Here is a 230,686-nt window from a genome sequence, read left to right as displayed (position 1 = left end):
GACCTGCAAGACACAGGAGCGCTGATTGCTCTCCCGGGCGTCGGACCACTGCCACAATGCAAAACGCACCCCGTCCCACTCCCAGCGCTTGCCGCTTTCACAACCCTGGGCAAGCAGTTCGGCAGGCAGCGCGGCCGGGTCGCCACTGAGCACATGGCCCACCGGCAATCCGCGCATGACCGCACCAGCACCTCCCGCGTGATCGGCATCGGCATGGCTGAGCAGCATGAGATCGAGCTTCTTGACCCCCAACTTGCGCAGCGACGGCAGCACCACTCGCTCACCCAGGTCGAAGGCTCCAAAACGCGGTCCCGCGTCGTAGAGCATTGCGTGGTGGCGCGTGCGGACGAGAATCGCCAACCCCTGACCGACATCCAGTTGCCAGATTTCCGCGCGCCCCTCGGGTACACGACTGAGCGGGGCAAACACGATTAACAACAGCATCGGCCAACCCAACACGCGCAACGGCACACCCTTGGGCAACAATAATAGAAAGGCTCCCAGCGCACTGATCCCCAGGACCCACAGCGGCAACATCGGCGGGACCCAGGCCGGAACATATCCGGCCATGTACCCCAAGGCACTGAACAACAGATCGAGCGAACCGCCAGCCACCCAGAGCAGTCCCTCACCAACATAGGGCAACGGCAGCAGTAATGTCCCCAACAACGCCAGTGGCAACACCATCAGGCTGATCCAGGGCACGGCCAGCAGATTGGCGAGTGGCCCGCCAGGGCTGATGGGCAACCCGAGCGCCAACAGCAGCGGACACAAGCCAATCGCGATCAGCCATTGAGCGCGGGTCCAGGTCTGCCACCAGCGCCACGCACCCAAACGGCCGCTGAAGGTGAAGATCAACACCGCCACCGCCGCAAATGACAACCAGAAACCGGGTTGCAAACTGGCCAGCGGCTCAAGCAACAACACCGCATCGAGGGCCAGCAACAACGGCCACCAGGCGCCCAGATGGCGAAAGCGCAAACGCCACAGCAGCACCAGGCCGATCATCACACAGGCCCTGCGCACCGGCACTTCGAACCCCGCCAGCAAGCCGTAGCCCAGCGCCGCCGCAAAGGCCAGTCCGCAGGCCCACGGCAGCCAGGGCCAGCGCGTCGGCCACAACCCGTAACGGGCCAACCCGGCAATCAGCAGATACACCAACCCGGCCAGCATGCCGACGTGCTGCCCGGAAATCACCAGCAAATGCACGGTTCCGGTGTCCTGCAGAATGCGCCAGTCTTCGCGACTCAAGCCCCCGCCATCCCCCAGCACCAATGCCGCCAGAGCGCCCGTCCGGCCTTGCGCATCAACGCTCGACAAACGCTGCCGGACGCCATCGCGCCAGGCGCCTTGAGCCGGGCGCAACAACTGCCCGTCCTTGACCGTCCCGGTAGCCCCGATGCGTCGCGCCAGCAGCCAGGCGTCGTAGTCGAATGCCTGAGGATTGAGCAACCCCGTGGGGCGGTTCAGCTTCACTGCCAACCGCCAACGCTCACCGCTATTGATTGGCGGCCCGTCACGCCAGGACAACCGCATCAGGCTCGGTAACCGCGCACGCCGCGACTGCGCATCGGCCAGTTCAAAACGCACCCGGCCCTCATCCATGTCCGGCAGCCCCACCACTCGCCCTTCGACCCAACGGGTTTGCCCGTCCAGGCCAGACGCCAGGCGATCATCCAGCGCCCACTGGGCGCTGATGCAGGCCCAACTCAAGCCCAGCAGATAAAACGCCAAGGGATAACTGCGAAACGGCAACAGCATCAAGGCCAGCACCGGCAACAGCAGTAACAGGCCGACCGGCGGCAGCACCGGCAAAAAGCGCAGGGTCAACAGACCCACTGCGAGCGCCAACATCCCTGTGCGCATAAGCCCATCCTTGAGAGTCCCCTCTCTTGGATTAGCCGACTGAAATCTGTGTGCATTTATTAATTGTCACAAAGTCTGAATTGGCCATCGCTAGAATCCGGGCATACTTGCCGCCTGAATCGACCGAGAAGCCCTATGCCACGGCGCTTATTCAAACGTTACATGCCAGATCCAACGAGCATCAGGGAACACAAATCCTTACGCTTTCTCGGCCCCCTGCTGCATGACCCAAACCTCTGGCACCTCAACCGGCACTCCGTCGCCCGCGCCATGGCGGTAGGGTTGTTTGCCGCGTTCCTGCCGATTCCGCTGCAAATGCTGGTGGCCGCGATCCTCGCCATATCCGTGCGCGGCAACATTCCGATTGCGGTGAGCCTGGTCTGGCTGACCAACCCGATCACCATGCCGGTGGTGTTCTTCTGCACGTACCAGACCGGCGCCTGGCTGATGGATGTGCCCGCCCGCACCCTGCCGGACGAACTGACCTGGGAATGGATCAGCGGCGAGTTGTCGACATTGTGGAAACCGTTCTTGCTGGGTTCGGTGGTGGCAGGCCTGGTGTTTGGCGCCCTCGCCTATTGCATGACCATGACCTACTGGCGCTGGTGGGTCAGCAGACAATGGAAGCGGCGCAAGAAAAGCCGGATGTAGAAACGCAAAACGGCCTCCAAAAATTGGAGGCCGTTTTTTTATGTGGCATCTGGGATGACGCCATCGCGAGCATCGGAACGCCGCCCGGCTCGCGCCCACAAGGATCGGGTTTGCCGTAGGTTAGGTACGCATCCCGCGCCCGCTGACCAGCAGCCGTGCGCAACCGATGTACAGCACCACGGTCGCCACCAGCATGAAGGTAATGGCGATGCTGATCTTGATGTCCGAGACGCCCAGGATGCCGTAACGGAATGCGTTGACCATGTGCAGCACCGGGTTGGCCAGCGATACGGTCTGCCAGAATGGCGGCAGCAGGCTGATGGAGTAGAACACCCCGCCCAGGTACGTCAGCGGTGTCAGCACGAAGGTCGGGATAATCGAGATATCGTCGAAGTTACGTGCAAAAACGGCGTTGATGAACCCCAGTAGCGAGAAAATCGTCGCGGTCAGCAGCACCACCAGCAGGGTAATCCCCAAATGGTGCACTTGCAGGTCAGTGAAGAACAGCGAGAGCAGCGTCACGATCACGCCCACCGCCAGACCGCGCAGCACTCCGCCCACGGTGTAACCGATCAGAATGGTGTGCGGCGAAACCGGTGAAACCATCAGCTCCTCGATGGAGCGCTGGAATTTGCTGCCAAAGAAGCTTGAGACCACGTTACCGTAGGCGTTGGTGATCACCGACATCATGATCAGCCCCGGCACGATGTACTCCATGTACGTGAAGCCGCCCATGTCGCCGATCTGCCGACCGATCAGGTTGCCGAAGATCACGAAGTACAGAACCATGGTGATCGCGGGCGGCAGCAAGGTCTGTGGCCAGATCCGGGTAAAACGCCGGACCTCGCGGTAAACGATGGTATTAAGCGCAACCAGGTTGGGCTTCAGTTCGGAACTCATACGGCCACCTTCGCCAGATTTTTCTCCACCAGAGACACGAACAACTCCTCGAGGCGATTGGTTTTGTTGCGCAGGCTCAGCACTTCAATGTTCTGCGTCGCCAACTGAGCAAACAGCGCGGTGATGCCCACGGCTTTGTCGACCTGGACTTCCAGCGTGTGTCGGTCCACCAGGCGGCTCGGATAGCCGATCAGTTGCGGCGCCATGGTCATGTCATGTTTGAGGTCCAGCAGGAACGTCTCGACATGCAGCTGACCGAGCAGGTTACGCATGCTGGTGTTTTCGACAATCGTGCCGTGGTCGATGATGCCGATGTTGCGGCACAACTGCTCAGCCTCTTCCAGGTAATGCGTGGTGAGGATGATGGTGATGCCTTTCTCGTTCAGTTCGGTGAGAAAGGTCCACATCGAGCGGCGCAGTTCAATGTCCACGCCTGCCGTCGGCTCATCGAGGATCAGCAAGCGCGGCTCATGGACCAATGCGCGCGCAATCATCAAGCGACGCTTCATGCCGCCCGACAGGGACCGCGACGGCACATCGCGCTTGTCCCACAGCCCGAGTTGCGTCAGGTACTGCTCGGCGCGCTCCTTGGCGATTTTCGGCGGGATGCCGTAGTAACCCGCCTGGGTCACGACGATGTCGAAGGTCTTTTCGAACTGGTTGAAATTGAATTCCTGGGGCACCACGCCGATGCAACGCTTGAGCGCTGCCGGGTTACGGTCCAGGTCGTGGCCAAAGATACTCACGGTGCCGCTGGTCTTGTTCACCAGGGTCGAGAGAATGCCGATGGTGGTGGATTTGCCGGCACCGTTGGGGCCCAGCAAGGCAAAGAAATCACCTTCGGCGACGTCCAGATCGATACCACTCAGGGCCTGGAAACCGTTGCCGTAGGTTTTGGTTAGCTGCCGGATGGACAGAGCGGAACTCATATCGGATTTACGCACCAAGAAGGGAGGAAAAGAATAAGTAAGGGTGAGCGGCGCCCAATGCAACCACGGCGCAGGAACGCAATGGTGCTTGGCGACGCCGCACAAGTACAGTCAAGTGTGTTGATAGTCAGTATTAAGTCAACGCAGTCATGACTGCTTTTTGATACGCCGGGCGCTGCTTCAGGCGTGCGTACCAGGCCTCCAGATATCCCATGCGCGGGCGCTCGATGGGCATTTCGAACCAGGCATATATAAAGCTGCCCAAGGGGATATCGCCGACGCCGATCTCCTCGCCAGACAGGTAGGGCTGCGCGGACAACGCCTGGTCGACCATGTTCAGCAACTCGGCGCAGGTATTCAGCGCCGAATTGATTTTGACCCAGTCCTGCTGATCCGCCGGGGTGCGCAACACACCCCAAAACAAATGGCGAAACGGTTCGGTGAAGGTCGAGGTGGTCCAGTCCATCCACTTCTCGGCCGCCGCGCGCGCCTGTACATCGGCGGCGTACCAGTGACTGTTTGCGGCGTGACGGGCCGCCAGATAGCGCACGATGGTGTTGGATTCCCACAACACAAAACCTTCATCCTCGATCACCGGGATACGGCCATTGGGGTTCATCGCCCGGTACTCGGGAGTATCGACCACGCCGAAGGCACCGCCCGCGTCCAGCGCTTGATAGGTCAGGCCCAGCTCCTCGGCGCACCAGAGCGCCTTCCTGACATTCGACGAATTTTTCCGACCCCAGATCTTCAGCATGACCGCTCCTTGATGGATGAATTAGGGGGCGTTCTCAATTAGTTTCCCCGCCGCGCCGTGTCTGCTGTTATGCAGGGCAAGGCGCGAGAAGCGTGGTTTGGTCATTCCAAATAAGCTTCGAGCAACGCAGCCCTGCACAACAGCAGGCACGGCCCTTCGGGTTGTGCCTTAAAGCGGGCCAGGCTGCGTTGCAGGCTTTGGAAAGGGAGCACCATTCCCGGCGGCCTGCGCCTTGCCTGGCCCGCTTTAAGGCGAAAACGCGGCGGGGAAACTAATTGAGAACGCCCCCTGGGGCAGTCTACGCCGGATCAGGCGCGACTCAAATCGCTCTGCATGTCACCCAGGCGGGTAGGCATCGGACCGCCGAACAAGTGCGGATAGCACTTTTCCAGATGTGCAAAAAAGAACGCCTCGGGCACATCGGGGAACTGGCCGTGGTCCACCAGGTACTCCATCGATTGCTGTCCCTGACGGTTGAACGGGTGGAAAACACTGTCGTTAATCCCGTCGAAGTCCAGTGGTGGCACATCGAACAGTTCGCAGAGTTTCTGGTTGAACGCGGGCGTGGCCTTGACCCATCGACCGTTCAGATACAGCTCGGTGTAGCCGTGCATGGCAAACACGTTGCTCTTGAGCAACTCGATCAGGCGTGGCGTCGAGAGGTGATTGCGCACATCCGCCAGCCCGATTCGCGCCGGAATCGAACAATGGCGCGCACACCCGGCCAGCAACGTGGCCTTGGGCACGCAATAACTTTCGCCGGTCGCCAACGCGTAACTGCCGCACAACGTCTGCGGGTCAAGGCTGAAGGTGTAAGGGTTGTAGCGCACCGCCTCACGCACGGCGTAATAGAGGCTCACGGCCTGCTCGATCGGGTCACGACTGTGACCACGATGTTTTTCAGCGAACTCCACCACCGCAGGGTGGTCACTATCGATGAAGCGTCCAGGACTCAAGTACTCGTTCATGAGGAAGGTCTCCTGAGGAAGCCACGAGTCTAACGACAGCCCCGGCCCAGAGATAACGACGTTTCGGCCAAACATCAGAGCTTGTCGCTCTGCTCACGGAGGAATTCAACAACCCGGCTGGGATGTCCCGCACTGCATTCACCAAGATTTCCTACAGATTCAAACACATCGCTCTGACCACCCTGTTTTGCGGATGCCGTCTAAGCTCTGAAGGTGGTTTGCCCCTGGTTTCACGGAGGATTGAATATGCTGCTGTTGTGGATACTGGTTCTGGTGGTCGGTATTGCCTACCTGGCTCATCGCCGCACCGCACCGCTGCCTGCGTTGGGCGTGGTGGCGGTCTATCTGCTGGCGATGGGTGCTTTCAGTCATGCACCAGGCTGGCTGCTGCTGGTTTCCTGGATCGTGCTCGCCGCCGTCGCTGCGCCACTGCTGCTGCCGGATCTGCGCCGCCAATATTTCACTGCGCCCCTGTTCAACTGGTTCCAGAAAACCTTGCCGCCGATGTCGCAAACCGAACGCGACGCCATCGATGCCGGCACGGTCTGGTGGGATGGCGAGCTGTTCAGCGGCCGTCCGGACTGGAACAAACTGCTGGCCTACCCGAAAGCGCAACTGAGCGAAGAAGAACAAGCGTTCATCGATGGCCCCACCGAAGCGCTCTGTGCCATGGTCAGCGACTGGCAGATCGGCCAGACAATGGACCTGCCGCCCGCGGCCTGGACCCACATCAAGGAGCACGGCTTTTTCGCCTTGATCATCCCCAAGGAATACGGCGGCAAGGGTTTCAGCGCCTACGCTCACTCCCAGGTGGCAATGAAACTGGCCACCCGCAGCGGTGACCTCGCGTCCACGGTGATGGTGCCCAACTCCCTCGGCCCTGCCGAACTGTTGCTGCACTACGGCACCGATGAACAACGTAATCACTATCTTCCGCGCCTGGCTCGCGGCGATGACATCCCGTGCTTTGCCTTGACCGGACCACTGGCCGGCTCCGACGCCGGCGCCATGCCGGACACCGGCGTCATCTGCAAGGGCGAATGGGAAGGCAAGGAAACCCTGGGCCTGCGGCTGAACTGGGAAAAACGCTACATCACCCTCGGACCAGTCGCGACCCTGCTGGGCCTGGCCTTCAAGGCCTATGACCCGGACCACTTGCTGGGCGACGAGGTAGACCTGGGCATCAGCCTGGCGTTGATTCCCACCGACACCCCCGGCGTGGACATCGGCCGTCGCCACCTGCCCCTCGGTGCCGCGTTTATGAACGGCCCGAACTCAGGCAAGGATATCTTTGTCCCGCTGGAATTTCTGATCGGCGGCCAGGACATGCTCGGCAAAGGCTGGATGATGCTGATGAATTGCCTGTCGGTCGGGCGCTCGATTTCGCTGCCCGCCGTGGGCACGGGCGCTGCCAAATTCACCAGCCTGGTGACGGGCCAGTACGCGCAGGTGCGCGAGCAATTCAACGTACCACTCTCGGCATTCGAAGGGATTCAGGAAGCCATGGCGCGTATCGGCGGCAATGCCTGGATGATGGACGCCGCACGAATGTTGACCGCCAACGCCGTGGACCTCGGCGAAAAACCTTCGGTGCTCTCGGCAATCCTCAAGTATCACCTGACCGAACGTGGCCGCGAATGCATCAGCCACGCCATGGATGTGCACGGCGGCAAGGGTATCATCATGGGCCCGAACAACTACCTGGGCCGCAGTTGGCAAGGAGCGCCGATCTTCATCACCGTGGAGGGGGCCAACATTCTCTCGCGCAACCTGATGATTTTCGGCCAGGGCGCGATTCGCTGCCATCCGTTCGTGCTCAAGGAAATGGCGCTCGCGGGGCGTGAAGACAAGGACAAGGCACTGATCGAGTTCGACGGCCTGCTGCTCAAGCACATCGGCTTTGCCGTCAGCAACGCTGCCAGCACCCTGGTGCTGAACCTCGGCTTCGGGCATTTCGAACACGCACCGGGCGACAAGCTCAGCCAGGGTTACTTCCGCGCCCTCAATCGTCAGGCGGCGGCGTTTGCAATGCTCGCGGACCTGAGCATGATGCTGCTGGGCGGTGAGCTGAAGCGTCGCGAACGCTTGTCCGCACGCCTCGGCGACGTGCTCAGCAACTTGTATCTCGCCTCGGCCGCCCTCAAGCGTTATCACGACCTCGACTCACCGCAGCACCTGCATCCGCTGTTCAACTGGGCCATGGAGGAAAGCCTCGGCCAATCGGAGCGGGCGCTGGATGAACTGCTGAGCAACTTCCCGAACCGGGTATTGAGCTGCCTGTTGCGGATTGTGGTGTTCCCTTTCGGTCGTCGTCACAAGGGGCCATCGGACGCACTCGGTGCCGAAGTGGCGGCGGTTATCGGCCGCGCCAAGGGTGATCCGACCCTCGAAGAACTGCTCGTCGGTTGCTACCGCCCACAATCAACCGACGATCCGGTCGGCGCCCTGCAACATGCCTGCAACCTGCTGAGCGATGCCCAGCCCTTGCAGAAAAAACTCCACGTGGCGCTCAAAAGCGGTCAGGTCAAACCGGTTGCCGGGGAACATGCCATCGATGCCGCACTGGAGGCCGGTGTGCTGCAACCGGGTGAAGCGCAAACACTGCGCGAGGCCGAGGCGGCACGCCGCAGAGTCATCGACGTTGACGACTTCACCAAGGAGCAACTGTCACTCGCGGAAGGCAAGACCCGCTAAGGCCGTTGCTCGTCCAGCGGTTCAAGGGTGAAAATCGGGCGTCGGAGCTATATACTCCGGCGCCCGTTTTGCTTTAGTTCCAGAGGAATCCCGTTATGCTCGACCACACTCTCGCCCTGCTCTCGCACCTGCGCAGCATCCTGGTCGCCCTCGGTGAAGCCGAACAAGTGCCGGAAGAAAGCCATGAGCTGTTCCTCGAGCGCTTCGATGAACTGATGCTGCAACTGCCGGTTGATCCGATCGAAAGCCAGTACCTGGGCCAGGACATCCTTTGCCAGGTCATTTCGCGCTACCCGCAAATTGCCCACCTCGTCCCGCGCGACTTGCTGTGGTACTTCGCCGGTGACTGCCTGCATTTCATGCCAGACGATGAAATCGATCTGTATCAGGCCCTGGAAGATCGTCGCTACGAAGCCGAACAGAACGACGAACCGTTCGACTGGAACCAGGAAAAACAACTGCTGGCCCTGTCGAATCAGGACAGCAAACACTGATTTCCGATCAGCATTTGCAAAAGGCCCGCATGGTTGAACATGCGGGCCTTTTTTGTAGCTGAGTGATCCATGGTTTGGACAACCGCTAGCGCGAGCCTGCTCGCGATGGCGCCTGTTAAAGCAACCCGTCACTCTCGGGCAACTCATACTCCGTCGCGCCCCTGTCCAATGCATTTGGCTTCCCCGGCTTGCCCAGAGTCGGCTCCTTCTCAAGGCACTCCACCAGATAGTCGATAAACACCCGCAATTTCGGCGGCAGATAACGCGTCGGCGAATGCAGCAACCAGGCGCCGCCGTGATAGGACGCGAGAAAGGTCCAGTCCGGCAGCACTTGCACAATCAACCCTTGTTCAAGCGCATAACGTGCGGTGAAGTACGGCAAGCTGCCAATCCCGATGTGCTGCAACACCGCCCCCAACCGTACCCCGGTGTGATTGGCCGCGTACCGGCCCCGCACACCCACCGTTACCGCTTTGGTGCCCTTCTTGAACTTCCAGCGTGCGTCGCTCGGCGTCTCCCCCAGATAAATGCAACTGTGGTTGAGCAAATCGTGAGGATGAGCCGGGGTCCCGTGTTCGGCCAGGTACTGAGGCGTGGCGCACAGCAAATGGTCGATGGTCAGCAACTGGCGCCCCACCAGCCCTGCCGGTGGGCGATCAGTGATGCGAATCGCCAGGTCGACATGGTCGTCGATCAGATCGACCTGGCGATCTTCGAGCAGCAACTCCACATCCACTTTCGGGTAGCGGCGCAAAAACTCCGGCATATGGGGATGAATCACGAACCGCCCCACGGCCTTGGGCACGCTAACCCGCACCAGACCTTCGGCTTCATGGGTGAACTGGCCGCTGATCTCCATGACGGACTTCGCAGCGCTGACCATTTCCTGACAACGCTTGAACACCTCTTCCCCGCCGTCGCTCAGGCGTAACTTACGCGTGGTGCGTTGCAGCAGTCGGGTGGCCAGCGCCTTTTCCAGCCTGGAAATACTCCGGCTGACCGCCGAAGGGGAAGAACCAAGTTGGCGAGCCGCCTCCGAGAAGCTGCCGGTCTCGACAACCTTGACGAAAATCGCCATTTCGCCCAACAAGGGAAGCGGAAGATTTATGCTCACAGCGCAACAGTCCTTTGATGTTTGAACGGATTATCACGCAATTCCAGCGTCCATATAATAAAAATAGAAATTTTAATAAGGGCATGGAATATGACGCTTCGCCTCTTCTTCCATAGTGATGACCTCAAAGCTAATGTGGAAGTCCTGGATTGCACGCCCCACGAGAACGAATTTGCCGTTGTGCTGCGCGCGACACTGTTCCACCCCCAGGGCGGTGGACAGCCCTGTGACACCGGCTGGATCGGCGAAAGCCAGGTCCTGCGAGTGATCCAGGAACCGGACCGAATCATTCATTACGTCGACCACCCGGTAAGACTCGGCATGACCCAGATCCGGATCGACGAACAACGCCGCCAATTCAACACCCGCATGCATTCGGCCGGCCACCTCATCGGTCACTTCGCTGAAACCCGCGGCTGGGTGCCCATCAAGGCCCACCATTGGCCCAGCGAAGGCCGGGTGACCTTCAAGCCGGGAGAGGCACCTCAGGACCTCGACGCCGAGACCCTCCAGAACGCTGTCACACAATGGATTGCCGATGATCTGCCGCGCCTGATTTCGCTACGCGAAGGCTCGCGCGAGATCGGTTTCGGTGAACTGCCCGCCTACGGCTGCGGTGGGACCCATGTACGGCGCCTACAGGAACTAGGCACAGTCAAGATTGCGTCCCTCTCGCAGAAGAAGGGCACACTTTCAGTTCGCTACGACCTGGACTGAGCAATGGGGTGATGCCTGCGTGCCATCGCCTGAAAGGGAAGAGCCTGCGCTCGCAGGCTCGATGACTACCTGATAGACGGACCTAAACCATGATGCTAGATGTCGAGCGTCTCGATGAGACGTGCATAAAAAAACTGGCCACTGAAGAAGTCCTCGCCATCCGCGTCAAACGCTTTCTGCCCCCGCCGCTGGCAGTCGACATTGGCGACAAAATCCTGGCCCCGGGCTTTGAAGGCTATATCAACGCGCCGAGTATCGGTCGCATCGGCATGGCGTTTTATGAAGCCGAGAACCAGCCGCTGCTGATCGAGGACTATTTCGAACGCGCCACCAGCAACATCGCCGAACTGCGCAACCGTTGCGCGCCCTACTCCTCACCGGTAGACACCCTGCGCTGCATGCTGGATGAGTCATGGCCTGCGGGCGCGCACCTGGAAAACCTCTACGGTCGCAAGATGTATGTCGGATTGTCCCGCGTAGTGAAACCTGGCGTGTGCTTCCTGGCCCATCACGACATCTTCGCCAAAGACGCCCCGGACAGTTTTCAGGCGCGAAGCCTGGAGGCCCAGTTCGCCTGCAATGTTTACCTGAACATGCCCACCGAGGGCGGCGCACTGCAAATGTGGGATGACGACATTTCCCCTGACCAGTTCGACGAAATGCGCGGCGACAGTTACGGCATCGACCCCGTGCTGCTCGGCCCTCCGACCCTGGAGATTCGCCCTGAGCCGGGTGACTTCATCATGTTCAATTCGCGACGCATGCACTCGGTAACACCGGGCGTGAGCGACCCGCGCCTGAGCCTTTCTTTTTTTGTCGGCTATCGCGGCAATGCCTCACCCCTGACCTTCTGGAGTTGAAATGTTTTCCAATTACCTAGGCGAGTTCCTTGCGCTGGCGACCATCCACTTTCTGGCGGTAGTCGCCCCCGGGCCCGACTTTGCCGTGACCATTCGTCAGAGTGTGCGGTTTGGTCGTTTGATCGGGATCTGTACCGCCCTGGGAATCGGCGCCGGTATTTCGGTGCACGTGCTGTACACCTTGCTCGGGGTTGGCGCGCTGATGCACACCACCCCTTGGCTGCTGACCGTCGCCAAAGTGGTGGGCGGTGCCTACATTCTTTACCTCGGGGTGAGCCTGCTGCGCAGCAAACCCAAGACCGCACTGGAAGGCGACAAGCCCAGCGACGAACCGCTGGTCGAGCAAACGCTGCTGAAGGCGTTCACCACCGGGTTTCTGACCAACGCCACCAACCCCAAGGCCACGCTGTTTTTCCTGGCGATATTCACCACCCTCATCAGTACCACGACACCGCTGAAGATTCAGGCGCTGTACGGAGTCTGGATGTGTTTTGTGAACGCGCTGTGGTTCGTCATTGTGGCGCTGTTCTTTTCCAGCGCCCGGATACGGTTGCTGTTCATGCGCATGGGGCATTGGTTCGAACGAACCATGGGGGTGATTCTGATTCTGTTTGCAGGACGCCTGATCCTGTCCATGTAAAGCAGCCTGACCCAAGGCTGCCTCGTGGTGTTGAGTACCCCCTCAACACCGCGACGCGACGGCGATGCTTACTTCAGATTGCCACTCAAAAACTGCCGCAGGCGCTCGCTCTTCGGGTTGCCGAGCACCTCCTCCGGCGCCCCCTCTTCTTCGACTCGCCCCTGATGCAAAAACAGCACCTGATTCGACACCTTACGAGCGAAGCTCATTTCGTGCGTCACCATAATCATCGTCCGGCCTTCTTCAGCCAGGCCTTGAATCACCTTCAACACTTCACCCACCAACTCTGGGTCCAGGGCCGAAGTCGGCTCATCGAACAGCATGACTTCAGGCTCCATGGCCAGGGCGCGGGCGATGGCCACGCGCTGCTGCTGCCCACCCGAGAGGAAGGCCGGATATTGATCCGCCACGCGCGCCGGCAAACCGACCTTATCCAGATAACGCCGGGCACGTTCCTCGGCGTCTTTCTTGCTGACCCCCAGCACCCGGCGCGGGGCCATGGTGATGTTTTCCAGCACCGTCATGTGGCCCCACAGGTTGAAGTGCTGAAACACCATCGCCAGGCGGGTACGCAGACGCTGCAACTCGGCATCGTCGGCCACGCGCATGCCATGGCGATCGTTGATCATGCGAATCGGCTTGCCGTCCAGGCTCATGGCGCCGCCATTGGGTGTTTCGAGAAAGTTGATGCAGCGCAAAAAGGTACTTTTTCCCGAGCCGCTGGCGCCAATCAGGCTGATCACATCACCGGTATTGGCCTTCAGGGAAACGCCTTTGAGCACTTCGTGGCTACCGTAACTTTTATGCAGTTCTTCAACAGTCAATTTGTACATGTGCGCAGCATCCTCAAAGGGAAAATGGATCGCCGCTGCGTAAATGTCGCAGTCGGCGAAAAAGCCGCGGCCTGATGAGCGGCCGCATGGGGCTCTAAGTCCTAGTGAGCCGGGCCGAGAAAGGCCAGCCAACGACGCTCGGCAATACGAAACAGGCCGACCAGCGCAAAGGTGACCGTCAGGTAGATCAGCGCACTGATGCCAAACGACTGAAAGGTCAGGAAGGTCGCCGAGTTGGCGTCACGCGCAATTTTCAGGATGTCCGGAATGGTTGCGGTGAAGGCCACGGTGGTCGAGTGCAGCATCAGGATCACTTCGTTGCTGTAGTAGGGCAGCGAACGGCGCAGGGCCGAAGGCATGATCACGTAGGCGTAAAGCTTCCAGCCCGTCAGACCGTAGGCCTTGGCGGCTTCGACTTCACCGTGGGCCATGCTGCGGATCGCCCCGGCGAAAATCTCCGTGGTGTAGGCGCAGGTGTTCAGGGCAAAGGCCAGAATGGTGCAGTTCATCGCATCGCGAAAGAACGCATCAAGCACTGGCTGTGCACGAACGGCCGCCAGGCTGTAGATCCCGGTGTAGCAGATCAGTAGCTGGATATACAGCGGCGTGCCGCGGAACAGGTAGGTGTAGAACTGCACTGGCCAACGCACGTAAAGCTTGGGCGAAACCCGGGCAATCGACAGCGGGATCGACACCAGAAAACCGATGAAGATCGACGCCGCGAGTAACCACAAGGTCATCGCCAGGCCGGTGATGTGATAGCCGTCGCTATAAAGGAAGGGTTTCCAGTATTCCTGCATGAGCTCAATCATCGTACGGCCTCCCGGGAACCTGCTGCGTAATGCCGTTCAAGCCAGCGCAGCACAACGTTTGAAGCGCTGGTGATCACCAGATAGATCAGCGCTGCCAACACCAGAAAATAGAACAGTTGATAGGTGCTTTTGCCGGCGTCCTGAGCGGCTTTGACCAGGTCGGCCAGGCCGATGATCGACACCAGCGCAGTGGCCTTGAGAATTACCATCCAGTTGTTACCGATGCCCGGCAGGGCAAAGCGCATCATCTGCGGGAACACCACAAAACGAAAACGCTGGGCGCGACTCAAGCCGTAGGCGGTGGCCGCTTCCATCTGCCCACGGGGCACCGCGAGGATCGCGCCACGAAAGGTCTCGGTGAAATAAGCACCGTAGATAAAGCCCAGGGTGATGATCCCGGCACCGAATGGGTTGATCTCGATGTATTCCCAGTCCAGCGCTACAGTGAGCCCCGTCAGCCAGGTTTGCAGGCTGTAGAAAATCAGCAGCATCAGCACCAGGTCCGGCACACCGCGAATCAACGTGGTGTAAAGCTGGGCGGGAATCCGGAACAGCTTGACGCTGGAGAGTTTGGCGCTGGCGCCGATCAGACCAAGCAAAACGCTCAACAACAGCGACAGTATCGATAGCTTGACGGTCATCCAGGTGCCTTCCAGCAACAGAGGGCCAAACCCCTGCAAGCTGAACGCGGAGAACCCAAGCGTCTGTAACAGTGCTTCGAACATAATTCAGGGACCTATAGCGATAAAAAAGTGCCCGTCGCGAGGACAGGCACGGGGCATTACTTGCCGCTGTAGAGATTCAGATCACCGAAGTGCTTTTTCTGGATCGCATCGTAGGTGCCGTTATCGTGAAGCGCCTTGATGCCTTTATCGATAAAGGCCTTGAGCTCGGCGTTGCCCTTGGCGATACCTACCGCCGTTTTGGCCGGCAGCAAAGGATCATCGACCGGTTTGCTGACTTCGAAATCAGCCCCTTGCGGCGACTTCAAAAAACCCAGTTCGGCTTGCAGCATGTCCTGGATCGAAGCGTCGAGACGACCGGAGATCAAGTCCGCATAGACCTGGTCCTGGTTGGCGTAAGCCTTGGTTTCCACCCCGACCTTATCCAGTACCGACTTGGCATAGGCTTCCTGAATGGAGCCCTGCTCATAACCGACCTTCTTGCCTTTAAGAGCAGCCGGATCGATGCCGACAGTGGCGCCTTTTTTGTAGACCATCGCGGTCGGGCCGGAGAACAACTCGGTGGAGAAGTCGATCACCTTCTCACGGGCCGGGGTGACGGTCATGGAGGAGATCACGCCGTCGAATTTATTGGCCTTCAAGCCAGGAATCGTACCGTCGAAGTCACTTTCGACCCATTTGCACGTGACCTTCAACTCAGCGCAGATGGCATTACCCAGATCAATGTCGAACCCGGTGAGGCTACCGTCGGCCGCTTTGGACTCGAACGGCGCATAAGAAGGATCAACACCAAACCGCAGTTCTTTGTATTCCTTGGCCGTGGCTACACCTGCGGCCATGCACATCGCCAGAGCAGAAAGGGTCAGCAATGTTCTTTTCATTATTATTCGATTCCTAAAACCACGATGGGCGCTTGTGGCGCATGGATAGTGTTGCCGGCATGCCTGCGACGCTGTGAAGCCTGGGCAAAACCTCAAGCAGGTGCTTTGACGCCATCCTGTGTGTCAACGCCTCCTGGCGACTCTTACGCACATACACTTACTTGTACGTACAAGCATATGCAATCAATCAGCCAACTCTCCTGACTGCGGTCGAAGAAACCTGTCAGAGCCGCAAGAACGCCGCTTGCACGGGACTTGAGTTCAACCCGCGACAGGTTCGAAGACCACCTGGCTGTACTCAGGGTTGTTACCTGAACCATTTTTTACTGAGCACGGGTGCGATCGGTAACATTTTGTAAGACAGGAAACGCATGGGGATGCCCCGCTACGAAACAACCTCTGCGTGAGACGGCTGAAATGTAAAAAGGCCCGCACAGTCTGACTGGCGAGCCTTTGCAATGCGCAGGGTGTTAAATCGCGCGCACACAAAAACGCCGCTCAATGAGCGGCGTTTTTGTTAAATATGGAGCGGGAAACGAGACTCGAACTCGCGACCCCGACCTTGGCAAGGTCGTGCTCTACCAACTGAGCTATTCCCGCAAATGGCGTCCCCTAGGGGACTCGAACCCCTGTTACCGCCGTGAAAGGGCGGTGTCCTAGGCCACTAGACGAAGGGGACACGCTACCCGGAACACATGGTGTGTGTTCCAGTGTCCAGACCCGCATCCGGAGACTTGGTTCTGGTTTCACTCAACACCGCCCGAAAGCAATGCTGTTTAAAAATGGAGCGGGAAACGAGACTCGAACTCGCGACCCCGACCTTGGCAAGGTCGTGCTCTACCAACTGAGCTATTCCCGCATTGGCGTCCCCTAGGGGACTCGAACCCCTGTTACCGCCGTGAAAGGGCGGTGTCCTAGGCCACTAGACGAAGGGGACACACTACAACTTCACTCCCTACCGCGTTTCACTGTTTGCTTTCCGCTGTAAGTGGCGCGCATTCTATGGATGGATTGAGGGGTCGTCAACCCCCTGAGATAAATTTATTTAAATCAATGACTTCGCCATCCTTCCGGGGTGGTTTGCGGCCTATCTCGCGCCCGGTGTTTGGCGCCTATATTCTGGCACCGGACAAGGCGCTATAGTCCACTCCCGGCAGATGGTAGCAATGTGCGATCGCCGCGCTACTCTCTATCTACTGTCTATATAGGTACGGCCACCGCTTCCATCAACTCGTCGTCCGGCCCTATGCGCCCCTATGCTTAGCCACTACACTCGCACGCGAACCCTATAAAGAGGTCTTAACGGTGACACCACTCATGATCGGCCTGCTCGTTGTAGCTGGGCTCGCCCTATTGATCGCCATTGGCTACATGAACCATGTGGTGGATAACAATAAACTGGAAAAGGCCCGCACCAAGGTCGAACTCAATGATCGCCTGCGTCGCTGCGGCGAACTCACCGAGACGTTTCCCGGCCAGTACATGACGCCAGCCCTCAAGCTGCTGTTGACCCGCCTGGAACTCAACGTTTGCCAGCGCCTGCTCCATCTTGAAAAGACCAATGCAGCCGTAAAGGCACGCATCAGCGAACTGAATGCGCTGGTGGCCCAAGGCGAATCGATCCCGGTGAACAACCCGCCGGCACCGATCCTGACCGAAGCCAAGGCCAAGGATGTGCGTTTCCTGCTTGAAGCCATGCATGGCCAAGTGACGCGCGCTGCCCAGGACGGCTTCCTGCCGACCAACGAAGCCAAGCGCTGGATCAAGGAAATTCGCCATATCCTGGTGCTGCTGCACATCGAGTTCTTCAATAACCTCGGCCAGCATGCCCTGCAACAGAACCAGCCAGGGCAAGCCCGCCTGGCCTTCGAGCGTGGCGTACAGTACCTGCGCAAACAGCAGGACCCGGCGCTGTACAGCGAACAGCTTCAGTATCTGGAAAAACTGCTGGAGCGCGCCAACGCCCAGGTATTGGCCAGCACTCAACCCGTCGAAGGTGAGGTCAACCAATTGACCGAAGGTCTCAAAGACGCCGAGACCGATGCCGACTGGAAGAAGAAAGTGATTTACGACTGATCAACGACAAGCCGCACGAACCCTCGTGCGGCTTGACTGTTATTGCCAGAACACCGGCCAGCAAGCCACCCGGCACCTCACAGCCGGAAATGCCCCACCATCCCCTTCAACTCTGCCCCCAACTGCGCCAGCTCGATGCTCGACGCCGCGTTGCCCTGCATCGCCAGCGAAGACTGATCGGCGCTGGCACGAATGCTGGTCACGCTGCGATTGATTTCTTCCGCCACCGAACTCTGCTGCTCGGCCGCCGCGGCAATTTGCTGATTCATCTGCTGGATCAGCGACACCGCCGCCGCGATGCTGCCCAGAGCGCTCTCGGTCTGTAGCGCATCGCTGACCGCCAGTTTGACCAACTCACCGCTGCTTTGAATCTGCTGTACCGAAGAATGGGCTGCTGCACGCAAGGCACTTACCAGTCGTTCAATTTCTTCGGTCGACTGCTGCGTACGCTTGGCCAAGGCCCGGACTTCGTCCGCCACCACGGCAAAGCCCCTGCCCTGCTCGCCCGCACGAGCCGCTTCGATGGCCGCGTTGAGCGCCAGCAGGTTGGTTTGCTCGGCAACGCTCTTGATGACGCCGAGCACGGTACCGATATTCTGGATTTGCGCGCTGAGGCTCTCGATGCTGCTGCTCGCCGATGTCGCCGAATCGGCCAATTGCTCGATCCGCTGCATGCTCTGGCGCACCACCTGCTGACCGCTTTCAACCTTGCCATCAGCCGTTTGCGCAGCATGCGCCGCCTCTTCGGCGTTACGCGCCACATCATGCACGGTGGCGGTCATCTGGTTCATGGCGGTGGCGACTTGCTCGGTTTCCTCTTTCTGGCTGCTGACCTCAAGGTTGGTCTGCTCGGTGACTGCCGACAACGACTGCGCGGAACTCGCCAACTGCTCGATCCCCGCCTGCAAGCCACTGACGATAGCGCTCAGCCCGGCGCCCATTTGCTGCATGGCCTGCATCAACTGGCCGATTTCATCGCGACGGGTGACCTGCACCCTGGCACTCAGGTCGCCGGCGGCTATCTGCCGGGCGACTTGAATCACACTGCGCAGCGGCGCGACGATCAACCGGGTGATCACCCACGCGGCAATCAAGCCGACCAGCAATGCCAGGGCTGAGGAGCCAATGATCAACAGTGAGTTCTTGTGCAGCTCGGCCTGCATCGACTGGTCTTCAGCGCCATAAGCCTGGTTGACGCGCTCAACCACCTGAGCGGCGCGTTCATGCAGTTGTTGATAGACCTTCTTTTCCTGCGTCAGTAACCCGGTGTACTCGGTGAGTTTCTCGCTGAAACTGGCGATATGCCCCGCCACCTCGGTGAGTACCGTCTGATAGCCGGCGTCCTTGACGGTATTTTTCAGTGCTTCAGCCTGGCTCAACGCCTGATCGGCCTGCTCGATCTTGCCTTGTTCGGCATTCTCGTCATCGCCCTTGCGGCTCTGGTCCAGCCGCACGCGGGCCTCGTTCATGGCCTGCAACATCAAGCGCGACACCTGGCTCACCTGATTGGCCTGCTCGATGAACTGCGCACCGTCGGTGCCCTGGGATTGCTTGAGAGTGTAGGCACCATCGTCGGCGAGCCCGGCCTGCAACACATCAAGGTTGTTGGCCACGCTGGACACCGACCAACTGGCCATTTCCAGCGCAAGGTCCTTGGCCTGGGTCAGCTCGACAAACTCATCGAAGGCTTTGCGATAAGCCCCCAGTGATTGCTCGACATCGTTCATGACCGGGACACTGGCCGGTGACCGGGCCTTGAGCTGCGCCGCCATTTCTACCAGCCCGTCCACCCCCTGATGCAGGGCTTGCGCAGTATTCGGGTTGCCGTGCAAAGCGTATTCCTGCTCCAGCAGGCGAACCTTGAGCAGGCCGCTGTTGAGCGAGGACATCTGCTTGAGCCCCTCGAAACGCTGACTGATGGCTTGCAGCGACCAGACTCCAATCGCGGCCACCAGCGCTGTCAGCAGCAAGACCAGAACAAACCCGACACCCAGTTTTTTCGCCATACCGAGGTTGGCAAAACGTCCTTGCACGGCCGAAATCATTGCGCGTAGTCCCCTTCCAATGCCCAATGGCAGCAAGGCCATTTTCAGTTCATGCAGATTCGCAACGAGGCTACGGACACACAAGTCTCTGGCGTCGGAATAATGGCCAAAAGCTACGTCAACGTCGTTTTCAGGACGGTTGACGTCGATCCGGCAAAGCTGTTGCCTGGAAAAACCTCAACGCACGCGGATCACTGGCATAGGCGACGTTGATACGCAGCCAGTCACTGGCTTCGCCACCGGGGCTGAACGCAGTCCGGGACGACAACAACACACCACATTGCTGCGCCAGCGTACGCACCCGAGGGTAGTCACACAGCTGCGATCGCCCCCAGATAAACAGGCCGCCACTGGGCCTGCCGAACACCTGCCATTCGGCGTCCTCCAGGACCTGCAATGCGCTGGCCATGTCACCGCTCAACCGCTGGCGCTGACGCTGCACCAGTTTGCGATAGGCACCGTTGGCCAGCAGGCCGCACAGCACCGACTCGCAAAAGCGTGAAGCGCCCATGCCACTGACCATTTTCACTTCCGCCAGGCGCGAGATGATCTCGGCGCTGGCCACCACAAAACCGACCCGCAGCGAACTGCTGAGGGTTTTCGAGAAACTGCCGACGTAAATCACCGACTGATCGGTGTCCAGGGCCGCCAGGCGAGTACCGGCACTGCTTTGTAAATCTGCGTAGACATCGTCTTCGACAATCAACAGGCCATGGGCTTTGGCCAGTTCCAGGATGCGCTGGGCGATGGTCGGTGTCAGGCTGCTGCCCGTGGGGTTGTGATACAGGCTGTTGATGAACAGGGCTCGGGGCTGATGGCGACTCAAAAGCCTTTCAAGCGCCTCGACGTCCGGCCCTCGCGGGGTTCTCGGCACCTCGAGCAAGGTGATGCCGTGCAGGCGCAGCAAATCGAAAAGATTCGAGTAACCGGGGGTTTCAACCACCACGCAATCGCCCGGCTTGAGCAGCGTACGCACGATCAGGTCCAGCCCGTGGCTCGCACCGTGGGTGGTCATGATTCGCCCTTCATCAACCTCGATGTTGATGTGCTTCAAGCGCTTGTGAAGCTGTTGGCGCAAGGCCGGCAGCCCCAAGGGCGTGCTGTAGTTGAACAACCCGGCCATGTCGGTGCGCGCCACCTCGCGAATGGCATAGCTGAGGTCATCACTCTCGCGCCAGCTCTCCGGCAAGCCGCCACACCCCAACTTCAACTCCCCCAGCGGACTGTCGGTAAACCGCTCCCAATTGGCCTCGGCACCTTCGTACCAGGGCTTGTCGCCCGGATGGGTGACCACGATTGGCGGCTCGGCGACGACAAAACCCGAGCCCTGGCGTGCGGCGAGAACGCCTTGGGCAATCATCCGCTCATAGGCTTCGAAGACGCTCGACTGACTGAGCAGATTGTCCTTGGCCAGTTGGCGAACGGAAGGCAGGCGCGTTCCAGGCTGTACCGCGCCCTGGCGAATCCAGCCAGCCAGCGCGTCGACGATTTGCTGCACGACGGGCACCATGGCCTGTCGATCGATTCTCAATTCCATGAGTAACCATCTCCCTAACCGGTTGTTTTTTCTGCTCGCAGTTAAGCACAGGCACTCACGGAACGATGTGCGACAACGCCGTCAAAAAGCGCTGAGCTAACGCTTTGAAACACATCGCCCGAGGCTCGTCGTGAGGCATGTTTGAGAAAAAGAAAAACCCCGCGTGATAGCGCGGGGTTTTCCTACGTGACGGGTTTTCGCTCCACCACAGCGTCAGAGCCGTTTGCCCTCGACGAGTCGACTAGATCGCGGTCACACCCCCATCGACTGCCAGCGAATGGCCTGTGGTGAACGCCGCGCCGTCGCTGCACAGATAGAGCACCGCGCTGGCGATTTCCTCAACCTTGCCAATCCGCCCGACCGGGTGCATCGCGCTGGCAAATTCGGCCTTTTTCGGGTCTGCCTCATAAGCCCGACGGAACATGTCGGTGTCGATCACCGCCGGACATACCGCGTTGACCCGGATTTGCTTCTTCGCGTACTCGATCGCCGCCGATTTGGTGAGGCCGATCACGGCATGTTTGGACGCCGCGTAGATGCTCATTTTCGGCGCAGCGCCCAGCCCTGCCACGGACGCGGTATTGACGATAGCCCCGCCGCCCTGAGCGAGCATCAAGGGCAACTGGTGCTTCATGCACAGCCAGACACCTTTGACGTTGACGCCCATGATCGCGTCGAACTCCTCCACCGTGCCCTCTGCAAGTTTGCCTTTTTCGATCTCGATCCCGGCGTTATTGAAGGCGTAGTCAACACGACCATACGCATTCACAGCCTGCGCCATCAGGTTCTGGACGTCGGCTTCCAGGGTGACATTGCAGCGCACGAACACAGCTTCGCCGCCGCCGGCCCGAATCAACTGGACCGTGCCCTCGCCACCCGCCACATCGAGGTCGGAAACCACGACTTTCAAGCCTTCGGCGGCGAATGCCAGGGCCGTTGCGCGGCCGATACCAGCAGCAGCGCCTGTCACCAAAGCTACCTGGCCGGAAAACGTCATGCTCATTGATCTGTCCTCGAAGAGTGCGGGGGGCGTGTTCTCGCAGTCTAGCCACAGCCACTGACCACGCGGCAGCACTATCAAGCGCCCGGTGGGTTCGCCATCGACGGCAGTGATAAGGATACCGGCACTATTATCACGAGGCTGGATCAGGCTGCATTCGCTGGGCCGGCAGACCTTGCGACATCTGCCGCGAGGGTCTATCAATCAGACTCCATTGAACGATGAGTACTCGCCATGACTGCCCAGATCAACCGTCAGTTCCTCCTCGCCAAACGCCCGGTGGGTGCAGCGACTCGCGAAACCTTCACCTATCAGCAGGTTCCGGTCGGCGAACCGGCGGCGGGCCAGATCCTGGTCAAGAACGAGTACCTGTCACTGGACCCGGCCATGCGTGGCTGGATGAACGAAGGCAAGTCGTACATCCCGCCCGTGGGCCTTGGTGAAGTCATGCGGGCGCTGGGCGTGGGCCAAGTCATTGCTTCGAACAACCCGGGGTTTGCGGTGGGCGATTACGTCAACGGCGCGCTGGGTGTGCAGGATTACTTCCTGGGCGAGCCTAGAGGTTTCTACAAGGTAGATCCGAAACTGGCGCCGTTGCCGCGCTACCTGTCAGCCCTGGGCATGACCGGCATGACCGCCTATTTCGCCCTGCTCGATGTCGGCGCGCCGAAGGCCGGTGAAACCGTGGTGCTGTCCGGCGCCGCCGGTGCGGTAGGCAGCATCGCCGGGCAGATCGCCAAAATCAAAGGCTGCCGCGTGGTCGGCATTGCGGGCGGCGCCGACAAATGCAAGTTTCTGATGGATGAGTTGGGTTTCGACGGTGTCATCGACTACAAGAATGAAGACGTCATTGCCGGTCTCAAACGCGAATGCCCGAAAGGGGTCGACGTGTATTTCGACAACGTTGGCGGCGATATTCTCGATGCCGTGCTCAGCCGCCTGAACATGAAGGCGCGCGTGGTGATCTGCGGCGCCATCAGCCAGTACAACAACAAAGAGGCGGTCAAGGGCCCGGCCAATTACCTGTCGTTGCTGGTCAACCGTGCGCGAATGGAGGGTTTCGTGGTGATGGATTACGCCGCGCAATTCGCCGCTGCCGGCCAGGAGATGGCCGAGTGGATGGCCAAGGGGCAACTCAAGAGCAAGGAAGACATCGTTGAAGGGCTGGAGACGTTCCCGGAAACGCTGATGAAGCTGTTCAGCGGTGAGAACTTCGGCAAGCTGGTGTTGAAGGTCTGACCCAATATCTGAAGACACCACAAACAAATGTGGGAGCGGGCTTGTTCGCGAAAGCAGTGTGTCAGGCGACATTGATGTCCCTGATACTCTCTTCGCGAGCAAGCCCGCTCCCACAGTTTCAGTAGCGTTTACGCCAGTTCGGCGACTACGGCGGCCAGTGCCTTGGCCGGATCAGCCGCCTGGCTGATCGGACGACCGATTACCAGGTAGTCGGAACCGGCATCCAGGGCCTGGCGTGGCGTCAGGATTCGGCGCTGGTCGTCCTGGGCGCTGCCCGCCGGACGAATCCCCGGGGTCACCAGTTGCAGCGACGGGTGCGCGGCTTTCAGCGCCTGGGCTTCCAGGGCTGAGCACACCAAGCCGTCCATCCCGGCTTTTTCCGCCAGGGCCGCGAGGCGCAGCACCTGCTCCTGCGGTTCGATGTCCAGGCCGATGCCCGCCAGGTCCTCACGCTCCATGCTGGTCAGCACGGTCACGCCAATCAGCAGCGGTTTCGGGCCCGTGCGCTGGTCGAGCACTTCGCGGCACGCGGCCATCATGCGCAGGCCACCGGAGCAGTGCACATTGACCATCCACACGCCCATTTCCGCCGCAGCCTTGACCGCCATGGCGGTGGTGTTCGGGATGTCGTGGAACTTGAGGTCCAGGAACACTTCGAAACCCTTGTCGCGCAGGGTCCCGACAATTTCCGAAGCGCAGCTGGTGAACAGCTCTTTACCGACTTTGACCCGGCACAGTTTCGGGTCCAACTGGTCGGCCAGCTTCAGTGCGGCGTCACGGGTAGGGAAATCCAGGGCGACGATGATAGGAGTCTGGCAGGCGGACATGAGTGGGCTCTCAGGCAAGTCGAAATCGGCGCGCATTGTAGCGGAACGCGAGCCCGTACGGGACCCGATGATCGGTAATTCATCCTCAACGGCAACTGCAACCCGTGCAACGCCAGCATTTGTGTCGACTTCGATACACACACGACACGTCCACAACATTCGCCGGGGCTACCCTCTTGCGCCGCACTACGTCCTTGCAGCGCTTCCCGCCTTGCGGCCGGACGCCTATGCTGAAACCACAACCTCGCAGCCTATCTTTTGTGGTTGGCAGCCTCTATGGCAGATGAACCCTCCATGCACAACAGTCCAGCTCCGATGAATGATGACCTGAAAACGTCCGCCTCGGCCGACGACAAACGCTGGAACACCCGCGCGCTGATCGTCGACGATGACGTACCGATCCGCGAGCTGCTGATCGACTACCTGGCCCGCTTCAACATCCTCGCCAGCGGCGTGACCGATGGCAACGCCATGCGCCAGGCGTTGCTGGCCGAGCACTTCGACGTGGTGGTCCTCGACCTGATGCTGCCCGGCGAAGACGGTTTGTCGCTGTGCCGCTGGCTGCGCAGCGAGTCGGACATCCCGATCCTGATGCTCACCGCCCGTTGTGAACCCACCGACCGGATTATCGGCCTGGAACTGGGTGCCGACGATTACATGGCCAAGCCGTTCGAACCTCGGGAGCTGGTGGCACGGATTCAGACCATTCTGCGCCGGGTGCGCGACGACCGCACCGAGCAGCGCGCCAATATCCGCTTCGACAACTGGCGGCTCAACAGCGTGTTGCGCCAATTGATCGCCGACGATGGCCTGGTGGTGCCGCTGTCGAACGCCGAATTCCGCCTGCTCTGGGTATTTATCGAACGTCCGCGCCGGGTGCTCAGCCGTGAACAGTTGCTCGACGCGGCCCGGGGCCGCTCGATCGAGGCGTTTGATCGCAGCATCGACCTGCTGGTCTCGCGCCTGCGGCAAAAACTTGGCGACGACCCCAAGGCCCCGCAATTGATCAAGACCGTACGTGGCGAGGGTTACCTGTTCGACGCCCGAGACATCGGCTGATGCGCATGCGCTTCGATACGCTGTTCGGCCGCCTGTTCGGGGTGCTGCTGGTGGCGATCGTGCTGGCGCACCTGCTGGCGTTTTTCTGGTTTCACCATTACGGCCCTCCACCTGCGCCACCATCGCGGTTTTCCGCCGAACTTGACGGGACTCGCCCGCCCCATCCGCGCTTCGAACCACGCCCGCCACGGCCGTGGTTTGGCGGGCCGTTGGTGCCGCTGACCTTCCAGTTCATTTCCCTGATTATTGCCGCCTGGTACGGTGCCAAGTTGCTGAGCCGGCCGATCCAGCGCTTGAGCGCCGCCGCCGAACGCCTCAGCGAAAACCTCGACAGCCCGCCACTCGATGAGTCCGGCCCGCGCGAGGCGCGGCAAGCCGCGCACACCTTCAACCTGATGCAGCAACGCATTCGCCAGCAAGTGCAGCAGCGCGGGCGCATGCTCGGCGCTGTTTCCCATGACCTGCGCACGCCGCTGTCGCGCCTCAAGCTAAGACTCGAACAGATTGACGACCACAAGTTGCAGGGGCAGATGCGCCAGGACCTCGACGACATGATCGGCATGCTCGACGCCACCCTCAGCTACCTGCACGAACAACGCACCAGCGAAGCCTGGCAGTTGATGGATGTGCAGGCACTGGTTGAATCCCTCAGCGAAAACGCTCAGGACCAGGGGGCCGACGTTCAGGCCCAAGGCCACTGCGCACCGTTGCACGTGCAGCCAATGGCCTTGCGCTCCTGCCTCAACAACCTGTTGGACAACGCCTTGCGCTACGCCGGGTACGCCTTGATCAGCCTTGAAGACAACCGCGAGCAGTTGCTGATTCGTGTCATTGATCACGGCCCCGGGATCGCGGCGGACAAACGTGAAGCGGTGTTCGAGCCGTTCTATCGCCTGGAAGGTTCACGCAATCGCAACTCCGGCGGCGTTGGCCTGGGCATGACCATCGCCCGCGAGGCCGCGCAACGCATGGGCGGACAGTTGAGCCTGGAAGAGACCCCGGGAGGCGGCCTGACGGCGGTCGTTCGCTTGTCACGCACGCCTGCTTCCCTGTAGGCAGCGCAACAGATACGCCGCTGCGTGGGTCAGTGCCTGAGCGTCGCGATCCGAGCGCGGTAGCGAGGGAACCTGCGCCCTCGCCTTCGTCGGTCAGCGTTTGTCTTCACCCCGCGCCTGGCTCGCACTCCAGTCGATCAACAGGCTGTACGCCACCGCCAGCAAAGTCGGGCCGATAAACAGGCCAATGAAGCCGAAGGCAATCAACCCGCCAAACACCCCCAGCAACACAATCACCAGCGGCAGGTTACCGCCACGGCTGATGAGGTAGGGTTTGAGCACGTTGTCGACACCGCTGATGATGAACGTGCCCCAGATACCGAGGAACACCGCCATCCCGTACTCGCCTTTCCAGGCCAGCCACGCCGTGGCGGGAATCCACACCAGCGGCGGGCCCATGGGAATCAGGCTGAGCAGGAAAGTCACGATGCCCAGCACCAGCGCACCGGGGACACCGGCGATCAGGAAACCGATCACCGCCAGGATGGCCTGCGCGGCAGCAGTGCCGATCACCCCGTTGACCACCCGCTGTACCGTACCGGCCACCAGTTCGATGTAGTAACCGGCGCGGTCACCGATCAGCCGCTCCAGCAAGCGATGGACGAACATCGCCAGGCGCGGGCCATCGCGGTAGAAAAAGAACACGAACACGATACTTAAGGTCAGTTCCAGGATTCCGCCGCCGATCTGCGCGCTACGCGCCAGCAACCAGTTGCCGACCTGCCCCAGATAGGGTTTGACCGCCAGCATCAGCGCCGCACCCTGTTGATCGATGCTGTTCCAGAGCCCCACCAGCCGTTCTCCGACCAGAGGAACCGTTGCCAGCCAGACCGGCGCTTCCGGCAGGCCATCGACCTGAACATCCTTGATGAACGTCGTGGCATCGCGCACATGATCAGCCAGGTTCAAACCCAGCCAGACCATCGGTGCCGCCACCAGCACCATCCAGCCCAGGGTCAGCAACGCGGCCGCAAGCGACTCACGCCCGTTAAGCAAACGGGTCAGCAGGCGCATCAGCGGCCAACTGGCGAACGCCAGCACCGCCCCCCAGAACAGCGCCGACCAGAACGGCGCCATCACCCAGAAACTGGCGCCAAACAGCACCAGCAACAGAATCTGCACCAACAGTCGATCGTTATTGAGCATGAACAGTCTCGTGAAAGGTCAATCGACAAAGAGTAGGCGAACGGCGGGCCGCACGTTCGCCCCAGAGCGGTTTATCGCAGCAATTCGATATGCAGGCCCGGCGTGTCGACCGTACCGGTCTCCATCCGCGCCGCCCGAACGCCCTGCCCCACCAGCGCCTGTCGCCAGGCTTCGGCCGTGGCGCCAGACAAACTGACCCGCAACGTGGTGTCCAGGTTCAACCCGCGTGAAAGCAGGGTCAGCCATGCGGCCTGTGGCTCGCCGCCAAGCCTGGCGAAGTCCAGCGTGCCGGTGTCCTTGAGTTGACGCAGCAAGGTCGCCGAGGTCGGCAGCAGCTCACCCAACGGCGCATTGGCGTCGAACTGCTCGACATGCAGGTAAGCCCGGCGATTGCCACGGGTGATGCTGTAGAGCGCCACCAGCGAATTGTCCTGCGGGGCCGCCAGACGCAACAACAGGTAGGCCTGTTCGTTGTCGGAGCCATACAGCTTGGCATTGCCGAAGACTTCGTTGGCCCAGAGGCTGCTTTCGCCGCAATCGCGGGCCTGACACCAGAACAGCAACTCGGCGCCCTGCTTTTGCAGGGCTTCGCGGGCGGCGGTGAAGGCTTCGGTGGACGAATGCTCCGGCGGCAACTCGTAGGTTACCGAAGTAGCTTGCCCCCGGGCACTGACCTGACCGTCGAAGCGCAACTGGCCACTGATTTTGCGGATCGAGCCCATGGGATAGATCCGCTCAAGCGGCGCCGCGGGCCGATAGTCGACGATCTGGGCATCGGCCATACGTGGCACCTGCGGTAAATCGTGACTTGCGGGGACATCGACGGCAAACACCAGCGAACTGAAACACCCCAATCCCAACAGACTGATTAAACGCATGCTTTTCAACCTTGAAGGCATTCTCATCGGATCAGCATGGCCTGGGCGCCCTTGACGACGCTGGCATCGTCAATGCGTTGCGGCACCAACAAACCACGCTGGACCGCCGGGCGTGCGGCCATGGCCGCCATCCAGCGCTGCAAGGCCGGCAAGCCGTCCACCGAAACGCCGGACCATTCATGGCCACGCACCCACGGGTACGTGGCGATGTCGGCAATGCTGTACTCGTCGGCGAGAAACTCGACGGTTTCCAGGCGCGTGTTCAGCACTTCATACAAACGCCGGGTTTCATGCTGGTAGCGGTCGATGGCGCCCTGGAGTTTTTCCGGAAAGTAACGGAAAAACACGTTGGCCTGGCCCTGCATCGGGCCGATGCCACCCATCTGGAACATCAGCCACTGGATCGCCACCGAACGTCCTTTCGGGTCCTTGGGCAGCAGTTGCCCGCTCAATTCGGCGAGGTAGACAAGAATCGCGCCGGATTCGAACACGGCAAAATCGCCGTTGGCGCGGTCGACAATCGCCGGAATCCGGCCATTGGGATTGATCTTGAGAAAGGCAGGTGCCTTTTGTTCCTTCTGGTCGAAACTCAAGGCGTGCACCGTGTAGGGCAGGTCGAGTTCCTCGAGCACGATAGAGACCTTGTGGCCATTCGGGGTCGCAGCGGTGTAGAGATCTATCATGGTTGTCTCCCATTTCAACCCGCCCAGCCTCGACAGTTGCCCGCTGCAAGTCAAGGAACGGCGAAGAACCGATTGAAACAGTCTGCAACAAGGGCGGCACCGGGCTCGTCATTGAGGTGCACATGATGGCCGCCGGGCAGCTGTTCACGGCTAAAGGGTAGACGCTCAAGCAACTCCGAATGCTTGGCAAGCATTCCGTCAGCCGCAACCACCAATTGCGCAGGACAACTCACCCGCTGCACGAAGGACATGGCCTGCTCTTCTGACAGACGCAAGGGTGAGGCCAGGGTCAGACGACTGTCGGTGCGCCAGGTGTAACCGCCCGCCACCGGCATCAAGCCGCGCTGGGCCAACAACTCGGCGGCTTCCCGGCTGACCGCCACCACCCCCTTCATCCGCGCCTCGATGGCCCGGTCCAGCGTGGTGTAGACCGGTTTGCGCTTTTCTTGCAGGTCCAGTTGCGCTTGCAGGGCCATGCCCATGCGCTCGGCGGCGTTCTCGTGGGTCGCGGTTGGCGGAATCACTCCGTCGATCAGCGCCAGGTGAGTTACCCGCTCCGGCAAGGCGCCAGCCAGCACCACCGAAACAATCGCCCCCATGGAATGGCCCAGCAGCGCAAAACGCTTCCAGCCCAACTGCTCGGCGACGCACAACACATCATGAGCGTAATCCCACAAGGCATAACCGGCACCCATCGGTCGATGCCCGGAATGACCGTGACCGGCCATGTCCAGCGCGACGATACGCAGCCCTTTGAGCCTGGGTGCCAGGCGAGCAAAGCTGTTGGCATTGTCCAGCCAGCCGTGCAAGGCAATCACCGGCAACCCGTCTTCCGGGCCGAACAGGTGCGCCGCCAGCTCGATGTGCGGCAGGCTCAGGCGGACCTCTTCGACGACCGGGCTCATGCGCAACTGCGCTCATGGCGCCCTTGCCAACGGCTGAAAAGCTCCTTGAGCAGCGTCGCGGTGTCTTGCGGGCGCTCCAGCGGGAACATGTGGCCACCGGGCATGGTCAGGGATTCGCCCTGGGGCATACGCCCGACCGAGCTGGCGTGATGACGCATGACCACCCGGCTCTGACGGCCGCGCACCACCGCCAATGGCACTTTCAACTGGCGGGTACGACCAGGGCTGACGTGAGGCACGCCGCGATAGATGCTGATTTCCGTCGCGGGGTCGAAGCGCAACCGCAACCGGTCACCGACCTGATGCAGACCGTGTTGCAGGTAGGCGTCGAAGCATTCCGGGTCAAAACCACGGAACAGGGTTTTACCCGCGAAATAGTGGCGGGCTGCTTCCAGGTCAGTGAACTCTTCGCGACGCCCCAAAGTACGCCCGGCGGGGGTCAGCCGATCGATGAACCCGAAACGCTTGGCCGCACGGATCACCCACTGGTCGGTACGGGTCAGCACCGGCGAATCGAGCATCACCACCCCGTGATACAGCTCTGGGCAACGCAGCGCCGCGTGCAGGTGCAACACACCGCCAAACGAGTGGCCAACACCCCATACCGGCTCGGGTTGTTGTTCAAGGTGATGAATCAGCTCGTCCACCAGGTTGTGCCAGTTATCGTCCGCCGGGAACCGTGGGTCATGGGCGTGCTGCTGCAAGTGTGCAACCTGATACTCCGGCGCCAACGCCGCGAACAACTTGCCGTAAGTGCCCGAAGGAAAGCCGTTGGCGTGAGTAAAAAATATCTGCTGCGACATAGCGGTGCATCCGAAAAAACCAAAACAGGCGTTGATTGTCCGTAAGACGCCGCCCGACAGCAATGACCGTAACTGCCAGGAATGATGACAGTCCAGCCATGACAATGGGGCCGACCTGTTAGTTCTGACAGTTGACACGCCCCTGCGGACAGCCGAAAAGAACCTCTACCTGATTTCGCTCACACGGACTGCCCATGACTCACGCCCACACCCCCACATTGGCTGTGATCGACCCTCGCGGGCTGGCGGTGCGTGCCGTGGCCTATCACCGCCGCAACGCGGACGATGCACCGGACGTGCGAATCACTCATCAGGTTCATGATGCTGCCGGGCGCCTTATCCAGTGTCGCGACCCTCGTCAGTTCCAACGGTTCGAGAGAAACCCCGGCGCTGCGGCCAATCAGTCCACGGTTTTCACTCTGTCGGGAGCCGCGCTGCTGTCCGAAAACAGCGACGCAGGCTGGCGCCTTGGGTTACCGGGTGCGGCCGGACAAAGGCTGCAAGGATGGGATCAGAAACACAGCCAAAGTCGTGTGGTGTATGACGAACAGCTACGCACACGTGCCATTTTCGAACACGGCAAAGGTGAACCGGAGCGCCGTACCGCATGCTTCGCCTACGATGGCGCCACAGCAGAGGCCGCGGAGCACAACCGCTGCGGTCGGCTAATCCGCCATGACGACACGGCCGGTACTCAGCACTTCAGCGAATACAGCCTCATGGGTGCGCCCCTCGATCATTCCCGGCAGTTCATCGCCGAGCCGCATTGGTCGGTGGACTGGCCCGCCGTCGAGGCTGAGCGCGATCTGTTGCTGGAGCCTGAGCATGCAACCACTCGCATCCGCTGCAATGCTGCTGGAGAGTTATTCAGCCAGACCGACACGCAGGGCAATCGGCAGGTATTCAGCCAGACCTGCGCTGGGGAACTGCGTGAAGTCCGCCTGAAACTTCAGGACGTTACCGATGAACAGAGCCTGCTCAGCGAATTGCGCTACAACGCCTTCGGCCAGGTTGAACGACAGCGCGCTGCAAATGATGTGGTGTCCTGCGCAACGTATCGCCCGGAGGATGGCCGTCTGGTGTCCCTCAAGGCTCAGGCACCTGGAAAAGCGCCACTACAGGACCTGACTTACGACTACGACCCCGTAGGCAACATCCTCGCTATCAGCGATGCCGCCCAGCAGAGTCGCTACCTGCGTAACCAGCGCACGGCGTCGGTCAACCGCTACCGCTACGACAGCCTCTACCAACTGATCGAAGCCCGCGGCCGGCAAATCCGCAATGCCACCAGCGGCCCCGCGCTACCGGGCTTCCAGTCGCCCGTTGACACAAGCCAGCTTGAAAACTACCACCAGACCTACGACTACGACGCCAGCGGCAACCTGGAAGTCCTGCGCCACTGCGCCGACAGCGGCAACCGTACCGAGCGCAGTGCCATCGCCACCGTCAGTAACCGCAGCCTGCCTTTCACCGCCAACGGTGAACCGCCAGGGGAAGACACGATTCGCGACGGGTATGACCTCAACGGCAACCTGAAGACCTTGCAACCCGGTCAGCACCTGAGCTGGAACCTGCGTAACCAGTTGCGTCAGGTCGATCAGGTCGTACGCGAAGACGAACCCGACGACAACGAATGCTACCTCTACGACGACCATGGCCAACGCCTGCGAAAAATCCGCACCACCAGCACCGCCAGGCTGACCCATACGCACGAAACCCGTTACCTGCCGGGCCTGGAAATTCGTACAGGGCCCAAGGAAACCCTCCATGTCATCACGGTGCAGGCCGGACGCTGCACGGTGCAGGTCCTGCACTGGAAGTCGGGCCGGCAAACCGGCATTGCCCAGAACCAGCACCGCTACACCTTCAGCGATCATCTGGGCTCAAGCACTTTGGAGCTGGACGACAAGGCCGAACTCATCAGCCAGGAAAGTTACTACCCCTACGGTGGAACGGCCTGGTGGGCCGGGCGCGACAAGGTCGAGGCGAGCTACAAGACCATTCGTTACTCAGGCAAGGAACGCGACGCAACGGGATTGTATTACTACGGCCATCGGTACTACGTGCCCTGGCGCCAGCGCTGGTTGAGTGCAGACCCGGCAGGGACGGCGGACGGGTTGAATTTGTATGCGATGGTGCATGGCAATCCGGTGAGCCATGTGGATATAGCCGGGCTGGCAGGTGAAAACGCACAATCCGTACAAACCACACAACTTCGTGATGCGTCTTCATCAGCCTTTATGCGTGATTTCATTTCCAGAGGTATGGGGGGCTTGGCGCAAATATCGACCGTTGCGGCACTCAACACCTTGACGCCCAGTCATGCAACCAACACTGCGCTGGAAATAACCGCCGGCACACTTGATGGGATTGCCGTCGCGATTGTCGGGGGAGGACTGGCGGCCCGACTTCATCGTAATGCAGTGGCATTCGGTGCTGGAACCGGATTCCTGATAGGTGTTTCGCCGACAGTGTGGAGTCACGACGGTGGGGCAACGGACGAATCAGAGGTAGAACTTAACCAGGCGGCGATCAACCGAATAGGCGCAGCAGTCGGTGCCATCATTCGAGAAACTTCACAGCAAATACTCAGGGGGCATGGTGCAAACTTTCCTTGGGGGAGCGTCAATTTGCAGCAACGAATGCCGACCATCTATCGTACGGCATCAGCCTATGCCGTCACGAATGCGCTCAACGGTGCATTCGGTCGATTTGTACCGGAATCCATTCGCAGTTGGATCGCTCCTTTGATAGAGGGAGCAGATGGGCTTGTCGGTACATGGTTGCGGGGGCGTCATCCAGGAACAACGTTCACCCCGGGCACCACCCCACTGCAAACACCGCCGCTCGCTGATACCGCGCTTGGAGTGACTGGCAGGATTACTTCCAGCGTGTTCGCTTACGGTGTAGGCGCGGCGGCTGAAGCCGTGACCGCACACGCCACCGGTTTACCTGCCGCAGAGCGAGGGACGCTGGCGAACATTGCAAGCGGCGCCGTCAGCGGCGCCCTCTTGGGGCTCACTGAATATCGCGCTCCAATTATGCAACTCGCTCAAGATGGCTATCGGGGATTTCGCCCGCAAGCCGTAGACAACATGAGTTCGGATGTGCAAACAACGACAGCCAGATTCCCTGACAGACAGATCCAGCGGCGCCATAGCTACTCAAATGCTTGAATCCGACAACGGAGCCGCCGTCCCCTGCGATTATTTGCTGGGCGGCGTTTCACCCAACGGCACCACCGCCATGGTCAGGCGCGACACACAACTGGCCTTGCCTTCGTCGCTGCTCAGGCGGATGTCCCAGACATGGGTGGTGCGGCCGATGTGGATGGCTTTTGCCACCGCCGTCACCCGCCCGCTGCGCAGGCCGCGCAAGTGATTGGCGTTGATTTCCAGGCCCACGCAATAGAACTTGCTGACGTCGATGCACAGGAAACTGGCCATGGAACCGACCGTTTCGGCAAGCACCACCGAGGCGCCACCATGCAGCAGGCCGTAAGGCTGGTGGGTGCGATGGTCGATGACCATGCTCGCGGTCAGCGATTCGTCATCGAAGCCCTCGAAGCGAATATCCAGCACTTCGCCGATGGTGTTTTTCTGGATCGCGTTCAACTGCTCGATGTTTGGAAGGGTGCGCCAGAGGCTCATGGTTACGTCCTTTTGTTGGTTTTATTGGCGTTCAATCCTGCCACAGCACGGCTTCGGAGCGCTCGCTCCATTCCTCGAAGCGAGCGCCATACGCCGCCTCGACGGCGTTGCGCTTGATCTTCAGGGTCGGCGTCAGAAAGCCGTTTTCCACCGCCCAGTTGTCCTTGACCACCACCAGCCGCCGCAGCCGTTCATGCTTGTCGAGGCCACCGTTGACCTCATCGAGCAAGGTTTCCAGGCTCGACTGCAATCCACTGCGCGCACCGCTGGCGGCGTCCAGCAAACCCACCGCCGACAGCACGCACAGCCCCAGCGGCGCACTCAACCCGTCACCGACCACGCACACCTGTTCGATGCGCGAATGCACCGCCAGGCGGTTTTCAATCGGCGCCGGGGCGACGTATTTGCCTTTGCTGGTCTTGAAGATTTCCTTGAGCCGCCCGGTCAGGCGCAGGTTGCCTTCGGCGTCCTGCTCACCCTTGTCACCGGTGCGCAAAAAACCGTCCTCAGTAATAGTCTCGGCGGTTTTCTGCGGTTCCTTGTAATAGCCGAGCATGGTCGCCCCGCTACGCACCTGGACCTCGCCGGACGCATCAATGCGCACTTCGACCTCCGGGCACGGCTTGCCGATCCAGCCTGGGCGGTTCTGGCCCGGCAGGCAGATGTGGGAATAACCACAGCTTTCGGTCATGCCGTAGACCTCCAGCACGTCCAGCCCGAGCCGTTGATACCAGCGCAGCAAGGTCTGCGGCACAGGCGCGGCACCGGACAGCGCCACGCGCAAGGCGTCCAGCCCAAGCCCGGCCAGCACTTTGCGCCCCACCTGCTTGCCGATGATGGGCAGCCCCAGCAGGAAATCCAGGCGTTTGGCCGGGACTTTGCTATACACGCCCATCTGGAATTTAGTCCAGATACGCGGTACGCCAAACAGCGCCGTCGGCCGGGCACGTTGCAAATCGCTGATGAAGGTTTCCAGGCTCTCGGCGAAAAACACCGTCTGCCCGGTGTAGATCGACGCCAGCTCGACAAACATCCGTTCAGCCACATGGCACAGCGGCAGGTAAGACAGGAGCCGATCCGACTCATTGAGCCCGAACAGTCCGGTGCCGTGGGTGGTGGCAAAACCGAGGGTGCCAAAACTGTGCATCACACCTTTGGGCAGGCCCGTGGTGCCGGAGGTGTAGATGATTGTCGCCAACCGCTCGGCGCCGGGCGACGGCGTATCCTGAATCGGTGAACTCGCTTGCAAGTCATCCCAGGTGAAGTCGAACGCCCCTGGCGGGCACAGCGGCAGGCTGATGGTCGGTAAGTCGGGCCTGAGCCCCGGGGCCATGCTCGGCCAGTCATCGAGTTTGCCGATGAACGCCAGCGCCGCTTCGGAATGCTCCAGCACTTGCGCCACCGAGTCGGCGGTCAGGTTCGGATAAAGGGGAACGGACACGTGGCCCGCCATCCAGATCGCCAGGTCGGCAATGATCCAGTGCGCGCAGTTTTTCGAGATCAGGGCGATGTGACTGCCCTGCGGCAGCTCCCGGGCTCGCAGCCAATGGGCGGCGCAGCGGGGCCTGGTGACCGACGTCGGCCCAGGTCAGGGTTTGCACCTGCCCACCGCCCAAAGGCTGGACCAGGTAACGCTGATGGGGGTGACGGGCTTCGCGCTCAAAGAACACTTGCAGCGGCAAACGAAAAGCGGCGGACATGGCAGGCGCTCCTTTTTGTTCGATGTGGCGGCAAGCGTAGTCAACCAAGCACCTGCTTGGTTGGCTATTTCACACAAAAATCAGCAACGTCACCGGTCATGCGGGAGCGAGCCTGCTCGCGAAAAGCAGCGCCTCGATACATCTGATAAACCGGGGTGCAGCTATCGCGAGCAAGCTCGCTCCCACACAAAAGCGGGTTACGGGTGTTTGATGCTGTTGAGCGTCATGCCCCCCGCCAGCGGCAAATCAGCTTCAAGCTCGGCCAGGCTGGCGGTGTTCATCGGTTGCGGCGCCCGCAAGTGGCCGTGCTGCAAGAACCCGATCAGGTTGCCCACCAACGGCTGGTGGCTGACCAGCAACAGGTTGTCTGTGGTGTCGATCTGGTCCACAGCGGCCAACGGGTTGCTGTCCGGTGTCAACCACGACACGGTGCGGATCTCGGGCTCGAAACCCAACGCCTCGCGCACCAGTTGCGCGGTCTGTTGCGCCCGCACGTAAGGGCTGGCGAGGATCGCCTGGATCGGCAGGCCAATCAGTTGCGCCGCGCTGCGCAAGACTTCTTCGCGGCCGTGGGCGGTCAGCTCCCGTTCGGCGTCGCTACGGGCGTGAGACTCGGCTTCACCGTGACGCAACACCCAGAGCTTCATAGCTTTGGCTCCTCATCGCGGGCCGAATGCGGCGCCGGTGGCACGGTGTGCGGGGCTTCGCCTTCGGGTTTGCGCGGGGTCGGCCAATCGGCGAACGGCCAGGGTTTCTGGTCACTGTGGAAACTGCCAAAGCGGCCGATCTGCGCCAGAAACTGGCTCAGGCTGTCACCGAAGTTCATCAGGCCGGCGCTCGGCGCACCGTAGATAAGCCGATAGATGAGCTGCACCAGCACCACCGCGCCAAGGATGAACTGTGCCACTTGCCAGACCAGCACATAGATCAGCATCCACAGCACGCGCAGCAGAATGGATTCGTACTTGGGTGCCTCGTTTTGATCATTCATGTCTCGCTCCTGTCGTGCTCAGTTGAAACCGCTGGTGGAGATAAAGTCGACGTCGGTTTTCGGCTCGCCGCGCATCAGCAACTCGATGACCTGATTGAGCGTGCGCCCTTCAAACAGAATCGCATGCAAACCGGCGACCAGCGGCATGTAGACGCCCACCTCCTGAGCCTTGGCCTTGAGCACCTTGAGGGTGTTGACGCCCTCGGCGACTTCGCCCAGGCGCGTCACCGCCTCTTCCAGGCTCAAGCCCTGACCCAGGGCGAAACCGACCTGATAGTTACGGCTTTTGTCCGACGAGCAGGTGACGATCAGGTCACCGACCCCGGCCAGCCCCAAGAAGGTCATCGGGTTGGCGCCCTGATTCACCGCAAAACGGGTCATTTCCGCCAGTGCGCGGGTAATCAGCATGCTTTTGGTGTTTTCGCCCATGCCCAGCGCCACGGCCATGCCGGCGATGATCGCGTAGACGTTTTTCAGTGCGCCGCCCAGTTCCACGCCAAAACGGTCGGCGCTGGCGTACACCCGGAAGGTCCGGCCGTGCAATGCCTCCTGGACGCGCTGGCAAAGCGCTTCGTCTTCGCTGGCGACCACGGTGGCGGTCAACGCGTGCTCGGCGACTTCACGCGCAAGGTTGGGCCCGGACAGCACGCCGATGCGCGCCTTGGGGGCGATCTCTTCGAGGATCTGGCTCATCAGCTTGAACGTATGGGCTTCGATGCCTTTGGTCAGGCTCACCAGCAGCTTGCCGTCGAGGCACTCGGCATGGGGCGCCAGCACCGCGCGCAAGGCGCTGGACGGCAACGCGACGAAGCACAGCTCGCAAGCGGTGAGTGTCGCCAGCAAGTCGGTGACCGGCTCCACTCCCGGATGGATCTTGATGCCCTTGAGGTAGCGTGGATTCTCGCGATTGACCCGAATGGCCTCGGCCTGTTCCGGGTCTCGCATCCACTGCCGCACCGGATGACCGTTTTCGGCCAGCAGGTTGGCCACGGCGGTCCCGAAACTTCCGCCTCCCAGGACCGCAATTGGGCGCTGTTCAGTCATATGCAATCCGTTAATCCATACCAGTGGCGATGTCGGCATTATACGGAGCGGCCCACGGCGGGCCAGCCCCCATCACAATTACCTACACTTGTAGGAAGTCGACCATCAAAACCGAGGAAAATGCCGGCATCGTGACTGGAAAACTCGACCAGCTCGGTTACCATGCGCGCCAATTATTCGCTTACCAAGGCTGTGCCGTGTCTTTTGGCCCTCCCCTCCCTCGTTCGTCATTCGTCCTGGCGCTGCTTTTCAGCGCACCCGTGTTGGGCGATGACCTGTTCCTGGACGATCAACCGCTCCCGCAGGTCCTGACCGCCACGCGACTCAAACAGTCAGCGGCGGCGGTGCCGGGCAGCATGACGGTGATCGACAGTGAACTGATCAAGGCCAGCGGCGCCCGGGACATCAGCGAATTGCTGCGGCTGGTGCCGGGGATGATGGTCGGCAATATCAATGGCAATCAGGCGGCGGTGAACTACCACGGCACCAGTGCCAGCGAAGCGCGGCGGATGCAGGTGCTGATCGACGGACGCTCGGTGTACCGCGCCGGCCTGGCGACGGTGGACTGGAGCGACATCCCGGTGGCCATGGAAGACATCGAGCGCATCGAAGTCTTTCGCGGGCCCAACACCGTCAGTTACGGCGCCAATGCACTGATGGCGGTGGTCAACGTCATCACCCGCGCACCGGCCAACAGCCATGGCACGCGCATGAAGATCACCCGAGGCCAGCGCGGCATCAGCGACTGGTACGCCAGCCAGGGCACCGGCTGGGACAGCGGCGACCTGCGTTTGTCGCTGTCCGGCCAGGAGGACGACGGTTTCGACACCGACCGCACGGGCGCCGATTACCGCGACAGCCGCCGCTTGAACCGCTTCAGCCTCGCCGTCAGCCAGACGCTGAACGAGCAGCAGAGCCTGGACTGGCAGTTGAACGCCAAGGACGGCAGCAATCAGCGACCGTATACCTACCGCCCCGTGTTCTCCGGAATTACCTCCGCCGGTAACAATTCCGACGTGATAGCCAAGGACTACGCCAGCTCCGTACGCTGGAACCTGGACATCCACCCGGATCACAGCCTCTATGTGCAGGGTTCGGCCCAGCACTGGGACCGCCAGCAAACCTGGCGCGCCTGCGACGCCGAAGTCTCGTTCAGCCCGGAACTGACCCGGCTCTGGCAGCTCAACCCCAACTACACCGAACGCCTGGCTCGCCACATGGAACGCTTCACCGGCACCGGTGCCCCCGCCGGCACACCGGCCGAACAGGCGCTGGGCAATCAAGTGCTGGAGCAATGGCGAAACGGCGCCCGGCAGACGATCTGCGGCGACATCGACCAGAGCGCCCGGGAGTCGCGCTACGACCTCGAAGTGCAAGACACCTTGAGCCTGTCCGACAGCCTGCGGCTGGTCAGCGGCGTGAACTATCGTTACGACCGGGCCGACTCCGAGACGTACTTCAATGGCACCCTCGACGACACCACCTGGCGCGCGTTCGGCCAACTTGAGTGGCGGGCCAGCGAACACTGGCTGCTGCAAGGTGGCGCCATGTTCGAAAACACCCAAATGATCGGCAGCTCCCTCACCCCACGGGTGGCCGTCAACTACCTGATCAACCCGCGCCACGGCCTGCGGGCGGTGTACTCGGAAGCCGTGCGCTCGCCCGATATGTTCGAGAACAGCGTCAACTGGAGCTACCGGGTAACCAACCTCAGCCCCGGTGCCTACGGGCAGTCCAGCGCCCGTTACTTCGTCAAGACCCGCGGCCCCGGCGATCTGGACCAGGAGCACATGCGCTCGCGGGAACTGGGCTACAACGGCTTTTTCGCCGACCTGGGACTGAACGTCGACGTCAAACTGTTCTACGACGAAATCACCGGGATGATCAGCGAGCCGCTGCGCAACAATCAGTTCATTGCCAGCAACAGCAACTCCGCACGCTTCACTGGCACTGAAACCCAACTCGACTGGCATGTCAGCAGCAATGACCGTTTGCGCCTGACTTACGCCTACGTCGATGCCAACGCGAGCAACCCGCGTGACGAGCAACAGAGCGCACGCAACAGTGGCTCGGCCGGTTGGCTGCGGGACTGGGGCAACGGCTGGAACAGTGCGCTCTTCTACTATGGTGACGACGCGCTCAACGGCTACGGCTTCGAGCGGGTCGACACACGCGTGGCCAAACGCATCGCCCTGGGCCGGGCCAACCTGGAACTGGCCGGCATCCTCCAGCAGCGCCTGGACAACCAGCCGACGACCTTCGTCGACAACCGCTACGATTCGCGCCACGTGCTGTATGTCAGCGCGCAGCTAGAGTTCTGACATGCCGACGCCCACCCTTTGGCGCATAGGCTGCATCGGGATGTTGCTACTGGGCTGGCTAGGGCTCGGCGCCCCCGCGTGGGCGGCCGATGTTCTGCTGACCGGCGCCCATGACAGCCCTGCCGTCCAGGCCTTTACCCAGGCACTGGCCAAACAGCGGCCCAAGGACAACGTGCGCTTCGCCCCGTTTGCCAGCCTGCCGGTGCCGGCGAAGCTACCGGCCAGCACCCGACTGATCCTGCTCGACCTGCCGAGCCTGGACTGGCGCCTGCAAGACGCTCAGGGACCACCGACCCTCGTGCTGCGCATCAGCCGTCTGCAAGCCAATCAGCGCCTGGGCAACAGCGTGCCGGCGCGCCTGACGCTGTTGTGGAGTGACCCGCCCCTGATCCGCCAACTGCGCCTGACGAAAAAACTCCTGCCCCAGGTGCAGCGGGTCGGCGTGCTGTATGGCAAGGGCAGCGAGTTTTTGCTCAAGGAACTGCAACAGGCTGCCCGGCCTCTGGGCCTGAAAATCGTCGCCGAGCGCTGGGACAACACTCAGGACAGCCGCCCTTTGCAAACCTTGCTGCGCAACAGTGACGTGCTGCTGGGGCTGGACGACCCCGGGCTCTACAACCCGAAAACCGCCAAAAACCTGTTGCTCAGCAGCTACGGCCAACAACTCGCGCTGATCGGCCCCAATGCCGGCTTCGTCAAGGCCGGCAGCCTGGCCAGTACCTACAGCGATCAAAGTGACTGGTTGCAGATGCTGGATCATCTGCTGGACCGTCCACCCGCCAGTTGGCCACGCGCGTTGTACCCGCAACCCTTCAAAGTCTTGAGCAACCCGCAAGTCGCCCGCTCCCTGGGCATCGAACAGATCGACCCCGGGACCGTGGCCGCCCAGTTGGCCGAAGGAGAAAACCGTCCATGAGCTTGCGTCGCCGTTGGGACATCAGCACCCGCACCCAAATCATCAGCCTCGGCCCGGCCCTGCTGCTGACCTTGCTGCTGATCAGCTTTTTCACCTTCGTGCGGCTGCAGGATTTGCGTCAGGAACTCAACCACACCGGTCAACTGATCGCCAACCAACTGGCGCCCGCCACCGAATACGGGGTGATCTCCGGTAACAACGAAGTGCTCGAAAGCCTGATGAAGGCTTCGCTGGCCACACCACACGTGCGCTTCCTCGAAGTCCAGGACAGCACCAACCACATTCTGGTGTACGTCGAGCAGCCCTCGGAAATCCACAACCGCTCGCAGAAGGTCGAGGTGTTCCAGGCCCCGGTTCGCTTGCAGCGGATTGCACTCGGCAACGATTTTCTTCAGAGCCAGCAGGCACCGGCCCATGCCACTGCCGAGGATTACCTGGGGCGAGTGATTGTCGGCATGTCCAACGATGCCTTCAGCCAGCGCCAGCAGGAAATCCTTCTCAAGGCCGGCGTCCTTGCCTTGTTTGCCCTGCTCTTTACCTTTCTCGTCGCCCGGCGCCTGGCGGCCGGCCTGTCGAAGCCGCTGCGCGACATCGGCAACGCGGTCAAGGCGATACAACAGGGCGATTACAAAACCCCGCTGCCGATCGTCGACGATACCGAACTCGGCGCACTGTCGCGGCACATCAATAACCTGGCCAACGGCCTGGAAGTCGCCAGCCGCGAGCAGCACCAGGCCATGGCGCAACTGATCCAGACCCGCGAAGAAGCGGAGAAAGCCAACAACGCCAAATCCGACTTCCTGGCGATGATGAGCCACGAATTGCGCACGCCGATGAATGGCGTGCTGGGCATGCTGCAACTGCTCGAAACCACCGACATGACCGAGGAACAGATCGAGTACGCCGCGCTGGCGTCCGAATCCACCGAGCACTTGCTCAAGGTCATCAACGACATTCTCGATTTCTCGCGCATCGAACGTTCGGCGCTGGAACTGGAACATATCCCGTTCAACCTCGCCGAGCTGATCGGCAACTCGGCCCAGTCTTTCCAGCACAGTGCCACGCAGCGCGGGTTGAGCCTGGACCTGCTGGTCCCCGACGACATGCAGGCCTTGCAGGTGCAGGGCGACCCGACGCGGATCCGGCAGATCCTGGTCAACCTGATCGGCAACGCCTTGAAGTTCACCGAACAGGGGCGGATCTCGATCGAGGCGCAGTGGCAAGCGCTGGACCACGAACTGCTGTGGTTCACCTGCACCGTGCGCGACAGCGGGATCGGCATTTCGGCACAAAGCCTGGAGTCGATGTTCAATGCCTTCCAGCAGGCCGACAGCTCGATCTCCCGGCGTTACGGCGGCACCGGGCTGGGCCTGCCGATTGCCCGGACCCTCGCCGAGCGAATGGGCGGCACCCTGCGCGCCCAGAGCGAAGAAGGCCTGGGCTCGGTGTTCACCCTGGAAATTCCGCTGGCACTGTCCAGGCTCACGCTGCCGGTGCTGGCGCCACGCACGCCGGCCGGCAACGGTCATGGCGAAGGCCGCAATGTGTTGCTGGTCGAAGATAATCCGGTCAATCAGACGGTCATCCAGGCAATGTTGCGCAGCCTGGGCTTCACTGTCAGTGTGGCCACCGATGGTGCGCAGGCGGTGAAGAGTGCCGAGAGCCTGATGTTCGAGGCGATCCTGATGGATTGCCGGTTGCCGGTCATCGATGGTTACGAAGCCACCCGACAGATCCGTGAACTGCCGGGCTGCGCCGATGTGCCGATCATCGCGCTGACTGCCAATGCCTTGCAGGGGGACCGCGAGGCCTGCCTGTCAGCGGGCATGAACGACTATCTGGCCAAGCCTTTCAAACGCACTGATCTGCAGCAAATTCTTCAGCGTTGGGTGCAGTAGCACAGAGCTATCGACCATCTGCGACTGGCGTGAAAGGCGAAAGTGCGGCAGTCTTAGCCTCCGAAACTGGCCTGAAATTGGGCTTGAATAATAATTTCAGTGCACAAGTGTACATTCATGTCCCTTGTGCTGTGACTTTCACCACAACGCAATAGTCTATGAGTAGGCTGCCGGTTTGAGGCATGAATGTTTCGATCGGCCGGGAAGATTCTGCCCCACCTGCCGCATGACTATTGAGGAGCTCGCATGACCAAACAAAACGCCTTTACTCGGGAAGACCTGCTGCGCTGCAGTCGCGGTGAGCTGTTCGGCCCGGGTAACGCGCAACTGCCCGCCCCTAACATGCTGATGGTGGATCGCATCACCCATATCAGCGCCGAGGGCGGCAAGTACGGCAAAGGTGAATTGGTCGCCGAGCTGGATATCACCCCGGACCTGTGGTTCTTCGCCTGCCACTTCGAAGGCGACCCTGTAATGCCTGGCTGCCTGGGCCTTGACGCCATGTGGCAACTGGTCGGTTTCTTCCTCGGCTGGCAAGACCTGCCAGGTCGTGGCCGCGCTCTGGGTTCGGGCGAAGTAAAATTCTTTGGCCAAGTGCTTCCCACCGCCAAGAAAGTGACCTACAACATTCAGATCAAACGCGTCATGCGCGGCAAACTGAACCTGGCCATCGCCGATGGTTCGGTCAGTGTCGACGGTCGCGAGATCTACACTGCCGACGCCCTTCGGGTCGGCGTATTCACCTCCACTGACAACTTCTAAGGGTTATCCGCATGCGCCGCGTCGTTATCACTGGTCTGGGCATCGTATCGTGCCTGGGCAATGACAAAGAGACCGTCTCCGCTAACCTGCGTGCAAGTCGCCCTGGCATCCGCTTCAACCCGGAATATGCCGAAATGGGTCTGCGTAGCCAGGTTTCCGGCTCCATCGACCTGCCTCTCGAAGAATTGATCGATCGCAAGATCTATCGCTTCGTCGGCCACGCGGCGGCTTACGCCTACCTGGCCATGAAAGACGCCATCACTGACTCCGGCCTGACCGAAGAGCAAGTGTCCAACCCGCGCACCGGCCTGATCGCCGGTTCCGGTGGCGCGTCGACCCTGAACCAGATGGAAGCGCTGGACATCCTGCGCGAAAAAGGCGTCAAGCGCGTCGGCCCATACCGCGTGACGCGGACCATGAGCAGCACCGTTTCCGCTTGCCTGGCCACACCTTTCAAGATCAAGGGCCTGAACTACTCCATCGCGTCTGCCTGCGCCACCAGTGCTCACTGCATCGGTACGGCCATGGAACAGATCCAGATGGGCAAGCAGGACATCGTGTTCGCCGGCGGTGGTGAAGAAGAACACTGGAGCCAATCGTTCCTGTTCGACGCCATGGGCGCACTCTCCAGCCAGTACAACGAAACACCAGACAAGGCTTCCCGTGCCTACGACGCCAAGCGTGACGGTTTCGTCATCGCCGGCGGTGGCGGCATGGTCGTGGTTGAGGAGCTGGAACACGCTCTGGCCCGCGGCGCGAAGATCTATGCCGAAATCGTTGGCTACGGCGCGACGTCCGACGGCTACGACATGGTCGCGCCAAGCGGCGAAGGTGCCATCCGCTGCATGCAGATGGCCATGTCCACCGTCGATACTCCAATCGACTACCTGAATACCCACGGCACTTCGACTCCGGTTGGCGACGTTGCGGAAATGAAAGGTGTACGTGAAGTGTTCGGCGCCAACGCTCCGGCCATCAGCTCCACCAAGAGCCTGTCGGGTCACTCCCTGGGCGCCGCCGGCGTTCACGAAGCGATCTACTGCATGCTGATGATGGAAGGCAACTTCATGGCGGGTTCCGCCAACATCGACGAACTGGACCCGGAAGTGGCTGACATGCCGATCCTGACCAAGACTCGCGAAGACGCCACCATCAACACCGTGATGAGCAACAGCTTCGGCTTCGGTGGCACTAACGCCACCCTGGTCCTGAAGCGCTGGCAGGGCAAGTAAGCCCCGCCGCTTCGCCGTACATGAAAACGCCCCGACTGGTTCGGGGCGTTTTTTATTGGGCACCAGTAACCCCCATCGCGAGCAGGCTCGCTCCCACACTGGACCGTATGCGTTCACACAATTTGTGCTCAAAGCAGATCTCATGTGGGAGCGTGCTTGCTCGCGATGGGGTCCGACCGGGTCTTGAGCCTTACACCGAAAACCGCGCCACCATGGTGTTCAGGTCAATCGCCAACCGCGACAACTCCTGACTGGCGGCACTGGTCTGGTTCGCTCCCGCCGAGGTCTGCAATGCCAGATCGCGGATGTTCATCAGGTTCCTGTCCACCTCTCGCGCCACGGCCGCCTGCTCTTCCGAGGCGCTGGCAATCACGATGTTGCGCTCGTTGATCAAGGTGAACGCCGAAGCAATCTCCTCCAGCGCCGTTCCGGCTGCTTTTGCCACCTCCAGCGTTGAACGTGCACGGTCGTTGCTCTGCTGCATCGAGGTGACCGCCTGATCGGTGCCCTGTTGAATGCCGCTGATCATCTGCTCGATTTCCTGGGTCGACTGCTGGGTGCGATGGGCCAGCGCCCGCACCTCGTCGGCGACCACAGCAAAGCCGCGCCCCGCATCACCCGCCCGGGCGGCTTCAATCGCCGCGTTGAGCGCCAGCAGGTTGGTCTGTTCGGCAATCGAGCGGATCACATCCAGCACCTTGCTGATGCTGTAGACCTTCTGCGCCAGGTCTTCGACCTGCTCGGCATTGGACGTCACATCGTCGGCCAGGGATTCGATGGACAGCACAGTCTGATGCACCTGTTCACGGCCATGCTGGGCAATCCGGTCGGACTCGCGAGACGCCTCGGACGTGGCCACCGCGTTGCTTGCCACCTCCTCCACCGCGGCGGTCATCTGATTCACCGCTGTCGCGGCCTGCTCGATCTCCAGGCTTTGCTGATGCAAACCCCGGGTGGCGTCCTCAGTGACGCAGCTCAGCTCTTCCGACGCGGACGCCAGTTGACTGGAGGAGTCGGAAATTCGCCGGATCGTCTCGCGCAAGTTCTGCTGCATGCTCTTGAGCGCGTGCAACAGCCGCGCGGGCTCATCCTTGCCGCTGATGTTGATATCACCGGTCAAATCACCGCCCGCCACCACCTCAGCCACTTTCAGCGACTGGGACAACGGCAGGACGATACTGCGGGTCAGCAACAGCGCCAGGCCAATGGTGATCAACGCCGTCACACCGATCATGACGCCCACCCACACCCGCGAACTGCTGAACACCGCCCGCGCCAGTTCCGTTGCCAAATTAGCGTTCAAGCGATTCAGCTCGACCAATTCATGCAGCGTGACCGACAACTCATCGGCCAGATGACTCATCTCGCCATTCACCAACGCGATAGCATCCTCGACCCGGCCTTGGGCCGAGAGCGCCATCACCTGCTCCTGGAAATCCAGGTACTTTTTCTCGTTGAGCTTGAACCGGTCGAACAGCACCCGCTCTTCGGGCAGCACGATCAGCTTGTCGTACCGGTCCTGGGCGACCGTCAGGCCTTTCTTGATGTCATTGATCTTGCTGACATTCTGCGCCAGCGCCAGGGGATCGCGGTTGATCAGCAAGCGCATGGTCAGCGCCCGCACACGCAACAGATCCTGATTCATTTCGCCGACCGACATCACACTGGGCAACCAGTTATTGTCGACCTCATCGGACTGCTCGCGCATGTTCGACATCTGCATCAGGGCAAACCCGCCCAGGCAGAACACCATCAGGGCCAGCACGCCAAAACCCAGTCCTGCGCGAGGCGCAATATTGAGATTACGGAGACTCATGCTTTGGTTCCTTCCAAAAGCGCTGCATCCACCATGCAGCGGGTTGCTCTAGAAGGTATCGGCCCTGTGAAATTTTGCGTAAGACGAAAACGTGATATCAAAGCGCCCAAGAAGTCCAACGCCTGAGCTCAAACGTTTCAGTGGACGGTAAAACGCTGCTCCGTGAGCAGACGGTCACCCTGGAACACCATGAAACGCCACTCACCGGGGACGACTTCATAGCGTTCGGTGAACTCGTAGGCCATCACGTCCTGCGGGGCGCCAGGCACCAGTTTCTGGGTCACTTCCAGCTTGTCGTGACGCACGCCGTCGGGGGAACGGATACCCGGCGTGAAGTAAAGCAGCGTCAGTGGCTGACCGTCAGCCACCTTGCCGCTCAATTGATAGCGCAGGCCAAACTTGGTCCCCAGCTTGCCGGGAATCACTTCTGTGGCCTGAATCTGCTCGTTGCTGCGGCGCAACACCCGCTCACCCGACTCCAGCGATGCCTTCGCCCCTCCAAACACACCGTATTCCACCGGGCCTTCGACATGAACTTCGGCACTGGCCAGGCCACTGATCATCATCAGCGCAGCCAACGCGCTTAAACGGGTGAGGTGCATAACGCGCTCCTTGATTGAGATGACCGCGAGGGTATGACGCAGGCGTGACAGGCTGATGACAAACCCAGGCACGGGGCAATGGCAAAAAAGTGGAACGCCTGAATCGCCGGATGCTCTATAACAGCAAGGTCTTTTTCCGACGTACGCCCTTTCCTACTGCTTAAGAGGTTTGTCATGACCATTACTGTCAACACCGAATCCAGCGAAGGTTTTCGTCACAGCATCCAGATCGACGACCATCAACTTTTCGCCGACGTCCCCAAAGCCTTCGGTGGCGAAGGCTCCGCGCCAGAGCCCCACGATTACTTTGACGCTGCGCTGGGGGCGTGCAAGGCACTGACCCTCAAGCTCTACGCGCAAAAGAAAGAAATCCCGCTGACCGGCGTCACGGTCGAGGTCAGGCACGACAACAGTCAGGAACAGAAAGGCAAATACGCCCTGCACGTCAAACTGACCCTCAAAGGCGTGCTCACCGACGCCCAGCGCGAAGAATTGCACCGCGTGGCTGACCGTTGCCCGATTCACAAGCTGATGACCACCAGCGAAGTGACCATCGAGACTCACCTGTCTGAAGGCGCTTTCAGCCAGTAGCAGCGAGTCCGGGCTGTGCGGGTTATGCTCAGAGGCATCATTCGTACAGCCTGGAACGCACCATGAACACACCGCTCGTGATCCGGCCCCGCGCCGAAGACGTTGAAGGCCAGCCGATCCTTCGCCCGATACCGTCAGCCCAGTGCCGCAGCGTCGGGCCTTTCGTGTTTTTCGACCACATGCTCGAAACCCGCTATCCGGCAGGCCGAGGCATGAATATCCGTCAGCATCCGCACATCGGCCTGTCCACCCTCACCTACCTGTTTGAAGGCGAGCTCCTGCACAAGGACAGCCTGGGTTCCGATCAGATCGTAAAACCGGGTGACGTCAGCTGGATGACTGCAGGCAGCGCGATTGCCCATGTCGAGCGCACGCCTGAAGCGCTGTGGAACACCGACTTCAAGATGCATGGCTTGCAAATATGGCTGGCCTCGCCCAAGGAACACGAACAAGGCCCAAGTCATTACAGCCATCACCCCGCCGCCAGCCTGCCGCTCAGCGATAACCTTGGGGTGAAGATCAGAATGATTGCCGGCAAAGGGTTCTGCCTGGAGTCACCGGTGCCGGTGCTCTCGCCTACGCTGTACGCAGAGCTTGAGTTAAAAACGGCGACGACCTTGCTGATTCCTACTGAACATGAAGAACGCGCGCTTTACGTGCTGAACGGTGACGCCCAACTCAATGGCGAGCCGATTGAACCGCACTCGCTGGTGGTGTTGCCCACTGGGGAAGAAATGGACCTGTTCGCCGAAAGCGATTGCCACGCCATGCTGTTCGGCGGCGCTCCCATGGATGGACCGCGACGGATCAACTGGAACTTCGTTGCCAGCGATCCAGCGGTGATCGATGAGGCCCGCCGGCGCTGGGCGGCTGGGGATTGGCCGACGGTGCCGGGCGAGAGCGAACGGATCGAACTGCCCTGAGATCTTCGGTGTCAGTTACACCGCTTTCGCGAGCAAGCTCGCTCCCACACTGGATCGCATTCGTGCACACATTCTGTGCTCACTGGAGATCTAATGCGGGAACGAGCCTGCTCGCGATGAGGCCCGCCCTGACACCGACAGTGCCAGGGCTAGAAACAGCAATCAGCCGCCGAACACTTCTTCCAGCAAATTATGCATCGACACAAAGGCCCGCCTGGCGGTCCTGACGTCGTACATCATCTTGCCCGGCACGTTGGCGTGCGGATCGGTGAAGGAATGCACCGCGCCGCCGTAGCTCAGCAGTTGCCAGTCCACGCCCGCCGCATTCATCTCGGCTTCGAACGCTGGCAGTTGCGCGCTGGGCACCAGTGGGTCGGACGCGCCATGCAGCACCAGCACCGCACCCTTGATGTTTTTCGCATCATTCACATCAGGCGTGTCCAGCGTGCCATGGAACGACACGGCCGCTTTGAGTGGCGCGCCGCTACGGGCCAGCTCCAGCGCGCAACAACCACCGAAGCAAAAACCGAATGTTGCCAGTTTCGAGGTCTCGACCCTGGCTTCAGTCTGTTTTTGCAACTGTTCGAACGCTGCCTGCATGCGCTTGCGCAGCAAGGCGCGATCATTCTTCAGCGGCATCATCGCCGCACCCGCCTCATCGCCATTTTGCGGGCGAACCGACTGCCCATAAAGGTCAGCGATCAGCACCACATAACCTTTGGCGGCAACGTCCTGGGCGATCTTTTCCGCCCCGGCGCTGACGCCCATCCAGTTCGGCGCCATCAGCAACCCGGGGCGCGGGCCAGTGTGGCTGGCATCGAACGCCAGACGACTTTCATAAGGCTGACCATCGACCTGATAGACCACGGAACGCACGGTGACTTGGCTCATTTCAGCCTCCCAAGGCTCAAGAATGAAAAAACCCGCCGAAGCGGGTTTTTTTACAGCGCTGTTAAACCGACAGTTCAACCAGCAGCTTGTTCAGTCGGCGCACATAGGCGGCCGGGTCTTTCAAGCTGTCGCCGGCAGCCAGGGCCGCCTGATCGAAGAGAATGTGCGACAGGTCGCCAAACCGCTCTTCGCTCTGTTCGCTGTCGAGCTTCTCGATCAGCGGGTGGCCCGGGTTGAATTCGAAGATCGGCTTGGACTCCGGAACCTTCTGACCGCTGGCTTCCAGGATCTGACGCATTTGCATGCCCAAGTCCTGCTCGCCGATGGCCAGAATCGCCGGGGAGTCGGTCAGGCGGTGAGAAACCCGCACTTCGCTGACTGCTTCGCCCAGGGCTGTCTTGATCCGCTCAACCAGACCTTCTTTGGTCTTGGCAACTTCTTCAGCGGCCTTCTTGTCCTCTTCCGAGTCCAGGTTGCCCAGGTCCAGGTCACCACGCGCCACATCGACAAAGCTCTTGCCGTCGAAGTCGCTGAGGTAGCTCATCAGCCACTCGTCGATACGGTCGGTGAGCAGCAGCACTTCGATGCCTTTCTTGCGGAAGACTTCCAGGTGCGGGCTGTCCTTCACCGATTCGTACTTCTCACCGGTCAGGTAGTAGATCTTGTCCTGACCTTCCTTGGCGCGGGCCAGGTATTCGGCCAGGCCTACAACCTGCTCGCCTTCGGCGCTGCTGGTCGATGCGAAACGCAGCAGACCGGCGATTTTCTCTTTGTTGGCGAAATCTTCTGCCGGGCCTTCTTTCATGACCTGACCGAAGTTTTTCCAGAAACCTTTGTATTGCTCTGGCTCGTTCTTCGCCAGTTTTTCCAGCATGTCCAGCACACGCTTGGTCAGCGCGGACTTCATCGAATCGATGATCGGGTCTTTCTGCAGGATCTCACGCGACACGTTCAGCGACAGGTCGTTGGAATCGACCACGCCTTTGATGAAGCGCAGGTACAGCGGCAGGAACGACTCAGCCTGGTCCATCACGAACACGCGCTGCACGTACAGCTTCAGGCCGCGTGGCGCTTCACGCTGGTACAGGTCGAACGGAGCACGGGCCGGCACGTAAAGCAGCGAGCTGTACTCGAGCTTGCCTTCGACCTTGTTGTGGCTCCAGCTCAGCGGATTCTCATAATCGTGAGCGATGTGTTTGTAGAACTCCTGGTATTCCTCGTCTTTGACTTCAGTACGAGGACGAGTCCACAGCGCGCTGGCGCGGTTGACGGTTTCCCACTCGAGTGCCGGGGCTGCTTCGCCTTCGGCAGGGGTAACCTCTTTCGGCAACTCGATCGGCAGGGCGATATGGTCCGAGTACTTCTTGATGATGTTACGCAGACGCCAGCCATCGGCGAATTCGTTTTCACCGGATTTCAGGTGCAGGACGATGCGCGTGCCGCGGTCAGCCTTCTCGACGGTGGCGACTTCAAACTCGCCTTCGCCCTTGGACGACCAGTGCACGCCTTCGCTTGCGGCGAGGCCGGCACGGCGGCTGAACACATCAACCTTGTCGGCCACGATGAACGCGGAGTAGAAACCGACGCCGAACTGACCGATCAGGTGCGAATCCTTTTTCTGGTCGCCCGACAGGTTTTTCATGAAATCGGCAGTGCCGGATTTGGCGATGGTGCCCAGGTGGGTGATCACATCGTCGCGGCTCATGCCGATACCGTTGTCTTCGAGGGTGACGGTTTTCGCGTCCTTGTCGAAGCTCACACGGATTTTCAGCTCGGCGCCACCTTCCAGCAACTCAGGCTTGGACAGGGCTTCGAAGCGCAATTTGTCGACAGCGTCAGAGGCGTTCGAGATCAGTTCGCGAAGGAAAATTTCCTTGTTGGAGTACAGCGAATGGATCATGAGATGAAGCAGTTGCTTCACCTCGGTCTGGAAGCCCAGGGTTTCCTTTTGAGTTTCCACGCTCATGGTCATCAAACTCCGATTGGATGGCAGTGGCCGCGCCCTGAAGGGGTGGCGGCGGGATGTCATCAAAGTTGGGGGCTATGACGGGGATTTCAAGGGCTGGGGGTTTCTTCAATCTTGAAATGCGCACGCGCGGTGGCAATCGGCTCGGCTTGAGTGCTCTGCCACGCGGTGATCGCCACGTTGGCCACTCGCCTGCCCTGGCGGCACAGCTGACATTTGGCGTAGGTATCGCGAAACTGCCCGGCACGCAGGTAATCGAGGGAAAAGTCGATGATTTTCGGCACACCGGGAGAACCGGTGAAGATCAATAAATGCAGGGCTGCGGCCAGTTCCATGAAGCCCGCAATCACACCGCCATGAATGGCCGGCAGTAACGGATTACCGATGTTGTCTTTGTTCGCGGGCAGGCGAAACAACAGCTCATCGCCCAGGCGCGAGCATTCAATACCGATCAGCTTGGCGTAGGGAATCAAGTGCAACAGTGACGCGTAGTCACCTTGCTCATGAGCCTGCTGCAATTGCTCCTTGAAGTTGTCAGTCATTTCGCACCGCCATTGATAACGCCACCGAAGCCCTTGGTACCTTTGGCACCCTTGCCCATGCGCATGAACGTCCCGACCACGTGGGCAATCGGCCGTTCGGGATCGTCCTGATAGGCAAAGCCACGGGTGAAAATCACGTCGGTGGTCACCCGGTAGCACTGCGCAAAGCCGTGCACATCTTTGTGCGGCTCGGCCGGGTGCATGTAGTCGATGCGCAAATCCAGGGTCGGGCACACCTCGAACTGCGGCAGCACGCACAACGTCGCCATGCCGCACGCGGTGTCCATCAGCGAGGTGATGGCGCCCCCGTGAATCACACCGGTCTGCGGGTTACCCACGATTTGCGGGCTATAGGGCAAGGTGATTGTCAGCCCTTCACTGTCGGCACTGTGAACGCGCAACCCCAGTACCTGGCAGTGCCTGAGCGCCGATAAAAATCGCGTTGCACGCTCGAAAACCGGATGTTCGGCCATGTGATAAAGACTCTCATTAAAGTGGGCACATAGAACTGTGAGTGCCCGTAAAAAGTTCCGTTCAGAACAAACTTATATATCTGTGGGAAACGCGGAACTTAACCTGTGGGAGTGCGTTCGAAAGGCCAAGTAGATATTTTCCATAAGGAGAAACACCCCATGCGTAAGACTTTAGCTATTGCCTTGATGTTGACCGCTTCCCTCGGTCTCGCTGCCTGCGATAAAAAATCCGAGGACAAAGCTCAAGATGCCAACCAGCATGCTGAACAAGCCCAGCAAAAAATGAACGAAGCTCAGGATAAAGTGAACGAGGCCGCGAAAGAAAACGCCGAAGCTGCCAAAGATCAGGCCGATTCGAACAAAGCAGCCGCTGAAGAAGCAGCCCCTAAAACCAACTAATCCGGTTTTAGCGCTGCAAAAAGAAAACCCGCTCAAGGCGGGTTTTCTTTTGTGTGGCTGAAATGCACTGTCTGCGGGATAACCTGGCCGGCCATCGCAGACGTTCAAACAACCCACATCGTTTTTAGACCGGGCGATCCCTGTACATTACGGCGACACTCCATAACGCACACGATTGACCGGCATCCAGCGTTAAAGCAAGACCGTTCTAAACGTCGGGCTGATCATCAGCAACAATGAACAGACCAGCCCGACAAACCATACCAGACTGCGCTGCCACGCCAGATCAGCCCAATAGCACAGCAAATAGATAACTCGCGCGATCACAAAGATGATTGCCAGCGTATCAATCAGCCATCCCGCCGTTTGGGTGGTGTGCGCCATCAACACCCCGACCGCGAACAACATGAAGGCTTCGAAACTGTTCTGATGCGCCGCCAAGGCTCGCGCACCAAACCCTGTCAGTTGCGCCTGCTGCTGGCGAGGCAGGTGGTTGTTGTAACCGCCCTGCTCTTTCATGGCCTTGGCCACCGGCATACGGGCGATAAAAATCAGCAACGCGCTGATAAATACACACCAGAAAGGAACACTCATCAACTCACCTCTTTACTCACCTCGGGCATTGGCGCCTCTGTAGGGGTATAGACCATCACGTCCAGCACGTCGGAATGAAACTCCCGGCGATACAACACAAACACCACGCCGGCACTCATCAACATGAACAGCCACGGGCTGACGAACCAGGCCAGCATGGTCATGCCGAAATAATAGGACCGCAGGCCGAAGTTGAACTGGTTGGCGGCCATCGAAATAACCCGCGCCGCGCGCGAGGCGAAAGCCTTGCGCTCCTGCTCGGAGACATGACGCTCACCGATCATTGGCGCCGACCCCACCAGAATCGCCGCGAAGTTGTACTGACGCATGCACCAACTGAACGTGAAGAAGGCATAGACGAACACCAGCGCCAGGCACAGCAACTTGATCTCCGACATGCCCTGGGATGCCTGTTGCACCATCGGAATATCGGCCAGCAACGACACCGCACGCTCGGAAGCGCCGAGCACCGTGAGAATACCGGCCAGGATGATCAGCGTGCTTGAAGCGAAGAATGACGCATTGCGCTCAAGGTTGCCGATCACGCTGGCATCGGCGATGCGGTTGTCGCGCAGCAGCATGCGGCGCATCCAGTCCTCGCGGTACAGGTGCAACACACTGGCCAGGCACGCGGTGTCGCGAGCCTTCCAACTGGCGTAACGGGTGTAGCCGCCCCAGCAGACGACAAACCAGAGTGCGGCAAGAATGTGGATCAGATTGGCGTGAACGAACGACATGCAGGTCCTTGTAAGACGTTGGCATTGATTGAATCCGTGGGAGCGAGGCTTGCCCGCGAAAGCGGTGTATCAGTCGATGAATAGGTCGAATGGTACATCGCTTTCGCGGGCAAGTCGGATCGCCGTATCGCTCGCTCCTACAAGGTAGTGCTTCGACGTTAGCGCAACAAAAAAGACACTGCATCACGCCCATAAAAATGCCCCGTATCGATTGATACGGGGCATTTGTGTTTTAGCGACGGCCCGCTTGTGGCGGGCCGTGAAGCTTAAGCCAGCGCTTCGGCGCGCTTGCCCAGCAGGCGGTCGAAGACAAAAGCCGCCGCCAGGGTGATCACCGAAGGCACCAGCCATGCCAGGCCTTGCTCGCTCAACGGAAGATCCACCAGCTGTGCAGGCATCCAGCCCGCCAGGCCGGCGCCTTTAAGCGCATCGATCAGGCCGAAGATGAACGACACCAGCATGACCGGGCCCACGATACGCCCTTGCTCATGCCAGAAGTCCTTGCAGAAGCTCAGGGCCACCAGAACGATACACGGTGGGTAGATAGCAGTCAGGACCGGAATCGAGAACGCAATCAGCTTGGTAAGGCCCAGGTTGGACACCAGCAAGGAGAACGCCGCCAGGATGATCACCAAGGTCTTGTAGGACAGTGGCAACACGCGGCTGAAGTATTCCGCGCACGCGCACGTCAGGCCGACCGCCGTTACCAGGCACGCCAGGGAGATCAGTACCGCCAGGAAACCGCTGCCCAGCGAACCGAAGGTGTGTTGCACATAGGCGTGCAGCACTGCCGCGCCGTTGGTTGCACCAACAGCCACTTCATGGCTGCCCGAGCCCAGACGGAACAGGCTGACATACACCAGCGCCAGGCCCACGCCGGCAATCAACCCGGCGATGATCGCGTAACGGGTGATCAAGGCTGGCGATTCAACGCCACGGGAACGAATGGCGTTGACGATGACGATGCCGAAGACCAGCGCGCCGAGGGTGTCCATGGTCAGGTAACCATTGATGAACCCTTGGGAGAACGGCGCGGCAACGTACTCAGGCGTAGCGGTGCCAATGTCACCAGCCGGCAAGGCGAATGCGGCGATGCCAAGTACGGCCAACGCAATGATCTTCAGCGGCGCGAGGAAACGCCCGACGGTGTCCAGCAGACGACCCGGATAAAGCGAAATGAAGAACACCAGCAGGAAGTACACGCTGCTGTAAAGGAACAGCGCCAGCGGGCTTTCGCCGGTCAGCGGTGCCAGGCCCACTTCAAAGGACACGGTCGCGGTACGCGGGGTGGCGAACAACGGGCCGACCGCCAGGTAGCAAACCGCCGCCAGCAGACCACCGGCAACTTTGCCGATCGGACTGCTCAGGGCATCCATCGCGCCGCCGACCTTGGCCAGGGCAACCACGGTGATGACCGGCAGACCAACTGCGGTGATCAGAAAGCCCAGCGCCGCCATCCAGACGTGTGGTCCGGACTGCAAACCGACGATAGGCGGGAAGATGATATTGCCGGCCCCGACGAACAGGGCAAACGTCATAAAACCTAATGCCAGGACGTCCTGGCCTTTCAACACTTTCATTAAGGAAATACCACACTACTGAATCGGAATTTAGAGAGGGATTTCCCTTATAGGTGAGGGAAATGCTGTCGGTCCGTATAGGACTGACCCGTTTAGCGCGCAGCGTCCTTGTGGGCAGCAAACGCAAAATGGCGGCTAGCGTAACTAATTTGTCCGACAAACGCACTGTTAAGGGGCGAACTATCCGATCTGCGACGCTTCTGTGTCGCGTTTACATATCTATTTTTCACAACCAGAACTCTGTGGCGAGGGAGCTTGCTCCCTCACCACAAAAGCCCTATGTAAACGCTGCAAACTACGCGGATGCCGAAAACGACAAAGGCCACCCGAAGGTGGCCTTTGTTGGTGAAGCGTCAGCTAAGCGCGAGGCTTACTTGACAGCCCAGCCAGTCAGCTCGGACAAAGCCTTGCCGATGTCTGCCAGCGAACGCACGGTTTTCACGCCTGCGTCTTCCAGGGCAGCAAACTTCTCGTCTGCAGTGCCCTTGCCGCCAGAGATGATTGCGCCAGCATGGCCCATGCGCTTGCCCGGAGGAGCAGTCACACCCGCGATGTAGGAAACAACCGGCTTGGTCACGTGTGCCTTGATGTAGGCAGCCGCTTCTTCTTCAGCCGAACCGCCGATCTCGCCGATCATGACGATCGCTTCGGTCTTCGGGTCTTCCTGGAACAGTTTCAGGATGTCGATGAAGTTCGAACCCGGGATCGGGTCACCACCAATGCCGACGCAAGTCGACTGACCGAAACCGGCGTCAGTAGTCTGCTTCACAGCTTCGTAGGTCAGGGTGCCGGAACGCGAAACGATACCGACCTTGCCTGGCAAGTGAATGTGACCTGGCATGATGCCGATCTTGCATTCGCCTGGAGTGATCACGCCTGGGCAGTTAGGGCCGATCAGGATCACGCCCAGCTCGTCGCACTTGACCTTGGCATCCAGCATGTCCAGGGTAGGAATGCCTTCGGTGATGCACACGATCAGCTTGATGCCGCCGAAAGCAGCTTCCAGGATCGAATCCTTGCAGAAAGGAGCCGGAACGTAGATCACGCTGGCGGTAGCGCCAGTGGCCGCTACAGCGTCTTTCACGGTGTTGAACACTGGCAGACCCAGGTGCTCGGTGCCGCCTTTGCCTGGAGTTACGCCGCCAACCATCTTGGTGCCGTACTCGATGGCTTGCTGGGTGTGGAAACTACCTTGCGAACCGGTAATACCCTGGCAGATAACTTTGGTGTCTTTATTGATCAGGACGCTCATTATTTGCCCTCCGCAGCTTTAACGACTTGTTGAGCAGCGTCGGTCAGGCTGGTAGCAGCGATGATGTTCAAACCGCTTTCTGCCAGTACTTTAGCGCCCAGCTCAGCGTTGTTGCCTTCAAGGCGAACAACAACCGGGATTTTCACGCCGACTTCTTTCACTGCGCCGATGATGCCTTCGGCAATCATGTCGCAACGAACGATGCCGCCGAAGATGTTGACCAATACTGCAGCGACGTTAGTGTCGGACAGGATGATCTTGAACGCTTCGGTCACGCGTTCTTTGGTAGCACCGCCGCCCACGTCGAGGAAGTTGGCTGGTTTGCCGCCATGCAGGTTGACGATGTCCATGGTACCCATGGCCAGGCCAGCACCGTTGACCATGCAACCGATGTTGCCTTCCAGTGCTACGTAGTTCAGTTCGAACTTGGCAGCGTGCGCTTCGCGCGGATCGTCTTGCGACGGATCGTGGAAAGTCTTCAGCTTAGGCTGACGGTACATGGCGTTGGCGTCGATGTTGATCTTGGCGTCGAGGCAATGCAGATCGCCGTCAGCCTTGATCACCAGCGGGTTCACTTCCAGCAGAGCCAGGTCGTGATCCTTGAACAGTTTGGCCAGACCTACGAAGATCTTGGCGAACTGAGCAACTTGCTTGCCTTCCAGGCCCAGCTGGAATGCCAGCTCGCGACCCTGGAATGGCTGAGCGCCAACCAGTGGATCGATAGTGGCCTTGAGGATTTTCTCAGGGGTGTCGTGAGCGATTTTCTCGATGTCCACGCCACCTTCGGTGGAAGCCATGAACACGATGCGACGGCTCGAACGGTCAACGACAGCGCCCAGGTACAGCTCTTTAGCGATATCAGTGCACGATTCAACCAGGATCTTGGTGACTGGCTGACCATTGGCATCAGTCTGGTAAGTCACCAGACGCTTGCCCAACCACTGTTGAGCGAATGCTTTAGCGTCTTCTTTGTTGCGAACCAGCTTGACGCCGCCCGCTTTACCGCGACCACCGGCGTGAACCTGGGCTTTGACAACCCACTCGGTGCCGCCGATTTTGTCGCAAGCTTCTGCTGCTGCTTCCGGGGTGTCTACCGCGTAACCGGTGGATACTGGCAGGCCGTACTCAGCGAACAGCTGCTTACCCTGATACTCGTGAAGATTCATGCTTATTACCGTCTTCGTTAGGTACTGCGCATTCGGTGCTGCACTTATTGAAGTGCCGCACCACCTGTGACTGCTGCTTGCACAGTCTCGACAAGCGCCAACCCCGAACCACATTGCTGCAGGACAGGGCCGGTATTGCTGAAACTACGCAAGACTGCGTCCGGCTCAAGTTCCGCGGAGAGTCTTGCGTACAAGGCTCACGACGGGCATTGCGCCGTGGTTTCTTATTGTCTTAACGCTTCTTGCGGTTGGCGATGTGAATGGCGCCGCCATTCACTGCCAGAGCTGCTTCGTGTAAGGCTTCGGACAGGGTCGGATGGGAGAAAACCATCATGCCCAGGTCTTCGGCGCTGGTGCCGAATTCCATGCCGATTGCGCCTTGCTGTACCAGTTCTGCGGCGCTCGGGCCAATCACGTGGACGCCCAATACGCGGTCAGTCTTGGCATCGGCGATCACTTTGACGAAACCGCCGGTATCGTTCGCGGCCATGGCACGGCCAGACGCTGCGAACGGGAAGGTGCCGACGTTAACTTCAACGCCTTCAGCTTTCAAGGCTTGCTCGGTTTTACCGACCCATGCAATTTCCGGGTGAGTATAAATAACCGAAGGGATCAAGTCATAGTTCATCTGGGCTTTGTGGCCCTTGATGCGCTCGACAACCATGATGCCCTCTTCCGAGGCCTTGTGTGCCAGCATCATGCCGCGAACCACGTCGCCGATGGCGTAAACGCCCGGCACGGTGGTGGCGCAGTGATCGTCAACGTGCACGAAACCGCGCTCGTCGAGGGTCACGCCGCAATCGGCGGACAGCAGATCAGTGGTCACCGGACGGCGACCAACGGCTACGATCAACTTGTCGAACGTGATGTTCTGTTCGCCATTGGCATCGGTGTAGTTCACAACGACTTCGTCGCCATTCACTTTGGAACCGGTGACGCGAGCGCCCAGCTTGATGTCCAGACCTTGTTTGGTCAGAGTTTTCAGTGCTTCCTTGGAAACAGCGGTGTCAGCCGCCATCAGGAAGGTGTCCAGCGCTTCAAGAACGGTGACTTCTGCGCCCAGGCGGGACCAGACCGAACCCAGTTCCAGACCGATCACGCCAGCGCCGATCACGCCCAGACGCTTAGGTACGGCCTGGAACTCCAGCGCGCCGGTCGAATCGACGATCACGTTCTGGTCAACCGGAGCCGGTGGAATGTCGATCGGACGCGAGCCTGGAGCCAGGATCACGTTCTCGGCTTCGATGATTTCTACCGAACCGTCAGGCTTGGTGACTTCAACTTTCTTGCCGGCCAGCAGCTTGCCGTGACCCTGGATAGAGGTCACACCGTTGGCTTTGAACAGGGTCGCAACGCCGGAGGTCAGGCCTTTGACGATGTTGGCCTTGCGGCCGACCATCGCTGGCACGTCCATGGTCACGCCAGCGTGGTTGATACCGTGGATCGCGAAGCCGTCTTGGGCTTCGTGGAATTTCCAGGAGCTGTCCAGCAGCGCCTTGGAAGGAATGCAGCCGACGTTCAGGCAAGTACCGCCGAGGGCCAGTTTGCCTTCCTTGTCGGTGTATTTCTCGATGCAGGCAGTCGTGAGACCAAGCTGTGCAGCTTTGATGGCAGCCACGTAGCCGCCAGGGCCCGCGCCAATCACTACCACGTCAAATTTCTGAGTCATGTGTCATTCCTTCTCGAATCAAACCGGACAACCTCTTTTGGAGGTCATCGTGGGACGAAGCTGTTTGTTTCGGCAAAAAGCCGATCATCGCTGATCGGCCAGTGCAACGAAATCAGATATCCAGCAGCAGACGAGCCGGGTCTTCCAGCAGGTTCTTGATGGTAACCAGGAAAGTCACAGCTTCTTTGCCGTCGATCAAACGGTGATCGTAGGACAGTGCCAGGTACATCATCGGACGGATAACCACCTGACCGTTGATCGCCATCGGACGCTGCAGAATGTTGTGCATGCCCAGGATTGCTGCTTGTGGCGGGTTAACGATCGGGGTCGACATCATCGAGCCGAATGTACCACCGTTGGTGATAGTGAACGTACCACCGGTCATTTCGTCCATCGACAGCTTGCCGTCGCGGGCTTTCTTGCCGAAGGTGGCGATGCCGCCTTCGATTTCAGCCAGGCTCATCAGTTCGGCGTTACGCAGAACCGGAACCACCAGGCCACGGTCGCTGGAAACCGCAACACCGACGTCGGCGTAGCCGTGGTAAACGATGTCGCTACCGTCGATCGACGCGTTGACAGCCGGGAAGCGCTTCAGTGCTTCGGTAGCCGCTTTCACGAAGAACGACATGAAGCCCAGGCGTACGCCGTTGTGGGACTTCTCGAACAGGTCCTTGTACTTCGAACGCAGGGCCATGACTTCAGTCATGTCGACTTCGTTGAACGTGGTCAGCATCGCCATGTTCGATTGAGCTTCAACCAGACGCTTGGCAACGGTGGCCCGTACGCGGGTCATCGGTACGCGCTTCTCGATGCGATCGCCAGCAGCGAACACCGGAGCAGCGGCGGCAGGAGCAGCAGCCTTGGCAGGCGCGGCAGCCGGAGCGGCTTTCTTGGCAGCAACAGCCGCTACCACGTCTTCCTTGGTCACACGACCGCCTTTGCCAGTACCGGCAACGGACGCGATGTTGATGCCGTTTTCTTCAGCCAGCTTGCGCGCAGCAGGAGCAGCAACAGGATCGTCTTCGCCAGCAGCGGCCGAGGCAGCCGCTTGTGCAGGTGCTGCGGCAGCAGCCGGAGCAGCGGCAGCAACGCCGCCTTCCACGATGGAGCCCAGGACTTCGTCGGACAGAACGGTGTCGCCTTCGTTCTTGACGATAGCGCCCAGCACGCCGTCAGCGGTAGCCAACACTTCCAGTACGACTTTATCGGTTTCGATGTCGACGATCAGTTCGTCGCGCTTGACCGCGTCGCCCGGTTGTTTGTGCCAGGTGGCAACGGTGCCATCGGCAACCGATTCCGGGAAAGTGGGGGCTTTGATCTCGATAGCCATTGTCTGTGGTTCCTTAAATTCGGTTTCAGGTGCGCGAAGGCGTTAAACAGTAAAGGCGTCTTGCAGCAGTTTTTCCTGCTGCTCGGCGTGCATCGATGCATAACCGCAAGCAGGTGCAGCAGACGCTTCACGGCCCGCGTACTCGAGTACGAGAGACTTGTTGTGACCGCTGATGATGCGACGCATGTGATGCTGGCTGCAGTACCAGGCACCCTGGTTCATCGGCTCTTCCTGACACCAAACGATGTGTTTGAGGTTGGAATAAGGAGCCAGGACTTCAATCAAGTCGTCCTCAGGGAATGGGTACAGCTGCTCAATACGCACGATGGCGATGTCATCACGACCTTCGGCACGGCGTTTTTCCAACAGGTCGTAGTAGACCTTGCCGCTGCACAGAACAACGCGACCGACCTTTTTCGGGTCCTGGGCGTCGATTTCCGGGATAACGGTCTGGAACGAACCTTCGGCCAGATCTTCCAGCGTCGAGATGGCCAGCTTGTGGCGCAGCAACGACTTCGGCGTCAGTACGACCAGAGGCTTGCGCAGCGGGCGAATCACCTGACGACGCAGCAAGTGGTAGATCTGGGCAGGCGTCGTCGGCATGCACACCTGAATGTTGTGCTCGGCGCACAGCTGCAGGTAACGCTCCAGACGAGCCGAAGAGTGCTCCGGACCCTGACCTTCATAACCGTGTGGCAGCAACATGGTCAGACCGCAGAGACGGCCCCACTTGTGCTCGCCACTGGTGATGAACTGGTCGATAACCACTTGGGCACCGTTGGCGAAGTCGCCGAACTGGGCTTCCCAGATAACCAGCGCTTCAGGCGTGGTGGTCGAGTAACCGTATTCGAATGCCAGTACGGCTTCTTCGGACAGGAACGAATCGTACAGGTCGAAACGTGGCTGGCCGTTGTACAGGTTTTGCAACGGGATGTAGGTGCCCGCGTCTTTCTGGTTGTGCAAGACAGCGTGACGGTGCGAGAACGTACCGCGGCCGATGTCCTGACCGGTCATGCGAATCGGGTGACCTTCGAACGCCAGGGTCGCGTACGCCATGGTTTCGGCGTAACCCCAGTTGATCGGCAGGCCGCCGGCTTGCATCTTCTGACGGTCTTCGTAGATCTTGGCAACCTGACGCTGAACCACGAAGCCTTCCGGAATTTCCAGCAGCTTGGCGGACAGCTCTTGCAGGGTCTTCAGATCGAACGTGGTGTCGTGACGCGCAGTCCAGGCGTGACCCAGGTACGGACGCCAGTCCACGAACAGCTCTTTGTTCGGCTCTTTGACCAGGCTTTTTACAACATGCAGGCCGTTGTCCAGCGCGTTGCGGTATTCATCGATTTTCGCTTGAACACGTGCAGCGTCCAGCACACCGCCCTGGGTCAGACGATCGGCATACAGTTCACGGGTGGTGCGCTGCTTGGCGATCTGCTGATACATCAGTGGCTGAGTACCGCTTGGCTCGTCGGCCTCGTTGTGGCCGCGACGACGATAGCAGACCAGGTCGATCACCACGTCGCGCTTGTACTGCATGCGGTAGTCGATGGCCAGCTGGGTCACGAACAATACGGCTTCCGGATCATCACCATTCACATGGAGAATCGGCGCCTGGATCATTTTCGCAACGTCGGTAGCGTACTCGGTGGAACGCGAGTCCAGCGGGTTGCTGATGGTGAAGCCAACCTGGTTGTTGATGACCAGGTGAATCGTGCCGCCAGTCTTGAAGCCGCGGGTCTGCGACATCTGGAAGGTTTCCATGACCACGCCTTGACCGGCAAATGCCGCGTCACCGTGGATGGAAATCGGCAGAACCTTGTCACCGGTAGGGTCGTTACGACGATCCTGACGGGCACGCACCGAACCCTCGACCACTGGCGAAACGATTTCCAGGTGGGAAGGGTTGAAGGCCATGGCCAGGTGAACTTCACCGCCGGCGGTCATGACGTTGGACGAGAAGCCCTGGTGGTATTTAACGTCACCGGAACCCAGCTCGACCTTCTTCTTGCCTTCGAACTCGTCGAACAGCTCACGCGGGTTCTTGCCGAAGGTGTTGACCAATACGTTCAGGCGACCACGGTGGGCCATGCCGATAACGATTTCCTTGGTGCCGTAGGAGCCCGAACGCTGAATCAGTTCATCCAGCAACGGGATCAGGCTTTCGCCACCTTCCAGACCGAAACGCTTGGTGCCCGGGTATTTGGTACCCAGGTATTTTTCCAGGCCTTCAGCGGCGGTCACGCGCTCGAGCAAGTGGCTCTTGATGTCCGCGGAGTACGTCGGACGGCCACGCACGCTTTCCAGACGCTGCTGGAACCACTGGCGCTGCTCGGAATCGACGATGTGCGTAAATTCAGCGCCAATGGTGCGGCAATATGTCTGCTGCAACGCTTCGTGAATTTCGCGTAGGCTCGCTTCCTCTTTGCCGATGAACAGGTCGCCGGCACGGAAGGTCGTATCAAGATCGGCATTGGTCAAGCCGTAATGATTGATCGACAGGTCTGCAGGTGCAGGACGCTGCCACAGCCCCAGCGGGTCAAGCTGGGCTGCCTGGTGGCCACGCATACGGTAGGCCTGGATCAATCGCAGCACTTCAACTTGCTTCTTCTCGTGCTCACTGCTCACGCTCCCGGCGGAAACCGGTTGGGCGCGGCGCTGGTTCTTTGCCAGCAGCACGAAATGATCGCGAATTGTCGAGTGCGAAACATCGATGGCAGAGTTGCCGTCTGTCGGCAACTTCTGAAAGTAGGTGCGCCACTCTTCTGGCACAGCGTTAGGGTCGTGCAGGTAGAGCTCGTAGAGCTCTTCCACATAGGCAGCGTTACTACCGGATAGGTAGGCGCTGTTCCACATGCGCTGCATCACGCTTTCTTGCATGCTTGGTCACCCTCGGTTAGGGGAACACCACCGGCGAAGACACCGAGCACACTTGCAGAAGTCCGAATGCAGCGACCAAAACAAGCCACTTAGGATCACGCTGATAGTCCGGGTACCAGCCCGGATGCCCCTGCTTGTCTCATTTCTTCAAAATAAGAGCCGCAGCTTTATGGGCTGCTGCTCTGGTTATAGCCAAGACGCGGGTTGAAGCCCGCGCCTTAGCCTCTACGGGTACAGCGGGTACTACAGCTGAATCACACGCCGCTTTGCAGAAGCATGTTACGAATGTGACCGATGGCCTTAGTCGGGTTCAGGCCTTTCGGGCAAACGTTGACGCAGTTCATGATCCCGCGGCAGCGGAATACGCTGAACGGGTCATCCAGCGAAGCCAGACGCTCGGACGTCTTGGTGTCGCGGCTGTCTGCCAGGAAGCGGTACGCTTGCAGCAGGGCAGCCGGGCCCAGGAACTTGTCCGGGTTCCACCAGAAGGATGGGCAAGAGGTCGAGCAGCAAGCGCACAGGATGCACTCGTACAGGCCGTCAAGCTTTTCACGCTCTTCAGGGGACTGCAGACGCTCGATGGCCGGGGCCGGCGTGTCGTTCTGCAGGTAAGGCTTAACCTTCTCGTATTGCTTGTAGAAGATGCTCATATCGACAACCAGGTCACGGATAACCGGCAAACCTGGCAGCGGACGAACAACCAACTTGTTACCTTTTACAACAGCAGACAGCGGCGTGACGCAGGCCAGGCCGTTCTTGCCGTTGATGTTCATGCCGTCGGAACCGCAAACGCCTTCACGGCAAGAGCGACGATAGGAGAAACCTTCGTCCTGCTCTTTGATCAGGGCCAGCACGTCCAGCACCATCAGGTCTTTACCACCGGTATCAACCTGAAACTCCTGCATGAACGGCGCGGCGTCCTGATCAGGGTTGTAACGATAAACACTGACTTTCAACATGGCGGCCACCCTTAATAAGTCCGAATCTTAGGTTCAAAAGTCGGAACAGTCTTCGGCGAGAAGTTCACAGCACGCTTGGTCACGCGCTTTTCACCCGGGAAGTACAGGGTGTGGCACAGCCAGTTTTCGTCGTCACGGTCTTCGAAGTCTTCACGGGCGTGAGCGCCACGGGACTCTTTACGTACTTCGGCAGCGATGGCGGTGGCTTCAGCCACTTCCAGCAGGTTCTGCAGTTCCAGTGCTTCGATACGCGCAGTGTTGAACGCCTGCGACTTGTCGTTGATCTTGACGTTGGCGATACGTACGCGCAGGTCAGCCAACTGGGCGATACCCTTCTGCATGTATTCGCCGGTACGGAATACACCGAAGTAGTTCTGCATGCAGTTTTGCAGCTCGCGACGCAGGGTTGCCACGTCTTCACCTTCGGTACGCGCGTTCAGAGCGGAGAGACGCGACAGTGCAGCTTCGATGTCGGCGTCGGTAGCATCGTCGTATTCGATGCCGTCGGTCAGCGCCTTTTCCAGGTGCAGGCCGGCAGCGCGGCCGAATACCACCAGGTCGAGCAGTGAGTTGCCGCCCAGACGGTTGGCACCGTGAACCGATACGCAAGCCACTTCGCCCACAGCGAACAGACCATGAATGATCTCGTCCACGCCTTCAGCGTTCTGGGTGATCGCCTGGCCGTGAATGTTGGTCGGAACACCGCCCATCATATAGTGGCAAGTCGGAACAACCGGAACCGGAGCCACCACCGGATCAACGTGAGCGAATGTCTTCGACAGTTCGCAGATGCCTGGCAGACGGCTGTGCAGCACTTCCTCGCCCAGATGGTCGAGTTTGAGCATTACGTGGTCGCCGTTCGGGCCGCAACCGTTACCAGCGATGATTTCCTTAACCATCGAGCGAGCAACAACGTCACGACCGGCAAGGTCTTTGGCGTTCGGAGCATAACGCTCCATGAAACGCTCGCCGTGCTTATTGATCAGGTAACCGCCTTCACCACGGCAACCTTCGGTCACCAGAACACCGGCGCCGGCGATGCCGGTCGGGTGGAACTGCCACATTTCGATGTCTTGTACCGGCACGCCAGCACGCAGCGCCATGCCGACGCCGTCACCGGTGTTGATCAGGGCGTTGGTGGTGGACGCGTAAATACGACCCGCACCGCCGGTTGCCAGAACAGTAGCCTTGGCGCGGATGTAGGTGGTTTCACCGGTTTCGATGCAGATTGCGATCACACCGACGAACGCGCCTTCCTGGTTCTTCACCAGATCGACAGCGTAGTACTCGTTCAGGAACGTGGTACCGGCTTTCAGGTTGCCCTGATAAAGAGTGTGCAGCAGCGCGTGACCAGTACGGTCGGAAGCGGCGCACGTACGGGCAGCCTGCCCGCCTTTACCGTAATCCTTCGACTGACCGCCGAACGGACGCTGGTAGATACGGCCCTGCTCGGTACGCGAGAACGGCATGCCCATGTGGTCCAGCTCGTAAACGGCAGCCGGACCTTCCTGACACATGTATTCGATAGCGTCCTGGTCACCGATGTAGTCGGAACCCTTGACGGTATCGTACATGTGCCAGCGCCAGTCATCGTTCGGATCGGCAGACGCGATGGCGCAGGTGATGCCACCCTGGGCCGATACAGTGTGCGAACGGGTCGGGAAAACCTTGGTGATCACGGCAGTCTTGTGACCGCCCTGTGCCAGTTGCAGCGCTGCGCGCATGCCGGCACCGCCGCCGCCAATGATGATGGCGTCGAAAGAAATCGTTGGAATGTTAGCCATGAATCAGATACCCCAGAGAATCTGCACACCCCAGACGAAGTAAGCGAACATCGCAACGCCGCATACTGCCTGGAAGAGGAAACGTACGGCGGTCGCCGACTTGCCCAGCGCCATTGGCGTCAGGTAGTCAGTCGCAATGGTCCACATGCCGACCCAGGCGTGAGCGCCCAAGGCCACCAGGGCCAGCAGACTGAAGATACGCATCCAGTTGCTTGCGAACAGCTCATGCCATTGGGCGTAGCCAATACCAGGGTTCGCAACGAGGTATCCGATCAGGAAGATGAAATAAGCCGCGAGAACGACCGCAGACACACGCTGCGCCATCCAGTCATAGAGGCCCGAACGCGATAGGTTCGTAACGCTGGTTACCATATCCAAACTCCCGCCAGAACGATCAGCACCGCAGACACGGCGATAATGATTTTCGAGCCCAGTCGTCCGCCTTCCAGCGTCTCACCGATGCCCATGTCCATGATCAGATGGCGTACACCGGCCACCAAGTGATACAGCAAGGCGGACAGCAGGCCCCACGCCACGAATTTGGCCAGCGGACTGGTCAAGCATGCCTTCACCTCGGCGAAACCTTCCTCGGAACCCAGGGATTTGCTCAATGCATAAAGCATGATGCCAAGGCCCAGGAAGAGGATGATGCCGGAAACACGGTGAAGAAATGACGTTACGCCGGTGATGGGGAGTTTGATGGTCCTTAGGTCTAGGTTTACAGGTCGTTGGCTATTCACGGCTTTTTTTCACACTGAAGAGCCCCTAACAATCAGGGCAAAGTTGTTGGGGAGTGCACTGGTCAGGTAACCACCACCCAGGGAGTGCGACCCCCATCAAAACGGGCCCAAAAGCCCCTGGCGGTCGGAGGCCGAGTATAGACAGTTAGGCTACTAATGACAACGCAAACACCTTCCCCTAATAGCTCATTGCGTTAGCGGAATAAAAGGCGTAAATGGCAGGTAATTTCGAGGAAAAAGTCCGGTTAAAGCCTTCTGGAGCAAGACTTTAGGCAAATTGACATTCGAATTTATCTCACTATAGTGGTGCGGGCCCTGCGTGGGGGGTCTGTCTGATGATTTCAAGCATAAATAGGAGGCCACATGGCTGACAAAAAAGCGCAGTTGATCATCGAGGGCGCAGCCCCCGTCGAGCTGCCCATTTTAACCGGCACCGTTGGTCCCGATGTAATCGACGTACGGGGCCTGACGGCCACGGGCCGTTTCACCTTTGACCCAGGTTTCATGTCGACCGCCTCTTGCGAGTCGAAGATTACCTACATCGATGGCGACAATGGCATCCTGCTGCACCGCGGCTACCCGATCGAGCAACTCGCCGAGAAGTCGGACTATCTGGAAACCTGCTACCTGCTGCTCAACGGCGAATTGCCGACCGCAGAACAGAAGGCCCAGTTCGTCAGCACCGTGAAGAACCACACTATGGTCCACGAGCAGCTGAAGACCTTCTTCAACGGCTTCCGTCGCGACGCTCACCCAATGGCCGTCATGTGCGGCGTAGTCGGTGCCCTTTCGGCCTTCTACCACGACTCCCTGGACATCAATAACCCGCAGCATCGCGAAATCTCCGCGATCCGCCTGGTTGCCAAGATGCCGACCCTGGCCGCGATGGTTTACAAGTACTCCATGGGCCAACCCATGATGTACCCGCGCAACGACCTGTCGTACGCGGAAAACTTCCTGCACATGATGTTCAACACCCCGTGCGAGATCAAACCGATCAGCCCGGTACTCGCCAAGGCCATGGACCGGATTTTCATCCTCCACGCCGACCACGAACAGAACGCATCGACCTCCACCGTACGCCTGGCAGGCTCTTCGGGTGCCAACCCGTTTGCCTGTATCGCTGCCGGTATCGCTGCACTCTGGGGCCCGGCTCATGGCGGCGCCAACGAAGCCGTGTTGACCATGCTCGACGAAATTGGCGATGTCTCGAACATCGACAAGTACATCGCCAAGGCCAAGGACAAGAACGATCCGTTCAAACTGATGGGCTTCGGTCACCGGGTTTACAAAAACCGTGATCCACGCGCTACCGTCATGAAGAAGACTTGCGACGAAGTGCTGAAGGAACTGGGGATCAACAACGATCCGCAACTCGAACTGGCCATGCGCCTGGAAGAGATCGCCCTGACCGACCCGTACTTCATCGAGCGCTCGCTGTACCCGAACGTCGACTTCTACTCGGGGATCATCCTCAAGGCGATCGGCATTCCAACCAGCATGTTCACCGTGATCTTCGCCTTGGCGCGGACTGTCGGCTGGATCTCCCACTGGAAGGAAATGCTCTCCAGCCCGTACAAGATTGGCCGCCCGCGCCAGCTGTACACCGGCTACGAGTCGCGTGATATCACCAAACTCGAAGACCGTAAATAAGACCTGTCTTGCGATAACGTCTTAAGCAACACCGGAAACGGCCTCTATTAATATAGAGGCCGTTTTTGTTTGTGCCGCATTTCAAGTATTGCAGTGACCGAACTACCGCCTTCGCGGGCAAGCCCGCGAAGACGTCAGTACAGAGAACACAAAAACCTGCACAAACAGAAATGCCCCGATCTCTCGACCGGGGCATTTCGTTTCAGCTCAGTTTGCAGCGTGTAGCCACTCTTAGTGCGACACCGCCCCGCTCGCCCCCAACCCGGTCTGCGAACGAACGAACTGCGGGAAGAACAGCGCCCGCTCGTTATCCGCAGCGGTCGACTTGTCGGTGATCGAGAAGAACCAGATCCCGACAAACGCAATGATCATCGAGAACAGCGCCGGGTATTCATACGGGAAGATCGCCTTCTCGTGATGCAGGATCTGCACCCAAATGGTTGGACCCAGCACCATCAAGCCCACCGCACTGACCAGGCCCAGCCAGCCGCCAATCATGGCACCACGGGTGGTCAGCTTCTTCCAGTACATGGAAAGCAGCAGCACCGGGAAGTTGCAACTGGCCGCAATGGAGAACGCCAGGCCAACCATGAACGCAATGTTCTGGCTTTCGAACAGGATGCCCAGACCAATTGCCAGCACCGCTAGGGCGATAGTGGTGATCTTCGAGACACGAATCTCATCCTTCTCGTTGGCCTTGCCCTTCTTGATCACGCTGGCATACAGGTCATGAGACACCGCCGAAGCACCGGCCAGGGTCAGACCGGCAACCACGGCCAGGATGGTCGCAAAAGCGACTGCCGAGATGAAGCCCAGGAACACGCTGCCACCGACCGCATTGGCCAGGTGCACCGCCGCCATGTTGTTACCGCCCAACAGCGCGCCAGCCGCATCTTTGAAGGCCGGGTTGGTGCTGACCAGCAGGATCGCGCCGAAGCCGATGATGAAGGTCAGAATGTAGAAGTAGCCGATGAAACCGGTGGCGTACAGCACGCTCTTGCGCGCTTCTTTAGCGTCACTCACGGTGAAGAAGCGCATCAGGATGTGCGGCAGGCCCGCTGTACCGAACATCAGCGCCAGCCCGAGCGAGAACGCCGAGATCGGATCCTTTACCAGACCGCCCGGGCTCATGATCGCCTCACCTTTGGGGTGAACCTTGATCGCCTCGGAGAACAACGCATTGAAGTCGAAGTTGACGTGTTTCATCACCATCAGCGCCATGAACGACGCGCCGGACAGTAACAGCACAGCCTTGATGATCTGCACCCAGGTGGTCGCCAGCATGCCGCCGAACAACACGTACATGCACATCAGGATACCGACGAGGATCACCGCCACGTGATAATCGAGGCCGAACAGCAGCTGGATCAGCTTGCCGGCACCGACCATTTGCGCGATCAGGTAGAACGCCACCACCACCAGCGAACCGCAGGCCGACAGTGTGCGGATCTGGGTTTGCCCGAGGCGGTAGGACGCCACGTCGGCAAAGGTGTATTTGCCCAGGTTACGCAGGCGCTCGGCGATCAGGAACAGAATGATCGGCCAGCCCACCAGGAAGCCGATCGAGTAGATCAGGCCGTCGTAGCCGGAGGTGAACACCAGCGCGGAAATCCCCAGGAAGGACGCCGCCGACATGTAGTCACCGGCAATCGCCAGCCCGTTCTGGAAACCGGTGATCTTGCCGCCGGCCGCATAGTAGTCGGCGGCCGAGTTGTTGCGCTTGGACGCCCAGTAAGTGATGCACAACGTTGCGCCGACGAAAGCCACGAACATCAGGATCGCCGAAACGTTGAGCGGTTGTTTGTGAACTTCGCCGGTCAGTGCCTCGGCCGCCCAAACGGCCGGTGCGAAGGCGGCAATGCCCAGAGCTGCCAATAGACGCCGGATCATTGCTGAGCCTCCTTGAGAATCGCATTGTTCAGGTCGTCGAATTCGCCGTTGGCGCGTCGCACGTAGATAGCGGTCAGGATGAAGGCCGACACAATCAGCCCCACACCGATCGGAATACCCCAGGTAATCGATGACTCGGGGCTGATCTTGGCCCCCAGCACATGCGGCCCGTAGGCAATCAACAGGATGAAGCCCGAGTAAAGCCCGAGCATGATCGCCGAAAGTATCCAGGCGAACCGCTCTCTCTTGCTGACCAGCTCCTTGAAACGCGGGCTGTTTTGAATCGAGAGGTAAATGCTGTCGTTCATTGTTTTTATCCTCGCAGCACAGATTATTGTTGGAACGTATCCACTTTCATGCGGCTGAAGGAGAGGTTCCAGACGACCTTAGTAGTAGACCACTGTGGCGAGGGAGCTTGCTCCCGCTGGACTGAGCAGCAGTCCCCCTGCTCTTCAAAGAGAGGGGCCACTTCGTTGCCCAGCGGGAGCAAGCTCCCTCGCCACAAAGGCAAAAACAACAAGGGCCGCTTGGCATAAATGCCAAGCGGCCCTGGAAGGTACGGACTAGAGCTGTCAGGTCAAATCATTTGGTCCACTCGGCAACACGCTCCGGGTGTTTGGCCACCCAATCCTTGGCAGCGACTTCAGGCTTGGCACCATCCTGGATTGCCAGCATGACTTCGCCGATTTCGTCTTTGGACGCCCACTGGAAGTTGTGCAGGAACTTAGCCACTTCCGGTGCTTTTTTCTCCAGGCCTTTGCTGCCGATACTGTTCACGGTCTCCGCCGCGCCGTAAACGCCTTTTGGATCGTCGAGGAAGCGCAGTTTCCACTTGGCGAACATCCAGTGCGGCACCCAACCGGTGACGGCAATGGATTCGTTTTTCTCTTCGGCCCGGGTCAGTTCGGCAATCATCGCCGCGCCGGAACTGGCCTGCAGTTTGTAATCGAGGCCGTAATCCTTGATGGCCTGATCGGTCTTGAGCATCACGCCTGAACCGGCGTCGATACCAACGATTTTGTTCTTGAAGGTGGCGTCGTCCTTCAGGTCGGCAATGGACTTGGCCTTGACGTACTCCGGCACGATCAAGCCGATCTTGGCGTCCTTGAAGTTCGGGCCGTAGTCGACCACCTTGTCCTTGTTCTTGGCCCAGTATTCGCCGTGTGTCACGGGCAGCCAGGCTGACAGCATGGCGTCGAGTTTGCCGGTGGCCACGCCCTGCCACATGATCCCGGTGGCAACCGCTTGCAGCTTCACGTCATAACCGAGTTTCTGCTTGATGACTTCGGCCGCCACATGAGTGGTCGCCACGCTGTCGGACCAACCGTCGACATAGCCGATGCTCAGGGTTTTACTGTCGGCGTTGGCGAATGTGGAGCCCATCGCAAGCACCAGAGCGGCACCTGCGCCTAAGAGTCGTCGCATCTTCATCGTTACTTCCCCGAAAGTGCTGCGCCCGACGGATGCCGAGCGGCGTCAACGTATTGTTATGTGGCGGCCCGTGTAGCTAGTTCTGTTAGTCAACTTCGGCGCCAGAAGCCAAAATCCTGCGTTGCTCCTCCTCGCCATAGCGGGCTATGACTCGTCACAGCGCCTTGGCTATGGACTTCTGGCATCCGAATCTGAGTTAACGAACCAGCCACACAGACCACTGGCGCCCCCATCACGCCTCACCGCAAACTCGTTCGAACATCAGCGGAGTACTGATGCTTGATAATCAACCTGACGACCGCCACGACCTGCTCTGCCAGCGACCTTGATGCACCGAGAAACGACATCAGAACGCCAGTAACTGCGCCCCTGAAAAATGCCCTGACAATTCCGCCCGAACTTTGCATGTCAAAATCATGCAGCCCACCAAGCGCATGGCAAATGCAGGTAAGATGCGCGGCTTTGCTCCCAGACGGCCTGACCATGCCCGCCAACACCCGCTTTCCTTTTTTTGCTTATCTGTTCGCCTGCCTGCTGGGCGTGTTCGCACTCGGTGGTTTCTGGTACGGCCTCGGCCAACCGGTGCTGCTGCCGGACGTGGCCAGCGCTTCGCACAAGTTGCAGTGCGCCTCCTACACCCCGTTCGACAAGGACCAATCGCCGTTTGACCAGCCGTTCGCGTTGCGCCCCGAGCGCATGGACGCGGACCTTGCGTTGCTGTCGACCCGCTTCGAGTGCATCCGCACCTATTCCATGACCGGCCTGGAAGCCCTGCCGGACCTGGCGCGCAAACACGGCTTGAAGCTGATGATCGGCGCCTGGATCAACGGCAACCCGGTGGACACCGCCAAGGAAGTCGAACTGCTGATCGCCTCGGCCAATGCCAACGCGGACGTGGTCACTTCGGTGATCGTGGGCAACGAAACCCTGCTGCGCAAGGAAGTCACCGGTCCGCAGCTGGCCAAACTGATCCATCACGTCAAAAGCCACGTCAAGCAACCGGTGACCTACGCCGATGTGTGGGAGTTCTGGCTCAAGCACCCGGAGATCGCCCCGGCGGTGGACTTCCTGACCATTCACTTGCTGCCTTATTGGGAAGATGACCCGTCGAACATCGACGCCGCACTGCAGCACGTCGCCGAAGTGCGTCAGGTGTTCGGTAACCGCTTCGCGCCCAAAGACGTGATGATCGGTGAAACCGGCTGGCCGAGCGAAGGCCGCCAGCGCGAAACCGCCCTGCCGAGCCGGGTCAACGAAGCCAAGTTCATTCGGGGTTTTGTCGCCATGGCCGAGCAGCAAGGCTGGCACTACAACCTGATCGAAGCATTCGACCAACCGTGGAAACGCGCCAGTGAAGGTGCGGTCGGCGGCTATTGGGGGCTGTTCGACGCGGATCGCCAGGACAAAGGCGTACTCGCCGGCCCTGTGTCGAACCTGCCGCTCTGGCCGCAGTGGCTGGGCATTGGCGCGCTGATCATGCTGGGTACGTTGATCTTGGGCGGCCGCGTGCGCACAACCCGTGCGGCGCTGGTGTTGCCACTGCTCGGTGCCGTGGCGGCTTGCTCTATCGGTGCCTGGGGCGAACTGGTGCGTGTTACCACGCGTTTTACCGGCGAATGGCTCTGGGCCGGATTGCTGGTTGCGCTGAACCTGTTGGTGCTGGCCCACGCCGCACTGGCCTTGAGCGGCAAAACCGGCTGGCGTGAACGCGCCTTCAATCTGCTGGAACGTCGGGCTGGCTGGCTGCTGGCAGCCGCAGGTTTCGCGGCGGCGGTGATGATGCTGGAGCTGGTGTTCGACCCGCGCTATCGCAGCTTCCCGAGCGCGGCCCTGCTGCTGCCGGCACTGGTTTACCTGTGCCGCCCGGTCAACGTGCCGCGTCGTGAAATTGCCATGCTGACGTTCATTGTCGGCGCCGGCATTGCCCCGCAGCTGTACCGCGAAGGCTTACTGAATCAACAAGCCTGGGGCTGGGCGTTGGTAAGTGTCTTGATGGTTGCCGCGATGTGGCGCAGCTTGCGGGTTCGCAAAGGGTAATCTTTAGCGCCGCTGCCGGCCTCTTCGCGGGCAAGCCTGCTCCCACAGGGATCATGCCGAACTATGGGAGCGGGCTTGCCCGCCAAGGCGGCTTATCAGGCGCTACGAGAAGCCCTGACCAACCGCAACGCCGCAATCACCAGCGCAAACACCGCAAACGTGGTGTTGTACAACGCCAGCGCCGGGATACCGAACACCAGCCCCAACACCGCCAACCCCCACCCTGCACGGCCCGGCAACACAAAGCCGACTATCGCTGTCACCAGCCCCGCCCAGCCCAACACCTTGAAGTGAATCATGAGGCCCAGGCTCGAACGCACCTGACACTCCCAACGGCTTGCCTCATCGACGCAAATGCCGACCCATTGAGCATCCTCCATAAAGCCATAACGCACGCCATAACTGGCGGCCAGCCACAGTGGCAGGAGAACGAGCAGCAACATCACAGGCAAACGGCGGGACATGGGGCACTCCGATAGACGAAAACGGCGCCCAGCTTAATCGCCCGACAGCGGTAAGCAAGCGAGTTCAGCAGATAAGTGGTCATGAAACGGCTGCAAAGTGTATCGTCCAGCTACTATTACCCCCGGTTCACACCTGTTTGGTGCCCAGGCACGGCACTTTGGCGTACGTGCGATGGTCATAGCCTGCGAACCTCACTCGGTACCTTCCTCTAAGGGATTCAGTCATGCTCCGTTTCTTGCGCTTCGCTGCCCTGATAGGCGGCCTTATCTTGAGTGCGTCCGCACTGGCGACGGATATCGACGCCGCCAGTTATGGCTACCCCCTGACCAACCCGTTCGAGGCGACCATCGCCACCACACCGCCGGACCTGCGGCCAGACTTGCCGACCAATGACCAGATCAGTCAGTCGGACTACAGCCTGAATGTGCGCCCGGAGCGCGAATTCATTCTCCCGGACAATTTCTGGGCGGTGAAAAAGCTCACCTACCGCATGGCCACGCAGGACCACGCCGCACCGCTGATTTTCCTGATCGCGGGCACCGGCGCCCGGTATGACAGCAGCCACAACGAATACCTGAAAAAGCTCTATTACAAGGCTGGTTACCACGTGGTGCAACTGTCGTCGCCCACCAGCTTCGATTTCATCAGTGCCGCTTCACGCTTCGCCACGCCAGGCGTGACCAAGGAAGACGCCGAAGACATGTATCGGGTGATGCAGGCCGTACGTGCCCAGCACCCAAAACTGCCGGTGACCGATTACTACCTGACGGGCTACAGCCTCGGCGCGCTGGATGCGGCATTTGTCGCCCACCTGGACGAAACCCGACGCAGCTTCAACTTCAAGAAAGTCCTGCTGCTCAACCCACCGGTCAACCTCTACACGTCCGTCACCAACCTGGACAAGCTGGTACAGACAGAAGTCAAAGGCATCAACAACAGCACCACGTTCTATGAACTGGTACTGAACAAGCTGACCCGCTACTTCCAGCAAAAAGGCTACATCGACCTCAACGATGCCCTGCTCTACGACTTCCAGCAGTCCAAACAGCACCTGACCAACGAACAGATGGCCATGCTGATCGGCACCTCGTTCCGCTTTTCAGCGGCGGACATCGCCTTTACTTCAGACCTGATCAACCGCCGCGGCCTGATCATCCCGCCCAAGTACCCGATCACCGAAGGCACCAGCATGACGCCGTTTCTCAAACGGGCGCTGCAATGCGATTTCGACTGCTACCTGACCGAACAAGTGATCCCGATGTGGCGCGCGCGCACCGACGGCGGCAGCATCTTGCAACTGATCGACCAGGCCAGCCTCTACGCACTGAAGGACTACCTGCACGACAGCCCGAAAATCGCGGTCATGCACAACGCCGACGACGTGATCCTCGGCCCCGGCGACCTGGGTTTCCTGCGCAAGACTTTTGGTGACCGCCTGACGGTCTACCCGCACGGTGGCCATTGCGGCAACCTCAACTATCGCGTCAACAGCGACGCCATGCTGGAGTTCTTCCGTGGCTAAACATTTACTGCTGATCGCTGCGCTGCTGTGCGCAGGTTACGCCAACGCCGACAACAGCAAGGCCAACGCCCCCACGGTAACTGACCCGGACGGCTTCACCGAGCCCTTGAGCAAACTGAAGTTCAACCCGGGGCTGGACCAGCGCGAGTTCGAACGCTCGACCCTGAATGCGCTGAACGTGTATGACCCGCTGGAATCGTGGAACCGCCGGGTCTATCACTTCAACTATCGCTTCGATCAATGGGTGTTCCTGCCGGTGGTCGACGGCTATCGCTATGTCACCCCAGGCTTCCTGCGCACCGGGGTGAGCAACTTCTTCAACAACCTGGGCGACGTGCCCAACCTGGTCAACAGCCTGCTGCAGTTCAAAGGCCAGCGCTCACTGGACATCACCGCCCGCCTGCTGCTCAACACCACCCTTGGCGTTGCCGGCCTGTGGGACCCCGCGACCGCCATGGGCGTGCCTCGCCAAAGCGAAGACTTCGGCCAGACCCTGGGCTTTTACGGCGTACCGGGCGGCGCCTACCTGGTGTTGCCGATCCTCGGCCCGTCCAACCTGCGTGACACCGGCGGCCTGGTGTTCGACTACAGCGCAGAGTCAGCCATCAACTTCCTCAACGTAGCCGAGGTCAGCAGCAACCACCCGGAAATCTGGGCCTTGCGCGGTATCGACAAGCGCTACCAGATGACCTTCCGCTACGGCCAGACGAACTCACCGTTCGAATATGAAAAGGTGCGTTACGTGTACACCGAAGCGCGCAAGTTGCAGATCGCCGAATAAGGCATTCAGCGAACAACAAAAAAGGCCATTCGATGTGAATCGAATGGCCTTTTTCATACACACCGCCAATCAAATGTGGGAGCCGGCTTGCTCCCACAGGGTTAACCTTTCACTGACTTCCAGATCTTGCTCGCCAGCATGACGCCGGCCAATACCACGGCACCTGCAACAATCCCCGCCACCGCATTCAACAACGTCGGCACAATAAACCCGGCTCCACCGGCCCCGGCGCTGACGCTTTCAATCCAGTGATGAACCACCGGTACGCCATGGGTCAGAATCCCGCCGCCCACCAGGAACATCGCCGCCGTGCCGATCACCGAGAGGCTTTTCATCATGTAGGGTGCGGCGCGCAGGATTGCATTGCCGACCTTTTTCGCCAGTTGCCCAGGCTTCTGGGTCATCCACAGGCCCAGGTCGTCGAGTTTGACGATGCCGGCCACCAAGCCATAAACCCCGACGGTCATGACGATCGCGATGCCCGACAACACAATGACTTGCTGGGTCAGCGAAGCGCCCGCCACGGTGCCCAGGGTGATGGCGATGATTTCAGCCGAGAGGATGAAATCGGTACGCACCGCGCCCTTGATCTTGTCCTTTTCAAAAGCCACCAGATCCGTTGCCGGGTCAGCCACCGCCTCGACCAACTGAGCGTGTTCGGCCTGATCCTCGGCTTTGCTGTGGAGGAACTTGTGCGCCAGTTTTTCGAAGCCTTCGAAACACAGATACGCGCCACCGACCATCAGCAGCGGCGTCACCAGCCACGGCACGAATGCGCTGATGGCCAATGCCGACGGCACCAGGATCAACTTGTTGCGGAACGAGCCCTTGGCCACCGCCCAGACCACCGGAATTTCGCGTTCGGCGCGCACGCCGGACACCTGCTGGGCATTAAGCGCCAAGTCGTCGCCAAGTACGCCTGCGGTCTTTTTCGCCGCCATTTTGGTCATCAGGGCCACATCGTCGAGAACGGCGGCGATATCGTCGATCAGCACCAGCAAACTGCTACCAGCCATGGATCATGGTTTCCTTCGGGTTTGAATGGTGCGCAGCATACCGCGACAAGCAGTGGCATGGGCATTCTTGAGCCCTGCGCAAGGCCGGTGCTACCATGCGCAACCGCCAGAACAGGCAAGGAATCACCTGGTTTATGAGCACTATCCGCGAGCGCAATAAAGAACTGATCCTGCGTGCCGCCAGTGAGGAATTTGCCGACAAGGGCTTCGCTGCGACCAAAACCAGCGACATCGCGGCCAAGGCGGGGCTGCCCAAGCCCAACGTCTACTACTACTTCAAATCCAAGGAAAACCTCTACCGCGAGGTGCTGGAAAGCATCATCGAGCCGATCCTTGCGGCCTCGACGCCGTTCAACGCCGACGGCGTGCCCAGCGAAGTCCTGAGCGCCTATATCCGCTCGAAAATCTGCATCTCACGCGACCTGCCGTTCGCCTCCAAGGTGTTCGCCAGCGAGATCATGCACGGTGCGCCGCACTTGAGCGCCGACCAGGTCGAGCAGCTCAACGCCCAGGCCAAGCACAACATCGACTGCATCCAGACCTGGATCGACCGTGGCCAGATCGCCCCCATCGACCCCAACCACCTGATGTTCAGCATCTGGGCCGCGACCCAGACCTACGCTGACTTCGACTGGCAGATCTCCGTCGTCACCGGCAAGACCAAACTGGATGAAAGCGACTACGAAGCCGCAGCGCAGACCATCATCCGGCTGGTACTCAAGGGCTGCGCACCGGACTGATCGACCGAGTCGCGCCCATCGCGAGCAGACTCGGCGTATGAACACAGGAGATCCAATGTGGGAGCGAGCTTGCTCGCGAAGAGGGCAACCCAGGTTTTCGATCAAACCCAAATCGCATCCCACAACGGATAATCGCCCAGTCGTGGCACCAACCCTGCCCGCAATGGGTTAGCCACGACGTACCTTGCAAGTCCTACCAAATCCTCCTCTCGGCGCAACGCCCGATCGTGATAACCCTGCTGCCAAAGACGGCCCTTGCGACCGGTAGCCATGTTCACCACTCGCGCACTCAATGATTTGGTTTTTTGCATCAGTTCACTTAATGAACCGTGCTGCAACTCGATCAACCAGTGAAAGTGATCCGGCATGACGACCCAAGCCAATGAGTTCGCCCAGCGTTGATCCTGCGCACTTCGAAATTGATCAACGATCAATCTACCCGAGGCGAAATCTTCAAAAGCCCGTTCTCGGTTGAGGGTATTGGTGGTCAGGAGATAAATTCGACTCTGTTCAGCATAGCGACCGGTGCGCAGGCGATGTGAAGCGGATAGATCCGGCATTTCTTGCCTCTCTTATGATGAACTCATGAAAAGGCTAGACCTCTGAATGCCAGGTCGCGGTACAGACTTATAGCTGGATGTGTCTGGTAAATGGTCATCGCGAGCAAGCTCGCTCCCACATTGGATCTCCTGTGTTCACAGATCCAGTGTGTGAGCGGGCCTGCTCCGGGCGGTGATCCGACGAAGACGGTAGGTCAGTCAACGCACATCAAGCACTGACACCCGCATCCGCCTGCAACCCCTGCGCTTCTATCGCGCTGATTGCACATTGCTCGTCAATGTCCGAGGTATCGCCGCTGATGCCGATGGCGCCCAGCACGACCCCGTCCTGATCCCGGATCAACACCCCGCCCGGTGCGGGCACCACGCTGCCCTGCCCCAGGCTGTTCAACGCCGCGATAAACGCCGGACGCTGTTGCGCGTCCAGTGCCAGCAACCGCGAGCCCTTGCCCAGCGCAATCGCGCCCCAGGCCTTGCCGATGGCGATCTGCGGACGCAGCAAACTCGCGCCGTCTTCGCGTTGCAGGCTCAACAAATGCCCGCCCGCATCCAGTACTGCAACAGTCAGCGGTGCCGCGGCGATCTTGCGCCCCGCAACGATGGCCCGACCGGTCAGGCTGACTGCGACTTTCAAGGTTAAAGCGCTCATGGGTGCCGTCCTTATTGTGTGATGGGAAAGCCTTTTGGGTCTTTTCGTTGAGAAGACCGATACAACAAATAGAACACAATGAAATATCTTTTTGTATACAATATTTCCACCAAAGTGCCTAATGCGACGAAAAGCCACAGCATTTCAGGCTTCCGACGAATGAAGCAGCGACGTAAGAAAATGGATTGACCTGCGCCATTGCGCATGAATACACTCCGCACAACAGCCGCTTGTATACAATTACAAAACGTAAGAGGCACAAAATAATGAGCAAAATGAGAGCAATCGAAGCCGCCGTTCTGGTGATGCGCCGCGAAGGGGTCGATACCGCTTTTGGCATCCCCGGTGCCGCGATCAACCCGCTGTACTCCGCCCTGCAAAAGGTCGGCGGCATCGATCACGTCCTCGCTCGCCACGTTGAAGGCGCCTCGCACATGGCCGAGGGCTACACCCGCACCAAGGCCGGCAACATCGGCGTGTGCATCGGCACCTCCGGCCCTGCCGGCACCGACATGGTCACCGGGCTCTACAGCGCCTCGGCCGACTCGATCCCGATCCTCTGCATCACCGGGCAAGCACCCCGCGCCCGCATGCACAAGGAAGACTTCCAGGCCGTCGACATCACCAGCATCGTCAAGCCCGTGACCAAATGGGCGACCACTGTTCTGGAGCCGGGCCAGGTGCCTTACGCCTTCCAGAAAGCTTTCTATGAAATGCGCTCCGGTCGTCCAGGCCCGGTGCTGATCGACCTGCCGTTCGACGTGCAAATGGCCGAAATCGAATTCGACATCGACGCCTACGAACCGCTGCCGCTGGCCAAACCTGCGGCCACCCGCAAGCAAGTCGAAAAAGCCCTGGCCCTGCTCGATCAGGCGGAGCGCCCATTGCTGGTGGCCGGTGGCGGCATCATCAATGCCGATGCCAGCGACCTGCTGGTGGAGTTTGCCGAGTTGACTGGCATCCCGGTAATCCCGACCCTGATGGGCTGGGGCACCATCCCGGACGATCACCCGCTGATGGTCGGCATGGTTGGCTTGCAGACGTCCCACCGCTACGGCAACGCGACGATGCTCAAATCCGACGTGGTGCTGGGCGTCGGTAACCGCTGGGCCAACCGTCACACCGGCTCGGTCGAGGTGTACACCGAAGGCCGCAAGTTCATTCACGTCGACATCGAACCCACCCAGATCGGCCGCGTGTTCACACCGGACCAAGGCATCGTGTCCGACGCAGGCGCGGCACTCAAAGTGTTCATCGAGGTGGCCCGCGAATGGAAAGCCGCCGGCAAGCTGAAAGACCGCAGCGCCTGGCTCAAAGACTGCCAGCAGCGCAAAGCCAGCCTGCACCGCAAGACTCACTTCGACAACGTGCCGGTCAAGCCACAGCGCGTGTATGAAGAAATGAACCAGGTGTTCGGCAAAGACACTTGCTACGTCAGCACCATCGGCCTGTCGCAGATTGCCGGCGCGCAGTTCCTGCACGTCTACAAACCGCGCCACTGGATCAACTGCGGTCAGGCAGGCCCTTTGGGCTGGACCATTCCGGCCGCGCTGGGCGTGGTCAAGGCTGACCCCTCGCGTAAGGTTGTGGCACTGTCAGGCGACTACGACTTCCAGTTCATGATCGAAGAACTGGCGGTGGGCGCGCAGTTCAAGCTGCCGTACATCCACGTCGTGGTGAACAACTCGTACCTGGGTCTGATCCGTCAGGCGCAGCGCGGTTTCGAGATGGATTACTGCGTGCAGCTGTCCTTCGACAACCTCAATGCACCGGAGCTCAACGGTTACGGGGTTGACCACGTGGCGGTTGCCGAAGGCCTGGGCTGCAAGGCACTGCGCGTGTTCGAACCGGCTGACATCGCCCCTGCCCTGCGCAAGGCCGAAGCGCTGATTCAAGAGTTCAAGGTGCCGGTGATCGTCGAGATTATCCTGGAGCGCGTGACCAATATTTCCATGGGCACCGAGATCAACGCCGTCAACGAATTCGAAGACCTGGCGCTGGTCGGCAACGATGCGCCGACGGCGATTTCGTTGCTCGACTGATTTGGCTTTCAGCCCCCTCTCCCTCTGGGAGAGGGCTGGGGTGAGGGAACGGTTTTGTGCCGTTCGGGGAATTCGGGGCCAACCCTGATTCCCCCTCCCCCTAACCCTCTCCCCCAGGAGAGGGGACTGATCGCGTTGTGTCAGCCAATTTGTTTTAGGAGACCACCATGCCGCGTTTCGCAGCCAACCTGTCCATGCTGTTCACCGAACAGGATTTTCTTGCCCGCTTCGAAGCGGCCGCCAAGGCCGGCTTCAGTGGTGTCGAATACCTGTTCCCCTATGATTTCAGCTCCGCCGACATCAAGGCCAAACTCGATGCCAACGGCCTGACCCAAGTGCTGTTCAACCTGCCGGCCGGTGACTGGGCCAAAGGTGAACGCGGGATCGCCTGCCACCCTGACCGGGTGGAAGAGTTCCGTGCCGGGGTCGACCTCGCCATCGCTTATGCACACGTGCTGGGCAACACCCAGGTCAACTGCCTGGCCGGTGTTCGCCCACAAGGGGTGGACGACGCCACGGTAGAGAAAACCTTCGTCGCCAACCTCAAATACGCCGCTGACAAGCTGCAAGCGGCGGGCATCAAGCTGGTAATGGAAGCCATCAACACCCGCGACATTCCAGGCTTCTACCTGAACAACACCGCCCAGGCGCTGTCGATTCGCGAGCAGGTAGGCAGCGCCAATCTGTTCCTGCAATACGACATCTACCACATGCAAATCATGGAGGGCGACCTGGCCCGGACCATGGCCACGCACCTGGACGAAATCAACCACATCCAGCTCGCCGACAACCCGGGGCGCAACGAGCCGGGCACTGGCGAAATCAACTACCACTTTCTGTTCGAACACCTGGACCGTATCGGCTATCAGGGCTGGGTCGGTTGTGAATACAAGCCGCTGACCACCACCGAAGCAGGTTTGGGCTGGCTCAAGACCCATAACGCGATCTGAGATTGAAACCGGGCTTTTGTGGCGAGGGAGCTTGCTCCCGCTGGGACGCGAAGCGGCCCCACAGTCATTCACTGCAGTGAATCAGGCAGAACCGGAGTTCAGGATTTACGACTGCTTCGCAGCCGAGCGGGAGCAAGCTCCCTCGCCACAAAGAGTGGTCGCCTCAGCTACGTGCACACTATTTGGCTACATAAAAACAAGAGGACTTTCTCATGGCTAAAATCGGATTTATCGGCACCGGCATCATGGGCCACCCAATGGCGTTGAACCTGCAGAAAGCCGGTCACAGCCTGTTCCTGTCGGCGCACCACGACGCCGCCCCCGCTGACCTGATCGCCGCTGGCGCGGTCGCACTGGCGAGCCCGAAAGAAGTCGCCCAGGAAGCCGAATTCATCATCGTCATGGTGCCAGACACCCCGCAGGTCGACGATGTGCTGTTCCGCACCGACGGCATTGCGGCCGGTGTCGGCCCGGGCAAAGTGGTGATCGACATGAGTTCGATCTCGCCCACCGCAACCAAAGCCTTCGCCGCGAAGATCAACGCCAAAGGTGCGCACTACCTCGACGCCCCGGTGTCTGGCGGTGAAGTCGGCGCCAAGGCGGCGACCCTGAGCATCATGGTCGGTGGCGACAACTCGGCCTTCGAACGCGCCCTGCCGCTGTTCCAGGCCATGGGCAAGAACATCACCCTGGTCGGCGGAAACGGCGACGGTCAAACCGCCAAAGTGGCGAACCAGATCATCGTTGCGCTGAACATCCAGGCCGTGGCCGAAGCGCTGCTGTTCGCCTCGAAAAACGGTGCCGACCCGGCCAAGGTCCGTGAAGCGCTGATGGGCGGCTTCGCTTCGTCGAAGATCCTTGAGGTTCATGGCGAGCGCATGATCAAAGGCACCTTCGACCCAGGCTTCCGCATCAGCCTGCACCAGAAGGACCTGAACCTGGCGCTGGCCGGCGCTCGCGAGCTGGGCATCAACCTGCCCAACACCGCCAGCACCCAACAAGTGTTCAGCACCTGCGCGGCCATCGGTGGCAGCCAATGGGACCACTCGGCGCTGATCAAGGGACTGGAACACATGGCGAACTTCTCGATTCGCGATAAGTAAGCCCCTTGCATGAGGCTGGCTCGGTCCCCTGTGGGAGCGAGCTTGCTCGCGATGAAATCGCCGCGGTGTACCTGACACAACGCGTCGCCTGAATCGCAGGCAAGCCAGCTCCCACAATCGACCGCGTCGTAACACCCGCTGCCCCCTACCCCAATAACAAAAACCCCGGGAGCCCGCCATGTCGGTCGATCCGCAACAATTCCTGCGCGAGCTGTTTGCCACAGCCATCGACTCCGCCCACCCGCAACAGGTGCTCGAAGCCCATTTACCCAAGGACCGCAGCGGCCGCGTGATCGTTATCGGCGCCGGCAAGGCCGCCGCCGCGATGGCCCAAGTGGTCGAGCGCTGCTGGCAGGGTGAAGTGTCTGGCCTGGTGGTTACCCGCTACGGCCACGGCGCACCCTGCGAAAAAATCGAAGTGGTCGAAGCCGCCCACCCGGTGCCCGACGCAGCAGGTTTGGCCGTGGCCAAACGGGTACTGGAACGGGTGAGCCACCTGAGCGAAGACGACCGCGTGATCTTCCTGCTCTCGGGCGGCGGCTCAGCCCTGCTGGCGTTGCCCGCCGCTGGCATTACCCTGGCCGACAAGCAGGCGATCAACAAAGCCCTGCTGCGCTCTGGCGCGACCATTGGCGAAATGAACTGCGTGCGCAAACACCTCTCGGCCATCAAGGGTGGTCGTTTGGGCAAGGCCTGCTGGCCCGCCACCGTTTACACCTATGCGATCTCCGATGTACCGGGGGATCTTGCCACCGTGATCGCGTCCGGCCCGACCGTGGCGGACCCCAGCACATCGGCCGAAGCCCTGGCGATCCTCAAGCGCTATGCCATCGAGACTCCCGCGTCGGTGCGCGACTGGTTGCAAAGCCCCGAATCGGAAACCGTGAAACCCGGCGACCCGAGCCTGGCCCGCAACCATTTCCAACTGATCGCCCGTCCTCAGCAGTCCCTTGAAGCGGCGGCGGTGAAAGCCCGTCAGGCCGGTTTCAGCCCGCTGATCCTCGGCGACCTGGAAGGCGAGTCCCGGGAAGTGGCGAAGGTCCACGCCGGCATCGCCCGTCAGGTCGTTCTGCACGGCCAGCCGTTGGCGGCGCCCTGCGTCATTCTCTCTGGCGGCGAAACCACCGTCACCTTGCGTGGCGATGGCCGTGGCGGGCGCAACGCCGAGTTCCTGCTGAGCCTGACCGACAGCCTCAAAGGCCTGCCGGGCGTGTACGCCATCGCCGGTGATACCGACGGCATCGACGGCTCCGAAGACAACGCTGGCGCGATCATGACCCCAAGCAGCTACGCCCGCGCCGCCGCCCTCGGGTTAAGCGCCAGCGATGAGCTGGACAACAACAATGGCTATGGCTACTTCGCGGCACTCGACGACCTGATCATCACCGAGCCGACGCGTACCAACGTCAACGACTTCCGCGCCATCCTGATTCTCGAGAGCCCTGACAATGACGCCTGACAAAAAGGTCAAAATCCTCGCCACCCTGGGCCCCGCCATCGACGGGATCGACGACATCCGCGAACTGGTGGAAGCCGGGGTGAACATCTTTCGCCTGAACTTCAGCCACGGCGATCACGCCGACCATGCGCAGCGCTACCAGTGGATCCGCGACGTCGAGCGTCAGCTCAACTACCCGCTGGGCATTCTGATGGACCTGCAAGGCCCGAAACTGCGCGTCGGCACGTTTGCCGAAGGCAAGGTGCAACTGGTGCGCGGCCAGGCGTTTCGCCTGGACCTGGACAGCACGCCGGGCGATCAACGCCGGGTCAACCTGCCCCACCCGCAAATCATTGCCGCGCTGACACCCGGCATGGACCTGCTGCTGGACGACGGCAAATTGCGCCTGCGGGTCATCACCAAACACAGCGATGCCATCGACACCACCGTGCTCAATGGCGGTGAATTGTCCGACCGCAAAGGCGTGAACGTGCCGCAAGCGGTACTCGACCTCAGCCCGCTGACCGCCAAGGATCGTCGCGACCTGAGCTTCGGTCTTGAGCTGGGTGTGGATTGGGTCGCGCTGTCGTTTGTGCAGCGCCCCGAGGACATTCACGAGGCCCGCGCACTGATCGGCGACAAAGCCTTTCTGATGGCGAAAATCGAAAAACCGTCCGCCGTCGAGCAACTGCGCGAAATCGCCGAGCTGAGCGACGCGATCATGGTCGCCCGTGGCGACCTGGGCGTGGAAGTGCCGGCCGAGAGCGTGCCGCAAATCCAGAAAGACATCATCAGCACTTGCCGCCAGCTCGGCAAACCGGTGGTGGTGGCGACCCAGATGCTGGAGTCGATGCGGTTCTCCCCGGCGCCGACCCGTGCCGAAGTCACCGATGTCGCCAACGCCGTGGCCGAAGGTGCCGACGCGGTGATGCTGTCGGCAGAAACCGCGTCCGGCGAGTACCCGCTTGAAGCCGTGCAGATGATGAGCAAGATCATCCGCCAGGTCGAAAACGGCCCGGATTACCAGGCGCAACTGGATGTCAGCCGCCCCAAGGCCGAAGCCACTACTTCCGATGCCATCAGTTGCGCGATCCGCCGCATCAGCAACATCCTGCCGGTGGCAGTGCTGGTGAACTACAGCGAGTCCGGCAGTTCTAGCCTGCGGGCCGCACGCGAGCGCCCGGCGGTGCCGATTCTCAACCTGACACCGAACCTTTCAACTGCACGGCGCCTGAGCGTGGCGTGGGGCGTGCATTCGGTGGTCAACGACCGTTTGCGCCAGGTCGATGAGGTCTGCTCCACCGCCCTGGAAATCGCCCAGGCACAAGGCATGGCCAAACGCGGCGATACGCTGCTGATCACCGCGGGTGTGCCGTTCGGTCAGCCGGGGTCGACCAATTCGTTGCGTATCGAAACGCTGATCTGACGAACACCCTCCTGTGGCGAGGGAGCTTGCTCCCGCTCGGCTGCGAAGCAGTCGTCTTTCGGCATGACGGGTTCCACAGAGAAACCGCATTCACCGGATTCAGGGCCGCTTTGCGGCCCAGCGGGAGCAAGCGCCCTCGCCACAGCGTGTGTGCAAGACCTTTGATTCTCCTCTGCCTCCAGACCCCATCATGCCGGCCAACCATTTCAACAACCATTGCCCCGACTGGGCCACTGCCCTGCTCAACGGCTTCAGTCAGATTTTCCTCCAGCGCCATCCGCTGTGCGGTCTGCTGTGCCTGTTGGCCATTTTGTTTACAGCTCCGACATTGCTCGGCGGTGCGCTGCTGGGCGGCGTCGCCGGCTTGCTCACCGCGCAACGTCGCGGTTATGCCAAAGCCGATCGCCAGGCCGGGCTCTACAGTTACAACGGTGTGTTGCTCGGGCTGTTGATCAGCCTGCAATTTCCCTGGTCGGCCATGCTGCCGCCACTGATCCTCGCCTGCGGCGGACTGAGCGCCATCCTCACCGAGCAATGGCTCAAGCGCGCCCGCGATCAGCATTTTCTGCCGGCCTACACCGCACCGTTCGTGGCCATCGACTGGTTGCTGCTAAGCGTTGCTGCTCCCCGGCACTCAATCCCTGCGCCCCTGCCCGAACTCGATGCCCTGAACCTGCTCGGCGCCGAGTTCAAAGGTCTGGGCCAGGTCGTTTTCCTCGATCATCCGTTGGCGGGCGTGTTGATTGCCGTCGGGCTGTTGCTGACCAACCGTCGCGCCGCACTCTGGGCATTGGTGGGGTCAGGCGCGGGTCTGGCCTGCGCTTTATGGTTGAACGAAGCCCCCGGTGCTTTGCTCGGTGTGCACGGCTACAACCCCGCACTGGCGGCACTCGCCCTCAGCCAACAGCGCCGGCAACCCTGGCTGCCGTTGGCGGGAATCGCGCTGGCGATCGTCCTCACACCAGCCTTCGCGGCGGCAGGCCTGGCGACGTTGACGGCGCCCTTTATTCTCGCCTGCTGGTTGCTGCGCTCAGGGATTCGCCTGCTGCGTCAGGCGCCCCATGAGCATGCGCCTTGCCAAACCCCGGAGAATCCCCCTAGGCTGCGCTGATTTATGGCCAAGGCGACTTCAATGGACAGCAACAACACGTGGCGCCACCGCCTGTACGTGATGATTTTCCAGACCGACACCGTGGCCGGGCGGCGCTTCGACAGCATCCTGCTGCTGATCATTCTCGCCAGCCTCGTGGTGGTGATCCTCGACAGCATTGATGACGTCCATCAGAACTACGCCAGCCTGTTGGCGTACATCGAATGGGGCTTCACGGTCATCTTCCTGGCCGAATACATCCTGCGCCTGTACTGCTCGCCCAAGCCCCTGCGTTACGCCTTCAGTTTTTACGGGCTGGTGGATTTGCTGGCCATCGTACCGGGCGTCCTCGCGCTGTATTACAGCGATGCCCAGTACCTGCTGATCATCCGGATCATCAGGATGCTGCGGATCTTCCGCGTGCTCAAGCTCAGCCCTTACCTGAAGCAGGGCCCATTACCTGCTCGATGCCTTGCGCGGCAGTAAACAGAAAATCCTCGTGTTCCTGCTCAGCGTCTGCACCCTGGTCATTGTGTTCGGCACCCTGATGTACGTGGTCGAAGGCCCGGAGCATGGCTTCACCAGCATTCCCAAGGGCATCTACTGGGCTATCGTCACCCTGACCACCGTGGGTTATGGCGACATCGTGCCCAAGACCGCGCTGGGGCAAGTCATCTCCTCGATGGTGATGATCACCGGTTATTCGATCATCGCGGTGCCCACCGGGATTTTCACCGCGGAACTGGCCAGTGCCATGCGCGGCGAACAGCTGCAACATGATTGCCCGGTGTGCAGCAAGAACAGCCATGAACCCAGCGCGGCGTTTTGCTCGCGCTGCGGCAATGCGCTTTTCAAGAAAATGGAATAAGCAAAGTGCTTTTTAATCTTTAAAGAGATATGCAGCCCCGGCTATAGTCGACGGCAAATTGCCTTCACTCTCTCGAACAAAAGGAATGTGCAGTGAAAAAGATCTTTGGCGCCTCACTTCTGGCCGCTGGCCTGGCCCTGGCGAGCGTGGCTCAGGCCGCACCGACCCTGCTCAACGTGTCCTACGACGTGATGCGCGATTTCTACAAGGACTACAACACTGCCTTCCAGAAACACTGGCAAGCGCAGCACAACGAAAACATCACCCTGCAAATGTCCTTCGGCGGCTCCAGCAAACAGGCGCGTTCGGTGATCGACGGCCTGCCGGCTGACGTAATCACCATGAACATGGCCACCGACATCAACGCCCTGGCCGACAACGGCAAACTGGTCCCGGACAACTGGGTGACTCGCCTGCCGAACAACAGCGCGCCGTTCACCTCGGCCACCGTGTTCATCGTGCGCAAGGGCAACCCGAAAGCCCTGAAAGACTGGCCTGACCTGCTCAAGGACGGCGTGCAAGTGATCGTGCCCAACCCGAAAACCTCGGGTAATGGCCGCTACACCTACCTCTCGGCCTGGGGTTACGTGCTGAAAAACGGCGGTGACGAGAACAAAGCCAAGGACTTCGTCGGCAAGCTGTTCAAACAAGCCCCGGTACTCGATACCGGTGGCCGTGCCGCCACCACCACGTTCATGACGAACCAGATCGGCGATGTGTTGGTGACCTTCGAAAACGAAGCGGAAATGATCGCCCGCGAGTTCGGCCGCGACCAGTTCGAAGTGATCTACCCAAGCGTCTCTGCCGAAGCCGAGCCACCGGTGAGTGTGGTTGATAAGGTCGTCGACAAGAAAGGCACCCGTGCGGCCGCCGAAGAATACCTGAAGTACCTGTGGTCGCCTGAAGGCCAGGAAATCGCCGCCGCCAACTACCTGCGTCCGCGTGACCCTGCGGTACTGGCCAAGTACACCGACCGCTTCCCGAAAGTCGACTTCCTGTCGGTGGAGAAAACCTTCGGTGACTGGCGCACCGTGCAGAAGACCCACTTCAACGATGGCGGGGTTTTCGACCAGATCTACAGCGGCCAGTAAGTACTGAGCCAATCATGAAAAAAGCGACCTTCGGGTCGCTTTTTTGTCGCTACGATACTGGGACTGTCAAGGCAGAACGGCCTCCACTTCGACCTCGATCAACCATTGCGGCAGTGACAGGCCGCTGACGATGATCCACGAAGAGGCCGGTGGATTGCTCGGGAAACGCTCCAGCAACACTTGGGTGATCTGGTCCTGCCCATCACGGGCCGACTCGGCAATGTAAATCCGCATCATGACCACATGGGACAGCTTCCCACCCGCCTCGGCCAGTACCTTTTCGATGTTATCGAAGGCCTTATCCGTCTGCTCGCGCAACCCCGGCGCAACGGTGCGCTCATGCTCATCGACCCCCACCTGCCCGGAGAGCAACAAACGACGCCCACCGCTCACTTCAACGGCCTGACTGAAGCCGTACTGAAGCGCGTTGAACACGCTGGGGGGATTCAAAACTGACTTCTGCATAGGAACTTCCGATTTTCCAGAACGGCCGGAAAACCTAAACCAACGCTGATCGAAGTTCCACTCAAACACCTCAACGGCAACACCGGGAAACATAACGGCCCGCCAACCGTCCATGGGCGGGTCATTCGCTCGGGATACCCAGTGTCTCAGCCTACATCGGCGGCTTCACGCCATCCTTGCCAGCCGAAATCGACTGCGCCGTCAGTGTGCCGTCGGCGCCCTGAGTGGCGAACAACACCACCTTGACGCCCGGCTTGAGCAGGCTGCGGTCGCCCGGTGTGAGGTTGACGATCGGCACATCCTCGGGCACCAGGATCGTCTGCTGGCCGCCCTTGTAGTTGACGGTCAACGTCCGGCCATTACTGACCACCAGATCACCGACGCTACCATTGGTCATACTGCTGCCCTTGACCAGGTCGAAGGGCCGATGGCCCTCCCCGGTTCCAGCCATTTTAGGGGGGAAGACATGCACTTCCAGAGCCTTGAGAGTGCCGTCATCCTGAGGTATGGCGGCAGAGCCAATGTAACTGCCGGGTTTGATGTCTTCGATGTTGGCCAGGGTTACGGCGCGAACCTGAGTCTCCGCCGTCAGGTTGACGGTGACGTTTTCACCGCTGTTGGCATGCACGGTCAGTGAATCGGCGGCGACGGTGGTGATTTCGCCACGCACGCCGATGCGCATGCCGGGGGCGTCCTGCGCCTGGGCGGACGCAGCCACCATCAGGCTGCCCAGTGTGATGGCGCACAGGCCACGTAACAGACGACTGACACTCACATTCATGGGATCGGCTTCCGATAAGGGACGGTTCAGAGGTGCTGAGGGCGCACCCACTCCACAACGTACGCAAAGCATAGGCGTGCTGTCGGGCTGCATGTCAGTGAATTCGGCATCGAACGCGATGAGTGCGCCCAATACGCGTAGCCTTCAACGCCGAACCAGTTTCTCCAGCGCAGCATCCGCCAGAAACGATGAACGGCTTTTGACGTTGTGCTCACGGACATACCGGTCGATGCGCTGGATCACGTAGCCTGGCAACGTCACGTTGACCTTCTCGGTTTTACCGAGATAGGGCGCGATGTCGAGTTCCAGCATCCCCCACCCCATATCGAGGAACTCTGGGTTACTGCGATGCGCCGCCGTCGAGGTCGGCATCGGAATGTCCTCCTCGCTTGCCACGATCTCTTGCAGCATGATGTGGGCAACTTCGACCGCCGCGTTGTACGCGTCTTCAAAAGTATCGCCTGCGGTGACAGCACCCGGGATATCGGGGATCTGAATACCGATAGCGGTGTTCTCGTCGCCCCACTCGATACAGATTGGATATTGCATTATGGATCTCCTGCCAGAGGGGGAATCGGGTAATGAAGCCCGGCTCGCCTCCTGATGCTTTTAACGGTCCCCAGCGGCAAGTCTTTCTTGGGATGAGGGACAGGTATCGTATACGGGCTGTAGGGATGAGTGAGGATGTGATGACTGCCTGTGACCCTGTCAAGCCTCCAGCCAGCGGCTTCCAGTTCTTTGATCAATAACCTGCTCTGCACCACCCGCCTCCTTGCACCAGCGCCATTAAAAGTAACCCTAGAGTTATCTTTACTCAAGCACAAAAGATCGATGCGTGACGTACGGTTGTTTTACAGCGTGTGAAATCGATCAAGGACAAGTGCCCGGCAGCGCCGATCAGCGCATAAAAAACGGCGACCCTTGCAGGCCGTGTGAAAATGTAACGAGCGAAGGCAAGACAAGGCAAAAACAGGCGAGGAAGCGGAGTTTACGGGTTGTAAATGAGCATTCCGAGCCTGTTTTTAACGCAGGATTGTCGAGCGCAGTAGTTTTCACACAGACTGCCTTGGGTCGCCGTTTGCGTTATTGACCGTACTGGCGGCCCAACCCCGATGGCACACCGTGGATGTCGGTTTCTTCCCACGGCCCATTCGGGCTGATGGAGCGGCTCCAGCCGTTGTTCCAGCGGTAGTAGGTGCGCTGGCGGTAGAAGGTGTTGGTCTGGTTGTCGAGGACGTAGACCCCAAGCCTGGCATCCCAATGGCTGTTGCCACCCGGTGGCGGGGCGAAGCTCGCGGAGGTGCGCGGCTGTGGTTTGGCCGGTTTGTTCGGGGTTACCGGTTTGCCGGGGGCGGTGGACGGACCCGGTTTGACGCTCGGCCCGGAGGGCGGAATCGGTGGTAACTGCGGGTGATGGGATGTCGGCCGCTGGACCGCGCATGCGCTTAACCCCAGGACAAGACTGAGCAGGGTGATGCGAGCGATGGCGGTCATAGCGGTTTTCCTGGTTATTTGTCCGGACTGTCGATGGTCAATTGTTGCGGCGCGGTGGTGCTGCTGGCCAAAGGCTCGCTGCGACCGACCCACTCGCCGGCAGTCGGTTGGCCGGCACGGGAGATGCGCGCAACCAGTTGGACTTCAGGAAAGTTCGACAGTTTCAACTGCGGCATCATCGCATCGGCATCGCCCAGCTCAACGGTCGCCGGCAAGTCGGCAACCGTCAGGCGTTTGGCGGCCAATGGCGCCGGTGGGCCAGAAGCGGCGCGGGCGAAGATGAACACGCTGTCACCCGGCTGAACCCTGGCTTTCACTTCGGCGGCCAGGTCGACCGTCACTTTGATCAACGCCGCAGACTTCATCGCGGCAACCGGTGCCTGGGCCACTTTAGCGCCGCCCTCTTGCAGTTTTTCGCTGGCCCGGGCAATGCCGCCCTGCAATGCGCCACGGGAGTTGTCGTCTGCCGGCAGTTGCGCCAACAGACGGGTCCAGTAGTCGATGGCGTCCTGATAACGCTCGCTTTCAAACGCGGCGATGCCCAGCAGGCCAAGGCTGGTGACTTCCTTCGGATCGGCCTTGAGCGCCTCGTCGGTCAGGGCCTGAACCTTGTCCGACCACTTCTTGTTGTCGGCGAAGTACTGCGCCTGCGCCCATTGACCGAGCAGCTCGGGCTGACGACCGGCCAGCGCAACAGTGCGCTCGAAGATCTTCGCGGCGTCTGCCGGACGGTCCTGAGCCATGTAGGTGCGCCCGAGGAAGTACAGGCCTTCGGCGGAATCCGGTTGAGCGGCGACGGCACGCTCCAGACGCTGGGTCATCTCTTCCATCGACTGCGGTGCCTGGGCGAATTCGCGGGTCAGTTCGACCTTGTCACTGGCGCCGAAATGCAAATACAGACCCAGGCCCAACACCGGGACCAGGATTGCCGCCAGCAATGGCAATGGCTTGCCCAAACGCGACACCCGGCCCGTGTCGGCACCTTCGGTGTCGGCCAGCAATTCGCGCGCGGCCTCATCGCGGCCGGCGTCCATTTGGGTCGCATCGAGTACGCCTTCAGCCTGTTGCGATTGCAACTCAGCCACGCGCTCTTGATAAAGCGCCACGTTCAGCGCGGTACGATCCTCTTCACGCTGGGCGCGACGGCCACGCAAAACCGGGATCAGCAGAAAACTCAGGGCAACCAGTAGGAGCAGACCTGCAGCAAGCCAGAAATCAATCATTCTTGGTGTTATCCAACAGGTGGTCGAGGCGCTGACGCTCCTCGGCAGAAAGCGAGTCGGTGCCGGCAATGCGCTCGGCGCGACGGCGACGGACGATCACGACGATCACCGTGAGCCCGCCCAGCAGCAACCCGGCCGGACCGAACCACAGCAGCGCGGTCTTGCCGGTCAGGGCCGGTTTGTAGCGCACGAAGTCGCCATAACGGTCGACCATGAAGTCGATGATCTGCTGGTTGTCCTTACCCTCGCCGAGCATGCGGAAAATCTCTTTGCGCAGGTCGGCGGCAATCGGTGCATTGGAATCGGCGATGTCCTGATTCTGGCACTTGGGGCAACGCAGCTCTTTGGTCAGCTCGCGAAAACGCTCGCGATCGCCTTCTTTGGCAAACTCGTAGGTGTCGATGGCCGCGTGGGCCACGCCAGCCATGCTCAAGCCCAGTACAGCGGCAGCTATCCAGCGCTTCATGGTTTGGCCTCGTCCACCAGCGCCTGATACTTGGCCGCCAGTTGTTCGCGCCAGACCTGCTCATCGATCACGCCAACGAATTTGTCGCGAATGATGCCCTTGGCGTCGATGAAGAAGGTTTCCGGGGCGCCATAAACGCCGAGGTTCAGACCCAGCGAGCCCTCCTCGTCACGGATGTCCAGCAGGTACGGGTTGTGGAACTCGGCCAGCCACTTCACGGCATCGGCATTGACGTCCTTGTAGTTGACGCCGTAGATCACCACACCCTGCTGGGACAGTTTGTTCAACACCGGGTGCTCGACCCGGCAGGAAACGCACCAGGTGCCCCACACGTTGACCAGTGCCGGTTTACCCAGCAAATCGGCCTTGGTCAGGGTCTTGTCGCCCTGCACGGCCGGCAGGGAAAACTCCGGGAACGGCTTGCCGATCATCGCCGAAGGCAACTCGGCCGGGTCCAGGTACAGGCCCCGGTAAAGAAACACCGCCACCACCAGAAACAGCGCCAGCGGCAACACCATCAACCAACGTCTCATGCCGTGGCTCCCGTCATGCCCAGTGCTTCACGCACGCGGCTTTTCACCTTGACCCGATAACGCCGATCCAGCGCCGCCAGCAACCCGCCGAACCCTGTGAGCAAGCCGCCGAACCAGATCCAGCGCACGAACGGTTTGACGTGAACCCGCACCGCCCAGGCGCCATCGCCCAGGGACTCACCCAACGCCACATAGATGTCACGGGTGAAACCGGCGTCGATCCCGGCTTCGGTCATCACCGAGTTCTGCACGGTGTACAGGCGTTTTTCCGGGTGCAATACCGAGACTTCCTTGCCGTCGCGGATCACCCGGACCGTGCCCTTGTCGGACGTGAAGTTCGGGCCTTCGAAGTGCTTGGCGCCTTCGAAGATGAAGTGATAACCGGCCAGGTCCATCGATTCGCCCGGCGCCAGACGCAGGTCGCGCTCGGCGCTGTTCTGGCTGGAAAGCACCACGCCCAGGGCGCACACGGCGATGCCAAAATGCGCAATCTGCATGCCCCAATAGCTGCGGGTCAGGCCTGGCAGGCCTTTGATCAGGCCTTTGTGGCGGGTTTTGTCAAGAATGTCACGCACACCGGCCAGCAACACCCAGGCGGCGAGCATGAACGTCGCCAGCACCGCCCAGTTGAAGTCGCCATAAGCGATGCCCGCGACCACGGCCAATGCGGCGCTGCCCAGCAACACTGGCGTCAGCATGCCCACCAGCCATTTCACCGGGGTGTCTTTCCAGCGCACCAGCACGCCGACCGCCATCACCACCATCAACAACGCCATCAACGGGATGAACAGTGCGTTGAAGTACGGCGGGCCGACCGACAGCTTGGCACCGGTCAGGGCATCGAGCACCAGCGGATACAAGGTGCCGAGCAGAATCATCGAAGCCGCGACCACCAGCACCAGGTTGTTACCCAGCAACAGGGTTTCGCGAGACCACAGGTTGAAGCCCACCTGGCTCTTGACTACCGGGGCGCGCAAGGCGAACAGCGTCAGCGAGCCACCGACCACGAACAACAGGAAGAACAGGATGAACACGCCGCGCTCGGGGTCCGAGGCAAACGCGTGCACCGAGGTCAGCACGCCGGAACGCACCAGGAATGTCCCCAGCAGGCTCAGCGAGAAGGCGGCGATAGCCAGCAGCACGGTCCAGCTCTTGAACACGCCGCGTTTTTCGGTGACGGCCAATGAGTGAATCAGCGCGGTGCCCACCAGCCATGGCATGAACGAGGCGTTTTCCACCGGGTCCCAGAACCACCAGCCGCCCCAGCCGAGTTCGTAGTAGGCCCACCAGGAGCCGAGGGTGATGCCGATACCGAGGAACGCCCAGGCAACGATGGTCCACGGACGCGACCAGCGTGCCCATGCCGCATCCAGACGACCGCCAAGCAACGCCGCAATGGCGAAGGCGAAGGCGACCGAGAAACCGACGTAGCCCATGTAGAGCATCGGCGGGTGCACGATCAGGCCGATGTCTTGCAGCAACGGATTGAGGTCACGGCCATCCGCCGGGACTTGCGGCAGGATGCGCGCAAAAGGGTTCGAGGTGACGATCAGGAACAGCAGGAAACCGGTGCTGATCATGCCCATCACTGCCAGCACACGGGCCAGCATCACCTGCGGCAACTGCCGGGAGAACACCGACACTGCAAAGGTCCAGCCGCCCAGAATCAGCGCCCACAGCAGCAAGGAACCTTCGTGGGCGCCCCACACGGCACTGAACTTGTAGTACCACGGCAACGCGCTGTTGGAGTTACCGGCCACATAGGCGACGGAGAAATCGTCGGTCATGAAGGCGTAAGTCAAGCAACCGAAGGCGAATGCCAGAAAGGCAAACTGCCCCCAGGCCGCGGGCTGGGCCAGGCCCATCCACATGCGGTCACCGCGCCAGGCCCCGAGCAACGGCACGATGGCCTGCACGACGGCGAAGCACAGGGCGAGAATCATCGCCAGGTGGCCCAACTCGGGAATGAAGATACCTGCGGTCATGAATCAACCCTCCTTCGCTTGTGTCGGCGCGGACTGACCGCTGTCCTTGAGCGCCTTGGTGACTTCCGGCGGCATGTATTTTTCGTCGTGCTTGGCCAGTACTTCGTCGGCCACCACCACGCCCTCGGCGTTGAGCTTGCCCAGCGCCACGATGCCCTGCCCTTCACGGAACAGGTCCGGAAGAATGCCGCGATAGGTGATGGTCACGGATTTGTTGAAGTCGGTGACGACGAATTTCACGTCCAGCGAGTCGCCGGAACGCTGCAACGAACCGGCCTCGACCATGCCGCCGGCACGAATACGCGTGTCTTGCGGGGCTTCGCCGTTGGCGATCTGGGTCGGGGTGTAAAACAGGTTGATGTTCTGCTGCAAGGCACTCAGGGCCAGGCCGACGGCGGCGGCGACCCCGATCAGAATCGCGAGAATGATGATCAGACGTTTTTTACGCAGGGGATTCACTTGCTGTTCTCCCGGCGCAGACGACGCGCCTCTTGTTGCAGATAACGCTTGCGGGCCAGGATCGGCGCGGCCACGTTGAAGGCCAGTACCGCCAGGCAGATGCCATAAGACGTCCAGACATAAAGGCCATGATGGCCCATGGCGAGGAAGTCGCCGAACGAAGCGAAACTCATCGGGCGACCCCCAGGCTGTTTTGAACTTCAGCTTTCACCCAACTGGCGCGGGCTTCACGCTTGAGCACTTCGAGGCGCATGCGCAACAACAGCACGGCGCCAAAGAAACAGTAGAAACCCAGCACCGTCAGCAACAGCGGCAGCCACATTTCTGCGGGCATGGCCGGTTTTTCGGTAAGGGTGAAGGTCGCGCCCTGGTGCAGGGTGTTCCACCACTCCACCGAGTACTTGATGATCGGGATATTGATCACGCCGACAATCGCCAGTACCGCGCAGGCCTTGGCCGCACTGTCGCGATTGCTGATGGCGTTGCCCAGGGCAATCAGGCCGAAATACAGAAACAGCAGAATCAGCATCGAGGTCAGGCGCGCGTCCCAGACCCACCACGAGCCCCAGGTCGGCTTGCCCCAGATCGCCCCGGTGACCAGCGCCACGGCGGTCATCCAGGCACCGATCGGCGCCGCGCATTGCAGGGCGACGTCGGCCAGCTTCATTTTCCACACCAGCCCGACAATGCCGCACACGGCGAGCATCACGTAGCAGGACTGCGCCAGCATGGCGGCAGGCACGTGGATGTAGATGATGCGAAAGCTGTTGCCTTGCTGGTAGTCCGGTGGCGCGAAAGCCAGGCCCCAGACCACACCGGCACTGATCAGCAGCAACGCCGCGACGCTCAGCCAGGGCAGGAGTCTGCCGCTGATGCCGTAAAACCATTTAGGCGAGCCGAGCTTATGAAACCAAGTCCAGTTCATTACTGTTTCCATCACGGTTGCTTTTCGTTGTCACGAAAAGCCAGGGTCTTTACTGATCAGATTTTGACCAGACCTCATTATTCGCCGACGCTAATCTTCAGGCCAGCGGCTATTGCAAAAGGTGTCAGGGTTATCGCCAGGGCGGTCAGGCTCCCAAGCCATAGCAGATAACCGGTCGCCGGCATGCCCTGCAATGTCGCCTGCAAGGCGCCACTGCCGAGAATCAACACCGGGATGTACAGCGGAAGGATCAACAGCGCCAGCAGCAGACCGCCGCGCTTCAACCCCACCGTCAGCGCCGCGCCTACTGCCCCGAGCAAACTCAATACCGGCGTACCGAGCAGCAACGACAACAGCAGGACCGGCAGACACGCGGCAGGCAACCCGAGCATCAATGCCAGCAACGGCGCCAGCAATACCAGCGCCAGGCCGGAAAACACCCAGTGTGCCAGTACCTTGGCCAAAACCAGAAGTGCCAGGGGGTGCGACGAAAGGACCCACTGTTCGAGGGAACCGTCCTCGAAATCACTGCGAAAAAGCCCGTCCAGCGAAAGCAGGACGGACAAAAGCGCCGCTACCCAGACCAGCCCCGGAGACAAGGTTTGCAACAATTGAGTCTCGGGTCCGACCGCCAAAGGGAACAATGCAACAACGATCGCGAAGAACACCAGCGGGTTCGCCAGCTCCGCCGGTCGGCGAAACAGCAAACGCGCCTCACGGGCGACCAATAGTCCAAAAACACTCATACGGCCCAGTGCCCCAAATCGATGTCGCGATAACCGGCCGGCATCCGCGTCAAGGTGTGGTGCGTGGTCAACACCACCATGCCGCCGCGCTCGCAATGCCCGGCCAGGTGTTCTTCAAGCTGTGCGACGCCCTGCTTGTCGAGGGCGGTGAACGGTTCGTCGAGAATCCACAACGGCGGGCTGTCCAGGTACAAGCGGGCCAGCGCCACGCGCCGTTGCTGACCGGCGGACAGGGTGTGGCAGGGAACATCTTCGAAACCGCGCAGTCCGACCGACGTCAGCGCTTGCCAGATGGCCTCGTGCGTGGCGGGCCGGTGCAGGGCACACAACCAACTGAGGTTCTCCTCGGGTGTCAGCAAGTCCTTGATCCCGGCGGCATGGCCGATCCACAGCAGGTTATGCGCCAGCTCCGTACGTTGTTCGGTCAAGGGCAGGCCCTTGAGCAGGACTTGCCCGGCGGTCGGCTGCATCAGCCCGGCGAGCAAGCGCAGCAGGCTGGTCTTGCCGCTGCCGTTGGGGCCGCTGATCTGCAACATCTCGCCGCCGGACAGACGCAAATCGAGGTGTTCGAAGAGCATCCGCCAGTCTCGCTCACAGGCAAGCGCTACGACTTCTAGAAGAGGGCTGGTCAAGGGTTCACGGGCCTATACGGTTCAAGTCGGCAGTGGAGCGGCCGTTAAAGAGATGCAGAATAAATGCATTGACGGCCTGTTCTAGAGAGCTGCGTCAAACATTTGCAATGTTTTCGCCACTCCCCGAAAGACGGGCGGCATTATACATGTGATGCCCTACTCTCAAGAGGGCTAATTTCCTCAGGTTGTGACCCCAGATGACAGGCGAAATGAACATCCTCCCGCTGCCACAAGCCACGCCGGCCATCCCGCGGCCACCGGTGGTCAGCGGTGAGCTGCTCAAGTTGCTGGCACCCATGGAAGGCCTGATCAGCGCCGGCCAGACCGCCAAGGCCGAAGTGCTGTCGCTCAAGCAGACCGACCAGACCTTTCAACTGCTGCTCAAGGTCACCCTCGACAACGGTCGCCAGACCACCGTGCAAGCCACCAGCACTCAGCCGCTGCCCCAGGGCGCACAACTGGCGATCACTCAACCGTCGGCCGGCACCCTGGCAATCACCGTGCAGCAGGCCCTCGCCGCCAATGTCGCCACCCTCACCCGCCTCGACACCTCGCAACTGCCGGTGGGCACGCTGTTGCAAGGCAAAGTACTGACCAATCAGGTGTTGCCGCAAACGCCCGGGCAACCGGCGGTCTATCGTTCGCTGGTGAGCCTGCTCAACACCGCATTGAGTGGCAGCACGCTGAGCATCGACAGCCCGCAGCCCTTGCGTATCGGCAGCCTGCTCAGTGCGTTGGTGCAGGGTTCGCAAAGCTTGAGCTTCGTGCCGCTGGCCAGCCGTCAGGAACAACTGGCGGTGAGCCAACAGTTGCTGGCCCAACAGAGCCGTCAGGGTTCATTGGACGGTTTGATCAAAACCCTGCAAAACCTGCCGCCGTCCGACACCAACACCGCCGACCTGCGCGCAGCCGTCGACAAGTTGCTGGCGGGTTTACCGGACGTGCAACAACTGAGTACCCCCAAGGGACTGGCGCAGGCGCTGGCCAACAGCGGGATGTTTCTGGAAAGCAAACTGCTGGCCGGACAAAACCCAACCCTCACGCCCGACATGAAAGGCAATTTGCTGCGTTTGATCGCGCAACTGGCGCCGGGCCTTCCGGCCAACAGCAGCTTCAACGCCACCATTGCCGCCAACACCCTGGCCCAGGCATTACCGAGTTTTGTACGCAGCGCCCTGGGCACACTCGGGCAGGTCAGCGCCAAACCGCAGCCGAGCAACTTCCCCCTGCCCTCACGGTTGCTGCAAAGCCTGGAAGGCGAAGGGGATCTGGAGCATTTGCTGCGTTTGGCCGCTGCCGCCGTTTCGCGCCTGCAAAGCCATCAGCTGTCGAGCCTGGAGCAAACCGGCATGACTGAAGACGGTCGCCTGCAAACCACCTGGCAACTGGAAATTCCCATGCGCAACCTGCAAGACGTGGTGCCGTTGCAGGTCAAATTCCAGCGCGAAGACGCCCCCGAGAAACAAAAAGACCAAAAACCTGCCGAACGCGGCGAACCCAAAGAGCGGCTGTGGCGGGTAGAACTGGCGTTCGATATGGAGCCGCTGGGCCCACTGCAGATTCAGGCTCAACTGGCTCAGGGCAAACTCAGCGGTCAACTCTGGGCCGAGCGCCCATACACCGCCAGCCTGATCGAAAGTCATTTGTATGAGTTGCGTGAACAGCTGCGCACATCAGGCCTGAACGTCGGCGACCTGGATTGCCACCTCGGCACGCCACCACAAGGTCCAAAAACCCGTCTCGAACAACGCTGGGTCGACGAAACCGCATGAACAACGCCAACCCGCCACGCCAGGCCATCGCCCTCAAGTACGACGGCCAACACGCGCCAACCCTCACCGCCAAAGGCGATGACGAACTGGCCGAAGCCATCCTGAAAATCGCTCGCGAGTGTGAAGTGCCGATCTATGAGAACGCCGAGCTGGTGAAGCTACTGGCGCGCATGGAGCTGGGGGACAGTATCCCCGAGGAGTTGTATCGCACGATTGCCGAGATCATTGCGTTTGCGTGGAAACTCAAGGGCAAGTTTCCTGAAGGCCATGACACGCACGCAGGGATGCTGGAGAAGGATGTGACAGAACGCGGGGATGATTACTGATCAAGCAGGCGCTGCAAGCTCAATGTGGCGAGGGAGCTTGCTCCCGCTCGACTGCGCAGCAGTCGCAAAACATGACGGAATCCAAATTGTAGGTTTCAGGGCCGCTTCGCAGCCCAGCGGGAGCAAGCTCCCTCGCCACAATTGTTCAACCGTCGCCAGACTCGCGCAGTTGCTTTTAGCTCTTGTGCAACTTGCTCATCAACTCGGCCTCGGCCTGGGTCAACCCGCAGGACTGAGTGAGTTCATCGACACTCGCGCCCATCCCCACCAGGCGAGCCGCCTGAGCGAATGACAGGCTGGACGGATCGCGCTGCTCCAGCTGGGCAAGCTTGTCCGGTAAGGGCCCGACGACGGCGCGCAACTCGTGCAGGTCTTCACCCATGCGCACCGTGCCGTTCTGGTAATCGTCGACGCGCTTGCCCAGGTCCTTGATGCGCTGGTCGCGCAGCACATCACCCTGAGCCTGTTGCGCAGCAATCTGCCGCTGAGCACGGATGTACGCCACGAACATCGCCAGCGTGCCTGCCCAAAAGAGGAACAGGACAATGACAGCTACCTCAAGCATCAATCAGATACTCTCCAGTTCCGACCATTCTTCTTCGCTCATCATCTTGTCCAGCTCGACCAGGATCAGCAACTCGTTGTTCTTGTTGCACACGCCCTGGATGAACTTGGCGGACTCTTCGTTACCGACGTTTGGCGCGGTTTCGATTTCCGACTGACGCAGGTAAACCACTTCCGCCACGCTGTCGACCATGATCCCGACCACTTGCTTGTCGGCTTCAATGATGACGATACGGGTGTTGTCGCTGACTTCGACCGTACCCAGGCCAAAACGCTGGCGGGTGTCGATCACGGTCACCACGTTGCCGCGCAGGTTGATGATGCCCAATACATAGCTTGGCGCACCCGGAACCGGCGCGATTTCGGTGTAGCGCAGGACTTCCTGAACCCGCATCACGTTGATGCCGTAAGTCTCGTTATCCAGCTTGAAGGTTACCCATTGCAGGATCGGATCTTCGGAACCCTTTGCAGACGACGCCTTATCATTCATACCCTGACCCCTCGAAAAACCGCTGTTGGCGGTGTGTGTTCTGTTAGGCCGCACCCACGTGCGGCCCTGTATTTGTCACGCAGGCTTGTGTGGCGGCTTGCTCGCACTCATGTGCTTGGCGCCACCACTGGCAATCAGTTCCGCCAGCGCGGAGACGTCGAGCAACGCACACATGTGCTCGATCACCGTACCGGCCAGCCATGGCCGCTGCCCGCGATGGGTGCGCCATTTGATTTCATTCGGGTCCAGGCGCAACGAGCGGCTGACCTGATGCACCGCCAGCCCCCACTCATAACCCTGAACCGAGATCACGTATTGCAGGCCCTGGCGGAAGTCGTCGCGGTAACGATCCGGCATGACCCAGCGCGCGGTATCCAGCACTTTCAGGTTGCCGGCCTGGCTCGGCAAAATCCCGAGGAACCATTCCGGCTGGCCGAACAACGGCGTCAGCTCGTGGCCGGCCAGCGAGTAAATCGAACCCAGGCACACCAGCGGCACCGCCAGGGTCAACCCGGCCACATCGAACAACAGGCATTCGAACGGCTCGGCAGCCCACGACGGACGCCCGTCGCTCTCCACGGGAGGTGGCGTGTTGCTCGGCGGCAGATGAACTTCAACCACCGGCGGCACGAGTGCCTGCAACAACGGCGCAACCAGCGAAGGCGCCATGACTGGTGCAGGCGCCTCAAGCACAGGCACGACCACCGGCGCAGGCACAACCGGGGCAACGGGCGCCGCAACCGGGGCAACTACCGGGGCAACCACGGCTGCCGTTTTTTGTGCGTCGCGTGCCTGCTCTTCAAGAACCGCCGCCTGGAACTCATCCAGGGTGCTTTCAGGCTCGACCACCTCGGGCAACGCTTCAAGCGTGACCGGCAGTTCCTCGGTCGCCTCTTGCAGCAGCGAATCCAGATAGGATTGCAGCGCCAGTTGCGGCCGGGTCTTGATTTCGACAGGACGGTTCATAGGGATGCCCATGAAAAAACCTCAACCCAATGGCCTTCAGAGGTTATCGGCAGCATCGACGGCTGGCTTGAGTAGAGGTTCACCTCAAGCCACCTGCGGAGCAAGTTGCTGGGCCAGCAAGTGTTTGAGCAAGGCCCGATACGCCAACACACCGCGGCTTTTGCCATCGAACTGTGAAGGGGTCAGACCGGCGCGACTCGCATCGCGCAGACGGGTATCGACCGGAATGTAACCCTGCCAGATATCGTCGGGGAATCTGTCGCGCAACACCCGCAACGTCCCGAGGGACGCCTGGGTCCGGCGGTCGAACAGGGTCGGCACGATGCTGAACGGCAGCGCCTGTTTGCGCGAGCGGTTGATCATCGCCAGGGTGTTGACCATGCGCTCCAGGCCTTTGACGGCCAAGTGTTCGGTCTGCACCGGGATCACCAATTGCTGGCTCGCCGCCAGGGCGTTGACCATCAACACACCGAGCAACGGCGGGCTGTCGATCACGGCGTAATCGAAGTCCTGCCACAATTGCGCCAGACTCTTGGCGATCACCAGCCCCAGGCCACTCTGGCCCGGCGACTGACGCTCAAGGGTGGCCAGCGCGGTGCTCGACGGCAACAGGGAAATACGTTCGTCGCTGGTGGGCATCAGCAACTGACCGGGCAAGCCTTGCGGCACGGTGCCCTTGTGCAGGAACAGGTCGTAGCAGCTGTGCTCCAGGCTGTCAGGGTCATAGCCGAAGTAACTGGTCATGGAGCCGTGGGGGTCGAGGTCGACCACAACCACGCGCTTGCCCGCCTCAGCCAGCAACCCGGCTAAAGCGATGGAGGAAGTGGTTTTACCAACACCACCCTTTTGATTGGCAACTGCCCAGACTCTCATTCAAATTGTTCCTCTCGGTCGGGCAGGCCCGACCGAGGAATAGCTGAGTTACAAAGCGGGTGACGGAGAATTGACGGCACTCTCGCGTCCCGGCGACTTGACGGGCGTCGGTGCAGTTTGTGTGCCAGCACGCTTCAATGCCGCATCAGGCGTCGCATGGGCGGTGCCGGTGCCGGTCAGGCTGCGACGTACATCGAGGTTGCGCGACACCACCAACACCACACGGCGATTGCGCGCCCGGCCTTCGGTGGTGGCGTTATTGGCCACCGGCTGGAACTCGCCATACCCGACCGAGGCCAGCCGCCCAGGGTTCACACCCTGCATGGCGAGCATCCGCACGATACTCGCCGAACGCGCCGAAGACAGCTCCCAGTTGGTGGGGTACTGCGCGGTGCGGATCGGCTGGTCGTCCGTGAAGCCTTCGACGTGGATCGGGTTATCGAACGGCTTCAGGATCGCCGCGACCTTGTCGATGATGTTGAACGCGATGTCGCTCGGCATGGCGTCGCCACTGCCGAACAGCAAGCTGGAGTTCAATTCGATCTCGACCCACAGTTCATTGCCGCGAATGGTCATCTGATTGGAGCTGATCAGATCACCAAACGCTGCGCTGATGTCATCGGCGATGCTTTTGAGCGGGTCCTTGCTGGCCTGACTGATGCCAGCGTCGATCTGGTCGCTGTCCTTGATCAGAGGCTGTGCCGGGGTGACGGTCTTCGGTCGCTCGTCACCGATCGGAATCGGCTTGAGGGCGCGGTCCGAGTCGGTGAACACGCCGATCAGCGCCTCGGAAATCACCTTGTACTTGCCCTCGTTGATCGAGGAGATCGAGTACATCACGACGAAGAAAGCGAACAGCAACGTAATGAAGTCGGCGTACGAAACCAGCCAACGTTCATGGTTTACATGTTCTTCAGGTTGGCGACGACGTGCCATGATCCATGTCTCCCATCAATCCATGAAGCCCTGAAGCTTCAACTCAATGGAGCGAGGGTTTTCACCTTCGGCGATCGACAGAATGCCTTCCAACAACATTTCGCGATAACGTGACTGCCGCAATGCGATTGACTTGAGCTTGGCGGCAATCGGCAACAGCACCAGGTTGGCGCTGGCCACGCCGTAGATGGTCGCGACGAACGCCACGGCAATACCGCTGCCCAGTTGCGACGGATCGGCGAGGTTGCCCATCACGTGAATCAGGCCCATCACCGCACCGATGATGCCGATGGTCGGCGCGTAGCCGCCCATGCTTTCAAAGACTTTCGCGGCCTCGATGTCACGGCTTTCCTGGGTGTAGAAGTCCACTTCCAGGATGCTGCGAATCGCTTCCGGTTCGGCACCGTCCACCAACAGTTGCAGGCCTTTGCGCGAGTAGCTGTCGGGTTCGGCGTCCGCCACCCCTTCCAGCCCCAGCAAACCTTCCTTGCGGGCGGTCAGGCTCCAGTTCACCACGCGATCGATGCCACCGGCCAGATCGACGTGAGGCGGAAACAGGATCCAGCCAAGGATCTGCATGGCACGCTTGAAGGCGCTCATCGGCGACTGCAACAACGCAGCGCCGATGGTCCCGCCCAGCACGATCAACGCTGCCGGGCCGTTGGCCAAGGCACCGAGATGACCACCCTCCAGGTAGTTGCCACCAATAATGGCGACGAACGCCATGATGATCCCGATAAGGCTTAACACATCCATCAGATACAAGCCTCGGCCAGGTGCTTGCCGATCTCGTCGAGCCCGTAGATCGCATCCGCCAGGTTGGCTTTGACGATCGCCATCGGCATGCCGTAGATCACGCAGCTGGCTTCATCCTGAGCCCAGACCGCACTGCCGCCCTGCTTGAGCAGGCGCGCGCCTTCACGACCGTCGGCGCCCATGCCGGTCAATACGACCGCCAGAACTTTGTCGCCGTAGGATTTAGCCGCCGAACCGAAGGTGATGTCCACGCACGGCTTGTAGTTCAGACGCTCGTCGCCCGGCAGGATTTTCACCGCGCCACGGCCATCGACCATCATTTGCTTGCCACCAGGCGCCAACAGGGCCAGGCCTGGACGCAGGATGTCGCCATCCTCGGCTTCCTTGACGCTGATCTTGCACAGCTTGTCCAGCCGCTCGGCGAAGGCCTTGGTGAAGGCCGCCGGCATGTGCTGGATCAGCACGATCGGCGCCGGGAAGTTCGCCGGCAACTGAGTCAACACCCGCTGCAGTGCAACCGGGCCGCCCGTGGACGTACCGATGGCCACCAGCTTGTAGGATTTGCGCTTGGGTGCCGGCGACGAAGGGCTGGCCGCCGCTGCACGGGCCGGTGCTGGCGCAGCCGACGGTGCCGGGCGCGCTGGAGCACTGCCGCCAAACGTGACTGGCGCAGGTGCAGGCGCGGCAGCCGGAGTCGGCGCCGGAGCGCTGTAGGCACTGAAACGACGGTTACTGCGCGAGATGCTGTGAACCTTCTCGCACAGCAGTTGCTTGACCTTCTCGGGATTGCGCGAGATGTCTTCGAAATTCTTCGGCAGGAAATCCACCGCACCAGCGTCCAGTGCGTCGAGGGTTACCCGGGCACCTTCATGCGTCAGCGAGGAGAACATCAACACCGGCGTCGGGCAGCGCTGCATGATGTGCCGCACTGCCGTGATGCCATCCATCATCGGCATCTCGTAGTCCATGGTGATCACGTCTGGCTTGAGGGCCAGGGCCTGATCGATCGCCTCTTTACCGTTGGTCGCCGTACCGACAACCTGGATGCTCGGATCCGCTGAAAGAATTTCCGAGACGCGGCGGCGGAAAAACCCCGAATCGTCCACCACCAGGACTTTGACTGCCATAAACACTCCGTTAGGCGCAGCGGGACCTCTGCGGCCCCGCCCCACCAGAATCAAATACGCCGTGCGGCGTAACGCTTGAGCATGCTCGGAACATCGAGAATCAGCGCGATGCGGCCGTCACCGGTAATGGTGGCGCCGGACATGCCCGGGGTTCCCTGGAGCATTTTGCCCAATGGCTTAATGACCACTTCTTCCTGGCCGACCAGTTGATCGACGACAAAGCCGATCCGCTGGGTGCCTACCGAAAGGATCACCACGTGGCCTTCGCGCTGCTCTTCGTGAGCGGCAGAGCTGACCAGCCAACGCTTGAGGTAGAACAGTGGCAGCGCCTTGTCGCGCACGATCACCACTTCCTGGCCATCGACCACGTTGGTACGCGACAGGTCGAGGTGGAAGATCTCGTTGACGTTCACCAGTGGGAACGCGAACGCCTGGTTGCCCAGCATGACCATCAAGGTCGGCATGATCGCCAGGGTCAACGGGACCTTGATGACGATCTTCGAGCCCTGGCCCTTGGTCGAATAGATGTTGATCGAACCGTTGAGCTGGGAAATCTTGGTTTTCACCACGTCCATGCCCACGCCACGACCGGATACGTCGGAGATCTCGGTCTTGGTCGAGAAACCCGGGGCGAAAATCAGGTTGTAGCACTCGGTGTCGCTCAGACGGTCGGCAGCATCCTTGTCCATCACGCCGCGTTTTACCGCGATGGCGCGCAGGACGTTCGGGTCCATGCCTTTACCGTCATCGGAGATCGACAGCAGGATGTGATCACCCTCCTGCTCGGCCGCCAGGATGACCTTGCCGCCACGGGACTTGCCCGAAGCTTCGCGTTCTTCCGGCGACTCGATACCGTGGTCGACCGCGTTGCGCACCAAGTGGACCAGTGGGTCGGCCAGGGCCTCGACGAGGTTCTTGTCGAGGTCGGTTTCTTCACCGACCAACTCCAGGTTGATCTCTTTCTTGAGCTGACGCGCCAGGTCACGAACCAGACGCGGGAAGCGCCCGAAGACCTTCTTGATCGGCTGCATCCGGGTCTTCATGACCGCGGTTTGCAGGTCGGCGGTAACCACGTCGAGGTTCGACACGGCCTTGGACATGGCTTCGTCACCGCTGTTGAGGCCCAGACGGACCAAGCGGTTACGCACCAGTACCAACTCGCCGACCATGTTCATGATTTCGTCGAGCCGCGCGGTATCGACGCGCACGGTGGTCTCGGCTTCACTGGTCGGCTTTTCCGGCGGCGGCGTCGCCGCAGCACGAGCCGGTGCAGGCGCGGCTGCTGGCGCAGCAGCTTTCGGTGCTTCAGCCTTGGCTTCCGGGGCTTTGGCTTCTGGCGCCTTGGCCACCGGTTTTGGTGCTGCCTTGGCAACAGGCGCAGCCACTGCCGCCGTGGCCGAACCGGCCACTTCGGTGAACTTGCCTTTGCCGTGCAACTCGTCGAGCAACGACTCGAACTCGTGATCGGAGATCAGGTCGCTGCCGGCCGCAGCCGCCGTTGGCGCTGCTTGTGCAGGAACCGAAGCAATCGCCGAATCCAGTGCTTCAACGGCAAAGTTACCCTTGCCGTGCAACTGGTCGAGCAGTGCTTCGAATTCGTCGTCGGTGATGTCGGTATTGGCTGGCGTCGATACAGGTGCCGCCGGCGCTGCCGGTGCTACCACGGCATCCGCCGCGAACTGGCCTTTGCCGTGCAGTTGATCGAGCAAGGACTCGAACTCGGCATCAGTAATTTCATCACTGCCCGGCGCAGCAGGTTCTGCCGCAGCCACTGGGGCCTCGGCCTGCTCCTTGACCGCATTCAGCGAGTCGAGCAGTTGTTCGAATTCGTTGTCGGTGATGTCGCCCGATTCGCTTTCCGCGACTGGCGCTTCCACCACTTCTTCGACCACAGGCGCAACGTCGGCCGAAGCCGGTTCGGCCAGGCGAGCCAACGCCGCCAGCAACTCCGGCGTTGCTGCCGTGATCGGTGAACGCTCGCGGACTTCGCTGAACATGCTGTTCACCGCGTCGAGCGCTTCGAGAACCACGTCCATCAATTCCGAGTCGACGCGACGCTCACCCTTGCGCAGGATGTCGAACACGTTTTCGGCGATGTGACAGCACTCCACCAGCTCGTTGAGCTGGAGGAAGCCGGCGCCCCCTTTTACAGTGTGAAAACCGCGAAAAATTGCATTGAGCAAGTCCGCATCATCCGGTCGGCTTTCAAGCTCGACCAGTTGCTCGGACAGTTGCTCTAGAATCTCGCCGGCCTCAACCAGGAAATCCTGAAGGATCTCTTCATCGGCGCCGAAGCTCATTAATGGGGTGCTCCTACAGGTCTAAACCTAAAATCCAAGGCTGGAAAGCAAATCGTCCACATCGTCCTGACCGGACACAACGTCTTCACGTTTATCGGCATGAATCTGCGGACCTTCACCCTGCGTGAGATGTTTTTGTGGATCTTTTTCGGCCAACATCGCTTCGCGGTCATGCTCGATGCCTGCAAAGCGGTCGACTTGACTGGCCATCAGTACGAGTTTGAGCAGATTGCTTTCGACTTCGGTGACCAGTTGGGTCACACGCTTGATGACTTGCCCGGTGAGGTCCTGGTAGTCCTGAGCCAGCAGAATGTCATTGAGGTTGTTCGACACGACGTGAGTGTTCTCGACGCTGCGCGTCAGGAAACCGTCAACGCGTCTTGCCAGCTCACGAAATTCCTCGGCACCGACTTCACGCCGCATGAACCGGCCCCAGTCCGCACTCAAGGCCTGGGCATCAGTGCTCAGGCCATTGACCAGCGGGGTGCTGTTCTCGACCAGATCCATGGTGCGGTTGGCCGCAGCCTCGGTCAGCTTGACCACATAGGACAGGCGTTCGGTGGCATCCGTGATCTGCGACACTTCCTCGGCTTGAGGCATGTGCGGGTCAATCTGAAAATTGACGATCGCGCTGTGCAGCTCGCGAGTGAGCTTGCCAACTTCCTGGTACAGGCCGCGATCACGGGTCTGATTGAGCTCATGGATCAGTTGCACCGCATCGCCGAACTTGCCTTTTTCAAGGCTGTCGACCAGTTCGCGGGCATGTTTTTTCAGGGTCGATTCAAAATCGCCCTGTGAAGATTCGTTGTGCTCCATAGCTCCCCCGTGGCGGATGCATCAACCGATGCGTTCGAAGATTTTTTCGATCTTGTCTTTCAACGCCTGGGCCGTGAAGGGTTTGACCACATAGCCGTTAACACCGGCCTGAGCGGCTTCGATGATCTGCTCGCGCTTCGCTTCAGCGGTCACCATCAATACGGGCAGGTGCTTGAGCTTTTCATCGGCACGCACGTGGCGCAGCAGATCGATACCGGTCATGCCAGGCATGTTCCAGTCCGTTACCAGAAAGTCGATGCTGCCGCTGTTGAGTACAGGGATGGCGGTAGTGCCGTCGTCTGCCTCGACCGTGTTGGTGAACCCAAGGTCACGCAACAGGTTTTTTATGATCCGCCGCATCGTTGAGAAGTCATCAACGATGAGGATTTTCATGTTCTTGTCCAATTCGACCTCCAAGCAGTCTTAAACGCGCTCAGCACCTGAACGCGCCATTTCAATCAATCCGGCGTAACACTCAACAACTGTCTGGAGTACAACGGGCCGAGACCGGTTCAGCCTAAGCCGTACCAGCCTCGTTCGCAGCGCCCCATACGGCCTGTCAACGCGCTCGCCACTCCCCCAAACGCCCCCGCAAACGGGCCGCGCACTGGCTGTGTAACTGGCTGACCCGCGATTCGCTGACCCCCAGGACCTCACCGATTTCCTTGAGGTTCAGCTCTTCGTCGTAGTACAGCGCCAACACCAGTCGCTCACGCTCCGGCAAATTGGCAATCGCGTCCGCCAGCGCAGCCTGGAAACGTTCGTCTTCCAGGTCACGCGACGGCTCGAGATGAGCACTCGCGCCATCCTCATGCAGCCCTTCATGCTCGCCGTCCTGCAACAGATCGTCGAAGCTGAACAGCCGGCTGCCCAAGGTGTCGTTCAAAATCCCGTAATAATCATCGAGACTCAATTGGAGTTCGGCCGCAACCTCGTGATCTTTAGCGTCGCGGCCGGTTTTAGCTTCAATCGAGCGAATTGCGTCGCTGACCATGCGGGTATTGCGGTGAACCGAACGTGGCGCCCAGTCCCCCTTGCGTACTTCATCGAGCATCGCCCCACGGATGCGGATCCCCGCATACGTCTCGAAGCTTGCACCTTTGCTTGCGTCGTACTTGGTTGACACTTCGAGCAAGCCGATCATCCCGGCCTGGATCAAATCCTCGACCTGGACACTGGCCGGCAGGCGAGCCAACAAGTGATAGGCAATACGCTTGACCAGTGGCGCGTAGCGCTCGATCAATTCGTACTGGGCGTCACGTGCCGACTTCTTGTAAAGGTTGTAACCGCTGGCCGTCATAGCACAGGTCCTGCCGTTTGTTGCACGAGACGCTCGACGAAAAACTCCAGGTGCCCGCGCGGGTTGGCAGGCAATGGCCAGGTATCGACCTTCTGTGCAATGGCCTTGAACGCCAGCGCGCACTTGGAACGCGGAAAGGCTTCATAGACCGCACGTTGCTTCTGCACTGCCTTGCGCACGCTCTCGTCGTAGGGAACGGCACCGACGTATTGTAAGGCGACGTCCAGGAAGCGATCCGTGACCTTGGTCAACTTGGCGAACAGATTGCGACCTTCTTGAGGGCTTTGTGCCATGTTGGCCAGCACGCGGAAGCGGTTCATGCCGTAATCGCGGTTAAGCAGTTTGATCAGGGCATAGGCGTCGGTGATCGAGGTCGGCTCGTCGCAGACCACCAGCAGTACTTCTTGCGCGGCGCGAACGAAACTGACTACCGAGTCACCAATACCGGCAGCGGTGTCGATGACGAGTACGTCGAGGTTGTCGCCGATATCGCTGAACGCCTGAATCAGGCCGGCATGCTGGGCCGGGCTCAGGTGAACCATGCTCTGGGTACCGGAAGCCGCCGGAACGATTCGAATACCGCCAGGCCCCTGCAACAATACGTCGCGCAGCTCACAGCGGCCTTCGATGACGTCGGCCAAGGTATGTTTAGGTGTCAGCCCCAGCAGGACGTCGACGTTCGCCAGACCCAGATCGGCATCCAGCAGCATGACGCGCCTGCCAAGCTCGGCGAGAGCCAGGGACAAGTTAACTGACACGTTAGTCTTCCCGACGCCACCTTTGCCGCCGGTCACCGCGATCACCTGTACGGGATGCATGCTGCCCATGTTCTTTCTTTACCTTGTCTTGCTTAGACGCGGGCTACATAACTGGCTGCGCGTTCACACTGGAACAATGCATGGCAGTCCGTCGATGTAGGTACAAATCTATTCATTAATACCTCAGCCGACCCGCTTGGTCGGGCTGTGGTAGAGATCAGCGAACATGTCAGCCATGGCCTCTTCGCTGGGTTCTTCCTGCATTTGCACACTGACGGCGCGGCTGACCAATTGGTGGCGGCGCGGCAGGTGCAGGTCATCCGGAATACGCGGCCCATCGGTGAGATAGGCCACGGGCAGTTCGTGACTGATGGCCAAGCTCAACACTTCGCCCAGGCTTGCCGTTTCATCCAGTTTAGTCAGGATGCACCCGGCCAGCCCGCAGCGCTTGTAACTGTGATAAGCGGCGGTCAGTACCTGTTTCTGGCTGGTAGTCGCCAACACCAGATAATTCTTCGATTTGATGCCACGCCCGTTCAGGCTTTCCAACTGCATGCGCAGCGCCGGGTCGCTGGCTTGCAGGCCAGCGGTATCGATCAACACCACACGCTTGCGCAGCAGCGGATCAAGGGCTTGCGCCAGGGACTGGCCCGGGTCGACGTGGGTCACGGAAACGTTGAGGATCCGGCCCAGGGTCTTGAGCTGCTCCTGCGCACCGATACGGTAGCTGTCCATGCTCACCAGTGCGATATTTTGCGCGCCGTACTTGAGCACATAACGGGCAGCCAGCTTGGCCAGAGTGGTGGTCTTGCCCATGCCGGCAGGGCCGACCATGGCAATCACGCCACCTTCTTCAAGCGGCTCGATTTCTGGCGTGCTGATCATCCGCGCCAGGTGCGCCAGCAGCATGCGCCAGGCCTGACGAGGCTCTTCGATTTCGGTGATCAGTTCCAGCAGATCGCGGGACAACGGGCCAGACAGGCCAATGCGTTGCAGGCGACGCCAGAGGTTGGCCTGGGCCGGACGGCTGCCTTGCAACTGATTCCAGGCCAGGGAGCCGAGCTGGACTTCCAGCAACTCGCGCAGGCCGTTGAGTTCGAAACGCATCGAGTCGAACGCGCGCGGATCAACGCCAGCGCTCGCCGCAGGGGCAGGTGCCGGACGCTTGGGTTCAGCGTAGGTCGGCTCGATCAACGGCTCGGCCGCAGTCAGCGGCAAACCGGCGAACAACTGCCGATTGGTGCTCGCGTCGCTGTCGCCACGCAGGCTCAGTTCAGCCTGGGCCGTGACAATGCGCGACTGGGTCTTGCGCAACTCGTCTTCGAGCTCAATGTTCGGCACGCGCGGCGCCAGAGCCGACAGCTTGTAATCCAGGGCAGCCGTCAGCTCGACACCACCGGCGATCCGGCGATTGCCAATAATGGCGGCATCAGCGCCCAGCTCATCACGAACCAGTTTCATGGCCTGACGCATATCGGCGGCGAAAAAACGCTTAACTTGCATAAACCACTACCTCAGCCGTTGGGCCCTACTGTCGCAACGATGGTCACTTGCTTGTTGTCTGGAATTTCCTGGTACGCCAACACGTGCAAACCAGGAACCGCCAGACGTCCGAATCGCGAGAGCATGGCGCGAACCGGACCGGCTACCAGCAGAATCACTGGATGACCTTGCATCTCTTGTCGCTGCGCGGCTTCGATCAACGAACGCTGCAGCTTTTCTGCCATGCTTGGCTCCAGCAGAACGCCCTCTTCCGAGCCTTGTCCTGCCTTCTGCAGACTATTGAGCAATATTTGTTCCAACCTTGGCTCCAACGTGATCACAGGCAGCTCAGACTCAGTGCCTACAATGCTTTGGACGATGGCGCGCGACACACCGACGCGCACTGCGGCAACCAGCGCGGCGGTATCTTGACTCTTGGACGCGTTGTTCGCGATGGCTTCGGCGATGCTGCGAATGTCCCGCACCGGAACCTGCTCAGCCAGCAGCGCCTGCAATACCTTGAGCAGTTGCGACAGCGAGACGACACCCGGCACCAGCTCTTCGGCGAGTTTCGGCGAGCTTTTGGCCAGCAACTGCATGAGTTGCTGAACTTCTTCGTGGCCGATCAGCTCACTGGAGTGCTTGTACAGAATCTGATTGAGGTGGGTAGCCACCACGGTACTGGCGTCGACCACGGTGTAACCGAGGGATTGGGCCTGGGCACGCTGACTGATCTCGATCCACACCGCCTCCAGACCAAAGGCCGGATCTTTGGCGGTAATGCCGTTGAGCGTGCCGTAGACCTGGCCCGGGTTGATCGCCAGCTCGCGATCCGGGTAAATCTCGGCCTCGGCCAGGATCACCCCCATCAAAGTCAGGCGATAAGCGCTTGGCGCCAGGTCAAGGTTGTCGCGGATGTGCACGGTCGGCATCAGGAAGCCCAGATCCTGGGAGAGCTTCTTGCGCACACCCTTGATCCGCGCCAGCAACTGGCCACCCTGATTACGGTCCACCAGCGGAATCAGCCGATAGCCGACTTCCAGGCCGATCATGTCGATCGGCGTGACGTCATCCCAGCCCAGCTCTTTGGTTTCCATGGCTCGAGCCGGCGAAGGCAGCAGTTCCTGCTGACGCTGAACCTCGGCCAATGCCTGAACCTTGACGGTGTTTTGTTTCTTCCAGAACAGGTACGCAGCCCCACCCGCCACCGCCGCCATGCTCAGGAAGGAAAAGTGCGGCATGCCGGGCACCAGGCCCATGACCGCCATCAGACCGGCCGCTACAGCCAGCGCCTTGGGCGAGGCGAACATCTGCCGGTTGATCTGTTTGCCCATGTCTTCCGAGCCGGAAGCACGGGTCACCATGATCGCCGCAGCGGTCGACAGCAACAGTGATGGCAATTGCGCCACCAAACCGTCACCAATGGTCAGCAAGGCGTAAACCTTGCCCGCATCGCCGAACGTCATGTTGTGCTGGAAGATACCGACCGCCATGCCGCCGATCAGGTTGATGAACAGGATCAGCAGGCCCGCGATGGCGTCACCGCGAACGAACTTGCTGGCACCGTCCATCGAACCGTAGAACTCGGCCTCCTGGGCCACTTCCATACGGCGCAGCTTGGCCTGGTTCTGGTCGATCAGGCCGGCGTTCAGATCGGCGTCGATCGCCATTTGTTTGCCGGGCATCGCATCGAGGGTGAAACGCGCACTGACCTCGGAGATCCGCCCGGCACCCTTGGTCACCACGACGAAGTTGATGATCATCAGGATCGCGAAAACCACGATACCGACCACGTAGTTACCGCCGATCACCACCTCACCGAAGGCCTGAATCACCTTACCGGCCGCGGCATGGCCGTCCTGACCGTGGAGCATCACCACACGGGTCGACGCCACGTTCAGCGCCAGTCGCAACAGCGTGGCCACCAGCAGGATGGTCGGGAACACCGCGAAATCCAGCGGCCGCAGGGCGTAAACGCAAACCAGCAGCACGACAATCGACAGTGCGATGTTGAACGTGAAGAACACGTCGAGCAGGAACGGCGGGACCGGCAACATCATCATGGCCAGCATGACCAACAGCAACAGCGGCACACCCAGATTGCCTCGACTGAGGTCTGCCAGGTTGCTGCGGGCATTGTTGATTAACTGAGAGCGATCCACCGGTTTTCCTCGTTCCTTAAAGCAAACTTTTGACGCCTGAAGCAGGCGCAGGGCGGCTACTGCAAGAAGCCTTCCAACTTTTGCCAAGGACGGAAATAGAGCGCTTCAGGGACTGGATTTTTTGCTGACCGGGCTTAAGCCATCGCGACCCGACTTGCCCGCGATGAGGGCGGATTATTCAACACAAGGGTCAGGAATCGCGACGCAGGTCCGGCGGAATCGGCAGGTCGGCCAGTGGTTCCGGGCGCTTGCCCTTGCCCGCGCGATGCTGGCGGATCTGGTAGACGTAGGCCAGTACCTGGGCAACCGCCAGATAGAGCCCGCCCGGGATTTCTTCTTCCAGCTCGGTGGAGTAATAGATCGAACGCGCCAGCGCTGGCGATTCGAGCAGCAGCACGTTGTTGACCACGGCGATTTCACGAATTTTCAACGCCAGGAAATCAGTACCCTTGGCCAGCAACACCGGCGCACTGCCCTTCTCAGAGTCGTACTTGAGCGCCACGGCGTAGTGAGTCGGGTTGGTGATAATCACGTCAGCCTCGGGAATGGCCGCCATCATGCGACGCTGAGACATTTCACGCTGCAACTGACGAATCCGCTGCTTGACCTCCGGCTTACCCTCCTGATCCTTATGCTCGTCGCGCACTTCCTGCTTGGTCATCAGCAACTTTTTATGGCTCTGATACAGCTGGACCGGCACGTCGACCGCCGCGATCAAAATCAAACCGCACGCCATCCACAACGTGCTCCAGCCCACCAACTGCACACTGTGGATGATTGCCTGCTCCAACGGCTCGTGAGCAATACGCAGCAAATCATCAATGTCTGAACGCAATACCGTCAGCGCCACGAACAGGATCAACAAAAACTTCGCCAACGCCTTCAGCAGTTCGATAATCGCCGTCGAGGAGAACATTCGCTTGAGACCGTTAGCCGGGTTCATTCGACTGAATTTGGGCGCCAGGCTCTTGCCGGCAAACAGCCAGCCACCCAGCGAAATCGGCCCAAGAAACGCCGCGAGCAACAGCGTCAGCAGCACCGGCTGGACCGCGATGATCGCAATCTTGCCCGAGTGCAGCAAATATAGCCCCATGGCGCCCGGACTGAGCAACACCTCGCGCGGCAGGGAGAAATTCAGGCGCATGATTTCCAGCAGGTCCTGCGCCAGACCGCCGCCATAAATCAGCAGCGCGCCCGCCCCCGCAAGCATGATTGCCAGGGTGTTGAGCTCTTTGGAGCGGGCAATCTCGCCCTTGTCACGGGAGTCCTGCTTGCGCTTCTCCGTGGGGTCTTCTGTCTTGTCCTGACCACTCTCGCTCTCGGCCATGGCTCAGCGCGCCCGTGCCATGTCGCGCAACAACTGCAAGGCCTCGGAGGCCAGCGGCTGATACTGATTGAGAATGTCGCCCAAAGTGACCCAGAAGATCACCATGCCCAGCACCAGGGTCAGCGGAAAACCGATGGAGAAGATGTTCAACTGCGGCGCGGCACGGGTCATCACACCGAAGGCGATGTTGACCACCAACAGGGCAGTAATCGCCGGCAGTACCAGCAACATGGCCGCCCCCAGCACCCAGCCCATCTTGCCGGCCATCTCCCAAAAGTGATTGACCAGCATGGCGCTGCCGACCGGCAACGTGGTGAAACTTTCCGTGAGGATTTCGAACACCACCAGGTGCCCGTTCATCGCCAGAAACAACAGCGTCACCAGCATCGTCAGGAACTGCCCGATCACCGCCGCAGACACGCCGTTGGTAGGGTCGACCATCGAGGCGAACCCCATACCCATCTGAATCGAAATGATTTGCCCGGCAACCACAAAGGCCTGGAAAAACAGCTGCAACGCAAACCCCATCAACGCACCGATGATCACCTGTTCGGCAATCAGCAGCAGGCCACCGAGGTCCAGCGCATTGACCTGCGGCATCGGCGGCAGGCCCGGCACGATGACCACCGTGATCGCCAGCGCGAAATACAACCGCACGCGCTTGGGCACCAGGGTCGTGCCGAAGATCGGCATGGTCATCAGCACCGCACCCACGCGAAACAGCGGCAGCATGAAGCTACCCACCCAGGTACTGATTTGCGCGTCGGTCAGCGCCAGCAATGACATGGCTTAGCCGATCAACTGCGGAATGCTGCCGTACAACTGCTGGATGTATTCCATGAAGGTCTGCACCAACCATGGACCGGCGACGATCAGCGTCACCAGCATCACCAACAATCGCGGCAAGAAACTGAGGGTTTGTTCGTTGATTTGGGTGGCCGCCTGAAACATCGCCACCAGCAACCCCACCAGCAAACTAGGGATTACCAGCACTGCGACCATCATGGTGGTCAGCCAGAGCGCCTCACGAAACAGGTCTACCGCGACTTCAGGAGTCATTACGCACTACCCGCAAACAAGGTTTAAACGCCACCGAAACTGCCCGCCAGCGTACCGATGATCAGCGCCCAGCCATCCACGAGCACAAACAGCATGATCTTGAACGGCAACGAAATGATCAGCGGCGACAGCATCATCATACCCATGGCCATCAGCACACTGGCGACCACCAGGTCGATGATCAGGAACGGGATGAAGATCATGAAACCGATCTGGAACGCGGTTTTCAGCTCCGACGTCACGAAGGCCGGAACCAGAATGGTCAGCGGCGCCTGATCCGGGCTCGCAATATCGGTGCGCTTGGACAGGCGCATGAACAGCTCAAGATCGCTGCTGCGCGTCTGGGCCAGCATGAAGTCCTTGATTGGCACCTGCGCCTTGGCGACAGCATCTTGTGCGGAGAGTTTTTCCGCCAGGTACGGCTGCAAGGCATCCTGATTCACCCGATCAAACACCGGCGCCATGATGAACATGGTGAGGAACAACGCCATGCCAGTGAGGATCTGGTTTGACGGCGTCTGCTGCAAGCCCAGGGCCTGACGCAGAATCGAGAAGACGATGATGATCCGGGTGAAACTGGTCATCAGCATGACAAACGCCGGAATAAAGCTCAGCGCCGTCATGATCAGCAGAATTTGCAGGCTGACCGAGTATTCCTGCTGCCCGTCGGCACCCGTTCCCAGGGTGATCGCCGGAATCGACAACGGATCGGCGGCAAACGCCAGCGGCGCGGCCAACATCAGGGCCAGCGTCAACACGATGCGCAACGCACCCATTACTTCTTATCCTTCTGATCCTTGCCCAACAGCTCCATCAGGCGCTGAGCAAACTCGGGGGTCGCCTGCTCGGTGCTCGGCACTTGCACCGGCTCCTTGAGGACGTGCAACGGGGTGATCGAACCGGGCGTCAGGCCGAGCAGGATCTGCTCGCTCCCCACTTGCACCAGCACCAGGCGATCACGCGGCCCAAGGGCCCGCGAGCCAATCAGCTCGATCACCTGCCCTTTGCCGGCAGGACCCGCCTGCTGGACCCGGCGCAATAGCCAGGCCAACAGGAAGATCAGCCCCAGCACCAGCAGCAAACCCAATACCAGTTGGGTCAACTGGCCAGCGATGCCGCTTTTGGCGACCGGCGCCACGACCTGAGCCACCGGTTCGGACGCCAAAACGCTTGCAGGCAACGCCAGCACCATGCCGAGAAACTTTTTCACTCAGCGCAACTTCTTGATGCGTTCGCTAGGACTGATCACGTCGGTCAGGCGGATGCCGAACTTCTCGTTGACCACTACCACTTCGCCGTGAGCGATCAGCGTGCCATTGACCAGTACGTCAAGCGGCTCGCCCGCCAGACGATCGAGTTCGATTACCGAGCCCTGGTTCAGCTGCAACAGGTTGCGGATGTTGATATCGGTGCTGCCGACTTCCATGGAGATCGAGACCGGGATGTCCAGGATCACGTCCAGGTTCGGGCCATCGAGGCTGACCGGGTCGTTGTTCTTCGGCATACTGCCGAATTCTTCCATCGGCAAGCGGTTGGAGACAGGCTCGTCAGCCGCCAGCAAGGCATCGATGTCGTCCTGCCCGGCATCACCGGTTTCTTCCAGTGCAGCAGCCCACTCATCGGCCAGAGCCTGGTCGTCCTGGGAGTTCATATCGTGTTCGTCAGCCATCAGGGTTCCTCGACGGGCAAAAATCAGTTAACAACGCGAATGTGTGCGAGCGCCCTTAACGGCGCTCGATCGGCTCGATCACTTGCAACGCGAGGTTGCCTTTGTGGGAGCCCATCTTGACCTTGAAGGCCGGCACGCCGTTGGCGCGCATGATCATTTCTTCCGGCATTTCGACCGGGATTACATCCCCCGGCTGCATGTGCAGGATGTCGCGCAGGCGCAGCTGGCGACGGGCAACCGTGGCACCGATAGGGACGTCGACATCCAGCACGTCCTGACGCAGGGCATTGACCCAGCGCTCGTCCTGATCGTCGAGGTCCGACTGGAAACCGGCGTCGAGCATTTCGCGCACCGGCTCGATCATCGAGTACGGCATGGTCACGTGCAGGTCACCGCCACCGCCATCGAGTTCGATGTGGAACGTGGAGACCACGACCGCTTCGCTCGGGCCGACGATATTAGCCATGGCCGGGTTCACTTCGGAGTTGATGTACTCGAAGTTCACTTCCATGATCGCCTGCCAGGCTTCCTTCAAGTCGACGAAGGCCTGCTCGAGCACCATGCGCACCACCCGCAACTCGGTCGGGGTGAACTCACGGCCTTCGATCTTGGCGTGACGACCGTCACCGCCGAAGAAGTTGTCCACCAGCTTGAACACCAGCTTGGCGTCAAGGATGAACAGCGCCGTACCGCGCAGCGGCTTGATCTTGACCAGGTTGAGACTGGTTGGAACGTACAGCGAATGCACGTACTCGCCGAACTTCATCACCTGCACGCCACCAACGGCAACGTCGGCCGAACGGCGCAGCATGTTGAACATGCTGATGCGGGTGTAGCGGGCAAAACGTTCGTTGATCATCTCCAGGGTCGGCATGCGCCCACGGACGATCCGGTCCTGACTGGTCAGGTCATAACTTTTGACGCTGCCGGGATCGGCAGCGTTATCGGTCTGTACCAGACCATCATCGACACCATGCAACAGCGCATCGATCTCATCCTGGGACAGCAGGTCCTGCACGGCCATGTCGTGTTCCTACTGCAGTACGAAATTAGTGAAGAGCAATTGGTCGATCACCACTTTGCCGACCTCTTTCTGCGCCACTTCCTGCACGCTGGCAGTAGCTTTCTGACGCAACATTTCCTGACCGACCGGGGTCGCCAGGGTGTCGAAATTCTGTCCGGAGAACAGCATGACCAGGTTATTGCGAATAACCGGCATGTGGACTTTGAGTGCGTCCAGGTCCGCCTGGTTGCGGGCCAGCAGGGTAATGCTCACCTGCATGTAGCGCTGACGGCCATTCTGGGTGTAGTTGGCCACAAACGCTGGCGCCATCGGCTCGTAGATCGCGGCCGGTTTGACATTGCTGTCTGCCTGCGTTGCGGCCTCGGGCTTGCTCTGGGCGCTGTGCATGAAATACCAGGTCGCCCCCACGGACGTACCGATCGCCAGCAGCAATGCCAGCACGATCACTACGATCAGCTTGAGTTTGCCTTTGCCGGCGGGGTCTTTCACTGCTGCTTCGGTCTTCGCCATGCCAATAATCCGTCACTATTCGGGTTTTCACAGATGCACGGCAAGGCAAGAGCAAGTGTTATGCCAGAAGTGTCGAGAGAGGGGGATGACTCTGACTGACGCGTGATGAACGCACTCTATGAAACGCCATGAATCTAATGCGAGTGCGGGCTTGCTCGCGAAGCAGACACCGCGGTTTCTCTGTTAAACCGCGCTATCGCGCTTCGCGAGCATCGGAACGCCGACCAGCCCGCCCCCCCACAGGGTCCTGTGTGCGATCAGGCGTAGTAATCGACTGCGCTGGAACCAATGACGCTGGTGGTATTGGCGGCCACTTCGGCGACGCTCGTCGCAAGCTCTTCGTCCATCGAGTCAAGCTGACCACCGCTGGCATTGGCACGACCACCCTGTCCTTGCCGAGCCTGGTCCTGCCCTTGCCCCTGCCAGCCACGAGACTGGTCGGAAACGTTGACGTCGACCTGCCCCATGCCTTGCTGGTTGAACATGTCGCGCAGGCGATGCATCTGCCCCTCCAGCGCTTCACGCACACCCGAGTGAGCACTCATGAATGTCACCTGGGTCTGCTGATCCGGGATCATGTTCACGCGAATGTCCAGACGCCCGAGTTCGGCCGGCTGAAGCTGAATGTCGGCGGCCTTGAGGTTGGCACTCGACAGGTACATGACGCGGTTGACCACTTCCTCCGTCCAGCCGCTCTGATGCATGGCGATTGGCTGGTTCACCGGCAACGCATTGGCGGTTTTCGGTGTCGCCGCCTGGGTCAGCGCCGCCAGACGGTTGGCGAAGTCATCGACACGGGTATCGCTGCTCGCCGACTTCAGATCCTTGAGGCCATCATTGATCAGACCACTGAAGGCTTTTTCGCCCCCTTGACTGGTGCTGTCCTTGTCGACTTGAACCTCAAGCATGCTGGCCATGCCGCTGGCGAAGGTTTGCGCGGACGTCAGCTCACCTTCCGCCTGGGGCGGTGCAGCTTTGGGCTGAGCCTGACTGGCGGCCGAGACATGACCACCCTGCTCCATCGCCAGGCGCACAGCCGGCAGGGAGTCCAACGGGTCGGCATGCGGATTGAAATCCGGGTCGACCACGGGCGCGACTACCGGGGCCTGCACCGCACTGGCCACGGCCGCGGGCGGCGCTTCAACCTGCGGCGTCGGCACAACCACGGGCGGCGCCTGCACATCGGCGACAGGCAACGTCGGCTGCACCACCGGCAACAAGGCAGGATCGACAGCCGGATCAACCGGCGCACTGTCCGCTACAGGCGCGTCAGTCTTCACGGTGTCGTCTGTGGTCGCGCTGTCATCACTGACTACCGGCTTATCGGCGGGCAAGGATTTGCCGTTATCGGCAACAGCCGGCTGCACGGCGGCAGACTTGTCGGCAGGGACGTCCTTATTACCGGCACTGTCCGAGGCTTTGTCGCGCCCCGGCTTGGCAGGCCCGTCGCTTGTCACGGCGGGTTTTGCAGTAGTTTCCTGGGCAAAGACCTGGGCGAAGCTGGTGGTGTTCGCCCCAGTGTCGATGGCCGTTGGCGACGGATTGGCAGTGGCAGCCTGAGTCTTGGCCTGCGCGGCGGCCTGAATCAGCATGTTGGGGGTAAGGGGCATAAACGGTCTCCGCTGCACTGGGATCGTAGGTACAGTTGGAAGACTTACCTGCAAGGGTTAGGCCAGATCTGCCAAAACCTGAAAAATCAGCAATGGAATCGCTGGCGCTCTTCGCTGTAAAGACGCCGGACGATGGCGAACTCACCCGCGATGTCTTCCACCAGCTGTTCGATCCCCATGGGCGGCGAAGCCTTGGCACACTGCTCAAGCTCATCGCACAGCTCAGCCAGCCGCTTGGCCCCCATGTTGCTGCTGCTGCCCTTGAAGCTGTGAGCCGTGCTGACGAGTTGCTGCGGGTCGTCGGTCGCGTGCAGGCAACTCAAACGCTCTTCACAGTCATGCAGGAAAGTCTCCAGCAGGATGGGGTACTCATCCTCCATCACCTCCTGCAGCGCACTCAGTACTTCAGGGTCCAGATGAATGTCAGTCACTTGCTCGCTCCTTGATCAAGAATTCGCGAATTATGCCAGAGCCTCCCAGAAAAACTCCACGCGAGCACTGCGACCATCGTCAGACCAGCTCGCACTGCGACTCAACTGGCGGATCAGACTGACGCCACGCCCCGACAATCGGTCGCCATCGACAGGCCGGGCCATCACCCGCTGCACATCAAAGCCCGCCCCGCTGTCTTCGACCTGGATCTCCAGACGCCCGCCAGCCCCTTGCGGCGTCACCCGCAACTGAACCCTGACATAGCCGTCCTCCAGCGCCTCCAGACGCTCATTACGCTGCCGATAGTAACGGGCAAAACCTGACGCATCGCGCTTGATGCTCGACTCCAGCCCCAGTACGCCATGCTCCAGCGCGTTGGAGTAGAGCTCCGCCAGCACCCCATAAAGGGCACCACTCTGAGTGCGCAGACCATGCACCTCCAGCAGCAACTGCAACAGATAGGGCAATGGATTGAAACGCTTGAGCGTCGCAGCACGAAATTCGAAATTGACCGACCAGTCCAGCGGGCAGGACTGCCCACTGTCGGAGTACACCATCGCTGGAGGACTGAGTTGCGCGGCCTGCAACAGGCTGACTTCGACCATGCTGACGTCGTCACGGGCCTCCCCGCGAAAGTCTCGCAATGCCTGCTCGATTTCCTCGAATAACAGATCAGGCTGACGATTGGCGGCAAACACCCGCTCTAGCCGCTCGATCCCAAACAGCTGCTCGCTGGCATCGCAGGTATCGATCACCCCATCGGAAAGCAGAAACACCCGATCACCAACGGCCATTGGAAAAACTTCCGTGCGGTCATCGAAGGTTTCCGGGCTCAATACCCCCAGCGGCAGGTGCCGCGCCGGCAATGGCAGGCGCTCGCCACTGGCCAGGTCGTGCAGGTAGCCATCCGGCATCCCGCCGTTCCAGACTTCCACGGAACGGCGCTGAAAGCTCAGCGACAACAGGGTCGCGCAACAGAACATGTCCACTGGCAGAATGCGTTTGAGCTTGGCGTTCATCTCCCGCAGGATTTCCGCCAGACCGAAGCCCTTGGCGGTCATCCCATAGAAAACCTCTGCCAGTGGCATGGCGCCGACCGCAGCAGGCAGGCCATGGCCGGTAAAATCTCCGAGCAACACATGCATGTCGCCGGCCGGCGTGAAGGCGGCCAACAAGAGATCGCCATTGAACAGTGCATAAGGCGATTGCAGGTAACGGATATTCGGCGCGCTCAGGCAACCGGAATGCGCCACCTTGTCGAACACAGCCTTGGCCACGCGCTGCTCGTTGAGCAGGTAATCGTGATGCCGGGCGATCAGGTCGCGCTGCTCAAGCACTGTTGCCTGCAAGCGACGCAAACGATCCATCGCCTTGATCTTGGCGGAAAGAATCACCTGGTTATAGGGTTTCGCCAAAAAGTCGTCGCCGCCCGCCTCCAGGCATCGCGCCAGCGCTTCGCTTTCGGTCAACGAGGTGAGAAAGATGATCGGCACCAGGGTTTCCCCGGCCAACTGCTTGATCTGCCGAACCGCCTCGAAACCGTCCATGACCGGCATCATCGCGTCCATCAAGACCAGCTGCGGACGCTGCTGCCGGTAGACCTCGACCGCTTCGGCGCCATTGGCCGCCGTCAGCACCTCGTGCCCCTGACGACGGACAATACTGGAAAGCAGCAGCCGGTCCGCGGCGCTGTCCTCGGCAATCAGTACCGTCAGCGGCTCCATGAGCGGCGCCATGGCGATCAACTGATGTCGAAAAGCTTGTCGAAATTGGAGATTGCCAGGATCTTCTTCACATCCGAGCTGCTGTTGACCACTCGAATGTCCGAGTCGTCGCCCCCGGCATGGTCGCGCAGCAACAGGAGCATCCCCAGCGCCGAGCTGTCGAGGTAGGTCGCCTCTTTCAGATCGACCACAACGGAGTTGGGTTTCTTGACGAATTTTTCGTAAGAATCACGAAATTCCTGATGCTTGCCGAAATCGAACCGACCCTTGATCGAGATCGTCAGCTTTTGCCCATCCGGCGAGACTTCTGTAACGACTGACATGCTAGGGCTTCCTTGTCATTGGCAACGTCTACAAGGTTTAGCACCCCACATGAACATGGGCAACCCGCACCAGACAAACGCCCTGCTTAATAAGGATTCTGGCGGGGAAGACGCTGGGAAAGCTCATCGAGCAGCTTCTGCTCGCGCTTGTCTTCAAGCTGGCGCGCCTCGTCGATGTAACGCTGAACCAGCTTGCGCAAGCCTTCGACCCTGGCGAACGCCTGCTGCCAGGCATCCCGCGCCTGATCGAGGTTGTTCTGGTGCCAGGCCAGGCTTTGACGCTGCTGATCGACGGCCGTACCCAGTTGAGCGAGAAACCCCTGATACCCCAGCAACCACTCTCCCGAGACGCCATTGCGGCCTCGCTCGACCCATCGCTCCAGGTACTCGAGTCGAAACCCCTCGAGGTCCCCGAGCTTGCTTTCCGCCAGGCGAACCTGTCCCTGAAAGTACCCAAGACGCTGGACGGCGGTTTTCTCGGCCTTTTCGGCCATGTCCACCACCGGAGCCAGACGCGTAGCACGAGACTGGGCCATATCCGCTTAGCCGCCTGCCACAGGAGCGAAGACCGACTCGAGATGAGCCTGGCTTTCCCCCAGGCTGATGTTGTCATTCAGGCCCTGGCGCAGATAAACCAGCATTGATGGCTGCAGGGAAATCGCCGTATCGGTTTCCCGGTCACCGCCCGCCACGTAGGCCCCCACGCTAATGAGGTCGCGACTTTGCTGATAACGCGACCAGAGCTGCTTGAAGAACTGCGCACGCTTCATGTGCTCCGGCGTCACCACCGAAGGCATGACCCGGCTGATCGACGCTTCAATATCGATTGCCGGATAGTGCCCCTCTTCAGCCAGTCGCCGCGAGAGCACAATGTGCCCGTCGAGCACACCTCGCGCGGCGTCCGCAATCGGGTCCTGTTGGTCGTCGCCTTCGGACAGCACGGTGTAGAACGCGGTGATCGAACCTCCGCCCGCCTCCGCGTTACCGGCACGCTCCACCAACTTCGGCAGCTTGGCGAACACCGAGGGCGGATACCCCTTGGTCGCTGGCGGCTCACCAATGGCCAGCGCGATTTCCCGCTGGGCCTGGGCGAAACGGGTCAGCGAGTCCATCAGCAACAGGACGTTCTTGCCCTTGTCGCGGAAATACTCGGCGATCCGCGTGCAGTACATCGCGGCCCGCAAGCGCATCAGCGGTGCATCGTCCGCCGGGGACGCCACCACCACCGAACGCTTGAGCCCTTCTTCACCGAGGATATGCTCGATGAATTCCTTAACCTCACGACCCCGCTCGCCGATCAACCCGACCACGATAATGTCGGCTTCGGTAAACCGGGTCATCATGCCCAGTAGCACACTTTTACCGACGCCCGTACCGGCGAACAGCCCGAGCCGCTGGCCGCGACCGACCGTCAACAAACCGTTGATGCTGCGAATACCTACATCCAGCGGCTGGCTGATCGGGTCACGCTTGAGCGGGTTGATGGTGGGACCGTCCATCGGCACCCAGTCTTCGGCTTTCATCCCGCCCTTGCCATCCAGCGCCCGACCGGCGCCATCGAGCACCCGCCCGAGCATGCTCATGCCCATCGGCAAACGACCGGTATCGGCCAGCGGCACCACGCGGGCGCCCGGCGCAATACCGGCAACGCTGCCAACCGGCATCAGGAATACCTTGCTGCCGGAAAACCCCATGACCTCAGCTTCAACCTGCACCGGGTGGTAACTGTCGTCGTTGATGACCATGCAGCGGCTGCCCATGGCGGCGCGCAGCCCTTCAGCTTCAAGTGTAAGGCCGACCATGCGCAACAACCGACCTTCAAGAATCGGCTGGCCCGGCAATTCGGTGGCCTCGGCGTAAGTGCTCAGGCGCTTGCCGAAACTGGTGCGATCAAGGCGCATCGGCGATGTCCAGTGGCTCTTGAGCCATCGGCGGCGCTTCAGCATCCGGCAACTCAAGGCTCAAATCAGCCGGTGCCGGATGCAATGCCTGGTCGTGCAACTGATCGAAAAGCTTGGCCATGATCTGGCTGATGCGCGTCTCGATGGTTGCATCGATACGACTATGATCGGTTTCAACCCGGCAACCGCCCGGCAACAGCGCTTCGTCTTCAACGATGCGCCAGGTTTCTTCATGGCGCTCGCGCAGGGCTTTGACCTGCTCGAAATCCTGCGGATTGATGTACAGTCGCACATTCCCGACACCCAGCGGCAGCAGCTTGAGCGCCTCACGCATGACGTGTTCGATCTGACCCGAATCGATGGCCAATTCGCGCTGAATCACTTGCTTGGCAATGTGCTGGACCAACCCGACCAGCGACTTTTCGATCTGCGTGTCCTGCTCGGCAATCGGCTCGAAAAGATGCCCCATCAGTTGTTCAAGGTTGGCGATTTTCGCGGCCAGAACCACTTCCGCTTCCTGGCGAACCTTGAGCGTGGTGCTGTGAAAGCCTTCTTTTTCACCCGTGGCGAAACCTTCGTTATAGGCTTCCTGGCGAATGCTCTCGAGCTCTTCGAGGGTCAGTGGCTGGACTTCTTCCAGCGGCACTTCCTCCATCTCTGGCGGCTCGGGTTCCGGCTCAGGTTCCGGCTCGGGTACATGCGGGTCGAAACTGGGCAACGACCAGATGTCAAAACCACCGACGTCCTTGGCACGGATCAGGTCGGTAGGCAGCTCATCATTCTTGGACGACATAGAGGTCATGCTCATAGGTGACGCGAGTTGGAGTCCGGGGTCGCGCCTGACACGGCGCGGGATGCAGGGAATGGGTGCTTCCCTGCCAAATCCTGCAATGCACACGGGGACGGCCGCAGCCCCCGACCCAGAGGGTCGAAGGCAGGTGCGTCAATCACCATGAGCATGACCTCAAATCATCTCTTCGCCGCCCTTCCCGCCGAGAACGATTTCTCCGGCTTCGGCCATACGGCGGGCAATGGTGAGGATTTCTTTCTGCGCGGTTTCGACGTCGCTGACGCGCACCGGGCCCTTGGCCTCGAGGTCGTCGCGCAACAGTTCGGCCGCACGCTTGGACATGTTCTTGAAGATCTTCTCTTTGACGCCTTCGTCGGAGCCCTTGAGGGCCAGAACCAGAACGTCCGAGGACACTTCGCGCAACAGTGCCTGAATTCCGCGGTCATCGACATCGGACAGGTTGTTGAAGACGAACATGAGGTCTTCGATCTGACCGGACAGGTCTTCGTCGACTTCGCGAATCGAATCCATCAACTGGCCTTCGATCGAGCTGTCGAGGAAGTTCATGATATCAGCAGCGCGCTTGATACCACCCAGGGTGGTGCGCGAGGCATTCGAGTTGCCGGAGAACTGCTTCTCGAGAATCTGGTTGAGTTCTTTCAGGGCCGCCGGCTGAACGGTGTTCAGCGAGGAAACCCGCAAGATGATGTCCAGGCGCACTTTGTGGTCGAAGTTGCCGAGCACTTCGCCGGCCTGATCCGGGTCCAGGTACGCCACGACAATCGCTTGAATCTGCGGGTGCTCGTAACGGATGACGTCCGCGACGGCGCGCGGTTCCATCCATTTCAGGCTGTCCAGGCCACTGGTGTTGCCGCCCAGCAGGATGCGATCGATCAGGCCGTTGGCCTTGTCTTCGCCCAATGCCTGGGTCAGCATTTTACGGACATAGTCATCGGAACCGACGCCCAGGCTGGTCTGATCGCCGACGATGTCGACGAACTCGCTCATCACCTGCTCGACCTGCTCGCGGTGCACATTGCCCATCTGCGCCATGGCCACACCCACGCGCTGAACCTCTTTGGGCCCCATGTGGCGCAGCACCTGCGCAGCGTCGGTAGACCCCAGGGACAGCAGCAGAATCGCGGCTTTGTCGACCCGGGTGAGTTTCGCAACAACGGCTCGGTTATCAGTCATCTGCGTTAATCCACTCTTTCACGACCTGAGCCACTCGGCCCGGGTCTTCTGCTACCAGACTCTTGATGGCGTTCAACTGTGCGTCATAGCCTTCGCTCGGGCTAGGCAGCAGAATGCTTTGCGGACCACCGAGGCTGACACGGTCGTTCGACAGCTCGCCATCCAGGCCGCCCATGCCGCCAAGTTCCATGTCGTTGCCCAGGCCAGCCAATTGCTTGTCCTTGCCGCCACCGGTGATGTTGTTGAGCACCGGACGCAGCACACCGAACACCAGCACCAGGATGAACAGCACACCCAGCACTTGTTTCACTACATCCCAGAACCATGGCTGAGAGTAGAACGGGATGTCGGCAATCACTTCACCGCGATCCGCCGAGAACGGCACGTTGATCACGCTGACGCTGTCACCCCGGCTGGCATCGAAGCCGACCGCATCCTGCACCAGGCGCGTGAAGCGTGCCAATTCGTCGGCGCTCCACGGTGCACGGGTGGTTTCACCGTTGGCGGCGCTGACCTTGACCTGATCATCGACCACCACCGCAACCGACAGGCGATTCAAACGCCCCTGCTGCTGCTTGGTGTGGCTGATGGAGCGATCAAGCTCGAAGTTCTTGGTGGATTGTTGACGCTTGTCTGCCGGGTACGGTGCAAGCATAGGCTGGCCGGTGGCCGGGTCCATGATTTGCTGACCATTGGCATCAAGCAACGGCTGGCCTGGCTGCACCATGCCGGCCGACGCAGTGGCGCCACCGGTGGTTTGCGGCGCGGAGGCCGGCGATGGCGGCTGGTTGCTCAGGGCACCCGGCACGCCTTGCGGGCCATTGCTGGCGGTACGCTGTTCGTTGACCGACTGCTCGCTGCGCAACGCCGGCTGATCCGGGTTGAACTGCTCGGAAGTGGATTCGACGGCACTGAAATCGACGTCGGCCGACACTTCAGCCTTGTAGCGGTCGTTGCCCAGTACCGGTTGCAGGATATTGTGCACACGCTGGGTGAGCATGCTTTCCATGCGACGGCTGTAATCGAACTGCTTGCCGGCCATGGTCAGTTCAGAGTGTTCCGCCTGATCGGAGAGCAGGTTGCCCTTCTGGTCGACCACGGTGATTTGCGACTTGCTCAGCTCCGGAACGCTGGTCGCCACCAGATTGACGATGGCGACGACCTGGCCTGGCTCCAGCGAACGACCGGAGTACAGCTCGACCAGAACCGAAGCACTTGGCTTGCGCTCGTCACGAACGAACACCGAACTTTTCGGAATCGCCAGGTGCACACGCGCACCCTTGACGTTGTTCAGGCTGGAAATGGTCCGCGCCAGTTCACCTTCAAGGCCACGACGGTAACGTGTCGCCTCCATGAACTGACTGGTGCCCAGGCCCTGGTCCTTGTCGAGAATCTCGAAACCGATGTTGCCGTCGCTGGGAGTGACACCGGCAGCGGCAAGCTTGAGCCGCGCACGCGACAGATCATCGGCCTTGACCAGCAAGGCGCCAGAGTTGGGTTCTACGGTATAGGGAATGTCGGCGCCAGCCAGGGTATCCATGACCTGCTTGGCGTCCATGCCGGCAAGGCTGCCGTACAGTGGCCGATAATCGGGTTGCTGCGACCACAACACGACGGCAAATCCAATCGCCACGCTCGCAGCCAGGCCGACCAAAAGGCCTACCTGACGCAGCACGGTCATTTCGGAGAGGTTTTCCAGGAAGGACAGACCAAATAGCGGCGGTTTGCCGTCTACGGGGGTGACCTTGGCCGGAACGTTATCGGCGACTGCTTCTGCCATGACTCAATCTCGTCCTTAAACCGGCATCTGCATGATGTCTTGGTATGCCTGAACCAATTTGTTGCGTACTTGGGTCAACGCCTGAAAAGACACGCTGGCCTTCTGTGAGGAAATCATCACGTCCGTCAGGTCGACGCCGCTTTTGCCGATCTCGAAGGCACTGGCCAACTGAGTGGATGCCTGCTGGGTGTCGTTCACTTTATTGACGGCCTGACCGAGCATGTCGGAAAAGCTGCTGCCGCCCATCTCCGGGACCGCGACAGCCGATTTAGGCTGGGCCATGGCGTCCATTTGCATGGAGCGCATGTCCAACATCAATCGATTAAATTCAATACCTTGGCTCATGGTCTATTCTCTCTGACGACCCGCAATTTTTTGACACTCACTCGGCGGATAGTGAGGTGTTAGCAACAAGGGTGCCAGCTCCATGGCCACGCCTAACAAAAGCCCGTCCTGGGCTTTTTCAATGAACGATTCAGGTGGCGAACAGATACGCCTCGACATCCATGCCCGCGTCACGCATTTGCGCCAACTTGTAGCGCAAGGTCCGCGGGCTGATGCCCAACCGCTCGGCCGCTTCCTTGCGCCGACCGCGCTCGGCGCGCAGCGTGTCGATAATCATCTGGAACTCGCGACGACGCAGATCATCACCCAGCGCACCGGCCGACTCGCCCTCAACCTCGACGGCGCGCACCGGCACAGATGACAGCGCCGGCAAAGGTGCACAGGCCACCGGCCCCGCCAGGCAAAAATCTTCCGGCTGAATCAAGCCACCCTGCTGCAGAATCAACGCTCGCTGAATGGCATTGTCCAACTCACGCACATTGCCCGGCCACGGATAAGCGATCAGACACGCCTGCGCCTCGGCCGACAATTTGGCGGCCGCATGCTTCATTTTATTGACGTGTTTTGCCAGCAGACGCTCGGCCAGCGGCAGGATGTCGGCGGTACGCTCGCGCAATGGCCGCCAGGCCAGCGGGAAAACCGACAGGCGATAATAGAGATCTTCGCGAAAACGCCCCGCCGCCACCTCACCCGCAAGGTCGCGGTTAGTCGTGGCCACCACGCGGATATCCAGCGTGATCGGTTTGCGCGCACCGACGCGCTCCACTTCACGCTCCTGCAACACACGCAGCAGCTTGGCCTGCAACCCCAAGGGCATCTCGGAAATTTCGTCGAGCAGAATGGTCCCGCCATCCGCCTGTTCGAACTTGCCGGCCTGGGCAGCGATGGCACCGGTGAACGAACCCTTCTCATGACCGAACAGGGTGGCTTCAAGCATGTTGTCGGGAATCGCCGCACAGTTGATCGCAATGAACGGCTGACTCGCGCGATGAGAATGCTGATGGATGTAGCGCGCCAACACCTCCTTGCCCGTGCCGGATTCACCGGAAATCAACACGGTCGAATCACTGCGCGCCACTCTCGCCGCCAACTCCAGCAACTGAGCGCTGGCCGGCTCAAACGCCACCGGACCGTCGCCATCCGCAATGCCCAGACACCCCAGCGCATGGCGCGCCACCAGATCAAGCAAAGCCTTGGGCTCGAACGGCTTGACCAGATAATCCGCCGCCCCCTGACGCATGGCGTCGACCGCACGCTCGACCGCACCGTGCGCGGTCATGAGTAACACCGGCAATTGCGGCTGACGCACCCGCAACAAGCCCAACAACTGATGGCCATCCATGCCCGGCATGTTCACGTCACTGACCACCAGATTGAACGCCTCGTCGGCAACAGCGTCCAGCGCCTCTTCGGCCGATCCAACGGCCTTATAGTCATGCCCGGCCAATACCAGCGTGTCGGCCAGCGCCTCGCGTAACGCGCGGTCATCCTCGACCAGTAAAACCTTGATTGCCATGCCCTTCACTCCACTCCTTGTGCGCTGGAAAACAACGGCAGGATCACCATCGCACACGTGCCGCGACCCACCCGCGAGCGCAGGCGCAATTCTCCTTGATGTGCACGGGCTACCGCCTTGACCACGGTCAGCCCAAGGCCGGTGCCAGTAGTCTTGGTGGTGAAAAATGGCTCGCCCAAACGCGCGAGCACAGACTCGTCGATCCCGACACCACTGTCGCTGACACACACACGCAGCGTATTTTCGCGGGCGTAGACATGCACTTTGAGCCGAACATCATCGCTGCTGGCCTGAATCGCGTTTTCAACCAGGTTCAGCACAGCCCCCACCAGCGTGTCGCGATTGCACAGCAACTCACCCTCATGACTGTCGCACTGCCAGCGCACCGACAGCCCCTGAACATGGGTCAGCGCCGCCGACTGCAGCGACTGCATCAATGCCTTGGGCGTCACGCGATCAGTCAAGGGCAACTCGCCGCGAGCAAAGACCAGCATGTCGCGGACCTGATGCTCCAGCTCATGCAAACGCTCTTTCAAGCGACCGGCAAAACGCTGCTGAGTCGCAACCGGCAGCTCCTGCTCAGTCAAATGACTGGCGTACAGCAAGGCGGCGGACAACGGCGTGCGAATCTGGTGAGCCAGCGACGCCACCATGCGCCCCAGGGAAGACAAGCGCTCGTGGCGCGCGAGCTGATCCTGCAAGTGACGGGTTTCAGTCAGGTCATTGAGCAACACCAACTGCCCAGGCTCGGCATCCAGCGAGCGCGTGGCGATCGACACGCGCCGACCGTCCTTGAGGGAGATTTCATGACCGTCATCTTCACGAGGAGCAAAACTGCGAGCGATCACCTGACGCCACAGCTCACCCTCAAGGGGCAAGCCGAGCATGTCGCAGGCAGCAGGATTGGCTTCGCGCACAATGCCGTGCGCATCGATCACGATCACGCCACCCGGCAACAGATCAAGGAGGTTTTGCAGCCGATTGGCCAGCCGCTCTTTTTCCGCCAACTCCTGCATGCGCTGGGCACTGACCACTGCCAACTCACCCTTGAGTTCAGTGACGCGCGCTTCAAGCAGGCTGTAGGAGTCGGTCAACTGGCTCGACATCTGGTTAAACAGGGAAAAAGCCTGCTCAAGACCTTGCCGACTTACCTGTTCTACGGACGAGGTTTGCCCCGAGGCGTCTGGGACAGGAGACATCTGGGCGGCTTGGGGCATCGTGCTCTCTCGCGTGGCTGACCGTCAGTTAAACGGAACGTAGCAAGAGATGTAGCAATACCCGTGCCTAAAAAAAATCGCTTATTTATCAGCGACTTGAAAAACAGGCGTCAATCATCCGCCTGTTCGTCACCATCACGCCGGCTCATGCCGTACTTGCGCATCTTCTCCACTAACGTGGTACGACGAATACGCAGACGCTCGGCAGCCCGCGCCACGATGCCATTGGCATCATCCAGCGCCTGCTGAATCAGGCCCTGCTCCAGCCCCCCGAGGTAGTCCTTGAGGTCCAGCCCTTCGGGCGGCAGCATCGCATTGGCGGTGAAGTCCGGCGTATGGCCGTTGATCGCCACACGCTCTTCAAGATCACTGCGCAGGCTGTCGACCAATTGCTCGTCTTCATCGTCGACATAGCGGAATTTCTTCGGTAATTCGACCACGCCGATCACCCCGTACGGGTGCATGATCGCCATGCGCTCCACCAGGTTGGCCAGCTCGCGGACGTTGCCCGGCCAGCCGTGGCGGCACAGCGACATGATCGCTGCAGAGTTGAAACGAATGGAGCCGCGCTTCTCATGCTCCATGCGCGAGATCAGCTCGTTCATCAGCAACGGAATATCTTCGACGCGCTCGCGCAGGGGCGCCATTTCGATCGGGAACACGTTCAAACGGTAGTACAGGTCTTCGCGGAAGCTGCCGACCTCGATCATGCTCTCGAGGTTTTTGTGGGTCGCCGCAATGATTCGCACATCGACGCTCTGGGTCTTGTTACTCCCCACGCGCTCGAAGGTCCGCTCCTGCAACACCCGCAGCAACTTGACCTGCATCGGCAGCGGCATGTCGCCGATTTCATCGAGGAACAGCGTGCCGCCATTGGCCAGCTCAAAACGCCCGGCACGACTGGTGATCGCTCCGGTAAATGCGCCCTTCTCATGCCCAAACAACTCGCTTTCGAGCAGTTCGGCCGGAATGGCGCCGCAGTTGACCGGCACAAATGGCGCGTCACGTCGCTTGGAGTGATAGTGCAGGTTTCGCGCAACCACTTCCTTACCGGTGCCCGACTCGCCGAGGATCAACACACTGGCGTCAGTGTCGGCGACCTGCTGCATCATTTGCCGGACGTGCTGAATCGCCCGACTGGTGCCGACAAGGCTACGAAAAAGATTGGGTTCACGATGACGGCCGCGTTCGCGGGCCTGGTCATACATCTCGCGATAGACCTGGGCGCGGTGCAGCGAGTCCAGCAACTTGCTGTAGCTGGGTGGCATTTCCAGGGTCGAAAGCACCCGACGACGCTGGTCATCCGGCAGGTCAACGGAAGAATTATCGCCCATTAACAAAACCGGAAGGAACTCATCCCAGGTCGAGAGTGTCTTTAACAGGCCCGGAAGTGCGCCAGGAGCATTTACGGTCCCGATAAGGACACAGATGACTTCGCGACTTGATGACAAAGAGCCGACAGCTTGCTGCCAGTCGTGGCTACCGCAAGGTAAATTTTCTTCGCCAAGAAAATTTAAAATCACCGCCAGGTCGCGGCGGCGGACGCTATCGTCATCAATCAGCAGAATTTTGGTTTCACGCCACATGCAATAGCAACTTCCCTAGTCAACTCAATGCCCGAAATAAGGGGGGCAAGCTAGACGCTTGCAGACACCTTGTGCCTGATAGACGCCTGAAATCTTCAAACAGCCACTAGTTAAGTCAAAAAACCGTGCACAGTCAAATTTATGGCGCACTACGTTTGGATTAACTGAGGATTAACCAAACAGATGGTAAACCTTTGCCGCGCTCTGTGCTTGATGGATCTGCGACATCTCGTCGACTATTGCCTGACGCTCACCTGTCGCAGCCTCCAATAGCTGCCGATAAACCGCCAGCAACTCCTCAAGATTGTCACGCAAGGCCACTTCGTCCACCGCCGCTTCACTCAAGACGTCTTCCATGCAGGAACGGCAAGCCAGGTCCAGTTGACCGATGGCTTCCCAGTTGCGCTCGGCCAAAGCACCGACCAAGGCCTCACGGGTGTGTTCGATACGCTGCAATACAAGACTCATGGTGATCTCCTTAAAACTGCGGACCTGGCGCGGCAATGGCATCCCAGCCATCTTTGACCGTGCGAAGCAAACCGGCGACTTCGTCGAGAATCTTTGGATCTGCCTTCAGGTTAGCTTCGGTCAAACGCTTCATCATGTAGGTGTAGAGGTTATCCAGCTCACCGACCGATTCAACCGAGTTTTCCAGATCCAGGCCTTCACGCAACCCGCCGATAATGCCGATGGCCTTGCCGATCAGGATGCCTCTGCCGGGAATATCCTTGCGCTCCATCGCACCCCGGGCCTGGGCAATGCGATCCAGACCACCTTCCATCAACATCTGCACAAGACGATGGGGGCTGGCTTCAGACGTCTGGGCCTGAGCGCCAATCTTCTGGTACTGGCGAAGGGCTAACATCGGATTCATGTTGTACCTCATCAAAACTCAAGTGTTCGTATAGACAGCGTATCGACACGGCGTCAAAAAACTTTAGACCAAAAGCAAAAAGCCCGGAGCGTCATAAAACGCTGCCGGGCTTTTGGCGCTATCAGGGTATCAGCCTTTTTTCTGCGCATTCATCGCATCGAACATCGAGGTGATGTTGCTCGCAGTGGCTTTCAACTTGCCGACCAGGGTATCCATGTCGTTGTACTTCTTGGTCAGCATCGCCGTCAATGTCTCGACACGACGATCCAGAGCCAACTGCTGATTACCCAGTTCGTTCTTGACCTTGGCCAGGTTGTTGGAGCGCGAATCAAGGATGCCCTCCTTACCCGTCACGGTGTAAGGGACAATCACCGCATCCATGCGCGACAGCAGCCCTTTGGCCGCTTCGCCGGTCGCAGTAGGGTCGCCCAGGAACAGCTTCTGTACCTCACTGCCCAACGCCTGGGCATTCGTTGCCTTGCCAAACTTGACGCTGTCAAAGTCCAGAGCACCGGTTTTCTGGTTGGTGGTGATCCCCAACTGGGAAAGCACGGTCAGCTTGTCACCGGCGCCCGGGGTCACCAAAGGCTCACGGATCGCCGCCAGGATGCTTCGCGCTATCGGGTCACCCGTCAGCGCAGCTGGAATGGTCGGCTTGCCGTCATCGTCCATCGAAGGCTTGGTCAGGCTGGTGACGTTGGTCACAACCAGGTTGTAGGCATCAACGAAGGACTGAAGGGATTTTCTCAAACCCTCGGTGTTCGGCGAGACGACGACCGACACAGCAGCACCACCAGCAGGCGTCACTGCCTGCAGGTTAAGCGTCAATCCGGAAATAGCCTTGTCCACGGTATTGGTTTTGCTGGTCAGCTTCATTCCGTCAACAGTGAACGCCGCATCCTTTGCAAACTCACCAATAGCCCCCGCCGAGGTAGCTGTCGGGGTACCACCCAATTGCTGGCCAGCCGTAATTTCCAGGCCGGCGATACCGCTGAGCGTGATATCGGTACCTGCACCCGTAGTGTTTGAACCCACCACCAAGCGGGAACCAAAGGAGTCAGTCACGATGTTGGCAGTCACGCCCTTGCCCAGCATCTGGGTATTGATCGCATCGCGCACGGACTGCAGGGTCGCACCAGTCGGGATAGTGACCGGACTATTGACACCACCCTGAGTGATGGTCAGCGTACCAGCCGCAATCGGACTGGAAGTGCCACCCGAAAACGCAGCAGTGGCAACTTTTGACGAAGTAGCCAGGCTTTGAACCGTGACCATATAGTTGCCGCTGACTGCATCGCCACTGGCCGTCGCCGTGACCTGCTTGGCATCACTGGAGCTGGCGGCAAAACCGAGAAACTGAGGGTTTTGCAGATCACCGAGACCCTTCATCGTCGCCTGAAAACCCGCCAGAGCACTTTTCAGGCTGCCCATCGCAGAGATTTTCGCGGTATTGGCCGTGGTCTGACGGTCGATCTGGGTTTGCTTGGCCGCTTTGTCAGCGTTGACCAAGGCTTTTACGATGGCACCGGTATCAATGCCTGAGCCTAAACCAGTGCCCGGTAGAATCGGACTTGCCATGTGGATCTCCCTTTCAGTCTGTCGCCGGTCTTTTGACCACTACAAAGCCCAAAAGAACATAGCAACAATATTCGTGCCAGCTGTCAGACTTTCGCGCTGAACAACAGGCTGCTTGCATCATTCAAACTGTTTGCCAGCTTCAGGACTTCTTCATTGGGGATTTGGCGAACCACCTCACCCGAGTCACTGGCAATCACTTTGACCACTACTTGGCCGGAGGGCTCGTCGATCGAGAACTCCAGGTTGCGCTTGACCGATTGAACGAATTTTTCAATTTCCTGGACCGCCATTTTCAGCTTGTCCCGTTCGGCCTGCTCGCCTTTACGATCATCCTTGACAGCCGCCGCCACGCTCAGCGCAGCGTCTGCTCGAGGCTTTTCCACTGGCTTGTCAGCAACATGCGTCGCCGGCTTGGCCGCTGGATAAGACAAGTTCAGCTTCACGCTCATATCCATGTCCATCACCTCTTAATGTAAAAAACGGGAGAGCACGACAAGCGCACTCCCCCGCCAAAGCTTAGTCAGCTATTACTGAAGCAGTTTCAGTACAGCGGACGGCAGTTGGTTGGCCTGGGCCAGAACTGCGGTGGAAGCTTGTTGCAGAGTTTGTTGCTTGGTCAGCTGTGCAGTTTCAGAAGCGAAGTCGGTATCTTGTACGCGGCTACGTGCAGCATCAGCGTTCAGGTTGATGTTTTCCAGGTTGGAGATGGTGCTGGAGAAACGGTTTTGAGCAGCACCCAGGTCAGCGCGAGTGGCGTTGATTTTTGCCAGAGCGTTGTCGATAGCCGAGATCGCAGCGTCAACGGAGCTGTGGTTAGCTGCGTTGGAAACGCCGGAAATGGTGGTACCGGTCATGCCCAGGGCGCTGGCGTCGAAGCTGGTCGACAGGGTCAGAGTGATCTGGTTGTCGGACGAAGTGTTCGAACCAACCTGGAACTGCATTGCACCAGCAGTACCGTCGATCAGCGCTTTACCGTTCAGGTTGGTCGACTGAGCAATACGAGTCAGTTCAGCGGTCGACTGAATGAATTCTTTGTCCAGAGCGGTACGGTCAGCAGTACCGTTCGAGTCGTTTCGCGATTGCAGTGCGATTTCACGCATACGCTGCAGGATGTTGCTCGACTCTTGCAGAGCGCCTTCAGCGGTCTGAGCGATCGAAACACCGTCGTTGGCGTTTTTGATAGCCATGGTCTGACCACGGATTTGCGAAGTCATACGAGTAGCGATCTGCAGGCCGGCAGCGTCGTCTTTGGCGCTGTTGATTTTCAGACCGGAAGACAGACGAGTCATCGAAGTCGACAGAGCGTCGGATGCGCGGTTCAGGTTCTTCTGAACACCCAGCGATGTAACGTTAGTGTTTACTGTTAAAGCCATGACGAATTCCTCGTTGGTTGGGTACTGCGGCTTCCGGCCCTGGCAACCGCCGGGTATGGCCTAGAGAACCTTCGTAATAGTTATCGTCGGCAATGCAACTTGCTTTAGGGGATTTTGAAAATTTTTTGCCATCACACTGCCACCCCCAATGAATCAAGGGCCTAACCGATGTCTGGACTAAAAAATGACGTCATGGAAATGCCGATAACGGGGTGACGAAGGCTCGTGTGCACCGGCATTGAAAGGAAAGCCTCAGGCGTTGCGCCCGGCTTCAAGCAACTCGACCAACTCATATTCAAGATAATCGGCCAGGCCCAACCAGTTCTGTCGCTCCTGGCAATCGAGCATCTCCACCAGCAAGGATGTCCACAGCAGACGACATTCCTCGCCCCCCTGCCCCAACACCGAATCAAGCTCGCCAAACAACTCGACCATCACCAGCCCGGCCTCGACATCGCGCCCAAGCCGGAACAGACCGGCGCATTCACGCGAACGGGCGACAAATACTTGAACATGGCTCATGGCGTGAGTTCCGGATGGAAAGTCGTGCCGACGATCAGGGCGCCGTCGCGACTGGTATTAAAGAAACGCACCTGCGGGTTCCCGGCGATGTAGCGCTCCAGCTCGCACAGATAACTGCGAAAGTTCAACTGGGTCTTGACCCGCTGACCATGACCGTCCAGCACCCAGTGCCTGGCCGCGCCAAGCTGCGGCCCCAGATCTCCATCCTGCCAACCGGCATGGGTCTTGTTCATGGGGAAAGCGAAGTCCGCACCGAACAGCGTGATCCGGCTGGCACCCATCTTTACCGCCAGGTCCACGGCGGGATGAATCACACTGCCCCCGACATACAGGGACGACTTGGGCAATTGCTCACGCATGTGCGCATAGATCGGACTGGCGGAGTAGCCGACATACCGCTCGCCCTGCCACGCCATCAGCAGTTGCGGATCGACCAGCGGCATATAGACCAGCCGAATACCTTCACTGCCTTGCGCAGGCAAATGCCGCTCACTGATGCGCTGGTCGATGCTGACCACCAGGTCCGGCCGGATACCATGGTCACGCAGGGGGCGGTAAGCGGTATCGACGCAAATGAACAGCGGGCGCGGCACCTGCCCGGCAATGGCACGCAGGTTATCGAAGTGTTTTTCCAGGCTCGGCCCGGTGGCAATGACGAACACTTCGCCGCTGTGCGTACCGAACAGCTCAGCCACATCGGTGTCGTTGCGCACCAGATCGGCGCTGGCCGCCAGACGCTCGGCGATCTCCGGCTCGTCCGGGTTGAACTCACGGTTGTTGAACACCAGATGGGTTTCGCTGATCAAGCGATCCCGAATCTTGGCGTTGAAATCGTCAGCCAGGACCAATTCGGAGGGCAATGCAAAAAACGGCAAGCGGATTTCCGGCAGATCAGCGGCGTATAGCAGCTCGACGCGCGGGTCATCAAGCCAGGTCGTTTGATCCAGCAGTTGCAGCACCAACGCGAAAACCGCGCCGTTAAGGATATAGACGTACACCCGCTCAAGATTCGGACGCTGCAGCACAGCACCCTGTAAATCGCCAAGACCGGTTCCGTAGAGATGCACAACCGCGTCGCCCGCAGGCAGGCTGTCCGCCTGAAGCAGAGCTTCGCGCGTGCGGTCATGGCGACTGGTGAGCTGAATACCGGCAATGCTCAGCGTCGAACCCTGGCCCTCGACCAAGTCAGCCTGCACCGTGCCGCTGTCTTCAGCCATCAACCGCGCATACAGGGCTGGCCACCGGCGCTGTATCACCGCGGCATTGCGCTCAAAGCTGTCGCTCATGCTGCCTCGCTCATCGTTCAGGCAAAAAAATAGCGTTCAAGGTTACACCTTGAACGCTTTTTTGTGCCGCCAGTAACGGTTACGGACGATAGATAATCGCCGAGCCCCAGGACAGCCCCACACCAAAACCGCTGAGCGCTACGCGCTTCCAGTTGGCATCGAGTACGTGCTTTTCCAGCAGCAACGGAATGCTGGAAGACACCGTGTTACCGGTCTCGACCATGTCCTTGATGAACTTGTCCGGGTCGCCTTCAAAACGCCGCGCCACCGCATCGACAATCGCGGCACTGCCCTGGTGGATGCAAAATGCATCAATGTCGCTGGCTTGCAGGCCGGAGTCACCGAGCAGCTCATGCAAATGCGCCGGCACTTTCAGCAATGCGAAGTTGAACACCTGGCGACCGTTCATGAAGAACACGCCATCGCTCACTTTCAGGTGCGGTGCACCGGAACCGTCAGTGCCGAACTTGGCCTTGCCCAACTGCCACGGTGCGTCTTCACCCATCCAGGTGGCCGTCGCCGCATCGCCGAAAAGCATGGTGGTGTTGCGGTCTTCCGGATCAACGATCTTGGAGTACGGATCGGCAGTCACCAGCAGGCCGTTCTTCAAACCGGCAGCTTCCATGAAGCCCTTGATCGCATAGATGCCGTAAACGTAGCCGGAGCAGCCCAGGGAAATATCAAAGGCTGCCACGCTGGTTGGCAAACCGAGCTTGTCCTGAACGATCGCTGCTGTATGCGGCAAGCCTTCTTCGTCGCCGTTCTGAGTCACGACGATCAGTACGTCAATGGCTTCACGCTTGAGTCCAGGATTTTTGGCGAACAGCGCGTTCACCGCTTCGACACACAGGTCCGAGGTTTCCTGAGTGGCGTCTTTGCGCGGCAGGAAAGCGGAACCGATCTTGCCCAGGATGAACTCTTCATCCTTTTCGAATTTTGCACCTTGTGCGTAATTGTCCACGCCGGCTACAGGAACGTAGCTCGCAATGCTTTTTATGCCAATCATTACGGCTTCCCAATAATAAACAGCTGAATACCCCCGCTTACACGCGTCGAGGGGCGCCGACAAACAGAGTAGTTATTCGCCCGAGAAGGGCAAAGTACGAAAAGAATAAAAGGCCATCACTGGATCAATTAGAAGCCAGGCGCCATCTTTTCGATTTATACAATACAGTGAAGATGCGCGTTATGACTCGCAGGTCACTCTAATTTGCCGAATCAGCCACACAAGCCGCTACTGGATCAGGGACCAATCCAGCGGCGTGCCGCGTTTGAGGGCTTGACGCGCATGACGACCGAGAATCGCCTCGGCGTGTTTCGGGGCCAGCCCGAGGCCTGGACGGATGGCCCGAAGGTTATCCGCGGTAAAGATATCACCGGCCGCCATGTCCTGGGTGACGTAGAGCGAACGCCGGTACATCAGGGATTTTTGTTCAGCCTGAGTAGCACCGTAACTCACCTGCCCCATGGCCTGCCAGGCCCGTTCGGTTTCCACCACCAGGCTGGCCAGTTCCGCAGGTTCGAGGGAAAAACTGGCGTCCACACCACCGGCCGCACGGTCCAGGGTGAAGTGCTTCTCCACCACCGTCGCCCCCAATGCCACTGCCGCTACGGACACGCCAACCCCCATGGAGTGATCGGACAACCCCACCTCGCAGCCGAACAATTCACGCAGATGAGGGATGGTCCGCACATTGCTGTTGGCGGGCGTTGCCGGATAAGTGCTGGTGCATTTGAGCAACACCAGGTCTTTGCAGCCAGCCTCGCGGGCGGCGCGAACGGTTTCGTCCAGTTCGGCGATGCTGGCCATGCCAGTGGAGATGATCAGCGGTTTTCCGGTGGCGGCCACGCGGCGGATCAGCGGTAAATCGGTGTTTTCAAAACTGGCAATCTTGTAGGCCGGGACGTTCAGGCTTTCGAGAAAGTCCACCGCCGTCTCATCGAACGGCGTCGAAAAGGCCAGCATGCCCAGCTCGGCGGCCCGTGCAAAAATCGGCGCATGCCATTCCCAGGGCGTATGGGCCTTTTCATACAACGCGTACAGCGAGGAACCGGCCCAAAGGCTGTTCGGGTCCCTGATGAAGAAGGCACCCTCGTCGAGGTCCAGGGTCATGGTGTCGGCGGTATAGGTTTGCAACTTCAAGGCATGGGCACCAGCCTTCGCGGCGGCCTCGACGATCTGCAGCGCCACGTCCAGCGACTGGTTATGGTTGCCGCTCATTTCGGCAATGATGAACGGTGGCGCATCGGCACCGATCCGACGTGAGCCAATCGTGAAGCTAGTCATTGCACGAACCCTTCAATACAGGTGTGAACTCGCAGGCATGTTGCTGATTGCCAGCACACTGAAAAAATAATGCCGCAGCCACCCGCTCGGCACCGCGACCATCGACCAGCTCGCGAGAGCGGCGGGCCAGACTCTGGCGCAAGTCTTCATTGGCGATCATGAGACCCACCGCCTGACGCAACTGTTCGGTATCCACGTGCTCATGGGCGCCCAGGTAAATCTGCGCGCCCATTGCGGCCAGCAACTCGGCATTGGCCCGCTGGTTGGCGGCCACGCTGATACACAGGGTTGGCAAACCCAGCGCCGCACGCTCCCAACTGGTGCCGCCCCCGGCGCCGATGAACACATCAGTCGCCACCATAAGCCGGGCAAAGTCGCTGACATAGCGGTGCAACCGCCAGTGCGGGCGGTGGGCAACCAGCGCCTGCATCTGCGACCAGGCCGGATTATCGAGCCCAGCGACAAAATCGACCTCCAGCCCCTCGAAATCAGTCAGCGCGAGCATGGCCTGATGGACTTGCCCGGCGGCATCAAAACCGCCGAAATTCACCAACACCCTGCGAACCTGCGACCTGATTTCCAGCGGCTCGCGGTGGAACTCGCCACGCAACAACGCAAAGTGCGGACCGAGCAGGCGCTCGCACCGCTCATCGGTCAGCGCTTCATACGCCTGCTGCGTGCCCGTCAGGTTCTGATCCAGCAGCAAGTCCACTGCGTGACGGCGGTTGGCCAGGTCATCGATAGCGGCAATCCGCCGAGCCCAGCGGCGAGCGGCGGTTTGCCATTGATGATCGAGGCCGTAATGGTCAACGATGATCCAGTCAAAATCAGCCCTGCCCTTCAGCAGCCCATCCAGCGCGGCGATATCGGCCCTGCCATGGCAACGGCGCCTCGATGCCCAGATCGGGTTGCTCAAGCGGATAGGCCTGAGGCAGCGCGAACACCTCAAAGCCCTCAGCCTGCAAAGGCTCCAGACGATTGCCGGGCAGTTGCCGGCAGGCAAATGCGACACGGGCGCCCTGGTCGCGCAACCGATGAGCCAGCGTCAGACAACGTGCGACATGCCCGCTGCCGATGGCTGCGCTGGCGTCGGCACGAATCAGCACCCTCACGACTCAAGTTCCCCGCCAGCCTTCAGGGCTGCGTACAGGTACTCGGCGCGGGTCCAGTCTTCTTCGTTGTCGATGTCTTGCACCAGGTGTCGCGGCAAAATCACCGGCAGACTGCACGGTGAATACATCACTTCCCCGCGTTGCCAAGCGGCGGTTCGCCCCCAATAGAACTGCCCGGCATCCTGATACGCCTCCGGCAGGTCCTGGGAGCGGGTTTCGCGAAATTCCGGATAAAGCGCACTCAGCGCACCGTCCCCGTCGAGGGTCAAGGCGCGCTGTACCGGAAAACCAAACCCGCACACCGAAAAGGCAAACGACTTGTCCGGGTGCCGCTCCAGCAACTCCAAGCCCTGATGCAGATACCGCGTTTGCAGCAACGGCGCCGTCGCGTAGATGCAGCAGGCGAAATCAAAGTGTTGGCCCCGCGCCTGCAAGGCGTCGAGGGCGTGGACGATCACCGCCGCCGTCCCGGTAAAGTCATCGGCCAGGGCCGCGGGACGCATGAAGGGCACCTGGGCACCGCAGGCACGGGCCAGTTCGGCGATTTGCGGATCATCCGTGCTGACCAATACCTGGTCGAACAGCCCCGAGCGCAGTGCCGTGCGAATCGAACGGGCAATCATCGGTTCGCCGTCGAACAGCTTGAGGTTCTTGCGGGGGATACGCTTGCTGCCCCCGCGCGCCGGGATAATCGCCACGCAGCTCATCGCGTCAACACCCGGGCGCACGCGGCACTCAAGGAGCATTGCGCACAGCATCCGGCCAAGCATCGCTGTTGATCGTTCAACCCAGTATCCGCCTCAGGATTTCCACCACTTCGTCTTGCTGATCGTCGGTCAAGTCAGGGTACAGCGGCAAACTCAAGGCCTGTGAGAAGTAACGCTCCGCCTCTGGAAAATCACCTTCCTTGAAGCCCAACGCCTGGTAATAAGGCTGCAAGTGCACAGGAATGTAATGCAGATTCACCCCCAGCCCCGCGTCCCTCAGCGCGTCGAACACTTCGCGCTGACTGAGCGTGATGTGCTCAAGCTGCAACCGCACCACGTACAGATGCCAAGCGGATTCGGCACCCGGCTGGACGCTTGGCAGCGTTACGGCAAGGCCTGCCAGCAAACGGTCATAACGCGCCGCCAGTTGCCGCCGCCGGGCGACAAAGGCATCCAGCCGCGCCATCTGCGAAAGACCCAGCGCCGCGTGCAGATCGGTCATGCGGTAATTGAAGCCCAGCTCCAGTTGCTGGTAATACCACAGGCCATGATCCGGCACGTCCATTTGCGCCGGATCACCGGTAATACCGTGGCTGCGCAGACGCCTGAGCCGCTCGGCCAACTCCGCCCGGTTGGTCAGCACCATGCCACCCTCGGCGGTGGTAATGATCTTGACCGGGTGAAAGCTGAAAATCGTCATGGCCGCGTACTGACCACAACCCACCGGCCGCCCCAGGTACGACGCCCCCACGGCGTGGGAAGCGTCCTCGATCAGGGTGAAGTCATACTGTTCGGCCAGTTGCGCCATCATCCGCATGTCGCAACTCTGCCCGGAGAACGCCACCGCGACCACGACCTTGGGCAGTTTCCCGGTGCGCCGGGCCACTTCGAGTTTTTCCGCCAACAGACGTGCGTCAAGGTTCAGGGTTTGCGGGTCGATGTCGACGAAATCGACCTCTGCCCCGCAATACCGACCGCAATTGGCAGACGCGACAAAGGTGTTGGGCGTCGTCCACAGTCGATCGCCCGCCCCCAAACCCGCCGCGATGCAGGCAATGTGCAACGCCGCAGTGGCGTTGCATACCGCCACCGCGTGCTCGGCTTCACAGTGATCGGCCAGGGCTTTCTCGAAACGCTCGATGGTCGGTCCTTGCGTCAGCCACGGCGACGTGAGCACTTGCATGACCGCATCGATGTCGGACTGGTCAATGTTCTGCCGCCCGTAGGGAATCCGGTACGGCGTCATGATCCTGACTCGACGCAATACCCATCGAACCTGCCAGCCAATGCACCCTTGAACATCAACGTGTATGTGCCCATGTCATGCGTCCTTTTCACCTGTCAGCCAGGCTTATGCAAGCAACTGCGCCCAGTTCACACTGGATGCATCGCTGAGGGTAAAGCCCTTGCCGGTCAGGGCCAGGTTCTGGTTGTAGGCCACGTCCTGCTCCAGCCGTGCACGCCACTTGTCGCGCAGTGCAGCGGCGGCTTGCGGGTTGTCCGGCAAGGTGCCCGGATGCGCGATCTGCGCTTGCGGCGTCCACACAGTCAACAAACCGGCTTCGGCGACTTTCAGGCACAGGTCGACATCGGCAAAGGACTCGTCGAAATGCTCTTCATCCAGACCTTCCAGGGCGTAGAAAACTTCCTTGCGGATCATCAGGCAAGCGCCGGACACCGCTGAGTAGTTCTGCTCGACTTTCAGGCGCTGCATGTAACCGGCGGCGTCTTTCTTCTCGCCCACGAAGGGCGAACCGACTTCACCATTGAGGCCCAGAATCAGGCCCGCGCCGTTCACACTGCCATCGTGTGCCAGCAGTTTGGCGCCGACCACACCGACTTCAGGACGCTGAGCCTGATTGAGCAAGGCTTCGACCCAGTTGGCATTGACCACTTCCGCGTCGGCTGCCAGGAACACCAGGTACTCGCCCTGCGCCTGGCTGCTCGCCAGGTTGAGCAATGCCGAGGCACTCAACCGCTGTTCGGCCCTGATCACACGAACGCGGTTGCGCCCGCCCTGCTCAAGGCTCTCGAGCCAGGCGAGCAATTCAGCCGACTGACTGTGGTTGTCGGCAATCAGGATTTCGTTGTTCTGGTAACGGGTGCGCTGCAAGACGCTGACCACGCAACGCTGCAACTCGGGCAGGTTGTCGTGGCTCGCAATGACGATCGAGACCTTCGGACGATCAGCATGGCGATAATCGATCCGGTAGCGACCCGGCTCTTGCGAACTGACCACCGCCTTGTAACCACGGGTCGCCAGGTGACGCACCAGGGTTTGGCGTTCGTGTTCGTTGTCGACCAGCGCCGACTCCCGAGTGATCAGCAACGGTTCGGCCAGGTGAGCCAGGCCGGCCAGGCCACCGGTTTCGATCAGGCGCAGCAACAGGTCGAATTCCAGCGCGGTGTTGAACTCACGGGAATAGCCCCCGGCTTCCACCAGCACCTCACGACGTACCAGCCAGTGCCGCGCGGTGAGCGCCGGCAAACTTTGCAGCAGGTCGAGGTTGAAGGCCGGGCGGAACACATCGACCAGCGAGCCTGTGGCCCGGCGCTGAATCTCATCCACCGCCACCGCACGGCACCCTTCGGCGCCTTGCAACTCCAGGCTGGCGCGCAAGAAACCTGCGGCGGTGAACTCGTCGCCCGCTTCGGCCAGCATCAGCCAGTCCGACGTCGACTGACGGACAATCTGGTTGAGCTTGTCGACGTAGTTGCTTTCGCTGACCTTGACGAAATGCAGGGTACTTTGTTCGGTAGTGACCGACGGCAAGTCGCCCGTGGTGAAGACCACCACTTTGAATGCCCGGAACGCGCTGCTGAGCAGGCTATCGAACGTCACCTGCAACTTCTCCATGCTGGCGTCCAGGTCCAGCAGCAAGATACCGAACTGCGGCCCGCCGTCGTTGGCGGCCAGGTGCTGGTTGATTTTACGCACCGCCGTCTCGTTCGGCTGGCGGGCTTGCAACCAGTTGTACAAACGCCCCGTCGGCATGTCATCGAACAACTGGCGACGGTCATACAGCGGCACGCTGTCCAGACGTGCGACCCACGCGCCGATCACCTCGGCCCGGGCTTTTTCGCCCGTGTCCGCCAAGTGTTGCGCCAACCGTTGCAGCACACGACGATCAAAGGCGCCCGCCGCTACCGCCTCCTGCAACCGGTCGAGAATGGTCTCGGCGGAGTCGTTGGGGTAGGTGCGTTGCAGTTCGAGTTGCTTGAGCAATACACCTTCCATCTCCTCAAGCTGCAAGCGCCCGGCCGGCATCGCATGAAGCAGAAACTCGCACGCTGTCAGTTGCTCGAAGAAGGTGCTGTTGTAGAACGGCATTTCGACGTATTGCTCGGCGCCGAAGACCCGCTTCGGCCCCACCGTCGGATCTGTCCAGTAAGACTCGAAAATCGGTTCGATGGTCAGCGCGTTGCGGATCGTCAGGCTCTCGGCCAGGGCGGCGAAGCTTTGCAGGGCAAGCTGCGCGGTCTGCTTCTCATCGAGGTCACTGATGCCGGTCGGCAGCGCCGCCAGAAACTCGGCGAAACGTTCGCGCTCGGAGACAGATCGGGCGTCCTTGAAACTCAGGGTCGTCATGATTTCGGTGTTGTGATCCGAGCGGCCATAGTTGACCTCACGCACCACGTAGGGCGTCGGGAGAATCCGCGCCTTTGCCCGCGCCAGCATGTAGTAGACATGACCGATTTCCTGCCACTGGAAGATCGTGCCTTCAGGCATCGCTTCATACCAGTCACGCAGCAGCGAAGTACGGTGAACCGCATAGAACGGCGGAATGTACTGGCTCATGTAATCGAGTACACGATCCTGACCATGCTCGGCGTTGTAGTCCTCCTGCACTTTCTTGTCACGACGGTAGTACTGCACGTAGGTGGCGTGGGTCAGGTACATCAGGCAATAGCCATGGCACAGACCGTAATCGGGGTTGGCTTCGAGGAAGTTCACCGACTCGGTGAGCGCACCGTGCAACAGAAAATCATCGTCGGAGGCAAAGACCATGTACGGCGTGGTGACCTGCTCGACGCCGTACACCAGTTTGGCCTGAATCCCCCAGTAGCCGAATTGCGGCAGATGCCGATAGTCGATGGTGTCCGCGACCGCAGCCGCGCCCTCCAGAGCGACGGCCGATGAGTCGAGGACCAGAATCTTGCAAGGCAGCGTGCTGTAGAACTGCAATGCCCTGCGCAGGAACGCCGGGCGATTGTGTGTAATCAGCACCAGAGTGAACAGCTCACTCAGGGGCAACGTGTTTTCAGAACCGTAAATGCCTTGCATATCCTTCCCCACCACAGACCGATTGCCTGATGAACGCTTGAATAAAGTTGTCGCTTAACGCACGCGGCGCAGGTAGCCGTCCGGCGCGACAGTGATCAGCAGTTTGCTGTGAATCGCCTGGTCGATCTCGAAATCGCGGTTTTCTTCCAGGTAAGCCCATACGGCGGTTTTCGGGTTGTCACCCTTGCCCCACGGACGGTCCGGGAATGCATCTTCCGGCATGTCTTCGACCACGGTGTCCATGACCACGCAATAGCTGCCCACCGAAACCATCGGTGCATACAGGCGCAGCTCTTCGAGCACGTGTTCGTGGGTGTGGTTGGAGTCCAGTACCACCAGCACTTTCTTGCCCTGGATACGCTCGCGCACCTGGTCGACGATGGCGGTGTCGATGCTCGACCCCTGAATCATCTGGATCCGTTTGCTCATCGGGTGAGCCTCGATCGCTTCGCGGTTGTGCTGGCGAATATCGATGTCCACCCCCAGCACTTCCCCATGGCCCATCAGTTCCAGGATCGACGCATAAAACACCAGCGAACCGCCATGGGCGATACCGGTTTCAACGATCACATCCGGACGCAGGTTCCAGATGATTTCCTGCATGGCGACCATGTCCTGAGGGAACTGAATGATCGGCCGGCCCATCCAGCTGAAGTTGTAGGTGTACTTGTGTTTGGCCGTGGTGCCGACCCAGTTCAGGGACTCGGCTTGCAGCGCCTTGTCCTGTTGCAGGCCTTCGATGTTGTCTTTTACTTCTTCGCGAAACTGCTCATGAAGATTCATTGAAACGCTCCAAAAAAATAGGCAAACGGGTTACTTGAAGACCCTACCGTCGGGGTAAGGCACCACGTTGGTCTTGATGATCCTGGCGGGATTGCCCACCACGACCGAATAATCCGGGACATCTTTGGTCACAACGGCACCGGCGCCGATAGTGACCCAGCGACCGATACGCAAGCGCGGAAGAATGGTGGCGTTGGTGCCGATGAACGTTCCATCGCCGATCTCCACGCAACCGGCAATGCACACACCCGGCGCCATGAACACCGAGTGGCCGATTCGCCCTTCATGCCCCACCACACTGCCGGCACTGATGCTGGTGTTGTCACCCAGCGTGACTTCGGCTTGCATGATCACGCCTTCCTGCAAATAACTGCCCTGCCCCATGCGGATCATGGTCAGGTCAATGCCGGGGTGTACGAACTGGCCCAGCGTGGCACCGGCCTCGACCAACCCGCAGGTGGTCTCGTAGCGCAGCCGGGTGCTGCCGGTGATCAGGTTGACGAAACGCGCGTCGGGCCCTTTGAGCTCACTCACACGCTCGGAACCGCCAATGACCGGCACCCCATAAAACAAAGTGCCCTGCTTGCCTGGGTCGTTGTCCAGAAACGCGAACTCGACGTTCGGCGTGCTGCGTTTCACAGCCTGCAGCATGCGCACCGCTTCCGGGTTGGCCGCGCCCAGCAGATACATCTTCACAGCGAATGCCTTTTTGCCAGCAGGCCGCGCACTACATCCACCACTCGCGCCTGATCGGCATCGGTCATGTCGTGATAACTCGGCAGGTTGAACGCGCGCTCCGGCAAGGCAAACGAAACCGGTGTATCAACGTCGTGCTCGTTGAACATGGGCAACGACGACAGTGGCCAGAAGAACACCCGGGCGTCGATATCGGCAGCCTGGAAGGCAGCAATCATCTCGTCGCGATGAATACCGGTCTCGGCATCGAATACCACGGTGGGCATCCAGTAACCGTTGCGGGCGTGTGCTGGCTCGGGGTTCAGTGACACACCCGGGAATGGCGCCAGCGCACGGGCGTAATTGGCAAAAATCGTCCGTTTGCGTTCGATCAGTTCCTCGATTCGCTCGACCTGGGCGCAGCCGACGGCGGCCTGCAAGTTGCTCATTTTGTATTTGAAGCCAATGAACTCAGGCCAGAACTGTTTGGTGCTACCCGCGACACGACCATGGTTGGACAAGGTCAGGACACGCTCGTACAAGGCTTTGTCCGAGGTGACGAAAATGCCGCCCTCGCCAGTGGTCATGGTTTTGGTGCCATGAAATGAAAACGCACCGAACGCCCCCATCGAGCCCGCAGCCTTGCCGCGCCACTGCGAGCCGATGGCTTCGGCAGCATCTTCGATGACCGGGATACCGTGTTCGCGTCCGATCGTCAGCAACGCATCCATGTCGCACAGATTGCCGTAAAGATGGACCGCGAGAATGGCTTTGGTCTTCGGGGTGATTGCTTGCCTGACGAGTTCCGGGTCCAGGCACCAGCTATCCGGCAGCACATCGACAAGCACCGGCGTCGCGCCCAGATAGGTAATCGGTGCCGCCGAAGCGATCCAGTTGGTGTTGCCCAGGATCACTTCATCACCCGCGCCGATACCCAGCGCCGCCATGCCCATGTGCAGCGCGCCGGTGCAGCTTGAGGTCGCGATGGCATAGGCCGCCCCAAGGTGTTCGGCAAACCCGTGCTCGAAGCGCGTCAGGTATTCGTAACAGCGTGCGCCCCAACCGTTTTGCACGGCATCCAGGGCATACCGGGCTTCCAGTTCGCCGACACTCGGTTTGGTGTAATGAATTCTGCTCATTGGATACTCAACTCCGGAACGGCGACGACAAACTGTGCGCCCCACTCTTTGACCGAGGCGAATTGCTGGGTGATTTCAGCCAACAGGTTCCATGGCAGAACCAGGATGTAGTCGGGTTGTTCGAGGGCGATACGCTCGGGCGACACCACCGGGATACGACTGCCCGGCAAGTACTTGCCCTGTTTGTGCGGGTTGGCGTCGGCCACCCAGGCCAGCAGGTCAGGCTTGACCCCGGCATAGTTGAGCAACGTGTTGCCCTTGGCGGCAGCGCCGTAACCGACCACGCGCTTGCCATCGGCTTTGGCCTGCAACAGAAAGCGCAGCAACTGGTGCTTGATGCCCACCGCGGCTGGCGCCAGGGTTGTGTAGTACTCCGGGGTTTTCACGCCAGCGGCGAGTTCGGCCTGCAATTGCTGTGCAACCGCCGGCTGCACGTCGCGACGACTACCGTCGGTACGCTGCACGAACACCCGCAGCGAACCACCGTGGGTCGACAGTTGGCTGACGTCGAACACTTCCAGGCCGTTACGCGCGCACAACGTCTGCACGGCCGTCAGCGACAAATAGGAATAGTGCTCGTGATACAGCGTGTCGAATTGCTGCCCGGCCATCAGCGTCAGCAATTGCGGAAACTCGAAGGTCGCCACGCCCGTCGGCTTGAGCAAGGTCGCGAAGCCGCCGAGAAAATCATTGATGTCCGGCACATGCGCCAACACATTGTTGGCCGCCATCAGGTCGGCGGCCCAGCCTTCGGCAGTCAGTTGTGCAGCGGTTTCGCGTCCGAAGAACAGCTCGCGAATGTCCAGGCCTTTTTCCCGCGCTGCTTGTGCGGTGCTGCGCGTCGGCTCGACGCCCAGGCAAGGAATGCCGCGCCCTGCCACGTATTGCAACAGGTAACCGTCATTGGCAGCGATCTCCACCACGCGGCTTTCGGCGGTCAGGTCGAAGCGCTCGACCATCTCGGCCACATAACGCTCGGCGTGAGCCAGCCAGGTGCTGGAGAAGGAGCTGAAATAGGCGTACTCGGCGTCGAACAGGCTGTCGGCGCTGGTGTAATCCTCGGTCTGTACCAGCCAGCACTGCTGACACACCGCGACCTTCAACGGCACCCATTGTTCGGCGTGTTCCAGTTGGTCGGCACGCACGTAGGCATTGGACGGTGGCGAGGTGCCCAGGTCGATCAGCGGCAAGGCCAATGGAGTACCGCAACCACGGCAGTTCATAGACGCACTCCGGCGAAGTGTTCATCAAGCAAGGGATGGCTGGCGTCCCTTGCTGACAGATTATTGACAGGCAACGGCCAACGGATCGCCAGCCGTGGATCATTCACCGACACGCCGCCCTCGTGTTCAGGCGTGTAGTCGGCGCTGTGCAGGTAGAGCAACTCGGCGTCGTCGGTCAGCGTCTGGAAGCCATGGGCAAAACCGGCCGGGATCAGCAGGCCGCGACCATCACCCGCGCGCAGGTGTTCGGCGTGCCAGTGCAGGAACGTTTCGGAATCAGGGCGCAGGTCAACTGCCACGTCCCAGACTTCACCGCGCAGGCAGGTGATCAATTTGGCTTCCGGCTGCGCCGCATTCTGATAATGCAGACCGCGCACACTGCCGCGTTCGCGGGTGCAGGAATGGTTGATCTGACGAATGTGAAACGGCTGGCCAAAGGCACTCAGGCTGCCTTCGCAGAACAGCCGGGCGAAGTGCCCGCGCTGATCTTCAAAGCGCTTGTGCTGCACGCTGAACAGACCTTCCAGGGGCAACGCTTTCAACAGGAACTCGCTCACAGCGCACCTCGGTACAGGTTCAACTGGCCCAGCGTGACTTCACGCATGTCATCGCCGTTTTGCCAGGCCAGGTGCCAATCCAGGGTCTGGGTCAGGCACTGCTGCAACGTCCAGCGCGGTTGCCAGGCCAACAGTTGACGGGCGCGGCTGCTGTCCAGGCGCAACAGGCCTGCTTCATGCAGATCACTCGGCTCGATGCGCAATCCACGCGCTTGCGGCCAGCGACTGGCAAGCAACTCGACCACCTCGCCGACGCTGCACATGTCGGCTTCGCTCGGGCCGAAGTTCCACGCACCGGCAAACTCGGGGCCGTGCTCGTACAGGCCGGCAGCCAGTTGCAGATAACCGGCCAGCGGCTCCAGCGCGTGCTGCCACGGGCGAACCGCTTGCGGGTAGCGCAGGGTCACCGGCTCATCGGCGGACCAGGCCCTTGAGCACGTCCGGGATCAAGCGATCGGGAGCAAAATCGCCGCCGCCCAGCACGTTGCCGGCCCGCGCCGTGGCCATTGCCAGGCCATGCTCGGCGTAGCGCTCTGCCGGGAAAAACGATGCGGCGTAAGACTGCGCCAGCAGCTCGCAGCAGGCCTTGCTGCTGCTGTAGGGATCATGCCCGCCCAGGGCTTCGTTTTCGCGGTAAGGCCACAGCCATTCCTGATTGGCGTAGACCTTGTCGGTGGTGACCAGCACGCATACGCGCACGCCGCCGACCTGCCGAATCGCTTCGAGCAGATTCAGGGTGCCCATGACGTTGCTTGAATAGGTGCCCAGCGGATCGCGGTAACCTTCACGCACCAAGGGCTGCGCGGCCAGGTGCAGGACGATCTCCGGTTGGGTATCGGCGATCAGTTCCAGCAACGCGCCCAGGTCTCGCAAGTCGCCACGCTGGTCGTTGATGCCTTCGCCGACGCGCGCCAGCTCGAACAGGCTCGGCTCGGTCGAAGGATCAAGGGAAAAACCGCTGACCTTGGCGCCCAGGCTTTGCAGCCACAGCGTCAACCAACTGCCCTTGAAACCGGTATGACCGGTGAGCAGGACCCGTTTGCCGCGCCAGAATTCAGTACTCAGTCCCATTGCTTCCACGGGGCCTCCCCGCTTTGCCACAGGGCTTCGAGGTGGTTTTTGTCACGCAGGGTGTCCATCGGGTGCCAGAAGCCGTCGTGCTGGAACGCGGCTAATTGGCCGTCGTGGGCCAGGCTGGTCAACGGCTCGGATTCCCAGACTGTCTCGTCAGCGGTAATCAGCGGCAGCACCTTGGGCGACAAGACAAAGAAGCCACCATTGATCCAGCCGCCGTCGCCGCGAGGTTTTTCGGTGAACCCGCGAACCAGGTCGCCGTCGCGCTCCAGGGCACCGTAACGGCCTGGCGGTTGGACCGCAGTGACCGTGGCCAGTTTGCCGTGGGACAGGTGGAAGTCGACCAGCGCGCCGATGTTGAGGTCGGAAACGCCGTCACCGTAGGTAAAGCAAAAGGCTTGTTCACCTTCAAGATAACGGCTGGCGCGACGCAGCCGGCCACCGGTCATGGTGTCCTCACCGGTGTCGATCAGGGTCACGCGCCACGGCTCGCTGTAGTTCTGGTGAACGTCCATGCGGTTGTTGCACATGTCGAAGGTAACGTCGGAGGTGTGCAGGAAGTAGTTGGCGAAGAAGTCCTTGATCGCGTAGCCCTTGTACCCCAGGCAGATCACGAAATCGTGAATACCGTGGGCGGAGTACTGCTTCATGATGTGCCAGAGAATTGGCTTGCCGCCGATCTCGATCATCGGCTTGGGCTTGAGGTGCGACTCCTCGCTGATTCGCGTACCCAGGCCACCCGCCAAAATAACTGCCTTCATCGTCTCCCCTCTTGTTCGTCACAGTGCCCTGCAAGCTGTATCAAGCAATTGCGCAGCTTCTGGGTAAAACCTTCAATGCCGCGCATGGCACCTGCGAAACAATCGCAAGTGCTCGTTTTATGGCGATATAGGGGGACCTTGCAGGAAACGCGCCAGCTCGGATTGCCCGAGCTGGCCAGGTTGACGCATGGCGACTGATCAGTCAGGCAGCCAGCCGTTGATCCAATAGTTCAGGTTGTCACCGCGCAGCATGTAGTCGCGCAGCACTTCCTCACGCAGTGCATCACCCATGCGATAGCTGGCTTCGGGATCGGCCAGATGCATGCGAATGGCGGCCAGCCATTCCTCGGTGCTGTTGCTGACCACTTTGGTACACGGCAGGTAGCCGCGGTACGCCTCGGTGTCGGTGCAAATCACCGGATAACCGCACGCGCCGTACTCCAGCAAGCGCAGGTTGCTCTTGCAGTCGTTGAAGATGTGGAACTCCAGGGGCGCCAATGCCAGATCAAGATTCAGGCTCGCCAGTTTGGCCGGGTAGGCTTGCAAGCCGATCGCCGGGTAGAACTCGCGAACGTAGCCGCGCAGCGACGGCGGGCACATGCCGAAGAACACCCAATCCACCTCATCGGCCAGGATGCGCACCACATCGGCAATGATCGCCAGGTCGCCATCATGACTGGTCCCGCCCCCCCAACCGACTCGCGGTTTGCGCGAGGTGCGGCGCTGGCTGGTCAGCCCGGTCCACAGGTGGGGCGCCAGCATGTTCGGCACCACACGAATGTCGTGATGCATGCCCTTGAGCGTGTCCGCCAACGGCTGGGTCGACACCACGACGCGGTCGCACAGGCCGACACCTCGACGCACGATATCCTCGACACCGTCGATCGCCTTGCGCACATGTGCGTTCTTCTTCGGCACCTTGATCACGTAGTCGTCGAGTTCAAAAATCCGAAACGCCCGGGAGCAGTTTTTCACTCGCTCCACTTCATCCACCGCGCTCTGGCTGTAGCGCCCTTGCAGGATGATCACATCTGGCGCCTGACGCTCCAGCTCGATGTCCGAGGGCGTGTGGAACGACAGATGCCCGAGCACCCGGCCAGCGGCTTCCAGCTCAAGGAACGGCTGGGTGACACGGTAATGGCCGACAGCGGTCTCGTTGATCGGAATCGCCAAAACCCGGGGCAACATGTGCCGGGTAAACGGATTCCAGCCTGCAAGCGAACCCGGCTCCAGGTTGAAGTTGTTGGTGCCCAGGCTCAGGTTGGTGTTGTACGCAGGATCCCTGGCGATGATCGGCAACCAGCGCTGATAGAAGTTCTTTTGTTCTGCCAGCAGCGATTGCGCCACCGGACCATTGATGCCCTCGGCCGCCACCTGGACCGATTCGGCATACGGCGTCCAGACCACCAGATAACCGCTGCGCCGCACCCGCAAGCACAGATCCGGGCCATTGAGCATCTGCGCGAACGCCTGCTCATCAAAGCCTTGCAGGTCATCGAAAATCTGTTTGCGGATCAGCAGGCATTCCGCACCGACCGCACTGAGGTTCTGTACGGTCTGCTGGCGCTGCATGTAGCCGGAGGTATTCAACGGCTCGCCACGCCACGGCACGCCCACCGGCCCGCGCATCCCCAGGATCAGCGCCGAGCCTTCAATGCGCCCCTGCGGGCTGACCATCCGCCCGCCGACCACACCAACCTCCGGGCGCATCCCGTGGTTGAGCAGCTCATGCAGCCAGTCGCCACTGACAATCTGGCAGTGGGTGCTCAGCAGCACCAAATACTCGCCACGCGCCTGGCCCGCTGCAAAGTTCTGCGCGGCCGCCGGGTTTTCAGGGTAATCGCAACGCAGAATCCGCAGTTTGTCGCTGCCCATCTGCTCCATGGCCGCGAACCAGTCGCGGGCCTCGGCGGTGATGCTGCCGCTGTCGACAATCAGCAACTCGTAGTGAGCATACGCAGTGTGTTCCAGCACCCGCTCGACACAACGCTGAAGCGTGCCGATCCGGTCCCTGGCGACAATGATGATCGAGACCAGCGGCTGATGTTCGTGCTGATAGTCAACCCGGTTGATCAGCGGCAAGTCGCCGACGCGCACTTGATGGCGTACGCCGATTCGATCCAGATGCGCCGCCAGTACCCGCGGATTCTGCTCGACAACCTGCGACAGGGACAGCCATTGCGAGAGGCCAAAAGTGGACTCCACCAGCACCTGGGCAACGTGCTCGATCACATGAGCACCATCGCCCTCGACCAGTCGCCAGACCACATCATGGGGACTCAGCTCGGCGTAAGCCGGATCGAAGCCACCGACGGCCAGAAAACGCCGGCGCTGCATCGCCAGCGTCCGGCCGATGTAGGGGTAGCTGCGCAACAGGTCGAGGTTGAAGTCGGCCTTGAAGATCGGCTCCACCGACAGCTCGTCGCGCAAGCCACCCTCATCGCTGTAGATGCACAAGGCATCGGCGCTTTCGACCACGCGCTCGGCCAGCAACAACAGGGCCAGATCATTGAGGCGATCACCGGCGCGCACCAGGTAGAACCAGTCCGCCCCCTCCAGATCTGCCAGCACGCCGTTGAGCTGGGCAAAGCCATCTCCCTCAAGGGCGATGCTGATGACATTGCCATCGACCGGGCTCAATAAGGTCCCGCTGGACAGGACCACGACCGTTTCGGCGGCGTACACCTGACGCTCGATGCTTTCCAGCGTCATGCGCAGCGCGGCGCCATCAGCCTGCGCGTCGATCACCACCGGGACGATTCTCGGCTGCCACGCCCACGAAGCCAGACGCGTGGGCAGCAAACGCTGTTGAGCTGGGTTCAGGGTCCGGCACGACAACCACTGCCGATACACTTCGCCAAAACTGTCGCAGCCCATGCCCACTCGCGAGCGAATCAGCGTGTGGGTAAAGCCCAGTGAACGGGTCAGACTGATTTCTTCCCAGGCGTAGGGCTCACCCTTTGCTGCTGCCGTCAGATCGATGTAGCGCGCATAACCCGGCGCTGGCGCAGGCTCGCCACTGCGCACGGCGAGCATCTGGGACAACCAGCCAAGCTCGGTCAGTACAGCCTGCTGGACCTCTGGCTGATTGCTCAGGCGCGCCTTGTGCAATCGCTCAAAACTGAGCACCTGACTGACCACCGCGAGGTTGCCCCGGCGCAGCAGGCAAACAAACAACGCCAGGTCGAGCCGGGCCACGAAGCCCGCCTCCATCTGGGTCAACGCCGGCAGGTACTCCAGCACCTGACGCGTGCGCAGCAATGCACCGCTCAGACCGCTGAGAAAGTTCACCGCGCTGCTTTCAAGCACATCGAGCAGGTCTTCGCCCTTGAACAGGGTATCGCCCGAGGTAAAACTGGAGTTCTCGAGACGCTCGGGCAGCAGGGCGTAATCGCCGTCGCAGAACTGGCGCTGAGCTATCACCAGGCTCACATCGTCATGCCCGATAAAACCCTGGACCTGACGCGCAACGCACTCGGGCAGTAACTGATCGTCATCACAAAGAAGCTTCAGGTACTCGCCCGTCGCTTCTTCAGCGCACGCAATCAGATTGCCCTGAAAGCCCAGGCGTTGCTTGTTGCGCACGTAACGCAGCACAAGGTTCTGCGGCACGGTGCAAGCCTGGACGATGGCGTGAATTTCATCACCCATGCTGTCATCGCAGACAATCACTTCGAGGGGGGTATACGTCTGACTCAATGCGCTTTGCAGCGCTGCATTGAAGAACTGCGGGCTGAAAGCTGGAATGGCGATACTGACAAGCGGAGCTGGATTCACGGCGGGAACTCTCGAGCGGCGCGAGCCCACTCACTGTGAGTGGGCTGCGCGAACCGCTGAAAAAAGACGGTTTGCACTCGACGGTTGAAGCAGATGCAGCAGTTGGATCAATGCCAGGCAGGCACGGGCTCAGACTTTGTTGAACAGACCCAGTTGCGAGATCTTGCTGAACGCCAGTTGCGAGGCTTGCAACATGGTCGTCTGCAAGGTCAGGCGTGTCATCACCTCGGCCGGATCGGAATCACGAATTGCCGACTGGGTCTGGGTATTGGCCAGGGCCAGGCTTTCGTTGGTATCGCTCTGGATAGCCAGCGCCGACCCGCGACCACCAATCGAACTGACACCTTCGCTCAACGTGTCCATGCCGCTGGTGAGGTTGCCGATACCCGAGGTGATGGCTGCGTTGAGCTTTTGCACTGCAACCGGGTCACCATTGGTGGGTGTCGACAGTGCGGTACGCAACTGGCTGACCGTATCCAGGATGTTCTGGGTCTGATGGTTGTTGGCCGCAACGACAAACTGATCACCGGCTGCCGGTGTACCGGCCAGGGTGAAGTCAACGCCTGCTGCGGTCGCCGTGGTACCTGCACCTGTCACTGTGCCGCTCGATACCGGCTTGCTATCAGCCGTCAGCGGCGAGGCATACAGGTCGTAGGCCGTGGCACTGGTGAACTTCAGAACCGCACCACCGTTCGGGAACGCGGCGGCGTATGCAGCCTGGCTGCTGACGGTGGCGCCCGTGACCACAGCAGTCGACGAGTTGCCCGGCATGCGCGAGTTAGTGAATGTGTCAGGCTTGGAAGCCAGGGTGAAATTATGACCGGCTATGACGGCATCCGGATTGGTATCCGTCGCCTTGAGGTTCATGTTCAGGGTCAGGTCGACACCACGGAAACTCACCGTTTGCGAGTTTGCCCCGACGTTATTACTGATGACACCATTCTTGCTCGCCTCGGCTGTGACGTCGTTGCCGCCCGCATCAGTGATCTTCAACTGTGTGCTGCTGACAAAACTGACAACGTAAGGCTCGCCACTCCGGAAATTGGCGTTGTAATTGACGCTGGAGTTGACCTGGCCGTTGGACAGCACCACGCGACCGTCATCCACCGCTGGCGCGGTCATGGTGGTCAGGCTGCGATTGGTGTTGATCGCTTGCTGGAACACGTCCCAACCCGTGCTGTTGGTGGCCATGCTCATGGTGTCGCCAATCGGCAGGCTCAACGAGGTCTGGTCACCGTTGTAGCTGTAGGTGCCATCGGAATTACGGGCAAACGGTTCGGTATCGCCCTTGGAGCCCGAGAAAATGTACTTGCCGTTCTGATCCTTGGTGTTCATCAGGCTCAGCAATTGCTCTTCGATCTGGCCCAATTCCGAGGCGTTGGCCTTGCGGTCGTTGTCGGTGTAACCGGCGTTGCCCGCACCGAGCGCCAGCTCCTTGGCGCGCTGCAGCACGTTGGTGATGCTGGTCATGACCGATTCGGCCTGGCCGAGAGTCCCTTTGAGGGTCGTGGTGTTGGCCGCGTACTGGTCGAGCATCGCGCTTTGCTGGCCCAACTGCAGCAGGCGAGCAGCACCGACCGGATCGTCGGCAGCGGTGTTCACGCGAATCAGGCTGCTGGCCTCTTCGTTGCTCTTGACCACGTTGGAGAAGTTTTTCTGATAGTTCGCAGCCGAGGCTTCGTAAAACTGGGCGGTAGAAATGCGCATGGGCTACGACTCCTTAAAGACTGTTAATCAGGGTGCTGAACATTTCCTGCGCAGCCTTGATGATCTGCGAAGATGCGGTGTAATACTGCTGATACTTGACCAGGTTGCCGGTCTCTTCATCGAGGTCGACGCCGGACAGCGAGTCACGCGCGCCCTTGGCGTTGGCCAGGATCGCATTGTTCGCCGCACTGTCGAGCTTGCCCTGACTGGCCTTGGCGCCGACGCCTTCCACCAGTTTGCCGTAGGCATCAACCAGGGTGATGCCCTTGCTCACGGAACCGGTATCGACGGTCTGCTTGGTCTGCAGGTTCGACAGGGCCGTGCCGTTGCGGTTGTCCTTGGAGTCGGCGCCGTTGAACTTGATGTTCAGGCCATCACCGTCTTTAGGCGAACCCGCCACCGACATTTCGACGGTAAAGGTCTTCTGCACGGGCGGTACAGCGCCATCGGTAATCGGCGCACCCGAGGCGTCGACCATCTTGATTTGCAGGCTCAGGGTATTGTTTTGCCCCGGCACGATGCTGCCGGACCCCATCAGGGTGCCCTTGGCATCGTAGTACTTGAAGGACTGGCTCGGGCCTTCAGGACCGAACACCAACTTGACCGGCACCGAGTTCTTGACCGCTGTCTGCATCTCGGCGTTGGCCGCCGGGTTGTAGATGTCCAGGGGCACCTTGACCGTCGGCTGACCGGCGATGCTCAGGGTGCCATTGGCGCCCGGCAGCAGGCTGGCGCTCAATGGCGCAGCAATGGCCAGACGCTTGGCGTCGGTCATCTCGGTCTTGATACTGGTCGCCGCATTACGGGTCGGGGTGATCTTGAAGCTGTCGCCTGCGCTCAAGGCACCACCGCCATTGAGGCTCAGACTGAAACCATCAATGACCGGTGCCGGCGTCGTCCCGGTGTTGAACGGTCCCAGCGACGAACCATCGGCGCGCTTGACGGAATAGTCGGTGGCGGTGCTGAACGTCACGGTGTAGTCGCCCGTGCTCAGCTTGCCCGTGTCCTTGATGGTCACGTTGAGGTTGCCGGAACCTGTGCTGTTATTGCCGCTGGCGATGCTGCGCTGACTGATCAGCGCGGCACTGTTGATGTTGTTGAACAACGCCGCACCGAACTCGCCGTTTTTGTCCAGGCCCTGGCCCAGCTGGCTGTTCATCTGATCGGCAACGACCAGCGCCACACGGCCCAGCTCGTTCATGGCCGGGTCCAGCACGGTTTCGCGATAACGCAGCAGACCACCGATTTCACCGCCAGTAACGACGCCGGTGATGTCGATAGTGCTGGAGCCACGGTTGAGCTGGATCGAGGAGCGGGTCGGGTCGACCTTGCCAGCCACGACTTCCAGCGTGCTGACCGAATTGCCCATGACCAGTGGCTGACCACCGGGCAGGTATAGATCGACATTGGAGCCGCGCTCGCTCACCTGCACCCCTATGAAGGTCGACAGTTGGCGAACGGTCTCGTTGCGCATGTCCAACAGGTCGTTGGGCATACCGCCGCCGCTCGACACTTCGGAAATGCGCTGATTGAGCTGAGCCACGGTGGTCGCCAGTTTATTGACCTGATCGGCCATGGTGCCCAGGCTGCCGTTGATGTTGGCGTTCTGCTCGTTCAACTGACTGGAAACGGTGTTGAAACGGTTGCTCAGCGCTTGCGCATCGCTGAGCAACAGCTGACGCGAAGCATCATCGGTCGGGTTGGCGTTGACGTTCTGCATGGACGAGAAAAACTTGGTCAGCGCGCCGGTCAGGCCGGTGCCGTTGTCCGACAACAGTTTGTCGATCGGGGTAACTTGACCCAGGTAGGCAGCCGCATCGCTGTTGAGCGAGGTCTTGAGCTGCAATTGCTGATCGAGGTAGCTGTTATAGACCCGACGTACATCGGCCAGCGTGGTGCCGGTGCCGATGTAGAGGTTGCCGAACTGAATCGAGTCCTTGGTACCCTGCACGGTTTGCTGGCGTGAATAACCGGCGGTGTCGGCGTTGGCAATGTTATTGCCGGTTGTCATCAATGAAGACTGGCCAGCGGCCAGCCCCGACATCCCGATATTGAGCAAACTCATGATTCAGACCTTATAAATTCGTGGAAGCGCCTGCCGCAGCGTAGTTCTGGTAGCTCTTCATCTGCTTGGCAATCTGCGAAATCTTGCTTGCGTAATCCGGATCGGTTGCATACCCGGCTTTTTGCAACTCGCGTACAAACTGTTCTGGGTTATCGGCCGACTTCAGCACTTCTTGATAGCGATTGTTGCTTTGCAGCAGCGTCACCAGATCGTGGAAGCTGTCCTGATAAGAGGCGTAGGAGCGGAACTCGGCCGTCTCCTTGACCATCGCACCGTTTCTGAATTCGCTGGTAATCGCTCGCGCCGAATCACCTTGCCAACTGCGACCGGCCTTGATGCCGAACAGGTTGTGGCTACTGCTGCCATCCTGCTGGCGCATGACCGATTTACCCCAGCCGGTTTCCAGCGCAGCCTGGGCCACCAGGTAACGCGGATCGACACCAATACGGTCAGCTGCCTGCTGCGCCATCGGCAGCATGGTGGCGACAAATTCGTCGGAGGAACTGAAGGCTTTTTTCGCCGGAGCCAGCGGTGGCTGAGCCACGGCGCGACCGTAGACCTGCATGCGGCCACTCGGCACCGCGTAACTTTTCGCCGCCTGCCAGTCACCCTTGATCAACGCATCCGCAGCCACCGTGGAGCGCTGAGGCAGCGCCGAGGTATTGATTGCGGTCGTCGATGCCGAAGGCACCAGGCCGGCCAACAGGCGATCGGCGAGCTTCGGTGGCAATGCCAGACGCCGCTGATTGAGCAACGCCACGTCATTGCGATGAGAGAGCTCGGCCTGGGGCGGATTGATCGCTCGCGAAGCCCACAACGGACGCTGGCCATTGACCCGGGAAAGCGGGCCATTGGTGCCGACCGTACCGGCCGCAATCGGGGTTTCCACCGCCGCTTTCGCAGCCTGCTGATGGGCCGCAGACAGCGCGGCCGCCTCGCCCGGCGCCAACGGTTTGTTCTTCGACATCTGGCGCATCAACACATCCGCCAGACCGATACCGCCACCCTCGCGAGACATGGAAACGGCCAACTGCTGGTCGTACATTTCCTGGTACTGCTTGGCCGCCGGCGTATTCATCGGGTTGTCCTTGCCCAGCGCTTCGGTCGCCGAACGCATGGACTTGAGCATCTCGCCGAGAAACAGCGACTCGAACTCCTGCGCTACTTTGCGCATGTTCGCATCGCTGTTCTTGTCACCAACCTTGAGCTGATTAAGCCGGTTGAGGTCCGAATAGGACCCCGAGTCGCCACTGCTGATCAGACCGCTCTTGCGAATATCCATGACCCCTACCTCAAATCACGATCAGGTCGGCTTGCAGCGCGCCGGCCTGCTTCAGGGCTTCGAGGATGGCCATCAAGTCACCCGGCGCAGCGCCGACCTGATTCACCGCACGGACAATCTCATCCAGCGTGGTGCCCGGACCGAACTTGAACATGGGCTTGGCTTCTTGCTGAGCATTGACCCGCGAACGCGGCACGACCGCCGTCTGACCATTGGACAGAGGGCCGGGCTGACTGACAATCGGGTCTTCGGTGATGGTCACCGTCAGGCTGCCGTGGGTCACGGCGGCCGGCGAAACCTTGACGTTCTGGCCGATCACGATGGTGCCGGTGCGCGAGTTGATGATGACTTTCGCCACCGCCTGACCCGGATCGACTTCAAGGTTTTCGAGGATCGACAGGTAATCCACACGCTGGCTCGGATCGAGCGGCGCCGTGACGCGGATCGAACCACCGTCGATGGCCTGGGCAACGCCAGGGCCAAGCATGTCGTTGATCTTGTCGACGATGCGCTTGGCCGTGGTGAAGTCCGAACGGTTGAGGTTCAAGGTCAGGCTGTTGCCCTGATTGAAACCACTCGGTACCGCACGCTCAACCGACGCACCACCCGGGATGCGACCGGCCGACGGAACGTTGACGGTAATTTTCGAACCGTCGCGACCCTCAGCATCAAAACCGCCAACCACCAGGTTGCCCTGGGGCCACCGCATAGACGTTACCGTCGATACCCTTGAGCGGCGTCAGCAGCAAGGTGCCGCCACGCAGGCTCTTGGAGTTGCCGATGGACGAAACAGTAATGTCGACCTGCTGACCCGGCTTCGCGAACGCCGGCAATTCGGCACTGATCGAAACCGCCGCGACGTTCTTCAATTGCACGTTGCCGGAACCGGCCGGCACCTTGATACCGAACTGCGACAACATGTTGTTGAAGGTCTGCAGGGTGAACGGGGTTTGCGTGGTCTGGTCGCCCGTGCCGTTAAGCCCGACAACCAGGCCGTAGCCGATCAATTGGTTGGAGCGCACGCCCGAAATACTGGCGATGTCCTTCAACCGCTCGGCCTGAACGCCAAGGGAAGTGGACAGCAACAACATGGCCGCCATCAGGTGCTTGAAGTTAAGCATGGAAATATTCATCACCTAGAAAGGGAACAGCGGGCTTAGGAAGAAACGGTCGAACCAGCCTGGCTGACTCGCATCGGCAAAGGAACCGGTGCCCGAGTAAGTGATGCGCGCATCCGCGACACGGGTCGACGACACGGTATTGTCGGTGGCGATATCGTCCGCCCGCACCAGGCCAGCAATCCGTACCAGCTCATCACCAGTGTTGAGGGTCATCCACTTCTCGCCACGTACGGCAATAATGCCGTTGGGCAAGACGTCGGCGACGGTCACGGTGATCGAACCGGTCAGGCTGTTGCCCTGCCCGGCCTTGCTGTCACCCTTGGTTGCACGGTCGCCGCTGTAGCCGGCACTGAGACTCAGGTCGCCATCGCCGAACGGGTTATTGGTGTTGGGCACTGCGCCGAACAGCGAGGTCAGGCCGACGCCGGTCTTGCTGTTCTTGGCCACTTGCGAATTGGCGTTTTTGCTCGCCTGGGTCTTCTCGTTCAGGGTGATGGTGATGATGTCACCCACCCGGAATGCCTTGCGGTCGCTGTACAGGTTCTGCTCGAAACCGGCCTGATAGATCGAGCCGTTATTCGCCGCAGCCGGCAACGGAGTACGGGGCAACACCGGCGCATAGTAAGGGTCATTGGGCTTCGGCGTCGGGGCGACACAGCCCGCGAGCACGGCGATCCCACTCAATGCGAGAACTGATACAAAGCGATTCATGACCCTACCTCACGGTGTTGCAGGCGGCTTCATGCCGCCCCATAGACTTGATTACAGATTCTGCGTTACGAACGAGAGCATCTGGTCGGCGGTGGAGATCACCTTGGAATTCATCTCGTAGGCACGCTGAGTGGTGATCATGTTGACCATCTCTTCAACGGTGCTGACGTTGGACGTTTCCAGGGTGTTCTGCAGCGTGGTGCCAAAACCGTTCAGGCCCGGGGTGCCAACTTGCGGCGCGCCACTGGCAGCGGTTTCCAGGAACAGGTTGTTGCCCACGGCTTGCAGGCCGGCCGGGTTGATGAAGTCGGCGGTTTGCAGATTGCCGATCACCTGGGAAGCCGGGTTGCCGGCGATGGTGATCGAAACCGTACCGTCGCGACCAACCGTGAAGGTCTGTGCGTCGTTCGGGATGACAATGGCGGGTTCCAGGGCAAAACCGCTGGCGTTCACGACCTGACCGTTGGAGTCCAGGTGGAAAGTGCCGTCACGGGTGTAGGAAGTGGTGCCATCCGGTTGCAGGATCTGGAAGAAACCACGACCGTCAACCGCCAGGTCCAGCGGCTGCTCGGTGGTTTGCAGGCTGCCGGCGGTGAAGTTTTTCTGGGTGCCGACGATGCGCACACCTGTACCCACTTGCAGGCCCGACGGCAGTTCGCTGTCCTGGGTCGACTGAGCGCCCGGCTGGCGCTTGATTTGGTACAGCAAGTCCTGGAACTCGGCACGGTCACGTTTGAAACCCGTGGTCGATACGTTCGCCAGGTTGTTGGAAATGGTGGTCAGGTTAGTGTCCTGGGCGGACAGACCTGTTTTGGCAACCCATAGAGCCGGAAGCATTCGATTCTCCTCGTGCGCCTGTTTTACGGCGCGACGTTCTGATAATTAGCTGATCTGCAAGACCCGAGCCATGGCCTGGTCGTCGTCTTTGGCGGTGTTCATCATCTTGATGTGCAATTCGAACTGCTTGGCCAAGGCCAGTACCGAGGTCATTTCCTCGACGGCGTTGACGTTGCTCGACTCCAGGAAACCCGACACCAGTTGAACGTTGGCATCTGCCACCGCTGGCTGGCCGTCCTTGGTGTGGATCGAACCGTCCAGCCCCTTGGTCATGCTCTTCAAATCAGGATTGACCAGCTTGATGCGGTCGACCTCAGCCATCACGCGCGGGCCTTCGCCCATCGCACGGATGCTGATGGTGCCGTCCTGACCGACTTCGATTTTCTGCTCGGGCGGCACGGCGATAGGACCGCCATTGCCCATCACCGGCATGCCATTACCGGCACGCAGCACGCCCAAGGCGTCAACATTCAGGCTGCCGGTGCGCACGTAGCTTTCACCGCCATCCGGGTTTTGCACGGCGATCCAGCCATTGCCGCTGACCGCCACATCGAGGTCACGGCCGGTTTCCACCAGGGAGCCTGGCGTGAAGTCGGTGGCAGGACGCTCGGACATGGCAAACGCACGCGCCGGAAAGCTGTCACCAAATACCGGCATCGAACGAGCCTGCTCCAGGTCTTTCTGGAAACCATTGGTGGAAATGTTCGCCAGGTTGTTGGCATGGGCCTTTTGCGCCAGTGCGTTCTGGCTGGCACCGGTCATTGCCACATAAAGGTACTTGTCCACAGTCTTTCCTCTGCATGCCGGACGTTTGCCGCCCACTGCTGTACTGCTGAGCCATAAGCAATTTGCAGACCAACTTTTCGCTGACGGCACGAAGCCCTCTAAACAAAGGACTTGAGCGGCATCAGAGGGATTCTGTCGATTGTGTCAAAGACGAAAAACCGGCGCGGATATGCCGTTTGACGGCAAGGTTTGACCTGTTGGGGCGACACATCCCCTGTGGCGAGGGAGCTTGCTCCCGCTGGGCTGCGAAGCAGCCCCAAAAAGAGCAACCGAGGTATAGCTGACAGACCGTACCAAATGGATTTGCGGCCGCTTCGCGCCCGAGCGGGAGCAAGCTCCCTCGCCACAAAAGCCCTCTCGCCACAGCGTCAGGCATTGTCCTTGCCAACCTCATACTCACGTAATTTGTTGGCAATGGTGGTGTGGGAAACCCCCAGTCGCTTGCCCAACTGACGACTGCTTGGATGCTCGGAGTACAAACGCTCCAGCACCGCCTTCTCGAAGCGCCCGACAATCTCGTCCAGCCCGCCCTCCAAGGAGAACTCGCCAAGCGGCTGGCGCACGCCGTAATCGGGCAGCCGGATATGCTCGGCCTTGACCATCCCGCCATCGCACAACGAAACCGCCTGAAACAGTACGTTCTCCAACTGCCGCACGTTGCCCGGCCAATGGTAATGACTGAGTCTGTCCATGGCCGCTGGCGCCAGTTTGGGTAACGGACAACCGATCTGCCGACTGGCCCTGATCGAGAAAGTGCTCCACCAGTGGCGCCAACCCGTCGAGACATTCACGCAGTGGCGGAATGTGCAGGGAAAGCACATTCAGGCGATGGTAAAGGTCCTGGCGAAATTCGCCGCGAGCGCACAGTTCGGACAGATCGACCTGCGTCGCACAGATCACCCGCACATCCAGGTAGACCTCCTCGTCGCTGCCCACCCGACGGAAGCATCCATCCTGCAAGAACCTGAGCAGTTTCACCTGCAAGCGCGGGCTCATTTCCCCAACACCGTCGAGAAACAACGTACCGCCTGCCGTCAGCTCCAGCAGCCCGAGCTTGCCTTCGGCCCGCGCACCTTCGAACGCACCAGGACCGTAGCCAAACAGCTCGGTCTCGGCCATCGACTCCGGCAACCCGGCGCAGTTGAGCGCCATCAGCGGCGATTGCCCGCGAGGGCTGGCCAGGTGACAGGCACGCGCCAGCAACTCTTTACCGGTGCCGGTTTCGCCTTCTATCAATAGCGGCGCATCCAGCGGCGCCATGCGCCGGGCTTCGCGCACCACCGCCGCCATGACCTTGGAACTCTGGAAAATACTGTCGAAGCCACGAAGCTCCTGCTTGCGCACGTTATAGATGCGCTCACCCACCCGATCCGCCCGGTGCAGCGTCAGCACCGCGCCAGCCATGGCCTCGCTGTCATCGTGCTCCGACTGTAACGGCGCGATATCGGCGAGAAACACATCACCCTTGACCTTGACCCGCAAGCCGTTGATTCGCGATTTATTGGCGCGCACCAACTCCGGCAGGTCGAAATCCTCGGCATAACGCGACAGCGGAATGCCCGGCACCTCGTCGACGCGCACCCCCAGCAACTGGGCCGCCGCACGGTTCGCTGCCACGATGGAGCCACCCATATCAATGGACAGCACCGGAAACTCCAGCGCCCCCAGCAAGGCGTTCAACTCCATGTGCCGACGCTCGCTGGGCATCAACCCTACGCGCTTGACGCCAAATACCCCGGCAATTGCCTCGAACTTCGGACGCAACGCCTGAAACTGGATGTTGATCAGGTTCGGACAGTGCAGGTAAATCGCATTGCCGTGTTCACCGCCCACCTCACCGCGAGCGACGTTGATCCCGTACTCCACCAGCAGATTGAGAATGTCGCGCAGGATGCCGATGCGGTTCTGGCAATGGACTTTGATACGCATATAAAGGCCCGAACTAGGGTGAATAGGCTGCAAGGCGAGAATTTTTCTGCCGAGGCGCAAAGTTAGTCGTCAAGATTATGTGACACCTTAAGGCCTTTTCAAACCGGGAAATCTCAATAGCTGCGCACCAGAGCGCATTCCGTAACGAATACTTTACAAAAAATAAAGAATCCTCCTACAAGCAACGTTGCCATCCTGCTGCAAGGCCGTGCACTTCGGCGTATTTCTAGGTCCATACAGGCAAGACATAACAAGAACGTATCCCTTTGCAGGAGAGCAGCATGAAGCAGACGCAGTACGTGGCCCGCGAGCCCGACGCGCAAGGTTTTATCCACTACACCGCTGAAGAACACGCGGTGTGGAACACGCTGATCACTCGTCAACTGAAAGTGCTTGAGGGTCGTGCGTGCCAGGAATACATGGACGGCATCGAAAAACTCGGCCTGCCCCATGACCGCATCCCGCAACTCGACGAAATCAACAAGGTGCTCGGCGAGACCACGGGTTGGCAAGTCGCCCGCGTGCCGGCGCTGATTCCCTTCCAGACCTTCTTTGAATTGCTGGCCAATAAACAGTTTCCAGTGGCGACGTTTATTCGCACCCGCGAAGAACTGGACTACCTGCAAGAACCGGACATTTTCCACGAGATTTTTGGCCACTGCCCACTGCTGACCAACCCCTGGTTCGCGGAATTCACCCACACTTACGGCAAACTCGGCCTACAGGCTTCCAAGGAAGACCGCGTGTACCTGGCGCGCCTGTACTGGATGACCATCGAGTTCGGCCTGGTCGACACCCCGCAAGGCCAGCGCATCTACGGCGGCGGCATCCTCTCCTCGCCCAAAGAGACGGTCTACAGCCTGTCCAGCGAACCGGAGCATCAAGCCTTCGACCCACTGGAAGCCATGCGCACGCCGTATCGCATCGACATCCTGCAACCGCTGTATTTTGTCCTGCCCAACCTCAAGCGCCTGTTCGACCTGGCCCACGAAGACATCATGGGGATGGTCGAGCAAGGCAAGCAGTTGGGGCTGCACGCACCGAAGTTTGCGCCCAAGCCTAAAGCGGCCTGAGAGCGCCCGCAGTCGCGGCGCACTCGAAAAAATAGTAACGTCTAACAAGAATCGATTTCAGGAATACACCATGAACGCTCTGAACCAAGCCCATTGCGAAGCCTGCCGTGCCGATGCCCCACAGGTCAGCGACGAAGAACTGCCGGTACTGATCAAGCAGATCCCTGACTGGAACATCGAAGTTCGCGACGGCGTGATGCAGCTGGAAAAAGTCTTCCTGTTCAAGAACTTCAAATTCGCCCTGGCCTTCACCAACGCCATGGGCGAAATCTCCGAAGCCGAAGGTCACCACCCAGGGCCTGCTCACCGAGTGGGGCAAAGTCACTGTGACCTGGTGGAGCCACTCGATCAAAGGCCTGCACCGCAACGACTTCATCATGGCCGCGCGCACCGACGAAGTGGCCAAAGACGCCGAGGGCCGCAAGTAATGCATTTCGACGCCATCGGCCGAGTACCCGGCGACCCGATCCTCGGCCTGATGGAGGCCTACGCGCAGGACAGTAACCCGCGCAAATTCGACCTCGGCGTGGGTGTCTACAAAGACGCCCAGGGCCTGACGCCGATCCCGCAGTCCGTGAAGCTTGCCGAACAGCGGCTGGTCGATCGCCAGACCACCAAGACCTACATTGGCGGCCACGGCGATGCAGCGTTCGGCAAGGTCATCAACGAGCTGGTGCTGGGCGTCGACTCGACGCTGATCACCGAAAAGCGCGCCGGTGCCACTCAGACCCCAGGCGGCACCGGCGCCCTGCGCCTGAGCGCCGACTTCATTGCCCAGTGCCTGCCGGGCCGCGGCATCTGGCTGAGCAACCCGACCTGGCCGATCCACGAAACCATCTACGCGACCGCTGGCCTCAAGGTCAGTCATTACCCATACGTGGGCAGCGACAATCGCCTGGACATCGAAGCGATGCTGGCGACGCTGGACCTGATCCCCAAGGGTGACGTGATCCTGCTGCACGCCTGCTGCCACAACCCGACCGGTTTCGACCTGTCCCACGAAGACTGGCGTCGCGTGCTGGAAGTGGTTCGCCGTCGCGAACTATTGCCGCTGATCGACTTCGCCTACCAGGGTTTTGGCGACGGCCTGGAACAGGACGCATGGGCAGTACGGCTGTTTGCTGCCGAGCTGCCTGAACTGCTGATCACCAGCTCCTGCTCGAAAAACTTCGGCCTGTACTGCGACCGCACGGGCGCACTGATTGTCTGCGCCAAGGATGCCGAGAAACTGACGGACATCCGCAGTCAACTGGCCAACATCGCCCGTAACCTGTGGTCCACGCCACCGGATCACGGCGCGGCCGTTGTAGCGACCATCCTGGGCGACCCGGAACTCAAAGGTCTGTGGATCGACGAAGTCGAAGCCATGCGCTTGCGTATCGCGCAGCTGCGTTCAGGGCTGCTGCAATCACTCGAGCCTCATGGTTTGCGCGAGCGTTTTGCGCACATCGGCGTGCAACGCGGGATGTTCTCCTACACCGGTTTGACACCTGCACAGGTGAAGAACCTGCGGGACAATCACAGCGTGTACATGGTCAACTCTGGCCGTGCCAACGTGGCGGGGATTGATGCGACGCGCCTGGATTTGCTGGCACAAGCCATCGCTGACGTCTGCAAGTAACCTCATGCAAGGCAAGTTCCTGTGGCGAGGGAGCTTGCTCCCGCTCGAACACGCAGTGGTCGCAAAGTCTGTATTCGAGTTCTAACTGAACGAACTCATTACCTGGCTTTTGGGGCTGCTTCGCAGCCTAGCGGGAGCAAGCTCCCTCGCCACAATTGCTTCACAACGCGACGACCGGCTGCGGTCATCCGTCGCAACCCGTCGAGATTAAAGTCTTTCTGTCATCTCCCCTGCTGTATCCTGCCAAGGCTTTTTAAAAGCGCGGATCTACACAGCGATTTAAAAACAGACTTTGCGAGGAGCAACCAACATGCATGAGATTCCGAATCTCCCCTTCCCAAGCCTGCACGAAACTGAGCAGACAACCCCGCAACAAGCCGGCGCCCAACAGCCCGAGCCGAAAGAAGCCACTGGCAGCCGCAAGGCCGACAGCGAAGACTGAAAACGCTTGAACCAGACCGTGTGGAAAGCGCTTACTCATGCGCTTTCCACACCGCCTGAACAACGGACCCCGCACCATGACCGACGACTCACGCACCGATTCCTTCAGCGAAAACCAGGCCAGCGTATTGATTGGCACCGCTGAAAAAATGATCGACATCTGGAACCGCCTGACACCCGAAAAACAAGCCCTGCTGCTGGCCCGTTTCGGCAACCAGGAAAACGCCCTCGCTGCATTGGTCACCACGCAACTGGTCGCCCCCGCCAAACCCTGACTTTCCCTGACAGAAACAACACAACGCAGGCGTCCTGGCACCGGTATCATAAGCAGCCTATCTATCCTGCTGCGCCAGTGGACCTTCTCCCATGCCCGATACCCAGCCACCCATGGCGGTCACGCTGCACGTTGTCTCCATCGTCCTCTTCACCTTCATCGGCTACCTGAACATCGGCATCCCCCTGGCCGTACTGCCCGGTTACGTGCACAGCGACCTGGGCTTTGGCGCAGTGATCGCAGGCCTGGTGATCAGCGTGCAATACCTCGCCACCCTGCTCAGCCGACCTTATGCCGGGAGGATCATCGACAACCTGGGCAGTAAGCGCGCGGTGATGTACGGCCTCGCCGGCTGTGGGTTGAGTGGGGCTTTCATGCTCTTGTCGGCCTGGACACAACACCTGCCGGCCCTGAGCCTGATCAGCCTGCTGATCGGTCGGCTGGTGCTCGGCAGCGCGGAAAGCCTGGTGGGGTCGGGATCGATCGGCTGGGGCATCGGCCGGGTGGGCGCACAGAACACCGCCAAGGTGATCTCCTGGAACGGCATCGCCAGCTATGGCGCGCTGGCGGTCGGCGCACCGCTTGGAGTGCTGCTAGTCCATCACCTCGGGCTGTGGAGCATGGGCGTAAGCATTCTGTTGCTGGCGGCGCTGGGGCTGTTACTGGCCTGGCCAAAAACCGCCGCGCCGATTGTTGTCGGCGAGCGCCTGCCGTTCATGCATGTGCTGGGGCGTGTGCTCCCCCATGGCTGCGGCCTGGCACTGGGCTCCATCGGCTTTGGCACCATCGCCACCTTCATCACCCTGTATTACGCGACCCGCCACTGGGACAACGCTGTCGTATGCCTGAGCCTGTTTGGCGCCGCCTTCATTGGCGCGCGCCTGATGTTCGGCAACCTGATCAACCGGCTCGGCGGGTTTCGGGTGGCGATTGCCTGCCTGTCGGTGGAAAGCCTGGGCTTGTTGCTGCTATGGATCGCCCCGGATGCCAACTGGGCGTTGGCCGGTGCGGCGTTGAGCGGATTCGGTTTTTCACTGGTGTTCCCAGCGCTGGGTGTGGAGGCGGTCAACCTGGTGCCAGCCTCCAGTCGAGGCGCGGCCGTCGGCGCCTACTCGCTGTTCATCGACTTGTCGCTGGGGATCACCGGCCCCTTGGCCGGCGCCATTGCCGCCGGGTTTGGTTTTGCCTCGATCTTCCTGTTTGCCGCACTGGCCGCCATGGCCGGTTTGCTGATCAGCGCCTACCTGTACCGGCAAGCGCCAAAATATCGGGAAGAGCGCCAGAGCCGCTAAAAATCCACCTTGCCGCGCCCGGCCTTGATCGAACCTCGCTTGGTCTTGGACTCCAGCCGACGCTTTTTCGAGCCCAATGTCGGTTTGGTGGGACGACGCTTCTTTTCGACCTTGGTGGCACTCAGTATCAGCTCGACCAGGCGCTCCAGCGCATCGGCGCGATTCTGCTCCTGGGTCCGGTATTGCTGGGCCTTGATGATAATCACCCCCTCGCTGGTGATCCGACTGTCACGCAACGCCAGCAACCGTTCCTTGTAGAACTCGGGCAAGGATGACGCCGGGATGTCGAAGCGCAAATGCATCGCACTCGAGACTTTATTGACGTTCTGCCCACCCGCGCCCTGCGCACGAATGGCCGTCAACTCGACCTCGGCATCCGGCAGGTGCACGTTGTTGGAAACCCTCAGCATTGCATTCTCATGGTGATTCCGAAACTCTCTTAGCATCTATAAAACCCTTGATTATTAGGGCTTTAGGCGTTCTTCTATTGTCTCAGTGTTTCACTAAACAACGTGACTTTTCAGGCGAAACGGGAAACAAACGGGAAATATGGCCAAGCGCATTCGACTGACAGAAATGGAAGCCTACAACGTCAAGGGCAAGAAATTCGAACCAATAGGCTCCCGTGGCAAAGGCACCCTGACACTTGAACGCAAGACGGCGGGTTTCATTAACGGCTACTACCGCGAGCGCACCAACGCCGGGGACAAACGCATCGCCCTGGGCACCCTGAGCAAGAATCCACGCCCTGACACCAACGAAATGGATCTGGACGCCATGCGTCTGGCAGCGCTGCGCATCGCCACCGCGTCAATCGCTGCCGGTGGGCTGGAAGAGTACCTGCAACAACAATTAGCATTGAAGGCCGCCGCAGGCGGCAGAGCTGGAGCGAGTGGCCGCACAAGCCGCCCTGGAGGCGAGACGTGGCACTTTCGGTGACCTACTGGACTACTACGTAGTTCACCTGGAAAAGTCAGGAAAGGTGAGTCATAGGGCCGTGGCGAACCAGTTCAAGGCACATATTAAGGACTACCACCCCGAACTCATCCTACGCCCCGCCGCACTGATTGAGCCCGAAGATATCCAGTTCATTTTGTCCGGCGTACTCGGGCGCAAACCCAAGGGCCGTGGGGTTGGTAACCATGCCGCAGGCGGCGCATCAAATGACATGCGTTCGATCTGCAACAACTTACGCCTGTCACTGCAAGCGGCCTTTAGCCACGCGGTCAAAGCGCACCTATCCCCTGAACGAATGGCGCACAGCGGTAAAGTGTTTGCCATCCGAGCTAACCCCGTCCGAGATGTCCCTGCCGTCCAAGGTGCTAAGCGCGCCAACACTGAATCTTTAACACCCGCTGAACTTGGAGAACTGTTGCGCTACCTTGATAAGCTGCCACAGCCAAAAAGTGCGATAGCAAACGCCCTGATCTACTTTGGTGGGCAGCGAATGACGCAGCTTTGCGCAATCCCCTGGACCGCTGTCACCGACGACACCATTTGCTTACTCGATGCCAAGGGACGCAAAGAACAGGCATGGGAGCACCTCCTGCCCATTACAGAGCGAATCCGCGAGACTCTGGCCCCTCTGGTAGAGCACCATGTAGGAGCAGGTCCTTTCGCCTTCTCGGAGGATTCAACCGCGAGCACGTCCACGATTATCAAAGCATTTAGCGAGGCTGGCCGCGAACTCGCAGCGTCTGGTAAGACTCGCATCTTTACGTACCGTAATGTTCGCGTAACCGCAGAAACCTTAATGGCCCATCAAGGCATTAGCTCTGAGGTTCGCGCCTGGTTACTGTCACACGGACGTAGTGGCGTACAGGCCAAACATTACGACCGTTACGCCTACCTACCGGAAAAACGCGTAGCTCTGGAAAAGTGGGGGCGCTACCTCGATGCATTAGCGAAGGGCGACAATTCTAGTGGCAATGTCGTTTTATTAACTCGCCTGAAAAAATCCGACGAACGGTAGTATGTGTACCATTTCGAAATATATGTCCCATATGTCCCACAGGTACACCACAGAGCATTTTTTTACCGCATCAAAACAGCAAAAACGCCTCTCTCGCGGAGTCTCACAAGTTGAATGCGACTGAAACAGCCCGCTACCATGTGGGCACTGGCGAGTTATGCCGTGACGCCCTAAGCACTATAGAACACTGGGCAAAACAGCAAGATCGGTAAACCGCAGACAAGAAAAAGCCCCGGTATTTGACGTACCGAGGCCGATTCGGAAAGGGACGTTAGAGCGTCCTGTGCATACCGCGACAAGCCAGTACGCCATCCGAGAGACGAAGCTTTTTGAGGGGCTTCTTGCGGGCTTTTGGCCAGCCATGAAACTGTATTGCCAAGAGGCGGACGATGCAACGTCCAGCCATCCGCGCGAGCAGTTCTCGCTCTCGGTTTTCTGTACGTCGTTAGAGAAACCGAACAATGACACCATCCACCGGCAACACCCCATGCCCAAAACGGAGCGGACGAAATGCGCCTACATGCGCCAGTCCAATTAACTCCACTGAAAAAATGCCCTAAAAAAGCCCCGCTTGGTATCTCTCCGGCGGGGCTTAGTTGCTCTCCAGGGTGCTGGTAGTAAAGCCGAGCGAATGATGGGGACACATCATCACGCGATGAAATCTGTGCTTTCGCTCACGTGATTTGATTTTTCTCTGAGCAATCAAGCTGCTGTGTTGCAGACGGTAGGGCTCGTTGCCCGTTCCGACGATTTCTTGCCCCAATTTGAGATTTAGCCGAGAAGCGGTCTTTTGCCTATGTGCGCAACTTCTTGCGCACTTGCTTCAAGAAATCCGTCTGTAATTCCCCTACAGCCCACGGCCCACCTGGCCTGTAGCCGAGTGCGCAACTTCTTGCGCAGTACTGCGCAACTTCTTGCGCACTTTGGCGACTATTCCTACACACCAGAAGGCAAAATCCCACCTAGCGCTCACACAACAAATTGATCTAATTGATATTTTTTATACATGGCACAAACCTTGATACCTAAAGATCACCCACCGGGCGATTTCGCCCCCGGGCTATCTCATTTATGTCAGCAAGGAGAGCATCCATGGCAACACCAGCGTATATGTCCGTCACCGGCGAAAAACAAGGCCTGATCACCGCCGGCGCCTTCACCGCTGACTCCGTTGGCAACACCTACCAGGAAGGTCACGAAGACCAGGTCATGGTTCAGGGTTTCAGCCACGAAGTGATCATCCCGCGTGACCCGCAGTCCGGCCAACCTACCGGCCAGCGCGTGCACAAACCCGTGGTTATCACCAAAGTCTTCGACAAGGCTTCCCCACTGCTGCTGGCTGCCCTGACGTCGGGCGAGCGCATGACCACGATCGAAATCAAGTGGTACCGCACCTCCGCTGCCGGCACCCAAGAGCACTACTACACCACCAAACTTGAAGACGCGATCATCGTGGACATCAAGGACTACATGCACAACTGCCAGGACCCGGCGAACTCGCACTTCACCCACCTGGAAGACGTGCACTTCACCTACCGCAAAATCACCTGGACCCACGAAGTATCCGGTACTTCGGGTTCCGATGACTGGCGTTCCCCGGTCGCTGGCTAAGTCTGGCCGACCGTTACAACACATCGGCCAGCGCTGCTGGTCGATGCTGTTTGCGTCACTCAATAATTCTTGCGTTCGTTGATACCCGACAGGGATGTCGATGGACGCCGCAGCACTGCACGAGGAACAAGGGATGTTCTCACCGGCCAACCAACCCCATTTCACATTGACCCTTGAGGGCGCGGACTTTCAGGTCCTGGCTTTCAGGGGCCGTGAAGCCCTGAACACACCGTTCGAATTTGAACTGGAGTTGGTCAGCGAACGTTCCTCACTGAACCTCGAAAGCCTGCTGCACAAACTGGCCTTCTTGCAGCTCTCGCAAAACGGCACCGGCATTCACGGGCTGGTCTACAGCATTGCCCAGGGCGAGGCCGGCAAACGCCTGACCCGCTACCGGATTTCCCTGCGTCCGCAACTGGCTTATCTGGCCCATCGCGTCAATCAGCGCATCTTCCAGCAGATGACCGCGCCGCAGATCATTGCTCAGGTGCTGGAAGAGCACGGCATCCTCGCCAGCGACTATAAGTTCCAGCTCAGCGCGGTGTACCCCGAGCGCATTTACTGCGTGCAGTACGACGAATCCGACCTGCATTTCATCCAGCGCCTGTGCGAAGAAGAAGGCATCCACTACCACTTCCAGCACAGCGCCAGCGGCCATCTGCTGGTGTTCGGTGACGATCAAACGGTGTTCCCGAAACTCGCGCCGGTGGCCTATCAGCAAGACACCGGGCTGGTCGCCGATGCCCCGGTGATCAAGCGCTTCGGGTTGCGTTTGGCCACCCGCACCAGCCGCACCACGCGCCGCGATTACGACTTCACCAAACCGCGCATCGAGCTGGAAAGCGACGCCAAGAGCAGCGCCAAACCGGACCTCGAGGATTACGATTATCCGGGGCGTTTCGTCGACCGTGAGCGCGGCAAACACCTGGCCAATCGGGCACTGGAACGCCATCGCAGCGACTACCGACTGGCCGAAGGCAACAGCGATCAGCCGTTGTTGGTCAGCGGGCATTTCCTGGCCCTGACCGAGCACGCCAACCCGGCATGGAACGACCTGTGGCTGCTGACCGAAATCCTCCACGAAGGCAAGCAGCCGCAGGTGCTGGAAGAAGTGATCAGCAGCGACGTCACCGACCTCAAGGACGATTTTCATCAGGGCTATCGCAACAGCTTCAGTGCGATTCCGTGGGACGTGCCGTATCGCCCTCCCCTCGATCACCCGAAACCCAAAGTGCTCGGCACCCAGAGTGCAATCGTCACCGGCCCGGCCGGCGAAGAGATTTTCTGCGACCAGTATGGCCGGGTGAAGGTGCAGTTTTTCTGGGACCGCGAAGGCGAGTTCGACGACAAGACCAGTTGCTGGATGCGCGTGGCGTCGAATTGGGCCAGCCAGAATTTCGGCTCGATCAACCTGCCGCGCATCGGCATGGAAGTGCTGATCAGCTTCCTCGAAGGTGACCCGGATCAGCCATTGATCACCGGGTGTCTGTACCACGGGGTGAACCTGCCGCCGTACAAGTTGCCGGACTTCAAGACCCTGGCCACGGTCAAGAGCAAGGAATACAAAGGCAGCCGCGCCAACGAGTTGCGTATCGACGACACCACCAGCGAGATCAGCATCGCGCTGCGCAGTGACCACGGTGCCAGCGCGATCAACCTCGGCTACCTGACCCACCCGCGTCCGTCCGGTGGCCAGCCGCGTGGCGAAGGCTTTGAACTGCGCACCGACCGCCACGGCGCGGTGCGGGCGGCGGCGGGTTTGTTGATCACCACAGAGCCTCGTCACCACGAAAGCAAACACCACAAGGACCTGCCGGAAACCGCCGAACGCCTGGCCACCGCCAGCGAGCAACAGGACGGTTTCGCGATTCAGGCCCGCGAGGTGCAGGCCCAGGAACCCGGCGATCAGGACGACGTGGCCAAGGCGATGCATGCCCAGCATTTGGGCATTCTGGGCACGGGTCCGGGTGACCTGAGCACCAACGAATTCCCCGAGTTCGTCGAGCCGCACCTGGTCCTCGCCAGCCCGGCCGGCATCGCCCTGACTACCCCGCGCTCGACCCACATCGCCACCGGCGAACACCTGGCGTTGAGCAGCACCGGCCACACCAGCCTGGCCATCGGCAAACGCCTGCTGGCCAGCGCCAGCCAGGGCATGCGCCTGTTTGTGCAGAACCTGGGCTGGCGTCTGGTGGCGGCCTCCGGCGACATCGATCTTCGGGCGCTGAAAGACAGCATCAACCTGCTGGCCAAACTCAACATCACCGCCAACGCCGACCGCATCACCCTCACGGCAAAAACCGAACTGGTGATCCAGGGTGGCGGCAGCGCCACCACCTACAACGCCGGCGGCATCACCCATGCCACCACCGGGCCGTACACGGCCCACGCGGCGAACTTCGCCTACACCGGGGCGAAAAGCCTGGCCGGTGTGTTCCCCGAGCCGCCGAAACCGGGCAAGGGCAATCTGGAACTGTTCAACCAGTACGCCGGACGGCAGGGCATCAAGGACGGTGATTTCGAAGTGATCGATGCCTTGGGAAAAAGCCTCAAGGGCAAGCTCGACGCCAAAGGTTTTGCGACCGTCTCCGGCGCAGCGCCTGGCCCTGCACGGGTCATGTTCGGCAAGGATCCGGCAGACACCTGGAGCGTGGGCAGCTACATCGGCAAACCCGAGTGGCCACGTGAACAGCCCGGTATTGAAGACATTCCGGCGCAGGTGCAAGCGCTGGTCGCCCAGGCTTTGCCGAGTGCTGGCATCAGCGCCGAACTACTGAAAAATGCCCCGGCCCTGGCGCAAACCGGTATGGGGGCTGTGCAAACCGCTCAACAAGTGCGCGGTGCTTTGCAAGCCGGATCGACTGGGTTGCCGCAGCTCGCCAGTGCGGCGCTGCCGACGGCGTCTCGACTTCTCGGTGCCGCAAGCAAGAGCGGCAAGTTGCCGAAACTGCCCACCCTCCCGCCCGCAAAAACCACCCTCGCCGCGCCGAGCCCGCCCCCCGTTCCCAACCTGCTTGCGGGTGAGATGATTTCATGACTGCCGAAACCCCTGCTGAAAAAAAACGCGAACCGCAGATTGCCATCGTCCCGCTGAATGCCATCGACATCCAGGATGTGGGAACCGGCGCGGCCTACTTTGACACTTGGCTCAGGTCCATCAGTGGTGACGTGGTCACCCTTGACCGGATCAAGAACGTCGCCGGCTCCCTGCCGGTACTCGGCAATATCATGGCGTTGGTCGATGCTTTGGGCGATATCGTCACCCTGTCAACCAGCCAGAAACGTGAACTGCTGGGCTGGGCCAGCCTGGCCATCAACCTGATCGGCGTTTTGCCGTTGCCGCCCGCCATGGCTGCCGCACGTATGACCCTGCGCCCGACCCTGCATCTGATTCGCCAGGAGCTGAAGGCGACCGGCAAGACCCTGATCGGTGCATCGCTGATCGAGATTCTGGTCGGGCACCTGAACGCGTCCATTGTCGGCACCCTTGATGACTTCGTATCGCAAGCCAAGAACAAGTTGCCAGGTATCCTCGCGGACGCCGGCAAACTCGGCGAAGACGTTATCAACGAAATCGCCAAAGGCCTGGAAACTTTAGTCAATGGTCAATCCGATACAAAGGGGGCACTGCAGAAATCGGAACAAAGCTTTAGCACCGCACGCGGACAGTTACTTAACAACCCCAACGCCGCCATCAAGAACATCTTCGAAGGTGTCTTCAGTGCTTTCAAAGCAGGCGGCAGCGGTCTGGCCAACGCAGCCGCAGAGTACGGGCTGCCCGATGACATCAAAAAACGAGTGCTCAGTAGCACCGCCGAACTGCGTGCATTGGGTCCGGAGCTGCGTACCCAGTTGAGCAAACTGGACAACGAGGCCGTCGAGAACTCCATTGGCTGGCTGCTGCTGATGCTGTCCAGTGCCGTCGCCCTTTGGCGCAAGCGCAATGCCCATGGTCAGGCCGCCGGCGTCAAGCCCGGCACGACCAGCCAAGCCAAGCGCAAAGCGGCTGAAGGGAGTTTGGGCTCCAACAGTCACGAGATGCCGGCGGCGACCGCACCCAACCCGAAGAAAAACGCCACCTGCACCGGCACCTGTAACAGCATCAACTTCGCTGTGGGTTCGGAAAGCCTCAGCCACACCGACTTCAGCCTGCCCGGTCCCTTCCCTGTCGAGTGGACCCGTACCTACAGCTCGCGCCTGGACGCCTTTGATGACAGTGAACTGGGCGCACGCTGGATCACCGAGTTCACCACCCGCTTCGACTGCATCGAGGATGGTTTGGTGTTTCATGATGCCGACGGCCGCAGTCATGCCTATCCATTGCCCAAGGTCGGCCTGTTCCACTACGACGCCATCGAAAACATCACCGTGCTGCGGGCCAGCACGGAGCAACTGGTGCTCATCCGTGGTTTCGAGCAACGTGAAACCTACGTGCGCCGTGGCCAGCGCTTCCTGCTGAGCGGTGTGGTGCTGCGCAATGGCGCGGGGATCATGCTGCATTACGAACACCGCCACGCTGACCAGCCAGTGCTGTCGGACCTGATCACTTATCAGGGCGACGTCACCCAGGTGCACCTGCACTTGGGCACCCTGCTCGACGAGCATGGTCGCTTGATCGGCCTGTGGGAAATCCGTGACGGCGCACCTCAACGTCAACTGTGTGCTTACCAGTACGACGGCGCCGGTGATCTGGTTCAGGCTCAGGATGAGAACGGCGCAGCCTGGAGTTATCAGTACCAGCACCATTTGATCACCCGTTACACCGACCGCACCGGACGTGGCCTGAACCTGCAATGGCAAGGCCACGGCGCCAAGGCCAAAGCCGTGCGCGAATGGGCCGACGACGGCAGCTTCGACACCCGCCTGGAGTGGGACGAAAACATCCGCCTGACCTACGTCACCGATGCTCACGGCCACGAAACCTGGCACTACTACGACATCCTCGGCTACACCTACCGCATTCGGCACCCGGACGAGCGTTCGGAATGGTTCTTCCGTGATGACGCGAAAAACCTGATTCGTCACGTCCACCCCGACGGCAGCACCGACCGCTACAGCTACGACGAACGCGACAATTTGCTTGAACACATCCGCGCCGACCACAGCGTGATGCATTACGCCTACGACGACCAGGACTTGCTGATCAAGATCAGCGACGCCGAGGGCGGCCAATGGCAGCGGGCCTACGACGATCACGGCAACCTGGTCGAAGCAGTTGATCCGCTGGGCAACAAAACCGAATACGCCTACAACAAGGCTGGCCTGCCGACCGCAATCAAGGACGCCAACGGCAACGAAAAAGCCTTGGACTACAACGACGCCGGCCAGTTGGTGGAATACGTCGATTGCTCGGGCAAGACCAGTGCCTGGGAATACAACGAACTCGGTCAGATGATCTGCTTCACCGATCCGGCGGGACAGAGCACTGAATACGAATACAAGGCCGGGCAGTTGGTGTTGATCAAACACCCGGACAAGACTGAAGAACGTTTTGAACGCGATGCCGAAGGTCGTTTGCTCGCGCATGTCGACGGACTCGATCGTTGCACCACTTGGACCTACACCACTGCAGGTTTGATCGCAGAACGGATCGACGCCGCCGAGCAAACCCTGCGTTACCGCTGGGATCGCCTCGGCCAGTTGCTGGCCTTGGAAAACGAAAACGAACAACGTGCGCATTTCCACTACGACCCCGTGGGCCGTCTGCTGGAAGAAACCGGCTTCGACGGCCGCGCGACACGCTACCAGTACGACCCCGAAACTGGTCGCCTGGCTCACACCGCCAACGGCGAGCGCGTAATCTCAGTCATCTTCGACCCGATGGGCCGCTTGACCGAACGCCGCGCCACGCTGGGCGAGCAGTCGCAAAGTGAAACCTTCGCCTACGACGGCAACGGCAACCTGGTCATGGCCAGCAACGCCGACAGCCGCCTGCAGTGGTTCCACGACCCGGCCGGCAACCTGTTGCGTGAGCACCAGCATTACCTGGGCCTGGAAAAACCAACGGTCGCGGTCTGGCAACACGAGTACGACGTGCTCAACCAGCGTATCGCCACCGTGCGCCCGGACGGCCACCGTGTCAGTTGGCTCACCTACGGTAGTGGCCATTTGTTAGCCCTGCGTCTGGACGAACACGAACTGGTCGGCTTTGAGCGCGACGATCTGCACCGAGAAATCGCCCGTCACCAAGGAAACCGCCTGCTACAAACGCAAAAATGGGACCCGGCTGGACGTCTGCAAGAACAGTTGCTGGGACGCAGCGACGACAAATCCACGCTGCTCAAACGTGACTACAAATACGACACCGTCGGCCAGTTGACCGATATCAACGATAGCCGCCGTGGTCCGTTGGCCTACCGCTACGATCCGGTCGGCCGCCTGCTCAGTGCTACCAGCCGCCTGGGCGTGGAAACCTTCGCCTTCGACCCGGCCAGCAACCTGCTCGACGACCCAACGCAACAGATTCGGCGCCCACTGGATCAAGACAAGCCACGCAGCAAACTGATCGACAACCTGCTGCGCGAGTACGCCGGCACGCATTACGAATACGATGAGCGCGGTAACCAGATTCAACGCTGGCACAACGGTAACCGTAGCCAAATGCAGTGGGACCTGTTCGACCGCCTGGTGCGTTTCGAAGATGCTCGCTTGGCCGTGGATTTTGCCTACGACCCACTCGGTCGCCGCCTGCACAAAAATTCCAGCGCGCACTACAAACAGCGTCCCGAAGCCGGTTCGCAATGGAACCGCAGCGAACACGCACGCAAGCAACGCGAACTCGGTTGCGGCTTCACCCTGTACGGCTGGGATGGTGACAACCTGGCCTGGGAAAGCAGCCCGGCGCAGATCGATGGTGGCACTGGCAGAACGGTGCACTACGTCTTCGAACCTGGGACTTTTGTCCCGGTGGCCCAGGCCCTACGACATCAACCGATTCACCTACTCAGCCAGCCGGACTACCGCGGCGACTACAGCCTCGGCAACGATCCACTGTGGAACCACAAACCCACCGCTCAGCCAATCGACGTCCTGAGTTGGTACCAATGCGACCACCTTGGTACACCGCAAGAACTGACCGATCAACACGGTAACACCGCCTGGAGCGCGCAGTACAAGGCGTGGGGGGAAGTGCGGGAGCAGCGTTCGGAATGGGCGCAACAGCAAGGGCTGACCAACCCGATCCGGTTCCAAGGGCAGTACCACGACCATGAAACGGGGCTGCACTACAACCGGCATCGGTACTATGATCCGGGTGTGGGACGATTTATCAGTCAGGATCCGATCAGTTATACAGGAGGGTTGAATCTGTATGCTTACGGACAGAATCCAGTTGAGTGGGTCGACCCACTGGGTTTAACGGGCAAACCTCTTTCAGGCACCACCAAGGTCAACCGAATTGGCGGAAACTCGGTTGATAACTTACGATTGAAGCCGGCAGAGGAAAAACTCAACCCGCCTGGAATATCTGTTCTTCATAGCTGTTGCCCATGCGATGCGAGCAAGCAAATGCGGGATGCATTTCCAAAAGCAACAGGTTTACAAAAGGCTGCAGGAACCGTCTCATCTGGTAGCGCGGATGCAATTCGAGGTGCTGGCTTTGATGTTATTGATGACGCAACAAATAAGTTTCCGAATCATGCACGAATAATACATCCGAACGGCGCTGCTGGATTTAACGACGAAAATCTTCAAGACCTTTCGAAAGCGCTAGGGAAAACCACCGAGTGTCCAAAACAATGAAATTCCACTTAAAAAATGAAGCCGGCATTGTACTAGGCATGATTGTGATTGACTCATCAAAAGAAACGCTCATGCTTGGAAGTTTCTCACCAGCACCGGAGTTCTCTGCGTACGCGTCTATATTTAATGAATTCGAATATGCAGCAAACAACCAGCTACTCTCCGAGATAGACAGACTGGAAAAATGCATTAGCAGGCTCTCATTTTACATATCCGGCCCATTACCTCAGGAAACGAAGCGCGAAATTGACGACTTACAAATAATAGAGGGTGGCATAAGTTTTCACCTGAAACGCTAATTAAGACACTGTTGCAGTCCAGAGCAGTGAGAGGTTCATCATGTTTTATTTGCTGTCTTACGTAAAGTTACGATATCGAGACGTGCGAAAGTGATCATTATTAAGTAGAGGAGCATCGTGAAAGACATTATCCGCTTAGGCGACTCCACCAGCCATGGTGGTGTCGTTCTTGAAGCCTTCTCCCAAACGGATCTAAACGGCAAACCCATTGCCGCCGTCGGCCACAAGGTCAGTTGCCCGCTATGCAAAGGCGTTTTTCCCATTGCCGAGGGCAGCAGCACCTACACAGTGGGTGGAATTGCTGTCGCACTGGACGGCATGAAAACCGCCTGTGGTGCCAGTTTGATCGCCAGTGGCCCAAAGGGAGCAGTGATCAGTTGAGCCATCCCTCAATGACAACCTCAAAATAGGCCAGCCCCACTCCCCTATTGTTCGATGGCGGGTATGAAGCTCAGGTATGGACTTGCCCCTACAAAACCGGACACCAACTCCCCGTTAAATTGACGCTGACCGCCACCAACAATGATCCTGATGATTCGAAGCTGAAAGAATGGACGAGTACCCGGAGAGGAGAATCTAATCACACCCTAACGAATGGTGTATTGAAATCTGTTTGTCGTAAGGGGACTAAATAATGACTGAAAAGCTAGAAATTTTTGATGTCCTTCGGGCGTTTTTAGATAGAGTTTATGAGGAGGCTTCGAAAAGACAGAATGTTGTACTTAAGAGAAATCATGGCCACTACGAGTACCCTGGTGAAAAGTTCTGTGCCTACGTGACCATTCTCCCTAATAAAGTCGAACTTATTTTTGAAGGCAAGGAGGTTAGCACTGACATCTTTGTCATTACTTTGGATATATGCACGACGGATGGAGAAATACTTAATAGCGATATTGTGTCTGTGAGCGGTAGATGTGATGAGATCAAGGCCACATTGACTTCGCAAGAAGAGTTAGCACTCACTCAACTATTAAAATTCTTGGACAGCTGAGTCTTTTTCGACGAAAGAGTGGACATCGAAGGAGAAGGAACGTCTGTAGAGTGTCGCTGGTTATTCCGTCAGGAGATCCGGTTTAATTCCTGAACAGTCTAGGTGCACTATTATGAGGGCGGACTCATACTTTTCAGGCATTGGTGCTTCTGCTGCATAAACTGCAATTACTCCAAAGAGAAGGAAGTGATAGATGAAATCATTTGACATAGATGGAGCGTATCGGCTCGCAGGTAATCTTCTGAAGGTGATCCAGAACGGAGAACTAGCTGCTTTATCGGACTTTGGAGTAAGCCATGCTATTTACGAAGAAATTACTGAGGAGTTGGAAAGGTCGGGGGAAAACGTTGAAACCTTGACGATCCCTCCTTATGCCGCTGCATTTCAACCAGATAGCACTGGAAGGATCCCCTTTTACGGTTATGAGATGGAAGCAGATCCCCAATCGAAAAGAGTTGCTAGCCAATTATGGTCCGGAGGGCAAAAGACTGATCTCACGTTAATTGCCGACTACACGGAGAGGCAGGGAGAGACGTCTCTGACTTTCAGACTGTTAGAGACACAATAACCCTCCCGCATCATCGACATGATGCTGCAACTGCAACGTGATTATTAAGGAGGGTGTATGGAATTTTTCATGTCGGCGGAACGAGAGTCTGATATTGGAGAGGGGGAGCGTCTCGCAAGAACCAAAATTGAACCTGTTCTGGCGGGATTGTTGGAGGAGGCTCATATAGAGGCAGACCTGAACGGTTGGAATTTCATATCAGTCATACTCTCGGAAAAATTTATTTCTGGGTTCGCGGAGATAGCGAAGTTCAATAAGAAGGATAAGGAGCTAGAGTTTCGTCTCCATATCGACCACGAAAAATTCAAACAGGCTGACCAGAAAGCTCAGACGTCTATGATGATTGATGCTATTGAGCGTTCCATCGGTATGATGGACAAATTCAAGGTGGGGAAAAATGACAAGCAAACGTTTCAAAACGCCTTGAATGAAACACGAAAGAGGCTGCTGGACTAATACATTTAGTCGTTTCACTAGGCTCTGTACGAAATCCGCCGAAACTCATTTGACTCCCACAAACGTCAGGAATCAGTAGAGTCCGCGTCCATCAAAGGCAGGAGCCCACGATGGCCAAACGGTACGAACTCCCCGACGCAGCCTGGGATCTGGTTGCAGACATCTTCAGTGAACCCCGCCGAAACGGACGCCCACGGGCAGATGATCGGCTGATGCTCAACGGCGTACTGTGGGTGCTCTGTTCAGGAGCCGCCTGGCGTGACATGCCCGAGAGCTTCGGCCCGTGGTCAACGGTGTATCAACGCTTTCGCGACTGGCGTAATCGCGGGTCTTTCGACCAGATGCTCAAGCGACTTCACATCCGATTGAACGAGCAAGGCTTGATCGATCTGGAAACCTGGATGATCGACTCCACTGCTGTTCGTGCAACCCGAGCCTCATCAGGCGCCGGGAAAAAAGGGGGCCTGAAGAACCGCAAGACCATGCACTCGGGCGCAGTCGGGGCGGCCTGACGACCAAGATTCACATGCTGTGTGATGCCAATGGCGTGCCGCTGCGCTTTCTATTATCAGGTGGGCAAGCAAGTGATTGATATCGCTTATGCCCAACCGTTGCTGGATGAGGCTTACATTCCAGGCCTGCGCGGTCGTCCCCGCAAGCGCTGCCGCTGGTTGCTGGCCGACAAGGGCTATGACGCCGAAGCCCTGCGCCGCTACTGCGATCGTTATCGGATGCAGCCGGTAATCCCGCTGCGCAGCATGAAGCGCAAGCCGAAGCCGGGCTTGCCAAGACTGTTTGATCGCCCCAAGTACCGGCAGCGCAACATCATTGAGCGCATGTTCGGGTGGCTGAAGGAAAACCGCCGCATCGTTACGCGCTTCGACAAACTCGCGAAAAGTTATGCAGCGATGGTCTCACTGGCTTGTGCCATGCGGTGTTTGCGACATTACTTTTCGTTCAGAGCCTAGCAAACATTCACGCTACGCCTGGTAGCGGAATTCGCGCTATGGGCTATTGTTCGTGCCAGCATATTGGAATCACGATCTGAAGTGCAGGTTGATTTCGAGCCCATAAGGATGGGCTGCGGTGTTTTCAAAAGCTGATGGCTCGGTACAGCCGCTGCTTAATCATCTCTTGGGCGAGCAGCTACAAACGGAAGGTTTACGACATGTCTAGATGTACAGCACCGGTACATGGTCATCGTTCGGCAAGCGCAAGAGCAGCGTGTCCCGCATGTGGCAGCGGATATAGCGGGTACGGATCGTGATCGTATTCATCCTCGTCCTACGCACCATCCTATTCGTCCCCGTCTCATGGCGGGGGTGGTCGCAGTAGCGGCGGTTCATCCAGCAGCGCAAAGCCGCGCTGGTCGAAGCCCGGATCCTCTGTGGGCCTACACCTCCGCCGAGGTAAGAACGCTCACACCGGTACGCGAAAATGTCGAGAGGCGTGCGACAGTACCTGATCTACGTGACGTCTTTCTTTGTCACGCCTGGGACGACCGGAAAGGATCCGCGAAGGAGCTGCATGATGTACTCGAGTCGCTCGGTGTTTCCGTTTGGTTCAGCGAGAAAGATGTCCTTCTAGGCTCTTCCTTACTGCGTGAAATTGATAAGGGATTGGCGAAGTCTCGAGTAGGAATTGTGCTGGTGACCCCTGCTTTGCTGCGTCGCCTAGCAGCTGAAGGCATCGCTGACAAAGAGCTTTCCGCGCTCCTCGCAAGGGATCTGCTGGTTCCCATCATTCACGACACCACATACGAATCGCTGCGCGAAGTCAGTCCTCTACTCGGTTCGAGAAGCGGCCTGAGCACTGCTGAAGATACGTTTGCAGATATCGCGGCCAAGCTTGCCGAGTTGGTCGCCCCGTAGCTTCACTGTCCATGCGTACGGCTTTACTTACAGACCTGTTATCAATCGAAGGAGTTGAACACATGAGTATTAAACCCGGCCCCAAACCGATCGCTGAATCCACCGGCAAAAAGGACCAACGCCGTCGTGTTACTGAAGAAAACAAACCCAAACATCCCGATCTGGAAGTACATAAACACAAAAAAGGTGACTGACCTTAAAAGCGGTGACAGAGGGGTGATTCACGTAGGTTTGGCCCCTTCTGGCCGTATTCCGCCTATCGCGTCCGACTGAAAACGGCCATTAGCTGTCATTCCTGACGTGCAACAATCAGACGTAAGCAGTCGGTCACGAGCGTCTGCTTCTGGCCGATTTCTGCCTGTCGCGACGGGCAGAAAACGACCCAGGCTGTGTGAAAACGCATGCACCCTTTTGAAGTCTGCGTTGCTACGTAAAATCTGCCAGCATTTGGTTAGTCAGCAGACCTGAAATTTGCGTAGGAACGCGACTTTCGCTCCGATTCTGACTGTCAAACTTGCGCTAAAACGTTTTTACACAGCCTCGACCCAAAGCAACGGGGCTTGCAATGAGGGGGAGTCCATATACGGACACTCGTTGCTGGAAGCAGTCGGCCAAAAGCGGCTTCCGATTCACAATGGGGCTGTCAGCTTCTATGACATTCGCACCTACAAGCCGCAAAGAAGTTCGCGTCTCACCTGGAGAGCAATCGCTGCGAAGCCCTTTCCACTGCCACGCTTGCGGGGCGTGTAGTCCTGATGAGTAGAAACATCCGCCCATTGACTCACCGATTCCACGTATCTATGAGTGCTATCGGTATCAATTTCAAACGCAATGAACCGCTCTGCGTGAGTGAGCAACAGACCATAAAGGCGTGGCATTCCGGGAAAGTCGACTTCAAGGTCGAGTACGACGGTTTCTGACCATCTAATGCCTTTTGACTCGCCATAGTTTTTTAAGGCGGGGGGAACCCCTGCGGCCTGCCAAGCTTTGGCGGTTACCATGAGTCTGTGGGCCACAAGAGCATTTTGCTCTTGCACACTCAGTTGCCGCTTTTTTATCAGGCGGTCAATGTCCACTTCAATCTCCTCTAAAATCGTCGCTCCCAGGATGGAGATGACCTATCAAGCGCGCAGCGACTCAGACGATTCCCATCTGCACGCTGCTACCCGATCTAAGCGGGGCGTAGCGAGGTCTCTGCTTCATCTGCAACACTCCTTCTGCTTACACAGAATTTAGTCGTGTTGCATCGACCGGTTGAATCCACAACCCAAAGCGGACACAGACGGGGCATTCCGATTAGCTGAATTGACGCTCATACAGAGTGACCTGCTGAGGAAACAGCTCACCATAGAGAGGATATGGAATACCGAAAATGTTCACTTCGATGCAAGGCGACGGGAGCTCTTTCGAGTAATCCAGGATGGCCAGACCCTCGCATGGAATTACCAGACCCGCTTCTGTCTGAACAGAAAGATCCAGAACGGTCTGATCGTGGTGGTTCGTTGAGCACTCGTTCTGGATAGCAGCGTACCCATCGGCAAGTTCGAATTGGCCTGAAGCAACGCCCATTGGGGGATCTCCGTAATCGAGCGCCGAGTAGCCCACCAAAACCAACCCGCTATAAATTGAGAATCGCGTCATCAGACTGCCTGTTTTTGCCATGCATTAGACCCAACAGCGGTATATCACTCGGCTAGTAGTTAAGCGAGGGCGAGCTGTTGAGCGACCGCAAATGGCCGTTCTCTGCCAGTCCCCCACCAGGGCACTCACTGTTTAGGTCGAGTGCAAACGGATGGTCACCAACTACCCCACCGACATAAACGACAGAAATCGTCACGGCATGAAATCTGGATAGCCACCAAGGTCAAGCCGCTACGCTTTTCAACATCAGACGGCCTAACGTAAGTGGCGACGTTTATTGTGTTGCCTGTTAACAGGGGTACAGAACAGATACGGGATAGAAACGGGAAAAATCAACCTTAAACCTGGAAGACCGAAGATCAAAAAACACCTAAACCCAGCTATCTAAAAGGGCTCAATAGTCATTTCACAAAATTAGAATAAGTGATTGGAAATCACCAGCATGGAAAACGATCCTCAATCAGGGCTGCCAGAATACCTTGTAGAGCGAGCCCACGGATTTTGCATCGCTCACAAAAAACCCGGCACTACGCCGGGTTTGTTGTTTCTGCGCTTTGCACTTACTTGGCAGCGGAACCTGCAGCCTGCAATGCATGCTGAGTACTGCGCTTGTTCTTGATGTAGTAGCAGCCCCACATGAAGAGGACCCAGACCGGAATCGCGTACACCGAGACCTTGATGCCAGGGATCATCAACATGATACCCAGGATGAACACCACGAATGCCAGGCAGACGAAGTTGCCGTACGGATACCACAGCGCCTTGAACAGCGGTGTTTGCTTGGTGCGGTTCATGTACTGACGGAACTTGAAGTGCGAGAAGCTGATCATCGCCCAGTTGATCACCAGCGTCGCCACAACCAGCGACATCAGCAATTCCAGCGCGTGTTGCGGGATCAGGTAGTTCATCAGCACGGCCACGAATGTCACCGCCGCCGACGCGAGGATCGAACGCACCGGCACGCCGCGCTTGTCGATCTTCGACAAGGACTTGGGTGCATCGCCCTGCTCGGCCATGCCCAGCAACATACGGCTGTTGCAATAAGTGCCGCTGTTGTACACCGACAGCGCCGCCGTCAGGACCACGAAGTTAAGGATGTGCGCTGCGGTGTTGCTGCCCAGCATCGAGAACACCTGGACAAACGGGCTGCCGCTGTACGCATCGCCATTGGCATTCAAGCTCACCAGCAGACTGTCCCACGGGGTCAGCGACAACAGGACCACCAGAGCACCGATGTAGAAAATCAAAATCCGGTAGATCACCTGGTTGATGGCTTTCGGGATCACGGTTCTCGGTTTGTCGGCTTCTGCTGCGGTGAAACCGAGCATTTCCAGACCGCCGAAGGAGAACATGATGATCGCCATGGCCATCACCAGACCACTGACGCCGTTAGGGAAGAAACCACCGTGTTCCCACAGGTTGGTTACCGAGGCTTGCGGGCCGCCGCTGCCGCTGACCAGCAAGTAGCTGCCCAGGGCGATCATGCCGACGATGGCCACGACCTTGATGATCGCGAACCAGAACTCCGCCTCGCCAAAGACTTTGACGTTGGCCAGGTTGATCGCATTGATCATCACGAAGAACACCAGCGCCGAGGCCCAGGTTGGAACCTCCGGCCACCAGTAGTGCACGTATTTGCCGACAGCCGTCAGCTCCGACATACCCACCAGGATGTACAGGATCCAGCAGTTCCAGCCCGACAGGAAACCGGCAAAGCCGCCCCAGTACTTGTGGGCGAAGTGACTGAACGAGCCGGCCACCGGCTCCTCGACAATCATTTCGCCAAGTTGGCGCATGATCATGAAGGCGATGAAGCCACAGATCGCGTAGCCAAGGATCATCGAAGGGCCGGCCGATTTCAGCACGCCGGCAGACCCCAGGAACAACCCGGTACCAATCGCGCCACCGAGGGCGATCAGCTGAATATGGCGATTTTTCAGGCCGCGTTTAAGCTCGCCTGAATGCGAGTTTTGTCCACTCATTAAAAGGGTCTCACGCAAGGTTTGATGATGTTCGTTAAGACGTTGCTGCTCGGGTCAGGATTAAGCAGCGCGGATCAAACCCCAGCGCAGGCACCAGGAGTTCAGCGTTTTGCTACCGGTCATACGTCACCTGTTTGTTTTTATCTGTGACGAAATCGAACCCACCACGCTTGTGGCGCGGCGGAATGAACAAGGTGGATAACCTTGAGTTTATTGGCCTTGTCGGTGTTTCAGAAGGGTTGCAGCACACGCTTACAGCCGATCAGAACAGCCCACAGAGGCGCAAAATGCGCGGATACGCAATCGGGTCACAGTTAAAACGCCGCGCATTGTACACCCGTAACCCCCTGCTGCCAGACACCGCTTGATCAGCGTGTCGGTTGCCGGGATTGCACGGGGCCGTTTCGAAGGTCTCGAACGGCGGCAATTAAAGGGGCAAACCCGTTTGGGTCGCCAGCGGGGACGATTGAAAAATCGTCCCTCGGAGAGAGTCGGATGAGTTGGATAATGGCGTTCATTGCGCCTCCTTCTTGTTATGCACCTGCACGACAGGCATAGGCGCATCACACCGCTGAAAGGCTTTCGAAACAAGCGGGCCAGAGCCTTGCACCACGATTTGTGGCCGGCGAACCGGAAGCATTTCCTTACAGCTCTGGAAAAACCGTGGATTCAGGGTGCCAATCGCAGCTTTCCGTAAGGATATCTTTACGAGGCGTAACGCATTTCTTCCATGCCAGATCAATTTGCAGGATGACTGCAAATTGACGGTAGTCCCGCTCCTACAGATAAAGCCGAGTTAGCATTTTGTTTTAAATTGAAAAAATCGACAGATAAAAAATAGAATAAAAAGTCTAATAAAATATATTCAAATATTTTTTTGCATTTCAAAAAGCACTCAACTAGGTTTCCAGCCACTTGCCGACTCATGAGGAGCGGCAAGCCGGCGACCGCCCTATCCGTGGCATTGATTTATTCATGCACTGAAAACAGCGTCGCCATTCAATCGAAAAGTCATCTAGGAGAGTCACCATGCAAGTACTGGAAAAAGACCTGGAAACCGAACTGCAACTCGACGATTGGTTTGAAGCCCCGACCCACGACGCCGCCGTGGAAATGATGCAAGCCGACGCGGTGGTTCCGTTCGGCACGGCGATGTGGCCTCTGTAAGACATCCAGGCAGGCACGATCCAGGCGGTCGTGCCTGCCACCATTTGCTGACAGTCAAGGAGGACACATGGACAAACACCGCGCCATCTCGCATTTCCTTTACTACCTCGATCATCACCCGGCCCTGGTGGGCGCCCGCCCGGCCAAGGTCCTGCTCGGGCATACAACGCCTTACGAAGCGTTGACCAGCGCCATCATCGAGCAGGCCGGCCATTCGCCGTTCCAGTTCAGCGCCATGCGCCTGGACCTTGAGCCAACCCCTACGCTGGCACAGGCCATTACCGACTGCGATCTGTACATTTTCTTCTACGATTCTTCCACCTTGCCCAACCCGCGTCCGGACGGCCCTGACTTTGTTCGCGCCCTGCAAGGCGTGATGGCCGAGAACTGGAAGAAATCGCTGCTATTCAAGGATTATGGCGACTACTTCTACGATACGTTCAGCATCTCTCCGCAACGCATCGCGGGGTTGAACAGCCACTTGATCCAGCGCATGTCCCAGGCCACGACCCTGAGCTTCAACGATCAGTACGGTTCTTGTTTCGAGACACCGCTGAGCAGCATCAAGAAGTGGACCGACATCAACGGCGTCGGCAACTTCGACCTGGCCCCCGGCGAAATTGCCACCCACAGCGAAGCCATCAATGGCCAGGTGAAATTCGTCGGCACCTTCCTCAGCACCATTCCCTTCGCCCGCAAGTACGGCGTACTGCAAGCACCGTTGGAGCTGTGGATCGAGAACTCGACCATTCGCAAAATCGCCACCGAGGTGCCGGGGCTTGAGCACGACTTCAACAAATATCTGGACGCCAACCCTTCCAATCGACGCATCGAAGAGCTGGGGATCGGCACCAATGAAGGCGTGAAAGCGCTGTATGCGCGCAACGCCGGTTTCGAGGAGCGCCATTGCGGCCTGCACCTGGGATTGGGTGGTGGCGCCAAGGGCAGCCATCATCTGGATTTGATCTTCGAAAGCGGTGTGTTGGCACTGGATGAAAAACCGGTGTTTGATGGGCGGTTTGTGTTTTAAGCCCGGCTTACCGGGTGATGCGGCTGACGCCTTCGCGAGCTTGCTCGCGATGACAGACTCAAAAACACTGCATCACTAAAGTCAGGTCAAAAAAAACGCCAACCCGAAGGTTGACGTTTTTTATAGGCGCTTACCGATTATTCCGGCTTGCGACGACCAAAGCCCGGACGCTGACCCGAACCGGCCGGCGCGCCACGGCGCTTGCCCGATGGCACATCACGGTCGACCAGGACGATACCCGGACGCTTCTTCGGCGCGGGCTTGGCCGGGCGCTTGGTGTCGGACGGACGATCCGCCACTGGCGTACCGCGACCAGCCGGAGCACCACGATCACTACGACCACCCGCTGGAGCGCCGCGACCTTCGCCACGCTCAGTGCGACCGTTGGCCGGACGTGGCGTGCGTGGACCGCGCTCGCCGTCCTGACGTGGCGCAGGCTTGCGGGCCGGACGCTCGCCTTCGATCTGCGGCTCACGGGCCGGACGTGGACCGGCTGCTGCCGGAGCATCCGCCGCTGGACGCAGGGTCCGCACGCGCTCGCTCTTGCCGACCGGACGGGACGACTTGCGCTGCATACGCTCAAGCTTGTCTTTGCTCTTGGCGTTCATTTGCGGCATGGCCACCGGGGTCAAACCGACTTCGGCGCTCAGTACGTCGACTTCGTACTGGCTCATTTCGCGCCAGCGGCCCATCGGCAGGTCAGAGTTGAGGAACACCGGACCGAAACGCACGCGCTTCAGACGGCTGACCACCAAACCCTGGGATTCCCACAGACGACGCACTTCACGGTTACGACCTTCCATCACCACGCAGTGGTACCAGTGGTTGAAACCTTCACCACCGGGCGCCTGCTTGATGTCGGTGAACTTGGCCGGCCCGTCTTCGAGGACCACGCCTGCCTTCAGGCGCTCGATCATTTCGTCATCGACTTCGCCACGGACACGTACCGCGTACTCGCGGTCCATTTCGTAGGACGGGTGCATCAGGCGGTTGGCCAGCTCACCGTCGGTGGTGAACATCAGCAAACCGGTGGTGTTGATGTCCAGACGGCCGATGTTGATCCAGCGGCCTTCTTTTGGTTTCGGCATTTTGTCGAACACGGTCGGACGGCCTTCAGGGTCGTCACGGGTGCAGATTTCACCGTCGGGTTTGTTGTACATGATCACGCGGCGGACCGATTCGGCCGCTTCTTCACGCTTGATCACCTTGCCATCGATCGTGATGGCGTCATGCAGGTCGACGCGCAGGCCAAGGGTGGCATCTTTGCCGTTGACCTTGATGCGGCCGTGACTGATCCAGGCTTCTACGTCGCGGCGCGAGCCGACGCCGATACGGGCGAGGACTTTCTGCAGTTTCTCGCCTGCTGGGCCGATTTCCTGGTCGTCTTTCTGGTCGTTGATACTCATCTGGGCACCTCCCGGTGTGGTCTGTTCAGGCCGAGGCCTGAAGATGTGAAATCTGGTCGTTTGGCGAAGGGATCGCCAAAGGGTCGGGAATCATACGCGCATGGCGCCGCTCGCGCATCAGAGACTAGCTGATAAACGGTCGGTTAATTGCTTTTCCGCCGACTGGTGGTGCAGAGCTCGATCAATCACAACACTGAACCACTGTGGGAGCGAGCCTGCTCGCGATAGCGGTGTATCAGACAACATTGATGTCGACTGACACTCCCTCATCGCGGGCAGGCTCACACACAGTGATATGCGTCAATCCTCGAACTGGCGGCGTTCGTTTTCGATGGCTTCGGCAAGGGCCAGGGCTTCGGCTTCTTCGTCGCTCAATTCAGGCTCCGGGGCAGGCTTTTCAAGGGCTGCAACGGCGGCGAGCAGTTTCTCGCGGGCTTCGGCGACACCAAGGATGTCGTCTTCTGCCTCTACCTCTACCTCTACCTCTACTTCTACTTCTACTTCTACTTCTACCTCTTCAGGTTCGGCCTCGGCTTCTACCTGAAGTTCGGCTTCAACCTCGACTTCGCTTTCAACCGGCACATCTACGGTTGCGTCGTCTGACACCGAGGCGTCGCTCTCACTCACCGCGCCATCACGCAACAAATCATCGAAGTCGGTCTTGATCCCCTCTTCCATCGAATCCAATTCCAGCAGCAAGGTGTGGAAACTGGTTTCGTCCTTGGGCTCTTCCGGTTCGGCGCTGGCGTCGGCCAGTTCTTGCAGGCTTTGCGGCACCGGTGCGTCGTCGAACTCGAGCATCGGCTCGGGCTCCAGCTCCCGCAGCTCGGCCAGCGGAGGCAAGTCGTCGAGGTTCTTCAGGTTGAAGTGGTCGAGGAACGCCTTGGTGGTGGCGAACATCGCCGGTTTTCCCGGCACATCGCGGTAACCGACGATGCGGATCCATTCACGCTCCATCAGGGTTTTGACGATGTGGCTGTTGACCGCCACACCGCGCACATCCTCGATCTCGCCACGGGTGATCGGCTGGCGATAAGCAATCAGCGCCATGGTTTCGAGCATCGCCCGGGAATAACGTTGCGGGCGTTCTTCCCACAAGCGTCCGACCCAGGGCGCAAATTTCTCGCGAATTTGCAGACGGTAGCCCGAGGCAACTTCCTTCAGCTCAAAAGCCCGGCCATCGCAGGACTTGGCCAAAATCGCCAGGGCTTTCTTGAAGACCGGCGGCTCCGGGCGCTCGCCTTCTTCGAAGAGTTCGAACAGGCGTTCCATCGATTGCGGTTTTCCCGAGGCCAACAAAAAGGCCTCAAGCAGCGGCGCCAGCTCGCGGGGTTCACTCAAATTCATTGATTTTGCTCGTTATTCGGCTCGCGCCCGGACATGGATCGCCGCAAACGGCTCATTCTGCACCAGCTCGACCAAGGACTCCTTGACCAGTTCGAGGATCGCCATGAAGGTCACGACCACACCCAGGCGCCCTTCCTCAGCGGTGAACAGCTCGACAAACGGCACGAAACCGCCGCCCTTGAGCCGCTCCAACACATCGCTCATGCGCTCGCGGGTAGACAGTGCCTCGCGGCTGACCTGATGGCTTTCGAACATGTCACCACGGCGCAGCACCTCGGCCATGGACATCAGCAACTCTTCCAGGCTCACGTCCGGCACCAGCTTGCGCGCTCGCGCTTCCGGGGCGTCCAGCCGGGGCACTACCACGTCGCGGCCAACCCGGCTCAGGCCATCAATGCCTTCCGCGGCAGCCTTGAAGCGTTCATATTCCTGCAAGCGACGGATCAGTTCAGCGCGCGGGTCATCTTCTTCCGCTTCGATCTCGGCCGAGCGCGGCAGCAACATCCGCGACTTGATCTCGGCCAGCATCGCCGCCATCACCAGGTACTCGGCGGCCAGCTCCAGGCGCACCGACTGCATCAACTCGACATAGCCCATGTACTGACGGGTGATTTCCGCCACCGGGATGTCGAGGATGTTGATGTTCTGCTTGCGAATCAGGTACAGCAGCAAGTCCAGCGGGCCTTCAAAGGCTTCAAGGAAGACTTCGAGCGCGTCCGGCGGAATGTACAGGTCCAGCGGCATTTCCATGACCGCCTGGCCGTAGACCATGGCAAACGGCAGTTCTTGCTGGGCGCCGGCCTGGCTATCGACGGTTTCTGCAACGGACATTCAGGCTTCGACCGTAAAGGGTGCTGGGTCGCCGCAACCCACGCGTATCACTTCGGGTTCACCGTCGGCCAGGTTAATGACAGTAGAGGCCTTTATCCCGCCAAAACCGCCATCGATGATCAAGTCGACCTGATGCTCAAGCAATTGACGCATTTCGTACGGGTCACTCAACGGGTCGGTGTCGCCCGGCATGATCAGGGTCACGCTCATCAGCGGCTCGCCCAATTCGGCCAGCAGTGCCAGGGCGATAGGATGGCTCGGCACCCGCAAGCCGATGGTGCGCTTCTTCGGGTGCAGCAACAGGCGCGGCACTTCGCGGGTGGCGTTGAGAATAAAGGTGTACGGCCCCGGCAAGTGCGCCTTCAAGAGGCGGAAGGTGCCGGTGTCGATCTTGGCAAACAACCCCAATTGCGACAGGTCGCTGCAAATCAGCGCGAAGTTATGTTTGTCGTCCAGTTGTCGCAGGCGCCGCACGCGCTCGACGGCGTTCTTGTCGCCGATCTGGCAGCCAATGGCGTACGAGGAGTCCGTGGGATAGACCACCACCCCACCGGCCCGAATGATTTCTACCGCTTGTTTTATCAGGCGCGCTTGCGGGTTTTCCGGATGAATCTGGAAAAATTGACTCACATTTTCTACCTGTTCAGACGGTAATAGCGGCTGGGTCATGTTTGAATCGACACCAAAGCGGCGGCAGATCCTCCGGGAGCGGGCGGTACTCGCCGATCTCGGACCAGCCTCCGGGTCCATGGAAATCACTGCCGGCACTGACCAGCAGACCAAACTCACGAGCAAGAATAGCCAGGCTGCCCACTTGTTCGGCAGGCTGATGGCCGTTGACCACTTCAATTGCGTGGCCGCCCGCTTGAATATAGTCGGCAATCAGGCGACGGCGTTTGCTGCGGGTGAAATCGTAGTGCCAAGGGTGTGCCAGGCTGACCCAGGCCTTCGCTGCGCGCAGGGTTTCGACGGTTTCTTCCAGGGTCGGCCAGTGTTGCTTGACGTCTCCCAGCTTGCCCGCGCCCAGCCATTTGCGGAATGCCTCGGCGCGATCCTTTACAAAACCTTCACGCACCATCCAGTCGGCAAAGTGCGGACGGGGCCGGCGCGTTGCCGCTGTCGCCCAGTTCCTGCTGAAGGGTGCGGGCACCTTCCAGTGCGCCGGGCATGCCTTTGAGGGCCAGTTTGCGGCCGATTTCCTCGGAACGCAGCCAGCGACCGTCGTGCAATTTGGCAATTGCCTCGACCAATGGCGGTGCATTCACATCAAAACCGTAACCCAGCACATGGATGGTCGCGCCGCCCCAGGTGCAGGACAATTCGACGCCGTTGACCAGTTGCATCCCCAACGCCACCGCAGCGCTGCGGGCCTCGTCGAGGCCTTCGAGGGTGTCGTGGTCGGTCAAGGCCAGGACTCGCACGCCTCTCTCGAACGCACGCGCAACCAGAACCGCAGGCGCCAGTGCGCCATCGGAGGCCGTGCTATGGCAGTGCAAATCAACATTCACAGGACTGTGTAACCTCAAATCAGCTGGCGCTTTCGCGACCCAATATGTTTGTTATTATGCCGCCACATCCTGCTTCTGGCTGCCACTGTGAAACAATTCATCGACTTCATCCCGCTTCTGCTGTTTTTCATCGTCTACAAAATCGATCCACGGGTCGTCGACATCGCCGGTCAGCAACTGACTGTCGGCGGTATCTACAGCGCCACCGCCATGCTGATCATCAGTTCCCTGGTGGTCTACGGCGCCCTGTTCATCTCCCAGCGCAAACTGGAAAAAAGCCAGTGGCTGACACTCGTCGCCTGCCTGGTTTTCGGCAGCCTGACCCTGGCCTTCCACAGTGAAACCTTCCTCAAATGGAAAGCTCCGGTGGTCAACTGGCTGTTTGCCCTGGCCTTCATCGGCAGCCATTTCGTCGGCGACCGCCTGCTGATCAAACGCATCATGGGCCACGCACTGACCTTGCCGGACCCGGTCTGGCTGCGCCTGAACATCGCCTGGATCGGGTTTTTCCTGTTCTGCGGCGCCGCCAACCTGTTCGTCGCGTTCACGTTCCAGAGCATCTGGGTCGACTTCAAAGTCTTCGGCAGCCTGGGCATGACGCTGTTGTTCCTGGTCGGCCAGGGGATCTACCTGTCCCGCCACCTGCATGACGCCGATCCCACCACGCCAAAAACCGAGGACTGACATGCTTTACGCAATCATTGCCACAGACGTCGCCAACTCCCTGGAAAAACGCCTGGCTGCACGCCCTGCACACATCGAGCGGCTGCAAGCGCTGCAAGCCGAGGGCCGCGTGGTGCTGGCCGGTCCACACCCGGCCATCGACAGCAATGATCCGGGCGCTGCCGGTTTCAGCGGCAGCCTGATCGTCGCCGAATTCGCCTCCCTTGAAGCCGCCCAGACCTGGGCCGATGCCGACCCATACATCGGCGCAGGCGTCTACGCCAACGTTCTGGTCAAACCCTTCAAGCAAGTCCTGCCTTAATCTGTTGCTGCGCAATGAACCTTGTCGGTTCATTGCGCACTCAATCGCTCATTATTCTCGTTTGACTGCCGACAACTTGCCCAACACTCGATTGGAATCAGGAGTTCCGATGCGCCAAGGTCCGTTGTGTCTGCTGTTGGTCATGTTATCGATCGGGGCCCCTGCCCATGCCGAGGAAAGCTCTGAGTCAGGCCATTCGACGCCTTTGTCACTGAGTGCCGGCAGTCAGATCACCGAGTTGCAGCAACGCTTGAAAGAAAGCGAGCAGCAACGAGAAGAGTTGAGCAAAAACCTGCAAAGTGCCGATGCCGAACGTGAAAGCACCCAGTTGGGTCACCTGCGTCAGGAGAACCAGCGCCTGAAGCTGCAACTCAAGGAAGCCCAGGCCAATCCGCAACCACGCCTGCTGACCGATCAGCAGCAATGGTTCGTCACGGGCGCCGGGGTAGCGCTATTGGCCCTGCTCTGCGGTATCTTCGCCAGTGGTGGACGTAGACAACGTCGGCAATGGCTAAATTGAGTGAGTCATGAGCGAGCTGTTACTAATTGATGATGACCAGGAGCTGTGTGAGCTCCTGAGCAGTTGGCTGAGCCAGGAAGGCTTCCAGGTTCACGCCTGTCACGATGGCCAGAGCGCGCGCCGCGCCCTGGCCGAAACCGCCCCGGCGGCGGTGGTGCTGGACGTCATGCTGCCCGACGGCAGCGGGCTGGAGTTGCTCAAGCAACTGCGCAGCGATCACCCGGATCTGCCCGTGCTGATGCTCTCGGCCCGTGGCGAACCGCTGGACCGCATCCTCGGCCTGGAGCTGGGTGCCGACGATTACCTGGCCAAACCCTGCGATCCACGAGAACTGACCGCCCGCCTGCGCGCCGTGCTGCGCCGCAGTCACCCGACGGCGGTGTCCAGCCAGATCGAGCTGGGCGACCTGTGTTTCAGCCCCGTGCGCGGCGTCGTCAGCATCGATGAGCAAGAGTTCACCCTGACCGTGTCCGAAAGCCGTTTGCTCGAAGCCCTGCTCAAGCAGCCCGGCGAACCGCTGGACAAACAGGAACTGGCGCAGATCGCCCTGGGCCGCAAGCTGACCCTGTACGACCGCAGCCTGGACATGCACGTCAGCAACCTGCGCAAAAAAATCGGCCCACACCCCGACGGTCGCCCGCGCATCGTTGCCCTGCGCAGCCGTGGTTACTACTACAGCCTGTAGTTTTGTCAGCTCGCCGCAAAAACGTCTTTACCCAAGCTTTACGCTCCGCTGACCGCCGCTGACCTTGATCTCCGTAATCTGTACCCATCCGGAACACACCGGGAACGAGACAAGGAGACACACCATGCGCAAGACCCTGATCGCTTTGATGTTCGCTGCTGCACTGCCAACCGTCGCCATGGCCATGCCAGAAGGCCAGGGCCCGACGGGCCCCATGGACGGCCATGGTTACAGCGAACACATGCACGGCGGCAAAGGCCCTTACCGGGAGCTGAACCTGAGTCGCGAACAACGCGAGCAGATCCGCAAACTGATCGGTGCCCAGATGCAGGCCCGCAAACAATTGGTCGACCAGTACCTGCAAAAACTCTCACCCTCCGACCAGCAGGCGCTGAAAGACCAGATGGCGGCCGGCCGCCAGAAAACCGAGAGCGACGTACGCGCCCTTCTCAAGCCGGACCAACAGCAGAAGTTCGACGCTATCCAAAAAAAGCAGGCCGAGCGCAAAGCCGAATGGGCTCAGTTCCAGGCGTGGAAAGCCCAACAGCCGCAAAAAGCGCAATAATGCTCTAACGCAGCGCCCCAGCCCGGCGGTTTTCCGTCGGGCTTTCTTTGTTTGAGGACTTCCCGTGCGTTCATTGTTCTGGCGCATCCTCGCCAGTTTCTGGCTGGCCATCGCTCTGGTTGCAGGGCTTTCGATTCTGCTTGGGCACATGCTCAATCAGGACGCCTGGATTCTCAGTCGCCACCCTGGCCTCAACACCCTGGCGCAGCAGTGGACACAGCTCTACGAAGAACAGGGCGAAGACGCCGCGCAAGCGCTGCTCGAAAAACGCAAGCGGCGCTATCACATCGATGTTCAGGTGCTGAACGAAAGCGGTGACCCGGTGGTTCGCGGAACGTTCCCACGGCGGGCAGCAGCGTTTGAGGCGCGGCAGAGCGACAACAAGGATAGCCACTTGCCGTGGCGTCGCCTGACCGTCGAGTACACCAGCCCCAAAAGCGGTGAAACTTTCCTGCTGATCTACCGCATCCCGCACCCTGAACTGGATGCCTGGCACCGCACCAGCCTGCTTTGGCCCCTCAGTGCCCTGGCGATTGCCTTGGTGGTGCTGACGCTGTTCAGCCTGCTGGTGACGCTGTCCATCACCCGCCCACTCAGCCGCTTACGCGGGGCGGTGCATGACCTGGGCCAGACCACCTATCAGCAAAACAGCTTGGCAAGGCTGGCGAACCGGCGCGACGAGTTCGGCGTACTGGCCAATGACTTCAACCGCATGGGCGCACGCCTGCAAAGCCTGATCGGCAGCCAGCGACAACTGCTGCGTGACGTCTCTCATGAGTTGCGCTCTCCCCTGGCGCGGCTGCGCATTGCCCTGGCGCTCGCCGAACGCGCCAGCCCTGCTGAACGGGAAAAACTCTGGCCACGCCTGACCCGCGAGTGTGATCGCCTGGAAGCGTTGATCAGTGAAATCCTGGTGCTGGCACGGGTCGATGCCGACAACGCCAGCGCCGAAGACGTCGACCTCAACGCCCTGCTCAGCACCGTACAAAAGGACGCCCAACTCAGTTCGCCGGAGCAAAGCGTGCGGGTTGAAGCCGAGCAGCACTTGAGCCTCAAGGGTTGGCCGACCATGATCGAGCGGGCAGTGGACAACCTGCTGCGCAATGCCCAACGCTTCAACCCGGCCGGACAACCGATTGAAGTGCTGGCCCTGCGTCAGGGTGAACATATTGTGGTGAGCGTGCGTGACCACGGGCCGGGGGTTGAAGCCGAACATTTGAGCCAATTGGGAGAGCCGTTCTACCGGGCGCCCGGCCAAACTGCAGCGGGTCATGGCCTTGGATTGGCCATCGCCCGGCGCGCAGCGGAGCGCCATGGCGGCAGCCTGATCCTGGCCAATCACCCGGAGGGCGGGTTTGTTGCCAGCCTGGAATTGCCGTTGGTGCCTGGGGCCGTCGTACAACCCTGAAGACCTGTCGGGCCTGACGGATCTTGTAGGAGCGAGCTTGCCCCGAACGGCGATCAGACGATAGCGGCCTGACCGTCACCTCGATGTTGAATGTGCCCGCGTTATCGCGAGCAGGCTCGCTCCCACATTAAATCAAACTGCCATTGATTCAGGACTTGGCCGGCCAGGCGCTGACGAACTCGGCGAGATCCACTTTACCCGCCACGCGTGGCTCGTTCTGCGGTGTACCGAGGTACAGGAACGCAATCACCTCTTCGCCTTCCGCCAACCCCAGCCCTTTGGCCACATGGGCCGAATAAGCCAGCTCGCCGGTACGCCATACCGCGCCGATGCCCTGGGCGTAAGCCGCCAGCAAAATGCCGTGGGCCGCACACCCCGCCGCCAGCAGTTGCTCGGACTTCGGCACCTTGATGTGGTCTTGCAGTCGCGCCACCACAACCACCAGCAGCGGCGCACGCAGCGGGCCGTTGCGCGCCTTGTCTACCATGGCCTGCGGCACATCGGCGTCTTGCAGGCGTGCCGCCTGCGCCAGCAACTCGCCCAACTGCTCACGTGCCGCGCCCTCGACCGTCAGAAAACGCCACGGTTGCAAGTGCCCGTGATCCGGTGCGCGCAGGGCGGCAGAAAACAGCACTTCGCGTTGCTCGGCAGTAGGCGCCGGGTCAAGCAAACGGGGTACGGATACACGGTTGAGCAAAGCGTCGAGAGCCTGCATCGGCCACCTCCTGAAAAATTGATTGGCTATTCTAGCGGTAACCACCACCGGCCTGCCGGTTTACATGACCTGCCCCGCAGGTAGAATGGCGCCCTTCCCTTACCAGCCCGAGCGGACTTCATGGCGTTGCCGACCCTACGGATCATCGGTTTCATTATCGGCATCTTCCTGATCACCCTCGCCATCAGCATGGTCGTGCCCATGGCGACCCTGGTGATTTACGACCGCACCAGCGACTTGCCGTCGTTTTTGTGGGCCAGCATGATCACCTTTATCGCCGGCCTCGCACTGGTCATTCCCGGTCGCCCGGAACATGTGCATTTGCGCCCGCGGGACATGTACCTGCTGACCGTCAGCAGTTGGCTGGTGGTGTGTGTGTTCGCCGCGCTGCCGTTTCTGCTGACCCAGCACATCAGCTACACCGACTCGTTTTTTGAAAGCATGTCAGGCATTACCGCCACCGGCGCCACGGTGCTCAGCGGCCTGGACACCATGTCGCCAGGGATCCTGATGTGGCGCTCGCTGCTGCACTGGCTCGGCGGTATCGGTTTTATCGGCATGGCGGTAGCGATTCTGCCACTGTTGCGGGTCGGCGGCATGCGGCTGTTTCAGACCGAATCGTCGGACCGTTCCGAAAAGGTCATGCCGCGTTCCCACATGGTCGCCCGGCTGATTGTTGCCGCTTATGTCGGCATTACCGTGCTCGGCAGCCTGGCGTTCTGGTGGGCGGGGATGACCCCTTTCGACGCGATCAACCATGCCATGTCGGCCATTTCCACGGGCGGATTCTCGACCTCCGACCAATCCCTGGCCAAGTGGAGCCAACCCGCCGTGCACTGGGTGGCGATCGTGGTGATGATCCTCGGCAGCCTGCCCTTCACCCTGTACGTCGCCACGTTGCGCGGTAACCGTCGGGCGTTGATCAAGGATCAACAAGTGCAGGGTTTGCTCGGGATGTTGCTGGTGACCTGGTTGATACTCGGCACCTGGTACTGGTGGACCACGAACCTGCATTGGCTCGACGCCTTGCGGCATGTGGCGCTGAACGTGACCTCGGTGGTCACCACCACCGGTTTCGCCCTGGGGGACTACAGCCTTTGGGGCAACTTCTCACTGATGCTGTTCTTTTATCTGGGTTTCGTCGGCGGTTGCTCCGGCTCCACGGCGGGTGGGATAAAGATTTTTCGCTTCCAGGTCGCCTACATTCTGCTCAAGGCCAACCTTAACCAGCTGATTCACCCTCGGGCGGTGATCCAGCAGAAGTACAACGGCCACCGTCTCGACGAAGAGATTGTGCGCTCGATCCTGACCTTTTCGTTCTTCTTCGCCATCACCATTTGCGTGATCGCCCTGCTGCTGTCTCTGCTCGGCGTGGACTGGATGACGGCCCTGACCGGTGCCGCCAGCACCGTCTCCGGCGTCGGCCCGGGCCTTGGCGAAACCATCGGCCCTGCAGGCAACTTCGCCACGCTGCCCGATGCCGCCAAGTGGATTCTGTCGTTCGGCATGCTGCTGGGCAGGCTGGAGATCATTACCGTGTTTGTGCTGTGTATTCCGGCGTTCTGGCGTCACTGACCTGCCGGGACGCGTCGACTAATCGCACCCGGTACTCACCGGGTGTGACATCGAACCAGCGGCGAAACGCCCGAAAGAAATTGCTCGGGTCGGCAAACCCCAGCAGGTAGGCAATCTCCAGCAGCGTCATGCTCGGCTGCGCCAGGTACTGCTCGGCCAGTTCGCGGCGGGTGTCGTCGAGCAGCGTCTGAAAACTGGTGCCCTCCTCCTGCAAACGTCGCTGCAAGGTGCGCTGCGACAAGTGCAGCGTCTGCGCCACCGTATCGCGCTTGGGTTCACCTTGCGGCAGCAAACGGCACAGCACTTGCCTCGCCTTGTGGGTCACCCGACTTTCCGAAAAACGCGCCAGGTATTCACCGGCAAACCGGTCATGCAACAACGCCATGGCTTCATTGGCGGTGGGCAGCGGTGCTTCCATGTCCGCCCGTTCGAAAATCAGCGCGTCATACGGTGCATCGAACACCAACGGCGCATGGAACGCTTGTTTGTAGGGTTCAAGGTCCATGGGCTGAGTGCCCTGGACCAGGACCTTGCGCGGCTGCAAGGTGCGTCCGGTCAGCCAGCCGCACAGGCTCAAGGCACTGGCCAGCGACGCTTCGGCGCTTTGCCGGGTAGGGGGAAGATGATCACCGTGGACGGTCAGGATCAGCGCGTAACCTTCATCCAGCAGTCGGAAACTCAGGTCAGCACTTTCGGCGATGATTCGCTGATAACGCACCAACCGTTGAAAGCCTTCGGCCAGGGTTCGGCTGGACATCAACGCGTACCCGGCCACATGAAAAGACGCGGGACGCACGACCTTGCCCATGTTCAGGCCGATTGCCGGGTTACCCGACAGCTCGACGGCGCGCTGCCAGAGCCGCGTCATGGAGTCCTGGGGAAAGCGCGCATCCGGGTCATCCAGTGCGGCGTAATCGAGCCCGAGTTGCTTGAACAGGGCCCGACAATCCAGGCCGTCCATTTCCAGTGCCTTGACAATGCCCATCGCCCAGCTTGCAGAAGTCGTTCGTTCGCTCATGGCGTTTACTTACATGAGGGGCCTTGATCCATGGCCCGATTTGCGAAGGATACTAAAGTGGCGCCTATTGTCACTGGCTGTAACCAGTGATGACTCTAGACTCAAATAAGCTCCCCGCAGAGCATCCGTTGAACCGAACACCTGCCGTCGAGATCACCGCCGTGGAAAACATCAAGCGTTTCAATAGCTTCGCTGAGTTCTATCCGTATTACCTTGGCGAACATGAAAACAGCACCTGCCGACGCTTGCACTTCATCGGCACCACGCTGGTGATTTTCATCCTGGGTTTCACCATTGGCAAAGGCGCCTGGTGGCTGTTGTTGGCCTTGCCTGTGGCCGGTTACAGCTTTGCCTGGGTCGGCCACTTCTTCTATGAGAAGAACCGCCCCGCGACGTTCCAGCATCCGCTTTACAGCCTGCTCGGTGATTTCGCCATGTACCGCGACATGATCCTGGGCAAAGTGCCGTTCTAGGCACGGCAGCCATCGATGGACGAGCACATGCCGGTCTGCCCCCGAAGATCCGTGATCTGACACTCATTGCGATGGTGAATGTGCCTGAGCCTTCGCGGTTTACGCAGGCTCCGCCACTTTCACTGCCTTGAGCTCCGCTTCCCGCGCTTGCGCATCGGCCAGCCGATACAACTCGATCGTGCCATCCCAATGTTCGATCAACGCCGTACACGACTCCACCCAATCGCCGCAGTTGAGGTAGTCCACCCCGCCGACCTTACGGATTTCGGCATGGTGAATGTGGCCGCACACCACCCCGTGCAGTTCACGTTTGACGCACTCGTGGGCAATGGCCTCCTCAAAATCGCTGATGAAACTGACCGCCGTTTTCACCTTGTGCTTGAGGTACGCCGACAGCGACCAATAGCCATAGCCATAACGCGCCCGCCAGTGATTGAGCCAGCGGTTCAGGGTCAGGGTGAACTCGTAGGCCGAGTCGCCGAGAAACGCCAGCCAGCGGTGATACCGGGTGATGACGTCGAACTGGTCGCCGTGGATTACCAGCAAATGACGGCCATCGGCGGTGACATGCACGGCCTCGTCCACCAACTGGATGTTGCCCAGGATCAGTTTCGAGTAGCGTCGCAGAAACTCATCGTGGTTGCCGGTGACGTAGATCACCTCGGTGCCGCGCTTGCTCATGGTCAGCAGGCGGCGAATGACGTTGGTGTGTGCTTGCGGCCAATACATGCCGCCGCGCAGCTTCCAGCCGTCGATGATGTCGCCCACCAGGTAAATCCGGTCGGCGTGATAGCCCTTGAGAAACTGCGACAAATGCTCGGCCTGACAATCGCGGGTGCCAAGGTGTACATCGGAAATCCACAATGTGCGCACGCGTTGCTTACGGCTCGGTTTAGCGAATTTGGCACGGGTCATGGGCAACCTCAGCGGGATTTTTTGCGAGCTTGCGCCAGGGCCATTAATAGCCCATGACACAAATGCGGCAGTCCGATGACAGCACGGGCGCAGGTGCCGGCGGTGTAGACTGCCAGCCTGCCCAGGAGACCGCGATGAGACCGATCCTCACGCTACGCCAGTACACCCACGACCTGATCGTCCACAGCCACGAGCATGCCCAACTGGTGTTCGGCCTGTCGGGCGCGCTCGACTTCGAGGTCGACGGCCATGGCAGCCAGGTGCAGCAGCAGAGTTTTGTCGTGGTCCCTTCCGGCGCCCATCACACTTGCGGCAGCCCCAACGGCAGCCGTTGCCTGGTGCTGGACGTGCCAAGTGATCAATGGGTCGGGCAATCCCTGGGCGACCATGCGCAGGCCAGCCGACGCTTGCTCGACACGCCCGGCCGACTGCCGCTCGATGCCGGGCAAAGTCAGTTGGTGAGCTGGCTGGCGAGTAGCCCGGTGAGCGATCCGCTGATCGCCCAGCAAGGTGCGGTGTTGTTGCTCGCCAGCCTCAACCGCGACATCGCAAGCCCTGTGACCGGACGACGGCTGCCCTACGCGGCGCTCAACGCGCACATCGATCAGTACGCCGCCTACCCGTTGCAGGTCGCCGACCTGGCGCGCATCGCCGGGCTGTCCAGCCCTCGCCTGCATGCGCGGTTCGTTGCCGAATGCGGGCAAACGCCCATGGATTACATCCGCAGCCGTCGCCTGCACCTGGCCGTAAACCTGTTGCGCGAGACGGTGCTGCCCATCGGCGAAATCGCCAGTCGGGTCGGCTACAGTTCCCAGAGTGCCTTCACCGCCGCCGTGCAACGCGAGTTCGGCGCCGCACCCGGCAAACTGCGCCGCACCGCAGGCGAGCGCTAGTTTCGCGCTAAAAAACGCGAGGTTGCCGACAGACAATCCCCAAGGCAAGGCTCTAGACTGTGCTTTTGATTGTCATGTTTGGTAAGGATCGAGATGACCCCGCGTACTGCCCTTGGCGCCCTGCATATCGGCGCACTGATGTTTGGCCTGACTGGCGTGTTCGGCAAATTGGCCGCCGCCTCACCCGCCATCATTGTCTTTGGCCGTGCCGCGTTCGCCGTCATTGCCCTGGCGTGCTTTGCGCGGTTTGCCCGCAACACGCCGTGGCAAACCCTGCGAGCCGTCGACTGGCGCCGCTTGCTGCTCAGCGGCCTGTTGCTGGCCGGGCATTGGGTGAGTTTTTTCATTGCGGTAAAGATCGCCGGGGTCGCCATTGCCACCCTCGGCTTCGCCAGTTTCCCGGCGTTCACAGTCATCCTCGAAGGGCTGATCTTTCGTGAGCGGATTCGCGCCAACGAGATCCTGCTGGTGGTGTTGGTCAGCGTTGGGCTGGTGCTGGTGACGCCGGATTTCGACCTCGCCAGCGAAGCCACCGCCGGCCTGCTCTGGGCCGTGGGTTCGGGGTTGTTGTTCGCCCTGCTGTCACTGACCAACCGCGCCAGCTCGGGGCGGGTCCCGGCGGTGCAGGCGGCGCTGTGCCAGAACGTCGTGGTCGCCCTGTGCCTGTTGCCGTTCGCCGCACCCGGCCTTGGCGAAGTGCGCGCACTTGACTGGCTGTGGATCGGCCTGCTCGGGGTGTTTTGCACCGCCGTCGCCCACAGCCTGTTCGTCGCCAGCCTGGCGGTGATCAAGGCGCGCACCGCAGCGATAGTGTTCGCCCTGGAGCCGGTGTACGGGATCACCGTGGCGTGGCTGCTGTTCGGTGAAAACCCGACCCCGCGCATGCTGATCGGCGGCGCGCTGATCATCGTGGCAATCGTGGTCTCGAGCCGACTGGGCAGCAGCGGTCCCGGCCCAAAAACCACTGAAACTGCCCCCGCCCACTGATTGGCCCCACAATGGCGGGCTACCTATACTTAATACATCCGCAGCAGTTCGTCGTTAGCGGATAAAGACTCCTCGTTGACAGCGACACCTGCCCTTTTGAAGTAGCTGATACGAGTGGTCATTCACACAGCACTATTGAGAGGGTTCATCCATGGACATTGTCAGCCTCGTCGTTCAGATAGTCAGCGGTGTAGTCGGTGGTAATGCCGCAGGCTTGAGCAAGCAGAGCCTGGGCCCGATGCTCAACTCGGTCGTCGGGGGTGTCGGCGGGTTGGTTCTCGGTCAGATACTGGCTGCCGTGACGGGCGAGCCCGGCATGATCACTGCCGGAGCCCTGAGTATTCCCGCGCTGTTGAGCAGTGTTGTGGGTGGCGGTGTCGGCGGTGCGGTCCTGACGTTTGTAGCCGGCTTCATAAAATCGAAAATGGCCACGAAATAGCACCTCACGTTGCAACGAAGGCAGGTCATTGACCTGCCTTCGTCCTTGCCTGCGCCTTTTACTGCGACCGGTCGTTGTGACCCAGGTCGCGCTCCGGGTCGATCTGGTCACGTACGCGCTGCTTGAGCACCTTGGCCTCCGGGAAACCGCCATCGGCCTTGCGCTCCCAGATTTGCACACCGTCGCAGGTGATGTGGAAGACTCCGCCGGTGCCGGGCACCAGGGAGACTTTACCCAGATCGTCACCGAAGGTGCTGAGCAACTCCTGGGCCAGCCAGGCGGCGCGCAACAGCCATTGGCATTGGGTGCAATAGGTGATGACAATTTCCGGTTTCAATGCGGGCATGGCGGGTAAAACTCCTGAACGAAGGGCGTCGCTATAATAGCCACCTTTATCGCTCGCCCGAGATCCCTGATGCGTCGTCTGCTGTCCTGCCTGCTGCTGTGTTTCATTCCATTGATCGTGCATGCCGCCGATACCCCGCGACCGAAGATCGGCCTGGTGCTGTCCGGTGGCGCGGCCCGAGGGTTGGCGCACATTGGCGTGCTCAAGGCACTTGAAGAGCAAGGCATCAGGATCGATGCGATTGCCGGCACCAGCATGGGCGCGGTGATCGGCGGGCTCTACGCTTCGGGCTACAAGATCGACGAGCTTGAAAAACTGGCGCTGGACATCGACTGGAAGCAGGCCCTTTCCGATGCCCCGCCACGTGCGGACGTGCCGTTCCGGCGCAAGCAGGACGACCGCGATTTTCTGGTGAAGCAAAAACTGAGCTTTCGCGATGACGGCAGCCTCGGCCTGCCGTTGGGGGTGATTCAGGGCCAGAACCTCGCGCTGCTGCTGGAAAGCAAACTGGCCCACGCCAGTGACACCCGGGACTTCGACAAGCTGCCCATCCCCTTCCGCGCCGTGGCCACCGACATCGCCAGCGGCGAAAAAGTGGTGTTCCGCAAGGGCCACCTGCCTCAGGTGATTCGCGCCAGCATGTCGATCCCGGCGGTGTTCGCACCGGTCGAACTCGACGGCCGCCTGTTGGTGGACGGCGGCATGACCGACAACATCCCCCTGGACGTGGCCCGTGAGATGGGCGTCGACATCGCCATCGTGGTCGACATCGGTACCCCGCTGCGCAGCCGCAAGCAACTGAACACGGTGGTCGATGTGCTGACGCAGTCGATCACCCTGATGACCCGGCGCAACTCCGAGGAACAGCTCGCGGCGCTGCACAAGGATGACGTGTTGATCCAGCCATCGCTGGCCAGCTTCGGCTCCACCGATTTCGGCCACTCCCAGGAAATCATCGACGCCGGATACCGCGCCACGCGCATTCTCGACGCGCGCCTGGCACGACTGCGACCTGTCGACACCCAGGATGCCGAGCTGACGGCAGCGCGAGCGCCGAGCCAGCGCACGCCGATCATCACCGCGATCAAGGTGGAAAACGATTCGAAAGTCGGTGACGAGGTGATCCGCTACTACATCCGCCAGCGCATCGGCGAGCCACTGGACCTGGGCCGCTTGCAAACCGACATGGGCACTCTCTATGGCCTGGATTACTTCGAGCAGGTGCAATACCGCGTGGTGCACAAGGGGCATGACCAGACCCTGGTGATCAGCGCGAGGGGCAAACGCGCCGGCACCGATTACTTGCGGCTGGGCCTGAATCTCTCGGACGACATGCGCGGCGACAGCGCCTTCAACATCGGCGCCAGTTACCGGGTCAATGGCATCAACCGGCTCGGTGCGGAGTGGCTGACCCGCGTTCAGATCGGCAATCAGCAAGAACTCTACACCGAGTTTTTTCAACCGCTGGACGTCGGTTCACGCTACTTCATAGCGCCTTACGCGGCGTTCGAAGCGCAAAACGTCGAGGCCACGCTGGACAACGACCCGGTGGCCCAATACCGCCTCGAACGTTATGGCTTCGGCCTCAACGTTGGGCGGCAGATCGGTACCAGCGGCGAAATCCGCTTCGGCGTCGGCGAGGCGTGGGGCAAGGCCGATGTGCGCATTGGCGACCAGCACCTGCCGAGCGAAAGCTTCAACGAGGGTTTTTATGAGCTCAAGTACTCGTTCGACTCCCTGGACAATGTGTACTTCCCCCACGAGGGCGAAGACGTCGGCCTGTCGTTGCGCCAGTTCACGCCGAGCCTGGGGTCCGACAAACCTTACCGGCAATGGGAGTTCAAACTGGACAAGGCCCTGAGCAGCGGACCGGACACCTTCGTGCTCGGCGGACGCTATGGCCGTACGCTGGATCAGGCCGACGTGGTGAGTTCAAGCTTCCTGCTGGGCGGTGCGCGACAGCTGTCAGGGTTCCGTCAGGACGCGATTTCCGGGCAGAACGTCAGCCTGATGCGCGCCGTGTACTTTCGACGCCTGACGCCCCGCTCCTACCTGCCGCTGGACTTCCCGCTGTACCTCGGTGCTTCGCTGGAGCGTGGCCGTGCCTGGAACAACGACAATGAATTCGACAGCGGCTACATCAATGCCGCCAGTATTTTCCTGGGGTTCGATACGCCGCTGGGGCCGCTGAACTTCAGTTATGGCTTCAACGATGACGATCAGCAGGCGATTTACCTGAACCTGGGGCAGACCTTCTGACGGTGCGCTAACGAAGACTCGCCAGCAAGCTGCGAGCCGTCTGCTTCAACGGCTCGTCGCCATCCTTGAGCAACTCGTTCAACAGTCGGCTGGCGCTGTCCAGATCGCCGTCGTCGATGCAGGTCTGGGCTTGTTCCAGTTTGCCGGCGAAAGGTTTTTCGAGCGTCGGTGATTCAACGTCCATCGGCAACGGCTCAAGCGCCAAGGCGTCACCCAAATCCTTGAACTCATCAAGAAAGTCATCGCCCTCCAACGCCGATGGCGGTGCATCGGACCACTCGATGTCAGGCGCTGCGAACGGTTCCATTGATTGTTTATGGGTGACCTCTGGATCATTGGGCCAGTCATTTGCACTCGATGCGAGATCAGATGAATCCGGGGCCGATGTCGGTTTTTCGAAAGGGCTGACCAGATCCCAATTGGCATCCACCGACATGTCATCCAGGTTCAACTGAAACTCATCCGGCGCCGCGGCGGTGGGTACTGGCGCAGGGTCAGGCACGACCGGTGCCGCCGATACCAGTGCAACAGCGGGGGCCGCGTCGCAGAGTTTGGGGTGCCGTGCACGAATGTCTGCCAGCTCCTGCGCGCTGAAGCCTGATGCCAGCAGGCTCAGTTCCTGGGCCGTGTAGGCTTCGGCATCCCCCTGCTTGCCCAGCACGTCCAGCAACTGCAGATTCAGGTCGGACCGCTGCGGCTCCTTGTGCAGCGCTTCGCGCAGCAGGGCCACCGCCTCCGCAAAGCGCCCGTACGCCAGATAGACACCGACACCTTCCAGCACATCGGCGCCGTGGGTCACTTCGCGATACGCCGGCACCGGTTGCGGCCGTGGCTGAACCTGGGCAATCACCGGACTGACGGCTGGCGTTGGCCGCACGGACAGCGGTTCCTGCACCCCCTGACGCTGCTGACGCCGATGCACAAAAAAACCCAGCAGCAACAGCAGCACCAACGCGGACAACCCGACCGTCAGCAACAGGCTTGAACCACCCGACGCTTCGTTCGCCGGCGCCACCGCGCTGGGTGGTACGACCGTCGCGGCAGGAGCCACGGGCGGTGTGCGGGCTTCTGCCAATAGGGTTTGCAGTTCGATGATCTGTTTTTGCTGGCTGGCGATCTGCTTTTCCTGGGCTTGGGCCCTGGCTTGCAATTCATCCAAGTTCTTTTGCAGTTGCTGATTGTGCAGCGTGCTGGCCGCCAACTCTTCGGCTTGTGTATCTGTGATAGCAGGTGCGGCACTGGACGGTGCTGCGGCAACGGGAGGCGTGGAAGTCGGCCTGGCTGCCGCATCGGGGAGCAACGTGTAACGTTTGCCCTGCACCGCAGGCGATGATGGTTCAACAGGAATGACGTCAGGGAAGGCCGAGGCCGCCTGCGAGCGGAGTGCGGCCAGTTCGGCCGCCGTATCGGTTGACGGCACGATACCGGCAGCGCCCGGTGGGTCGATCAACACCGTGTATTCGCGCAGCAGTTGGCCATTGGGCTGATTGGCCTGCACCAGAAAATTCAGGAACGGTTCATTGACCGGTTTATTGGACACCACCCGAATCACACTGCGATTGCCACGCACGATGGGGGTGAAATGCAGGTCATTGAGAAAGAACACCCGCTCGACACCCGCGCGGTTGAATTCCTCGGGTGTCGCCAGGCGTACCGACAGCTCGCCTTCGGCAAGGCCTGCGGCATCCAACAGGGCAATATCGGCACTGAACGGCTGGTTCAGCGCCGAATGTACGGTGATGTCCCCCAACCCCAGCGCGGGGGCCAATGCCGAGTACCACAGGGCGCCACAGCCGATAAGCACCCTGACGGAACACCGTAACGCTGACTGTCGACTCTCGAGCATGAGCATCCCTTAACTAACCAGAACCACCTGACGTGTTAACACTTCCCTTACGAACACGTTATTGCCTGGTAGTTCTTATAGTCTGCCCAACGCTGAATCTCAAAAGTCTGGCAGCAGGTTATGCCTCAAGATTTTTCCAGATTGGCCAGGATATGCCCGTGAACCCGCATGCACACCCGCAAATCCTCTTCGTCGACGCCGACGAACAGTTCGTGGCGCAATTGCGTGGCAATGGTTTCAATTTGTTCGATCAAGGGACGCGCCGAAGCACACAGCACGATTTTTTTCGCCCGGCGATCTTCCAGCACCGCCTGACGCTGCACCAGCCCCTGGCTTTCCAGGCTGTCGAGCAGCCGCGCCAGCGTCGGACCTTCGACACCGACACTTTGCGCCAGCTCACGCTGGGTGGGCGCGTCCGCGAAACGTGCCAGGTGCAACAGCACCAGCCAGCGCGCCTGGGACAGGCCGAGCCCGGCGAGACGGCGATCCAGTTCAGCGCGCCAGCCGCGAGACATTTGCGCCAACTGCATGCCAAAACGGTGTTGATCGGTTAACGGCATAAAAAACTCATGGATTAGACTGAAATAGAGTGAAACTAATTATTAGTCAGCTAAGCATGACACTTGGTATCAAGCAAGTTTTGACCTGTACTGAATCGTTACATCGGCCAAACTATTGATCTACATCTCGAATTCCGACTGCAACGCCGCGCGGACGCAATAAAGAACACCCTCCGGTACCCGGCCGGCAAACAATGCGGCGATTTCGGCAACCGCTGGCAACTCGCCTTCCCCGTCGAGGAACGCATCCTGAACTTCGCCCATCAGGTCTTCCGGCAAGTCCAGTGCCTGCTCCAGCGACAACTGCTGTTTGCCGATGGCTTCGGCCAGCAGCGTGTACACGTTCTTTTCAGAGCATTGCAGCTGGCCGGCGATCTGCATTGGCGTCATCCCGGCGCGGGCCAGGGTGATCAGCTCGTGGCGCAGGTCGGCCACCACTTTCGGCGCTTCGGCCTGGCCGCCCAGCACTTCGAGGAACGCCTCGCCGTAGCGCTCCAGCTTGCGTGCGCCGACGCCGCTGACCGCGGCCATTTGCGACAGCGAGGTCGGCTGGCTGCGGAGCATTTCGAGCAAGGTCGAGTCGGGGAAGATGACGTACGGCGGCACGCCATGTTCTTCGGCAAGTTTGCGACGCAGGGCGCGCAAGGCCTCCCACTGCTCGCGCTCTTCGCCACGCACCAGTTGGCTCGCCTGGCTCTTGCTGCTTTTGGCGGTGGTTTGCGGCTTGAGGTCGCGGCGCAGCTCCAGGGTCACTTCACCCTTGAGCAGTGGCCGGCACGTGTCACTCAAGCGCAAGCCGCCGTAGCCTTCCAGATCGATGTCTGCCAGACCACGGGCAACCAGCTGTCGGAACAAGGAGCGCCATTCGCCCTCCGCCATGGCCTTGCCGACACCGAATACCGACAGGTGCTGATGACCGAAGCTGCGGACCTTTTCGTTGTCCTTGCCCAGCAGCACGTCCACCAGATGGCCGACGCCGTAGCGCTGGCCGGTGCGGTAGATCGCCGAGAGCGCCTGGCGGGGCCGGCTCGGTGGCGTCCCAGGTCTGCACGCCGTCGACGCAGTTGTCGCAGTGGCCGCACGGCTCGGGCATGTCTTCGTCGAAATAGGCCAGCAAGGTCTGACGACGGCAGCGGGTTTCTTCGCAGAGCGAGAGCATGGCGTCGAGCTTGTGTTGCTCCAGGCGCTTGTGCCGCTCGTCGCCTTCGGAGTTTTGCAGCATCTGCTTGAGCATCACCACGTCTTGCAGGCCGTAAGCCATCCAGGCATCGGCGGGCAGACCGTCACGGCCGCCACGACCGGTTTCCTGGTAATAGGCCTCAAGGGATTTCGGCAAATCGAGGTGCGCGACGAAGCGTACGTTGGGTTTGTCGATGCCCATGCCGAACGCCACGGTGGCGACCATGATCAGGCCCTCCTCGTTGAGGAAGCGCTTCTGGTTATGGGCCCGCGTTTCGTTGGGCAGGCCGGCGTGATACGGCAGCGCCGGGAAGCCTTGCTCGCTGAGGAACACCGCCACTTCGTCGACTTTCTTGCGCGACAGGCAGTAGACGATGCCCGCATCGCTGCGCCGCTCCGCGAGGAACGCCAGCAACTGCTTGCGCGGCTGCTCCTTGGGCACGATGCGGTAGAAAATGTTCGGCCGGTCGAAACTCGACAGGAAACGCTCGGCGTCCTGCAAGTGCAGGCGCGTGACGATCTCTTCGCGGGTACGTTTGTCGGCCGTGGCGGTCAGGGCGATGCGCGGCACATGGGGGAACATTTCCGCCAGTTGCCCCAGTTGCAGGTATTCCGGACGGAAATCGTGGCCCCATTGCGAAACACAGTGAGCTTCGTCGATGGCGAACAGCGCGATGTCGAGGCTTTGCAGGAAGGCCAGCATGCGCGGCTGGACCAGGCGTTCAGGCGCCAGGTAGAGCATTTTTACTTCGCCGCGCTTGATTCGCGCCGCCAGGTCGCGCTGCTGTTCGGGGCTCAGTGTCGAGTTGAGCGCGGCCGCCGCCACGCCAAGTTCTTCAAGGGTGGCGACCTGATCGTCCATCAAGGCGATCAACGGTGAGACCACCACCGCCAGGCCTTCGCGCAGCAGCGCCGGCACCTGGAAGCACAACGATTTGCCACCGCCGGTCGGCATCAGCACCAGGGCATCGCCGCCACTGGCCACGCGCTCAATGATGGCACCCTGACGGCCACGGAAACTGTCGTAGCCGAAGATGTCCTTGAGGACGCGCTGAGCCTGTTCGAGCATGAAAAACTCCAAATGGTGCTGAATATCCCTGTGTGCAGGCTGGATCAAAAAACCGCGTTGTTCACGAACAGATCCGTAAGCGGATTTGTCCCGAGTGCTCGCGGCACCTGCAGGGCTTTGCAAAACGCGCGAGTATACCCGAGCCGTCCCAGGGTCTGTTGACGTTTGCCCGTGGCGCGACGAATGCCCACCCGATGCTGGCAAATCTGCCACGCGGCTGGCCTGGGCGCTCAAGAACGCCTAGAATTGGGCATCGTTTATTCCCAAGGTAGCCCTTAATGTCCTTCGCTGAGCAACTAACCCGCCTGCAAGCCTTCCTCGACGCCGACGAGCTGCATGACGAGGCGCTGGACTACGTGGCCGCCCACGGTTACCTGACCGCGCTGTCGATCTGTTCCGAGAGCGTTCCCGACCGTGAGTGGATCGATGCCCTTTTCGCCGAGGAGCCGCACTACCGCGACGCCGCCGAGCGTGAAGAAATCGAATCGACCCTGCTGGCCCTCAAGGCTCACATCGCTCGCCAACTGGCGTCCGATGAAGAGTTCGAGCTGCCGTGCGACCTGGACCTGGGCGAAGAGCCGGATGACTCCGACCTGCGCGGCTGGTGCATCGGTTTCATGGAAGGCGTGTTCCTGCGCGAAGAAGCCTGGTTCGAAACCGCCGAAGACGAAGTCAGCGAAATGCTGCTGCCGATCATGGTCGGTTCCGGTCTGTTCGACGAGCAGCCTGAGTTCTCCGACATTGCGGCCGACGCCAACCTGATGGACGACATGATCGTCCAGATCCCGGAAGCCCTGACCGCGCTGTACCTGCTGTGCAACGCACCTGACGAAAAACCGGCGATCCTCAAGCCTCGTCACCACTGAGTCCTTGCCTGTGGCTGATCCCATAGGCAATCGCTCCCTGATGCTGCGTTACGTTCTGCTGGCCATCGGCTGGCTGAGCGTGGCGCTGGGAGTGATCGGTATCTTCCTGCCAGTGTTGCCCACCACGCCCTTCCTGCTGTTGGCGGCGGCCTGTTTCGCCCGAAGCTCCCCGCGTTTCTATCAATGGCTGGTCGATCACCCCCGGCTCGGTCCGTGGATTCGCGACTACCTGGACGGCCATGGCATTCCACTCAAGGGCAAGGTCTACGCCATTGGCCTGATGTGGCTGAGTATCGGTTTTTCCTGCTATCTGGTGCCCCTGCCCTGGGCTCGCGGTTTCATGCTGACCAGCGCAGTGTTGGTGACGGCGTACATACTACGGCAGAAGACCCTGCAAAGAACCTGAATCACAGACAGCACAAAACCCGCCATCCTCTGGCAAGGATGGCGGGTTTTGTCGTTTCAGGTCAGACGGTGTCCACCTTCAACGAGTGGTCGTTGAGCATGCCGTTGATGATGGTCGCCGTGTCGGCACCACCGGCAATGACCCCGCCCGCGCCCGGCGTGACACCGTAGTGGGTGGCGAGGTTGACGCCTGCGAGGTCGATGGTCTGGGTCGGCGTGGCACCGGCCGAGGCGCTGACGTCGATGCTGGTGACCAACGACGCACCACTGCCCGTGACCTTGAAGTGCAGGTAGTCATCCAGCGAGGCGGAGGTTGCGTTTTCACCTTGCAGCAATTGCGACAGGTCGAGTTTGTCGGTGCCCGGCGTGAAGTCGGTGACCACATCGTGCCCGCTGTTGCCCGCCAGCCACTGGAAGGTATCGGCCCCCGGCCCACCGGTCAGGGTGTTGTTGCCCAACCCGCCGATCAGGAAGTCGTCACCCCCACCGCCGTTGAGCACATCATTACCGAGCCCGCCGTTGATGACGTTGGCGTTGTTGTCACCTGTAAGGGTGTCGTTGAAGTTGGAGCCTGCCAGGTTTTCGATGCCCATCAGGGTGTCAGTCCCGGCACCGACCGTGTTTTGCGCCGCGAGCAGGCTCAGGTCGACCGTCACCCCTGCCGCCGCATGGGCATAGCTGGCGGTGTCGTTGCCCGGCCCGCCGTCGAGCAGGTCATTGCCCGGCCCGCTGAACAACAGGTCGTTGCCATTACCGCCATGCAGCGTGTTGTTGCCACTGCCTGCAGTCAGCACATCGTTACCATCGCCGCCGTTGAGGATATTGTCGCCAGCCCCTGCCACCAACACATCGTCGCCAGAGGTGCCGGTGAGGGTGTGACCGTCCTGATAGCTGATCGTCACGGCTGCGGTGTCGCTGCCGCCATGGGTGTCGTTGGCGGTGTAGGTGCCGTGATAATCCGGGGTGATGTTGCTGGCGCCGGCGTAGTTGACCGTCATGGTCAGTTGGTAGTTTTCCGCCGCCGTGCTACCACCAGGGGTGTCGGCCACGTTGGTCAAGTGGATCTGGTAGTTACCGTCGGCAGCGGCCGTGAACGTCCCGCCATCGGCAATCGGCGTGAAGGCGCCACCGTTGAACGAGTACTCCATGGTGATGTGGCCGGCCGCCAGGTTGTGGTCCAGGTTGAGGGTTTCGCCCTGCTTGAGATTGACGGTGATCCGGTCCTCATCGTTGGCATTGCCATTCGTGACAGCCCCCAGATAGCCGGCGACCACCACCACGGCAGTCATCGCCGCAGCGTTGGCGGTGAACGAAGCACGGCCCACAGTGATGGCCTGGTTGGCGGCCGTATTGCCGGTGCCCGCAAAGCTGATCGTCTGCTGGCTGGCCGCCGTGAACTCCGCGCCCTTGGCCGCCCACCCGGTGTTGAAGGAGGTGGACGAGGCCGTGAGCGGGTCGCCATTGGCGTCGGTGTCGTTGGCCAGCAGCAGTTCACCCGGCACCACGACCGTGCTCGATAGCACGTTGGTGATGATGTGGTCGTCGAGCGCGACCGGTGGCGCGTTCGGCACGACTTTGACCACCAGCGTGGAACTGGCGAGGTCGCCGTCGTTGTCGCTGACGGTGTAGCCGAAGTTTTCGGTGATGACCACCGCCGTGGCTTTCTGTGAGGTGTAGGTGAAGTCGCCGGTGTCGAGGTTCACCACCAGGGTGCCGCCGTTGTTGGTGGCGATGCTGATGCTGTTATCGACCGTGTTGAACGTGCCGTGGTTGACACCGCCACTGAAGGTCAACGCACCTGCGTTGGCATTGCCTTTAGGGTCGTAGGTGTACGTGGTGCCGTCGACCACGATGGATTTGATGAAACCGCCATCGGCGCCGAATGTACCGCCATCCCCCAGCAATGTGCCAGTGACCGGTGCGCCTTGTACGGTACCGGACAGCACCAGGTTGAGCTGGTTGAGGTCGGTCACCACCACGGCGTTGGTGTCGGTGTGAGTGCTGCCGTCGTAGGCCACCGGGTTGAGGTTGGCATTGCTCACGCCGGAACCCAGGCCGATGGCGTAGTTGTTGATGCCATTGGCATCGAGGAACGCCTTGAGGGCCACTTCGTCTGCCGGACCGATCTCCTGCCCGGTAGTTGGCGCACCGTCAGAGAAGAAGTAGCCGACGTTCTGCGCACCCGTCAGCTTGCCGCTGGTGTTGAAAGCGGTCTGCATGGTCGCTACTGCCGCATCGTAGTTGGTGCCGCCGCCCGCCGTCAGCCCGGCCACGATGGTTTTGGCAGTGGCGACGTCGACCCAGATCGGCGTTCTGTCGGTGGCGCTGCTGCTGAAAGAGACGATCTGGACTTTCACATCCCCGAGGTCGTCGTATTTGTCGAGCAAGCTGTTGATAGCCTGCTTGGCCAGTTGCAGCCGCGACAGGCCGGGTACGCCGGAGGCGTCATTCATGCTGCCGGACACGTCGATCACCAACAGCAGGTTGGAGTCGATCTCCACGGCGGTCACCGAGCGCTCGGCCGCGACCGCTTTGGGCACGTCATCGACGATGTTGACCTGAAGGGTGCTGGTGGTGGAGTTGCCCAGTGCATCGGTGGCTTTGTAAGTGAAACTTTCACTCAGGGTATTGGCGCCGTCGTTGGCGTTCGGCGAGGTTTTCGGGGCCGAGGTCAGGGTGTAGGTGTACGTGCCGTTGGGGTTGAGCAGGATTTGCCCGTACGTACCCGTGGCGCTGCCGACCAGGGTGTAGGTGATCGCGCCGCTGCCACCAGTGACCGAACCGACCAGGGTGCCGGTGGCGGTTTCGCCGGTAGACGTCGGGTCGCTGCCGATGACTGTGCCCGCCGCCAGGTCCTGGCCATCCTTCGTCAGGTCGAGGGCTTTTTCGTAGACCGTCACGTCCTGATCGACTACGGCTTTGAGGCCGCTGTCGGTGACGTTGATGGTGATGGTCGTGGTGCTTTCATCGCCATCGCCATCACGCAGGGTGTAGGTGAACACGTCCGTGGCCCCCGGTGGGCTCACCGAGTTCGGGTTGCTGTGGTACACGGCGTTGCCCGCCGCATCCAGGGTCAAGGTGCCGTAAGTGCCGGCGATGTTGGTGCCCAGGCCGCCAATCGCCGAAGTCGCGGTGTTGCTGCCGGCGCGCACGCCAACCACCGCCCCGCCTGCTGCCGCGCCATCGGCACCGATGACGTCGTTGCCCAGCACGCTGATGTTGATCGTCGCGCCTTCAATGGCGGTCGCCACATCCGCAGTGGCGGTCGGGACGTCATCGACAATGTTCACATCGATCACGCCTGATGCGGTGCTGCCATCGGTGTCGGTGGCAACCACGTTGAAGTGCTCGGCAATGCTGTTGATGCCCAACCCGGTGGGGTGGGTTTCGTTATCGACCAAGGTGTAGCTGTAGCTGACGACGCCGGTGCTGGCGTTGTAACCGGTGATGGTCAGCGTACTGCCCAATGCGGTGGTGATCGATTGCGGGAAGCCTGCGGCCACCCCGCCAGTGACCACGTTGATACCGCCCACGGTCAGGGTTTGCAGACCGTCGAGCGCGGTCACGGTGAAGGTGCCGCTCTGGGTCAGGGCCGATGCATTCGGGCTACTGCCATCGCCGAGGTTTTTCTCGAAGACGGTGAGTTCGCCGCCCTCGACGTTCAAGCCATTAAGGGTCACCGAGTCGTCATTGTTGTGGACGTTCAGCACCAGATTCGCGGTGCTGGTGTCGCCGTCCGAGTCAGTAATGGTGTAGGCAAAGGTTTCCGTGCCGTTACCACCGCCGTGCAAGGCGAGGAACGCTGGATCAGTCGGATGAACCGTGTAGGTGTAAGTACCGTTGGCGTTGAGCACCAGCGTTCCGTACGTACCGGTAAACGTACCTGCCGTCACTGGGCCGGTGGGCACACGATCCGCGCCTTGCACATCGTTGGTCAACACATTACCGGTCAGGGTCAGCAGGCTTTCCGACGCGGTGCTGGCGTTGCTGTCGTTGACCGCTGTCGGCAGATCATCGACCACGTTCACGTCCAGCGAACCGCTGGCGGTGCTGCCATCGGTGTCAGTCGCCGTAACTGTGAAGTGTTCGCTGAGGCTGTTGGCGCCGTTAGCCGTCGGGTGCGCGTCATTACCATTGAGTGTGTAGCTGTAGCTGACAACGCCGGTCGTTGCGTTGTAACCGGTAATGGTCAGGGTGTTGCCCAAACCAGTGGTCACCGATTGCGGAAATCCTGCGGCGGTGCCAGCGGTTACTACGTTGATGCCACCCACGCTCAGGGTTTGCAAACCGTCGAGCGCGGTCACGGTGAAGGTGCCGCTTTGGGTTAACGCGGTGGCGTCCGGCACACTGCCGGTGCCAAGGTTTTTCTCGAAGACGGTGAGTTCGCCGCCCTCGACGTTCAAGCCATTAAGGGTCACCGAGTCGTCATTGTTGTGGACGTTCAGCACCAGATTCGCGGTGCTGGTGTCGCCGTCCGAGTCAGTGATGGTATAGGCGAAGTTTTCCGTGCCGTTACCGCCGCCGTGCAACGCGAGGAACGCTGGATCGGTAGGATGAACCGTGTAGGTGTAAGTGCCGTCCGCCGCCAGCACCAGGGTGCCGTAAGTCCCGTTAAACGTACCCGCCGTCACAGGACCGGTGGGCACACGATCCGCGCCTTGCACGTCGTTGGTGAGGACATTGCCGTTGAGAACCAACTGACTCTCCGAGGCAGTCCCCGCGTTGCTGTCGTTGACCGCCGTCGGCAAGTCGTCGACCACGTTCACGTCCAGCGAACCGCTGGCGGTGCTGCCATCGACGTCCGTGGCGGTGACCGTGAAATGTTCGCTCAGGCTGTTGGCACCGTTAGCGGTCGGATGAGCATCGTTGCCGTTCAAGGTGTAGCTGTAGCTGACCACTCCGGTGCTGGCGTTGTAACCGGTAATCGTCAGAGTGTTGCCCAATGCGGTGGTGGCGGTTTGCGGGAACCCTGCGGCCACCCCGCCCGCAACCACGTGGATGCCGCCCACGTCGAGGGTTTGCAAGCCGTCGAGAGCAGTCACAGTAAACGTGCCGCTTTGGGTCAACGCGGTGGCGTCCGGCACACTGCCGGTGCCAAGGTTTTTCTCGAAGACGGTGAGTTCGCCGCCCTCGACGTTCAAGCCATTAAGGGTCACCGAGTCGTCATTGTTGTGGACGTTCAGCACCAGGTTCGCGGTGCTGGTGTCGCCGTCCGAATCGGTCAACGTATAGGTGAAGGTTTCAGTACCATCGCCGCCACCCTTGAGCGCCAGGAACGCTGGATCGGTGGTGTGAACGGTGTAGGTGTAAGTGCCGTCGGCCGCCAGCACCAGGGTGCCGTAAGTTCCGTTGAACGTTGCGGCGGTGATCGGGCCAGTCGGCACACGATCCGCACCTTGCACGTCATTGGTCAGCACATTACCCGTCAGGGTCAGGTTGCTTTCCGAGGCGATGCCCGCGTTGCTGTCGTTGACTGCCGTCGGCAAGTCGTCGACCACATTGAAGTCCAGCGAGCCGCTGGCCGTGCTGCCATCGACATCGGTGGCGACGACGTTGAAATGCTCGCCCAGGCTGTTGACGCCGTTAGCCGTCGGGTGTGCGTCGTTGCCATTGAGTGTGTAGCTGTAACTGACCGCGCCCGTGGTCGGGTTGTACCCGGTGATGGTCAGGGTGTTGCCCAGCGCCGTGGTCACCGATTGCGGAAAGCCTGCGGCCGCACCGCCGCTGACCACCGTGATACCGCCCACGGTCAGGGTTTGCAGGCCGTCGAGGGCGGTCACGTTGAAGGTGCCGGTCTGAGTCAGCACCGACGCATCCGGGCTGCTGCCGTCCGCAAGGTTTTTCTCGTAGACCGTGGCTTCGCCGCCTTCAATGTCCAGACTCCGGAGGATATCCGGATCATCGTTGTTGTGAATGTTGAGCACCAGCTTCGCGGTGCTGCTGTCACCGTCCGAGTCGGTCAGGGTGTAGGTGAAGGTGTCAGTGCCGCTGCCCCCGCCGTGCAGGGCCAGGAAGGCCGGATCGGTGGTGTGGACGGTGTAGGTGTAAGTGCCGTCGGCAGCCAGCACCAGCGTGCCGTAGGTACCGTTGAACGTACCGCCGGTGATCGGTCCGGTCGGCACGCGGTCTGCGCCTTGCACGTCGTTGGTCAACACGTTGCCGCTGAGGGTCAGGGTGCTCTCGGAGGCGATGCCGGTGTTGCTGTCATCGACGGTTTTGGGCGCATCGTCGGTGATGTTGATGTCCAGCGAGTTGGTCGCCGAATCACCGTTGATGTCGTTGGCCACAACGGTGAAGTGCTCGCTCAGGTTGTTGCTGCCATCGCCTGCGGAATGGGTTTCGTTGCTCACCAGGGTGTAGCTGTAGCTGACCACGCCCGTGGCCGGGTTGAACCCGGTGATGGTCAAGGTGTTGCCGAGGGCGGAAGTGATGGATTGTGGGAAACCTGCGGCCACGCCGCCACTGACCACGTTGATGCCGCCGACGCTCAGGCCCAGCAAGCCATCGGGTGCTGAAACGCTGAAGGTGCCGCTTTGGGTCAGGGCGCCCGGGTTGCTGGCCGAGCCTTGGGCCAGGTTGGCCTCGTTGACGGTCAGCTCACCGCCCTCCACCGACAACCCGGTCAAGGTCACGACATTGTTGACCGGTGGCGGCACGGGGGTGTTGTTACCGTTGTCATCCGGAACGGCCGCAATGCGCTCCGGGACAAACTCGGGAATGCCGTTGAAACCGGCCGTGGGGAACCCGATGATCGGGTCGACACGCCCTGCCACTTCCTCAAGCAACACAAACGAATGCCCGCCCCCTTCGGCGCCAGGCGCACCGGTGCCGGTGGGTCCGGCGGCAGTCGCTTCGCCGGTCTGGGTCGGGTCGGCACCCGCGGCAATCGCTTTTTGCAGTTGTTCGACATCGGTCAACTGGGCTTCGCTGGGCGTCACCGCGTCCTGGGTATCGACATGGGATGCCTGGTGCGCCAGCAGTTGCGGGGTCATGTGCAGGCTGCTGTCACGCCCGAGGGTCAGTTCCTGGCCGTTTTGCAGATGAACCGCCACCGCGCCTTCGGCCCCGGTGACCAGTTGATCACCGGCAAACAACCGGTCCCCCTCGATCAGGGCGCGCCGGGTACCGTCACCCGCCACCGCGAAAACCTGACCCACGACCTTACTGACGATACCGATGAGCGTAGCCATGTGCATTCCTCCGCCGCCGACAACCGTCGGCATGTGGTTGTGCGAAAGAAGTGCTTCTGGCGTGACCGGGTTGCAGGGCTGGCCCTGTGCCTGACAGCTCGTTTACTCAAGATAAACAGCTCCCTGACAAGTGTCCTACCTTGCCTGTTCCTCCCAGGCTGACTGTGTACACCGTGGCAAAACCGAATGAAATCAATTCATCCGGGCCCGGACAGCCCACCTGCGAAAGCAGCGTCACGGTATTGACTTCAGGCCAAGTGACAAAAAAATGTCGCACTGAAAGCCGTGTCGCCTCCATCCCCACCAGCACTTCGACGCCCTGAGTTGCAGAATTGATGGAACTTTCCCAAGCCTCTAAAAAGTGCCCTAGCGCTTATAGAATCGAGACTTGCGGTTTGAACAATGTGCTGGATTTTTCGGAGCACATAAGTTTTTTTCGGCATAAGGCTTATGAGAAATCCTTCTTAGCTTCTCCCTAGGATGTTCTTAGCTCTGTTGTTACAAGCCTGAAACGGTTTGACCTATAAATATCGTCAATTTATTGGCGAAGCTGAAACACCATTATGGAATCAGGGAGATGCACCCATGCGCGTTTTTACCCCTCTTTGCAGCGCGATTTTGCTCGCCATGGCCTGCACTCAACAGGCCCAAGCCATGTCGCTGACC

The 230,686-nt window shown here is 59.9% G+C and carries 205 protein-coding genes, 4 tRNA genes and 9 pseudogenes (2 of these 218 cut by a window edge); 70 read left to right on the top strand and 148 right to left on the bottom strand.

The genetic code is table 11. From position 1 onward, the window contains the following. Positions 1–1,866: the 5' portion of a DNA internalization-related competence protein ComEC/Rec2 gene (locus AABM54_RS08770; protein WP_347904889.1), read on the bottom strand. 372 nt of this gene lie to the left of the window's left edge; the window shows 1,866 of its 2,238 coding nt (coding positions 1–1,866); the start codon lies at positions 1,864–1,866; its stop codon lies off the left edge, out of view. A 135-nt stretch (positions 1,867–2,001) separates the two neighbouring features. Between AABM54_RS08770 and AABM54_RS08765 the strand changes: the two genes are divergently transcribed. Further along, entirely contained in the window at positions 2,002–2,517 is a 516-nt protein-coding gene (locus tag AABM54_RS08765; protein WP_347904888.1) for a DUF2062 domain-containing protein, read from the top strand. Positions 2,518–2,637: 120 nt separating this feature from the next. Here AABM54_RS08765 and AABM54_RS08760 read toward each other — a convergent pair whose 3' ends face one another. The 4 genes from AABM54_RS08760 to AABM54_RS08745 all read right to left on the bottom strand — a co-directional run bounded on the left by AABM54_RS08760 (position 2,638) and on the right by AABM54_RS08745 (position 6,071). Continuing rightward, positions 2,638–3,417 carry an ABC transporter permease gene (locus tag AABM54_RS08760; protein ID WP_347904887.1) on the bottom strand — a complete coding sequence of 260 codons (780 nt, stop codon included), beginning with the start codon at positions 3,415–3,417 and terminating at the stop codon, positions 2,638–2,640. Beyond that, positions 3,414–4,346: an ABC transporter ATP-binding protein gene (locus AABM54_RS08755; RefSeq protein WP_347904886.1), complete on the bottom strand. Its 933-nt coding sequence runs from the start codon at positions 4,344–4,346 to the stop codon at positions 3,414–3,416. The genes AABM54_RS08760 and AABM54_RS08755 overlap by 4 nt, the downstream gene beginning before the upstream one ends. A gap of 133 nt (positions 4,347–4,479) precedes the next feature. Then, a complete protein-coding gene (locus tag AABM54_RS08750) occupies positions 4,480–5,103 on the bottom strand; it encodes a glutathione S-transferase (RefSeq protein ID WP_347904885.1) in 624 nt (207 codons plus the stop codon). A gap of 308 nt (positions 5,104–5,411) precedes the next feature. Continuing rightward, complete coding sequence (locus AABM54_RS08745) at positions 5,412–6,071, bottom strand: transglutaminase family protein (protein ID WP_347904884.1); 660 nt, start codon at positions 6,069–6,071, stop codon at positions 5,412–5,414. Between the two features lie 246 nt (positions 6,072–6,317). Between AABM54_RS08745 and AABM54_RS08740 the strand changes: the two genes are divergently transcribed. Together AABM54_RS08740 and AABM54_RS08735 are read left to right on the top strand one after the other, a co-directional pair. Further along, positions 6,318–8,765: an acyl-CoA dehydrogenase gene (locus AABM54_RS08740; RefSeq protein ID WP_347904883.1), complete on the top strand. Its 2,448-nt coding sequence runs from the start codon at positions 6,318–6,320 to the stop codon at positions 8,763–8,765. A gap of 95 nt (positions 8,766–8,860) precedes the next feature. Continuing rightward, complete coding sequence (locus tag AABM54_RS08735; RefSeq protein WP_347904882.1) at positions 8,861–9,259, top strand: PA2817 family protein; 399 nt, start codon at positions 8,861–8,863, stop codon at positions 9,257–9,259. A 115-nt stretch (positions 9,260–9,374) separates the two neighbouring features. Here the strand turns inward: AABM54_RS08735 and AABM54_RS08730 are convergent, their stop codons facing one another. Continuing rightward, positions 9,375–10,373, bottom strand: coding sequence for a LysR family transcriptional regulator (locus tag AABM54_RS08730; protein WP_347904881.1), 999 nt, complete (start codon positions 10,371–10,373; stop codon positions 9,375–9,377). Between the two features lie 90 nt (positions 10,374–10,463). Between AABM54_RS08730 and AABM54_RS08725 the strand changes: the two genes are divergently transcribed. From AABM54_RS08725 to AABM54_RS08715, 3 genes are all read left to right on the top strand, one after another. Continuing rightward, complete coding sequence (locus AABM54_RS08725) at positions 10,464–11,090, top strand: alanyl-tRNA editing protein (protein ID WP_347904880.1); 627 nt, start codon at positions 10,464–10,466, stop codon at positions 11,088–11,090. Positions 11,091–11,179: 89 nt separating this feature from the next. Beyond that, on the top strand, positions 11,180–11,950 hold the full coding sequence (locus tag AABM54_RS08720) for a 2OG-Fe(II) oxygenase (protein WP_347904879.1): 771 nt from the start codon (positions 11,180–11,182) through the stop codon (positions 11,948–11,950). Position 11,951: 1 nt separating this feature from the next. Then, the gene (locus tag AABM54_RS08715) at positions 11,952–12,590 is read left to right on the top strand and encodes a LysE family translocator (RefSeq protein WP_347904878.1); all 639 of its coding nucleotides are present in this window, start codon (positions 11,952–11,954) and stop codon (positions 12,588–12,590) included. 68 nt (positions 12,591–12,658) lie between these two features. On the opposite strand, the gene AABM54_RS08710 is transcribed toward AABM54_RS08715, so the two are convergent. The 8 genes from AABM54_RS08710 to AABM54_RS08675 all read right to left on the bottom strand — a co-directional run bounded on the left by AABM54_RS08710 (position 12,659) and on the right by AABM54_RS08675 (position 16,736). Beyond that, positions 12,659–13,423, bottom strand: coding sequence for an ATP-binding cassette domain-containing protein (locus AABM54_RS08710; RefSeq protein WP_347904877.1), 765 nt, complete (start codon positions 13,421–13,423; stop codon positions 12,659–12,661). Positions 13,424–13,524: 101 nt separating this feature from the next. After that, positions 13,525–14,235, bottom strand: a complete 711-nt coding sequence (locus AABM54_RS08705) for an ABC transporter permease (protein ID WP_347904876.1) — start codon at positions 14,233–14,235, stop codon at positions 13,525–13,527. Then, positions 14,232–14,960 (bottom strand): ABC transporter permease, encoded by a 729-nt coding sequence (locus AABM54_RS08700; RefSeq protein ID WP_347904875.1) that lies wholly within the window; start codon positions 14,958–14,960, stop codon positions 14,232–14,234. Before AABM54_RS08700 ends, AABM54_RS08705 begins: the two co-directional genes overlap by 4 nt. 56 nt (positions 14,961–15,016) lie before the next feature. Then, entirely contained in the window at positions 15,017–15,799 is a 783-nt protein-coding gene (locus AABM54_RS08695) for a transporter substrate-binding domain-containing protein (RefSeq protein WP_347904874.1), read from the bottom strand. Positions 15,800–16,323: 524 nt separating this feature from the next. Beyond that, positions 16,324–16,399 (bottom strand) — tRNA-Gly (locus AABM54_RS08690). Between the two features lie 3 nt (positions 16,400–16,402). Continuing rightward, a tRNA-Glu gene (locus tag AABM54_RS08685) sits at positions 16,403–16,478 on the bottom strand. 104 nt (positions 16,479–16,582) lie between these two features. Beyond that, a tRNA-Gly gene (locus tag AABM54_RS08680) sits at positions 16,583–16,658 on the bottom strand. 2 nt (positions 16,659–16,660) lie between these two features. Then, positions 16,661–16,736 (bottom strand) — tRNA-Glu (locus AABM54_RS08675). A gap of 380 nt (positions 16,737–17,116) precedes the next feature. On the opposite strand from AABM54_RS08675, the gene AABM54_RS08670 reads away from it, so the two are divergent. Next, positions 17,117–17,875 carry a hypothetical protein gene (locus AABM54_RS08670; RefSeq protein WP_347904873.1) on the top strand — a complete coding sequence of 253 codons (759 nt, stop codon included), beginning with the start codon at positions 17,117–17,119 and terminating at the stop codon, positions 17,873–17,875. Positions 17,876–17,952: 77 nt separating this feature from the next. On the opposite strand, the gene AABM54_RS08665 is transcribed toward AABM54_RS08670, so the two are convergent. The 3 genes from AABM54_RS08665 to AABM54_RS08655 form a co-directional block, all read right to left on the bottom strand. After that, positions 17,953–19,920 (bottom strand): methyl-accepting chemotaxis protein, encoded by a 1,968-nt coding sequence (locus AABM54_RS08665; protein ID WP_347904872.1) that lies wholly within the window; start codon positions 19,918–19,920, stop codon positions 17,953–17,955. 130 nt (positions 19,921–20,050) lie between these two features. Continuing rightward, complete coding sequence (locus AABM54_RS08660) at positions 20,051–21,457, bottom strand: PLP-dependent aminotransferase family protein (RefSeq protein WP_347904871.1); 1,407 nt, start codon at positions 21,455–21,457, stop codon at positions 20,051–20,053. A 241-nt stretch (positions 21,458–21,698) separates the two neighbouring features. Then, the gene (locus AABM54_RS08655; RefSeq protein ID WP_347904870.1) at positions 21,699–22,460 is read right to left on the bottom strand and encodes an SDR family oxidoreductase; all 762 of its coding nucleotides are present in this window, start codon (positions 22,458–22,460) and stop codon (positions 21,699–21,701) included. 231 nt (positions 22,461–22,691) lie between these two features. On the opposite strand from AABM54_RS08655, the gene AABM54_RS08650 reads away from it, so the two are divergent. After that, entirely contained in the window at positions 22,692–23,696 is a 1,005-nt protein-coding gene (locus tag AABM54_RS08650; protein WP_347904869.1) for an NADP-dependent oxidoreductase, read from the top strand. Positions 23,697–23,824: 128 nt separating this feature from the next. Here AABM54_RS08650 and pyrF read toward each other — a convergent pair whose 3' ends face one another. Beyond that, positions 23,825–24,523, bottom strand: coding sequence for an orotidine-5'-phosphate decarboxylase (pyrF, locus tag AABM54_RS08645; protein WP_305502938.1), 699 nt, complete (start codon positions 24,521–24,523; stop codon positions 23,825–23,827). 294 nt (positions 24,524–24,817) lie between these two features. On the opposite strand from pyrF, the gene AABM54_RS08640 reads away from it, so the two are divergent. Together AABM54_RS08640 and AABM54_RS08635 are read left to right on the top strand one after the other, a co-directional pair. Next, the gene (locus AABM54_RS08640; RefSeq protein ID WP_347904868.1) at positions 24,818–25,582 is read left to right on the top strand and encodes a response regulator; all 765 of its coding nucleotides are present in this window, start codon (positions 24,818–24,820) and stop codon (positions 25,580–25,582) included. Further along, a complete protein-coding gene (locus tag AABM54_RS08635; protein WP_347904867.1) occupies positions 25,582–26,637 on the top strand; it encodes a HAMP domain-containing sensor histidine kinase in 1,056 nt (351 codons plus the stop codon). The genes AABM54_RS08640 and AABM54_RS08635 overlap by 1 nt, the downstream gene beginning before the upstream one ends. A gap of 93 nt (positions 26,638–26,730) precedes the next feature. Here AABM54_RS08635 and AABM54_RS08630 read toward each other — a convergent pair whose 3' ends face one another. From AABM54_RS08630 to AABM54_RS08610, 5 genes are all read right to left on the bottom strand, one after another. Then, complete coding sequence (locus tag AABM54_RS08630; protein ID WP_347904866.1) at positions 26,731–27,783, bottom strand: AI-2E family transporter; 1,053 nt, start codon at positions 27,781–27,783, stop codon at positions 26,731–26,733. A 71-nt stretch (positions 27,784–27,854) separates the two neighbouring features. Further along, complete coding sequence (locus tag AABM54_RS08625) at positions 27,855–28,661, bottom strand: DUF4892 domain-containing protein (protein WP_347904865.1); 807 nt, start codon at positions 28,659–28,661, stop codon at positions 27,855–27,857. 23 nt (positions 28,662–28,684) lie between these two features. Next, positions 28,685–29,344, bottom strand: coding sequence for a glutathione S-transferase N-terminal domain-containing protein (locus AABM54_RS08620; RefSeq protein ID WP_347904864.1), 660 nt, complete (start codon positions 29,342–29,344; stop codon positions 28,685–28,687). A gap of 50 nt (positions 29,345–29,394) precedes the next feature. Beyond that, on the bottom strand, positions 29,395–30,249 hold the full coding sequence (locus AABM54_RS08615) for an alpha/beta hydrolase (RefSeq protein ID WP_347904863.1): 855 nt from the start codon (positions 30,247–30,249) through the stop codon (positions 29,395–29,397). Then, on the bottom strand, positions 30,246–31,052 hold the full coding sequence (locus AABM54_RS08610) for an alpha/beta hydrolase (protein ID WP_347904862.1): 807 nt from the start codon (positions 31,050–31,052) through the stop codon (positions 30,246–30,248). Before AABM54_RS08610 ends, AABM54_RS08615 begins: the two co-directional genes overlap by 4 nt. Before the next feature lie 194 nt (positions 31,053–31,246). On the opposite strand from AABM54_RS08610, the gene AABM54_RS08605 reads away from it, so the two are divergent. Then, positions 31,247–34,228 carry an RHS repeat-associated core domain-containing protein gene (locus tag AABM54_RS08605; protein ID WP_347904861.1) on the top strand — a complete coding sequence of 994 codons (2,982 nt, stop codon included), beginning with the start codon at positions 31,247–31,249 and terminating at the stop codon, positions 34,226–34,228. Between the two features lie 30 nt (positions 34,229–34,258). On the opposite strand, the gene AABM54_RS08600 is transcribed toward AABM54_RS08605, so the two are convergent. From AABM54_RS08600 to AABM54_RS08580, 5 genes and pseudogenes are all read right to left on the bottom strand, one after another. Then, complete coding sequence (locus AABM54_RS08600; RefSeq protein ID WP_347904860.1) at positions 34,259–34,702, bottom strand: hotdog fold thioesterase; 444 nt, start codon at positions 34,700–34,702, stop codon at positions 34,259–34,261. Between the two features lie 31 nt (positions 34,703–34,733). After that, positions 34,734–36,402 (bottom strand): annotated as a pseudogene (locus tag AABM54_RS08595) (AMP-binding protein). A gap of 197 nt (positions 36,403–36,599) precedes the next feature. After that, entirely contained in the window at positions 36,600–37,049 is a 450-nt protein-coding gene (gene sixA / locus AABM54_RS08590) for a phosphohistidine phosphatase SixA (RefSeq protein ID WP_347904859.1), read from the bottom strand. Next, entirely contained in the window at positions 37,046–37,393 is a 348-nt protein-coding gene (locus tag AABM54_RS08585; protein ID WP_347904858.1) for a DUF4389 domain-containing protein, read from the bottom strand. Before AABM54_RS08585 ends, sixA begins: the two co-directional genes overlap by 4 nt. Before the next feature lie 18 nt (positions 37,394–37,411). After that, complete coding sequence (locus tag AABM54_RS08580) at positions 37,412–38,437, bottom strand: NAD(P)H-dependent glycerol-3-phosphate dehydrogenase (protein ID WP_347904857.1); 1,026 nt, start codon at positions 38,435–38,437, stop codon at positions 37,412–37,414. A gap of 197 nt (positions 38,438–38,634) precedes the next feature. Here AABM54_RS08580 and AABM54_RS08575 point away from each other — a divergent pair, with 197 nt between their 5' ends. The 5 genes from AABM54_RS08575 (at position 38,635) to fabB (ending at position 45,566) form a co-directional block, all read left to right on the top strand. After that, positions 38,635–40,758 carry a TonB-dependent receptor gene (locus AABM54_RS08575; RefSeq protein WP_347904856.1) on the top strand — a complete coding sequence of 708 codons (2,124 nt, stop codon included), beginning with the start codon at positions 38,635–38,637 and terminating at the stop codon, positions 40,756–40,758. A 1-nt stretch (position 40,759) separates the two neighbouring features. Beyond that, complete coding sequence (locus AABM54_RS08570) at positions 40,760–41,674, top strand: ABC transporter substrate-binding protein (protein WP_347904855.1); 915 nt, start codon at positions 40,760–40,762, stop codon at positions 41,672–41,674. Then, the gene (locus AABM54_RS08565; protein WP_347904854.1) at positions 41,671–43,572 is read left to right on the top strand and encodes a response regulator; all 1,902 of its coding nucleotides are present in this window, start codon (positions 41,671–41,673) and stop codon (positions 43,570–43,572) included. Before AABM54_RS08570 ends, AABM54_RS08565 begins: the two co-directional genes overlap by 4 nt. 246 nt (positions 43,573–43,818) lie before the next feature. Continuing rightward, positions 43,819–44,334: a 3-hydroxyacyl-[acyl-carrier-protein] dehydratase FabA gene (gene fabA, locus AABM54_RS08560; RefSeq protein ID WP_347904853.1), complete on the top strand. Its 516-nt coding sequence runs from the start codon at positions 43,819–43,821 to the stop codon at positions 44,332–44,334. An 11-nt stretch (positions 44,335–44,345) separates the two neighbouring features. After that, a complete protein-coding gene (gene fabB / locus AABM54_RS08555) occupies positions 44,346–45,566 on the top strand; it encodes a beta-ketoacyl-ACP synthase I (RefSeq protein ID WP_347904852.1) in 1,221 nt (406 codons plus the stop codon). Positions 45,567–45,756: 190 nt separating this feature from the next. Here the strand turns inward: fabB and AABM54_RS08550 are convergent, their stop codons facing one another. Together AABM54_RS08550 and AABM54_RS08545 are read right to left on the bottom strand one after the other, a co-directional pair. Next, complete coding sequence (locus tag AABM54_RS08550) at positions 45,757–47,382, bottom strand: methyl-accepting chemotaxis protein (RefSeq protein WP_347904851.1); 1,626 nt, start codon at positions 47,380–47,382, stop codon at positions 45,757–45,759. 137 nt (positions 47,383–47,519) lie between these two features. Next, positions 47,520–47,984 carry a DUF3859 domain-containing protein gene (locus AABM54_RS08545; protein WP_347904850.1) on the bottom strand — a complete coding sequence of 155 codons (465 nt, stop codon included), beginning with the start codon at positions 47,982–47,984 and terminating at the stop codon, positions 47,520–47,522. A gap of 174 nt (positions 47,985–48,158) precedes the next feature. Between AABM54_RS08545 and AABM54_RS08540 the strand changes: the two genes are divergently transcribed. Then, the gene (locus AABM54_RS08540; protein ID WP_347904849.1) at positions 48,159–48,575 is read left to right on the top strand and encodes an OsmC family protein; all 417 of its coding nucleotides are present in this window, start codon (positions 48,159–48,161) and stop codon (positions 48,573–48,575) included. 62 nt (positions 48,576–48,637) lie between these two features. Next, entirely contained in the window at positions 48,638–49,498 is an 861-nt protein-coding gene (locus AABM54_RS08535) for a pirin family protein (protein WP_347904848.1), read from the top strand. Between the two features lie 162 nt (positions 49,499–49,660). On the opposite strand, the gene AABM54_RS08530 is transcribed toward AABM54_RS08535, so the two are convergent. The 4 genes from AABM54_RS08530 to AABM54_RS08515 form a co-directional block, all read right to left on the bottom strand. Next, a complete protein-coding gene (locus AABM54_RS08530; RefSeq protein ID WP_347904847.1) occupies positions 49,661–50,389 on the bottom strand; it encodes a dienelactone hydrolase family protein in 729 nt (242 codons plus the stop codon). Positions 50,390–50,450: 61 nt separating this feature from the next. Beyond that, positions 50,451–52,355 (bottom strand): molecular chaperone HtpG, encoded by a 1,905-nt coding sequence (gene htpG / locus AABM54_RS08525; RefSeq protein ID WP_347904846.1) that lies wholly within the window; start codon positions 52,353–52,355, stop codon positions 50,451–50,453. A gap of 89 nt (positions 52,356–52,444) precedes the next feature. Further along, positions 52,445–52,897 (bottom strand): PaaI family thioesterase, encoded by a 453-nt coding sequence (locus AABM54_RS08520; RefSeq protein ID WP_347904845.1) that lies wholly within the window; start codon positions 52,895–52,897, stop codon positions 52,445–52,447. After that, complete coding sequence (locus AABM54_RS08515) at positions 52,894–53,370, bottom strand: PaaI family thioesterase (RefSeq protein ID WP_347904844.1); 477 nt, start codon at positions 53,368–53,370, stop codon at positions 52,894–52,896. Before AABM54_RS08515 ends, AABM54_RS08520 begins: the two co-directional genes overlap by 4 nt. Before the next feature lie 159 nt (positions 53,371–53,529). Between AABM54_RS08515 and AABM54_RS08510 the strand changes: the two genes are divergently transcribed. Beyond that, entirely contained in the window at positions 53,530–53,769 is a 240-nt protein-coding gene (locus tag AABM54_RS08510; RefSeq protein ID WP_347904843.1) for a hypothetical protein, read from the top strand. Positions 53,770–53,961: 192 nt separating this feature from the next. Here the strand turns inward: AABM54_RS08510 and AABM54_RS08505 are convergent, their stop codons facing one another. From AABM54_RS08505 to sdhC, 12 genes are all read right to left on the bottom strand, one after another. Continuing rightward, positions 53,962–54,363 carry an MAPEG family protein gene (locus AABM54_RS08505; RefSeq protein WP_347904842.1) on the bottom strand — a complete coding sequence of 134 codons (402 nt, stop codon included), beginning with the start codon at positions 54,361–54,363 and terminating at the stop codon, positions 53,962–53,964. Continuing rightward, positions 54,363–55,100, bottom strand: a complete 738-nt coding sequence (locus tag AABM54_RS08500) for a DUF599 family protein (protein ID WP_347904841.1) — start codon at positions 55,098–55,100, stop codon at positions 54,363–54,365. Before AABM54_RS08500 ends, AABM54_RS08505 begins: the two co-directional genes overlap by 1 nt. Before the next feature lie 266 nt (positions 55,101–55,366). After that, positions 55,367–56,680, bottom strand: coding sequence for a branched-chain amino acid transport system II carrier protein (brnQ, locus tag AABM54_RS08495; RefSeq protein WP_347904840.1), 1,314 nt, complete (start codon positions 56,678–56,680; stop codon positions 55,367–55,369). A gap of 370 nt (positions 56,681–57,050) precedes the next feature. Next, on the bottom strand, positions 57,051–57,932 hold the full coding sequence (gene sucD, locus AABM54_RS08490) for a succinate--CoA ligase subunit alpha (protein ID WP_095060813.1): 882 nt from the start codon (positions 57,930–57,932) through the stop codon (positions 57,051–57,053). Beyond that, positions 57,932–59,098, bottom strand: a complete 1,167-nt coding sequence (gene sucC, locus AABM54_RS08485; protein ID WP_347904839.1) for an ADP-forming succinate--CoA ligase subunit beta — start codon at positions 59,096–59,098, stop codon at positions 57,932–57,934. The genes sucD and sucC overlap by 1 nt, the downstream gene beginning before the upstream one ends. A 232-nt stretch (positions 59,099–59,330) precedes the next feature. Next, positions 59,331–60,767, bottom strand: a complete 1,437-nt coding sequence (gene lpdA / locus AABM54_RS08480) for a dihydrolipoyl dehydrogenase (protein WP_347904838.1) — start codon at positions 60,765–60,767, stop codon at positions 59,331–59,333. 112 nt (positions 60,768–60,879) lie between these two features. Next, entirely contained in the window at positions 60,880–62,097 is a 1,218-nt protein-coding gene (gene odhB, locus AABM54_RS08475; RefSeq protein WP_347904837.1) for a 2-oxoglutarate dehydrogenase complex dihydrolipoyllysine-residue succinyltransferase, read from the bottom strand. 42 nt (positions 62,098–62,139) lie between these two features. After that, complete coding sequence (locus tag AABM54_RS08470) at positions 62,140–64,971, bottom strand: 2-oxoglutarate dehydrogenase E1 component (protein ID WP_347904836.1); 2,832 nt, start codon at positions 64,969–64,971, stop codon at positions 62,140–62,142. A 254-nt stretch (positions 64,972–65,225) separates the two neighbouring features. Further along, positions 65,226–65,930 (bottom strand): succinate dehydrogenase iron-sulfur subunit, encoded by a 705-nt coding sequence (locus tag AABM54_RS08465; protein ID WP_045057758.1) that lies wholly within the window; start codon positions 65,928–65,930, stop codon positions 65,226–65,228. Between the two features lie 11 nt (positions 65,931–65,941). Continuing rightward, positions 65,942–67,714 (bottom strand): succinate dehydrogenase flavoprotein subunit, encoded by a 1,773-nt coding sequence (sdhA, locus tag AABM54_RS08460; RefSeq protein WP_347904835.1) that lies wholly within the window; start codon positions 67,712–67,714, stop codon positions 65,942–65,944. A gap of 3 nt (positions 67,715–67,717) precedes the next feature. Further along, positions 67,718–68,086, bottom strand: coding sequence for a succinate dehydrogenase, hydrophobic membrane anchor protein (sdhD, locus tag AABM54_RS08455; RefSeq protein WP_003446906.1), 369 nt, complete (start codon positions 68,084–68,086; stop codon positions 67,718–67,720). Then, entirely contained in the window at positions 68,080–68,454 is a 375-nt protein-coding gene (gene sdhC / locus AABM54_RS08450) for a succinate dehydrogenase, cytochrome b556 subunit (RefSeq protein WP_347904834.1), read from the bottom strand. Before sdhC ends, sdhD begins: the two co-directional genes overlap by 7 nt. 363 nt (positions 68,455–68,817) lie before the next feature. Here sdhC and gltA point away from each other — a divergent pair, with 363 nt between their 5' ends. Then, positions 68,818–70,107: a citrate synthase gene (gltA, locus tag AABM54_RS08445; protein WP_347904833.1), complete on the top strand. Its 1,290-nt coding sequence runs from the start codon at positions 68,818–68,820 to the stop codon at positions 70,105–70,107. A gap of 231 nt (positions 70,108–70,338) precedes the next feature. Here the strand turns inward: gltA and AABM54_RS08440 are convergent, their stop codons facing one another. The 3 genes from AABM54_RS08440 to AABM54_RS08430 all read right to left on the bottom strand — a co-directional run bounded on the left by AABM54_RS08440 (position 70,339) and on the right by AABM54_RS08430 (position 73,428). Continuing rightward, on the bottom strand, positions 70,339–71,997 hold the full coding sequence (locus AABM54_RS08440; RefSeq protein ID WP_347904832.1) for a cation acetate symporter: 1,659 nt from the start codon (positions 71,995–71,997) through the stop codon (positions 70,339–70,341). Beyond that, positions 71,994–72,305, bottom strand: a complete 312-nt coding sequence (locus tag AABM54_RS08435; RefSeq protein WP_347904831.1) for a DUF485 domain-containing protein — start codon at positions 72,303–72,305, stop codon at positions 71,994–71,996. Before AABM54_RS08435 ends, AABM54_RS08440 begins: the two co-directional genes overlap by 4 nt. Before the next feature lie 274 nt (positions 72,306–72,579). Beyond that, positions 72,580–73,428: a glycine betaine ABC transporter substrate-binding protein gene (locus tag AABM54_RS08430; RefSeq protein WP_347904830.1), complete on the bottom strand. Its 849-nt coding sequence runs from the start codon at positions 73,426–73,428 to the stop codon at positions 72,580–72,582. Between the two features lie 441 nt (positions 73,429–73,869). Here AABM54_RS08430 and AABM54_RS08425 point away from each other — a divergent pair, with 441 nt between their 5' ends. Then, entirely contained in the window at positions 73,870–75,465 is a 1,596-nt protein-coding gene (locus tag AABM54_RS08425; protein WP_347904829.1) for a beta (1-6) glucans synthase, read from the top strand. A 95-nt stretch (positions 75,466–75,560) separates the two neighbouring features. Here the strand turns inward: AABM54_RS08425 and AABM54_RS08420 are convergent, their stop codons facing one another. Beyond that, positions 75,561–75,929 (bottom strand): hypothetical protein, encoded by a 369-nt coding sequence (locus tag AABM54_RS08420; protein ID WP_347904828.1) that lies wholly within the window; start codon positions 75,927–75,929, stop codon positions 75,561–75,563. 224 nt (positions 75,930–76,153) lie between these two features. Between AABM54_RS08420 and AABM54_RS08415 the strand changes: the two genes are divergently transcribed. Both AABM54_RS08415 and AABM54_RS08410 read left to right on the top strand, forming a co-directional pair. Beyond that, positions 76,154–77,452, top strand: a complete 1,299-nt coding sequence (locus tag AABM54_RS08415) for a serine/threonine protein kinase (RefSeq protein ID WP_347904827.1) — start codon at positions 76,154–76,156, stop codon at positions 77,450–77,452. Continuing rightward, positions 77,445–78,233 carry a VacJ family lipoprotein gene (locus AABM54_RS08410; protein ID WP_347904826.1) on the top strand — a complete coding sequence of 263 codons (789 nt, stop codon included), beginning with the start codon at positions 77,445–77,447 and terminating at the stop codon, positions 78,231–78,233. Before AABM54_RS08415 ends, AABM54_RS08410 begins: the two co-directional genes overlap by 8 nt. A 101-nt stretch (positions 78,234–78,334) precedes the next feature. Here AABM54_RS08410 and AABM54_RS08405 read toward each other — a convergent pair whose 3' ends face one another. Further along, on the bottom strand, positions 78,335–79,249 hold the full coding sequence (locus AABM54_RS08405; RefSeq protein ID WP_347904825.1) for a DUF808 domain-containing protein: 915 nt from the start codon (positions 79,247–79,249) through the stop codon (positions 78,335–78,337). Between the two features lie 134 nt (positions 79,250–79,383). Here AABM54_RS08405 and AABM54_RS08400 point away from each other — a divergent pair, with 134 nt between their 5' ends. Then, the gene (locus AABM54_RS08400) at positions 79,384–79,989 is read left to right on the top strand and encodes a TetR/AcrR family transcriptional regulator (RefSeq protein ID WP_347904824.1); all 606 of its coding nucleotides are present in this window, start codon (positions 79,384–79,386) and stop codon (positions 79,987–79,989) included. 101 nt (positions 79,990–80,090) lie between these two features. Here AABM54_RS08400 and AABM54_RS08395 read toward each other — a convergent pair whose 3' ends face one another. After that, positions 80,091–80,549, bottom strand: a complete 459-nt coding sequence (locus AABM54_RS08395) for a transposase (RefSeq protein WP_347904823.1) — start codon at positions 80,547–80,549, stop codon at positions 80,091–80,093. A gap of 208 nt (positions 80,550–80,757) precedes the next feature. After that, complete coding sequence (locus tag AABM54_RS08390; protein WP_347904822.1) at positions 80,758–81,198, bottom strand: heme-binding protein; 441 nt, start codon at positions 81,196–81,198, stop codon at positions 80,758–80,760. A 266-nt stretch (positions 81,199–81,464) separates the two neighbouring features. On the opposite strand from AABM54_RS08390, the gene gcl reads away from it, so the two are divergent. From gcl to AABM54_RS08350, 8 genes and pseudogenes are all read left to right on the top strand, one after another. After that, a complete protein-coding gene (gcl, locus tag AABM54_RS08385; protein ID WP_347904821.1) occupies positions 81,465–83,240 on the top strand; it encodes a glyoxylate carboligase in 1,776 nt (591 codons plus the stop codon). Between the two features lie 167 nt (positions 83,241–83,407). After that, positions 83,408–84,190 carry a hydroxypyruvate isomerase gene (gene hyi / locus AABM54_RS08380; protein ID WP_347904820.1) on the top strand — a complete coding sequence of 261 codons (783 nt, stop codon included), beginning with the start codon at positions 83,408–83,410 and terminating at the stop codon, positions 84,188–84,190. A 212-nt stretch (positions 84,191–84,402) separates the two neighbouring features. Further along, positions 84,403–85,293 carry a 2-hydroxy-3-oxopropionate reductase gene (locus AABM54_RS08375; protein WP_347904819.1) on the top strand — a complete coding sequence of 297 codons (891 nt, stop codon included), beginning with the start codon at positions 84,403–84,405 and terminating at the stop codon, positions 85,291–85,293. 178 nt (positions 85,294–85,471) lie between these two features. Further along, positions 85,472–86,752, top strand: coding sequence for a glycerate kinase (locus tag AABM54_RS08370; protein ID WP_347904818.1), 1,281 nt, complete (start codon positions 85,472–85,474; stop codon positions 86,750–86,752). Further along, positions 86,742–88,157: a pyruvate kinase gene (pyk, locus tag AABM54_RS08365; RefSeq protein ID WP_347904817.1), complete on the top strand. Its 1,416-nt coding sequence runs from the start codon at positions 86,742–86,744 to the stop codon at positions 88,155–88,157. Before AABM54_RS08370 ends, pyk begins: the two co-directional genes overlap by 11 nt. A gap of 190 nt (positions 88,158–88,347) precedes the next feature. Further along, the gene (locus AABM54_RS08360; RefSeq protein ID WP_347904815.1) at positions 88,348–89,268 is read left to right on the top strand and encodes an urea transporter; all 921 of its coding nucleotides are present in this window, start codon (positions 88,348–88,350) and stop codon (positions 89,266–89,268) included. A 21-nt stretch (positions 89,269–89,289) separates the two neighbouring features. After that, a pseudogene (locus AABM54_RS08355) lies at positions 89,290–90,115 on the top strand (ion transporter). Between the two features lie 92 nt (positions 90,116–90,207). Next, positions 90,208–91,206, top strand: coding sequence for a sulfate ABC transporter substrate-binding protein (locus tag AABM54_RS08350; RefSeq protein ID WP_347904813.1), 999 nt, complete (start codon positions 90,208–90,210; stop codon positions 91,204–91,206). 66 nt (positions 91,207–91,272) lie between these two features. Here AABM54_RS08350 and AABM54_RS08345 read toward each other — a convergent pair whose 3' ends face one another. The 14 genes from AABM54_RS08345 to ccmA form a co-directional block, all read right to left on the bottom strand. Then, the gene (locus tag AABM54_RS08345; RefSeq protein ID WP_347904811.1) at positions 91,273–91,671 is read right to left on the bottom strand and encodes a Rid family hydrolase; all 399 of its coding nucleotides are present in this window, start codon (positions 91,669–91,671) and stop codon (positions 91,273–91,275) included. A 151-nt stretch (positions 91,672–91,822) separates the two neighbouring features. Then, complete coding sequence (locus AABM54_RS08340) at positions 91,823–92,452, bottom strand: DUF5666 domain-containing protein (protein ID WP_347904809.1); 630 nt, start codon at positions 92,450–92,452, stop codon at positions 91,823–91,825. A gap of 144 nt (positions 92,453–92,596) precedes the next feature. Continuing rightward, on the bottom strand, positions 92,597–93,001 hold the full coding sequence (locus AABM54_RS08335; RefSeq protein ID WP_347904807.1) for a type II toxin-antitoxin system HicB family antitoxin: 405 nt from the start codon (positions 92,999–93,001) through the stop codon (positions 92,597–92,599). Continuing rightward, positions 93,001–93,213, bottom strand: a complete 213-nt coding sequence (locus AABM54_RS08330; RefSeq protein WP_347906153.1) for a type II toxin-antitoxin system HicA family toxin — start codon at positions 93,211–93,213, stop codon at positions 93,001–93,003. The genes AABM54_RS08335 and AABM54_RS08330 overlap by 1 nt, the downstream gene beginning before the upstream one ends. Before the next feature lie 322 nt (positions 93,214–93,535). Then, positions 93,536–93,946, bottom strand: coding sequence for a hypothetical protein (locus AABM54_RS08325; protein WP_347904806.1), 411 nt, complete (start codon positions 93,944–93,946; stop codon positions 93,536–93,538). 14 nt (positions 93,947–93,960) lie between these two features. Further along, positions 93,961–95,169, bottom strand: a complete 1,209-nt coding sequence (gene ccmI, locus AABM54_RS08320; protein WP_347904805.1) for a c-type cytochrome biogenesis protein CcmI — start codon at positions 95,167–95,169, stop codon at positions 93,961–93,963. Continuing rightward, complete coding sequence (locus tag AABM54_RS08315; RefSeq protein WP_347904804.1) at positions 95,162–95,635, bottom strand: cytochrome c-type biogenesis protein; 474 nt, start codon at positions 95,633–95,635, stop codon at positions 95,162–95,164. Before AABM54_RS08315 ends, ccmI begins: the two co-directional genes overlap by 8 nt. After that, positions 95,632–96,168 carry a DsbE family thiol:disulfide interchange protein gene (locus AABM54_RS08310; RefSeq protein WP_347904803.1) on the bottom strand — a complete coding sequence of 179 codons (537 nt, stop codon included), beginning with the start codon at positions 96,166–96,168 and terminating at the stop codon, positions 95,632–95,634. The genes AABM54_RS08315 and AABM54_RS08310 overlap by 4 nt, the downstream gene beginning before the upstream one ends. Further along, on the bottom strand, positions 96,165–98,153 hold the full coding sequence (locus tag AABM54_RS08305) for a heme lyase CcmF/NrfE family subunit (protein ID WP_347904802.1): 1,989 nt from the start codon (positions 98,151–98,153) through the stop codon (positions 96,165–96,167). The genes AABM54_RS08310 and AABM54_RS08305 overlap by 4 nt, the downstream gene beginning before the upstream one ends. Before the next feature lie 3 nt (positions 98,154–98,156). Beyond that, complete coding sequence (gene ccmE / locus AABM54_RS08300; RefSeq protein ID WP_347904801.1) at positions 98,157–98,612, bottom strand: cytochrome c maturation protein CcmE; 456 nt, start codon at positions 98,610–98,612, stop codon at positions 98,157–98,159. Beyond that, positions 98,609–98,785, bottom strand: coding sequence for a heme exporter protein CcmD (ccmD, locus tag AABM54_RS08295; RefSeq protein WP_347904800.1), 177 nt, complete (start codon positions 98,783–98,785; stop codon positions 98,609–98,611). The genes ccmE and ccmD overlap by 4 nt, the downstream gene beginning before the upstream one ends. Further along, the gene (locus AABM54_RS08290) at positions 98,782–99,537 is read right to left on the bottom strand and encodes a heme ABC transporter permease (protein WP_347904799.1); all 756 of its coding nucleotides are present in this window, start codon (positions 99,535–99,537) and stop codon (positions 98,782–98,784) included. The genes ccmD and AABM54_RS08290 overlap by 4 nt, the downstream gene beginning before the upstream one ends. A 77-nt stretch (positions 99,538–99,614) precedes the next feature. Next, positions 99,615–100,283 (bottom strand): heme exporter protein CcmB, encoded by a 669-nt coding sequence (gene ccmB, locus AABM54_RS08285; RefSeq protein WP_347904798.1) that lies wholly within the window; start codon positions 100,281–100,283, stop codon positions 99,615–99,617. After that, the gene (ccmA, locus tag AABM54_RS08280; protein WP_347904797.1) at positions 100,280–100,915 is read right to left on the bottom strand and encodes a cytochrome c biogenesis heme-transporting ATPase CcmA; all 636 of its coding nucleotides are present in this window, start codon (positions 100,913–100,915) and stop codon (positions 100,280–100,282) included. The genes ccmB and ccmA overlap by 4 nt, the downstream gene beginning before the upstream one ends. A 197-nt stretch (positions 100,916–101,112) precedes the next feature. On the opposite strand from ccmA, the gene AABM54_RS08275 reads away from it, so the two are divergent. Together AABM54_RS08275 and AABM54_RS08270 are read left to right on the top strand one after the other, a co-directional pair. Beyond that, complete coding sequence (locus AABM54_RS08275; RefSeq protein WP_347904796.1) at positions 101,113–102,687, top strand: flagellar hook-length control protein FliK; 1,575 nt, start codon at positions 101,113–101,115, stop codon at positions 102,685–102,687. After that, positions 102,684–103,013 carry an EscU/YscU/HrcU family type III secretion system export apparatus switch protein gene (locus AABM54_RS08270; protein WP_347904795.1) on the top strand — a complete coding sequence of 110 codons (330 nt, stop codon included), beginning with the start codon at positions 102,684–102,686 and terminating at the stop codon, positions 103,011–103,013. The genes AABM54_RS08275 and AABM54_RS08270 overlap by 4 nt, the downstream gene beginning before the upstream one ends. Before the next feature lie 175 nt (positions 103,014–103,188). Here AABM54_RS08270 and AABM54_RS08265 read toward each other — a convergent pair whose 3' ends face one another. The 64 genes and pseudogenes from AABM54_RS08265 to AABM54_RS07950 form a co-directional block, all read right to left on the bottom strand. Then, on the bottom strand, positions 103,189–103,581 hold the full coding sequence (locus AABM54_RS08265) for a DUF2802 domain-containing protein (RefSeq protein WP_347904794.1): 393 nt from the start codon (positions 103,579–103,581) through the stop codon (positions 103,189–103,191). Further along, positions 103,582–104,067: a chemotaxis protein CheW gene (locus AABM54_RS08260; protein WP_019692361.1), complete on the bottom strand. Its 486-nt coding sequence runs from the start codon at positions 104,065–104,067 to the stop codon at positions 103,582–103,584. A 75-nt stretch (positions 104,068–104,142) separates the two neighbouring features. Beyond that, on the bottom strand, positions 104,143–105,033 hold the full coding sequence (locus AABM54_RS08255; RefSeq protein ID WP_347904793.1) for a CheW domain-containing protein: 891 nt from the start codon (positions 105,031–105,033) through the stop codon (positions 104,143–104,145). Between the two features lie 84 nt (positions 105,034–105,117). Beyond that, positions 105,118–105,906, bottom strand: coding sequence for a ParA family protein (locus tag AABM54_RS08250; RefSeq protein WP_347904792.1), 789 nt, complete (start codon positions 105,904–105,906; stop codon positions 105,118–105,120). Positions 105,907–105,954: 48 nt separating this feature from the next. Then, positions 105,955–106,842: a flagellar motor protein MotD gene (gene motD, locus AABM54_RS08245; RefSeq protein ID WP_347904791.1), complete on the bottom strand. Its 888-nt coding sequence runs from the start codon at positions 106,840–106,842 to the stop codon at positions 105,955–105,957. Positions 106,843–106,857: 15 nt separating this feature from the next. Beyond that, positions 106,858–107,598, bottom strand: a complete 741-nt coding sequence (locus tag AABM54_RS08240) for a flagellar motor protein (protein ID WP_347904790.1) — start codon at positions 107,596–107,598, stop codon at positions 106,858–106,860. Further along, positions 107,598–108,725, bottom strand: a complete 1,128-nt coding sequence (locus AABM54_RS08235) for a chemotaxis response regulator protein-glutamate methylesterase (RefSeq protein WP_347904789.1) — start codon at positions 108,723–108,725, stop codon at positions 107,598–107,600. Before AABM54_RS08235 ends, AABM54_RS08240 begins: the two co-directional genes overlap by 1 nt. A gap of 50 nt (positions 108,726–108,775) precedes the next feature. Continuing rightward, entirely contained in the window at positions 108,776–111,025 is a 2,250-nt protein-coding gene (locus AABM54_RS08230) for a chemotaxis protein CheA (RefSeq protein WP_347904788.1), read from the bottom strand. A 27-nt stretch (positions 111,026–111,052) separates the two neighbouring features. Further along, entirely contained in the window at positions 111,053–111,841 is a 789-nt protein-coding gene (locus AABM54_RS08225; protein WP_347904787.1) for a protein phosphatase CheZ, read from the bottom strand. Between the two features lie 21 nt (positions 111,842–111,862). Next, positions 111,863–112,234 (bottom strand): chemotaxis response regulator CheY, encoded by a 372-nt coding sequence (locus AABM54_RS08220; protein WP_024012118.1) that lies wholly within the window; start codon positions 112,232–112,234, stop codon positions 111,863–111,865. Between the two features lie 166 nt (positions 112,235–112,400). Further along, a complete protein-coding gene (gene fliA, locus AABM54_RS08215; RefSeq protein ID WP_007894214.1) occupies positions 112,401–113,141 on the bottom strand; it encodes an RNA polymerase sigma factor FliA in 741 nt (246 codons plus the stop codon). After that, positions 113,138–113,968, bottom strand: coding sequence for a flagellar synthesis regulator FleN (gene fleN / locus AABM54_RS08210; protein ID WP_347904786.1), 831 nt, complete (start codon positions 113,966–113,968; stop codon positions 113,138–113,140). The genes fliA and fleN overlap by 4 nt, the downstream gene beginning before the upstream one ends. Positions 113,969–114,082: 114 nt before the next feature. After that, complete coding sequence (gene flhF / locus AABM54_RS08205; RefSeq protein ID WP_347904785.1) at positions 114,083–115,402, bottom strand: flagellar biosynthesis protein FlhF; 1,320 nt, start codon at positions 115,400–115,402, stop codon at positions 114,083–114,085. 11 nt (positions 115,403–115,413) lie between these two features. After that, on the bottom strand, positions 115,414–117,543 hold the full coding sequence (gene flhA, locus AABM54_RS08200) for a flagellar biosynthesis protein FlhA (RefSeq protein ID WP_347904784.1): 2,130 nt from the start codon (positions 117,541–117,543) through the stop codon (positions 115,414–115,416). A gap of 190 nt (positions 117,544–117,733) precedes the next feature. Further along, positions 117,734–118,870 (bottom strand): flagellar biosynthesis protein FlhB, encoded by a 1,137-nt coding sequence (gene flhB, locus AABM54_RS08195; RefSeq protein WP_347904783.1) that lies wholly within the window; start codon positions 118,868–118,870, stop codon positions 117,734–117,736. 3 nt (positions 118,871–118,873) lie between these two features. Further along, on the bottom strand, positions 118,874–119,656 hold the full coding sequence (gene fliR, locus AABM54_RS08190) for a flagellar biosynthetic protein FliR (RefSeq protein WP_347904782.1): 783 nt from the start codon (positions 119,654–119,656) through the stop codon (positions 118,874–118,876). Positions 119,657–119,659: 3 nt separating this feature from the next. After that, positions 119,660–119,929 carry a flagellar biosynthesis protein FliQ gene (gene fliQ / locus AABM54_RS08185; RefSeq protein WP_347904781.1) on the bottom strand — a complete coding sequence of 90 codons (270 nt, stop codon included), beginning with the start codon at positions 119,927–119,929 and terminating at the stop codon, positions 119,660–119,662. A 23-nt stretch (positions 119,930–119,952) separates the two neighbouring features. Further along, positions 119,953–120,705, bottom strand: coding sequence for a flagellar type III secretion system pore protein FliP (gene fliP, locus AABM54_RS08180; RefSeq protein ID WP_347904780.1), 753 nt, complete (start codon positions 120,703–120,705; stop codon positions 119,953–119,955). Beyond that, a complete protein-coding gene (gene fliO / locus AABM54_RS08175) occupies positions 120,705–121,139 on the bottom strand; it encodes a flagellar biosynthetic protein FliO (RefSeq protein WP_347904779.1) in 435 nt (144 codons plus the stop codon). Before fliO ends, fliP begins: the two co-directional genes overlap by 1 nt. After that, positions 121,140–121,598: a flagellar motor switch protein FliN gene (fliN, locus tag AABM54_RS08170; protein WP_347904778.1), complete on the bottom strand. Its 459-nt coding sequence runs from the start codon at positions 121,596–121,598 to the stop codon at positions 121,140–121,142. A gap of 55 nt (positions 121,599–121,653) precedes the next feature. Further along, on the bottom strand, positions 121,654–122,622 hold the full coding sequence (fliM, locus tag AABM54_RS08165; protein WP_347904776.1) for a flagellar motor switch protein FliM: 969 nt from the start codon (positions 122,620–122,622) through the stop codon (positions 121,654–121,656). A gap of 9 nt (positions 122,623–122,631) precedes the next feature. Then, positions 122,632–123,132, bottom strand: coding sequence for a flagellar basal body-associated protein FliL (gene fliL / locus AABM54_RS08160; protein ID WP_347904775.1), 501 nt, complete (start codon positions 123,130–123,132; stop codon positions 122,632–122,634). A gap of 257 nt (positions 123,133–123,389) precedes the next feature. Further along, positions 123,390–124,742, bottom strand: coding sequence for a flagellar hook-length control protein FliK (locus AABM54_RS08155; RefSeq protein ID WP_347904774.1), 1,353 nt, complete (start codon positions 124,740–124,742; stop codon positions 123,390–123,392). 86 nt (positions 124,743–124,828) lie between these two features. Beyond that, positions 124,829–125,173 carry an Hpt domain-containing protein gene (locus AABM54_RS08150; protein ID WP_347904772.1) on the bottom strand — a complete coding sequence of 115 codons (345 nt, stop codon included), beginning with the start codon at positions 125,171–125,173 and terminating at the stop codon, positions 124,829–124,831. 30 nt (positions 125,174–125,203) lie between these two features. Then, positions 125,204–126,910, bottom strand: a complete 1,707-nt coding sequence (locus AABM54_RS08145; RefSeq protein ID WP_347904770.1) for a fused response regulator/phosphatase — start codon at positions 126,908–126,910, stop codon at positions 125,204–125,206. Positions 126,911–126,915: 5 nt separating this feature from the next. Continuing rightward, positions 126,916–127,221: an STAS domain-containing protein gene (locus tag AABM54_RS08140; RefSeq protein WP_347904768.1), complete on the bottom strand. Its 306-nt coding sequence runs from the start codon at positions 127,219–127,221 to the stop codon at positions 126,916–126,918. A gap of 86 nt (positions 127,222–127,307) precedes the next feature. Continuing rightward, a complete protein-coding gene (gene fliJ, locus AABM54_RS08135) occupies positions 127,308–127,757 on the bottom strand; it encodes a flagellar export protein FliJ (RefSeq protein WP_347904767.1) in 450 nt (149 codons plus the stop codon). Between the two features lie 6 nt (positions 127,758–127,763). Beyond that, positions 127,764–129,122, bottom strand: a complete 1,359-nt coding sequence (gene fliI / locus AABM54_RS08130) for a flagellar protein export ATPase FliI (RefSeq protein WP_347906152.1) — start codon at positions 129,120–129,122, stop codon at positions 127,764–127,766. Then, positions 129,112–129,915: a flagellar assembly protein FliH gene (gene fliH, locus AABM54_RS08125; protein ID WP_347904766.1), complete on the bottom strand. Its 804-nt coding sequence runs from the start codon at positions 129,913–129,915 to the stop codon at positions 129,112–129,114. The genes fliI and fliH overlap by 11 nt, the downstream gene beginning before the upstream one ends. A 171-nt stretch (positions 129,916–130,086) precedes the next feature. After that, the gene (gene fliG, locus AABM54_RS08120; RefSeq protein WP_347904764.1) at positions 130,087–131,106 is read right to left on the bottom strand and encodes a flagellar motor switch protein FliG; all 1,020 of its coding nucleotides are present in this window, start codon (positions 131,104–131,106) and stop codon (positions 130,087–130,089) included. Continuing rightward, complete coding sequence (gene fliF, locus AABM54_RS08115) at positions 131,099–132,886, bottom strand: flagellar basal-body MS-ring/collar protein FliF (RefSeq protein WP_347904762.1); 1,788 nt, start codon at positions 132,884–132,886, stop codon at positions 131,099–131,101. Before fliF ends, fliG begins: the two co-directional genes overlap by 8 nt. A gap of 15 nt (positions 132,887–132,901) precedes the next feature. Then, positions 132,902–133,231 carry a flagellar hook-basal body complex protein FliE gene (gene fliE / locus AABM54_RS08110; RefSeq protein ID WP_347904760.1) on the bottom strand — a complete coding sequence of 110 codons (330 nt, stop codon included), beginning with the start codon at positions 133,229–133,231 and terminating at the stop codon, positions 132,902–132,904. 130 nt (positions 133,232–133,361) lie between these two features. Beyond that, positions 133,362–134,747 (bottom strand): sigma-54 dependent transcriptional regulator, encoded by a 1,386-nt coding sequence (locus tag AABM54_RS08105; protein WP_347904758.1) that lies wholly within the window; start codon positions 134,745–134,747, stop codon positions 133,362–133,364. A gap of 5 nt (positions 134,748–134,752) precedes the next feature. Then, positions 134,753–135,946, bottom strand: a complete 1,194-nt coding sequence (locus tag AABM54_RS08100) for an ATP-binding protein (protein ID WP_347904757.1) — start codon at positions 135,944–135,946, stop codon at positions 134,753–134,755. 128 nt (positions 135,947–136,074) lie between these two features. Continuing rightward, positions 136,075–137,550 carry a sigma-54 dependent transcriptional regulator gene (locus AABM54_RS08095; protein ID WP_347904755.1) on the bottom strand — a complete coding sequence of 492 codons (1,476 nt, stop codon included), beginning with the start codon at positions 137,548–137,550 and terminating at the stop codon, positions 136,075–136,077. A gap of 171 nt (positions 137,551–137,721) precedes the next feature. After that, positions 137,722–138,018 carry a flagellar protein FliT gene (locus AABM54_RS08090; protein WP_347904754.1) on the bottom strand — a complete coding sequence of 99 codons (297 nt, stop codon included), beginning with the start codon at positions 138,016–138,018 and terminating at the stop codon, positions 137,722–137,724. A 10-nt stretch (positions 138,019–138,028) separates the two neighbouring features. Further along, positions 138,029–138,424, bottom strand: coding sequence for a flagellar export chaperone FliS (fliS, locus tag AABM54_RS08085; protein ID WP_347904752.1), 396 nt, complete (start codon positions 138,422–138,424; stop codon positions 138,029–138,031). Positions 138,425–138,553: 129 nt separating this feature from the next. Beyond that, positions 138,554–140,002 carry a flagellar filament capping protein FliD gene (gene fliD, locus AABM54_RS08080; RefSeq protein ID WP_347904750.1) on the bottom strand — a complete coding sequence of 483 codons (1,449 nt, stop codon included), beginning with the start codon at positions 140,000–140,002 and terminating at the stop codon, positions 138,554–138,556. 83 nt (positions 140,003–140,085) lie between these two features. Next, positions 140,086–140,457: a flagellar protein FlaG gene (locus tag AABM54_RS08075; protein ID WP_347904748.1), complete on the bottom strand. Its 372-nt coding sequence runs from the start codon at positions 140,455–140,457 to the stop codon at positions 140,086–140,088. Positions 140,458–140,529: 72 nt separating this feature from the next. Continuing rightward, entirely contained in the window at positions 140,530–141,375 is an 846-nt protein-coding gene (locus tag AABM54_RS08070) for a flagellin domain-containing protein (protein WP_347904747.1), read from the bottom strand. 252 nt (positions 141,376–141,627) lie between these two features. Beyond that, on the bottom strand, positions 141,628–141,897 hold the full coding sequence (locus AABM54_RS08065) for a hypothetical protein (protein ID WP_347904745.1): 270 nt from the start codon (positions 141,895–141,897) through the stop codon (positions 141,628–141,630). Beyond that, positions 141,894–143,183 (bottom strand): 6-hydroxymethylpterin diphosphokinase MptE-like protein, encoded by a 1,290-nt coding sequence (locus AABM54_RS08060; RefSeq protein WP_347904743.1) that lies wholly within the window; start codon positions 143,181–143,183, stop codon positions 141,894–141,896. The genes AABM54_RS08065 and AABM54_RS08060 overlap by 4 nt, the downstream gene beginning before the upstream one ends. A gap of 79 nt (positions 143,184–143,262) precedes the next feature. After that, a complete protein-coding gene (locus AABM54_RS08055) occupies positions 143,263–144,189 on the bottom strand; it encodes a ketoacyl-ACP synthase III (RefSeq protein WP_347904741.1) in 927 nt (308 codons plus the stop codon). Between the two features lie 228 nt (positions 144,190–144,417). Beyond that, positions 144,418–145,470 carry a pseudaminic acid synthase gene (pseI, locus tag AABM54_RS08050; protein ID WP_347904740.1) on the bottom strand — a complete coding sequence of 351 codons (1,053 nt, stop codon included), beginning with the start codon at positions 145,468–145,470 and terminating at the stop codon, positions 144,418–144,420. Between the two features lie 67 nt (positions 145,471–145,537). Further along, positions 145,538–146,582: pseudogene (gene pseG, locus AABM54_RS08045) on the bottom strand (UDP-2,4-diacetamido-2,4,6-trideoxy-beta-L-altropyranose hydrolase); the annotation flags it as partial. Continuing rightward, entirely contained in the window at positions 146,579–147,289 is a 711-nt protein-coding gene (pseF, locus tag AABM54_RS08040; protein ID WP_347906151.1) for a pseudaminic acid cytidylyltransferase, read from the bottom strand. The gene pseF and the pseudogene pseG, both read right to left, overlap by 4 nt. 76 nt (positions 147,290–147,365) lie before the next feature. Then, positions 147,366–148,535 carry a UDP-4-amino-4,6-dideoxy-N-acetyl-beta-L-altrosamine transaminase gene (gene pseC, locus AABM54_RS08035; RefSeq protein ID WP_347904738.1) on the bottom strand — a complete coding sequence of 390 codons (1,170 nt, stop codon included), beginning with the start codon at positions 148,533–148,535 and terminating at the stop codon, positions 147,366–147,368. Positions 148,536–148,640: 105 nt separating this feature from the next. Further along, positions 148,641–151,574 carry a TIGR00180 family glycosyltransferase gene (locus tag AABM54_RS08030; protein WP_347904736.1) on the bottom strand — a complete coding sequence of 978 codons (2,934 nt, stop codon included), beginning with the start codon at positions 151,572–151,574 and terminating at the stop codon, positions 148,641–148,643. Positions 151,575–151,628: 54 nt separating this feature from the next. Further along, complete coding sequence (locus tag AABM54_RS08025; protein ID WP_347904735.1) at positions 151,629–152,357, bottom strand: cephalosporin hydroxylase family protein; 729 nt, start codon at positions 152,355–152,357, stop codon at positions 151,629–151,631. A 30-nt stretch (positions 152,358–152,387) separates the two neighbouring features. Next, on the bottom strand, positions 152,388–153,053 hold the full coding sequence (locus AABM54_RS08020; protein ID WP_347904733.1) for an acetyltransferase: 666 nt from the start codon (positions 153,051–153,053) through the stop codon (positions 152,388–152,390). Continuing rightward, on the bottom strand, positions 153,050–154,171 hold the full coding sequence (locus AABM54_RS08015; RefSeq protein WP_347904731.1) for a DegT/DnrJ/EryC1/StrS family aminotransferase: 1,122 nt from the start codon (positions 154,169–154,171) through the stop codon (positions 153,050–153,052). Before AABM54_RS08015 ends, AABM54_RS08020 begins: the two co-directional genes overlap by 4 nt. Then, positions 154,168–155,394 carry a class I SAM-dependent methyltransferase gene (locus tag AABM54_RS08010; RefSeq protein WP_347904729.1) on the bottom strand — a complete coding sequence of 409 codons (1,227 nt, stop codon included), beginning with the start codon at positions 155,392–155,394 and terminating at the stop codon, positions 154,168–154,170. The genes AABM54_RS08015 and AABM54_RS08010 overlap by 4 nt, the downstream gene beginning before the upstream one ends. Then, positions 155,391–155,951: a dTDP-4-dehydrorhamnose 3,5-epimerase gene (locus AABM54_RS08005; RefSeq protein ID WP_347904728.1), complete on the bottom strand. Its 561-nt coding sequence runs from the start codon at positions 155,949–155,951 to the stop codon at positions 155,391–155,393. The genes AABM54_RS08010 and AABM54_RS08005 overlap by 4 nt, the downstream gene beginning before the upstream one ends. Beyond that, positions 155,948–157,031, bottom strand: a pseudogene (rfbG, locus tag AABM54_RS08000) (CDP-glucose 4,6-dehydratase). Before rfbG ends, AABM54_RS08005 begins: the two are co-directional and overlap by 4 nt. After that, entirely contained in the window at positions 157,013–157,786 is a 774-nt protein-coding gene (gene rfbF, locus AABM54_RS07995; protein WP_347904727.1) for a glucose-1-phosphate cytidylyltransferase, read from the bottom strand. The pseudogene rfbG and the gene rfbF overlap by 19 nt, the downstream one beginning before the upstream one ends. A gap of 198 nt (positions 157,787–157,984) precedes the next feature. Then, positions 157,985–161,563 carry a glycosyltransferase gene (locus AABM54_RS07990; RefSeq protein WP_347904726.1) on the bottom strand — a complete coding sequence of 1,193 codons (3,579 nt, stop codon included), beginning with the start codon at positions 161,561–161,563 and terminating at the stop codon, positions 157,985–157,987. 129 nt (positions 161,564–161,692) lie between these two features. Beyond that, the gene (locus AABM54_RS07985) at positions 161,693–163,270 is read right to left on the bottom strand and encodes a flagellar hook-associated protein 3 (protein WP_347904725.1); all 1,578 of its coding nucleotides are present in this window, start codon (positions 163,268–163,270) and stop codon (positions 161,693–161,695) included. A 13-nt stretch (positions 163,271–163,283) separates the two neighbouring features. Next, positions 163,284–165,335 carry a flagellar hook-associated protein FlgK gene (flgK, locus tag AABM54_RS07980; protein ID WP_347904724.1) on the bottom strand — a complete coding sequence of 684 codons (2,052 nt, stop codon included), beginning with the start codon at positions 165,333–165,335 and terminating at the stop codon, positions 163,284–163,286. Positions 165,336–165,345: 10 nt separating this feature from the next. Beyond that, complete coding sequence (gene flgJ / locus AABM54_RS07975) at positions 165,346–166,617, bottom strand: flagellar assembly peptidoglycan hydrolase FlgJ (protein WP_347904723.1); 1,272 nt, start codon at positions 166,615–166,617, stop codon at positions 165,346–165,348. A 10-nt stretch (positions 166,618–166,627) separates the two neighbouring features. Further along, positions 166,628–167,738, bottom strand: a pseudogene (locus AABM54_RS07970) (flagellar basal body P-ring protein FlgI). A gap of 15 nt (positions 167,739–167,753) precedes the next feature. Next, complete coding sequence (gene flgH, locus AABM54_RS07965) at positions 167,754–168,449, bottom strand: flagellar basal body L-ring protein FlgH (RefSeq protein ID WP_347904722.1); 696 nt, start codon at positions 168,447–168,449, stop codon at positions 167,754–167,756. Between the two features lie 51 nt (positions 168,450–168,500). After that, on the bottom strand, positions 168,501–169,286 hold the full coding sequence (flgG, locus tag AABM54_RS07960) for a flagellar basal-body rod protein FlgG (protein ID WP_347904721.1): 786 nt from the start codon (positions 169,284–169,286) through the stop codon (positions 168,501–168,503). A 45-nt stretch (positions 169,287–169,331) separates the two neighbouring features. Further along, entirely contained in the window at positions 169,332–170,072 is a 741-nt protein-coding gene (locus tag AABM54_RS07955) for a flagellar basal body rod protein FlgF (RefSeq protein WP_347904720.1), read from the bottom strand. Positions 170,073–170,440: 368 nt separating this feature from the next. Next, positions 170,441–172,001 (bottom strand): annotated as a pseudogene (locus tag AABM54_RS07950) (sigma-54-dependent transcriptional regulator). A 281-nt stretch (positions 172,002–172,282) separates the two neighbouring features. Here AABM54_RS07950 and phhA point away from each other — a divergent pair. The 6 genes and pseudogenes from phhA (at position 172,283) to AABM54_RS07920 (ending at position 176,702) form a co-directional block, all read left to right on the top strand. Then, positions 172,283–173,074: a phenylalanine 4-monooxygenase gene (phhA, locus tag AABM54_RS07945; RefSeq protein WP_347904719.1), complete on the top strand. Its 792-nt coding sequence runs from the start codon at positions 172,283–172,285 to the stop codon at positions 173,072–173,074. 70 nt (positions 173,075–173,144) lie between these two features. Next, a pseudogene (locus tag AABM54_RS07940) lies at positions 173,145–173,502 on the top strand (4a-hydroxytetrahydrobiopterin dehydratase). Then, positions 173,502–174,695, top strand: a complete 1,194-nt coding sequence (locus AABM54_RS07935; protein WP_347904718.1) for an amino acid aminotransferase — start codon at positions 173,502–173,504, stop codon at positions 174,693–174,695. Before AABM54_RS07940 ends, AABM54_RS07935 begins: the two are co-directional and overlap by 1 nt. A 310-nt stretch (positions 174,696–175,005) precedes the next feature. Then, positions 175,006–175,137 carry a hypothetical protein gene (locus tag AABM54_RS07930; RefSeq protein ID WP_256585517.1) on the top strand — a complete coding sequence of 44 codons (132 nt, stop codon included), beginning with the start codon at positions 175,006–175,008 and terminating at the stop codon, positions 175,135–175,137. A 76-nt stretch (positions 175,138–175,213) separates the two neighbouring features. Beyond that, complete coding sequence (locus AABM54_RS07925; RefSeq protein WP_347904717.1) at positions 175,214–175,411, top strand: hypothetical protein; 198 nt, start codon at positions 175,214–175,216, stop codon at positions 175,409–175,411. Positions 175,412–175,502: 91 nt separating this feature from the next. Continuing rightward, positions 175,503–176,702 (top strand): MFS transporter, encoded by a 1,200-nt coding sequence (locus AABM54_RS07920; protein WP_347904716.1) that lies wholly within the window; start codon positions 175,503–175,505, stop codon positions 176,700–176,702. On the opposite strand, the gene arfB is transcribed toward AABM54_RS07920, so the two are convergent. Further along, entirely contained in the window at positions 176,699–177,112 is a 414-nt protein-coding gene (gene arfB, locus AABM54_RS07915; protein WP_347904715.1) for an alternative ribosome rescue aminoacyl-tRNA hydrolase ArfB, read from the bottom strand. The two genes, AABM54_RS07920 and arfB, sit on opposite strands and share 4 nt — an antisense overlap. 139 nt (positions 177,113–177,251) lie before the next feature. Here arfB and AABM54_RS07910 point away from each other — a divergent pair, with 139 nt between their 5' ends. From AABM54_RS07910 to AABM54_RS07850, 13 genes are all read left to right on the top strand, one after another. Then, on the top strand, positions 177,252–177,641 hold the full coding sequence (locus AABM54_RS07910; RefSeq protein ID WP_347904714.1) for a hypothetical protein: 390 nt from the start codon (positions 177,252–177,254) through the stop codon (positions 177,639–177,641). A 58-nt stretch (positions 177,642–177,699) separates the two neighbouring features. Next, entirely contained in the window at positions 177,700–178,674 is a 975-nt protein-coding gene (locus AABM54_RS07905; RefSeq protein WP_347904713.1) for a hypothetical protein, read from the top strand. Between the two features lie 1,092 nt (positions 178,675–179,766). Then, on the top strand, positions 179,767–180,285 hold the full coding sequence (locus AABM54_RS07900; protein ID WP_347904712.1) for an Hcp family type VI secretion system effector: 519 nt from the start codon (positions 179,767–179,769) through the stop codon (positions 180,283–180,285). Positions 180,286–180,418: 133 nt separating this feature from the next. Beyond that, a complete protein-coding gene (locus AABM54_RS07895) occupies positions 180,419–183,322 on the top strand; it encodes a type VI secretion system tip protein TssI/VgrG (protein WP_347906150.1) in 2,904 nt (967 codons plus the stop codon). Further along, positions 183,319–188,025 (top strand): RHS repeat-associated core domain-containing protein, encoded by a 4,707-nt coding sequence (locus tag AABM54_RS07890; RefSeq protein ID WP_347904711.1) that lies wholly within the window; start codon positions 183,319–183,321, stop codon positions 188,023–188,025. Before AABM54_RS07895 ends, AABM54_RS07890 begins: the two co-directional genes overlap by 4 nt. A gap of 416 nt (positions 188,026–188,441) precedes the next feature. Then, entirely contained in the window at positions 188,442–188,705 is a 264-nt protein-coding gene (locus AABM54_RS07885; RefSeq protein WP_347904710.1) for a PAAR domain-containing protein, read from the top strand. Between the two features lie 253 nt (positions 188,706–188,958). Continuing rightward, positions 188,959–189,315: a hypothetical protein gene (locus AABM54_RS07880; protein WP_347904709.1), complete on the top strand. Its 357-nt coding sequence runs from the start codon at positions 188,959–188,961 to the stop codon at positions 189,313–189,315. Positions 189,316–189,508: 193 nt separating this feature from the next. Further along, positions 189,509–189,883, top strand: a complete 375-nt coding sequence (locus tag AABM54_RS07875) for a hypothetical protein (RefSeq protein ID WP_347904708.1) — start codon at positions 189,509–189,511, stop codon at positions 189,881–189,883. A gap of 57 nt (positions 189,884–189,940) precedes the next feature. Further along, a complete protein-coding gene (locus tag AABM54_RS07870) occupies positions 189,941–190,339 on the top strand; it encodes an Imm44 family immunity protein (RefSeq protein ID WP_347904707.1) in 399 nt (132 codons plus the stop codon). Between the two features lie 110 nt (positions 190,340–190,449). Next, a complete protein-coding gene (locus tag AABM54_RS07865; protein WP_347904706.1) occupies positions 190,450–190,851 on the top strand; it encodes an IS5 family transposase in 402 nt (133 codons plus the stop codon). A gap of 60 nt (positions 190,852–190,911) precedes the next feature. Further along, a complete protein-coding gene (locus AABM54_RS07860) occupies positions 190,912–191,307 on the top strand; it encodes a transposase (protein ID WP_347904705.1) in 396 nt (131 codons plus the stop codon). Between the two features lie 345 nt (positions 191,308–191,652). Further along, the gene (locus AABM54_RS07855; protein WP_347904704.1) at positions 191,653–192,210 is read left to right on the top strand and encodes a toll/interleukin-1 receptor domain-containing protein; all 558 of its coding nucleotides are present in this window, start codon (positions 191,653–191,655) and stop codon (positions 192,208–192,210) included. A gap of 62 nt (positions 192,211–192,272) precedes the next feature. Further along, on the top strand, positions 192,273–192,404 hold the full coding sequence (locus AABM54_RS07850; RefSeq protein WP_017337405.1) for a hypothetical protein: 132 nt from the start codon (positions 192,273–192,275) through the stop codon (positions 192,402–192,404). A 471-nt stretch (positions 192,405–192,875) separates the two neighbouring features. Here the strand turns inward: AABM54_RS07850 and AABM54_RS07845 are convergent, their stop codons facing one another. The 3 genes from AABM54_RS07845 to AABM54_RS07835 all read right to left on the bottom strand — a co-directional run bounded on the left by AABM54_RS07845 (position 192,876) and on the right by AABM54_RS07835 (position 195,833). Continuing rightward, positions 192,876–193,286 (bottom strand): hypothetical protein, encoded by a 411-nt coding sequence (locus AABM54_RS07845; RefSeq protein WP_347904703.1) that lies wholly within the window; start codon positions 193,284–193,286, stop codon positions 192,876–192,878. Positions 193,287–193,506: 220 nt separating this feature from the next. After that, a complete protein-coding gene (locus AABM54_RS07840; RefSeq protein WP_347904702.1) occupies positions 193,507–193,872 on the bottom strand; it encodes a hypothetical protein in 366 nt (121 codons plus the stop codon). A gap of 539 nt (positions 193,873–194,411) precedes the next feature. Then, positions 194,412–195,833: an amino acid permease gene (locus tag AABM54_RS07835; RefSeq protein WP_347904701.1), complete on the bottom strand. Its 1,422-nt coding sequence runs from the start codon at positions 195,831–195,833 to the stop codon at positions 194,412–194,414. Between the two features lie 1,029 nt (positions 195,834–196,862). On the opposite strand from AABM54_RS07835, the gene AABM54_RS07830 reads away from it, so the two are divergent. Then, complete coding sequence (locus AABM54_RS07830) at positions 196,863–197,000, top strand: hypothetical protein (protein WP_347904700.1); 138 nt, start codon at positions 196,863–196,865, stop codon at positions 196,998–197,000. Positions 197,001–197,067: 67 nt separating this feature from the next. After that, on the top strand, positions 197,068–198,030 hold the full coding sequence (locus AABM54_RS07825; RefSeq protein WP_347904699.1) for a leucyl aminopeptidase: 963 nt from the start codon (positions 197,068–197,070) through the stop codon (positions 198,028–198,030). A 137-nt stretch (positions 198,031–198,167) separates the two neighbouring features. Here AABM54_RS07825 and rluB read toward each other — a convergent pair whose 3' ends face one another. From rluB to AABM54_RS07800, 5 genes and pseudogenes are all read right to left on the bottom strand, one after another. Next, on the bottom strand, positions 198,168–199,436 hold the full coding sequence (gene rluB, locus AABM54_RS07820) for a 23S rRNA pseudouridine(2605) synthase RluB (protein ID WP_347904698.1): 1,269 nt from the start codon (positions 199,434–199,436) through the stop codon (positions 198,168–198,170). A gap of 300 nt (positions 199,437–199,736) precedes the next feature. After that, positions 199,737–200,783: an SMC-Scp complex subunit ScpB gene (scpB, locus tag AABM54_RS07815; protein ID WP_347904697.1), complete on the bottom strand. Its 1,047-nt coding sequence runs from the start codon at positions 200,781–200,783 to the stop codon at positions 199,737–199,739. 12 nt (positions 200,784–200,795) lie between these two features. Next, positions 200,796–201,554, bottom strand: a complete 759-nt coding sequence (locus AABM54_RS07810) for a ScpA family protein (RefSeq protein WP_347906149.1) — start codon at positions 201,552–201,554, stop codon at positions 200,796–200,798. A gap of 60 nt (positions 201,555–201,614) precedes the next feature. Then, positions 201,615–202,244 (bottom strand): L-threonylcarbamoyladenylate synthase, encoded by a 630-nt coding sequence (locus tag AABM54_RS07805; RefSeq protein WP_347904696.1) that lies wholly within the window; start codon positions 202,242–202,244, stop codon positions 201,615–201,617. Positions 202,245–202,257: 13 nt separating this feature from the next. Continuing rightward, positions 202,258–203,122: pseudogene (locus tag AABM54_RS07800) on the bottom strand (PHP domain-containing protein). 87 nt (positions 203,123–203,209) lie between these two features. Here AABM54_RS07800 and AABM54_RS07795 point away from each other — a divergent pair. From AABM54_RS07795 to AABM54_RS07770, 6 genes are all read left to right on the top strand, one after another. Continuing rightward, complete coding sequence (locus tag AABM54_RS07795) at positions 203,210–203,806, top strand: septation protein A (RefSeq protein ID WP_347904695.1); 597 nt, start codon at positions 203,210–203,212, stop codon at positions 203,804–203,806. 1 nt (position 203,807) lies between these two features. Continuing rightward, positions 203,808–204,107 carry a YciI family protein gene (locus AABM54_RS07790; RefSeq protein ID WP_347904694.1) on the top strand — a complete coding sequence of 100 codons (300 nt, stop codon included), beginning with the start codon at positions 203,808–203,810 and terminating at the stop codon, positions 204,105–204,107. Positions 204,108–204,216: 109 nt separating this feature from the next. Continuing rightward, positions 204,217–204,627 carry a translation initiation factor 2 gene (locus tag AABM54_RS07785; protein WP_347904693.1) on the top strand — a complete coding sequence of 137 codons (411 nt, stop codon included), beginning with the start codon at positions 204,217–204,219 and terminating at the stop codon, positions 204,625–204,627. Positions 204,628–204,634: 7 nt separating this feature from the next. Further along, complete coding sequence (locus AABM54_RS07780) at positions 204,635–205,312, top strand: response regulator transcription factor (protein WP_347904692.1); 678 nt, start codon at positions 204,635–204,637, stop codon at positions 205,310–205,312. 124 nt (positions 205,313–205,436) lie between these two features. Next, positions 205,437–205,877, top strand: coding sequence for an LTXXQ domain protein (locus tag AABM54_RS07775; RefSeq protein ID WP_347904691.1), 441 nt, complete (start codon positions 205,437–205,439; stop codon positions 205,875–205,877). A 64-nt stretch (positions 205,878–205,941) separates the two neighbouring features. Further along, entirely contained in the window at positions 205,942–207,285 is a 1,344-nt protein-coding gene (locus AABM54_RS07770) for a HAMP domain-containing sensor histidine kinase (protein WP_347904690.1), read from the top strand. Positions 207,286–207,433: 148 nt separating this feature from the next. Here the strand turns inward: AABM54_RS07770 and AABM54_RS07765 are convergent, their stop codons facing one another. Beyond that, positions 207,434–208,000: a nitroreductase family protein gene (locus tag AABM54_RS07765; protein ID WP_347904689.1), complete on the bottom strand. Its 567-nt coding sequence runs from the start codon at positions 207,998–208,000 to the stop codon at positions 207,434–207,436. A gap of 120 nt (positions 208,001–208,120) precedes the next feature. Between AABM54_RS07765 and AABM54_RS07760 the strand changes: the two genes are divergently transcribed. Beyond that, a complete protein-coding gene (locus AABM54_RS07760) occupies positions 208,121–209,575 on the top strand; it encodes a TrkH family potassium uptake protein (RefSeq protein WP_347904688.1) in 1,455 nt (484 codons plus the stop codon). On the opposite strand, the gene AABM54_RS07755 is transcribed toward AABM54_RS07760, so the two are convergent. After that, a complete protein-coding gene (locus AABM54_RS07755; RefSeq protein ID WP_347904687.1) occupies positions 209,532–210,593 on the bottom strand; it encodes an AraC family transcriptional regulator in 1,062 nt (353 codons plus the stop codon). The two genes, AABM54_RS07760 and AABM54_RS07755, sit on opposite strands and share 44 nt — an antisense overlap. A 161-nt stretch (positions 210,594–210,754) precedes the next feature. Here AABM54_RS07755 and AABM54_RS07750 point away from each other — a divergent pair, with 161 nt between their 5' ends. After that, on the top strand, positions 210,755–211,066 hold the full coding sequence (locus AABM54_RS07750) for an Mpo1-like protein (RefSeq protein WP_347906148.1): 312 nt from the start codon (positions 210,755–210,757) through the stop codon (positions 211,064–211,066). A gap of 99 nt (positions 211,067–211,165) precedes the next feature. Here the strand turns inward: AABM54_RS07750 and AABM54_RS07745 are convergent, their stop codons facing one another. Next, a complete protein-coding gene (locus AABM54_RS07745; RefSeq protein WP_347904686.1) occupies positions 211,166–211,981 on the bottom strand; it encodes a UDP-2,3-diacylglucosamine diphosphatase in 816 nt (271 codons plus the stop codon). Between the two features lie 134 nt (positions 211,982–212,115). Between AABM54_RS07745 and AABM54_RS07740 the strand changes: the two genes are divergently transcribed. From AABM54_RS07740 to AABM54_RS07730, 3 genes are all read left to right on the top strand, one after another. Beyond that, on the top strand, positions 212,116–212,874 hold the full coding sequence (locus AABM54_RS07740) for an AraC family transcriptional regulator (RefSeq protein ID WP_347904685.1): 759 nt from the start codon (positions 212,116–212,118) through the stop codon (positions 212,872–212,874). Positions 212,875–212,967: 93 nt separating this feature from the next. After that, positions 212,968–213,861 carry a DMT family transporter gene (locus AABM54_RS07735; protein WP_347904684.1) on the top strand — a complete coding sequence of 298 codons (894 nt, stop codon included), beginning with the start codon at positions 212,968–212,970 and terminating at the stop codon, positions 213,859–213,861. A 151-nt stretch (positions 213,862–214,012) separates the two neighbouring features. Then, on the top strand, positions 214,013–214,300 hold the full coding sequence (locus AABM54_RS07730) for a hypothetical protein (RefSeq protein WP_347904683.1): 288 nt from the start codon (positions 214,013–214,015) through the stop codon (positions 214,298–214,300). 58 nt (positions 214,301–214,358) lie between these two features. On the opposite strand, the gene AABM54_RS07725 is transcribed toward AABM54_RS07730, so the two are convergent. Continuing rightward, complete coding sequence (locus AABM54_RS07725; protein WP_347904682.1) at positions 214,359–214,646, bottom strand: SelT/SelW/SelH family protein; 288 nt, start codon at positions 214,644–214,646, stop codon at positions 214,359–214,361. Positions 214,647–214,715: 69 nt separating this feature from the next. Between AABM54_RS07725 and AABM54_RS07720 the strand changes: the two genes are divergently transcribed. Beyond that, positions 214,716–216,905: a patatin-like phospholipase family protein gene (locus AABM54_RS07720; RefSeq protein ID WP_347904681.1), complete on the top strand. Its 2,190-nt coding sequence runs from the start codon at positions 214,716–214,718 to the stop codon at positions 216,903–216,905. A 7-nt stretch (positions 216,906–216,912) separates the two neighbouring features. Here the strand turns inward: AABM54_RS07720 and AABM54_RS07715 are convergent, their stop codons facing one another. From AABM54_RS07715 to recQ, 3 genes and pseudogenes are all read right to left on the bottom strand, one after another. Beyond that, positions 216,913–218,709, bottom strand: a complete 1,797-nt coding sequence (locus AABM54_RS07715) for a FimV/HubP family polar landmark protein (RefSeq protein ID WP_347904680.1) — start codon at positions 218,707–218,709, stop codon at positions 216,913–216,915. Positions 218,710–218,876: 167 nt separating this feature from the next. Beyond that, positions 218,877–219,311, bottom strand: a complete 435-nt coding sequence (locus AABM54_RS07710; RefSeq protein WP_347904679.1) for a MarR family transcriptional regulator — start codon at positions 219,309–219,311, stop codon at positions 218,877–218,879. 120 nt (positions 219,312–219,431) lie between these two features. Next, positions 219,432–221,559, bottom strand: a pseudogene (gene recQ, locus AABM54_RS07705) (DNA helicase RecQ). A gap of 278 nt (positions 221,560–221,837) precedes the next feature. Here recQ and AABM54_RS07700 point away from each other — a divergent pair. Beyond that, positions 221,838–222,425 (top strand): YecA family protein, encoded by a 588-nt coding sequence (locus AABM54_RS07700; RefSeq protein WP_347904678.1) that lies wholly within the window; start codon positions 221,838–221,840, stop codon positions 222,423–222,425. A gap of 40 nt (positions 222,426–222,465) precedes the next feature. Next, on the top strand, positions 222,466–222,831 hold the full coding sequence (locus AABM54_RS07695; protein WP_347906147.1) for a YbaN family protein: 366 nt from the start codon (positions 222,466–222,468) through the stop codon (positions 222,829–222,831). Positions 222,832–222,892: 61 nt separating this feature from the next. Here the strand turns inward: AABM54_RS07695 and AABM54_RS07690 are convergent, their stop codons facing one another. Continuing rightward, a complete protein-coding gene (locus AABM54_RS07690; RefSeq protein ID WP_347904677.1) occupies positions 222,893–230,020 on the bottom strand; it encodes a retention module-containing protein in 7,128 nt (2,375 codons plus the stop codon). 585 nt (positions 230,021–230,605) lie between these two features. On the opposite strand from AABM54_RS07690, the gene AABM54_RS07685 reads away from it, so the two are divergent. Next, on the top strand, positions 230,606–230,686 hold the 5' end (the start) of the coding sequence (locus tag AABM54_RS07685; protein WP_347904676.1) for a TolC family outer membrane protein. It continues 1,278 nt past the right edge of the window; only the first 81 of its 1,359 coding nucleotides appear in the window; it begins with the start codon at positions 230,606–230,608; its stop codon lies beyond the right edge, outside the window.

Origin of the sequence: Pseudomonas purpurea (genome assembly GCF_039908635.1) — a bacterium.
Classification (GTDB): Bacteria; Pseudomonadota; Gammaproteobacteria; order Pseudomonadales; family Pseudomonadaceae; genus Aquipseudomonas; species Aquipseudomonas purpurea.
This window is presented reverse-complemented; position numbering and strand designations above follow the sequence as displayed.

Excerpts from the sequence above, each read along its gene's own strand:
- AABM54_RS07735 (WP_347904684.1), top strand. The coding sequence starts at position 212,968 with ATGACCCCGCGTACTGCCCTTGGCGCCCTGCATATCGGCGCACTGATG.
- AABM54_RS08340 (WP_347904809.1), bottom strand. The coding sequence starts at position 92,452 with ATGAATGTGAGTGTCAGTCGTCTGTTACGTGGCCTGTGCGCCATCACA.
- AABM54_RS08240 (WP_347904790.1), bottom strand. The coding sequence starts at position 107,598 with ATGGATGTGTTAAGCCTTATCGGGATCATCATGGCGTTCGTCGCCATT.
- AABM54_RS08375 (WP_347904819.1), top strand. The coding sequence starts at position 84,403 with ATGGCTAAAATCGGATTTATCGGCACCGGCATCATGGGCCACCCAATG.
- sdhA (WP_347904835.1), bottom strand. The coding sequence starts at position 67,714 with ATGGCTAACATTCCAACGATTTCTTTCGACGCCATCATCATTGGCGGC.
- AABM54_RS07880 (WP_347904709.1), top strand. The coding sequence starts at position 188,959 with ATGACTGAAAAGCTAGAAATTTTTGATGTCCTTCGGGCGTTTTTAGAT.
- scpB (WP_347904697.1), bottom strand. The coding sequence starts at position 200,783 with ATGAATTTGAGTGAACCCCGCGAGCTGGCGCCGCTGCTTGAGGCCTTT.
- AABM54_RS08065 (WP_347904745.1), bottom strand. The coding sequence starts at position 141,897 with ATGAGCCATGTTCAAGTATTTGTCGCCCGTTCGCGTGAATGCGCCGGT.
- AABM54_RS08565 (WP_347904854.1), top strand. The coding sequence starts at position 41,671 with ATGAGCTTGCGTCGCCGTTGGGACATCAGCACCCGCACCCAAATCATC.
- AABM54_RS08740 (WP_347904883.1), top strand. The coding sequence starts at position 6,318 with ATGCTGCTGTTGTGGATACTGGTTCTGGTGGTCGGTATTGCCTACCTG.
- fliN (WP_347904778.1), bottom strand. The coding sequence starts at position 121,598 with ATGGCTGACGAACACGATATGAACTCCCAGGACGACCAGGCTCTGGCC.
- rfbF (WP_347904727.1), bottom strand. The coding sequence starts at position 157,786 with ATGAAGGCAGTTATTTTGGCGGGTGGCCTGGGTACGCGAATCAGCGAG.
- AABM54_RS08585 (WP_347904858.1), bottom strand. The coding sequence starts at position 37,393 with ATGAATGATCAAAACGAGGCACCCAAGTACGAATCCATTCTGCTGCGC.
- flgH (WP_347904722.1), bottom strand. The coding sequence starts at position 168,449 with ATGAATCGCTTTGTATCAGTTCTCGCATTGAGTGGGATCGCCGTGCTC.
- AABM54_RS07790 (WP_347904694.1), top strand. The coding sequence starts at position 203,808 with ATGCTTTACGCAATCATTGCCACAGACGTCGCCAACTCCCTGGAAAAA.
- AABM54_RS08335 (WP_347904807.1), bottom strand. The coding sequence starts at position 93,001 with ATGCAATATCCAATCTGTATCGAGTGGGGCGACGAGAACACCGCTATC.
- AABM54_RS08625 (WP_347904865.1), bottom strand. The coding sequence starts at position 28,661 with ATGCGTTTAATCAGTCTGTTGGGATTGGGGTGTTTCAGTTCGCTGGTG.
- AABM54_RS07825 (WP_347904699.1), top strand. The coding sequence starts at position 197,068 with ATGGACAAACACCGCGCCATCTCGCATTTCCTTTACTACCTCGATCAT.
- AABM54_RS08520 (WP_347904845.1), bottom strand. The coding sequence starts at position 52,897 with ATGACTGACAACTTCAAGGAGCAATTGCAGCAGGCTCATGAGCAAGGT.
- AABM54_RS07985 (WP_347904725.1), bottom strand. The coding sequence starts at position 163,270 with ATGCGCATTTCTACCGCCCAGTTTTACGAAGCCTCGGCTGCGAACTAT.
- AABM54_RS07935 (WP_347904718.1), top strand. The coding sequence starts at position 173,502 with ATGCATTTCGACGCCATCGGCCGAGTACCCGGCGACCCGATCCTCGGC.
- AABM54_RS08225 (WP_347904787.1), bottom strand. The coding sequence starts at position 111,841 with ATGGAGCACAACGAATCTTCACAGGGCGATTTTGAATCGACCCTGAAA.
- flgK (WP_347904724.1), bottom strand. The coding sequence starts at position 165,335 with ATGAGTTTGCTCAATATCGGGATGTCGGGGCTGGCCGCTGGCCAGTCT.
- AABM54_RS07700 (WP_347904678.1), top strand. The coding sequence starts at position 221,838 with ATGTCCTTCGCTGAGCAACTAACCCGCCTGCAAGCCTTCCTCGACGCC.
- AABM54_RS08270 (WP_347904795.1), top strand. The coding sequence starts at position 102,684 with ATGAACAACGCCAACCCGCCACGCCAGGCCATCGCCCTCAAGTACGAC.
- AABM54_RS08425 (WP_347904829.1), top strand. The coding sequence starts at position 73,870 with ATGCAGGTAAGATGCGCGGCTTTGCTCCCAGACGGCCTGACCATGCCC.
- fliF (WP_347904762.1), bottom strand. The coding sequence starts at position 132,886 with ATGGCAGAAGCAGTCGCCGATAACGTTCCGGCCAAGGTCACCCCCGTA.
- AABM54_RS08030 (WP_347904736.1), bottom strand. The coding sequence starts at position 151,574 with ATGCAAGGCATTTACGGTTCTGAAAACACGTTGCCCCTGAGTGAGCTG.
- AABM54_RS08760 (WP_347904887.1), bottom strand. The coding sequence starts at position 3,417 with ATGAGTTCCGAACTGAAGCCCAACCTGGTTGCGCTTAATACCATCGTT.
- AABM54_RS07930 (WP_256585517.1), top strand. The coding sequence starts at position 175,006 with ATGCATGAGATTCCGAATCTCCCCTTCCCAAGCCTGCACGAAACTGAG.
- AABM54_RS08655 (WP_347904870.1), bottom strand. The coding sequence starts at position 22,460 with ATGAGCATGACGTTTTCCGGCCAGGTAGCTTTGGTGACAGGCGCTGCT.
- AABM54_RS07745 (WP_347904686.1), bottom strand. The coding sequence starts at position 211,981 with ATGACCCGTGCCAAATTCGCTAAACCGAGCCGTAAGCAACGCGTGCGC.
- fabA (WP_347904853.1), top strand. The coding sequence starts at position 43,819 with ATGACCAAACAAAACGCCTTTACTCGGGAAGACCTGCTGCGCTGCAGT.
- pyrF (WP_305502938.1), bottom strand. The coding sequence starts at position 24,523 with ATGTCCGCCTGCCAGACTCCTATCATCGTCGCCCTGGATTTCCCTACC.
- gltA (WP_347904833.1), top strand. The coding sequence starts at position 68,818 with ATGGCTGACAAAAAAGCGCAGTTGATCATCGAGGGCGCAGCCCCCGTC.
- AABM54_RS07920 (WP_347904716.1), top strand. The coding sequence starts at position 175,503 with ATGCCCGATACCCAGCCACCCATGGCGGTCACGCTGCACGTTGTCTCC.
- AABM54_RS07765 (WP_347904689.1), bottom strand. The coding sequence starts at position 208,000 with ATGCAGGCTCTCGACGCTTTGCTCAACCGTGTATCCGTACCCCGTTTG.
- fliP (WP_347904780.1), bottom strand. The coding sequence starts at position 120,705 with ATGGGTGCGTTGCGCATCGTGTTGACGCTGGCCCTGATGTTGGCCGCG.
- AABM54_RS08750 (WP_347904885.1), bottom strand. The coding sequence starts at position 5,103 with ATGCTGAAGATCTGGGGTCGGAAAAATTCGTCGAATGTCAGGAAGGCG.
- rluB (WP_347904698.1), bottom strand. The coding sequence starts at position 199,436 with ATGAGTATCAACGACCAGAAAGACGACCAGGAAATCGGCCCAGCAGGC.
- AABM54_RS07900 (WP_347904712.1), top strand. The coding sequence starts at position 179,767 with ATGGCAACACCAGCGTATATGTCCGTCACCGGCGAAAAACAAGGCCTG.
- AABM54_RS08345 (WP_347904811.1), bottom strand. The coding sequence starts at position 91,671 with ATGCAGAAGTCAGTTTTGAATCCCCCCAGCGTGTTCAACGCGCTTCAG.
- AABM54_RS08755 (WP_347904886.1), bottom strand. The coding sequence starts at position 4,346 with ATGAGTTCCGCTCTGTCCATCCGGCAGCTAACCAAAACCTACGGCAAC.
- AABM54_RS07720 (WP_347904681.1), top strand. The coding sequence starts at position 214,716 with ATGCGTCGTCTGCTGTCCTGCCTGCTGCTGTGTTTCATTCCATTGATC.
- AABM54_RS08545 (WP_347904850.1), bottom strand. The coding sequence starts at position 47,984 with ATGCACCTCACCCGTTTAAGCGCGTTGGCTGCGCTGATGATGATCAGT.
- AABM54_RS08535 (WP_347904848.1), top strand. The coding sequence starts at position 48,638 with ATGAACACACCGCTCGTGATCCGGCCCCGCGCCGAAGACGTTGAAGGC.
- AABM54_RS07695 (WP_347906147.1), top strand. The coding sequence starts at position 222,466 with ATGCTGCGTTACGTTCTGCTGGCCATCGGCTGGCTGAGCGTGGCGCTG.
- AABM54_RS08255 (WP_347904793.1), bottom strand. The coding sequence starts at position 105,033 with ATGAACCGTCCTGTCGAAATCAAGACCCGGCCGCAACTGGCGCTGCAA.
- AABM54_RS07835 (WP_347904701.1), bottom strand. The coding sequence starts at position 195,833 with ATGAGTGGACAAAACTCGCATTCAGGCGAGCTTAAACGCGGCCTGAAA.
- pseC (WP_347904738.1), bottom strand. The coding sequence starts at position 148,535 with ATGACGCCGTACCGGATTCCCTACGGGCGGCAGAACATTGACCAGTCC.
- AABM54_RS07910 (WP_347904714.1), top strand. The coding sequence starts at position 177,252 with ATGGCCAAGCGCATTCGACTGACAGAAATGGAAGCCTACAACGTCAAG.
- AABM54_RS08055 (WP_347904741.1), bottom strand. The coding sequence starts at position 144,189 with ATGATTGGCATAAAAAGCATTGCGAGCTACGTTCCTGTAGCCGGCGTG.
- sixA (WP_347904859.1), bottom strand. The coding sequence starts at position 37,049 with ATGAAGCTCTGGGTGTTGCGTCACGGTGAAGCCGAGTCTCACGCCCGT.
- lpdA (WP_347904838.1), bottom strand. The coding sequence starts at position 60,767 with ATGACTCAGAAATTTGACGTGGTAGTGATTGGCGCGGGCCCTGGCGGC.
- AABM54_RS08705 (WP_347904876.1), bottom strand. The coding sequence starts at position 14,235 with ATGATTGAGCTCATGCAGGAATACTGGAAACCCTTCCTTTATAGCGAC.
- AABM54_RS08010 (WP_347904729.1), bottom strand. The coding sequence starts at position 155,394 with ATGAACTGCCGTGGTTGCGGTACTCCATTGGCCTTGCCGCTGATCGAC.
- AABM54_RS07850 (WP_017337405.1), top strand. The coding sequence starts at position 192,273 with ATGAGTATTAAACCCGGCCCCAAACCGATCGCTGAATCCACCGGCAAA.
- AABM54_RS08630 (WP_347904866.1), bottom strand. The coding sequence starts at position 27,783 with ATGCTCAATAACGATCGACTGTTGGTGCAGATTCTGTTGCTGGTGCTG.
- AABM54_RS08310 (WP_347904803.1), bottom strand. The coding sequence starts at position 96,168 with ATGAGACGTTGGTTGATGGTGTTGCCGCTGGCGCTGTTTCTGGTGGTG.
- flhF (WP_347904785.1), bottom strand. The coding sequence starts at position 115,402 with ATGCAAGTTAAGCGTTTTTTCGCCGCCGATATGCGTCAGGCCATGAAA.
- AABM54_RS08260 (WP_019692361.1), bottom strand. The coding sequence starts at position 104,067 with ATGAATGATAAGGCGTCGTCTGCAAAGGGTTCCGAAGATCCGATCCTG.
- AABM54_RS08105 (WP_347904758.1), bottom strand. The coding sequence starts at position 134,747 with ATGGCAATCAAGGTTTTACTGGTCGAGGATGACCGCGCGTTACGCGAG.
- AABM54_RS08090 (WP_347904754.1), bottom strand. The coding sequence starts at position 138,018 with ATGAGTCTTGTATTGCAGCGTATCGAACACACCCGTGAGGCCTTGGTC.
- AABM54_RS08670 (WP_347904873.1), top strand. The coding sequence starts at position 17,117 with ATGATCGGCCTGCTCGTTGTAGCTGGGCTCGCCCTATTGATCGCCATT.
- AABM54_RS07810 (WP_347906149.1), bottom strand. The coding sequence starts at position 201,554 with ATGGTCTACGGCCAGGCGGTCATGGAAATGCCGCTGGACCTGTACATT.
- AABM54_RS08075 (WP_347904748.1), bottom strand. The coding sequence starts at position 140,457 with ATGGATATGAGCGTGAAGCTGAACTTGTCTTATCCAGCGGCCAAGCCG.
- AABM54_RS08745 (WP_347904884.1), bottom strand. The coding sequence starts at position 6,071 with ATGAACGAGTACTTGAGTCCTGGACGCTTCATCGATAGTGACCACCCT.
- AABM54_RS08390 (WP_347904822.1), bottom strand. The coding sequence starts at position 81,198 with ATGAGCGCTTTAACCTTGAAAGTCGCAGTCAGCCTGACCGGTCGGGCC.
- pyk (WP_347904817.1), top strand. The coding sequence starts at position 86,742 with ATGACGCCTGACAAAAAGGTCAAAATCCTCGCCACCCTGGGCCCCGCC.
- AABM54_RS08505 (WP_347904842.1), bottom strand. The coding sequence starts at position 54,363 with ATGAGTGTTCCTTTCTGGTGTGTATTTATCAGCGCGTTGCTGATTTTT.
- AABM54_RS08610 (WP_347904862.1), bottom strand. The coding sequence starts at position 31,052 with ATGTCGCAGCAGATATTTTTTACTCACGCCAACGGCTTTCCTTCGGGC.
- AABM54_RS08665 (WP_347904872.1), bottom strand. The coding sequence starts at position 19,920 with ATGATTTCGGCCGTGCAAGGACGTTTTGCCAACCTCGGTATGGCGAAA.
- AABM54_RS08370 (WP_347904818.1), top strand. The coding sequence starts at position 85,472 with ATGTCGGTCGATCCGCAACAATTCCTGCGCGAGCTGTTTGCCACAGCC.
- AABM54_RS08720 (WP_347904879.1), top strand. The coding sequence starts at position 11,180 with ATGATGCTAGATGTCGAGCGTCTCGATGAGACGTGCATAAAAAAACTG.
- AABM54_RS08620 (WP_347904864.1), bottom strand. The coding sequence starts at position 29,344 with ATGATAGATCTCTACACCGCTGCGACCCCGAATGGCCACAAGGTCTCT.
- fleN (WP_347904786.1), bottom strand. The coding sequence starts at position 113,968 with ATGGGCAGCATGCATCCCGTACAGGTGATCGCGGTGACCGGCGGCAAA.
- fliE (WP_347904760.1), bottom strand. The coding sequence starts at position 133,231 with ATGAGCCAAGGTATTGAATTTAATCGATTGATGTTGGACATGCGCTCC.
- AABM54_RS08060 (WP_347904743.1), bottom strand. The coding sequence starts at position 143,183 with ATGAGCGACAGCTTTGAGCGCAATGCCGCGGTGATACAGCGCCGGTGG.
- flhB (WP_347904783.1), bottom strand. The coding sequence starts at position 118,870 with ATGGCCGAGAGCGAGAGTGGTCAGGACAAGACAGAAGACCCCACGGAG.
- motD (WP_347904791.1), bottom strand. The coding sequence starts at position 106,842 with ATGGCACGTCGTCGCCAACCTGAAGAACATGTAAACCATGAACGTTGG.
- AABM54_RS08140 (WP_347904768.1), bottom strand. The coding sequence starts at position 127,221 with ATGTCAGTCGTTACAGAAGTCTCGCCGGATGGGCAAAAGCTGACGATC.
- AABM54_RS08435 (WP_347904831.1), bottom strand. The coding sequence starts at position 72,305 with ATGAACGACAGCATTTACCTCTCGATTCAAAACAGCCCGCGTTTCAAG.
- pseI (WP_347904740.1), bottom strand. The coding sequence starts at position 145,470 with ATGACTAGCTTCACGATTGGCTCACGTCGGATCGGTGCCGATGCGCCA.
- AABM54_RS07890 (WP_347904711.1), top strand. The coding sequence starts at position 183,319 with ATGACTGCCGAAACCCCTGCTGAAAAAAAACGCGAACCGCAGATTGCC.
- AABM54_RS08015 (WP_347904731.1), bottom strand. The coding sequence starts at position 154,171 with ATGAGCAGAATTCATTACACCAAACCGAGTGTCGGCGAACTGGAAGCC.
- arfB (WP_347904715.1), bottom strand. The coding sequence starts at position 177,112 with ATGCTGAGGGTTTCCAACAACGTGCACCTGCCGGATGCCGAGGTCGAG.
- AABM54_RS08640 (WP_347904868.1), top strand. The coding sequence starts at position 24,818 with ATGCACAACAGTCCAGCTCCGATGAATGATGACCTGAAAACGTCCGCC.
- fliI (WP_347906152.1), bottom strand. The coding sequence starts at position 129,122 with ATGCGCCTTGATCGCACCAGTTTCGGCAAGCGCCTGAGCACTTACGCC.
- AABM54_RS08600 (WP_347904860.1), bottom strand. The coding sequence starts at position 34,702 with ATGAGCCTCTGGCGCACCCTTCCAAACATCGAGCAGTTGAACGCGATC.
- AABM54_RS08715 (WP_347904878.1), top strand. The coding sequence starts at position 11,952 with ATGTTTTCCAATTACCTAGGCGAGTTCCTTGCGCTGGCGACCATCCAC.
- AABM54_RS08420 (WP_347904828.1), bottom strand. The coding sequence starts at position 75,929 with ATGTCCCGCCGTTTGCCTGTGATGTTGCTGCTCGTTCTCCTGCCACTG.
- ccmI (WP_347904805.1), bottom strand. The coding sequence starts at position 95,169 with ATGATTGATTTCTGGCTTGCTGCAGGTCTGCTCCTACTGGTTGCCCTG.
- AABM54_RS07755 (WP_347904687.1), bottom strand. The coding sequence starts at position 210,593 with ATGAGCGAACGAACGACTTCTGCAAGCTGGGCGATGGGCATTGTCAAG.
- AABM54_RS08470 (WP_347904836.1), bottom strand. The coding sequence starts at position 64,971 with ATGCAAGAAAGCGTGATGCAGCGCATGTGGAACAGCGCCTACCTATCC.
- AABM54_RS08400 (WP_347904824.1), top strand. The coding sequence starts at position 79,384 with ATGAGCACTATCCGCGAGCGCAATAAAGAACTGATCCTGCGTGCCGCC.
- AABM54_RS07865 (WP_347904706.1), top strand. The coding sequence starts at position 190,450 with ATGGCCAAACGGTACGAACTCCCCGACGCAGCCTGGGATCTGGTTGCA.
- ccmD (WP_347904800.1), bottom strand. The coding sequence starts at position 98,785 with ATGAGTTTCGCTTCGTTCGGCGACTTCCTCGCCATGGGCCATCATGGC.
- htpG (WP_347904846.1), bottom strand. The coding sequence starts at position 52,355 with ATGAGCGTGGAAACTCAAAAGGAAACCCTGGGCTTCCAGACCGAGGTG.
- fabB (WP_347904852.1), top strand. The coding sequence starts at position 44,346 with ATGCGCCGCGTCGTTATCACTGGTCTGGGCATCGTATCGTGCCTGGGC.
- ccmB (WP_347904798.1), bottom strand. The coding sequence starts at position 100,283 with ATGAGTGTTTTTGGACTATTGGTCGCCCGTGAGGCGCGTTTGCTGTTT.
- AABM54_RS08540 (WP_347904849.1), top strand. The coding sequence starts at position 48,159 with ATGACCATTACTGTCAACACCGAATCCAGCGAAGGTTTTCGTCACAGC.
- AABM54_RS08765 (WP_347904888.1), top strand. The coding sequence starts at position 2,002 with ATGCCACGGCGCTTATTCAAACGTTACATGCCAGATCCAACGAGCATC.
- AABM54_RS08290 (WP_347904799.1), bottom strand. The coding sequence starts at position 99,537 with ATGAACTGGACTTGGTTTCATAAGCTCGGCTCGCCTAAATGGTTTTAC.
- AABM54_RS07785 (WP_347904693.1), top strand. The coding sequence starts at position 204,217 with ATGCGCCAAGGTCCGTTGTGTCTGCTGTTGGTCATGTTATCGATCGGG.
- AABM54_RS07710 (WP_347904679.1), bottom strand. The coding sequence starts at position 219,311 with ATGCCGTTAACCGATCAACACCGTTTTGGCATGCAGTTGGCGCAAATG.
- AABM54_RS08070 (WP_347904747.1), bottom strand. The coding sequence starts at position 141,375 with ATGGCTTTAACAGTAAACACTAACGTTACATCGCTGGGTGTTCAGAAG.
- AABM54_RS08465 (WP_045057758.1), bottom strand. The coding sequence starts at position 65,930 with ATGTTGAAAGTCAGTGTTTATCGTTACAACCCTGATCAGGACGCCGCG.
- fliL (WP_347904775.1), bottom strand. The coding sequence starts at position 123,132 with ATGGCGAAGACCGAAGCAGCAGTGAAAGACCCCGCCGGCAAAGGCAAA.
- AABM54_RS08360 (WP_347904815.1), top strand. The coding sequence starts at position 88,348 with ATGCCGGCCAACCATTTCAACAACCATTGCCCCGACTGGGCCACTGCC.
- AABM54_RS07730 (WP_347904683.1), top strand. The coding sequence starts at position 214,013 with ATGGACATTGTCAGCCTCGTCGTTCAGATAGTCAGCGGTGTAGTCGGT.
- AABM54_RS07875 (WP_347904708.1), top strand. The coding sequence starts at position 189,509 with ATGAAATCATTTGACATAGATGGAGCGTATCGGCTCGCAGGTAATCTT.
- fliG (WP_347904764.1), bottom strand. The coding sequence starts at position 131,106 with ATGACTGATAACCGAGCCGTTGTTGCGAAACTCACCCGGGTCGACAAA.
- pseF (WP_347906151.1), bottom strand. The coding sequence starts at position 147,289 with ATGAGCTGCGTGGCGATTATCCCGGCGCGCGGGGGCAGCAAGCGTATC.
- phhA (WP_347904719.1), top strand. The coding sequence starts at position 172,283 with ATGAAGCAGACGCAGTACGTGGCCCGCGAGCCCGACGCGCAAGGTTTT.
- AABM54_RS08615 (WP_347904863.1), bottom strand. The coding sequence starts at position 30,249 with ATGAGCCCGGTCGTCGAAGAGGTCCGCCTGAGCCTGCCGCACATCGAG.
- AABM54_RS08250 (WP_347904792.1), bottom strand. The coding sequence starts at position 105,906 with ATGAGAGTCTGGGCAGTTGCCAATCAAAAGGGTGGTGTTGGTAAAACC.
- brnQ (WP_347904840.1), bottom strand. The coding sequence starts at position 56,680 with ATGAAAGTGTTGAAAGGCCAGGACGTCCTGGCATTAGGTTTTATGACG.
- AABM54_RS08440 (WP_347904832.1), bottom strand. The coding sequence starts at position 71,997 with ATGATCCGGCGTCTATTGGCAGCTCTGGGCATTGCCGCCTTCGCACCG.
- fliM (WP_347904776.1), bottom strand. The coding sequence starts at position 122,622 with ATGGCCGTGCAGGACCTGCTGTCCCAGGATGAGATCGATGCGCTGTTG.
- fliS (WP_347904752.1), bottom strand. The coding sequence starts at position 138,424 with ATGAATCCGATGTTAGCCCTTCGCCAGTACCAGAAGATTGGCGCTCAG.
- AABM54_RS08095 (WP_347904755.1), bottom strand. The coding sequence starts at position 137,550 with ATGTGGCGTGAAACCAAAATTCTGCTGATTGATGACGATAGCGTCCGC.
- AABM54_RS08230 (WP_347904788.1), bottom strand. The coding sequence starts at position 111,025 with ATGAGCTTCGGCGCCGATGAAGAGATCCTTCAGGATTTCCTGGTTGAG.
- AABM54_RS08700 (WP_347904875.1), bottom strand. The coding sequence starts at position 14,960 with ATGTTCGAAGCACTGTTACAGACGCTTGGGTTCTCCGCGTTCAGCTTG.
- AABM54_RS08695 (WP_347904874.1), bottom strand. The coding sequence starts at position 15,799 with ATGAAAAGAACATTGCTGACCCTTTCTGCTCTGGCGATGTGCATGGCC.
- AABM54_RS07830 (WP_347904700.1), top strand. The coding sequence starts at position 196,863 with ATGCAAGTACTGGAAAAAGACCTGGAAACCGAACTGCAACTCGACGAT.
- AABM54_RS08650 (WP_347904869.1), top strand. The coding sequence starts at position 22,692 with ATGACTGCCCAGATCAACCGTCAGTTCCTCCTCGCCAAACGCCCGGTG.
- fliD (WP_347904750.1), bottom strand. The coding sequence starts at position 140,002 with ATGGCAAGTCCGATTCTACCGGGCACTGGTTTAGGCTCAGGCATTGAT.
- AABM54_RS07740 (WP_347904685.1), top strand. The coding sequence starts at position 212,116 with ATGAGACCGATCCTCACGCTACGCCAGTACACCCACGACCTGATCGTC.
- flgG (WP_347904721.1), bottom strand. The coding sequence starts at position 169,286 with ATGCTTCCGGCTCTATGGGTTGCCAAAACAGGTCTGTCCGCCCAGGAC.
- AABM54_RS07760 (WP_347904688.1), top strand. The coding sequence starts at position 208,121 with ATGGCGTTGCCGACCCTACGGATCATCGGTTTCATTATCGGCATCTTC.
- AABM54_RS08315 (WP_347904804.1), bottom strand. The coding sequence starts at position 95,635 with ATGAAGCGCTGGATAGCTGCCGCTGTACTGGGCTTGAGCATGGCTGGC.
- AABM54_RS08515 (WP_347904844.1), bottom strand. The coding sequence starts at position 53,370 with ATGGCCGAACATCCGGTTTTCGAGCGTGCAACGCGATTTTTATCGGCG.
- AABM54_RS08275 (WP_347904796.1), top strand. The coding sequence starts at position 101,113 with ATGACAGGCGAAATGAACATCCTCCCGCTGCCACAAGCCACGCCGGCC.
- flgJ (WP_347904723.1), bottom strand. The coding sequence starts at position 166,617 with ATGGATATTCGCAAGAGCGGTCTGATCAGCAGTGGCGACTCGGGGTCC.
- AABM54_RS08325 (WP_347904806.1), bottom strand. The coding sequence starts at position 93,946 with ATGACCGCCATCGCTCGCATCACCCTGCTCAGTCTTGTCCTGGGGTTA.
- fliJ (WP_347904767.1), bottom strand. The coding sequence starts at position 127,757 with ATGGCCCAGTCTCGTGCTACGCGTCTGGCTCCGGTGGTGGACATGGCC.
- AABM54_RS08500 (WP_347904841.1), bottom strand. The coding sequence starts at position 55,100 with ATGTCGTTCGTTCACGCCAATCTGATCCACATTCTTGCCGCACTCTGG.
- AABM54_RS07895 (WP_347906150.1), top strand. The coding sequence starts at position 180,419 with ATGTTCTCACCGGCCAACCAACCCCATTTCACATTGACCCTTGAGGGC.
- AABM54_RS07690 (WP_347904677.1), bottom strand. The coding sequence starts at position 230,020 with ATGGCTACGCTCATCGGTATCGTCAGTAAGGTCGTGGGTCAGGTTTTC.
- AABM54_RS08605 (WP_347904861.1), top strand. The coding sequence starts at position 31,247 with ATGACTCACGCCCACACCCCCACATTGGCTGTGATCGACCCTCGCGGG.
- fliR (WP_347904782.1), bottom strand. The coding sequence starts at position 119,656 with ATGTCATTGCTGGCGCTGACCGACGCGCAAATCAGTACCTGGGTGGGT.
- AABM54_RS07840 (WP_347904702.1), bottom strand. The coding sequence starts at position 193,872 with ATGGCAAAAACAGGCAGTCTGATGACGCGATTCTCAATTTATAGCGGG.
- AABM54_RS08430 (WP_347904830.1), bottom strand. The coding sequence starts at position 73,428 with ATGAAGATGCGACGACTCTTAGGCGCAGGTGCCGCTCTGGTGCTTGCG.
- AABM54_RS08235 (WP_347904789.1), bottom strand. The coding sequence starts at position 108,725 with ATGGCAGTCAAAGTCCTGGTGGTGGACGATTCGGGGTTTTTCCGCCGC.
- AABM54_RS08145 (WP_347904770.1), bottom strand. The coding sequence starts at position 126,910 with ATGGCGCCGCTCATGGAGCCGCTGACGGTACTGATTGCCGAGGACAGC.
- AABM54_RS07870 (WP_347904707.1), top strand. The coding sequence starts at position 189,941 with ATGGAATTTTTCATGTCGGCGGAACGAGAGTCTGATATTGGAGAGGGG.
- AABM54_RS08735 (WP_347904882.1), top strand. The coding sequence starts at position 8,861 with ATGCTCGACCACACTCTCGCCCTGCTCTCGCACCTGCGCAGCATCCTG.
- AABM54_RS08660 (WP_347904871.1), bottom strand. The coding sequence starts at position 21,457 with ATGGAATTGAGAATCGATCGACAGGCCATGGTGCCCGTCGTGCAGCAA.
- AABM54_RS08100 (WP_347904757.1), bottom strand. The coding sequence starts at position 135,946 with ATGTCTCCTGTCCCAGACGCCTCGGGGCAAACCTCGTCCGTAGAACAG.
- fliQ (WP_347904781.1), bottom strand. The coding sequence starts at position 119,929 with ATGACTCCTGAAGTCGCGGTAGACCTGTTTCGTGAGGCGCTCTGGCTG.
- sucC (WP_347904839.1), bottom strand. The coding sequence starts at position 59,098 with ATGAATCTTCACGAGTATCAGGGTAAGCAGCTGTTCGCTGAGTACGGC.
- gcl (WP_347904821.1), top strand. The coding sequence starts at position 81,465 with ATGAGCAAAATGAGAGCAATCGAAGCCGCCGTTCTGGTGATGCGCCGC.
- fliA (WP_007894214.1), bottom strand. The coding sequence starts at position 113,141 with ATGACGGCCAGCGGTTACAACCTTTACAAGAAGTCGGCACGTGACGCC.
- AABM54_RS08305 (WP_347904802.1), bottom strand. The coding sequence starts at position 98,153 with ATGACCGCAGGTATCTTCATTCCCGAGTTGGGCCACCTGGCGATGATT.
- hyi (WP_347904820.1), top strand. The coding sequence starts at position 83,408 with ATGCCGCGTTTCGCAGCCAACCTGTCCATGCTGTTCACCGAACAGGAT.
- AABM54_RS08530 (WP_347904847.1), bottom strand. The coding sequence starts at position 50,389 with ATGAGCCAAGTCACCGTGCGTTCCGTGGTCTATCAGGTCGATGGTCAG.
- sdhD (WP_003446906.1), bottom strand. The coding sequence starts at position 68,086 with ATGGTAACCAGCGTTACGAACCTATCGCGTTCGGGCCTCTATGACTGG.
- fliH (WP_347904766.1), bottom strand. The coding sequence starts at position 129,915 with ATGTCGTCCAAGAATGATGAGCTGCCTACCGACCTGATCCGTGCCAAG.
- AABM54_RS07725 (WP_347904682.1), bottom strand. The coding sequence starts at position 214,646 with ATGCCCGCATTGAAACCGGAAATTGTCATCACCTATTGCACCCAATGC.
- odhB (WP_347904837.1), bottom strand. The coding sequence starts at position 62,097 with ATGGCTATCGAGATCAAAGCCCCCACTTTCCCGGAATCGGTTGCCGAT.
- AABM54_RS08405 (WP_347904825.1), bottom strand. The coding sequence starts at position 79,249 with ATGGCTGGTAGCAGTTTGCTGGTGCTGATCGACGATATCGCCGCCGTT.
- AABM54_RS08025 (WP_347904735.1), bottom strand. The coding sequence starts at position 152,357 with ATGAATCTTCATGAGCAGTTTCGCGAAGAAGTAAAAGACAACATCGAA.
- AABM54_RS08725 (WP_347904880.1), top strand. The coding sequence starts at position 10,464 with ATGACGCTTCGCCTCTTCTTCCATAGTGATGACCTCAAAGCTAATGTG.
- AABM54_RS08155 (WP_347904774.1), bottom strand. The coding sequence starts at position 124,742 with ATGCCCCTTACCCCCAACATGCTGATTCAGGCCGCCGCGCAGGCCAAG.
- AABM54_RS08220 (WP_024012118.1), bottom strand. The coding sequence starts at position 112,234 with ATGAAAATCCTCATCGTTGATGACTTCTCAACGATGCGGCGGATCATA.
- AABM54_RS08550 (WP_347904851.1), bottom strand. The coding sequence starts at position 47,382 with ATGAGTCTCCGTAATCTCAATATTGCGCCTCGCGCAGGACTGGGTTTT.
- sucD (WP_095060813.1), bottom strand. The coding sequence starts at position 57,932 with ATGAGCGTCCTGATCAATAAAGACACCAAAGTTATCTGCCAGGGTATT.
- AABM54_RS08710 (WP_347904877.1), bottom strand. The coding sequence starts at position 13,423 with ATGTACAAATTGACTGTTGAAGAACTGCATAAAAGTTACGGTAGCCAC.
- AABM54_RS08635 (WP_347904867.1), top strand. The coding sequence starts at position 25,582 with ATGCGCATGCGCTTCGATACGCTGTTCGGCCGCCTGTTCGGGGTGCTG.
- AABM54_RS08570 (WP_347904855.1), top strand. The coding sequence starts at position 40,760 with ATGCCGACGCCCACCCTTTGGCGCATAGGCTGCATCGGGATGTTGCTA.
- AABM54_RS07855 (WP_347904704.1), top strand. The coding sequence starts at position 191,653 with ATGGCGGGGGTGGTCGCAGTAGCGGCGGTTCATCCAGCAGCGCAAAGC.
- AABM54_RS07780 (WP_347904692.1), top strand. The coding sequence starts at position 204,635 with ATGAGCGAGCTGTTACTAATTGATGATGACCAGGAGCTGTGTGAGCTC.
- AABM54_RS07925 (WP_347904717.1), top strand. The coding sequence starts at position 175,214 with ATGACCGACGACTCACGCACCGATTCCTTCAGCGAAAACCAGGCCAGC.
- AABM54_RS08510 (WP_347904843.1), top strand. The coding sequence starts at position 53,530 with ATGCGTAAGACTTTAGCTATTGCCTTGATGTTGACCGCTTCCCTCGGT.
- AABM54_RS07775 (WP_347904691.1), top strand. The coding sequence starts at position 205,437 with ATGCGCAAGACCCTGATCGCTTTGATGTTCGCTGCTGCACTGCCAACC.
- AABM54_RS08415 (WP_347904827.1), top strand. The coding sequence starts at position 76,154 with ATGCTCCGTTTCTTGCGCTTCGCTGCCCTGATAGGCGGCCTTATCTTG.
- AABM54_RS08395 (WP_347904823.1), bottom strand. The coding sequence starts at position 80,549 with ATGCCGGATCTATCCGCTTCACATCGCCTGCGCACCGGTCGCTATGCT.
- AABM54_RS08580 (WP_347904857.1), bottom strand. The coding sequence starts at position 38,437 with ATGACTGAACAGCGCCCAATTGCGGTCCTGGGAGGCGGAAGTTTCGGG.